At 34.4% G+C, this 230,686-nt stretch carries 269 protein-coding genes, 11 pseudogenes and 2 other annotated features (2 of these 282 only partly in view); of the genes and pseudogenes, 73 read left to right on the top strand and 207 right to left on the bottom strand.

The window, feature by feature from the left end; genetic code table 11:
* A protein-coding gene (locus tag ACZLO7_RS09975) for a serine hydrolase domain-containing protein (protein WP_464940253.1) crosses the window boundary here: on the top strand, positions 1-548 show its final stretch. It extends 763 nt beyond the left edge of the window; only the last 548 of its 1,311 coding nucleotides appear in the window; its start codon lies beyond the left edge, outside the window; its stop codon occupies positions 546-548.
* 235 nt (positions 549-783) lie between these two features.
* Here ACZLO7_RS09975 and ACZLO7_RS09970 read toward each other — a convergent pair whose 3' ends face one another.
* From ACZLO7_RS09970 to ACZLO7_RS09955, 4 genes and pseudogenes are all read right to left on the bottom strand, one after another.
* Positions 784-2,019 carry an IS110 family RNA-guided transposase gene (locus ACZLO7_RS09970; protein ID WP_511261372.1) on the bottom strand — a complete coding sequence of 412 codons (1,236 nt, stop codon included), beginning with the start codon at positions 2,017-2,019 and terminating at the stop codon, positions 784-786.
* Positions 2,020-2,355: 336 nt separating this feature from the next.
* Positions 2,356-2,829, bottom strand: a complete 474-nt coding sequence (locus ACZLO7_RS09965; protein WP_464940395.1) for a hypothetical protein — start codon at positions 2,827-2,829, stop codon at positions 2,356-2,358.
* Positions 2,795-3,052: pseudogene (locus ACZLO7_RS09960) on the bottom strand (site-specific integrase); the annotation flags it as partial. The gene ACZLO7_RS09965 and the pseudogene ACZLO7_RS09960, both read right to left, overlap by 35 nt.
* Before the next feature lie 168 nt (positions 3,053-3,220).
* Positions 3,221-3,373: a hypothetical protein gene (locus ACZLO7_RS09955; RefSeq protein ID WP_464940394.1), complete on the bottom strand. Its 153-nt coding sequence runs from the start codon at positions 3,371-3,373 to the stop codon at positions 3,221-3,223.
* 229 nt (positions 3,374-3,602) lie between these two features.
* Here ACZLO7_RS09955 and ACZLO7_RS09950 point away from each other — a divergent pair, with 229 nt between their 5' ends.
* A complete protein-coding gene (locus tag ACZLO7_RS09950) occupies positions 3,603-4,820 on the top strand; it encodes an ISL3 family transposase (RefSeq protein ID WP_464940393.1) in 1,218 nt (405 codons plus the stop codon).
* 405 nt (positions 4,821-5,225) lie between these two features.
* A complete protein-coding gene (locus ACZLO7_RS09945; RefSeq protein ID WP_464940392.1) occupies positions 5,226-5,405 on the top strand; it encodes a septum formation initiator in 180 nt (59 codons plus the stop codon).
* A gap of 419 nt (positions 5,406-5,824) precedes the next feature.
* Here the strand turns inward: ACZLO7_RS09945 and rsgA are convergent, their stop codons facing one another.
* The 3 genes from rsgA to ACZLO7_RS09930 all read right to left on the bottom strand — a co-directional run bounded on the left by rsgA (position 5,825) and on the right by ACZLO7_RS09930 (position 8,746).
* On the bottom strand, positions 5,825-6,892 hold the full coding sequence (rsgA, locus tag ACZLO7_RS09940) for a ribosome small subunit-dependent GTPase A (protein ID WP_464940391.1): 1,068 nt from the start codon (positions 6,890-6,892) through the stop codon (positions 5,825-5,827).
* Between the two features lie 297 nt (positions 6,893-7,189).
* Positions 7,190-7,759 carry a histidine phosphatase family protein gene (locus ACZLO7_RS09935; RefSeq protein WP_464940390.1) on the bottom strand — a complete coding sequence of 190 codons (570 nt, stop codon included), beginning with the start codon at positions 7,757-7,759 and terminating at the stop codon, positions 7,190-7,192.
* 246 nt (positions 7,760-8,005) lie between these two features.
* Positions 8,006-8,746, bottom strand: coding sequence for a hypothetical protein (locus tag ACZLO7_RS09930; protein ID WP_464940389.1), 741 nt, complete (start codon positions 8,744-8,746; stop codon positions 8,006-8,008).
* 489 nt (positions 8,747-9,235) lie between these two features.
* On the opposite strand from ACZLO7_RS09930, the gene ACZLO7_RS09925 reads away from it, so the two are divergent.
* Entirely contained in the window at positions 9,236-9,724 is a 489-nt protein-coding gene (locus ACZLO7_RS09925) for a hypothetical protein (protein WP_464940388.1), read from the top strand.
* Between the two features lie 104 nt (positions 9,725-9,828).
* Here ACZLO7_RS09925 and ACZLO7_RS09920 read toward each other — a convergent pair whose 3' ends face one another.
* Entirely contained in the window at positions 9,829-10,320 is a 492-nt protein-coding gene (locus ACZLO7_RS09920) for a GNAT family N-acetyltransferase (protein WP_464940387.1), read from the bottom strand.
* Positions 10,321-10,490: 170 nt separating this feature from the next.
* Here ACZLO7_RS09920 and ACZLO7_RS09915 point away from each other — a divergent pair, with 170 nt between their 5' ends.
* On the top strand, positions 10,491-10,814 hold the full coding sequence (locus ACZLO7_RS09915; protein ID WP_464940386.1) for a hypothetical protein: 324 nt from the start codon (positions 10,491-10,493) through the stop codon (positions 10,812-10,814).
* Between the two features lie 165 nt (positions 10,815-10,979).
* On the opposite strand, the gene ACZLO7_RS09910 is transcribed toward ACZLO7_RS09915, so the two are convergent.
* Both ACZLO7_RS09910 and ACZLO7_RS09905 read right to left on the bottom strand, forming a co-directional pair.
* Positions 10,980-11,561 carry an LOG family protein gene (locus ACZLO7_RS09910; protein ID WP_464940385.1) on the bottom strand — a complete coding sequence of 194 codons (582 nt, stop codon included), beginning with the start codon at positions 11,559-11,561 and terminating at the stop codon, positions 10,980-10,982.
* A gap of 656 nt (positions 11,562-12,217) precedes the next feature.
* Positions 12,218-12,463 (bottom strand): annotated as a pseudogene (locus ACZLO7_RS09905) (IS5/IS1182 family transposase); the annotation flags it as partial.
* Between the two features lie 573 nt (positions 12,464-13,036).
* Between ACZLO7_RS09905 and ACZLO7_RS09900 the strand changes: the two are divergent.
* The gene (locus tag ACZLO7_RS09900) at positions 13,037-13,216 is read left to right on the top strand and encodes a glycine zipper domain-containing protein (RefSeq protein WP_464940384.1); all 180 of its coding nucleotides are present in this window, start codon (positions 13,037-13,039) and stop codon (positions 13,214-13,216) included.
* Between the two features lie 437 nt (positions 13,217-13,653).
* Here ACZLO7_RS09900 and ACZLO7_RS09895 read toward each other — a convergent pair whose 3' ends face one another.
* On the bottom strand, positions 13,654-14,037 hold the full coding sequence (locus tag ACZLO7_RS09895; RefSeq protein WP_464940383.1) for a hypothetical protein: 384 nt from the start codon (positions 14,035-14,037) through the stop codon (positions 13,654-13,656).
* A gap of 225 nt (positions 14,038-14,262) precedes the next feature.
* Here ACZLO7_RS09895 and ACZLO7_RS09890 point away from each other — a divergent pair, with 225 nt between their 5' ends.
* The 4 genes from ACZLO7_RS09890 to lanKC all read left to right on the top strand — a co-directional run bounded on the left by ACZLO7_RS09890 (position 14,263) and on the right by lanKC (position 20,255).
* Positions 14,263-15,957, top strand: coding sequence for an ABC transporter ATP-binding protein (locus ACZLO7_RS09890; RefSeq protein WP_464940382.1), 1,695 nt, complete (start codon positions 14,263-14,265; stop codon positions 15,955-15,957).
* Positions 15,958-16,164: 207 nt separating this feature from the next.
* Positions 16,165-16,290 carry a class III lanthipeptide gene (locus tag ACZLO7_RS09885; RefSeq protein ID WP_464940381.1) on the top strand — a complete coding sequence of 42 codons (126 nt, stop codon included), beginning with the start codon at positions 16,165-16,167 and terminating at the stop codon, positions 16,288-16,290.
* A 234-nt stretch (positions 16,291-16,524) separates the two neighbouring features.
* The gene (locus tag ACZLO7_RS09880; protein ID WP_464940380.1) at positions 16,525-17,355 is read left to right on the top strand and encodes a class I SAM-dependent methyltransferase; all 831 of its coding nucleotides are present in this window, start codon (positions 16,525-16,527) and stop codon (positions 17,353-17,355) included.
* Between the two features lie 287 nt (positions 17,356-17,642).
* Entirely contained in the window at positions 17,643-20,255 is a 2,613-nt protein-coding gene (lanKC, locus tag ACZLO7_RS09875; RefSeq protein WP_464940379.1) for a class III lanthionine synthetase LanKC, read from the top strand.
* Between the two features lie 280 nt (positions 20,256-20,535).
* Here lanKC and ACZLO7_RS09870 read toward each other — a convergent pair whose 3' ends face one another.
* The 9 genes and pseudogenes from ACZLO7_RS09870 to ACZLO7_RS09830 form a co-directional block, all read right to left on the bottom strand.
* Positions 20,536-21,324, bottom strand: coding sequence for a helix-turn-helix domain-containing protein (locus tag ACZLO7_RS09870; RefSeq protein ID WP_464940378.1), 789 nt, complete (start codon positions 21,322-21,324; stop codon positions 20,536-20,538).
* A 101-nt stretch (positions 21,325-21,425) separates the two neighbouring features.
* Entirely contained in the window at positions 21,426-21,626 is a 201-nt protein-coding gene (locus ACZLO7_RS09865; RefSeq protein WP_464940377.1) for a hypothetical protein, read from the bottom strand.
* 597 nt (positions 21,627-22,223) lie between these two features.
* Entirely contained in the window at positions 22,224-22,409 is a 186-nt protein-coding gene (locus ACZLO7_RS09860; protein WP_464940376.1) for a helix-turn-helix transcriptional regulator, read from the bottom strand.
* A 230-nt stretch (positions 22,410-22,639) separates the two neighbouring features.
* Entirely contained in the window at positions 22,640-23,923 is a 1,284-nt protein-coding gene (gene yfmH, locus ACZLO7_RS09855) for an EF-P 5-aminopentanol modification-associated protein YfmH (protein WP_464940375.1), read from the bottom strand.
* Positions 23,924-23,929: 6 nt separating this feature from the next.
* The gene (yfmF, locus tag ACZLO7_RS09850) at positions 23,930-25,204 is read right to left on the bottom strand and encodes an EF-P 5-aminopentanol modification-associated protein YfmF (protein ID WP_464940374.1); all 1,275 of its coding nucleotides are present in this window, start codon (positions 25,202-25,204) and stop codon (positions 23,930-23,932) included.
* A 533-nt stretch (positions 25,205-25,737) separates the two neighbouring features.
* Positions 25,738-26,202 carry a class III lanthionine synthetase LanKC N-terminal domain-containing protein gene (locus ACZLO7_RS09845; protein WP_464940373.1) on the bottom strand — a complete coding sequence of 155 codons (465 nt, stop codon included), beginning with the start codon at positions 26,200-26,202 and terminating at the stop codon, positions 25,738-25,740.
* A 200-nt stretch (positions 26,203-26,402) separates the two neighbouring features.
* Positions 26,403-26,931: pseudogene (locus ACZLO7_RS09840) on the bottom strand (ABC-2 transporter permease).
* 947 nt (positions 26,932-27,878) lie between these two features.
* A pseudogene (gene tnpA / locus ACZLO7_RS09835) lies at positions 27,879-28,163 on the bottom strand (IS200/IS605 family transposase); the annotation flags it as partial.
* Positions 28,164-28,269: 106 nt separating this feature from the next.
* Positions 28,270-28,524, bottom strand: a complete 255-nt coding sequence (locus ACZLO7_RS09830) for an ABC-2 transporter permease (RefSeq protein ID WP_464940372.1) — start codon at positions 28,522-28,524, stop codon at positions 28,270-28,272.
* Between the two features lie 559 nt (positions 28,525-29,083).
* Between ACZLO7_RS09830 and ACZLO7_RS09825 the strand changes: the two genes are divergently transcribed.
* The 4 genes from ACZLO7_RS09825 to ACZLO7_RS09810 all read left to right on the top strand — a co-directional run bounded on the left by ACZLO7_RS09825 (position 29,084) and on the right by ACZLO7_RS09810 (position 32,915).
* A complete protein-coding gene (locus ACZLO7_RS09825) occupies positions 29,084-29,566 on the top strand; it encodes a PTS sugar transporter subunit IIA (RefSeq protein WP_464940371.1) in 483 nt (160 codons plus the stop codon).
* 44 nt (positions 29,567-29,610) lie between these two features.
* The gene (locus ACZLO7_RS09820) at positions 29,611-30,429 is read left to right on the top strand and encodes a PRD domain-containing protein (RefSeq protein WP_464940370.1); all 819 of its coding nucleotides are present in this window, start codon (positions 29,611-29,613) and stop codon (positions 30,427-30,429) included.
* A 68-nt stretch (positions 30,430-30,497) separates the two neighbouring features.
* Positions 30,498-31,949, top strand: coding sequence for an N-acetylglucosamine-specific PTS transporter subunit IIBC (gene nagE, locus ACZLO7_RS09815; protein ID WP_464940369.1), 1,452 nt, complete (start codon positions 30,498-30,500; stop codon positions 31,947-31,949).
* 297 nt (positions 31,950-32,246) lie between these two features.
* Positions 32,247-32,915 carry an NHL repeat-containing protein gene (locus ACZLO7_RS09810; protein ID WP_464940368.1) on the top strand — a complete coding sequence of 223 codons (669 nt, stop codon included), beginning with the start codon at positions 32,247-32,249 and terminating at the stop codon, positions 32,913-32,915.
* A 195-nt stretch (positions 32,916-33,110) separates the two neighbouring features.
* Here ACZLO7_RS09810 and ACZLO7_RS09805 read toward each other — a convergent pair whose 3' ends face one another.
* Both ACZLO7_RS09805 and ACZLO7_RS09800 read right to left on the bottom strand, forming a co-directional pair.
* Positions 33,111-33,773, bottom strand: coding sequence for a Dph6-related ATP pyrophosphatase (locus ACZLO7_RS09805; RefSeq protein ID WP_464940367.1), 663 nt, complete (start codon positions 33,771-33,773; stop codon positions 33,111-33,113).
* A 279-nt stretch (positions 33,774-34,052) separates the two neighbouring features.
* Complete coding sequence (locus ACZLO7_RS09800; RefSeq protein ID WP_464940366.1) at positions 34,053-34,484, bottom strand: hypothetical protein; 432 nt, start codon at positions 34,482-34,484, stop codon at positions 34,053-34,055.
* Between the two features lie 671 nt (positions 34,485-35,155).
* On the opposite strand from ACZLO7_RS09800, the pseudogene ACZLO7_RS09795 reads away from it, so the two are divergent.
* Positions 35,156-35,479, top strand: a pseudogene (locus ACZLO7_RS09795) (IS5/IS1182 family transposase); the annotation flags it as partial.
* A 141-nt stretch (positions 35,480-35,620) separates the two neighbouring features.
* On the opposite strand, the gene ACZLO7_RS09790 reads toward ACZLO7_RS09795, so the two are convergent.
* On the bottom strand, positions 35,621-36,400 hold the full coding sequence (locus ACZLO7_RS09790) for a CPBP family glutamic-type intramembrane protease (protein WP_464940365.1): 780 nt from the start codon (positions 36,398-36,400) through the stop codon (positions 35,621-35,623).
* Positions 36,401-36,553: 153 nt separating this feature from the next.
* Positions 36,554-36,742, bottom strand: a complete 189-nt coding sequence (locus ACZLO7_RS09785) for a hypothetical protein (protein WP_464940364.1) — start codon at positions 36,740-36,742, stop codon at positions 36,554-36,556.
* Positions 36,743-36,972: 230 nt separating this feature from the next.
* On the opposite strand from ACZLO7_RS09785, the gene ACZLO7_RS09780 reads away from it, so the two are divergent.
* Positions 36,973-37,329, top strand: a complete 357-nt coding sequence (locus ACZLO7_RS09780) for a hypothetical protein (RefSeq protein WP_464940363.1) — start codon at positions 36,973-36,975, stop codon at positions 37,327-37,329.
* A gap of 335 nt (positions 37,330-37,664) precedes the next feature.
* Here ACZLO7_RS09780 and ACZLO7_RS09775 read toward each other — a convergent pair whose 3' ends face one another.
* Positions 37,665-38,432, bottom strand: coding sequence for an ADP-ribosyltransferase (locus ACZLO7_RS09775; RefSeq protein ID WP_464940362.1), 768 nt, complete (start codon positions 38,430-38,432; stop codon positions 37,665-37,667).
* Between the two features lie 91 nt (positions 38,433-38,523).
* Entirely contained in the window at positions 38,524-39,684 is a 1,161-nt protein-coding gene (locus ACZLO7_RS09770) for a M4 family metallopeptidase (RefSeq protein WP_464940361.1), read from the bottom strand.
* Between the two features lie 481 nt (positions 39,685-40,165).
* Here ACZLO7_RS09770 and ACZLO7_RS09765 point away from each other — a divergent pair.
* A pseudogene (locus ACZLO7_RS09765) lies at positions 40,166-40,549 on the top strand (transposase); the annotation flags it as partial.
* Between the two features lie 292 nt (positions 40,550-40,841).
* Here ACZLO7_RS09765 and ACZLO7_RS09760 read toward each other — a convergent pair.
* From ACZLO7_RS09760 to ACZLO7_RS09730, 7 genes are all read right to left on the bottom strand, one after another.
* Complete coding sequence (locus tag ACZLO7_RS09760; RefSeq protein WP_464940360.1) at positions 40,842-41,378, bottom strand: HXXEE domain-containing protein; 537 nt, start codon at positions 41,376-41,378, stop codon at positions 40,842-40,844.
* 174 nt (positions 41,379-41,552) lie between these two features.
* Positions 41,553-42,518 (bottom strand): quinone oxidoreductase family protein, encoded by a 966-nt coding sequence (locus ACZLO7_RS09755; protein WP_464940359.1) that lies wholly within the window; start codon positions 42,516-42,518, stop codon positions 41,553-41,555.
* Between the two features lie 225 nt (positions 42,519-42,743).
* Positions 42,744-43,088 (bottom strand): hypothetical protein, encoded by a 345-nt coding sequence (locus ACZLO7_RS09750; protein ID WP_464940358.1) that lies wholly within the window; start codon positions 43,086-43,088, stop codon positions 42,744-42,746.
* A gap of 309 nt (positions 43,089-43,397) precedes the next feature.
* Positions 43,398-44,156 (bottom strand): alpha/beta fold hydrolase, encoded by a 759-nt coding sequence (locus tag ACZLO7_RS09745; RefSeq protein ID WP_464940357.1) that lies wholly within the window; start codon positions 44,154-44,156, stop codon positions 43,398-43,400.
* A gap of 212 nt (positions 44,157-44,368) precedes the next feature.
* Positions 44,369-45,130, bottom strand: a complete 762-nt coding sequence (locus ACZLO7_RS09740; RefSeq protein WP_464940356.1) for a GNAT family N-acetyltransferase — start codon at positions 45,128-45,130, stop codon at positions 44,369-44,371.
* A gap of 142 nt (positions 45,131-45,272) precedes the next feature.
* A complete protein-coding gene (locus ACZLO7_RS09735; RefSeq protein ID WP_464940355.1) occupies positions 45,273-45,686 on the bottom strand; it encodes a GNAT family N-acetyltransferase in 414 nt (137 codons plus the stop codon).
* Between the two features lie 8 nt (positions 45,687-45,694).
* Positions 45,695-46,735, bottom strand: coding sequence for a serine hydrolase domain-containing protein (locus ACZLO7_RS09730; protein ID WP_464940354.1), 1,041 nt, complete (start codon positions 46,733-46,735; stop codon positions 45,695-45,697).
* 394 nt (positions 46,736-47,129) lie between these two features.
* Here ACZLO7_RS09730 and ACZLO7_RS09725 point away from each other — a divergent pair, with 394 nt between their 5' ends.
* On the top strand, positions 47,130-48,320 hold the full coding sequence (locus tag ACZLO7_RS09725; protein WP_464940353.1) for an MFS transporter: 1,191 nt from the start codon (positions 47,130-47,132) through the stop codon (positions 48,318-48,320).
* Between the two features lie 461 nt (positions 48,321-48,781).
* On the opposite strand, the gene ACZLO7_RS09720 is transcribed toward ACZLO7_RS09725, so the two are convergent.
* From ACZLO7_RS09720 to ACZLO7_RS09700, 5 genes are all read right to left on the bottom strand, one after another.
* The gene (locus ACZLO7_RS09720; RefSeq protein ID WP_464940352.1) at positions 48,782-49,267 is read right to left on the bottom strand and encodes a DinB family protein; all 486 of its coding nucleotides are present in this window, start codon (positions 49,265-49,267) and stop codon (positions 48,782-48,784) included.
* A 54-nt stretch (positions 49,268-49,321) separates the two neighbouring features.
* The gene (locus tag ACZLO7_RS09715) at positions 49,322-49,729 is read right to left on the bottom strand and encodes a GNAT family N-acetyltransferase (RefSeq protein ID WP_464940351.1); all 408 of its coding nucleotides are present in this window, start codon (positions 49,727-49,729) and stop codon (positions 49,322-49,324) included.
* 24 nt (positions 49,730-49,753) lie between these two features.
* On the bottom strand, positions 49,754-51,244 hold the full coding sequence (locus tag ACZLO7_RS09710; protein ID WP_464940350.1) for an amidase family protein: 1,491 nt from the start codon (positions 51,242-51,244) through the stop codon (positions 49,754-49,756).
* 258 nt (positions 51,245-51,502) lie between these two features.
* A complete protein-coding gene (locus ACZLO7_RS09705; RefSeq protein WP_464940349.1) occupies positions 51,503-52,408 on the bottom strand; it encodes an NAD(P)/FAD-dependent oxidoreductase in 906 nt (301 codons plus the stop codon).
* 74 nt (positions 52,409-52,482) lie between these two features.
* Complete coding sequence (locus ACZLO7_RS09700; protein WP_464940348.1) at positions 52,483-52,884, bottom strand: Rrf2 family transcriptional regulator; 402 nt, start codon at positions 52,882-52,884, stop codon at positions 52,483-52,485.
* 189 nt (positions 52,885-53,073) lie between these two features.
* Between ACZLO7_RS09700 and ACZLO7_RS09695 the strand changes: the two genes are divergently transcribed.
* Positions 53,074-53,283, top strand: coding sequence for a DUF6366 family protein (locus ACZLO7_RS09695; protein ID WP_464940347.1), 210 nt, complete (start codon positions 53,074-53,076; stop codon positions 53,281-53,283).
* Between the two features lie 120 nt (positions 53,284-53,403).
* Here ACZLO7_RS09695 and ACZLO7_RS09690 read toward each other — a convergent pair whose 3' ends face one another.
* The 3 genes from ACZLO7_RS09690 to ACZLO7_RS09680 form a co-directional block, all read right to left on the bottom strand.
* Positions 53,404-54,690: a histidine--tRNA ligase gene (locus ACZLO7_RS09690; RefSeq protein WP_464940346.1), complete on the bottom strand. Its 1,287-nt coding sequence runs from the start codon at positions 54,688-54,690 to the stop codon at positions 53,404-53,406.
* A gap of 328 nt (positions 54,691-55,018) precedes the next feature.
* Positions 55,019-55,576 carry a GNAT family N-acetyltransferase gene (locus tag ACZLO7_RS09685; protein WP_464940345.1) on the bottom strand — a complete coding sequence of 186 codons (558 nt, stop codon included), beginning with the start codon at positions 55,574-55,576 and terminating at the stop codon, positions 55,019-55,021.
* Positions 55,577-55,656: 80 nt separating this feature from the next.
* Positions 55,657-56,271 (bottom strand): TlpA family protein disulfide reductase, encoded by a 615-nt coding sequence (locus ACZLO7_RS09680; RefSeq protein ID WP_464940344.1) that lies wholly within the window; start codon positions 56,269-56,271, stop codon positions 55,657-55,659.
* A gap of 420 nt (positions 56,272-56,691) precedes the next feature.
* Between ACZLO7_RS09680 and ACZLO7_RS09675 the strand changes: the two genes are divergently transcribed.
* Both ACZLO7_RS09675 and ACZLO7_RS09670 read left to right on the top strand, forming a co-directional pair.
* Positions 56,692-57,096 (top strand): VOC family protein, encoded by a 405-nt coding sequence (locus ACZLO7_RS09675; protein WP_464940343.1) that lies wholly within the window; start codon positions 56,692-56,694, stop codon positions 57,094-57,096.
* A 71-nt stretch (positions 57,097-57,167) separates the two neighbouring features.
* A pseudogene (locus ACZLO7_RS09670) lies at positions 57,168-57,317 on the top strand (IS1595 family transposase); the annotation flags it as partial.
* Between the two features lie 125 nt (positions 57,318-57,442).
* On the opposite strand, the gene ACZLO7_RS09665 reads toward ACZLO7_RS09670, so the two are convergent.
* The 4 genes from ACZLO7_RS09665 to ACZLO7_RS09650 form a co-directional block, all read right to left on the bottom strand.
* On the bottom strand, positions 57,443-57,787 hold the full coding sequence (locus tag ACZLO7_RS09665; protein ID WP_464940342.1) for a DUF6176 family protein: 345 nt from the start codon (positions 57,785-57,787) through the stop codon (positions 57,443-57,445).
* Positions 57,788-57,971: 184 nt separating this feature from the next.
* A complete protein-coding gene (locus ACZLO7_RS09660) occupies positions 57,972-58,544 on the bottom strand; it encodes a histidine phosphatase family protein (RefSeq protein WP_464940341.1) in 573 nt (190 codons plus the stop codon).
* 131 nt (positions 58,545-58,675) lie between these two features.
* Positions 58,676-59,260 (bottom strand): tetratricopeptide repeat protein, encoded by a 585-nt coding sequence (locus tag ACZLO7_RS09655; protein ID WP_464940340.1) that lies wholly within the window; start codon positions 59,258-59,260, stop codon positions 58,676-58,678.
* A 23-nt stretch (positions 59,261-59,283) separates the two neighbouring features.
* Complete coding sequence (locus tag ACZLO7_RS09650) at positions 59,284-59,808, bottom strand: GrpB family protein (RefSeq protein ID WP_464940339.1); 525 nt, start codon at positions 59,806-59,808, stop codon at positions 59,284-59,286.
* 548 nt (positions 59,809-60,356) lie between these two features.
* Between ACZLO7_RS09650 and ACZLO7_RS09645 the strand changes: the two genes are divergently transcribed.
* The 3 genes from ACZLO7_RS09645 to ACZLO7_RS09635 all read left to right on the top strand — a co-directional run bounded on the left by ACZLO7_RS09645 (position 60,357) and on the right by ACZLO7_RS09635 (position 63,175).
* On the top strand, positions 60,357-60,524 hold the full coding sequence (locus ACZLO7_RS09645) for a hypothetical protein (protein WP_464940338.1): 168 nt from the start codon (positions 60,357-60,359) through the stop codon (positions 60,522-60,524).
* A gap of 509 nt (positions 60,525-61,033) precedes the next feature.
* A protein-coding gene (locus ACZLO7_RS09640) for an IS3 family transposase (protein WP_511261354.1) occupies positions 61,034-62,178 on the top strand; the annotation gives its coding sequence in 2 pieces (ribosomal slippage) (positions 61,034-61,307 and positions 61,307-62,178; 1,146 coding nt in all).
* 94 nt (positions 62,179-62,272) lie between these two features.
* On the top strand, positions 62,273-63,175 hold the full coding sequence (locus tag ACZLO7_RS09635) for a cation diffusion facilitator family transporter (protein ID WP_464941003.1): 903 nt from the start codon (positions 62,273-62,275) through the stop codon (positions 63,173-63,175).
* A 368-nt stretch (positions 63,176-63,543) separates the two neighbouring features.
* On the opposite strand, the gene ACZLO7_RS09630 is transcribed toward ACZLO7_RS09635, so the two are convergent.
* Positions 63,544-63,750 (bottom strand): hypothetical protein, encoded by a 207-nt coding sequence (locus tag ACZLO7_RS09630; RefSeq protein ID WP_464941004.1) that lies wholly within the window; start codon positions 63,748-63,750, stop codon positions 63,544-63,546.
* A 123-nt stretch (positions 63,751-63,873) separates the two neighbouring features.
* Positions 63,874-64,131: a hypothetical protein gene (locus ACZLO7_RS09625; protein WP_464941005.1), complete on the bottom strand. Its 258-nt coding sequence runs from the start codon at positions 64,129-64,131 to the stop codon at positions 63,874-63,876.
* A 203-nt stretch (positions 64,132-64,334) separates the two neighbouring features.
* Between ACZLO7_RS09625 and ACZLO7_RS09620 the strand changes: the two genes are divergently transcribed.
* A complete protein-coding gene (locus tag ACZLO7_RS09620) occupies positions 64,335-64,556 on the top strand; it encodes a tyrosine-type recombinase/integrase (protein ID WP_464941006.1) in 222 nt (73 codons plus the stop codon).
* 1,223 nt (positions 64,557-65,779) lie between these two features.
* On the opposite strand, the gene ACZLO7_RS09615 is transcribed toward ACZLO7_RS09620, so the two are convergent.
* Positions 65,780-66,328, bottom strand: coding sequence for a hypothetical protein (locus tag ACZLO7_RS09615; protein ID WP_464941007.1), 549 nt, complete (start codon positions 66,326-66,328; stop codon positions 65,780-65,782).
* Positions 66,329-68,025: 1,697 nt separating this feature from the next.
* On the opposite strand from ACZLO7_RS09615, the gene ACZLO7_RS09610 reads away from it, so the two are divergent.
* The 4 genes from ACZLO7_RS09610 to ACZLO7_RS09595 all read left to right on the top strand — a co-directional run bounded on the left by ACZLO7_RS09610 (position 68,026) and on the right by ACZLO7_RS09595 (position 69,926).
* Complete coding sequence (locus tag ACZLO7_RS09610) at positions 68,026-68,160, top strand: hypothetical protein (RefSeq protein WP_464941008.1); 135 nt, start codon at positions 68,026-68,028, stop codon at positions 68,158-68,160.
* Positions 68,114-68,236 (top strand): hypothetical protein, encoded by a 123-nt coding sequence (locus ACZLO7_RS09605; RefSeq protein WP_464941040.1) that lies wholly within the window; start codon positions 68,114-68,116, stop codon positions 68,234-68,236. Before ACZLO7_RS09610 ends, ACZLO7_RS09605 begins: the two co-directional genes overlap by 47 nt.
* Positions 68,237-68,565: 329 nt before the next feature.
* Positions 68,566-69,348, top strand: coding sequence for a class I SAM-dependent methyltransferase (locus ACZLO7_RS09600; protein WP_464941009.1), 783 nt, complete (start codon positions 68,566-68,568; stop codon positions 69,346-69,348).
* A 104-nt stretch (positions 69,349-69,452) separates the two neighbouring features.
* Positions 69,453-69,926 (top strand): hypothetical protein, encoded by a 474-nt coding sequence (locus tag ACZLO7_RS09595; protein WP_464941010.1) that lies wholly within the window; start codon positions 69,453-69,455, stop codon positions 69,924-69,926.
* Positions 69,927-69,989: 63 nt separating this feature from the next.
* Here the strand turns inward: ACZLO7_RS09595 and ACZLO7_RS09590 are convergent, their stop codons facing one another.
* Positions 69,990-70,478, bottom strand: coding sequence for a lipopolysaccharide core heptose(II) kinase RfaY (locus tag ACZLO7_RS09590; protein ID WP_464941011.1), 489 nt, complete (start codon positions 70,476-70,478; stop codon positions 69,990-69,992).
* Positions 70,479-71,547: 1,069 nt separating this feature from the next.
* Between ACZLO7_RS09590 and ACZLO7_RS09585 the strand changes: the two are divergent.
* A pseudogene (locus tag ACZLO7_RS09585) lies at positions 71,548-72,507 on the top strand (beta-propeller fold lactonase family protein); the annotation flags it as partial.
* Between the two features lie 554 nt (positions 72,508-73,061).
* Here ACZLO7_RS09585 and ACZLO7_RS09580 read toward each other — a convergent pair.
* The 4 genes from ACZLO7_RS09580 to ACZLO7_RS09565 all read right to left on the bottom strand — a co-directional run bounded on the left by ACZLO7_RS09580 (position 73,062) and on the right by ACZLO7_RS09565 (position 75,561).
* A complete protein-coding gene (locus ACZLO7_RS09580; protein ID WP_464941012.1) occupies positions 73,062-73,898 on the bottom strand; it encodes a hypothetical protein in 837 nt (278 codons plus the stop codon).
* A 14-nt stretch (positions 73,899-73,912) separates the two neighbouring features.
* Complete coding sequence (locus tag ACZLO7_RS09575; RefSeq protein ID WP_464941013.1) at positions 73,913-74,209, bottom strand: hypothetical protein; 297 nt, start codon at positions 74,207-74,209, stop codon at positions 73,913-73,915.
* Positions 74,202-74,774 carry a hypothetical protein gene (locus tag ACZLO7_RS09570; protein ID WP_464941014.1) on the bottom strand — a complete coding sequence of 191 codons (573 nt, stop codon included), beginning with the start codon at positions 74,772-74,774 and terminating at the stop codon, positions 74,202-74,204. The genes ACZLO7_RS09575 and ACZLO7_RS09570 overlap by 8 nt, the downstream gene beginning before the upstream one ends.
* A gap of 142 nt (positions 74,775-74,916) precedes the next feature.
* Positions 74,917-75,561: a BMQ_0737 family morphogenetic spore coat protein gene (locus tag ACZLO7_RS09565; RefSeq protein WP_464941015.1), complete on the bottom strand. Its 645-nt coding sequence runs from the start codon at positions 75,559-75,561 to the stop codon at positions 74,917-74,919.
* A gap of 244 nt (positions 75,562-75,805) precedes the next feature.
* Between ACZLO7_RS09565 and ACZLO7_RS09560 the strand changes: the two genes are divergently transcribed.
* The 4 genes from ACZLO7_RS09560 to ACZLO7_RS09545 all read left to right on the top strand — a co-directional run bounded on the left by ACZLO7_RS09560 (position 75,806) and on the right by ACZLO7_RS09545 (position 79,847).
* Positions 75,806-77,149 carry a hypothetical protein gene (locus tag ACZLO7_RS09560; protein WP_511261406.1) on the top strand — a complete coding sequence of 448 codons (1,344 nt, stop codon included), beginning with the start codon at positions 75,806-75,808 and terminating at the stop codon, positions 77,147-77,149.
* 83 nt (positions 77,150-77,232) lie between these two features.
* Positions 77,233-77,841 carry an exosporium glycoprotein BclB-related protein gene (locus ACZLO7_RS09555; protein ID WP_464941017.1) on the top strand — a complete coding sequence of 203 codons (609 nt, stop codon included), beginning with the start codon at positions 77,233-77,235 and terminating at the stop codon, positions 77,839-77,841.
* 667 nt (positions 77,842-78,508) lie between these two features.
* Positions 78,509-78,667: a hypothetical protein gene (locus tag ACZLO7_RS09550; protein WP_464941018.1), complete on the top strand. Its 159-nt coding sequence runs from the start codon at positions 78,509-78,511 to the stop codon at positions 78,665-78,667.
* Between the two features lie 769 nt (positions 78,668-79,436).
* Complete coding sequence (locus ACZLO7_RS09545) at positions 79,437-79,847, top strand: DUF4183 domain-containing protein (RefSeq protein ID WP_464941019.1); 411 nt, start codon at positions 79,437-79,439, stop codon at positions 79,845-79,847.
* A gap of 142 nt (positions 79,848-79,989) precedes the next feature.
* Here the strand turns inward: ACZLO7_RS09545 and ACZLO7_RS09540 are convergent, their stop codons facing one another.
* The 5 genes from ACZLO7_RS09540 to ACZLO7_RS09520 form a co-directional block, all read right to left on the bottom strand.
* On the bottom strand, positions 79,990-80,418 hold the full coding sequence (locus ACZLO7_RS09540; RefSeq protein ID WP_464941020.1) for a hypothetical protein: 429 nt from the start codon (positions 80,416-80,418) through the stop codon (positions 79,990-79,992).
* Between the two features lies 1 nt (position 80,419).
* Entirely contained in the window at positions 80,420-80,611 is a 192-nt protein-coding gene (locus ACZLO7_RS09535; RefSeq protein WP_464941021.1) for a helix-turn-helix transcriptional regulator, read from the bottom strand.
* A 224-nt stretch (positions 80,612-80,835) separates the two neighbouring features.
* Entirely contained in the window at positions 80,836-80,949 is a 114-nt protein-coding gene (locus tag ACZLO7_RS09530) for a hypothetical protein (RefSeq protein ID WP_464941022.1), read from the bottom strand.
* A gap of 173 nt (positions 80,950-81,122) precedes the next feature.
* Positions 81,123-81,599: a hypothetical protein gene (locus tag ACZLO7_RS09525; RefSeq protein WP_464941023.1), complete on the bottom strand. Its 477-nt coding sequence runs from the start codon at positions 81,597-81,599 to the stop codon at positions 81,123-81,125.
* A 643-nt stretch (positions 81,600-82,242) separates the two neighbouring features.
* Positions 82,243-82,464, bottom strand: a complete 222-nt coding sequence (locus tag ACZLO7_RS09520) for a transcriptional regulator (RefSeq protein WP_464941024.1) — start codon at positions 82,462-82,464, stop codon at positions 82,243-82,245.
* A 146-nt stretch (positions 82,465-82,610) separates the two neighbouring features.
* On the opposite strand from ACZLO7_RS09520, the pseudogene ACZLO7_RS09515 reads away from it, so the two are divergent.
* A pseudogene (locus ACZLO7_RS09515) lies at positions 82,611-82,775 on the top strand (IS6 family transposase); the annotation flags it as partial.
* A gap of 105 nt (positions 82,776-82,880) precedes the next feature.
* On the opposite strand, the gene ACZLO7_RS09510 reads toward ACZLO7_RS09515, so the two are convergent.
* Positions 82,881-83,420, bottom strand: a complete 540-nt coding sequence (locus ACZLO7_RS09510) for a GNAT family N-acetyltransferase (RefSeq protein ID WP_464941025.1) — start codon at positions 83,418-83,420, stop codon at positions 82,881-82,883.
* Between the two features lie 314 nt (positions 83,421-83,734).
* Between ACZLO7_RS09510 and ACZLO7_RS09505 the strand changes: the two genes are divergently transcribed.
* From ACZLO7_RS09505 to ACZLO7_RS09495, 3 genes are all read left to right on the top strand, one after another.
* Positions 83,735-84,190, top strand: a complete 456-nt coding sequence (locus ACZLO7_RS09505) for a hypothetical protein (protein WP_464941026.1) — start codon at positions 83,735-83,737, stop codon at positions 84,188-84,190.
* A gap of 301 nt (positions 84,191-84,491) precedes the next feature.
* Positions 84,492-84,668: a hypothetical protein gene (locus tag ACZLO7_RS09500; RefSeq protein ID WP_464941027.1), complete on the top strand. Its 177-nt coding sequence runs from the start codon at positions 84,492-84,494 to the stop codon at positions 84,666-84,668.
* A complete protein-coding gene (locus tag ACZLO7_RS09495) occupies positions 84,668-84,904 on the top strand; it encodes a helix-turn-helix domain-containing protein (protein WP_464941028.1) in 237 nt (78 codons plus the stop codon). Before ACZLO7_RS09500 ends, ACZLO7_RS09495 begins: the two co-directional genes overlap by 1 nt.
* A 124-nt stretch (positions 84,905-85,028) precedes the next feature.
* Here the strand turns inward: ACZLO7_RS09495 and ACZLO7_RS09490 are convergent, their stop codons facing one another.
* Positions 85,029-85,499, bottom strand: a complete 471-nt coding sequence (locus tag ACZLO7_RS09490) for a hypothetical protein (protein WP_464941029.1) — start codon at positions 85,497-85,499, stop codon at positions 85,029-85,031.
* Positions 85,500-86,005: 506 nt separating this feature from the next.
* Positions 86,006-86,200 (bottom strand): hypothetical protein, encoded by a 195-nt coding sequence (locus ACZLO7_RS09485; RefSeq protein WP_464941030.1) that lies wholly within the window; start codon positions 86,198-86,200, stop codon positions 86,006-86,008.
* Positions 86,201-86,650: 450 nt separating this feature from the next.
* On the opposite strand from ACZLO7_RS09485, the gene ACZLO7_RS09480 reads away from it, so the two are divergent.
* A complete protein-coding gene (locus ACZLO7_RS09480) occupies positions 86,651-87,373 on the top strand; it encodes an SH3 domain-containing protein (RefSeq protein ID WP_464941031.1) in 723 nt (240 codons plus the stop codon).
* 196 nt (positions 87,374-87,569) lie between these two features.
* Here the strand turns inward: ACZLO7_RS09480 and ACZLO7_RS09475 are convergent, their stop codons facing one another.
* From ACZLO7_RS09475 to ACZLO7_RS09460, 4 genes are all read right to left on the bottom strand, one after another.
* On the bottom strand, positions 87,570-88,388 hold the full coding sequence (locus ACZLO7_RS09475; protein ID WP_464941032.1) for an N-acetylmuramoyl-L-alanine amidase: 819 nt from the start codon (positions 88,386-88,388) through the stop codon (positions 87,570-87,572).
* A gap of 1 nt (position 88,389) precedes the next feature.
* The gene (locus ACZLO7_RS09470) at positions 88,390-88,638 is read right to left on the bottom strand and encodes a phage holin (protein ID WP_464941033.1); all 249 of its coding nucleotides are present in this window, start codon (positions 88,636-88,638) and stop codon (positions 88,390-88,392) included.
* Positions 88,639-88,649: 11 nt separating this feature from the next.
* Complete coding sequence (locus tag ACZLO7_RS09465) at positions 88,650-89,012, bottom strand: hypothetical protein (RefSeq protein WP_464941034.1); 363 nt, start codon at positions 89,010-89,012, stop codon at positions 88,650-88,652.
* A gap of 146 nt (positions 89,013-89,158) precedes the next feature.
* Positions 89,159-89,842 (bottom strand): coiled-coil domain-containing protein, encoded by a 684-nt coding sequence (locus ACZLO7_RS09460; protein ID WP_464941035.1) that lies wholly within the window; start codon positions 89,840-89,842, stop codon positions 89,159-89,161.
* A gap of 292 nt (positions 89,843-90,134) precedes the next feature.
* Between ACZLO7_RS09460 and ACZLO7_RS09455 the strand changes: the two genes are divergently transcribed.
* On the top strand, positions 90,135-90,590 hold the full coding sequence (locus ACZLO7_RS09455) for a hypothetical protein (protein WP_464941036.1): 456 nt from the start codon (positions 90,135-90,137) through the stop codon (positions 90,588-90,590).
* 522 nt (positions 90,591-91,112) lie between these two features.
* Positions 91,113-92,242 (top strand): IS3 family transposase gene (locus ACZLO7_RS09450; protein ID WP_464941037.1). Its coding sequence is split into 2 segments (ribosomal slippage): positions 91,113-91,359 and positions 91,359-92,242, totalling 1,131 coding nucleotides; the frame shifts between segments, so codons are not numbered across the junction.
* On the opposite strand, the gene ACZLO7_RS09445 is transcribed toward ACZLO7_RS09450, so the two are convergent.
* Positions 92,223-92,708, bottom strand: a complete 486-nt coding sequence (locus ACZLO7_RS09445; protein WP_464941038.1) for an RNA polymerase subunit sigma-70 — start codon at positions 92,706-92,708, stop codon at positions 92,223-92,225. The genes ACZLO7_RS09450 and ACZLO7_RS09445 overlap by 20 nt on opposite strands.
* Before the next feature lie 250 nt (positions 92,709-92,958).
* Here ACZLO7_RS09445 and ACZLO7_RS09440 point away from each other — a divergent pair, with 250 nt between their 5' ends.
* Positions 92,959-93,864, top strand: coding sequence for a beta family protein (locus ACZLO7_RS09440; RefSeq protein WP_464941039.1), 906 nt, complete (start codon positions 92,959-92,961; stop codon positions 93,862-93,864).
* Between the two features lie 139 nt (positions 93,865-94,003).
* Positions 94,004-95,773 carry an IS1182 family transposase gene (locus tag ACZLO7_RS09435; protein ID WP_511261332.1) on the top strand — a complete coding sequence of 590 codons (1,770 nt, stop codon included), beginning with the start codon at positions 94,004-94,006 and terminating at the stop codon, positions 95,771-95,773.
* Here ACZLO7_RS09435 and ACZLO7_RS09430 read toward each other — a convergent pair.
* The 4 genes from ACZLO7_RS09430 to ACZLO7_RS09415 all read right to left on the bottom strand — a co-directional run bounded on the left by ACZLO7_RS09430 (position 95,770) and on the right by ACZLO7_RS09415 (position 98,894).
* Positions 95,770-96,363 carry a sce7726 family protein gene (locus ACZLO7_RS09430; RefSeq protein WP_464941041.1) on the bottom strand — a complete coding sequence of 198 codons (594 nt, stop codon included), beginning with the start codon at positions 96,361-96,363 and terminating at the stop codon, positions 95,770-95,772. The genes ACZLO7_RS09435 and ACZLO7_RS09430 overlap by 4 nt on opposite strands.
* Positions 96,364-96,706: 343 nt before the next feature.
* Entirely contained in the window at positions 96,707-97,477 is a 771-nt protein-coding gene (locus tag ACZLO7_RS09425) for a hypothetical protein (RefSeq protein ID WP_464941042.1), read from the bottom strand.
* A 456-nt stretch (positions 97,478-97,933) separates the two neighbouring features.
* Positions 97,934-98,458 carry a hypothetical protein gene (locus tag ACZLO7_RS09420; protein ID WP_464941043.1) on the bottom strand — a complete coding sequence of 175 codons (525 nt, stop codon included), beginning with the start codon at positions 98,456-98,458 and terminating at the stop codon, positions 97,934-97,936.
* 247 nt (positions 98,459-98,705) lie between these two features.
* The gene (locus ACZLO7_RS09415; protein ID WP_464941044.1) at positions 98,706-98,894 is read right to left on the bottom strand and encodes a DUF3954 domain-containing protein; all 189 of its coding nucleotides are present in this window, start codon (positions 98,892-98,894) and stop codon (positions 98,706-98,708) included.
* A 152-nt stretch (positions 98,895-99,046) separates the two neighbouring features.
* On the opposite strand from ACZLO7_RS09415, the gene ACZLO7_RS09410 reads away from it, so the two are divergent.
* Positions 99,047-99,439: a tyrosine-type recombinase/integrase gene (locus ACZLO7_RS09410; protein WP_464941074.1), complete on the top strand. Its 393-nt coding sequence runs from the start codon at positions 99,047-99,049 to the stop codon at positions 99,437-99,439.
* 98 nt (positions 99,440-99,537) lie between these two features.
* On the opposite strand, the gene ACZLO7_RS09405 is transcribed toward ACZLO7_RS09410, so the two are convergent.
* From ACZLO7_RS09405 to nadA, 5 genes and pseudogenes are all read right to left on the bottom strand, one after another.
* Positions 99,538-99,768: a hypothetical protein gene (locus ACZLO7_RS09405; RefSeq protein WP_464941045.1), complete on the bottom strand. Its 231-nt coding sequence runs from the start codon at positions 99,766-99,768 to the stop codon at positions 99,538-99,540.
* 135 nt (positions 99,769-99,903) lie between these two features.
* Positions 99,904-100,827, bottom strand: coding sequence for a hypothetical protein (locus ACZLO7_RS09400; protein WP_464941046.1), 924 nt, complete (start codon positions 100,825-100,827; stop codon positions 99,904-99,906).
* Positions 100,828-101,211: 384 nt separating this feature from the next.
* Positions 101,212-101,961: a VOC family protein gene (locus ACZLO7_RS09395; protein ID WP_464941047.1), complete on the bottom strand. Its 750-nt coding sequence runs from the start codon at positions 101,959-101,961 to the stop codon at positions 101,212-101,214.
* A gap of 111 nt (positions 101,962-102,072) precedes the next feature.
* A complete protein-coding gene (locus ACZLO7_RS09390) occupies positions 102,073-102,606 on the bottom strand; it encodes a PadR family transcriptional regulator (protein ID WP_464941048.1) in 534 nt (177 codons plus the stop codon).
* Between the two features lie 195 nt (positions 102,607-102,801).
* Positions 102,802-103,011, bottom strand: a pseudogene (gene nadA / locus ACZLO7_RS09385) (quinolinate synthase NadA); the annotation flags it as partial.
* A gap of 261 nt (positions 103,012-103,272) precedes the next feature.
* Between nadA and ACZLO7_RS09380 the strand changes: the two are divergent.
* Positions 103,273-103,497, top strand: coding sequence for a hypothetical protein (locus tag ACZLO7_RS09380; protein WP_511261405.1), 225 nt, complete (start codon positions 103,273-103,275; stop codon positions 103,495-103,497).
* Positions 103,498-103,927: 430 nt separating this feature from the next.
* On the opposite strand, the gene ACZLO7_RS09375 is transcribed toward ACZLO7_RS09380, so the two are convergent.
* Together ACZLO7_RS09375 and ACZLO7_RS09370 are read right to left on the bottom strand one after the other, a co-directional pair.
* Positions 103,928-105,601 (bottom strand): sensor histidine kinase, encoded by a 1,674-nt coding sequence (locus tag ACZLO7_RS09375; protein WP_464941049.1) that lies wholly within the window; start codon positions 105,599-105,601, stop codon positions 103,928-103,930.
* Between the two features lie 3 nt (positions 105,602-105,604).
* Entirely contained in the window at positions 105,605-106,309 is a 705-nt protein-coding gene (locus tag ACZLO7_RS09370; RefSeq protein WP_464941050.1) for a response regulator transcription factor, read from the bottom strand.
* Positions 106,310-106,408: 99 nt separating this feature from the next.
* Between ACZLO7_RS09370 and ACZLO7_RS09365 the strand changes: the two genes are divergently transcribed.
* From ACZLO7_RS09365 to ACZLO7_RS09355, 3 genes are all read left to right on the top strand, one after another.
* Complete coding sequence (locus ACZLO7_RS09365; protein ID WP_464941051.1) at positions 106,409-107,590, top strand: DUF418 domain-containing protein; 1,182 nt, start codon at positions 106,409-106,411, stop codon at positions 107,588-107,590.
* Entirely contained in the window at positions 107,591-107,797 is a 207-nt protein-coding gene (locus ACZLO7_RS09360; protein ID WP_464941052.1) for a hypothetical protein, read from the top strand.
* Between the two features lie 502 nt (positions 107,798-108,299).
* Positions 108,300-108,734, top strand: coding sequence for a hypothetical protein (locus ACZLO7_RS09355; RefSeq protein ID WP_464941053.1), 435 nt, complete (start codon positions 108,300-108,302; stop codon positions 108,732-108,734).
* Between the two features lie 129 nt (positions 108,735-108,863).
* Here ACZLO7_RS09355 and ACZLO7_RS09350 read toward each other — a convergent pair whose 3' ends face one another.
* Positions 108,864-109,502 carry a LysE family transporter gene (locus ACZLO7_RS09350; RefSeq protein WP_464941054.1) on the bottom strand — a complete coding sequence of 213 codons (639 nt, stop codon included), beginning with the start codon at positions 109,500-109,502 and terminating at the stop codon, positions 108,864-108,866.
* A gap of 208 nt (positions 109,503-109,710) precedes the next feature.
* Entirely contained in the window at positions 109,711-110,196 is a 486-nt protein-coding gene (locus ACZLO7_RS09345; RefSeq protein ID WP_464941055.1) for a GNAT family N-acetyltransferase, read from the bottom strand.
* 375 nt (positions 110,197-110,571) lie between these two features.
* Between ACZLO7_RS09345 and ACZLO7_RS09340 the strand changes: the two genes are divergently transcribed.
* Positions 110,572-111,192, top strand: coding sequence for a YdcF family protein (locus ACZLO7_RS09340; protein WP_464941056.1), 621 nt, complete (start codon positions 110,572-110,574; stop codon positions 111,190-111,192).
* A 232-nt stretch (positions 111,193-111,424) separates the two neighbouring features.
* The gene (locus tag ACZLO7_RS09335) at positions 111,425-112,666 is read left to right on the top strand and encodes an MFS transporter (protein ID WP_464941057.1); all 1,242 of its coding nucleotides are present in this window, start codon (positions 111,425-111,427) and stop codon (positions 112,664-112,666) included.
* A gap of 164 nt (positions 112,667-112,830) precedes the next feature.
* Here ACZLO7_RS09335 and ynzI read toward each other — a convergent pair whose 3' ends face one another.
* From ynzI to ACZLO7_RS09285, 10 genes are all read right to left on the bottom strand, one after another.
* Positions 112,831-112,968: a small membrane protein YnzI gene (ynzI, locus tag ACZLO7_RS09330; RefSeq protein WP_464941058.1), complete on the bottom strand. Its 138-nt coding sequence runs from the start codon at positions 112,966-112,968 to the stop codon at positions 112,831-112,833.
* 628 nt (positions 112,969-113,596) lie between these two features.
* Positions 113,597-114,127: a GNAT family N-acetyltransferase gene (locus ACZLO7_RS09325; protein ID WP_464941059.1), complete on the bottom strand. Its 531-nt coding sequence runs from the start codon at positions 114,125-114,127 to the stop codon at positions 113,597-113,599.
* Between the two features lie 173 nt (positions 114,128-114,300).
* Positions 114,301-114,945: an HAD hydrolase-like protein gene (locus ACZLO7_RS09320; protein ID WP_464941060.1), complete on the bottom strand. Its 645-nt coding sequence runs from the start codon at positions 114,943-114,945 to the stop codon at positions 114,301-114,303.
* A 36-nt stretch (positions 114,946-114,981) separates the two neighbouring features.
* Complete coding sequence (locus ACZLO7_RS09315) at positions 114,982-115,467, bottom strand: ribonuclease FAU-1 family protein (protein ID WP_464941062.1); 486 nt, start codon at positions 115,465-115,467, stop codon at positions 114,982-114,984.
* Positions 115,468-115,620: 153 nt separating this feature from the next.
* A complete protein-coding gene (locus ACZLO7_RS09310; protein ID WP_464941063.1) occupies positions 115,621-116,055 on the bottom strand; it encodes a GNAT family N-acetyltransferase in 435 nt (144 codons plus the stop codon).
* 12 nt (positions 116,056-116,067) lie between these two features.
* On the bottom strand, positions 116,068-116,532 hold the full coding sequence (locus tag ACZLO7_RS09305) for an NUDIX hydrolase (protein ID WP_464941064.1): 465 nt from the start codon (positions 116,530-116,532) through the stop codon (positions 116,068-116,070).
* A 44-nt stretch (positions 116,533-116,576) separates the two neighbouring features.
* Positions 116,577-117,107, bottom strand: a complete 531-nt coding sequence (locus ACZLO7_RS09300; protein ID WP_464941065.1) for a hypothetical protein — start codon at positions 117,105-117,107, stop codon at positions 116,577-116,579.
* Between the two features lie 127 nt (positions 117,108-117,234).
* Positions 117,235-117,807: an HAD family hydrolase gene (locus ACZLO7_RS09295; RefSeq protein ID WP_464941066.1), complete on the bottom strand. Its 573-nt coding sequence runs from the start codon at positions 117,805-117,807 to the stop codon at positions 117,235-117,237.
* Between the two features lie 52 nt (positions 117,808-117,859).
* Entirely contained in the window at positions 117,860-118,075 is a 216-nt protein-coding gene (locus tag ACZLO7_RS09290) for a hypothetical protein (RefSeq protein ID WP_464941067.1), read from the bottom strand.
* A gap of 28 nt (positions 118,076-118,103) precedes the next feature.
* A complete protein-coding gene (locus ACZLO7_RS09285; RefSeq protein ID WP_464941068.1) occupies positions 118,104-118,901 on the bottom strand; it encodes a GNAT family N-acetyltransferase in 798 nt (265 codons plus the stop codon).
* 125 nt (positions 118,902-119,026) lie between these two features.
* Between ACZLO7_RS09285 and ACZLO7_RS09280 the strand changes: the two genes are divergently transcribed.
* Positions 119,027-120,049 carry a DUF2332 domain-containing protein gene (locus ACZLO7_RS09280; RefSeq protein ID WP_464941069.1) on the top strand — a complete coding sequence of 341 codons (1,023 nt, stop codon included), beginning with the start codon at positions 119,027-119,029 and terminating at the stop codon, positions 120,047-120,049.
* A 112-nt stretch (positions 120,050-120,161) separates the two neighbouring features.
* On the opposite strand, the gene ACZLO7_RS09275 is transcribed toward ACZLO7_RS09280, so the two are convergent.
* From ACZLO7_RS09275 to ACZLO7_RS09230, 10 genes are all read right to left on the bottom strand, one after another.
* Positions 120,162-120,626, bottom strand: coding sequence for an SMI1/KNR4 family protein (locus tag ACZLO7_RS09275; RefSeq protein WP_464941070.1), 465 nt, complete (start codon positions 120,624-120,626; stop codon positions 120,162-120,164).
* Between the two features lie 317 nt (positions 120,627-120,943).
* The gene (locus ACZLO7_RS09270) at positions 120,944-124,978 is read right to left on the bottom strand and encodes a beta strand repeat-containing protein (protein WP_464941071.1); all 4,035 of its coding nucleotides are present in this window, start codon (positions 124,976-124,978) and stop codon (positions 120,944-120,946) included.
* A 370-nt stretch (positions 124,979-125,348) separates the two neighbouring features.
* On the bottom strand, positions 125,349-126,434 hold the full coding sequence (locus ACZLO7_RS09265) for a glycosyltransferase family 2 protein (protein WP_464941072.1): 1,086 nt from the start codon (positions 126,432-126,434) through the stop codon (positions 125,349-125,351).
* A gap of 520 nt (positions 126,435-126,954) precedes the next feature.
* Positions 126,955-127,377, bottom strand: a complete 423-nt coding sequence (locus ACZLO7_RS09260) for an NUDIX hydrolase (RefSeq protein WP_464941073.1) — start codon at positions 127,375-127,377, stop codon at positions 126,955-126,957.
* Positions 127,378-127,414: 37 nt separating this feature from the next.
* Positions 127,415-129,184: an IS1182 family transposase gene (locus tag ACZLO7_RS09255; RefSeq protein ID WP_511261404.1), complete on the bottom strand. Its 1,770-nt coding sequence runs from the start codon at positions 129,182-129,184 to the stop codon at positions 127,415-127,417.
* A gap of 159 nt (positions 129,185-129,343) precedes the next feature.
* A complete protein-coding gene (locus tag ACZLO7_RS09250; protein WP_464941137.1) occupies positions 129,344-129,655 on the bottom strand; it encodes an RNHCP domain-containing protein in 312 nt (103 codons plus the stop codon).
* 786 nt (positions 129,656-130,441) lie between these two features.
* Entirely contained in the window at positions 130,442-130,732 is a 291-nt protein-coding gene (locus ACZLO7_RS09245; RefSeq protein ID WP_464941138.1) for a DNA-binding protein, read from the bottom strand.
* 65 nt (positions 130,733-130,797) lie between these two features.
* Positions 130,798-131,877 (bottom strand): LolA family protein, encoded by a 1,080-nt coding sequence (locus tag ACZLO7_RS09240; protein WP_464941139.1) that lies wholly within the window; start codon positions 131,875-131,877, stop codon positions 130,798-130,800.
* Positions 131,846-133,327 carry a sensor histidine kinase gene (locus tag ACZLO7_RS09235; protein WP_464941140.1) on the bottom strand — a complete coding sequence of 494 codons (1,482 nt, stop codon included), beginning with the start codon at positions 133,325-133,327 and terminating at the stop codon, positions 131,846-131,848. The genes ACZLO7_RS09240 and ACZLO7_RS09235 overlap by 32 nt, the downstream gene beginning before the upstream one ends.
* On the bottom strand, positions 133,324-134,025 hold the full coding sequence (locus tag ACZLO7_RS09230; protein ID WP_464941141.1) for a response regulator transcription factor: 702 nt from the start codon (positions 134,023-134,025) through the stop codon (positions 133,324-133,326). Before ACZLO7_RS09230 ends, ACZLO7_RS09235 begins: the two co-directional genes overlap by 4 nt.
* 156 nt (positions 134,026-134,181) lie before the next feature.
* Between ACZLO7_RS09230 and ACZLO7_RS09225 the strand changes: the two genes are divergently transcribed.
* A complete protein-coding gene (locus ACZLO7_RS09225; protein WP_464941142.1) occupies positions 134,182-134,379 on the top strand; it encodes a hypothetical protein in 198 nt (65 codons plus the stop codon).
* Positions 134,380-135,399: 1,020 nt separating this feature from the next.
* On the opposite strand, the gene ACZLO7_RS09220 is transcribed toward ACZLO7_RS09225, so the two are convergent.
* Positions 135,400-135,618, bottom strand: a complete 219-nt coding sequence (locus ACZLO7_RS09220; RefSeq protein ID WP_464941143.1) for a hypothetical protein — start codon at positions 135,616-135,618, stop codon at positions 135,400-135,402.
* Between the two features lie 258 nt (positions 135,619-135,876).
* Complete coding sequence (locus ACZLO7_RS09215; protein ID WP_464941144.1) at positions 135,877-135,981, bottom strand: DUF6011 domain-containing protein; 105 nt, start codon at positions 135,979-135,981, stop codon at positions 135,877-135,879.
* Positions 135,982-136,084: 103 nt separating this feature from the next.
* Here ACZLO7_RS09215 and ACZLO7_RS09210 point away from each other — a divergent pair, with 103 nt between their 5' ends.
* Together ACZLO7_RS09210 and ACZLO7_RS09205 are read left to right on the top strand one after the other, a co-directional pair.
* Entirely contained in the window at positions 136,085-136,621 is a 537-nt protein-coding gene (locus ACZLO7_RS09210) for a hypothetical protein (RefSeq protein WP_464941145.1), read from the top strand.
* A 275-nt stretch (positions 136,622-136,896) separates the two neighbouring features.
* Positions 136,897-137,121 (top strand): DUF6199 family natural product biosynthesis protein, encoded by a 225-nt coding sequence (locus ACZLO7_RS09205; protein WP_464941146.1) that lies wholly within the window; start codon positions 136,897-136,899, stop codon positions 137,119-137,121.
* A gap of 207 nt (positions 137,122-137,328) precedes the next feature.
* Here ACZLO7_RS09205 and ACZLO7_RS09200 read toward each other — a convergent pair whose 3' ends face one another.
* The 5 genes from ACZLO7_RS09200 to ACZLO7_RS09180 all read right to left on the bottom strand — a co-directional run bounded on the left by ACZLO7_RS09200 (position 137,329) and on the right by ACZLO7_RS09180 (position 143,019).
* Complete coding sequence (locus tag ACZLO7_RS09200) at positions 137,329-137,907, bottom strand: YitT family protein (protein ID WP_464941147.1); 579 nt, start codon at positions 137,905-137,907, stop codon at positions 137,329-137,331.
* Between the two features lie 342 nt (positions 137,908-138,249).
* Complete coding sequence (locus tag ACZLO7_RS09195) at positions 138,250-138,474, bottom strand: transporter associated domain-containing protein (protein WP_464941166.1); 225 nt, start codon at positions 138,472-138,474, stop codon at positions 138,250-138,252.
* Between the two features lie 176 nt (positions 138,475-138,650).
* Positions 138,651-140,165: an ABC transporter permease/substrate-binding protein gene (locus tag ACZLO7_RS09190; protein ID WP_464941148.1), complete on the bottom strand. Its 1,515-nt coding sequence runs from the start codon at positions 140,163-140,165 to the stop codon at positions 138,651-138,653.
* A gap of 4 nt (positions 140,166-140,169) precedes the next feature.
* Entirely contained in the window at positions 140,170-141,123 is a 954-nt protein-coding gene (locus ACZLO7_RS09185; RefSeq protein WP_464941150.1) for an ABC transporter ATP-binding protein, read from the bottom strand.
* A 981-nt stretch (positions 141,124-142,104) separates the two neighbouring features.
* Positions 142,105-143,019: a LysR family transcriptional regulator gene (locus tag ACZLO7_RS09180; protein WP_464941151.1), complete on the bottom strand. Its 915-nt coding sequence runs from the start codon at positions 143,017-143,019 to the stop codon at positions 142,105-142,107.
* 116 nt (positions 143,020-143,135) lie between these two features.
* On the opposite strand from ACZLO7_RS09180, the gene ACZLO7_RS09175 reads away from it, so the two are divergent.
* Positions 143,136-143,681, top strand: a complete 546-nt coding sequence (locus ACZLO7_RS09175; RefSeq protein ID WP_464941152.1) for a flavodoxin family protein — start codon at positions 143,136-143,138, stop codon at positions 143,679-143,681.
* Between the two features lie 232 nt (positions 143,682-143,913).
* Here ACZLO7_RS09175 and ACZLO7_RS09170 read toward each other — a convergent pair whose 3' ends face one another.
* Positions 143,914-144,900 (bottom strand): ABC transporter substrate-binding protein, encoded by a 987-nt coding sequence (locus ACZLO7_RS09170; RefSeq protein ID WP_464941153.1) that lies wholly within the window; start codon positions 144,898-144,900, stop codon positions 143,914-143,916.
* Positions 144,901-145,074: 174 nt separating this feature from the next.
* Here ACZLO7_RS09170 and ACZLO7_RS09165 point away from each other — a divergent pair, with 174 nt between their 5' ends.
* From ACZLO7_RS09165 to ACZLO7_RS09155, 3 genes are read left to right on the top strand one after another with little or no spacing between them, the layout of a single operon-like run.
* Positions 145,075-146,079, top strand: a complete 1,005-nt coding sequence (locus tag ACZLO7_RS09165; protein ID WP_464941154.1) for a FecCD family ABC transporter permease — start codon at positions 145,075-145,077, stop codon at positions 146,077-146,079.
* On the top strand, positions 146,076-147,131 hold the full coding sequence (locus tag ACZLO7_RS09160) for a FecCD family ABC transporter permease (protein WP_464941155.1): 1,056 nt from the start codon (positions 146,076-146,078) through the stop codon (positions 147,129-147,131). The genes ACZLO7_RS09165 and ACZLO7_RS09160 overlap by 4 nt, the downstream gene beginning before the upstream one ends.
* 15 nt (positions 147,132-147,146) lie before the next feature.
* Entirely contained in the window at positions 147,147-147,950 is an 804-nt protein-coding gene (locus ACZLO7_RS09155; protein ID WP_464941156.1) for an ABC transporter ATP-binding protein, read from the top strand.
* Between the two features lie 63 nt (positions 147,951-148,013).
* On the opposite strand, the gene ACZLO7_RS09150 is transcribed toward ACZLO7_RS09155, so the two are convergent.
* Positions 148,014-148,550 carry a GNAT family N-acetyltransferase gene (locus ACZLO7_RS09150; RefSeq protein WP_464941157.1) on the bottom strand — a complete coding sequence of 179 codons (537 nt, stop codon included), beginning with the start codon at positions 148,548-148,550 and terminating at the stop codon, positions 148,014-148,016.
* Between the two features lie 373 nt (positions 148,551-148,923).
* Here ACZLO7_RS09150 and ACZLO7_RS09145 point away from each other — a divergent pair, with 373 nt between their 5' ends.
* From ACZLO7_RS09145 to ACZLO7_RS09135, 3 genes are all read left to right on the top strand, one after another.
* On the top strand, positions 148,924-150,582 hold the full coding sequence (locus tag ACZLO7_RS09145; protein ID WP_464941158.1) for a tetratricopeptide repeat protein: 1,659 nt from the start codon (positions 148,924-148,926) through the stop codon (positions 150,580-150,582).
* A 439-nt stretch (positions 150,583-151,021) separates the two neighbouring features.
* A complete protein-coding gene (gene proC, locus ACZLO7_RS09140; RefSeq protein WP_464941159.1) occupies positions 151,022-151,819 on the top strand; it encodes a pyrroline-5-carboxylate reductase in 798 nt (265 codons plus the stop codon).
* A gap of 140 nt (positions 151,820-151,959) precedes the next feature.
* On the top strand, positions 151,960-152,895 hold the full coding sequence (locus ACZLO7_RS09135) for an alpha/beta hydrolase (RefSeq protein WP_464941160.1): 936 nt from the start codon (positions 151,960-151,962) through the stop codon (positions 152,893-152,895).
* 55 nt (positions 152,896-152,950) lie between these two features.
* On the opposite strand, the gene ACZLO7_RS09130 is transcribed toward ACZLO7_RS09135, so the two are convergent.
* From ACZLO7_RS09130 to ACZLO7_RS09115, 4 genes are all read right to left on the bottom strand, one after another.
* Complete coding sequence (locus ACZLO7_RS09130) at positions 152,951-154,300, bottom strand: amino acid permease (RefSeq protein WP_464941161.1); 1,350 nt, start codon at positions 154,298-154,300, stop codon at positions 152,951-152,953.
* A 58-nt stretch (positions 154,301-154,358) separates the two neighbouring features.
* Positions 154,359-154,597: a binding site (T-box leader), on the bottom strand.
* Between the two features lie 179 nt (positions 154,598-154,776).
* A complete protein-coding gene (locus ACZLO7_RS09125; RefSeq protein WP_464941162.1) occupies positions 154,777-155,319 on the bottom strand; it encodes a MepB family protein in 543 nt (180 codons plus the stop codon).
* The gene (locus tag ACZLO7_RS09120; RefSeq protein WP_464941163.1) at positions 155,316-155,705 is read right to left on the bottom strand and encodes a GyrI-like domain-containing protein; all 390 of its coding nucleotides are present in this window, start codon (positions 155,703-155,705) and stop codon (positions 155,316-155,318) included. The genes ACZLO7_RS09125 and ACZLO7_RS09120 overlap by 4 nt, the downstream gene beginning before the upstream one ends.
* A gap of 60 nt (positions 155,706-155,765) precedes the next feature.
* Entirely contained in the window at positions 155,766-156,677 is a 912-nt protein-coding gene (locus tag ACZLO7_RS09115) for a helix-turn-helix transcriptional regulator (RefSeq protein WP_464941164.1), read from the bottom strand.
* Positions 156,678-157,015: 338 nt separating this feature from the next.
* On the opposite strand from ACZLO7_RS09115, the gene cyoE reads away from it, so the two are divergent.
* Entirely contained in the window at positions 157,016-157,960 is a 945-nt protein-coding gene (gene cyoE / locus ACZLO7_RS09110) for a heme o synthase (protein ID WP_464941165.1), read from the top strand.
* 80 nt (positions 157,961-158,040) lie between these two features.
* Positions 158,041-159,398 (top strand): IS3 family transposase gene (locus tag ACZLO7_RS09105; protein WP_511261369.1). Its coding sequence is split into 2 segments (ribosomal slippage): positions 158,041-158,494 and positions 158,494-159,398, totalling 1,359 coding nucleotides; the frame shifts between segments, so codons are not numbered across the junction.
* A gap of 62 nt (positions 159,399-159,460) precedes the next feature.
* On the opposite strand, the gene ACZLO7_RS09100 is transcribed toward ACZLO7_RS09105, so the two are convergent.
* Both ACZLO7_RS09100 and ACZLO7_RS09095 read right to left on the bottom strand, forming a co-directional pair.
* Complete coding sequence (locus tag ACZLO7_RS09100) at positions 159,461-160,141, bottom strand: hypothetical protein (protein ID WP_464941384.1); 681 nt, start codon at positions 160,139-160,141, stop codon at positions 159,461-159,463.
* Positions 160,131-160,658 carry an RNA polymerase sigma factor gene (locus tag ACZLO7_RS09095; protein WP_464941385.1) on the bottom strand — a complete coding sequence of 176 codons (528 nt, stop codon included), beginning with the start codon at positions 160,656-160,658 and terminating at the stop codon, positions 160,131-160,133. The genes ACZLO7_RS09100 and ACZLO7_RS09095 overlap by 11 nt, the downstream gene beginning before the upstream one ends.
* A 161-nt stretch (positions 160,659-160,819) precedes the next feature.
* On the opposite strand from ACZLO7_RS09095, the gene ACZLO7_RS09090 reads away from it, so the two are divergent.
* Genes ACZLO7_RS09090 through ACZLO7_RS09080 form a run of 3 tightly spaced genes read left to right on the top strand, consistent with a single transcriptional unit; the run spans position 160,820 to position 162,291 of the window.
* On the top strand, positions 160,820-161,698 hold the full coding sequence (locus tag ACZLO7_RS09090; protein WP_464941386.1) for a ComEC/Rec2 family competence protein: 879 nt from the start codon (positions 160,820-160,822) through the stop codon (positions 161,696-161,698).
* The gene (locus tag ACZLO7_RS09085) at positions 161,698-161,913 is read left to right on the top strand and encodes a DUF3006 domain-containing protein (protein ID WP_464941387.1); all 216 of its coding nucleotides are present in this window, start codon (positions 161,698-161,700) and stop codon (positions 161,911-161,913) included. Before ACZLO7_RS09090 ends, ACZLO7_RS09085 begins: the two co-directional genes overlap by 1 nt.
* 39 nt (positions 161,914-161,952) lie before the next feature.
* Positions 161,953-162,291 carry an aminoglycoside phosphotransferase family protein gene (locus ACZLO7_RS09080; RefSeq protein ID WP_464941388.1) on the top strand — a complete coding sequence of 113 codons (339 nt, stop codon included), beginning with the start codon at positions 161,953-161,955 and terminating at the stop codon, positions 162,289-162,291.
* A 135-nt stretch (positions 162,292-162,426) separates the two neighbouring features.
* On the opposite strand, the gene ACZLO7_RS09075 is transcribed toward ACZLO7_RS09080, so the two are convergent.
* From ACZLO7_RS09075 to ACZLO7_RS09065, 3 genes are read right to left on the bottom strand one after another with little or no spacing between them, the layout of a single operon-like run.
* Entirely contained in the window at positions 162,427-163,260 is an 834-nt protein-coding gene (locus ACZLO7_RS09075; RefSeq protein WP_464941389.1) for an alpha/beta fold hydrolase, read from the bottom strand.
* Positions 163,242-164,132, bottom strand: coding sequence for a GNAT family N-acetyltransferase (locus ACZLO7_RS09070; RefSeq protein ID WP_464941390.1), 891 nt, complete (start codon positions 164,130-164,132; stop codon positions 163,242-163,244). Before ACZLO7_RS09070 ends, ACZLO7_RS09075 begins: the two co-directional genes overlap by 19 nt.
* A 44-nt stretch (positions 164,133-164,176) precedes the next feature.
* On the bottom strand, positions 164,177-164,305 hold the full coding sequence (locus ACZLO7_RS09065; RefSeq protein WP_464941391.1) for a hypothetical protein: 129 nt from the start codon (positions 164,303-164,305) through the stop codon (positions 164,177-164,179).
* A gap of 277 nt (positions 164,306-164,582) precedes the next feature.
* Here ACZLO7_RS09065 and ACZLO7_RS09060 point away from each other — a divergent pair, with 277 nt between their 5' ends.
* Positions 164,583-164,789 (top strand): KTSC domain-containing protein, encoded by a 207-nt coding sequence (locus tag ACZLO7_RS09060; protein WP_464941392.1) that lies wholly within the window; start codon positions 164,583-164,585, stop codon positions 164,787-164,789.
* A gap of 221 nt (positions 164,790-165,010) precedes the next feature.
* On the opposite strand, the gene ACZLO7_RS09055 is transcribed toward ACZLO7_RS09060, so the two are convergent.
* The 8 genes from ACZLO7_RS09055 to ACZLO7_RS09020 form a co-directional block, all read right to left on the bottom strand.
* Positions 165,011-165,955 carry a tetratricopeptide repeat protein gene (locus ACZLO7_RS09055; RefSeq protein ID WP_464941393.1) on the bottom strand — a complete coding sequence of 315 codons (945 nt, stop codon included), beginning with the start codon at positions 165,953-165,955 and terminating at the stop codon, positions 165,011-165,013.
* Between the two features lie 351 nt (positions 165,956-166,306).
* Entirely contained in the window at positions 166,307-167,446 is a 1,140-nt protein-coding gene (locus tag ACZLO7_RS09050) for a hypothetical protein (protein ID WP_464941394.1), read from the bottom strand.
* Between the two features lie 470 nt (positions 167,447-167,916).
* The gene (locus ACZLO7_RS09045; protein WP_464941395.1) at positions 167,917-168,099 is read right to left on the bottom strand and encodes a hypothetical protein; all 183 of its coding nucleotides are present in this window, start codon (positions 168,097-168,099) and stop codon (positions 167,917-167,919) included.
* 314 nt (positions 168,100-168,413) lie between these two features.
* Entirely contained in the window at positions 168,414-168,818 is a 405-nt protein-coding gene (locus ACZLO7_RS09040) for a hypothetical protein (protein WP_464941396.1), read from the bottom strand.
* Positions 168,815-169,024: a type II toxin-antitoxin system RelB family anti-toxin gene (relB, locus tag ACZLO7_RS09035; RefSeq protein WP_464941397.1), complete on the bottom strand. Its 210-nt coding sequence runs from the start codon at positions 169,022-169,024 to the stop codon at positions 168,815-168,817. Before relB ends, ACZLO7_RS09040 begins: the two co-directional genes overlap by 4 nt.
* A gap of 218 nt (positions 169,025-169,242) precedes the next feature.
* Positions 169,243-170,697: an IS1182 family transposase gene (locus tag ACZLO7_RS09030; RefSeq protein WP_511261349.1), complete on the bottom strand. Its 1,455-nt coding sequence runs from the start codon at positions 170,695-170,697 to the stop codon at positions 169,243-169,245.
* Between the two features lie 161 nt (positions 170,698-170,858).
* A complete protein-coding gene (locus ACZLO7_RS09025) occupies positions 170,859-171,863 on the bottom strand; it encodes a restriction endonuclease (RefSeq protein ID WP_464938984.1) in 1,005 nt (334 codons plus the stop codon).
* A 380-nt stretch (positions 171,864-172,243) separates the two neighbouring features.
* The gene (locus ACZLO7_RS09020; protein ID WP_464938983.1) at positions 172,244-172,978 is read right to left on the bottom strand and encodes a polysaccharide deacetylase family protein; all 735 of its coding nucleotides are present in this window, start codon (positions 172,976-172,978) and stop codon (positions 172,244-172,246) included.
* 335 nt (positions 172,979-173,313) lie between these two features.
* On the opposite strand from ACZLO7_RS09020, the gene ACZLO7_RS09015 reads away from it, so the two are divergent.
* The 3 genes from ACZLO7_RS09015 (at position 173,314) to fabZ (ending at position 175,218) form a co-directional block, all read left to right on the top strand.
* Positions 173,314-173,982, top strand: coding sequence for a ribonuclease H family protein (locus ACZLO7_RS09015; RefSeq protein WP_464938982.1), 669 nt, complete (start codon positions 173,314-173,316; stop codon positions 173,980-173,982).
* Positions 173,983-174,225: 243 nt separating this feature from the next.
* Positions 174,226-174,597, top strand: a complete 372-nt coding sequence (locus ACZLO7_RS09010) for a nucleotide excision repair endonuclease (RefSeq protein WP_053416132.1) — start codon at positions 174,226-174,228, stop codon at positions 174,595-174,597.
* Positions 174,598-174,792: 195 nt separating this feature from the next.
* Positions 174,793-175,218 carry a 3-hydroxyacyl-ACP dehydratase FabZ gene (gene fabZ / locus ACZLO7_RS09005; RefSeq protein WP_464938981.1) on the top strand — a complete coding sequence of 142 codons (426 nt, stop codon included), beginning with the start codon at positions 174,793-174,795 and terminating at the stop codon, positions 175,216-175,218.
* Positions 175,219-175,301: 83 nt separating this feature from the next.
* Here fabZ and ACZLO7_RS09000 read toward each other — a convergent pair whose 3' ends face one another.
* From ACZLO7_RS09000 to ACZLO7_RS08980, 5 genes and pseudogenes are all read right to left on the bottom strand, one after another.
* Positions 175,302-175,811 (bottom strand): GNAT family N-acetyltransferase, encoded by a 510-nt coding sequence (locus ACZLO7_RS09000; RefSeq protein WP_464938980.1) that lies wholly within the window; start codon positions 175,809-175,811, stop codon positions 175,302-175,304.
* Positions 175,808-176,575 carry a class I SAM-dependent methyltransferase gene (locus ACZLO7_RS08995; protein WP_464938978.1) on the bottom strand — a complete coding sequence of 256 codons (768 nt, stop codon included), beginning with the start codon at positions 176,573-176,575 and terminating at the stop codon, positions 175,808-175,810. The genes ACZLO7_RS09000 and ACZLO7_RS08995 overlap by 4 nt, the downstream gene beginning before the upstream one ends.
* A 569-nt stretch (positions 176,576-177,144) precedes the next feature.
* Positions 177,145-177,420 carry a hypothetical protein gene (locus tag ACZLO7_RS08990; RefSeq protein WP_464938977.1) on the bottom strand — a complete coding sequence of 92 codons (276 nt, stop codon included), beginning with the start codon at positions 177,418-177,420 and terminating at the stop codon, positions 177,145-177,147.
* Positions 177,421-177,624: 204 nt separating this feature from the next.
* Positions 177,625-179,496: a dynamin family protein gene (locus ACZLO7_RS08985; protein ID WP_464938976.1), complete on the bottom strand. Its 1,872-nt coding sequence runs from the start codon at positions 179,494-179,496 to the stop codon at positions 177,625-177,627.
* A gap of 274 nt (positions 179,497-179,770) precedes the next feature.
* A pseudogene (locus ACZLO7_RS08980) lies at positions 179,771-179,992 on the bottom strand (multidrug ABC transporter ATP-binding protein); the annotation flags it as partial.
* 109 nt (positions 179,993-180,101) lie between these two features.
* Positions 180,102-180,356, top strand: a binding site (T-box leader).
* A gap of 47 nt (positions 180,357-180,403) precedes the next feature.
* Here ACZLO7_RS08980 and metG point away from each other — a divergent pair.
* Positions 180,404-182,047 (top strand): methionine--tRNA ligase, encoded by a 1,644-nt coding sequence (gene metG, locus ACZLO7_RS08975; RefSeq protein ID WP_464938975.1) that lies wholly within the window; start codon positions 180,404-180,406, stop codon positions 182,045-182,047.
* Between the two features lie 61 nt (positions 182,048-182,108).
* Here metG and ACZLO7_RS08970 read toward each other — a convergent pair whose 3' ends face one another.
* From ACZLO7_RS08970 to ACZLO7_RS08955, 4 genes are all read right to left on the bottom strand, one after another.
* Positions 182,109-183,281: an endonuclease Q family protein gene (locus ACZLO7_RS08970; RefSeq protein ID WP_464938974.1), complete on the bottom strand. Its 1,173-nt coding sequence runs from the start codon at positions 183,279-183,281 to the stop codon at positions 182,109-182,111.
* Positions 183,282-183,579: 298 nt separating this feature from the next.
* Positions 183,580-183,780: a cold shock protein CspC gene (gene cspC, locus ACZLO7_RS08965; protein ID WP_010331195.1), complete on the bottom strand. Its 201-nt coding sequence runs from the start codon at positions 183,778-183,780 to the stop codon at positions 183,580-183,582.
* 650 nt (positions 183,781-184,430) lie between these two features.
* Positions 184,431-185,987, bottom strand: a complete 1,557-nt coding sequence (locus ACZLO7_RS08960) for a Vga family ABC-F type ribosomal protection protein (RefSeq protein ID WP_464938973.1) — start codon at positions 185,985-185,987, stop codon at positions 184,431-184,433.
* Positions 185,988-186,287: 300 nt separating this feature from the next.
* Positions 186,288-186,671, bottom strand: coding sequence for a sterol carrier protein domain-containing protein (locus ACZLO7_RS08955; RefSeq protein ID WP_464938972.1), 384 nt, complete (start codon positions 186,669-186,671; stop codon positions 186,288-186,290).
* A gap of 519 nt (positions 186,672-187,190) precedes the next feature.
* Between ACZLO7_RS08955 and ACZLO7_RS08950 the strand changes: the two genes are divergently transcribed.
* Together ACZLO7_RS08950 and ACZLO7_RS08945 are read left to right on the top strand one after the other, a co-directional pair.
* Positions 187,191-187,334 (top strand): hypothetical protein, encoded by a 144-nt coding sequence (locus ACZLO7_RS08950; RefSeq protein ID WP_464938971.1) that lies wholly within the window; start codon positions 187,191-187,193, stop codon positions 187,332-187,334.
* 151 nt (positions 187,335-187,485) lie between these two features.
* Positions 187,486-187,671 (top strand): hypothetical protein, encoded by a 186-nt coding sequence (locus tag ACZLO7_RS08945; RefSeq protein WP_464938970.1) that lies wholly within the window; start codon positions 187,486-187,488, stop codon positions 187,669-187,671.
* Between the two features lie 63 nt (positions 187,672-187,734).
* On the opposite strand, the gene ACZLO7_RS08940 is transcribed toward ACZLO7_RS08945, so the two are convergent.
* The 73 genes from ACZLO7_RS08940 to ACZLO7_RS08580 all read right to left on the bottom strand — a co-directional run.
* Positions 187,735-188,469: a Panacea domain-containing protein gene (locus ACZLO7_RS08940; RefSeq protein WP_464938969.1), complete on the bottom strand. Its 735-nt coding sequence runs from the start codon at positions 188,467-188,469 to the stop codon at positions 187,735-187,737.
* Positions 188,462-189,118 (bottom strand): nucleotidyltransferase family protein, encoded by a 657-nt coding sequence (locus ACZLO7_RS08935; protein ID WP_511261403.1) that lies wholly within the window; start codon positions 189,116-189,118, stop codon positions 188,462-188,464. Before ACZLO7_RS08935 ends, ACZLO7_RS08940 begins: the two co-directional genes overlap by 8 nt.
* A 243-nt stretch (positions 189,119-189,361) precedes the next feature.
* Positions 189,362-190,150 carry a DUF5776 domain-containing protein gene (locus ACZLO7_RS08930; RefSeq protein ID WP_464938967.1) on the bottom strand — a complete coding sequence of 263 codons (789 nt, stop codon included), beginning with the start codon at positions 190,148-190,150 and terminating at the stop codon, positions 189,362-189,364.
* Position 190,151: 1 nt separating this feature from the next.
* Positions 190,152-190,400, bottom strand: coding sequence for a phage holin (locus ACZLO7_RS08925; RefSeq protein WP_464938966.1), 249 nt, complete (start codon positions 190,398-190,400; stop codon positions 190,152-190,154).
* A gap of 12 nt (positions 190,401-190,412) precedes the next feature.
* Positions 190,413-190,775 carry a hypothetical protein gene (locus ACZLO7_RS08920; protein ID WP_464938965.1) on the bottom strand — a complete coding sequence of 121 codons (363 nt, stop codon included), beginning with the start codon at positions 190,773-190,775 and terminating at the stop codon, positions 190,413-190,415.
* 58 nt (positions 190,776-190,833) lie between these two features.
* A complete protein-coding gene (locus ACZLO7_RS08915) occupies positions 190,834-190,962 on the bottom strand; it encodes a CD1375 family protein (protein WP_427748716.1) in 129 nt (42 codons plus the stop codon).
* A complete protein-coding gene (locus ACZLO7_RS08910; protein WP_464938964.1) occupies positions 190,962-191,132 on the bottom strand; it encodes a hypothetical protein in 171 nt (56 codons plus the stop codon). The genes ACZLO7_RS08915 and ACZLO7_RS08910 overlap by 1 nt, the downstream gene beginning before the upstream one ends.
* A complete protein-coding gene (locus ACZLO7_RS08905; protein ID WP_464938963.1) occupies positions 191,132-193,690 on the bottom strand; it encodes a sialidase family protein in 2,559 nt (852 codons plus the stop codon). The genes ACZLO7_RS08910 and ACZLO7_RS08905 overlap by 1 nt, the downstream gene beginning before the upstream one ends.
* Positions 193,691-193,692: 2 nt before the next feature.
* Positions 193,693-194,334, bottom strand: coding sequence for a hypothetical protein (locus tag ACZLO7_RS08900; protein ID WP_464938962.1), 642 nt, complete (start codon positions 194,332-194,334; stop codon positions 193,693-193,695).
* Positions 194,331-194,636 (bottom strand): hypothetical protein, encoded by a 306-nt coding sequence (locus ACZLO7_RS08895; protein ID WP_464938961.1) that lies wholly within the window; start codon positions 194,634-194,636, stop codon positions 194,331-194,333. The genes ACZLO7_RS08900 and ACZLO7_RS08895 overlap by 4 nt, the downstream gene beginning before the upstream one ends.
* Before the next feature lie 12 nt (positions 194,637-194,648).
* Entirely contained in the window at positions 194,649-195,305 is a 657-nt protein-coding gene (locus tag ACZLO7_RS08890) for a putative phage tail protein (RefSeq protein WP_464938960.1), read from the bottom strand.
* Positions 195,298-196,353, bottom strand: a complete 1,056-nt coding sequence (locus ACZLO7_RS08885; protein ID WP_464938959.1) for a baseplate J/gp47 family protein — start codon at positions 196,351-196,353, stop codon at positions 195,298-195,300. Before ACZLO7_RS08885 ends, ACZLO7_RS08890 begins: the two co-directional genes overlap by 8 nt.
* The gene (locus tag ACZLO7_RS08880) at positions 196,354-196,767 is read right to left on the bottom strand and encodes a DUF2634 domain-containing protein (RefSeq protein WP_464938958.1); all 414 of its coding nucleotides are present in this window, start codon (positions 196,765-196,767) and stop codon (positions 196,354-196,356) included. It abuts the gene before it with no gap.
* A 6-nt stretch (positions 196,768-196,773) separates the two neighbouring features.
* Entirely contained in the window at positions 196,774-197,127 is a 354-nt protein-coding gene (locus tag ACZLO7_RS08875; protein ID WP_464938987.1) for a DUF2577 domain-containing protein, read from the bottom strand.
* Position 197,128: 1 nt separating this feature from the next.
* Complete coding sequence (locus ACZLO7_RS08870) at positions 197,129-198,091, bottom strand: XkdQ/YqbQ family protein (RefSeq protein WP_464938957.1); 963 nt, start codon at positions 198,089-198,091, stop codon at positions 197,129-197,131.
* Entirely contained in the window at positions 198,084-198,743 is a 660-nt protein-coding gene (locus ACZLO7_RS08865; RefSeq protein WP_464938956.1) for a LysM peptidoglycan-binding domain-containing protein, read from the bottom strand. Before ACZLO7_RS08865 ends, ACZLO7_RS08870 begins: the two co-directional genes overlap by 8 nt.
* Positions 198,744-200,996 carry a tape measure protein gene (locus tag ACZLO7_RS08860; RefSeq protein WP_464938955.1) on the bottom strand — a complete coding sequence of 751 codons (2,253 nt, stop codon included), beginning with the start codon at positions 200,994-200,996 and terminating at the stop codon, positions 198,744-198,746.
* Positions 200,997-201,084: 88 nt separating this feature from the next.
* Positions 201,085-201,615, bottom strand: coding sequence for a hypothetical protein (locus tag ACZLO7_RS08855; protein WP_464938954.1), 531 nt, complete (start codon positions 201,613-201,615; stop codon positions 201,085-201,087).
* Between the two features lie 246 nt (positions 201,616-201,861).
* Positions 201,862-202,290: a phage tail assembly chaperone gene (locus tag ACZLO7_RS08850; RefSeq protein WP_464938953.1), complete on the bottom strand. Its 429-nt coding sequence runs from the start codon at positions 202,288-202,290 to the stop codon at positions 201,862-201,864.
* 66 nt (positions 202,291-202,356) lie between these two features.
* Complete coding sequence (locus ACZLO7_RS08845) at positions 202,357-202,860, bottom strand: phage tail tube protein (RefSeq protein WP_464938952.1); 504 nt, start codon at positions 202,858-202,860, stop codon at positions 202,357-202,359.
* A gap of 16 nt (positions 202,861-202,876) precedes the next feature.
* Positions 202,877-204,190 carry a phage tail sheath C-terminal domain-containing protein gene (locus tag ACZLO7_RS08840; protein ID WP_464938951.1) on the bottom strand — a complete coding sequence of 438 codons (1,314 nt, stop codon included), beginning with the start codon at positions 204,188-204,190 and terminating at the stop codon, positions 202,877-202,879.
* Positions 204,191-204,192: 2 nt separating this feature from the next.
* On the bottom strand, positions 204,193-204,387 hold the full coding sequence (locus tag ACZLO7_RS08835; RefSeq protein ID WP_464938950.1) for a hypothetical protein: 195 nt from the start codon (positions 204,385-204,387) through the stop codon (positions 204,193-204,195).
* Positions 204,387-204,818 (bottom strand): phage tail terminator family protein, encoded by a 432-nt coding sequence (locus tag ACZLO7_RS08830; RefSeq protein WP_464938949.1) that lies wholly within the window; start codon positions 204,816-204,818, stop codon positions 204,387-204,389. The genes ACZLO7_RS08835 and ACZLO7_RS08830 overlap by 1 nt, the downstream gene beginning before the upstream one ends.
* Entirely contained in the window at positions 204,808-205,299 is a 492-nt protein-coding gene (locus ACZLO7_RS08825) for an HK97 gp10 family phage protein (RefSeq protein ID WP_464938948.1), read from the bottom strand. Before ACZLO7_RS08825 ends, ACZLO7_RS08830 begins: the two co-directional genes overlap by 11 nt.
* Positions 205,299-205,661: a hypothetical protein gene (locus ACZLO7_RS08820; RefSeq protein WP_511261402.1), complete on the bottom strand. Its 363-nt coding sequence runs from the start codon at positions 205,659-205,661 to the stop codon at positions 205,299-205,301. The genes ACZLO7_RS08825 and ACZLO7_RS08820 overlap by 1 nt, the downstream gene beginning before the upstream one ends.
* Positions 205,655-206,041, bottom strand: coding sequence for a hypothetical protein (locus ACZLO7_RS08815; protein WP_464938946.1), 387 nt, complete (start codon positions 206,039-206,041; stop codon positions 205,655-205,657). Before ACZLO7_RS08815 ends, ACZLO7_RS08820 begins: the two co-directional genes overlap by 7 nt.
* Positions 206,042-206,046: 5 nt before the next feature.
* The gene (locus ACZLO7_RS08810; RefSeq protein WP_464938945.1) at positions 206,047-206,373 is read right to left on the bottom strand and encodes a Rho termination factor N-terminal domain-containing protein; all 327 of its coding nucleotides are present in this window, start codon (positions 206,371-206,373) and stop codon (positions 206,047-206,049) included.
* 16 nt (positions 206,374-206,389) lie between these two features.
* Complete coding sequence (locus ACZLO7_RS08805; protein WP_464938944.1) at positions 206,390-207,409, bottom strand: major capsid protein; 1,020 nt, start codon at positions 207,407-207,409, stop codon at positions 206,390-206,392.
* A gap of 26 nt (positions 207,410-207,435) precedes the next feature.
* On the bottom strand, positions 207,436-207,750 hold the full coding sequence (locus ACZLO7_RS08800; RefSeq protein ID WP_464938943.1) for a hypothetical protein: 315 nt from the start codon (positions 207,748-207,750) through the stop codon (positions 207,436-207,438).
* Positions 207,751-207,765: 15 nt separating this feature from the next.
* On the bottom strand, positions 207,766-208,359 hold the full coding sequence (locus ACZLO7_RS08795) for a phage scaffolding protein (RefSeq protein ID WP_464938942.1): 594 nt from the start codon (positions 208,357-208,359) through the stop codon (positions 207,766-207,768).
* Between the two features lie 138 nt (positions 208,360-208,497).
* A complete protein-coding gene (locus ACZLO7_RS08790) occupies positions 208,498-208,731 on the bottom strand; it encodes a hypothetical protein (RefSeq protein WP_427752048.1) in 234 nt (77 codons plus the stop codon).
* A 2-nt stretch (positions 208,732-208,733) separates the two neighbouring features.
* Positions 208,734-210,320 (bottom strand): minor capsid protein, encoded by a 1,587-nt coding sequence (locus tag ACZLO7_RS08785; RefSeq protein WP_464938941.1) that lies wholly within the window; start codon positions 210,318-210,320, stop codon positions 208,734-208,736.
* The gene (locus ACZLO7_RS08780) at positions 210,307-211,815 is read right to left on the bottom strand and encodes a phage portal protein (protein WP_464938940.1); all 1,509 of its coding nucleotides are present in this window, start codon (positions 211,813-211,815) and stop codon (positions 210,307-210,309) included. The genes ACZLO7_RS08785 and ACZLO7_RS08780 overlap by 14 nt, the downstream gene beginning before the upstream one ends.
* A 12-nt stretch (positions 211,816-211,827) precedes the next feature.
* The gene (locus ACZLO7_RS08775; protein ID WP_464938939.1) at positions 211,828-213,075 is read right to left on the bottom strand and encodes a PBSX family phage terminase large subunit; all 1,248 of its coding nucleotides are present in this window, start codon (positions 213,073-213,075) and stop codon (positions 211,828-211,830) included.
* A complete protein-coding gene (locus ACZLO7_RS08770; RefSeq protein WP_464938938.1) occupies positions 213,068-213,511 on the bottom strand; it encodes a terminase small subunit in 444 nt (147 codons plus the stop codon). Before ACZLO7_RS08770 ends, ACZLO7_RS08775 begins: the two co-directional genes overlap by 8 nt.
* 74 nt (positions 213,512-213,585) lie before the next feature.
* On the bottom strand, positions 213,586-213,996 hold the full coding sequence (locus ACZLO7_RS08765) for a hypothetical protein (protein ID WP_464938937.1): 411 nt from the start codon (positions 213,994-213,996) through the stop codon (positions 213,586-213,588).
* A gap of 176 nt (positions 213,997-214,172) precedes the next feature.
* Positions 214,173-214,535 (bottom strand): DUF2513 domain-containing protein, encoded by a 363-nt coding sequence (locus tag ACZLO7_RS08760; protein ID WP_464938936.1) that lies wholly within the window; start codon positions 214,533-214,535, stop codon positions 214,173-214,175.
* Between the two features lie 241 nt (positions 214,536-214,776).
* Positions 214,777-215,268 carry a sigma-70 family RNA polymerase sigma factor gene (locus tag ACZLO7_RS08755; protein WP_464938935.1) on the bottom strand — a complete coding sequence of 164 codons (492 nt, stop codon included), beginning with the start codon at positions 215,266-215,268 and terminating at the stop codon, positions 214,777-214,779.
* Between the two features lie 15 nt (positions 215,269-215,283).
* Positions 215,284-215,457, bottom strand: a complete 174-nt coding sequence (locus tag ACZLO7_RS08750; protein WP_464938934.1) for a hypothetical protein — start codon at positions 215,455-215,457, stop codon at positions 215,284-215,286.
* An 11-nt stretch (positions 215,458-215,468) separates the two neighbouring features.
* Positions 215,469-215,648, bottom strand: a complete 180-nt coding sequence (locus ACZLO7_RS08745) for a hypothetical protein (RefSeq protein ID WP_464938933.1) — start codon at positions 215,646-215,648, stop codon at positions 215,469-215,471.
* 95 nt (positions 215,649-215,743) lie between these two features.
* Positions 215,744-216,280 carry a hypothetical protein gene (locus ACZLO7_RS08740; protein ID WP_464938932.1) on the bottom strand — a complete coding sequence of 179 codons (537 nt, stop codon included), beginning with the start codon at positions 216,278-216,280 and terminating at the stop codon, positions 215,744-215,746.
* Entirely contained in the window at positions 216,277-216,474 is a 198-nt protein-coding gene (locus ACZLO7_RS08735; RefSeq protein ID WP_464938931.1) for an XtrA/YqaO family protein, read from the bottom strand. The genes ACZLO7_RS08740 and ACZLO7_RS08735 overlap by 4 nt, the downstream gene beginning before the upstream one ends.
* A 3-nt stretch (positions 216,475-216,477) precedes the next feature.
* Positions 216,478-216,753 carry a hypothetical protein gene (locus ACZLO7_RS08730; RefSeq protein ID WP_511261401.1) on the bottom strand — a complete coding sequence of 92 codons (276 nt, stop codon included), beginning with the start codon at positions 216,751-216,753 and terminating at the stop codon, positions 216,478-216,480.
* Positions 216,750-216,986 (bottom strand): hypothetical protein, encoded by a 237-nt coding sequence (locus ACZLO7_RS08725; protein ID WP_464938929.1) that lies wholly within the window; start codon positions 216,984-216,986, stop codon positions 216,750-216,752. Before ACZLO7_RS08725 ends, ACZLO7_RS08730 begins: the two co-directional genes overlap by 4 nt.
* Positions 216,983-217,177, bottom strand: coding sequence for a hypothetical protein (locus tag ACZLO7_RS08720; protein ID WP_464938928.1), 195 nt, complete (start codon positions 217,175-217,177; stop codon positions 216,983-216,985). The genes ACZLO7_RS08725 and ACZLO7_RS08720 overlap by 4 nt, the downstream gene beginning before the upstream one ends.
* 4 nt (positions 217,178-217,181) lie before the next feature.
* A complete protein-coding gene (locus tag ACZLO7_RS08715; RefSeq protein WP_464938927.1) occupies positions 217,182-217,715 on the bottom strand; it encodes a Holliday junction resolvase RecU in 534 nt (177 codons plus the stop codon).
* On the bottom strand, positions 217,712-217,852 hold the full coding sequence (locus ACZLO7_RS08710; protein WP_430354745.1) for a hypothetical protein: 141 nt from the start codon (positions 217,850-217,852) through the stop codon (positions 217,712-217,714). Before ACZLO7_RS08710 ends, ACZLO7_RS08715 begins: the two co-directional genes overlap by 4 nt.
* An 11-nt stretch (positions 217,853-217,863) precedes the next feature.
* Positions 217,864-218,406: a dUTP diphosphatase gene (locus tag ACZLO7_RS08705; RefSeq protein WP_464938925.1), complete on the bottom strand. Its 543-nt coding sequence runs from the start codon at positions 218,404-218,406 to the stop codon at positions 217,864-217,866.
* On the bottom strand, positions 218,403-218,531 hold the full coding sequence (locus ACZLO7_RS08700; protein WP_464938924.1) for a hypothetical protein: 129 nt from the start codon (positions 218,529-218,531) through the stop codon (positions 218,403-218,405). Before ACZLO7_RS08700 ends, ACZLO7_RS08705 begins: the two co-directional genes overlap by 4 nt.
* A 67-nt stretch (positions 218,532-218,598) precedes the next feature.
* The gene (locus tag ACZLO7_RS08695) at positions 218,599-218,874 is read right to left on the bottom strand and encodes a YosH family protein (protein WP_464938923.1); all 276 of its coding nucleotides are present in this window, start codon (positions 218,872-218,874) and stop codon (positions 218,599-218,601) included.
* Between the two features lie 47 nt (positions 218,875-218,921).
* Positions 218,922-219,452, bottom strand: coding sequence for a CopG family transcriptional regulator (locus ACZLO7_RS08690; protein WP_464938922.1), 531 nt, complete (start codon positions 219,450-219,452; stop codon positions 218,922-218,924).
* A 126-nt stretch (positions 219,453-219,578) separates the two neighbouring features.
* Positions 219,579-220,100 carry a single-stranded DNA-binding protein gene (gene ssb / locus ACZLO7_RS08685; RefSeq protein WP_464938921.1) on the bottom strand — a complete coding sequence of 174 codons (522 nt, stop codon included), beginning with the start codon at positions 220,098-220,100 and terminating at the stop codon, positions 219,579-219,581.
* On the bottom strand, positions 220,021-220,575 hold the full coding sequence (locus tag ACZLO7_RS08680) for an HNH endonuclease signature motif containing protein (protein WP_464938920.1): 555 nt from the start codon (positions 220,573-220,575) through the stop codon (positions 220,021-220,023). Before ACZLO7_RS08680 ends, ssb begins: the two co-directional genes overlap by 80 nt.
* A 10-nt stretch (positions 220,576-220,585) precedes the next feature.
* Positions 220,586-220,843: a hypothetical protein gene (locus ACZLO7_RS08675; protein WP_464938919.1), complete on the bottom strand. Its 258-nt coding sequence runs from the start codon at positions 220,841-220,843 to the stop codon at positions 220,586-220,588.
* Positions 220,844-220,881: 38 nt separating this feature from the next.
* Positions 220,882-221,190 carry a hypothetical protein gene (locus ACZLO7_RS08670; RefSeq protein ID WP_464938918.1) on the bottom strand — a complete coding sequence of 103 codons (309 nt, stop codon included), beginning with the start codon at positions 221,188-221,190 and terminating at the stop codon, positions 220,882-220,884.
* Positions 221,191-221,192: 2 nt separating this feature from the next.
* Entirely contained in the window at positions 221,193-221,489 is a 297-nt protein-coding gene (locus ACZLO7_RS08665; RefSeq protein WP_464938917.1) for a hypothetical protein, read from the bottom strand.
* Positions 221,489-221,635, bottom strand: a complete 147-nt coding sequence (locus tag ACZLO7_RS08660) for an SUI1 family translation initiation factor (RefSeq protein ID WP_340707104.1) — start codon at positions 221,633-221,635, stop codon at positions 221,489-221,491. Before ACZLO7_RS08660 ends, ACZLO7_RS08665 begins: the two co-directional genes overlap by 1 nt.
* On the bottom strand, positions 221,632-222,057 hold the full coding sequence (locus tag ACZLO7_RS08655; RefSeq protein WP_464938916.1) for a hypothetical protein: 426 nt from the start codon (positions 222,055-222,057) through the stop codon (positions 221,632-221,634). The genes ACZLO7_RS08660 and ACZLO7_RS08655 overlap by 4 nt, the downstream gene beginning before the upstream one ends.
* Positions 222,054-222,278: a hypothetical protein gene (locus ACZLO7_RS08650; protein ID WP_464938915.1), complete on the bottom strand. Its 225-nt coding sequence runs from the start codon at positions 222,276-222,278 to the stop codon at positions 222,054-222,056. Before ACZLO7_RS08650 ends, ACZLO7_RS08655 begins: the two co-directional genes overlap by 4 nt.
* The gene (locus ACZLO7_RS08645; RefSeq protein ID WP_464938914.1) at positions 222,275-222,472 is read right to left on the bottom strand and encodes a hypothetical protein; all 198 of its coding nucleotides are present in this window, start codon (positions 222,470-222,472) and stop codon (positions 222,275-222,277) included. Before ACZLO7_RS08645 ends, ACZLO7_RS08650 begins: the two co-directional genes overlap by 4 nt.
* A gap of 2 nt (positions 222,473-222,474) precedes the next feature.
* On the bottom strand, positions 222,475-223,299 hold the full coding sequence (locus ACZLO7_RS08640) for an ATP-binding protein (RefSeq protein ID WP_464938913.1): 825 nt from the start codon (positions 223,297-223,299) through the stop codon (positions 222,475-222,477).
* Positions 223,217-224,098, bottom strand: a complete 882-nt coding sequence (locus ACZLO7_RS08635; RefSeq protein WP_464938912.1) for a putative phage replisome organizer — start codon at positions 224,096-224,098, stop codon at positions 223,217-223,219. The genes ACZLO7_RS08640 and ACZLO7_RS08635 overlap by 83 nt, the downstream gene beginning before the upstream one ends.
* An 11-nt stretch (positions 224,099-224,109) precedes the next feature.
* Positions 224,110-224,817 (bottom strand): MBL fold metallo-hydrolase, encoded by a 708-nt coding sequence (locus ACZLO7_RS08630; protein WP_464938911.1) that lies wholly within the window; start codon positions 224,815-224,817, stop codon positions 224,110-224,112.
* A complete protein-coding gene (locus tag ACZLO7_RS08625) occupies positions 224,817-225,728 on the bottom strand; it encodes a recombinase RecT (protein ID WP_464938910.1) in 912 nt (303 codons plus the stop codon). Before ACZLO7_RS08625 ends, ACZLO7_RS08630 begins: the two co-directional genes overlap by 1 nt.
* Position 225,729: 1 nt before the next feature.
* A complete protein-coding gene (locus ACZLO7_RS08620; RefSeq protein WP_464938909.1) occupies positions 225,730-225,948 on the bottom strand; it encodes a hypothetical protein in 219 nt (72 codons plus the stop codon).
* Positions 225,949-227,970: an AAA family ATPase gene (locus tag ACZLO7_RS08615; RefSeq protein WP_464938907.1), complete on the bottom strand. Its 2,022-nt coding sequence runs from the start codon at positions 227,968-227,970 to the stop codon at positions 225,949-225,951.
* Between the two features lie 102 nt (positions 227,971-228,072).
* Positions 228,073-228,411, bottom strand: coding sequence for a hypothetical protein (locus ACZLO7_RS08610; protein ID WP_464938905.1), 339 nt, complete (start codon positions 228,409-228,411; stop codon positions 228,073-228,075).
* Between the two features lie 2 nt (positions 228,412-228,413).
* Positions 228,414-228,587, bottom strand: a complete 174-nt coding sequence (locus tag ACZLO7_RS08605; protein WP_464938904.1) for a hypothetical protein — start codon at positions 228,585-228,587, stop codon at positions 228,414-228,416.
* Between the two features lie 244 nt (positions 228,588-228,831).
* Complete coding sequence (locus ACZLO7_RS08600) at positions 228,832-229,107, bottom strand: hypothetical protein (RefSeq protein WP_464938903.1); 276 nt, start codon at positions 229,105-229,107, stop codon at positions 228,832-228,834.
* The gene (locus ACZLO7_RS08595) at positions 229,095-229,622 is read right to left on the bottom strand and encodes a hypothetical protein (protein ID WP_464938902.1); all 528 of its coding nucleotides are present in this window, start codon (positions 229,620-229,622) and stop codon (positions 229,095-229,097) included. The genes ACZLO7_RS08600 and ACZLO7_RS08595 overlap by 13 nt, the downstream gene beginning before the upstream one ends.
* A 110-nt stretch (positions 229,623-229,732) precedes the next feature.
* Positions 229,733-230,011 carry a hypothetical protein gene (locus ACZLO7_RS08590; protein ID WP_464938901.1) on the bottom strand — a complete coding sequence of 93 codons (279 nt, stop codon included), beginning with the start codon at positions 230,009-230,011 and terminating at the stop codon, positions 229,733-229,735.
* A gap of 12 nt (positions 230,012-230,023) precedes the next feature.
* Positions 230,024-230,251, bottom strand: a complete 228-nt coding sequence (locus ACZLO7_RS08585; RefSeq protein ID WP_511261400.1) for a hypothetical protein — start codon at positions 230,249-230,251, stop codon at positions 230,024-230,026.
* On the bottom strand, positions 230,251-230,686 hold the 3' portion of the coding sequence (locus ACZLO7_RS08580; RefSeq protein WP_464938899.1) for a Rha family transcriptional regulator. It continues 329 nt past the right edge of the window; only the last 436 of its 765 coding nucleotides appear in the window; its start codon lies off the right edge, out of view; its stop codon occupies positions 230,251-230,253. Before ACZLO7_RS08580 ends, ACZLO7_RS08585 begins: the two co-directional genes overlap by 1 nt.

Below are 230,686 nucleotides of genomic sequence, written 5' to 3'. Positions count from 1 at the left end.
TGTTTACGCCAAATCTTAGTTCATACGCTTCTGGTTGGGTAGTGACAGATATGTTGGGTAGAAAATGTATGCACCATTTTGGAGATATTAGTGGATTTTGTAGTGATTTTTTAAGATTTGTTGATGAACAAGTTACGATAATCTTTCTAAGCAATATGAATGTCACGCCTATAACACATTTAACTCAAGAGATGGCCAAGCTAATTCTTGATGAACATGTAACATTACCTCTTTCTTCGCAATCAATTAAATTTACTAACGCGGAACATATTACTGGAAAGTATTTTATTGAAAATGATGAGAGCAAAATTTTAGACATCTCTATAGAAAATGGTGAACTATATTTAACAGTTCCTAAAATGTATGGGGTATTATATAAATTTAAACTTGTGCCAGTCATTCACAATGCTTCAAAAACAACTTTTTTAACAGAAATGATTAATGAGCAAGTCATATTCCATTATTCATTGTCAGGTGAAATAGTAGGTGTAGAGTATAAAGATTTTATAGAAAAAAATTATAAGCTTATAAAAACTTATAGTTTCTAAATGTTATTCAACAAACTGGTACGTTAGTTAAACAAGACATAGTATTTAAAATCCTCAACAATCGGGCGCGATTGTGGAAGAAGCGTCTATTTTCTTTTTCAACTAAACCAGCTAATAGAATGTCAAGTAAAACATTTTTAATCGAAAAACACTTCATGTTATACTAAAAAGCACAAGATAAATAACCCTCCGAATTTAATTTGGAAGGATTTTGTTTTATTTTAAAATACTGTAACTAAATAGTTTCTTGGAACGGTGTTTTCGTTTTTAAAATCGCATAAATCCAGTGTAAAAGCTTATTAGCACAGGCAATAATAGCTACTTTATACGGTTTACCTTCTTCGCGTTTTAAATCGTAGAAGGCTCGTAATCGTTTATTTCGTGCAAGGGTTTCATCTGTTGTTTTCTTTTTACGGCTATCTCGAATTGAACAACGGACGGCTGTGTAAAGCATGTGGCGAAGTCTAGCTGAGCCGCGTTTGGTAATGTGATTTTTCGTGCCTTTAAAGCGCCCTGATTCAAACACACTTGGGTCTAGTCCCGCAAAGGCTACTAACTTTTTTGGATGATTAAACCGGTCAATCTCCCCAATTTCTGAAAGTATCGTGGACGCGATTTTTTCACCTATACCGGGAAGCGATTGGATTAATTCATATTCTTCGAGTTGTGCCGCCAATTGATTAATCTCACGCTCTAACGTAGAAAGCTGTTGTCGGTACGCTTGAAGTAAATCAATATACATATTCAGACTGACGAGAAGGCTTTGATAAAGCGTTGACTGAAATGGGTTACGTTCCGCAGCGGCGATTAATAACTCAGCTCTTTCATACGCCCAATTAAATGAACGCGCTTTACAATGCTTATCAATAAATTGTGCAAGCTTATCTACACCTGCTTTTAAGGCAGACTCCGATGTAGGGAAGGACTGTAAAGTCCTTAATGAAATCTCAGCGTATAAATCACCAAAAACGCCTTTATACTCTGGAAATACTTGATCTAATACAGCTTGAAATTGAAGCTTTGTTTGAACCATAATTCCTGTCATATTTTCGTGTTGCCTTGTTAGATGCCGAAGGTTTAAAAGCTGAATACCACGCTTTTTCTGAGGCTCTAAATCCTCTTTGTAATACAGTTCACCTAAGTGATAGGCATCAATGGCATCTGTTTTAGTTTTTCGTAAGTTAGAGCTTTTTGCTCGATAAGATACCAGTGGATTTACGATTATGACAATGTACTCTCTTGCCTCTAAAAACTGTACAACTGGGGCATGATAGTGACCTGTCGCTTCTAAAACAATAGGTGGTTTCATCCCTGTTTGATTCTCTACATCTAATAAATAAGAGTGTAACTCTTCCAATCCTTCCACCGTATGGTCCACTTTCACACTGCTTTTATAGGGAATTTTTTTATCCAAGAACATTTGAACCTGACTTTCACCTTTTGCGACATCCAGACCAACTACTGGATTCATAGTTTATCTCCTCCTCATGTAGTGTATTGACCGGTAACCTCTATCTAGCTTGTTATTCATATCTTCGCTTGTTATACGGGATCACTATGTCCCAACCAGCCTAATCATGTGTTAACAAGTAGAGGGCGAACAGTTTAGTTGTCGGGATCAAGTCCCACGGGTGCTTCCGTTCTACCCCGGCTACTATCAATCTATAAATTGAATAAAAAATAGTCAACCAGATTTCTCTGGCTGACCTTATAATACGAAAGGATGCTTTATTTAAAGAAGAAAGTTAAGTTAGCCTTGTTAATATAATTTATAATTTGATAATGCTAACTTATATCCCATTAATTTCTATTTAAACTGTTCAAAATGATTAGCAACCCAACGACTTTGATTCTCTGCTATATATTGCTCCACAGCTATTAGCTTGTTCACTAATTCTTCTTTTGAGAGCTTCATATACTTCTTTTTAACAACATCTATATTACGTTTAGGGGAAATCTTTCTAAAACTTGATTCATCGAATTTAGGTAGAGCTGTGAGCTTATTACGAACCCTACTTACTTTATATGTTTTGCTATGCTTTTTGTAATAGGTATACAATTCATCATTACGCTTTATTGTATTGGAATGAATCCCTTTCCCTTGAGTGTCAAACTGTTTCGAATGCTGACTAATATTATGATAGGTTACAGGGATACCTTGTTCGACGAGATATTCAATTGTATCAATCCCTATGGAAACCGAACGCTCTTTACGTTGTTGATGCACTTTATCAAGCCATTGTCGCTTATCTGAATGGATTGTGCTGGATGGTTGGTTCATAGTGACGTTCCTCTCTATATTTCTTGATTAAATCAATTTCTTTCAGTTCAATCTTTGCTTGTTTTGCCATTTCCTTTGCTTTCCTCACTTCAACTTCTAATCCTAATTGTTTAAAACGCTTCTCCATGTCTTTCGATAATTGAATAACTTCTAAAAGTTCATCCTCTTGGTCTGGATCAGGCACTTTTGCTTTACAACCTAAACATTGCATTTTAGTTGGACAATATGTGCAACATTATAAACAAGTTATGATGTAATGAACTATCATGTACATTTACTTGTCTTTAATATTACAGAGTAAGTAGTATCTCCTTTAAATTTCTTTTAAAATATGTTTGATACTCGAATTTTCAACTAAGGTCTTCGATTATTGAAAATAACTTATTTTTTCTTAAATTAAATTTTTAAAAATACCCATTATCACCCTTGGAATAAAAGATAAAACTATCCAAACCACTTCAAAAAAGGCTGAATCTAGAATTTCAACGAGTATATCTTTTAAAATACTTTGGTTTTTCTTTTTACTTTTTCCTTCTTTTTTCACCTTATTATCTCCTATAGAAAACTTCAAGTCACTCTACCAATATAATCGCTATTATCGACTTTCGTTCTTAACTAACTTTATTTGTTTTAAACCGACGATATTGTAATTTAAACGGTTCTATAATATTTGTTGGGGTTTTCAAACAATTGAAGACAAAAAAATGCACGAACACCGCGATTTCTTTATACTTGAATTGTCGAGAAACAAGTAGAAAGCGAGTGTCGTGCAAATGAATTTTAACATGAAAATGCCAGGATTTGAAGGCTTTACTATCACAAAAGTGGATAAAAGAGAATCACACATAGCTATCCATATAGAAATGCCAATCGATGAACAGGTTTGTCCATTTTGTAGGGCGATAACGCGTATAGTACATGATTACCGTATACAGAAGATTAAACACTTAAAATGGTTTGAACGATTAAGCGTTATTTACTATCGAAAACGACGTTATGTATGTAGAGAATGTAACAAACGCTTTCCTGAAAATACAAGCTTTGTTCAACGTTATCAACGTTTCTCAATGGAATGGAATCAAGTGACGAAACTACGCAGTTTTAAAGGGAAAACATTTAAAGAAGTAGCTGAACAAGCTAATACGTCTAGTAATACTGTTATGCGTCGATTTAACGAAATGGCTCAAAAGGAGATTGAAAAACCGAAAGAGTTACCGCGCGTTATTGCGATTGATGAATACAAGGGCGATACAGATGCCGGTATGTATCAGCTGATTATTGCGAATGCGGAAACACGTGAACCTATTGATATATTGCCGAATCGTCGAAAAGAAACCATTAAGCACTATCTCCAACAATATGGTGCGAACGTTGAAATAGTCGTAATGGATATGAGCCCGTCCTTCAAGTCAGCCGTTAAACAAGCATTAAATCGACCTTTCATTATTGCAGACCGTTTCCATTACTGCCGTTATATTTACTGGGGGATGGATGCCGTTCGCCGTCGCATTCAAAAGGAATGGCATGCTTATGATCGTAAAAAATGTAAACGAATGCGTTATGTATTTTATAAAAGAGAAAGCGCACTTAACGAGGCGAAGACTTGGTATTTAGAACGATATAAGAGTATGTCCCCCGAGCTCAAAAGAGCTCATGAATTAAAAGAAAGCTTCTGCGCTTGGTTTGATCAAGCCAAAGAAAATGGCCCTGCTTTCATAAGCAAGACCAAAGAAACACTCTATGCATTTTATAAAGAAGTAGAGGAAGCTAATATTCCAGAGTTTAAAAAAGCTATTAAGACGCTTCAAAATTGGCAGCCGGAAATTTTAAACAGCTTCATTTATCCCTATTCCAACGGGTTTTTAGAAGGTATTAATAATCGGACAAAAGTACTTAAACGAAACGCTTTCGGCTTTAAGAGTTTTGAAAGATTTCGTGCAAAGATCTTATTATCAAATAAATTTAAAGAAATCGGGGTTCACATCGGTTAGCGTGATTTTTTAGTCACCCCAACATTTGACGTTGAACCATTTAAACTACTTATTACTATTATACAGGTTTAGGTGTAAGAGCTTGTCTAGTTAATCCTCTAGCTCCAAAACACAGCCAAAATTTAAACAAAAAACCTGAGTACAGGATATTGGGCTTAGGCTTATACTGTTGGGTTACCCACTCATCAAATCATTTGATTTTTTCTGAATTTAAAATGAAACTCGTAAAAGGCTTATCATAAGGGTAACGCTATTCAAGAAGATTAAATAGTATCTCCTGTATGCCATTACAAATATGATTATTTCTTTTCTTTTTAAACTAAAGGGGTGGAAAATGAAACCAAAAACTATCTCATTCGTATAATACTTATTATCAGGAATTTCAACGAAAGAAGGCATATTTTTTTGGATAACAATAAAAAAGGTACAGAAGCTATGAGTTTGGGAATAGGTATTGGAATATTATTTGGATTAGTTATAGGTTTGCTTCTCCATAACCTTGCTGTTGGGCTTTTAATCGGTATGGCAATTGGCGCAGGGATTGGCGTAGCGATTAGAGCGTCTAGAGTAAATAAAACGGAATAGCTATATTTAAGTAAATGAAAGTGTAAGTTGAAGAATTTTGTACATAATGGTGAAACTTTTGTTAAGTAATAATCTGAATAGAATTTATAAGCGGATGTTTTGATTAGTCATTTTTTCAAAACATCCTCTTTTCTTTTGTTGATTTCCCAAAATACACAGCATCAAATTAATCAGACTTTATTCCAAAACTTCAATAATTATAGCCATCAAAGAAAATGGTTTTAGAATTTTGTAATCTTCCTTTTAAGTGGTTTACAATTGTGGTTCCCTCAGACTCCAGCAGTGGCAATAACCAGCGGTCTTCGATTGATTATGCGCTTTTTGCAGTGCCCCTACACAGATTTCTTGTTCTACTTACCTGTATAATCGGTTACTAAATAACATAAAGGAGCGACCTTAACTAGAGTCGCTCCCTCATTTTATCTTCTTCTATTTTTTGCCTTAACGGCTTTCCTAAATCGCTTTATTTCTCGCAAATTATTAAGCCTATCTTTTAGTCTTTCTTTTTCTCGGCCCTCGGCTTTCAGCTCAGCATGTCTTGCTTCTCTTTCAAGCTTTAGATAGCTTTGTAATCTTTTATTTGAAAGCTCTCCATTTGTAATGGCCTGCTGTACGGCACAACCTGGTTCACTCTTATGCTGGCAATCATTAAATTTACACTGCTTTGTTAGCTCATCGATATCTGAAAATGATTTTGATAAATCAACACTTTGGACCCCCAACTCTCGCATACCAGGGGTATCTATGACAACACCAAGTCCCTCTATCGTAAAAAGTTCGCGTCTTGTTGTCGTATGCTTTCCCTTATCATCATTTCTAAGACCTCTTGTTTCAATGAGCTCTTGACCAAGTAACGAATTTATTAATGTTGATTTTCCAACGCCAGATGATCCAATAAAAGCTACCGTCTGTCCACCTAATAAGTAGTTTTTGATGGGTTCATAGCCCTCATTATCGACACTTGACGTTACGATTACATCAACGCCTATAGAAATCTTAGACACTTCCTCTAGCATCGCTTCAACATTTTCACACAAATCGGCCTTAGTTAACACGATAACTGGTACTGCTCCACTATCCCATGCAATCGATAGATAGCGTTCCATTCGTCTTATGTTAAAATCATTATTTAACGACATACATATAAAAATTTTATCAATGTTTGCCGCAATAAGCTGGGTTTCTTGGGTCATTCCGGCTTCTTTGCGTACAAGTAAACTTTTTCGAGATAGCACATGGTGAATTATACTATTCCCATCAGCTCGTTTAATCATAACAAAGTCTCCTACGGTCGGATAATTTCTGGCTCCTGTAGCTTTGAAACGAAACTTTCCAGAAACCTCCGCTTTCAGCTCACCTTGATCAGTAATTAACTTATAAATCCCTTTTGATAGTGAAGACACTCTTCCAACATGAAGACCTTCAAAATGTTCTATCTCTTTTAAGAAAAACTCATTTAAACCCAAATCTTTCATTTCAATATTCAACGTACCATCCTCCTAAAGTTTAAGTACAACTTTTGGAAGGCCTAATGTATGGGGTTAGTTAACACGTACCTCCCTCAAAGTTACAATTCCGGTCACATATATATTAGTCATAAACCACCCACTCCTCTCATGTATTGATACAGTTAATATACCATTAATTAGAATAATATCCCATTAAATCCATGAAACTCCATAACGGTCGACAATCATTTTAAACAATTTATTATTTCAGAGTAAAAATTTTTACCTAAAAAAGTTAATACCATTTTGCTATTTTTATCAGTAGCGTTTTATATATTATTCATTATTAAACGTTCGTTTCACTATCTCTATTAAGTGATAACCATCAAAGGATAATTGATAAATATCTGGTTTTTCGGTCGATTTCCAGAAATCATATCCAAGTGAAGGTTTGAAGTAATTTAATATAGATGTCATGATATTGCCGTGGGTTCCAATAGCTACATTTTCAAACTTTGGGATTCCTAAAATATCAAGAATAATAGGTAATGATCTATTTTGAGCTTCTCTGACTGACTCTCCACCTTCTAAACAAAAGTCTATATTCTCGAATGACTTCCTAAGTACTAAATCTATTTCATTTTGAGGTAATTTATATTGTCCTTTAATCGATCGTTCCCTTAGACCTTCTTCAATGACTATCTTAGAAGGGTCGATTAGCCCATCCAACGTCTGTATTGCTCGTTTATAGGGGCTAGAAAACACCGCATCAAACTCTATTTTATTCAATGAACTAACAAGTTTCTCCGCAGATTCCTTTCCCTTTTCAGAAAGTGGCCGTTCACGTTCTTGACCAAGGATAAATGGAGATTCTGCATGTCTTATAAAGTAAATAGTAGTTTTCAATATTTCACCTCATATAATTATTTAGTGTTAATGGACTGATTCTAGCTTGAGAAATAAACTTAATTAGCCAATTGTAAATGATGTTTTAAAATTAAAAAGTGCCTCTAATTTCTTCATATAGTTCTCCCTATATATAAGGGCTTTATTTAAAAAATGTGTAACTGACATATATTGAATTTGAGTTACTCTCATATTCATTTTAATTAGAACGAATTCGATAGGAATTGAAAGATTTTACTTCTATAGTTAATCAAAAAAGTATTCATCTTCATCCCATTTACCATTGTATAAACATCCACCTTTTAGGTATACAATTTCTCCGTCACTATTTTGCCCCACCTTATATCTCTCTCTATTACACAAATTAATGGAATGAATATAGTGAAAAATTTCAACATCATTTAATTGATTGTCCACATAATTATACTCTTCCATATATAATTCTTTAGACGTACCAAGTTGCGTACCAAGTTGACTTCTCTCATATCTTACTAATTTCCCGTCTTTATATTCACATCTTGAAATGAAAGATATAGAATTGTTTCGTTGTACAGTTATACCGATTTCAATATTCCTGTCATGAATAATGAACTCTCGAAATTGTCCATCTGGAAATTGTTCAAACTCATCATTATTCTGAACATATATTAATTTCCCTAGCTTATTAAAGCCATATTTAAATGAATATTTTTTTGAAAAACGTTTTAGTATTTTACCCCGTTTTGTTCCCCCAACTATATAAGTAAAAACAAGACTTGGACAATAATACCCTCGATGAAACATTGTTTCCCCGCCTTTTGTATAAATAACAGAATCAATATCTTTAGAAATTGTATTCTCTAAAGATGCTATTTCTTTTCTATTAAAATGAGCGAGTTCCTTATGTTTTGCTATTATATCCTCGTATCGCTTAAATTCTATTGAATATACATTTTTATTTCTTTTCTTAAACAATTCATCAAAATTTACTGGTTCCATCAAAATCATATTAGTAACTCCTTAATTTTTAAAATTATTTTCACTGTTTGATGCTACTTAAAAAATTTCATGTATCAATAGTATCAATAGTAGTAATACCACTATTCAAGGAACTAATATTCTTGATAACCACGAAAAACTTTTTCCTTATAATTAAAGAATATACCAACTTCTCAAACATTGCTTATGGACATTCATCTTATTTTTACTTAATTCAGTAATTTTTTAAACCTAAAATAAACATATAAACTCAAAAAATCCATTTTGCAGTATATTTTTTCATATAGAGCGATAGGAATAAATTAGTAAGCGACAATTGTTTTAAATCCTTAATTACCGAGAAAGGAGCTATAAAAGATTTTAAATACTATATTTACTATTTGATTGGATATCGATTTAATTTTAAAAAAGCCGTTCAACTCTCTAAAGACGCTTTCTATCCTAGTAAGAGTAATAAAAAAGAATTTAATAGCATCCTCATCCCCTGAGTGGCGGGAAATGGAGTGTCTTAGTAAAAATACGAAGTCTTACCAATATGTTAAATGGGGAACCATAGTTGCAATTTTACTATTAGTCACTTTGTTAGTGATTGTTCTTGTAACCGATGTATTAGGAACTTCTTCATTTAGTATTGTTTCTTTATTTTTTGTGATTATTTCCGCCATTAAACATCGTGGTAATTTGTTCATATTGGCAAATGGCATAATCTTTGATAGCAAGTTCTATTCTTTCAGTCATATAAAAGGTTATGAAGTAGAAAAAATAAGTCGTTGGCATGAGCTATATGGACTTGACCCTAAAGTAAACAATGGTTATAAATTTATTTTAAACATAAAAAACAAACCATTTTCACCTAATTTCATTGTAGTAAAAGATTATGCAAGCATTGAAAAAATTGTAGATTTACTTGAGAAAGAGGGTATTTCAGGGATAATAAATGAAGAGAAACCTTATGCTACTGTCAACTCATCTACTAATAAATTTTAGATATTAGATTTGCAGGTATATCAGTGCTTATCAATACAAGAGCATGTTTTGCTCAATCATTCAAAACATGCTCTTTTTTTATTCCCAGTGTTATTTTGATGTATTTAATGTTCAGAACCCCTATATACCATTGTAATAGAAGTACCTGACATCCCATATTCCTTAAACCCCATTTTGTTATAAATATGAACAGCATCACTGTTATCTGGATCTACGCTTAAAGAGATTGATTTATATCCTTCTTCCATCGCAAGTTGAATAATTCTATTCATGAGAAATGTGCCAACTCCCATCCCTCGTACATCCTTATCTACCGCTATTCCTAATTCTGGAGTATTAGCATCGATATATCCATAACCTTGGTTATTTTCGTCAAATACTCTGAACCATACTGCCCCTAGTTTTTGTTTATTTTCATCGATAGCAATTAATGCTTTATCACCTTTACGTCCCCAACCCTCATGATATTTTCTAATGTGCGGGAGGTTTAATAACTCTTCTCTAGTCGGTTTATTTTTAGGAATATGGATTGACTCATAGAACATATCCAATAAAAACTCATATTCATTTTCTTCTAGGTTTCTTATATCTATCAACCTGTATCATTCCCTTCTTATTTTAAGTCTATGTAGTTTCTTCTACTTAAAATTAATCTTTTCTTTTCCAAAAGAATTTTTACTTAAAATTAATTTTTCTGAATAAAACGAAACTAATTCCTTATTTTACCGTATAATCAATATAATAGAATAGGAGGGGGGGAGATTAAATGGTAACTTGGAGGGTATCAACAACATTACTTCATTATTTAACAGCTTTTATTAAAGGTATCGCCGTTTTTTTATTACCAGGCTTTGAATCCTTAGAACTGACTTCAGAACAGAACCGTAGAGGAAAAAAGACTATTCGTCGATTGTACCAATTCGATTGGTACAAGGAATTAATACAACAATATAAGCATAATTGTGATCACCATCCTGCTGTTCTTGACTTCGCTAGCTATGTTAACGTGGATTTACTGCATACAGTAGAAGGAAAAGAAAAGTTTATTAAAAACTTTAAAATCCTTTTAGATTCATTGAATTCGAAGTAATTATGAATTTTAAAAAGCGAAACTAAAGATCTTTTAGTTTCGCTTTTATCTTGAAGTTTTTAATTTCTTACATGAATTAATTAGTATGACTAAGTGTAAATTAAATCTTCCTTATAGGTTATTTCGTCAAAATCTGTATCACCTTTACTTATTGTACTTTAACAATCAAATTTGTTTTTCAGTAATATAAGATTTTACGGTTGGTGCTTCATATGAATTAAACTGGTCAAGTAGTCCACTTGGATCTTCATCTACTAGCGCCATAGTACGGTACTTTTCATGTAAGAACTGTTCATCAGACATATGATTAAATAAAGCGATAAGAGGCTCATAATAATGATTAATATTTAAAAGCCCACAAGGTTTTTGATGTAATCCAAGCTGAGCCCAAGTGAAAATCTCAAAGAATTCTTCTAATGTTCCTGGTCCACCCGGCAATGCCATAAATCCAACTGCAAGTTCTGCTATTTTTTCTTTTCTATCATGCATAGAATCTACTACGATTAGTTCAGTTAGATTCTTATGAGAGATTTCTCTTTTTTCTAGAAAACTTGGCATTACTCCAATAACTTTTCCACCCGCTTCTAATACAGCATCTGCAACTGCACCCATGACTCCTACACTTGCCCCACCGTATACAAGTGTAATATCACGTTTAACCAACTCTTGACCCAATTTTTTTGCCACTTCTACATAGACATTAGAAGCTCCATTGCTTGATCCACAAAATACAGCTAGCGTTTTCAATATATATCACGTCCCATTATGTAATCTTCCTTACATATCATACATTACTTTGAAATTGCATTAACATCAATACCGAGTAATATAAACCATTATTTTACTTTTATGTATTTTTAATTTAAACTTAATTTTTAGAAGCACTTTTATTAAGTATGATTTTCAGATACGTTAAAGAAAGGGTGCACGTATGCTGCTAATTTTTGATTGGTTGGATAGCTGGTTAGCTAGTGATATTATGCATTTTAATTTGTTTGTTGGGGCGTCTTTGATTATCTCGCTGATTGCTATTTTCATACTGTTTATTTTAAACAAAAGAATAGCGAGGAAAGGTGAGAAATTTTCTAATATCAATCACAAGATAACTTCTTCTATGTATACTTCATTGCTTATTTTGCTAACTGTGTATATGTATTGGGTACCTTCAGGGACTTTGTATTCTAGGCAATATTTAGTCATGTCTATTTCACTTTCATTTTTTATTGGCGCTATTTCTAGCATTTATTATTATCGAAAAGCTTGTTAATAGAAGTGTATGGAATAAAAAATGACTCCGCTATTTTAGGAGGACACTGAAAAAAAACGTAATGTTCTTCAATAGTAACACCGGCACTTATTGTTCGATTTTGAACAGAAAGTGCCGGTGTTTTTTGGTATTCCCCTTATTCTTCATTTAATAGCTTCAAGATACATTTCAAATTCACCGCAAATATTGTTGTAGCTCCTTGGACTTCCAGAACCAAATAAACCTGCCGATTTATCCGTTTCTTGAAAAGCTACTTGCTCTTTATGTTCGGTTGATTTCATGGAAACTGAATACGTTTTGCTTTTGGCACAATCTTTATCACAGCCATCTAGTATGGACAAACATTACACTTTTCTATGTCAAAGTAATACGTTTGTGTTTGATTTTTATCTACTTCTTTTTTATTTCTGCGATTTCAATTCAAGTTGGTTTTAATGGAAATTATTCTTTATCATTTCATCGAATTGATATACGACTTTTCGGACATTCTTTGATTTAATCTTTATGCACAATTAAATCGTAAAATGCCATATTAGAGCTTAGAGTGAATTTTCCTTATTTGGAAATCACAGACAGCACAACCTTGAATTAGTCCTTTCATTATAGGTGTGAATCGAAAAGAATGAAAAACTCAGAAAAACGATAAAACTAGTTGATTGGAGTGCAGGCGGCGACTCCTTGGGGAACTAACGAACATCTTGAGACCCCGCAGGAGCGTTAGCGGCGAGGAGGCTCAAGGTTCGTCCCCAGGAAAGCGTCCGCCGGAACGGAAATTAACGGCATCGAAGAAAAAGCCATGGCTAAAATTCATTTTATAGACTTTTTCAGTGCCCTCTTACAAATATGGTTATTTCTTTTCTTTTTAAACTAAAGGGGTTGGAAAATGAAACCAAAAACTATCTCATTCGTATAATACCTGTAATCAGGAATTTTAAACGAAAGAAGGTATATTTTTTTGGATGGCAATAAAAAAGGTAAAGAAGCTATGAGTTTGGGAATAGGTATTGGAATATTATTTGGATTAGTTTTCGGTTTGTTTATTCATAACCTTGCTGTCGGGCTTTTAATCGGTATGGCATTTGGAGCAGGGATTGGCGTAGCGATTAGAACGTCTAGAGTAAATAAAACGGAATAGCTATATTTAAGTAAATGAAAGTGTAAGTTAAAGAATTTTGTACATAATGATGAATCTTTTGCTAAGTAATAATCCGAATAGAATTTACAAGAGGTTGTTTTGATTAGTCATTTTTTCAAAACATCCTCTTTTCTGTTGTTGGTATTCCAAGATAAACAGCATCAAGTTAATCGGACATTATTTCAAAACCACATTAATTGTAGTCATCAAAGAAAATGGTTTTAGAATTTTGTAATCTTTCGTTTAAGTGGTTTACAATTGTGATTTTCCCTCCATCAGAGACTCCAACAATAGCAATAACCAGTGTTCTTCAATTGATTATGCGCTTTTTGCGGCGCGCCTTACACAGATTTTTTGTTCTACTTACCTGTATGCAATTGATGCTCGGTTACCAAATAACATAAAGGAGCGACCTCAACTATAGTCGCTCCCTCGTGTTATCTTCTTCTATTTTTTGCCTTAACAGCTTTCCTAACTCGCTTTATTTCTCGCAAATTATCAATCCTATATTTTAGTCTTTCTTTTTCCCGACCTTCGGCTTTCAGCTCAGCATGTCTTGCTTCTCTTTCAAGCTTTTGATATTCTTCAGATTCTTTATATTCTTTATATTCTTCAATATTTTGCTGTTTACGAGCCTTATAAAAAGTACTCATAAGTTGATATATATTTATTCTTTCAGCCCTTGCATATTTTAATAAACTAAGTAATTCGAACGTTGAATAGCTCATTAATTCCGGTATAGCCTTATCAAGATACACTTCCACTTGTTGATTGTTTTGCTTGACCAGATTAATACTGACTTTTACACCTTGCTTTAACATATGGATCTATTTCACTCAACAGATAACATTGTTATATAGTAGGTTATCACATGAAAAAGATGACTTTAATTATAAAAATGAAAAATTTTACAAAAAAATCAATTTATGTTTGTACTCAGTCGTCAAGAACGTTATTATTGTATATAATGTAATGTCTGGTATATTTTTCATTGCAAATAACTAGAAAGGACTAATTTTATGGGCGACTTTCGTAAGTTTTGGGGGATGATTAAACCATATCTCCCTCGTTGGTGGATCATAGGGATATCCATTGTACTATTAACTGGTCAGACATTACTTTCTCTAGTTGTACCGTTAATAACAATGTCTCTTGTAAATACGATGGTTGAAGCGAATTTCCAAGTTAATACAATTTTATTGCTTCTCACCGTATTCCTATCCCAAATTGTTTTATCAGGAGTTTCTTTATATATGTTGATCTATACTGGACAAAAGATTGTAGCAGGACTACGAGAAGAATTATGGTCAAGGGTATTACGTTTACCTGTAAATTTTCTTGATGAGTATACTTCAGGAGAAACGATGAGTCGTATAACAAACGATACGAATGTAATCAAGCAATTTTTTACTGATCAATTGATTCCTTTTTTTTCTGGAATGATAACTATTATTGGTTCCATACTACTTCTAATTTATCTAGATTGGGTAATGGCACTAGTACTATTTTTGATTGTTCCAACTTCATACATTATCTTTGGACCGCTAGGCAAGAGAATGTTTCGCATTTCGAAAGTACTTCAGGATGAAACGGCAGAATTTCAAGGTGATTTAGGTCGTGTGCTCGCAGATATTCGCCTTGTAAAATCATCGTTAGCAGAAAAAAATGAAATTTACCAAGGAAAGTCGAGAATATCTAAACTCTTTGCATACGGTCTGCGTGAGGGAAAAATTATAGCGATTGCTACACCGATTATGACAACGATAACATTATCCTGCCTAGTAATTGTCTTTGGATATGGCGGTATCCAGGTAGCAAAAGGTGCTCTAACTGCAGGGACTCTTGTCGCTATTGTTTTCTATATATTCCAAATTATATCCCCCCTTTCGCAACTGGCTCAGTTCTTTACTCAATTTCAAAAGACACTGGGAGCTAGTGAGAGAATTCGAGTTATTATGGACGAGACTCCTGAAAGCTCTGTTTATAATTTGGATGACACTTCTACAACCGAAGACGGTTTGGTCTTCCAAAACGTTCACTTCAGTTATAAAGAGAAAATAGTTCTCGATGATGTAAGTCTTATCGCACCTAAAGGAAAAGTAACAGCTTTAGTCGGCCCAAGCGGTGCTGGGAAAACAACGATCTTCTCTTTAATAGAACGATTCTATCACCCTAATATGGGTAACATCTTCTATAAGAGAAGATCGATTGATAGTCATGGAATTGATGAATGGCGCAGTATGTTTGCATATGTATCACAAGATTCGCCTATGATGGCAGGAAATATTCGATATAATCTCACATACGGGCTTGATCAAGTAGAACAAGAAGTGATAGATAATGCTGTAGAACAGGCTAATCTAACAGAATTTATTGCTTCTTTACCCGATGGGTATGAAACTCAAGTTGGTGAACGGGGGATTCGCTTATCCGGTGGACAACGACAACGGATTGCCATTGCTCGAGCAATTATTCGAGACCCAGAAGTTCTTTTGCTTGATGAAGCAACTGCTCATTTGGACAGTGCTTCTGAACAATACGTTCAAACTGCTATGCAGCAGCTTATGAAAGATCGCACGACATTAATTATTGCTCATCGTTTATCGACGGTGAAGAATGCCCATCAGATTATAGTTATTGAAAGTGGAAGAGTGACAGGTACAGGGACGCACTCTGAACTCTATATGCAGAATAATCTTTATCAATCGCTTGTCAATCAGCAAAATTTGCAGTATTCCTAAACCAAAATTACTTTTTATGTAAAATGAAAATATATTTGACAATTAAAGTAATATTTTGTAAGATATATATATAAGAGTTTACTAGATTAAATTTTCTTAAAATTTTATACTTTCTGAATTATATTAAGTGGTATAAAATTAATTTTTAAATGTAGAAATGTTATTCTAGTTCACGATTATAAATGTTAGAAAAGGAGGTGAACTATAATGGAACAATTACAAGTATTAAACTTGCAAAAACTTTCTCAAAATGAGGAAATGGGTGAAGGAGTAGTAGCTTGGTCTCCTATCACATTAACTACACTTTGGTCGACAGCTAGTAACAACTGCTAATTACAATTATTGGATATACTTAGACAACCTAGTTGAGGATAACTTCAACTAGGTTTCAATCATTTACAGGGCACTGTGGCAATTAATTTTAGTTAACTAGGTACCTTCTAAGTAAACTTATGACCCAAAAAGCTAAATATCTAGAATTAAACAACGGATATCAAGAAGCGTTTTAAATGCTCAATTTCAAAATATCAAGTATTTTTCTAAAAAAATTAAAAGGATGAATCTATTATGAATAAACTTTTTGATCATTTAAAAGCACCAAAAATTTTCGAACCTGGACCAAATGAGATTTGGACTGATCCCCTTATGTCAAAATTGGTGCACGAGGAACATTTAGATCCGAACACACCAGGAGGAAGCGCAAATGACTTATTTATCAATAAATCTGTAGCATTCATACAGGATATTGCCCCCTCTAGTACGTTTAAAAAAATTATTGATTTGGGTTGCGGCCCAGGATTTTATTGTCAAAAGTTGGCCGAAAAGGGATATGAAGTTACAGGAATTGACTTTTCTCAAAATTCAATTCGTTTTGCTGAAGAAAAAGCACGGATAGAAAACTTAGATATTGAATATAGAGTCGATAATTTTTTTAATTGGAATGAAACTAATAAATATGATGTAGCTCTACTAATTTATTATACATTTAGTTCACTAAGCCCTGATGAACGGAATAAATTATTACAGAAGGTACATAATAGTCTAAAAAAAGGAGGTCTGTTAATTATAGATGGATTCTCTGAAAATGTTTTCAACAAATTTAAAGAAGAACAAACTTGGAGTTTTAGTAAGAAAGAAAGTATTTTATCAAAAGATTCACATCTAGGATTTATGCAAAACCTAATATATCCAAATAAAGTCACACTTACAAAGACGACCATCTTGATCGAAAATGAGAATCCTAGCACATACAATTATTGGTATCAATATTTTTCTAAGGATACTTTAGAAAAAGAAACTAGTAATGTAGGTTTTAAAACAAAAGGAATCTACTCTGACATATCCGGTCTAGAATTTGATGAAGAAAGTGACAGTATCGCTTTTGTTTTGGAAAAATGATTTTTGAACCGATAAATGACTTGACCCTTAATTGGTCTACTGGACTGGTTTTCCATACAAGTCTTTGGCATTGTACAGAACAGCGTGGAGCAATATACTCGGATGTTTTTTCGTATATACTGATATTCACTTGAGGTGATAGAATCACTTCCATTTATCCATAATCCACCACGTGGACTATCCTGTTTTACCCACAATCATCTCTTAAAGAGAAAGTAACATTCATGTGATTTTAAAAATCAGGAATAAAATTATTTTGTAATGAATAATTTACGAGGGGGATTATTATGAAGGGCAACATAGTTTATTACGACTATATAAATGAGGAATCGAAATATTTCACTCCTAACAAATCAACCGTTGATGCGGTAGAATTCGATTTAGAAAATTTACCAAGTGAGTGTGTTGTTAGTAAACAGGAAAATTCGGTATGGAAAGTTTACACTTTTAAGGGAGTAACCCTGAAAAATCAAGGTTGGAAGATCCATATTAGTACAACATTTGAGGACGCAAAACAAATTCTAAAGATTGTTAGTGATATATTGCTTGAACGCAAGGTCTCTTTCAAACATATTGTAAGCGACTGGGATTTTATTAACACAAACTCAAAGACCGCAAACAGAGCAAGTTCGGGAAAATTTATTACTATCTATCCTTCTACTGACGATGAATTTTTGAATTTATTAGATATTTTATATAATACTCTTCATTCTTACGAAAATGGCCCATATATCCTTAGTGATAAATGCTGGAAAAATAGTAATATTTACTATAGGTATGGTGGATTCATAATGATGTTAAATGAAAAAGGTGAAATGTGTATTAAAGATGAACATGATAAATTAATTTTGGACGAAAGAGTGGCATACTATCAAGTACCTGATTTTGTAAAAGAATTCGATCAATATTTAGATTCATTAAATAGTACATCGGGTACATCGGGTGAGGATAAAATAGAAAATAACAAATTTGATGAATACGAATTTCTAAATGCGATTCGCTTCAATAATGGTGGCGGAATCTATGTAGCAGAAAGGAAGGAAGATAAAAAGAAAGTAATTATCAAAGAAGCAAGGCCAAAGTCAGGACTGGATGGTCTAAAAGTAGATGCTTTAGAAAGACAGAAAATAGAATTTGATGCTTTATCAAAGCTTTCAGAAGTCGAAGGTGTAGTTAATATAATAGAATACTTTAAACATTGGAAACATAGTTTTCTTGTGATAGAGTATGTAGATGGGATTAATTTGCAATCATGGGTTTCAGCGAATTACCCTTACACTAACAGTAGTGATATTCATAGCTACAAAGAAAAAGTACAGAATATTCTTTCTAAGTTGGTGTCTATTATTGAAGAAATGCATAAAAAGGATGTAGGAATGGGAGACTTACAACCAGCCAATATAATAATATCCCAAGACTTAAACGTGACTCTTATCGACTTTGAGACCGCACATCCTAAGGATTCTGTAAATAGGCCTACAATGAGAACAATAGGATTCTCTCACCCAAATAATAAAAATAATGCTGAGCGAGATTGGTATGCAGTAAAGAAAATCCTACGATACTCCTTAATACCAATTGGTGCGATTGAGGATATTGAGCCTGATATGTATTATTATCAATATCAATGGATTGGAAAAGTTTATGGTCAGGATTTCCTACTATTTATAGAAGCTATAAGGGACAAATGTAATCAACACTTATCAACCATAGAAGAAAAGAATTGTACTAATGAGGTTTATAAAAAACCGATGAAAATGGATATTTCTTTAATTATAGAAAACCTTAGAAATACTATTGAGAAAAATCTTGTTCTTAGTGAAAAATTAATTCATGGTGATATAAGGCAATATGAAAATAAAGAAGGTAAATTGAATGTACAAAATGGAGGAGCAGGAGCTGTGCTAGCCTTTTATAGATCGGGCTCTGTTAAAGAGGATATAATAAATTGGATTGACAACTATTTAATTAAAAATATTGATTCTCTTGAACAAAGTGGTTTATTTACAGGTAAAGCAGGAATAGGGACAATACTATATGAAATTGGATATAAGAAAGAAGCTTATAAAATCTTTGCAAACATTAATGATAATCTGGATTCGTCAGATATTTCATTAAGATCGGGATTGTCAGGTATCGGCCTTGTGTTGATTAGTTTGTATATAGAAGAACAGGATGAACTCTATTTAGAAAAAGCAAAATCTATAGCTACTATTATAGATACTTTCATTAGCGATAATAAAGATTTAAAAGTTACGGACTGGGCCGGTATTCCAGTTGGTTTAATGGATGGTTGGTCTGGAGTTTCATTGTTTTACTCAACTCTATATGCGGCTACTAGACAAGAAGCTTATTATTTCAAGTCTATTGAATTAATTGATAAAGATTTAGAAAAAACGAAAGAAGACAGAAATACATTACAGACTATTGATGATTCCAATCGTTTAATACCTTACCTTTCAGGTGGTTCACTAGGTATAGGAGTAGCAATAGTATATTTAAATCGAGTAAGTGATAAAAATCTATACCAAGAAGAATTAAAATTAATTACTAATTTATATAGTGTAAAGTGTACAATAAGCCCTGGATTATACGATGGTGCCGGAAGCTTCTTGTTAATACCACCTCTTATTGGGAAAGACGATTCTGAATATACACATAAAAAAGATAGTGTCTTAGACTTGTTAAGTTTATTTTTAATCCCTAAAGAAAATCATATCCTATGTCCAGGCCAATTTTGTTATCGTTTGTCTGATGACTTATTCTCAGGAAGCGCTGGTATTATACTAGCACTAAGTGGGATTTTGAAAGATAATCCATTATATTGGCTTCCATTAGTAAATATAGATAGTTTTTATAAAAATACAAAATTTCATGAAATACCATTAGCGAAGGTATAGGGACAGAAAATCGATCTAACTCAATCAAAGGAGTATTGTTCTAACCAGTTAGTTATATCATCAATTATATTGACATAAATACATTTTTTACATGTAGATAAGTAATTGTAGATTTACAAAGTTTGATAAAAATAATCTCTTCGGGTATTATCCATTAGAGATTATTTTTTATTTTCCTTAAAAAGTATCTTGAATGAAAAAAGAAATAGTGAAATATAAATTGTATAATAGAAACGTGTAAGTCATTACCCACGTTTTTTGTAGACCTATTGGTGTTTTTCTATAAATCATCAAGCTTTTTCCTTATTTTCCTTTGGAATTTAAAGATAAATTTCGTATTATATAGATCATTTTTTGCTAATAGTTTATATGCGTCAAGGACGGATGAAGTTCGTATTATAATGTGGATTCCAATCGCAATCAATCCAATACAGATTGGATAATAAGGCATTAAAAAACCGGAATTAATAAACCTTCTTTCTATTCCTATGGCCAAGATTCCGGCAACAAATAGACTGGTGCCTACTAAATTAATCACAAAATACCTTTTCTTTAGATTCTCGTATCTTATGGTCAACTCTTTAAGGTGTTTTTCATCAAATAGCAACGACTCTGTTTTTAATACTTTATATTGATCTTCATCTATAAATGATGCTGACACAAACATACCAATTCCAAACGTAGCCAAAATGATGGTTGGGATAATATATCTCGCTGGATCTTGACTAAATATGAAATATGGGATAAAGGATAAAGCAATCATAAAAAAACCGAATGCTAAATATTTAGAAACCCTATGTGCTGACAATAAATATCCTTCTGCCATTTCTTTGCTAACATAATATCCAACATTTTTATCATCGCTTGGCTCAACAGAATCTTTTAACAGATAGTCCATAGAAACCTCAAAGACATTACCAATCATAAGAAGTTTTTCTGTTTCAGGATAGCCTTGCCCATTCTCCCATTTACTTATTGCTTGTCTTGTCGTGTTTAGTTTTTCGGCTAAAGCCTCTTGAGAAAGTCCTTTTTCTTTTCTTAATTGAAAAAGCTTTTCACCAAATGTCATTTATATGAACTCCTTTAGAAGTGCGTTTTCTACAAAATGTAACAAACTACTGTCGTTACACAATCATATTCTTTGTTGTCACATGGAATCAATAAATTTCATTATTCATTTTCCTTTTGTTTTCTTTCATTTTTTTTTTTTATTTGAGATGTACCTAATAAAATTACGAAAATTAGAAAGCCTACAAAAACGATTGTATTAGATATTGGCTCGCTAATTCTTGGTACTGAATCCATAAAAATTTTCAAAAAGACTAATACCCCTACGGCAATAACAATTGTGGCGATTTTTATTTTGTTCATGATTTTTCCTCCTCGTATTTAATCATATTTCCTCTTTATATTATACAAAAACACCTTATAATTCCATCACTCGCGGTGTGCGCTTTGTCAACTTACGGTTGCACTTATGTTAAACAGTGTATTTTATATAAGAATTAATGCATATCCCATATTTCGGATTATTAAAGGGGACAGATTGCTCTCCTTGTCCTTGTGACCCACCTCTGGTGGTTATTCAAGGACGGAATGAGGTAAAAGTAAGAACACTGACCGGTACAAATCTTACTATACGAATGTTAAAAGTTAATTAACCCAAACACTAATTTCTAAAATTGGATATACGTCAAAGTTTTAGACACACTCAAGTTAATTTTTTGTGTTTCGCAACGTCCATTTTGGGGTGTTCTGCATCCCGAGTAGCCCGTCAAAGTGGAAAGAGTCTTTGACCACCTACTCGGTATTTAGAGCGGAAAATGCATGGAGGTTGCACCCAAAAAAATGTGGTAGGGTAGATTTCTTTGTACCCCCGTTTCTTTTACGCTGCTGCTCGGTACATTTTTTGCGTATGCATCGGATATGGAATAACCAATGCTGCCATGAATGCGCTTAAGAGATGAATTAACCTTCTAAATCTTTCAATCTTCTCAGAATAATAGCTTCTGAAACGCCGAGTATTTGCGCAATTTCCCCATTACTTTTTCTAGCATCCTTTAAATGCAGCGACTTTAATTCATTTATGGCTACCTTAGGTCGTCCATTTGGATTTCCTCCTCGCCATTCCTCATTTTTCTTTTTACTTTCCAAAAATTTTTTTCAGCGTTACCTTCACTCCTAATAATGCGTCTTAACTCTAAATCATAAGTTATGACGCACTTCTTATATAAAAAAGAGTGCTGCATTTGCAACACACCTATAATACTCGTTCCATTATTTGCGGATAAGAAAGGACTTTAGTTTACCTGAATAGAAAGTATTACTACGCTCAAAATTTCTCTATAAACTAAATTAACAAAAGAATTTATCAGTGATTTAATTTATCCCCCTTTTACAATTAGTGTTGTTCTTGATTCATCAGAAAAGTGTAAATGCAGTACTTCTTCAAGATCTTTTTCAGTTAGATTTTCAAGTGTTGGCAAGACGTCAAATAAATCCATCTCATTAAAACGATAACGTGTAAATTGGTTAGCGATAAATTGAGGCGAGTTAATAGCACTTAAGAAATTACCAATCTTTTTCTTAATTACACGTTGTGCGTCTTCTTTCTTTATCGATTCCTTCTTAAACCCAACGATGGTTTCATTTACAATTTTTATAACTTCTTCGGGCTCTTGACTGTCTCCACCAATTACCGAAAAACCAAAACCCTTTTCATTTGTGCAATCAAAAGTAAATGACCCATCTAAATAACCATTATCGTACATTTTTTCGTACGCTTCAGAGCTATTACCAAACATTAGCTCAAGTAGAACATTTAAAGATAACTCATATTTAAGTAGCTCTTGACCTTGTCTTATAGGGTTAGGTTCTTTATATCCGATAAAAACTTTAGGTGTTTGAACTGGCAACTTCATAACACTTGACTTTCTATTCACTTTTGCATCTTCATCAGGGGATATACGGTGAATCTCTTCAGGTTCTCGAAATGTTTTTTGCACTTGATTGTTTCGAATGAGCCTTATTACTTCTTCTGGAACCACAGGCCCAATAACAAAAAGCAACATATTGTTAGGATGATAGAAAGTATTATAGCAAGAGTATAAATCCTCTTTAGTGATTTGATTAATAGAAGAAATTGTTCCTGCTATATCATCTTTCACTGGATGACTCTTATACATATTTTCTAAGATTCCAAATCGAGCACGCCAGTCTGGATTATCGTCATACATTTTTATTTCCTGTTCAATGATTCCTTTTTCCTTATCTATCGTTTCATCTGTAAAATATGGTTCTTGAACAAAGTCCAGAAGAGTTGTAAGATTTTTGTTTATGTTAGATGTAGCTGATGATGTATAGGCTGTACGAGTAAAACTTGTAAATGCATTAGCAGAAGCTCCTTGCTTTGCAAATGTACGAATAACATCACCCTTTTCATTTTCAAACATTTTATGTTCTAAAAAATGCGCTATTCCATTTGGAAATTGAGTAGGACTATCTTTTCCTAGAGGTGAGAATTTGTTATCTACTGAACCGTATTTTGTTGTGAATGTCGCAAATGTTTTATGAAAGCCTTTCTTAGGAAGTATGAAAACTTCAAGACCATTGGGGAGCTTTTCATGATATATTGTCTCTCCCAATTTTTTATAAATTACCGACTTCATTTTTATTTACTCCTTTCTATTTAAGAAGTAGATTGTATCGAGCTCCCATTTATTAGCAGCACGAATGACATCGCTTTTTGATACCATACTAATTCTTTTAATCTCATCATTTATTTTACTAGATAATCCACTATCAACCGCTTGAATAGATATATCCATAATTCCTAGAGGAGTATCATGTGCTTCTATTAATAGACTAATCAACATCGCTTTACCTTGTTCAACTTCGGCCTCAGTAAAGTTACCTTCTTTCATTGCATACTCTTGTTCTCTTATAATTTCAACTGCACGTTCATAATTATCAAAATCAATTCCAGCCATTATTATTAATAACCCTTTATGGCTTTCTATTCTTGAAATTGAAAAATAAGAAATACTTCCCTTTTGGCGTAAGTTAATAAATAATTTGGAAGACGGGAACCTACCAAAAATCGCATTTGCCACCATAGTAGCTTCATAATCCTCATCTTGTATTGTCGAAAATGTTCTATAACCTAATAAAAGCTTTCCTTGCTTTACGTCCATTTTATCTTGAATGACTTTAACACCATTTACTTCTTTTCTATCTGAAGAAATCATCTTTATAGGTTTGTTGTTATGTTGTTCAGAAAAAACCTCTTGTACCATTAATTTAACCTCATTCTCATAAAAGGCACCAACGATGAATAAATCAAAGCGAGCGTTTTGAAGTAGTTCTTCATATACTTGATAAATAGATGAAGCATTAAGAAAAACGATATCTTCTTCTCTCCCGAATGCGGGAAGCTGATACGGTTCACCTTTAAACATTTCTTCCATCAAACGAACATTGACGTATAGCATTTTATCATCATACATTGAAGTAAGTCGTTGCTTTAAGGAGCGTTTCTCCTGTTCGACAATTGCAGAATTAAATACTCCATTTTTAAGCATTGGACTGTAAACAACTTCGTGCAATAAATCAAGAGATGATTTCAGTAATGAATTAGATTCATTAAGAAATTGATCTGCAGGGATCTCCATTTTAAAAGTAATAATGTGATTCTCCCCTTTTTTTAGTACATCTGAGGAAAGAGTTGCTCCAAACATCCCATCAAGTTTTTGTTTTATTAGCTTACGATTTGGATAATTTATTGATCCTCCATTCAGAATATGGGGAATTAATGCTCTTGCAGTAGTTAAATCCTCTTGTAGAGGTGCTTTTATTGTCAACATTATACTAATTGTCTTAAATTTATCTGTGTTACATAGGTGAAGCTGTAACCCGTTTTGTTCACTCGAATTTATGTATATGTCTTCCATCTCCTATGTCCCTCTCCTCGTATATTAGTACGCTATATTAGTTATTCTTCCGACCATTCTGTCTAATCCTAAAAAATGTATTAAGTAAACTTCTACTATTATTGTTAGAGCCTCTTTTTTAAACAAAAAAATATACATCAAAAGTAATCTAATTTTCTTCATATACAATGTTAAATGGACCAAATATTTACAGAATACCCTTACTTTACAAGGTATTTGTATTTGAATAATTTTTTAACACAAATATTGACAGTCCCATCCCTTTACTTTAATTTGCAAGAAATACTTGTTACCACGCCTGTTAATTAACCAGTTTAATCTAATAAAAAAGAGATATCCCATGTAAAATGTAAGTTACCACACAAACATTTACGATACGGAGGAATCTCTCATGCCGTGCGATATACCAAAAAACTACCACGTAAAAGGGATTTCTTTGATCCTGGATCAAATTACCTTCCTCATCTCTAATACAATGTTCGCCATTTTCATTAATTTAAATCCTCCATATCTAAGAATACATTGCTATTTTTCTATCTCTTATCATTAAGAAAATAAGGACCTTTTTTAAACTTCTGAATTGTTAAAGAAATAATTTCTAACAATTCAACAAAGATTTCGTTATTCATAGGGGATATTGTCATAAACTTCTCAGATGTAGCACGATTAGCATTTTTCGAATTCAGCTTTATCATACTATTTCTATCCTTAACGTGCTTGAACTCAATTTTCTTATCTATGCATAATCGTGCCACCTTATCTAGTACACTCTTTGAATCTTCTAATGACGAAGTTACATGTATTTTCCATCCCTGATATGGGAGTATCAAGCCCTTCACATGATAGTGTTTCCAAACTGAGTCACTGTCTGAGATAACAGTATATGTATTAGGAATATCATTCAATTCATATGTATTACCCTTGTCTCTCACCTCTGTTTTACTGTAATATCCAGAATTCGCTTTCAAATACTTGTGATATAGCATATTACCTTCCATAAAAACCCCTCCATTTAGTTTAAAACCCTAATTAATATATAATCATTTTTAAGATTCTTCAAAAGAAGATCGGTAAGTTGGAATTAATACTAAAAAAATTTAAACGTGCTAGGAGAAGGTCCACTAAAATACTAAATTTTTTCTCCTGATTAAGTATCTACTTACAACCAATCAATACCGCCTAACTATTAGCAAAAACATTAAAATTCTTTCTTCTGATATATAAATGAAGCAATGAAATAAGAAAGAATATATATGATAGCACCAAATATTAGATATATAATCGGAACGTATAAAGATGGATCTATATTAAAATTTGACAGTGGTAATTGTTCAATTAAATATCCAACTAAGCTTTGTAATCCAATAGAAGCAAAAAGTACCCCCTATTCCACTTCCAATAGCGCCTGACTTTTCTGGTCCCAAAATTTAGAGGAGTGGAAAAACTATCGTACCTGCAAAGAGAACTATTAAAGTCTTAAAAGAGACAATACTAAAGATGCTATCGATTGATGTAATTGAAACTAGATTATTCATATAAAAGATGCCATAGGATAGTAAAGCTCCGATAATTACGATTAAAAAATAGAAACGGTAGTGACTTTATACAATATTACTTCTACTAACCGGTAAAGTAAGTACGTACTTATCATAACCAGACCTAGCCTCAAGTTTTATAGCTTCAGTTGAAGGAAACGTCATTAACAAGATAATAAACATAGCAGCCATACTCGAAGTAAAGTTATAAAAATTAATTTATAGATTTATCTTTGTTCATATTGTCTAGGATGAAGTTTTCTTTCAGCTTTTTTCAAAACATACAATTAAAAATCGAGAAATGACGAAGTATAGGAAACACTCTGACGTTTGACTACTCCTTGAGTACCCATCAGTGTACTGCAAGTCTGCTAACTAGAGTTCATTATTGAAGGTCTAACCAAAACTGGTAGCGACGGTGTAAAAGAAGTGAATGTGGTGCTCTTGGTGGACTACTGAAAATGTTTGATTTGCCACAAAATGCTTGCTGGTTAAGATGTAATCTTATTGGTTATATTTCTTCATAGAGGATTAATTTTAATATAGACGGTTTCCAATATTAAAATTCAATGAACCACTCATTTAATCCCCCTTATAATTTCATAAAAAAACCAATAAAAGTAACTAAAAAACGAAAAGAAACATAGCGGATCAAACTTATTATATTAATTTTGAATATAAACTGATATCTCTTGATTCATGGAGTTGTTCTTTGTCGTTCTTAATGATTCGGTTAATGACTTGTATTTTCCATAAGTTCTACAGTAGCTGCAGGCAAAATCCACTCGCTTACTAACGAATCATTAACAAGATCCGGTCAGACTAAATCACTTACTAATGCATAGTAGTTTGCCTTGGCCAAATTAAATCATTAGTATCAACTGTACCTAAAAATGCAAAACTATTTTTAAAATTACTAACATTATCCATCTATTCTTTTTGGGTGTCAATGTATTTTATGGTTTTTTTTGTATTAAGTTAAACGATTTTACATATATGTATATAATTTTAAGGTAGGGGAACTATGGATATTGCTCATAAAATTAAACTTCATAGAAAGAAATTGAGTTTAACACAGGCGTCAAATTGAGAATGGCATTACAAATCACAAAACTCATAGGAGAACTTGTCCCCTAAACTCATTTTTTAATATTGAAAATATCATTCTCTTCTGCATTAAATTGATTGACCATATAGTTTCTTATAATTTCCTCTGTTACCGTACCAACAGTCGCACAAAAGTATCCTCTCGCCCATAGATGCTGGCCCTAATATCTTTTTTAGTTCAAGAAATTTGCTTGCAACAGCCCTAACGATCTTCCATTTAGATATTGCAAGATTTTGCTTGGTGCCAAATTTGCAGGAAATGATAATAACAAATGTATGTGATCTTTCCCTACACTACCTTGCAATATGATGATTCCTGCTTCACAACACTTTCATATTAATTACCTTCGCTCGAACTAATCTCGGAAAGGCTAAAAGCTGATACCGTCTAAAGACGGTGGAGTTAGACCACGAATCTGTTAATTAAAACGATTTTCGCTCGTAAATAAAAGCCGTAACACCCCAAGAAATAACATAAACTACCACGATAATAAGCGTCGCTCCCGTATATACAGTAGGGATAGCTAAATTGGTAATAAAATCTGTTATTGCTGTTAAGTGTTCAGCTAAAAACAGCACAATAGCTGCAAAAAGGATAAAGCTAATCAATATAACCATTGTAATATAACCAGGTTTAAATATATAAAATAATGGGCAATAATACGCTCTATGTACCATTGTTTCCCCGTCTTTTGTATAGATAATAGAATCAATATCTTTAGAAATTGTGTCCTTTTTTATTTTTTTCTATAAAAATGAGCGATTTGGTTATGATTTGCTATTATATCCTCAGTATCAAATTCAAGATAACTTCCTCGATGTATACTACTTTGCTTATTTTGTTAACTGTGTATATGTTCTTCGTGCCTTCTGGGGCTTTGTATTTTCGACAATATTTTTTCATGTTCATTTCTTTTTCATTTTTCACTGGCGCCTTTGCTAGTATTTACCATTATCAGAAAGTGTGATTAATTTTTTCTTAAACTTGTACTTAAAATCAATTGTCCTTCATATAATTCATTACAATTGTTACAATTTTTTAACTTTTTTTCATATTTCTATTGAATATCTAAATACCAAATGATATTATCTGAATATTAGTTTAATACGAGATCACATGTTACTGATACGATCAGGCATGGTGGTAAACAGAGCAGTTGTTTATACTACTCTTTTATCCCCATGCCTTTTTTATGCTTTTCTATTGCCAATATTAATAAACAAAGGAGTTTTTTACATGCTATCAAATTTATTTAAAAAACGTAACTTAGAAGTTTTATCTCCTATGAATGGAGAAATTATCCCTCTTGGAGACGTTCCAGATCCAGTTTTTAGTCAAAAAATGATGGGTGAAGGTGTCGCTATTTTACCAACTAATGGTGGGGTTAATGCTCCAGTAGATGGAGAGATTGTTCTAGTTTCAGACACAAAGCATGCTATCGCAATACGATCTACAGAAGGAGTGGAGGTCCTCATTCACATTGGATTGGAAACGGTATCATTAAAAGGTCAAGGATTTACCGTACAAGCTGCTCCAGGTGACAAAGTTTCTGCCGGCCAAGTTCTTATCGAGGTAGATTGGGAATATATTCGAGAAAATGCAAAAAGCATTGTCACTCCTATCATCATTACTAACGGGGATGATAAGAACATTCAATGCAACTATACAAAAGCAGGTATCCAGGGTAAAACCGTATTAATGACCATTTCTGCTAAGTAATAAGTGCTTACAATTATCTAAAGGAGAGGGGGCGATCACTTCCGATGAAAATAACAAAGATTCTTAATAATAATGCCGTAGTCGTACTTGATAATAAGCGTGAGAAGATTGCTGTTGGGTCTGGAATTGCCTTTAATAAGAAAAGAAACGACATCGTCAATTTAGATAGAATAGAAAAGGTATTTGTTATGAGGGAAAATGACAAACTTCAGCAATTATTAAGTCGAATTCCCGAAGAACATTTTACAATCTCCGAAGAAATTATTTCGTATGCTGAAGAATATATTGGTGGAAAGTTAAACGAACGTATTCATATTGTACTTACTGACCATGTGTCATTTGCAATTGAAAGGCTAAAAGATGGTATTCAACTTAATAACAAGCTCTTACATGAAATAAAAATCTTATATAGAAGAGAATTTGAGATTGGTCTTTGGGCAATACAACATATAAAAGATAGATGCCAAGTTGAAATGCAGGAAGATGAAGCTGCTTACATCGCTCTTCATATTCATACGATGAAATTACAAGGAGGTGATTTACATCAAACGTTAAGGCAAACGACAATTATACGAGATATGGTTCAACTTATTCAAAAGAAATTAAACATACATCTTGAAGAAAATGATATTTCCTATCATCGTTTAATTACTCATTTACGTTTTGCTTTAACAAGGATGAATCATTATGAGCTGCATACGATGGATGAAGAAATGCTTGTCATGATTAAAAAGAAATTCCCTTTTTCGTACAATTGCGCAGTCGAAGTAGCCAAAGAGTTAAAAAAGTTGCATGGTATTGAACTACCTAATCATGAGCTAGGTTACATTGCGGTTCATATAGAAAGGTTACAAAAGCAATAAAAACTCGATATTATTTTATTTTTTTAAACGCAGTTTTCTAAATATTCTGTATTGGAGTGAATTATTGTATGATGAAATATCTACAAAAGCTTGGTCGTTCATTAATGTTACCAGTAGCTGTTTTGCCAGCAGCGGCCATTTTGATGGGTATCGGCTATTGGATTGACCCTTCTGGCTGGGGATCTGGAAATGTATTAGCAGCCTTCTTAATTAAAGCTGGAAATGCAATCCTCGATAGTCCGAATATGTCTATACTGTTTGCCGTTGGGGTAGCTTTAGGTATGTCAAAAAATAAAGATGGTTCTGCTGCTTTAAGTGGATTAGTTGCCTTCTTAGTTGTGACAACATTGCTTTCTACAGATTCGGTAGCAATGCTACTCGGCATTGATGTAGCAGATGTAAACCCTGCTTTCGGAAAAATCGCAAATCAATTTATAGGAATTTTATCTGGTATTGTCGCATCAATTATGTACAATCGCTTTAGTCGTACACAATTACCGGATTTCTTAGCATTCTTTAGTGGTAAACGGTTAGTTCCGATTATGACCGCAGCTTCTATGTTAGTCGTTTCTGCGGCATTATTCTTTATCTGGCCAGTTATATATTCAGCATTAGTTAGTTTTGGTGAAACAATTAGTGGATTAGGTGCCACTGGTGCTGGTTTATACGGGTTCTTTAACCGTCTATTAATCCCGACAGGACTACATCATGCATTAAACTCTGTATTTTGGTTTGATGTTGCCGGTATTAATGATATTGGTAACTTCTGGAATGGAACTGGTACAAAAGGTGTCACTGGTATGTATCAAGCAGGTTTCTTCCCTATCATGATGTTTGGATTACCAGCTGCTGCTCTAGCAATGTATCATACGGCTAAAACAAAAAGAAAAAAACAAGCTGCTTCTTTAATGTTAGCTGCAGGTTTCGCTGCATTCTTCACAGGGGTAACTGAACCACTGGAATTTGCATTTATGTTCTTAGCTCCAGCTCTTTATGTAGTTCATGCTGCTTTAACAGGTATATCTTTATTTATCGCTGCAACATTCCACTGGACAGCAGGTTTTGGATTTAGTGCGGGTTTCATCGACTTCTTCTTGAGTTCTAAATTACCACTTGCTAACCAGCCTTATATGTTAGTCGTCCAAGGATTAGTTTTTGCAGCCATTTACTATTTCTTATTCCGATTCTTAATCGTGAAATTCAATTTAAAAACACCTGGTAGAGAAGACGATGAAGATGTAGATGTAGAAGTAGATGAAGGGAATACAGATAGTAATAAATTCTCAGACATGGCATCTAAAATTTACGATGCGTTAGGTGGCGATAAAAACGTAACTTCTGTTGACCACTGTGCAACTCGTTTACGTGTAGAAGTTAAAAACATGGATGTTGTTGATCAAAAGAAAATTAAATCAACTGGTGTACCTGGCATCAATATTGTAGGACCACAAAGTATTCAAGTTATTGTTGGAACAAACGTCCAGTTTGTTGCAGATGAGATTGAAAAAATACGGAAATAATAGTAATTTACTTGACTGAGTTGTAAGATGCTCAGTCTTTTTTAATAAATATCTTAATCAATTTGCTATCACAGCTAATAAGGCAATTTGAAGAGAAATTGTTGTTTTGTAATAAAGTCAGTTAAATTAAAATCAAATCACCTCTTTTGCTTTCCTAGGAGTATTTTTGGATATTTATGTTAACACGATAATATAGATTGTGGAAGTATATACTTAAACTAATGATGCAGATTAGTTCAAGAAATAAACAAATATAAATAAGATTGTAGTATTCTTATTTTGGAGGTGATATACCTTATGGAACGAATTCTAGGGAAAGAAGCTCTTGGGATTTTTACACATAATAATAAGATTTATTTTTATGAAGAAAACCTGGATTGTTTCTGCTTTGAGTACGATTTAAGTATAAGAAAACATATTGAATCAGAAGAATACATACGGTTAAGGTACGGAACAGCATATGAACAGATTTTGAAGCTTTATGGGATGGAAGTAGCTTTGGATTTATCCTATGATAAACTGAATGATGGTTCTATCATTACTCACTTCTATCAAGATTCGTTAGTCTACAAATTTGATAAGTATGGAAAAATCCTTTGGGAGACAGATTGTCTTGGGTTTGATACGATATATGGCATTGCTATTCAAGGTAATTCTATTTGGTGTGCGTATCCTACTAACCATACAATCAAGCGATACTCATTAGATACATTCAAAGAAGAAATCACCATTGGCGATAGTGAGCCTTATAGTTTTAAATCTGAAATATTTAATCACCCCGAGGATGTATTTCTAAATGGAAATAAATTGTATGTTGCAGATATGGGAAATAGAAGGATTTGTGAAATTGACCTAATGACATATGAAATACAGAATTATTTCACAGGTGACGAACCTATTTGGAGTTATAGGGTTATGAATAATGACGAATTTGTTCGATTGGATAGTGGGTTATATCGCTTATAATAACTAATGGGCGCTTTAATTCAATAATACAGCACCAAAATGAGCTAACTTTTAATGAGTTTCACATTTCAATTGCCGTAAAATGTAAATTCATAAGATTTTTATGAGAAGACCTTTTTATTAAGCTACAGAGATCTAAGGCTATATTAACCTAAAGGAGTTAAAGGGACCGCACTACTTAATGCGATCCTTTTTTCATTTTTCTTCTAACGAAACTGGAGAGAAAACATAATGTCCTTTTTCTACAGGAGCAGCAATGGAGATAGGAATGCGCTCAGAGAAAATAGGTCCATCAACTACGATTGTGTGGAATTCCCCGTTCTCGCCACACGCATCGATGCCTGCTGCTTCTAGTTCCCGCACTAATTCTTTAGTCAATCTTTTCCCAACATAAGAAGCAGGCATCATAGTTGTATTCACTACAATAATCCACGACTCAAAACCAGCTTCTAACATCTCTTCTACAACTGACCGTCGAGACATTTTCCACAATGGATGAACTGCTACAATATCTGATTTTTCACATGTTGTTTGGACCCACTCTAAATGACCTTCCAGATCGATATCCCCGAAAACGCCGTGCGTAATGCCTTCAGCTCGACATGAATCCATAGCAGCGATAAATTGTTCCTCATATGAGCCCCAACTTGAAGGTTTGATTAAAAGGGGTACCCCCAATTTATCAACTTGTGCTTGTACAACTTCAAATGGAATTGCATGAGACTTAGAAATCTCCCCATCATCCTCGAACATCGTTAAAATTTTCTTCGGAACCATCCCTAATTTCAGTGCTCGATAATATGCCAGTGCTGAATCTTTCCCACCACTCCAAGAAGCAACGAAATGTACGTTTTTCATAGTAGACTCACTCCTTTTTTTTGCGCCTGTGTTAGAAACAATTACAGGCACATAATTAATCTTCTTGAATATTTGTCATAAAACTTCTAAAGCTATCTACACTTTCCTAGAACTCAATACCAGGTAGCTATTTTAAAAGGTACTCATTATACGAATTTATAAGTTTTATACCTATATATATTAATACATTGAAAACATATATGTGTCATTAGACAATTCGTATATTGGCTAATGAACCACCAGTTAGGATAAGCTCCATATCTAAATTTGACATTACCTTTATACTAACTCATTTCTTTTAGCCCTCTTATTTTTAATGAACAATATAGTTGTACATACTAAACCGCCAACTAGACATTGAACTATACTGCTCATATATAAAAGTCCCCCTACCCCTTCCATAATAAAATCTTTTGGATAGTATGGGCCCCAATCTCGCATTGTAAATCCAAGGTCCCAAAAGAAAATAGCAAGTCCAATTCCACAACCTATTAAAATGAAAAGAAAATTTTTGAAATAATTTGCTCTTCCCCTTTCAGATTCTATTTTATAGTTTGTAATGAGTAAAACTATCGGCGTAAATAATATAATTTCTCCCTGAAATGTCGATAACTCTCTTGCATTTCCTATATTTTTTAACAAAACGACAAATAAATGAATGCATATTATTGGTACTATATTAAGTAATGCTAAAATTTTATATCCCACCATGTTCTCCTAACTAAATTAATGAATAAATAAACGCTAGATTATGCTGTTGCCAGCGTTGTTTTTTATTTCTATTAATATTAAATAGTTGTTAACTTCTTGTCCCATTTTTTAAAATAAAACTTTATATCATACATTTGTCCCTATATCTCAGATTCGGAACGGTATTAATAGATTCTATTTTCTGGGCTATTTAATCATCTCACCCACCAATAAAACAAAACGCCCCTTTAAGTGTATTATTACACTTTTATTATATAATGTTATTAATGAAAACACTATATATAATTTCATTTTTATAAACAAGATTGTCGTACTCATCATTTTTTTCTTAAAATAAAAAAATCCCCTAGAGTAGACAAGGGCACTGAAAAAGTCCATAAAATAAATTTTAGCCATGGCGGAACGATTAATCGTTTCTGGCCATGGCTTTTTCTTCGAAGCCGTTAATTTCCGTTCCGGCGGACGCTTTCCTGGGGGCGAACCTTGAGCCTCCTCGTCGCTAACGCTCCTGCGGGGTCTCAAAATGTTCGCTGGTTCCCCGAGGAGTCGCCGCCTGCACTCCAATCAACTAGTTTATCTTTTTTTCGAGTTTTTCATTCTTTCCGATTCTTACCTAACTCTTATAATGAAAGGACTAAGCGAGAACGAATAAATAAGACATATGTAAATATCAAACACAAACGTATTACTTTGACATAGAAAATGTAAGGTCAGTCCATTACAAGATGCTATTATAAAGACAGTGCCAAAAGCAAAACGTATTCCGTTTCAATAAAATCAACCGAACATGAAGAGCAAGCAGCTTTTCAAGAAACGGAAAATTTAAAGACTTCGTGAAAAAGCGCAATTAAATTGAAGAGAAGAATAGTGAGTTAAAATCTGCGTGCTACAATACGGCAAAATCGGCGGGTTTATTTGGCCTGGAATTCCAAGGAGCTACAACAACATTTGTGGTGAATTTGAAACGTATCTTGAAGCTATTAAATGAAGAATAAGAGAAATACAAAAAAACACCGGCACTTTCTGTTCAAAATCGGACAAAAAGTGTCGGTGTATGGTCACCAAATTCTTTAAACTCAGGAAAATAATTTTTGTGAATCTAGTATAGTCCTTATAATTGATCAATTATCGATTATTTAACCAGATTTTTTCATTAAACTTGGTTTCGAAAATATAAATATAATAGTTCCAATTAAGAGAAGCAATATACACTTGATTATCTCTTGTAACTCTACAGATGCAGTCATTTGTATACCATCACTCAAGTAAAATACATTAAGCATACCATGAAAAATCGCAACCGGAATAATAGATTTCCCTTTTTCTCTTACAAGCGTAAGGATGCAAGAAAGTGTAAACATTAGTATAAGGTAATTGGGAATTGCTATTAGTAAGTTAGTATAAGGTTTATAGAAAAGTGCAATGGGTAAATGCCATAATGACCAAACGGCACCTTGTATACTTGCAGTTTTCAACAGAGTATAATTTTGACCCAAATAATAGTGATAATTGCCACGCCAAATAATTTCTTCAAGCAAAGCGGAAAAGCTACTAATAGTTAATGCGATAATTATTAAAGGTAGAAGTTCCTTATATTCAATGAATAGAAAATGTTCTTGATAAATAGAGAAAAAAAATTGCTGTAACCCTAAAGCTAATAATATCGGTAAAAAAATGGCTATTAAAATTGAGGTATTTTTGGGTTTAAATATCGCAAAAGTATGTCTTATCTTCATTTTTTTAATTAGTAATTGAAATAATATTACCGATAGCAAAGGTATTAACATCGTTAACCCTAAAAAATCACGTGCATTTACAAATTGGAGTAATATAATATGTACAATTATCGTTATTGCATAGATCCATACAGTAGTATAAATTATAACCGAGTTTTTGATAAAATTACCTCCAGTCATTCAATCTACCCTCACTGAAATTATATGCAAATCTCTACTTTTAGAACATTCATTGATTCTATTCTCATGTAAAGATAATTGAAATAGTAACAACAGCTATTATTAAACTAATTAAAAAAATGACTATTTTAAAACGAATATGTTTAAAATACTTTACTCATTTATAATGCCAGTTATCAGTAAAATACAAGCAAATAAAAGTGAGAAGACAACCTTTGTTGATAAATTTACCGGAATAACAATTGGTTCATCCGCCACAGCTAATAATCCAATAAAAATTACTAAAATTGCTAAAGTTAAATAAATTAGTAGAGCATATATCGATGTTAAGAATTTTCTCATTTTATTATCCTTTTTTTTTCATAACTTATGATTGGAAATTGCAATTGCTATTTTTCTTGTTTAACAAATGCTGAATAATAGATTCACTTCAGTTTATCATATTCATTTCCCTAACCTTGTAGAATTACACCTACATATAAAATTCACTAAATACTCTTATTCTTGAAACCATCCAATTTGTAATATATTGGTTAAAAGGGTTAATATAGATATTAGGAGGTGGACTTAGAATGAAGTTTGATCTAAATCAACGAGTAATATACAAAGGACAACGAGCTATTATTTGGGACTACAGTGTTAGAAAGAATACGTATTCCATTAAGCCTTTTGATGATGGTGATATGTTACTTACCGACATTCCAGAAGACTCTATTAAACCTATTGATCAATATGGTATGGCGGAATCTGCCCAAAGACTAGCAACCTCACTTAGTAATGCTGTCCGTTTTCAAAGTGGTTCAGATGAATCGCTGGAATTGAGCAACTGTATGGTTGAACTTTATAAAAACGGTCTCTTAATAGAATCTGCTTTTTTTGATTATTTCATTAAAGAAGTTAAAAATCAGGAAGAAAATTTGAAAATATAATATTCGAGAGTACTTATTTCCAGAAGAGCAGAACGAGAACAAAAGTACTGCTCTTCTTTTTATGGTTGATATAACTTAGATAAACGATTTTTTAATAGTATGCTAGCTCAATACTTCAGAAGGGGTACTTACAGAGCGCCTAACCATAGAATGGGGGTATTTGTTATTTCGCAGATCCTTACGCCCCCTGGCAGGTGAATCAAAAGAGACCAGTATAACCGACAAGCGGTTACCTGGTCTTTATTATTTTTTCGATTTATTCAACTAACCTCCCTCGTTATCTGTGAAATTTTATTTTAATTTCAAAAACTTCACAACAGAACTATATTATAGATTCAATTAAATTTAGCTTTTATGATAGAAGCATCAACTAGTATATAATTGCTATTTCCATTTTTAGCGTATGAAATACCATTAACTTTATAGGTCGTATTTCTCGGCAACAACATCCCCATTTCCCATGGGGATGGGCTTAACGGAGCAAGATATGCTCCATGATTTCCCTTAGGTACCTTTAGACGAATCAAAATAGGTCGTCCACTAAAGCTTTCTGAAGCATCTTTAAGAATAGATGTACTCATATACGTATAATCTGTTTGATATTTCCCTAATAATTTATTTTTAAATTTAGAAAATTCTTGTTTATTCAGTTTATTATCTTTTATGAGCGTACCTTTCTCTAAGCCAAACGCACTTTCATTACTCCTACGATATACCACTATGTTATCAGGTACACTGGACACACTAAAAGCTCGATCTAAACGCTTTATTTTTTTTTCCATTTTAATATCTTTTCCTGATAATTGACCTTTAATCTCCTGAAGATAAGCATTTAAATGAAAATAGCCTAGATCCGTATATGACACGAACTCTTTTTTCTCTGCACTACTAACGTTTGGAATCCACTTATTATAGAATTTGTTTCCCCAAGCAGTAGCAAGAGGTTTATCGGCCGAACGATTAAAATCTAAGACCTTTTGGATATTTTTTTGTACTACAGGTTTTGTAGCCGCTTGAACTGTTGAATCTAAAATTACTGTACTTCCAGTAACCATTGTACCGAGTGCTAGGATAACTGGTAAAATTTTTTTCTTGATTTTCATATACATTCTCCTTATTTTTAAACTTAAGAGCAGTAAAATTTCTTAAGTTGATGGATAGGGCCTGTGTGGCAGCCGAACCAACCAGGTTATATTAGTGGATTCCTACAGCAGTGTATGCAGCTTGTACAGCTTTGACTTCTTTTGAATTCTGTCCATATAGTTGTGCTGCCGCCTTTTCTAAGGCTACACGTGCGTCTTTAAAATTCGTATCTTCCTTGAAGAATTCTGTGGCTGCAAGATAGTAAATCTTTCCTGTCTTTTCCTGCCCAATGTCTTGGACATGAGTACCGTAATGAGTTCCCCCTTCGGAGAGTAAATACGAAGCTTTGTTTATAATACTACTATTAAAATGAACGCCACCATGATCTTCGATACCTTTGTATAATTTAGAATAATGGTCCGGGTATTGAGTATGTTGTTTTCCTTCATAATCAATCAAATATTCTTTACGTAAAGCATTAAGTAAAGGTACAGAGCTTGGATCTTTCATGGAGCGGCTAACCGACTTCCCATCTACATATACATCTTCTGATAGAGTCCAATTCGGTTTTCTTTTGCTCTTAGATTTTTTGTAATAATCATATTCGATGAGTGTACCAAATAAATCGGCAACTCCTTCATTTAAGGCACCAGGTTCATCTTGATATTTTAAGTTAGAGGTATTCTGGATGATACCATGCGTAAATTCATGTCCCACTAAATCTAAAGAGCTTGAAAATCCTCGTGTCTCAATGCCATTATCCTTATTCCCATTTCCAAAAATCATTTCACCTGAGCCCCCTGCAGCATCAGCGAAATCTCCCATACGCACATATAAGTATATTGTTCCTCCTTTCCCATTATAAGAATTTCTTCCGTGTTTTTCTTTAAAATAATCATACACGACTCCCATATAGTGATGTGCATCTACTGCAATCGCATCTTTTGTATCAAAAAATTTATTATCAGCATCACGCCATATGATAGGGGCAGTATCATCACGATTCTGTCCATCCATGGTTATAATCTTTGCTCCACGTGTTGTATCTTGTAAATAATACTGATTGTTGGCTTGTGTAATAGAAAGTTCTCTTATATCTCCTAACCCCCCTTTTCCCTTTCCCTTTGCTGGTTTACCCACCACTTCTTTCACCTGACGAATTTGCTCCTGATTCTGAGGAGAATTTGCATGTGTACTCTCTGCCATTACTTCTCCCAAAGGTGTTCCTAGGATACCCACAGTCATTGTGAGTGCTAATGTTTTTTTAAACAAATTCAACACATCCTTTTCAAAATACTACCCTTCACGAACTTTTATTAGAAAAAACCGACATCCTTATACTTATTCAAAAATCCATATAGAGTATACAACTCATTATAGATACTATTTATTAAATAAAACGAAAGATAAAATAAAGATTGTATAAAGATTCCAATGGATCGGAATAGTGTGCTATTAGCAGAATGAAACTAGAAACTTTCCATTTGAACTGTACCCTTTTTTGCACTAGAACCTTGTACCCCCTAATACACTCATTGCGATTTTGGTTCTGTTGCAAAAATGAAACGAAAATTAAAGGCCAGAGCTTCCTACTGGAAACCGGTTTTAAGAGGCGGGACTGAAAAGGGTATGAATGCTGTATCTGATTTTGGACAGACTTCTCTCCTTGGAGAGTCTGTACTTTTTTGATTATATGCATTGCTTCAATGGGACTGACCCCAAAAGTATAGACAAATAAAAAAAGCATCTTCGTATCAGTGAAGCAACAGCAGGGCGACTTATTGGTGAATTAGGTGACATTTATCGATTTAAGAATCACAAACAGTTAAATGCCTATGTAGGAATTGATATTATGCGTTATCAATCGGGCAACACGTTTTACAGAGACAAAATTAACAAAAGAGGAAACAATAAGCTACGAAAAATTCTGTTTTATATGGTTCAAACGATGATTACACTTCGCCAAAAGACAAAGAACCATCTTGTGGAGTATTACGACAAATTAAAAACGCAACCTCAGAGGAAACCTCATAAAGTTGCGTCCATAGCGTGTATGAATAAGTTCTTGAAAGTGGCATTTCACCTTATTACACACGAAATAACCTATGACTACGAAACAGCATCAACCTATTCGTAATCGGTTACATTAACCATATCATATTTGGACCTTGCGAAAAAACGATATTTCGTTAGGGTCTTTTTGATATGCACAATTTTGATTTAGGTGGTAGGGGTACCCCTACCACCTAAATCAAAATCATCTATTCTAATAAAATTCTTTCAAAAGTACTTGACTGGAGGTAAGAAAGAGCTGTCTGGACAGCTCAACAGTTTGTACTAACGGGGCTTTAGTACAATAAGTACTACAAAAAGAGCGTAATCCTTCTTGGATTAACGCACCCGTTCGTAAAAATTAGCATATTAGATTTCTAGACTACTTTTTTTCCAATCCAATGAGCAAGCAAAGCAACTGGGATAATTAAGAGACAAAAAGGTAAGCATAGAGAAATAATTTCCCATGTAATTACTTTATTCACTAATAATGTACGATATAAAATTAAACTGTATGGAATGATAACAATCAACGAAGTAAATGCACCCGGCGTAACGGAACGAAGAATGATAGATTGACCAATATGAGTAAAAGAGTGTAGAAAAAAAACCAATGTAATAATGGTGAAAATATAAATATTACCAAGTAATCCTTGAATCACATATTGATTTGCCATAACGGTTGAACTACTTACGAATAGAAATAAAACTAATACGGCAACTGCAAACTGGGCTGTTGACATAGAAAATTGTTTAATGACTCTATCTGCAATTCTTTCCGGCAATATGTCGTATATCATAGTTGAATTTCTCTTCATCCACCTCTCAACCATAATAATTTCTTCAAAATCATGAAGGATAAACATAATTGGAAATAACCAGATAAGTGTTTGAACATCAAGCCACTGTTCCATAATCCCCTTCCTTTCCATTAAACTTCTCTTATTTTCTTTTTAATTTACTTGGCGTTTCTTACTTTCTCTCGTAAATCTAACCGTTTCTTAAGGAAAGGGTGATTTATTCCGTTAAATGGCCCGATTGTTGAACACAAGTTAGTTCAAGAAAATTATTATGATAAAGTCTATTCGTTAAACTTTAAGTAAGACTTTCCCTTCATAATTACGACTTTCAATTAATTTATGTGCTTCTGCTGCATCGCTTAAATTAAATACTTGTGCTATCGGAAGGGTAATCTGTTTTGACTCAAATAGTTCTATAACTTTTTTTGCAAAAGGTGCTAATCGTACTGGATCATGTTTTCTCGTTGTGCCTAAGCTAAATCCTTTAACATTTCTACAGCTACTATGAACATCACTTGTTTTAAAAGTACCAGCTTGACCACTACTATTACCAAATTGAACAAGTGTGCCATATAAAACTAAGCAATCTAAACTATTTCTTGTAACATCACCAGCAACTGAATCAAAGATAATATTTGCACCTTGATTATTTGTTTGCTTTAAAACTTCCTCTGTAAATGTATCATAAGTACATACAACATCAGCCCCTAGTTTCTTTACATAATTTTCTTTATCTATCTTGCCAACAGTTCCAATAATTTTTTTTACTCCAAATAATTTCGCTAATTGAACAAGCATCGAACCAACTCCACCAGCAGCACTATGTATAACAATGGTATCTGTTTTTTGTATTTGTCCAATTTCATGTAAGAGCATATAAGATAAGATTGCTACTGTTGGCATTGCTGCAGCCTGCTCAAATGATAGACTGTCTGGAATTTTAAAAACTAATTTTTCATTTGCGATGACATATTCTGCATAAGAACCCCCTTTAGGAAAAGCAATCACACGATCTCCTATTGAAAAAGGCGAATCTAAGGCAGCTTTTTCAATTGTCCCTGCAGCATCTAAGCCTAATATTAAAGGAAAAATTCCTTTTCCTTTATTTCCAATGCGTGTTTTAATATCTGCATAATTCACACTCATAAACGCTGCTTTAATTAAACATTCTTTATCTCCCATTTTGGGTATTTCAATATCCGAGTATGTAAGTACACTTGCATCGCCAAATTCCCTTTGGATTACAGCTTTCATTTTTAAAACTCCCTTCCATACTTTTATTCTAAATTTTACCATTATATATTTATAATGAAAATTGAATAATATTATGAAGTTCCATAAGATTTTCTAATCTGTTCCTTCTTCGACTAAACTGCGCCGTTAGTACAATACGTTCAACAAAAAAAGCGTTAATCCTTCTTGGATCAACGCACCCGCTAGTTTAAGAGTAAAATTAATAAAAGATAATCTAACCTTTTATCAATTTAATAATTCGTTTCGTTTCCGATTTTTAGGAATAACTCCGAATTTAGCAATTAAAAGAATCAGTAAAAAAGCAAAACAACTAAAACCAGTATTATAACTTGTAAGTAAATTTAACTTGATAATTTGCATCGTAACTAAAACATTTAATATATATGAAACGAGAAAACCCAAAAATGAAACACACGTTAAATAATTGCCGAATAACAACTTTCTGTAATTAGATACATCTGGTCTATTAGTTTTTTGGATAGTCAAGGTATGTTGAACTTGTCTAACTAAACCATATGCGAAACCGATAATTAATAACATAATTACTACATAACCAATTACGTCAACCATCTATTCACCTCTCCTATATTCCAATTATACACCAGTTACCTTTATAAAGATTTTTCTTAAACACAGCTCCAAGATCTTCTAAAGCACACCGTTAGTTTAATAGGGTATATGGAATTATTAGAATATATAATAGATATATTTAACATAAGGTTCATCTTCAAAAACATAGCCATCGCTTAATTCTGGCTCAGGATCGCCGATATATTGCAACATTAAAGTTACAAATCCCTCATCTGCTCACCTTAACGAAGTTGGTATTATTCCTCATCATTTTTTACAAATATGCCATAAATTCCAATCTTATATTGCTCACTTTCCCATCCCCTTTAACATTAATAAAATCTCTTCTATCACAATATCAGGCTCGTCATGATGTATATAATGTCCACTGTGACTAGCAATCCGGAACTTACTTGACGTTGAAAGCAATTGGAATTCTGCTTGTAGACTTTGTTCAATTTCTAATATTTCTTGAGAGGGCCATCCGCCTTCACCATTATCGGGTAAACCTCTTGTAATAATTGAGAGAGGGATGTCACTTTGTCTTGAATGTTCAACAATTTGCTTATAACTCTGTATTTTATCAATCTTCTCACTATTCAACATAGGATTCTCGAAATATTCCCTATTTCCTGCAAGTAGATTTTCTGGTAGAGCCTTTTCATAGGCAAGTTCTTTATATTCCGGTGCAGCGTCAACCAAAACCAAACCACAGATATCCAGCGGATAAAGACTGGTATACAATCTGGCGACCAACCCTCCAAAAGAATGTCCTACCAATATATAAGGCTTCTCCACATCAAGCTCTTGCAACAATTCGGAGAGCTCCTCGACAAGATCACAGCAAGTCCGCGGGAATGCTACGTCTTGACTCCTGCCAATACCCGCCCTGTCATAGGACAAGGTTGACGTTTCATCCGATATTCGGTCTTGGATCTTTTTCCATGTTTCATGGCTATCACCTAACCCTGCAATAAAGATTACGCTTGGTGTATTTTTACGTTGATATTTATTGAACAGTCTACGACTTTCATTGAAATCGAGTATCTTTTTATGTTGTATAGTCACTTTTAATCACCCAATTAAATTATATTCTTTACATTATTATTTCCACAATAAAAAGAGCAGTCTATCCAGCTCAGTAATCTTTTACTATGGCCCCGTTTACGTTTTACAGAGACAAAATTAACAAAAGAAGGAACAATAAACTACGAAAAAAATTTTTTTATATGATTCAAACGATGATTACACTTCGCCAAAAGACCTTCACAATCTCATAATTACATAAGCTCTTTCAACTGTTTCATTACCGAATGGACGGTTAATCTGTGAAATGAGATAAGTTTCCGCTTGAAAACGACTGAAAATATTCCATAAGGAGTTGGGGATAACTCCATTAGTTCTTTTCTGTTTTTTAAATCAATGATTTTGACATCTACACCCAATTTATTTGCACCCATAATTATATTTTCAGTTGCGACTTCTACGTAAGGACATTGAAAGGAGCGTAGTATAGTAAGGTTTTCGAATTTATTAATTCTTTCATCCCAATTCGTAGGAAAGACAGGTAGTAATGTGCTATTTTCAAACTGACAAACAAGTAATTCAAAATTATAAGGTGCTGTATCTACCAATTTAAATTGATTCTTTAAAAAGATATCCTTACTTGGTGTCCAAGAAGTTTCAGGATTTGTAACCACTACTACACCTCGCTTAGAATTGCTTTTTGCATCTTGAAGACATTTATTAATCAGTTTAGTCCCGTATCCTTTTCCAGTTTGACTCACCCATAGACAATGGATTACCAAATAATTATTAGCGTGGACCACCCTAGAGGAAAACTCAGCATCAGTATATTCAATAAAACCTACTTGTTTTTTATTTTCTATTAATTGAATATACTTTAAACCTTTCTCGAAACTTTCGTTTAGCCACTTATTTTTATTTATGTATCCTAGTGATTTTTTTTTACTTCTAAGACAAAAACTCCCCCTTCCTTCGAGAATTTTGGTATCTAGCTCAACCATTTGAAAATCTTCCAAAGAAATCCCTCCTTTTCTCTAAATAACTACTTCTATTTGTTTTATTATTTCTCCTATAATTATTTCCTTCTTCCAATATACCGCTCCCTTAGTTGAAAAAGTTAATGACTATACTACTTATTAGATAAAAGGAAAACCGTGTTCAGTCATTGAAAATCCACACATTAAATTCCTCATTTTGTTCTTGTAAATCCCATCCTGATTTATAATAATAATCATTAAAATAGGAATCAGTCGGACATAGGGAAACGATAGGTAAATCATTTATCGTTTTTAACATCTTTTTTAATAGCCCTTGACCGCGATAAATTTCACTAATCGCAAATTGGTATAAAGATATTTTGTCTTGTGTTTTTTTTCTGTAAAACCTAAAAGCCCCTACTACTTGACCTTCTACTGTTGCCACTATCATTTGCTTTCTTCTTATGGCTGCTTTAATTCCAAGAGGACATAAAAACTCTTCAGAATAAACTGCACTGTTATTGCGGTCTATATTTTCGTAGAAGAACGACACAACTTCAGTTATATGAGTTGGATTTGCTAAGGTTATCTGCATATTACCCCCTAAGAAGACAAAAGAGATTTATATATTTCTCCTATAATACCTTCCATTTGATGAACACCCAATTCTGTATTCGTCATTATGACCGCACCTTTCTCTAAATATGGAAATGCCACCATTATACATTGAAAACCAACTCCCCAGCCGAGTGATGTAATTTCTAGTTCTTTTTCAGACCCTTCAAGAAAAACACCTAATCCAGTCCAACTTTTACCTCTTTGTGGAGTTATCATTTCTTTTGCTAAACTCCCCGTAATGCCAACCTTACTTTCTCCTTTTACAGCATTCACTAACTCAAGAACTAATTCAGCTAAATCCAGAGAAGTTGTCCATAATCCAGAAGCCGCTGGATAAGGATATATAGGATATTTTCCAACTACTAATTCACCGTTTTTATTGTGACCACAACAAAAATTTTGTTTATCCATTTCCAACATTGTTGTATTGAATTGGCTATTTGTTATTCCTAATGGTTCAAATATTTGCTCCTTCATAACTTGATGAAACGGTTTTTCAGTAACATCTTCTATCAGTTGCTGAATGATACAAAAACCTGCATCCGAATAATGGAATTCACTTTCTGGTTCACACTTCACGTCAATTGGAGCCTTACAATAAGGAGTTTGCCCCTCTAACAATTCAACCATCGAAGGCGCTCCTATTTTCGAATTCAGTTCAGGAAAACTACCTTCAGGGTCTTTAATTCCAGATTGATGACTTAGTAAGTTCCTCAATGTCACTTTTTTATTTTTAGTAAAATCATTTTCTGGTACTTTCCACGATACAAGACTTTTATTCACATCATCATCTAGCTTAAGAAGTCCTTCCACTACTAGCTTCATAGCAAGTATTCCTGTTAAGAACTTACTAATTGAACACGCACTAAAAATAGAATCTTCATTTATAATTCTATTGCTTTCCGCTTCTAATAAGCCGTAATTTTCTGTTCTACTCATTTCACCGCCCTCAAGCAAAGTGATACTTAAACCTTGGACATTATAATGTTTCATTCGTTCTTCAATGTTAATGTTCTGTATTTTCATAATTATCACCCTTGTCAGTATTATCAACCGAATTATAACACAAACATACGTTCTTTTGTATGTATTTGTAAAATAAATTCATCTTCAACTAACCTGCCCGTTTAGTTAAATAAGAAAAGAGCCATCTGATCAGCTTTATGATCTTCTACTAAAGCACCCTGATAGCTGATTAAGCAAATTAGTATTTCAGATCACTTAGAATAATTACGCTTGCAGTTGATTTAAAATCAGTTTCAATACATCATTTTGTGACATATCATCTGTTAGATGAACTAAAGAATCCCATTAACATTAACCTCTGTTTCATAAGAAAGTGTTTTTCTCGCAAAAATATTTTATGGTATGATGTTTATCTATGTGACAAATTTACATTCATCTAAGAAAAGAGGTACTTATGCACCCAACAAAATTAACCAAGCGACATTGGTTGCTCATCTTAACACTTTCTTTATTAACATTTGTTCTCGGAACAAGCGAATTTGTTATCGTCGGAATCTTAACCGATATTTCCTCGAGCCTTCATATAACAAATGCAAAAGCAGGCACACTCGTTTCTGCGTTTGCAATTACGTTTGCCATCTCCACACCACTAGTGATGTCAGCAACAAGTCATTTTCCAAAGCGTAAGTGGATGTTGTTTTTGATAGGATCTTTTATCGTTCTAAATGCTTTGTGTGTAATCTCGACGAGCTACATCATGCTCCTTGTACTTCGATCTCTGACAGCGATTGTAACAGGAGTATTAATCTCTCTAGCCATGATTGTTGCAAGTGAAACCATGCCGATTAAAAAGCGCGGACTTGCTATATCTTTCGTTTTCGGTGGTTTCACACTTGCAAATGTCGTTGGAGTGCCAATTGGTATTGTCATCGCCGAATCGTACGGTTGGAATGCTACTTTCATGTTAACTACTTTCCTAGGAGGATTAGCTTTTTTGGCATCCTTTCTTGTCTTGCCTAATAGACTCAGCCAAATACGCAGTTCAATACGAGATCAGTTTTCTTTAATAACCAATCCAAGAATTTTGATGGCTTTTTTCATTCCTGCTCTCGGATTTGGCGCAACTTATGCCGTTTTTACGTACCTTGTTCCTATCTTGAAGGGAATGGAAGTACCAAATCATTCAATTAGTTTAGTCTTATTTGGTTACGGATTTATCTCGATTTTCAGCAATATCCTTGCCGGTAAAATTGCCAGCCACAATGCCATCGGTCGCCTTCGGTTTGTTTTTCTCATGCAGGCAGTTGTTCTGACAAGTTTATTTTGGACTACAAATCATTTTATTTTAGGACTGGCAAACATTGGATTGATGTCATTAATGGCCATCCTCTTAACAACATCTACTCAGCTTTATTTAATAGACCTCGCTGGAATTTATCAGCCAAAAGCAACAGGACTCGCTGCTTCACTTATGCCAGTTGCAAGCAACGTAGGTATCGCTTTTGGTTCTGCATTAGGCGGAATTGTATACCATCAAGGGAATTTATTGAATGTAACATGGGTTGGTGGGATAGTTGCAGTCTGTGCTAGTCTCCTAACTTTCTTTAGTCATCTTTTAGATCAAAAACAAAAGAAAGCAGCATAAAAGGGAAGCAACAAACGCTTGGAATGCTTCCTATAGCACCTCCAGTGGAACCAAATTTTCCACATTATAATTAATGATATAATCCCTTTATATAAAATTTAAAAAAAGAAGTATCAAGGACCTTTAATTGTTCCTTGATACTTCTTTAATTTACTGCTTACTACGATTCAGTTTCGCTTTTTTGTACAAAAAAACCCTCTACCAACAGGAGAGAGCTAAAGCTAAGAACAGCTTGTTTCTAAGTAATACTCATTAACTGAGTGTTTTGATATAAGGAATCAAACTTCTATTTTAAAATTATTCTTCAACTTTTGGACACCTATATAATTTGAGTCTTTTAAAACTTTATGCATGTTTACTACAAGTATCTTCCATAAGAGGATTTGATAAATTACTTATGCTCGTATTTATTTTGTCTACTGTTTGTGGTCCCTGCAATATATGGCCCCCTTATCAATGTGCTATTGACTTGAAAGTGTGCCGAGCCCCTTACCGATAAAGTTTGCTGATACAGGTTTTTTACCTATTTCTCTAGCCCAAACAGATAATTGACCGATATGATGAATTTCATGAGCGATAATATGTCGCATTACTTCACCCCAAGAATCTGTTAAATGGCTACCATCTGCTTGGAAATCGTAAAACAAATTATTTTCCATGCTTTCATCCCAGTTGGTTACAAAGTCCTCTACTTCTTTAGAATATCTAGCATCTAACTCTCGAACCCTACTAAGGTTGTTATAATCATCAAAATTCTCTTGAAAATCCTCCTTCCCTTGTAAAAGGCGTATCCAGCTCCACTCCACATCAACTATATGAAAGAGTGTTTGTAATATACTACCTACTCCTCCAGTATGGTTATGTAGAAGTTCTTCCTCAGTTAACTCTTCGCACCAGCCGTACCATTCTTCTCTTACTAACCAGTTATAGCGAAACAATAATTCCATTGAAATCCCTCCATAATTAAAATTCGGCTAATGCCTCTCTCAAAACTGAAATGATTATCTTCTATGTTCACAAGAAAATCTTTCTACTCCTGGATACTTTTCTCCTAATGAAGTTATCTTAAAGCCTAAGTTCCTGTAAAACTCCACTGCCTCTTTATCAGTTTCGGCAGTAATATAACTTAGTGAATATTTCTCATAGATGAATTTGATCATTTTGCTACCGATTCCCTTACCTCTTTCTTTAGGAGATACTGCAATATGCACTATTTCACAATTATCGGTTTTGAATTCGACACCAATACATCCTACTATTTCTTTTTCATTTTCGTACCCAAACAATTGTTGGTTTTGAGATTCTATATATTTTAAATACGCTTGATCAACTTTTTCGATAGATGTGGCATATGATAACAATTCCCTAATAGAAGGTTGGATGTTTTTTGAAACAATCTCTATGATCAAATTATCACCTCTCTCTATAAATTATTACGATTGTATTTTTTTACTATCTAAAATATTTGGGGCTTTCCTATGTTTTGTCGCTTGTTCAAAGGCATAGGCAAGTTTGATCAATGTTCCTTCATTAAACGATGTACTTGCAAATGTGATGCCGAATGGTCTTCCTGATCCCATGTATCCTGCTGGTACTGCAATTGTTGGATAACCTGCTTTTGCTGAAACAGTAGAGCCTAAATATGATGGAAATAGAACTGCATCTAATTTGTATTTCTTTAATGCATAGCCAATTCCTTGTTGTTCAGAAAAATAGATATCTTCTAATCGTGCAGTTAAATATTCTGGGCTACTTAAGGTATTCGACAGATGTTCACGCTGCTCCAATCTATCTTGGCCATTCTTTAATGCTCGATCTGCATGGTCTTTATTGAACTGTATTAATTCACTAAAAGAGTGTACTGGTTGCTGCGGAGGTAGATTAGATAAATAATTGTCCAAACTATGCTTCAGTTCATATATAAGAACGGCACCGTTTCGTTCTCTATGAAAAGCTGGGATATCAATATCTTTCACTACTGTTGCACCTTGATCATGTATTATTTGAACTGCATTTTCAAATAATTCTCCATCATATTCATCTGAGTTATAAAATCCGTCAGAACCATGTGTAAAGACTCCAATCCTAGCTCCCTTTAGACCATCAACATCTAAATAACTCGTATAATTCTCTATATTTCTTTCAATCATCTTATGTGTAGCTGGGTCTTGCTCGTCTACACCTACCATTGCTTGTAACAGAATCGCTGCATCCTTTACGGTTCTAGCAAAGGGGCCAGCTGTATCCTGTGAATATGTAAATGGAATAATTCCTTTCCTGCTTATTAGCCCAACAGTTGGTTTAATACCTACAACTGAATTAAGGGTAGCTGGGCTAAGAATTGATCCATCTGTTTCTGTACCTACTGCTAAAACTGAGAAGTTTGCTGCTACAGCTACTGCTGAGCCTGAACTAGAGCCACCTACAAATAGATTAGGGTCACCATATGGATTTAGAACCTGCCCTCCTCTAGCACTATAGCCAGCCCACATTGTTGTTGACATTGCATTCGCAAGTTCCGTCATATTCGCCTTGCCTAAAATAACTGCCCCCGCTGTACGTAGCTTCTCTACTAAAAAAGCATCAGTTGAACTACTGTAATTTTCGAGTGCTAGTGTTCCTGCACTTGTATGCATATAATCATTCGTTTCAATATTGTCCTTTAGAACAACTGGAATTCCGTGCAAAGGTCCCCTTACCCCTTTATGAGTTCTTTCATGATCTAATGCTTCCGCGATGAAAATTGCTTCTGGATTAATTTCAAGCATCGAATTAATCTTGGGTCCACCTTGATCATATTTTGCAATTCGATCAAGGTAATACATCGTTAACTCTTTAGAAGTTACTTCCCCACTTGCCATTGCAGTTTGTATATCATCTATTGTTAATTCTTCTTGATAGAAATCTTTGAACATAATACTCATATATACACCCCTCCAACCACTTTTCCAAACTTACTTTAATTTTACTATATATGTTAATAATGACCTAATAAAAAAATCTTAAAAAGAAAAAATAAGATTAACTTATTCATTCTTTGAAAGATTGAGGATTACTTTTGTAAAAGCAATATATAGAAAACTACTTTTATATTCCCTGCTTTATTATTAGCCCCCCTTCGTTGACATTGTTGTAAAAAATACACTTCATATTCAATCCAAATATTTTTACTGTAAATATAATCAAAAACGTTCCTTTATAAGATCAATATTTACAGAAAATGCAGCTTTACTGCCATCTGCAGCAGCAAACATTAAAGAAGTAGGGCCTGATTTTTCGGTTTCACCAGCAATATAGACATTTTTTTGAGAGGTGCGACCCGAGCCATCCGTCTGTACAACTCCATTTTCTTGAACTTTACATTCTAATTGCTCAACAAATTGATTTGGTCGATAAAATGAAGGTACTACAAACCCACCCGATCTTAATATCGTTTTTCCTGATATAAATTCTATTTTTTGAAGATAACCACCATCGCCTATTAATTTATCAATTCGCTCCGTTATAACCTTAATATTACGCTTTTGTAATTCACTAGCCCCTTCTTTAGAAAGTTCTACTCCGTTAGTTAAGACAATTAAATCTGTTGACCAGTTATAGACTAGTTTAGTCAAATGCATTATATATGCTTCATCATCTGCCATGACAACTAATGACTTATCCCTTAGCTCCCATCCATCACAGTATGGACAACTAAAGAGGCTTTTCCCATAAAACTCGCGTACACTTTGGAAGGAAAACACTTCTTGAATTCCTGCTGCTAAAATCACTTTTTCTGCAACAAATTCTTGGTCATCTTCTGTTTTTGCGATAAATCGTTCATTACTAGAATCTTTGATAATTTCAGTAATTGTTTTTTGGAAATAAGATACCGACTGATAATTTTTCAATTCATTTAATCCTATTTCTTTAAACGCTTGTGGCTTGATGCCATCTCGAGTGACGAATCCGTGTGACTTCTGTGTCACTCTGTTTCTGTTTGTACCGTTATCAAATATTGCTATGTTCCTTCTAGCTCTTCCTAATGTTAAACCGGCACTTAATCCAGCAGGACCTGCCCCAATAATAATACAATCAAAAATAGTCATTTTCTTCATCCTTTCTTTTTTAATTACAGATATTAATACTCTTTAATAGCTATGATTAGTGTAAAAAACAGGGCTTAATGAGCCTCTGTCATTTGATTAGCTATGTCTACAATTTTTTGATTTCTTAATTCATCCAACATCTTTTCTTCTGCTGAAACAATAACTTTTTGAATCAAACAGTTTGGATCATGATGTAAACAATAGTCAAATAAAGATGTAGGACCTTCAATGGCTTGAATAATATCTAAAAAAGATATGTCTTCCCAATTAGGTTTTAATTTATATCCACCATTGGCACCAGAAACTGATTCAACCATCCCCGCCTTAGCAAGCTTAGTCAATATTTTTGACAAATACGTAGTTGAAACATCTTGATGAGTTGCAAGTTGCTGAACACCTACATGTTTCTCAGGAGTAACATTGACTAGATATAACATGGTATGAAGAGCGTAATTTGTTGCTTTCGAATATTTCACCTTAATAATTCACCCCTAATCATAGATATCATTTATCTACCATATCTATTTTCTGTTTTATAGTCAAGTTAGTTGTCTTTTAGCTTCTACCTATTCTGCTGCAGTTTTAGAAAATAATTTATATTATCGTTACCATTACAAGAACAGAAATAAATCATAACAAGGCTTATAGAAAAGTGAGCGGGGAATATGCATCTAAAAGAAACACAAAAAGAAAGAAGAGAACGCTTAAGACAAAGTGAATTGAGAAATAATCCTACTGGTTTTATACACGATGCATTAAACAGAGGAAGTATTGGGAATTTAACCGATTTAACAGGGGGTATGGGTTGGAAAGGTATAAGGATATTAATTTTAGTATTATTTTTCAGTTACATTCTATACCACATTAATTTCTAAGAACCATATTAGATTGTTCTCCATACGAAAAATTAAGCATATTCGACTTAAAATCGAATATGCTTAATAATCTGCTGAAAAAGCAATCTAGCAGAACGGAGCCTTTTGAAGAAAGTCTTCTTAGCTTGAAAATTGAAATGGCTCTACTTTCGTTTCACCTGTCTCCAAATTTTTCACCGTTATTTGGTTGCGCTCTACTTCATTCTCACCTACTATAATTACATTTCGAATGCCTTCACTATTCGCACGGTCTAATGCTTTGCCAATTTTCTTATTGCTCATGTCTAACTCTACATTGTATCCCTGTTGTCTAAATTCCGTTGCAACCAATAATGACTCCTTTAATGTGTTCATTGGTATGATGTAATAGTCAATTAATGAAGGCTCTAATGCAGCTGTATCTTTCAATGATAGGGCCGTATAAATGACATCTAATCCAAAAGATATACCGACAGTTGAAAAAGACTGATCTGTTCCAAGTAATCCTGCTATTGCATTGTCATATCTCCCACCACTACCAATGCTCGATTTAATTGTTTGATCTACTAAAAACAGTTCATAAATCGTACCTGTATATATTTCCAACCCTCTTGCTAAAAATGGATTAAAGACACATTGCTCCGAAATCTTCAAATACTTCAAGAATGATTCGAGAGATGTTAATTCCTTAATACCTTGCTCAATATTTTCGTTTACTTTAATAAATGGCTCAAAATAACTGATAGTCGTATTTTCGACATGCATTAAAAAATGCTCAATGGAATCAACTACTGTTAACGATAATCCAAGTTCACTTAGCTCTTTCTTAACCGCTTCAACACCGACCTTCTCTATTTTATCCAGTACTAAAATCACTGCACTCATTTGTTCAGATGGTACTTCAAACATTTCTAACATTCCGGATAATAACTTTCGGTTGTTATATTGTATGGAGATTTTCAAATCCAACTTATTAAAGGAAGAAAGTGCCATCTCCATCAGCTCTGCTTCAGCAATTTGAGATTCCACTCCTACAATATCTACATCACATTGTGTAAATTCACGAAATCGTCCTGTCTTTATAGGTCCATCTCTAAAAACCTTACCAATTTCATAGCGCTTAAAAGGCATTCTAATCGAGGGATTCATGGCAATAACTTTTGCAAAAGGAATCGTTAGATCATAACGAAGTGATAAATCTCTTTCACCTCGGTCAGATAATGTATACATTTCCTCTAATATTTCTGCACCGCCACCATATTTTGAAGCCATAAGCTCCGTATAATTCAAAATTGGTGTTTCAAGTGGTTTACAGCCGTATTGTATAAATGTGTCCTCTAGAGCTCTTCTAATTTTCCTTCTAATCACTTCAGCTTCAGGTAAATAATCTTGAGTACCTTTAACATTTTGATAATCCATTTTTCTCATTTGTCATTCCTCCTGTTTTTTTGAAAATAAAAAAACTGCACCTGATAAAAGGAGTTGCTTTTATCGATGCAGTTCAATATAAATAGTCTTCCTATGTACGATTTTAAAAATCGGATAGCAAGACTACATGTGATGATGGAATTGTGAAGTGTTACTTAACATTTTTGTTTGCAACATATAATTCACCTCATATTTGATTATTAACTTACCACAATAGTTAGAATTTTTCAATATTTGTTTTTTTTATATTAAAACAGACCTCGAGCATTCGCATACTTGGAAAGGGCTCAACAAAATCCGCGATAATTTTTTCATTATCCCAAATAGATTACTTGTCAAAATCTTGTTTTAATAACGAGTACATATATAAGTCATCAAATTTACCACATGTATATTCATAATTCCTTAGCAATCCTTCTCTTATAAAACCTTGCTTTTCTGCTAACTTTTGAGATGCGGTATTATCAGGTTCGATTAATGCTTCTATCCTTTGTAAATTAAATTGTTCAAATCCATATTTAATAACCGCTTCAAAAGCTTCGCTAGCTATACCTTGTCCCCAATAGTCTTTGCTCAATTCAGTGCCAATTTCAATACGAAAATGCTTAGGAATTTTGTTAAGAAAGCCGCAGCTACCAATTACTTCGTCTTGGTCTTTCATAGTAATTCCCCACCTAATGCCTGTGCCCTCTTCAAATATTGTTTGATACCATGAAATTTCATCCCTTGCATCCTCAACTGTGGTAAAAGGATCTAATCCAATGTGCTTCACTACTTCATTATCAGACATATATTTCAAAACACTACTCGCATCATCTGCTGTTACTTTTCTTAATATTAATCTATCAGTTTCTAGTATGGGGAACGAGCTTTCTTTCAGTTCCATAATAAATACCTCCATTTTTAAAAAACAGTTTATACTTATTGTTAATAACGCTGGTAGTAAACCTTTTTACTTTAAAATATTTAATTACTCTTATTAATAAGACCTTCAATTTTCTTATCATTTAAAGGAGCAGTCGTTTTATCAGTTATTTTTCCCTCTTTATTTATTATATATGTTGTTGGAAACGATCGAATTTTATATAAATCCATTACTTTACCTTTATCATCTAATACAATAGGAAATGTCAATTCGTATTCCTCAATAAATTTTTCAATATTCCCTATACCCCCTACTTCCTTTCGAGTCATATTTACAGCAAGAAATTCCATGTCAGACTTACCTCCATACCTTTCGTAGTACTCTTGCATATATGGCATTTCTTGTATACAAGGTGGACACCATGATGCCCAAAAATTAAGTAGTATTTTTTTTCCTCTATAATCAGATAATTTTACTGTTTCGCCAGATAAATTTTTCAATTTAAAATCAGGTGCAACATCATTTATTTTAAGTCCAAAATCAGTTTCTAAACTACCATTCACTACTTCGTTAGTTTGATCTTCTATTAGACCACTAGGATACTCTTCTAATCCAACAGAATCATCTTTATCTACGAAATTTGCTTTAATAGTGAAAATAATCATGGAGATAATCATTAATACTGAAATAATCTTCACCATAACTCTAAAACTCATTAATTTCTCCTCCAAAACATACTCAAATCAACATACTAATAAAAAATAACATTAACTGCACTATTTGCAACTTTATATAGGCATTATAAAGAATATATAAAAATTTACTTTTTATTGAAATATAAGAATAATATTTATTATCATTTACTTATTTTACATTAAATCCTTTTAAATGATATAGTTAGTTTTTATTAAAGATTTAAAGAATCCATTTTGAAAAAGATTAATCATTTTCCATACTGCTAATTCTTACATTCTCCTCACGACAGAGGTGACGTAAATGAAAAGAATTAAAGTAATCATTAATAATGTATTTGTCATTTGAGATGCAATAAGAGGAAGAATAATCGATTATTAAAAGTTGGTTTGAGATTTGAATAATTACGAAACGCGTAGGTTATAAAAGGAGTAATTCATACAATGAGAGAGAAATTTGTACACCATTTATGTATTCAAACTAATACATATTTAGAGACAATTGAATTTTATACAAAAGGTTTGGGTTTTGAACTCGTACAAGAGTCCCCTAATTTTCAAGGTCGACAATTTAATACATGGCTAAAGCTAGGTGCTTTTTATATTGAGCTTCAAACGGGTAAACACGATGAAGTCCTTACTAATGGAAATTCTAATAGTGAAGGAATAGTTCATTTTTGTCTTTGGGTTGAAGATCTTGTGCATGAAGTAGAACATTTACAATCGATAAATGCAAACTTTCTTCAAAAAGATGGGGAAATCATTTATCACGTTGAAAATGGTCATTTATGCAAATTAATAGCGCCAGAAGGAACGATTATAGAGTTACGTGATAATCGAGGAATATAATTCTACTACAAGGTAACGTTGGAAGTTACAAAACATTCTTTCGTGAGTCTATGTAAGGTTGAGAATTCCCCAACCTCAAAGTCGCTGTTGTTGTAGCACAAGATCGTATTGGCATTATGATTGCTCGTAAAAGAAGAACAGGGCGATCAAAGCAGGAGTAATTGATAGCTTCGTACATTCACCCATTTTCTTTGTTATGTACAGATACAGCACCTAACTACTTGTAGAACCAATGCTTATTTCAGCGTATCAAAAGTCAAATTATACAACGATTGAGATGCTGAGAAGTGATAATAAAAGACCTCTATACAGAGGTCAAAATTCAACAGTTCAATTGCATTATGTATCAATCCATAGCATTTCTCACTTTTTCTGGAATCATAACCACCTCAGTCTTTACTTCAACTGGTTTAAAGGTTTCATCTATACATTCATCCCAGTATTCTAAATGCTTTTTATCTATCCAATGTTCTGATTGCTCCACTTCTTGTCCACCTTCACCTTGAACTGCATACCAATATAGAAACTCGTTTCCGTTTAGATGTTCTCTAAAAATGGTTTCTACATACATTTTTTCGCCTTCTAAGGTGACAAGAACATCTTTCATATTATCATTCAAAAATCTTAACCATTCATCAACTCTTTCAGTCTTACCTTTTTTAACCTTAAACCTTGTTAATTCTATGTTCATTTTTATCCTCCAATAAGACAATTTAATGTGCATGGAAATTTTAACATAAATACAAATTAACGGAAAGCGTTTTGCAGAAACAACAATTTTATAGAAAACAACTAAATTAAAAAACAATAGTATAGATTTGAATTAAAGTTACCATATAATGAAAGCGCCGCAAGTAAACATTCAGAACAAACCGTTAACACTTCCACAATCTTTTAACATCTACCAATTCCTGACCTTCGAATTCCATTTTGTAAATATCAGGTTTAGATGTATGAAGTAAAAAATTCAAATCGTACTGTTTATCAAAAAACTGCATCATCAAAGTCATAATATTTCCATGAGTGCCTAATACTACTTTCTGTCCTTGATAGGTATTTAATAATTCTTTCAATACCAACATCGCTCTATTCTGACAAACTGAGTTAGACTCCCCTCCAGTCAAAGCAAAGTTAGGATTGGAAAACGACTCCTCCAACAAAGGGAATAATTCTTTATCGGGTATTGGGTGTTCTTCATTAGAAAAAACTCTTTCTTTAAGATCTTCAAATACTATAATTTCTTTCCCTGTACATTTAGCCAAATCTTTTATAGTTAGGATTGCTCGTTGATACGGGCTAGAAACGAAAACTTCGATTTCCTCTCCTTGTAATATTTCAGTTATTCTACTAGTGTCGGATATCCCTTTATCAGTTAACCCTCTTGTTCTTTCATTTCCGTCCATTCTCGGTGATTCACCATGTCTCACCATATAAATATAAGTTTTCATAATACCTCCTGAAAAGAAGAATGCTTAAATATAGTTAGTTAAGTATCTTTATTTAATTGTAGCTAAATAACATTTGCCTTTTTTCCTTAGCATTGCGTACTTTATACTATCGGAGTCCTCAAATTAATTGCTTATAGATTATCATTTTTTTCTTTTAAAAATTGTATAGCTAATTCTGTTGAGTAAATTAGAGATGGCTCACCTTTACTCTTTCTAATGGATAATGCTTGATGAAAATGAGAAAGTGCTAACTCCCATTCCCCCAATTCCATTAAGCACTTTCCTTTATGCTGTAACGCAAAATCTAATAAATCACAATCATCTATAGGTGTTAATGCTCTAATAGTTGTGTCAAATGACTTTAAAGCATCTTCATATTGGCCAGCATATTTAAAGGCCTCTCCTAAACGAATCAGATTTGCAAATTTTGATTTCTTTTGATTGCTCTCTTCAGCAAGAGTAAAGCTTCTTTTAAGCATTTGAATGGCTTGCTCACTTTCACCAGCGATTCGATATAAATTACCACTATTACCGTATAAAAAAATCTGCTCATTAATTGAATATTGTTCTATCGTTTTTATAGCCTCTTCAAAGTGACGTAACAGTTTATTTAATGTTTCATAATTATGGCATTTTTCACGCAAGTATTGGTTTTTATCTAAATAAATAAACTCACTAAGACTTAATAAATCTTCCCTAAGTATGGAAATATCCATTATTTACACCTCTCTAAAACTACTCACTGCTTAGTAATAACGTTTTCCACAAACCCTAACTTTGCATTAGCATATGCATTTTCATTGTTTGGGTATTCTTTAGATAGCTTTACTTTTAACGCTTCATATTCTTTCGCTAATTCAGGGTGCGATATTAGACGATCTCGGAATAGTATATGCTTGTGCCACCATTCCCCTGCATACTCTACTACATGAACAACATGAGTTTTAATAGGTGGATCTAGACTTTCAAACTTTGCAATAACTTCCTTGCCATCAATGTTGACCCTTGCTAAATGATAAAAACCGTACTTCTTTAGCCGTTGAAAATCAAACTTTCGAAAATCTTCTAACTTCTTTAAACCTATAAGAATATCCACAAGTGGCTTCGCTTTAATGCCTGGTATTGATGTACTTCCAATATGCTGAATATCAACAACTAAATCCTCTAAAACACCTTGCAAATTATCCTTCTCACTAGCGTAAGACTGACCCCAGTTCTCCTGAGGCTCTACTAAATACACTTCACCCTTTTGTAATCCAGCCATACCCATACCCCCTTGTTCATTAAGTCTATAATATATGCTTTCACAAAAAAAGACTGAAATAAATTGTAAATATTTGTTATAATATATAGAGCAATTAAACATTATATAAACCTTATTCGAGACTAGACCATACTCTAAGAAGAATAACATTTTTGAAATTTTTTAGAAGGAGACGATAGGATGAGTGGTAAAGCTTTTTTGATTTTATTTCTTGTACTATTTATTAACAGTGTAAGATATGCAGGTTATTTTTATAATAGTTCCTCCAATTATTATTATTTGGGTATGCTTATTATTAATATCATCGCTTTAATTACATGTATATATTCTTATAAAAAACATGAAGAAAATACTAACAATACATCTGATGTTTACTTTAAGAAGTGATACATTGTTCTGTAAAGCAAGCTACATCAAGTGATTTAGCAATTAATAGATTATTTTCTCCTCCTAATCCATAACTCCATAATTCCCTCTATAATTATAAAAATTCATTAAGAATAAAACTTCTATTACTGAGCAACTTAGTCTCTAGGAGGTGAATATCCATGACTAAGAACAACAACAAGACAAAAAACGAAAAAAACCACAGCAGCAATATCAATTTCGATAACTACAACAGCAATAACAATAACCCCAATCAAAACGAAGAATTTGCTAGTGACTTTGAAGCTACAGCAAAAAACAAAAATCAACCATCTAACAAAAAGAAATAGTAGAGATTCACATTCAAAAGCCTTAATGCATTTGAGCATTAAGGCTTTTCTAATAAGAAGATATGGTGTATGAGATAAAGTTATTAAACGGCAAATTAAAAATACACGATTTTTCATTAAGCATTTCAGCACATGTATTGAATAACTCAGCTCTAATTTTTGACTATTTAGCCCATAAGAACATCAGCATATGAACATAAAATAATATAGAAAGTGCTGTTATTACATATACATTTTCATAGAAACTTTCTCGTATAATAAAAAGCGAACAAATGATACGACAAATTCATATTGCTCCACCAAAAACATCGTGTTAAAATTAAAAAATGCCTAAGAATAGTGAGTGATAATTATGATTCAAACTATAAATTCACGAAAACTATATATTTCAAAAACAAAAACCCTCGACTGAAACTGCACTGACCTAAAAATATGAGACAAATAAAAACACCTTTCGTTGAAAAAATGGGTATTCTACCTTTAAAAACCAACGCGGAGGTGTTTTTTCTATGGGGACAAGAGTCAGTTATCCAGTAGAAATTAAAATGAAGGCAATTGAGATGAGATTAGCTGGGATTCCTGTAAAGCAAGTATTAGAAGAGTTGAATATTCGTAATCACAGTCAATTAAAAACATGGTTGAAATGGTATCGAAATGGCGAATTACATCGGCTTGAACAGCCAGTGGGTAAACAATATACCTTCGGTAAAGGACCTGAATATGGAAGTGAAACCGCAAAGTTACAAGCTGAAAATCGTTATCTAAAACAACAGATTGAAGTATTAAAAAAGTACACAGAGTTGGAGAGGAAGTGGTCTCAAGAGTCGTAGTTCAATTAGTGGAGGAGTTAAAAGGAAGTATGTCAATTGGTGAAATCTGTCTTCATTTAGGAGTTGGCCGTTCGTCTTACTATCGTTGGAAAGCAAAAGTTCATACGCAAACACCAAAGGAGCTTAGAGACCAACAAATTGGTAACTTGTGCAAGCTACACAAATTTAGATACGGTTATCGAAAAATCACAAAATCATTAATAGGTATTAGTGAGAAAACGGTGCAACGTGTGATGCAAAAATATAACTGGCAGTGCCGTGTAAAAGTAAAGAAACGTAAACGTACGGGCCAACCAGCTTACATCGCTCCAAATTTATTAGCTCGCGATTTTAGTGCAACAAAACCATTAGAGAAGCTCGTAACAGATATTACCTACTTGCCTTTTGGACAAACCATGATGTATCTTTCAAGTATATTAGATCTGTTTAATGGCGAGATTATTGCACAAACCATTGGGTCTAAGCAAGATACAGCCTTTGTTTTAGATACGCTCAATCAATTACCTAATTTACCAGAGGGCTGCATTCTGCATAGTGATCAAGGATCTGTATATACATCTTATGTATATCAAAAAACAATCAAAGAAAAGGGAATTACCATGAGCATGTCTTGTAAAGGCACGCCCGTTGATAATTCCCCAATCGAAACGTTTCACTCCTCGCTAAAGTCTGAAACGTTCTACCTCGACGAAATTTACCGCACGACAAATGCACGCGTAATAAATATGGTCGAAGAATACATTTATTATTATAACAATATCCGGATTAAAACGAAATTAAACAGCCAGTCGCCGGTACAATACCGTCAACTGGCTGCAAAATAAGGTGTTTTCTTATTGTCTCAAAAACGATACTCAGTGCCAACCAGTCGAGGGTTTTTGTTGCTCATAGGAAAGATTTTATTGGAGGTGCAAAATTATGGGGCAAGGCACAAATTCAAATGGTTCAATTATTGCTGGCTGGATTAGCTTAATAAGTAATATTATTTTAACGGTTCTTAAGATTGTCGTAGGTACTCTCTTCAATAGTCCAGTTCTTCTTGCAGACGGTTATCATAACGCTGGTGATGTTATTGCAAGTGGAGCTGCTTTAACTTCAATGCGTATCTCAAAACGTCCTGCGGATGAAGACCACCCCTATGGTCACGGCAAAGCAGAAGTAATAAGTTCGGCCCTTGTAGGCGTTATTTTATTACTAGCAGCAGTTTACATTGCCTTTGAGTCTATTTCAGCATTCTTTCATGAACCTGAAAAGGCAAGTATTATCGCCTTCATAACAGCTATTATTTCACTAGTCTGGAAGCAAATTTTATATGTATATACGATTAGAATTGGTAAAAGAATGAACAGTAAAGGTTTAATTGCGACTGCATATGATCATCTTGCAGATGTGTATGCTTCATTAGCAGCTGTATTGGGAATTGGGCTTGCACTTGTTGGAGAGTTTTATCATATTCATATCCTTACTTACGGAGATCCAATCGCAGGTATTATTGTAACCATCTTAGTTTTTAAACTTGCATATGGGATGATTATAGAAGCAATGGATACACTTATGGAAAAGAGTGTAAGTCGTGAGAGATTAGATAACTTTACGAGTTTAATACTAACTATTCCAGAAGTAAAACGCATAGATCGTCTCCGGGCGAGAGAACACGGTCATTATGTATTGATTGATCTTCGCGTGGGTGTACATGGTGAATTAACAATTCAAGAAGGTCATGATATTATTCGCAAAATAAAGAAAACCATTATGGAAAAGCATCCTGATGTAGACGAAGTTCTTATTCATCTAAATCCTTGGTATGAATTTAATAAATAAAGACCTTCGATCTTCATTTTCACTGAAAATGAATCTACAAAAGGTAGTTGGATTAGCTCAATCCAACTGCCTTTAAAATTCCAATAATTTAAATGAGGGAGGTATAAGAGGAACAATAATGACTGTCATTCAGCCTTAATGGCAAAAGAGTTTCGTTTATTAAATATTCTGGACCATCATAAGGTAGTCAAAAAATTTCAAGTGTCATACTCAATAAGTCGGAAGCTCATTGATTGAATTTAAGTCGTGACTGACTATTCCTTTTGGCTCTGTTAAACTTAATTGTTGTTTTAATGAAAAAAGAAGCGTATTCGATATTATAGTCGAGTACACATCTTTTTTGAGCGACTAATAATTAATAAGTAAACTTAATTTCCGTTTTTCCATTTACGATATCGATAAAATACACCAACAACATATAGCAATGTTAAAATAATCGGAATTCCAATTTTCATTACAAAATTATCAGCATAAGACCAAGCGACCAGATATAAAAATATTAAAGCTAACGCACCTGACCATAACGAACGAATAAATTTCCCTTTATTATCTAAATTCCAATAGAAAAAATTCACAATATCACCTCACCCACTTATAAGAATAGACAATAAATAAAGTACATTTTTTACTTTCATATTGGGAGAAACCATTGCCTATTTCCAGTTGATAAATAACAATTTTTTAAAATCGATATATTTTTACCAAACTTTCCAAGAATCTACCCCATGAGAAGGATTATAATATCCTAATATGTAAGCACCAAATATCATCCCAACAATACCTAATACTAGTAGTATTTTGAAAAGATAATAACCTAAAGGTTTTGGAAGCATGAATATAGCATCTAACCCTGATTTTTCATAAAACCATTTTTTACTTTGTTTGAAAGCCACAAAAAAACCTACTGCAAAAACCAAATTAATGATTGCTAGACATGCACCTTTGATATATAACATGTTGCCTCCTGAATTTTCTTACCGTTTTCTATTTTTATATATATTATAAATATAAGATATTGATCCTTTTAAAAACATCCATATTACTTTTTTCTATTGTTTAGAAGAGATAAAACTTGATTTTCTGAAAAACTGTATCTACCGATAACTGTCCTTGTTGCACTTCCCTTTTTGTTAGTGTTTATGGTGGTAGTACAAAGCCGTTGTCTCGTATAGCTATCCAAAACATTTTTAATAAGTATACAGCTGCATTTAGTCAGAGCAGTGGCATTAGTCCTCACAAGCTTCGTCATAGCTTTGCGGTGAATTTTATACGCAATGGCGGAAACATTATACTTCTTCGTAACCAACTAGGTCATAATGATATTAAAACGACTTCTCTTTTTTCACAAATATGGCACATACAGATAGTCAAAAAATTTTAAATAATAGAACAACGTCGTAATAACTTTGATTTATAGTTATTTAATGAAAATTAAAAAGATAGTTTCCTTCTATATGTCTAAAGTAATTACTATTTGTTCTATTAATATAATTTGTCAGTACATGCTTTATTTATTCTATGAAGTTATTAATAAAACAACACTAATTAAGGTCCATAAGGTTCCCCAAATGATTACACGCTTCAAACTAACTAGTGACATAAAATTCAGGAATAATATACATAGTATCAATACGAAGAAACTACGAAGTAGATCGGATAATCCATCTTGTTTATCTATAAAAAGACTAACCAACAACAGAATTCCAATAATCAAAACTAAACTTAAGCATAACTTCTGAAAAATTCTATTATCAAAGACTTTTTCAAATGAAAAAGCAATCGCGATGATTATCAATAGGGTTACGCTCGTATAAAATAAAAATTCACTCATTTTTTTCATCCTTAATAAAATGTTATATATTCATAATCTTTTTTTCTAGACAATCCAAGTATAAAAGAAATGGTGAATCTGTACATTTTTTTGTGTTAAAAATCCATATAGCTCGCGACTCCAGCGGAATCAGTTGAAGCGAGGCCATGCCCCAACATATATTATAGAACCAGAAAAATCTCGAAAGTAAAAATACTTTCGAGATTTTTTGTATTTAATTTAAGTGACTTTTTTTAAAGTTTCTGTATTTGAAAAATTGAACTAAACAGAATCCAAGGAATACACCTATAGGACCTCCAATTGATTTAGGACCTCCAATCAATAAACATGAACCAATAAACGACAATACAAATACAATAACAAAAATTATTATTTCCCATTTATTTTTTTTAAAGTATTTAATGATATTAAACACCTCTCGCTTAAAAGATCCATTTTAGAAGCCATTAAAATATCCGTTATTTGGATTTTTATCACGACTATCTAAATAGCTAAATATATATTTACCCGAGTTATAGAAAAAGCCCGCAACATTCAGAATCCAAGTAATAGTGCCAAAAATATACCCAGCAATAACATAGGATACGCCTACTCTCAATAACCTACTTTTTTACTGCATGGTTTAAATAGCTTAGTAGCATATTTCGTAATTTTACTAGCTGCATCGGCACCGGGTTACCTCAATAGAGACGATGTAAATTGCGCAATTCTTCCTAATAAAATAATAAATGGCCATACCAAGTTTGATATGTTAGAAAGTCCCACACACGATATTATAGTACACTCTCACTATTAAGTGTATACAATGGATTTCGATCTTTTAAAGATTGAATAACAAAAATAATTTCAGAATCGTCTTCAGGATCAGAATTATCTTCAGGTTCATAATAATCAACTTTATATTCATTTTCATAATAATTAACTTTATATTCATTTAGATTTATTACATCCCTTAAATATAAAGGTAATTTATCACATCGACTTAAATTAGATATCTTAAATGGAAAATTATCTTCGTTCGGATTAACTGAATGAATATATATAGCATCTAACCCTGCATCTTCATTAGATATTTCAATCCATAATTGATAAGTTTCCCCCCACTCTTCAAGCTTTTCTTCTAACTTGCAATATAAAGATAGATACGCTTTTATATGCGCTTTTCTGATTTTGACACTATTATTTCCATACCCAAAAAAATCCAAATGCGTGTGCCAAAAATCAAACCAACTATCACTTCCAAAATCAAGATTATAAGCATCTAGATTTTCTTCTTTTTTTAAATTACGAAAATAGCGTCGTTTGCCCCGAAATTTTTTCATTTAATCTGCTCCTACACCATGGTAAATTTGTATGTTTATATAACAAACATTTTTCACTATACTTTAAATCCTCTATTACGTAAGAATTCATTAACTCCTTTAGGAGGTTTTGTTGATTCTCCTTTTTGATGTACTCCCCCACTTTTTTAACGGAGCCCTTTTTGCCGTATTTTCCAACTTCTCTTTACACCAATATGCCAAACACAGATAGCCAAAAAGTTTTGGATAAGATGGAACTAGAGCGCAAAAACATATAATGCGAATATTAATGAAATCGTATTATGAATCATGTTTCTCTACCAATTAAAGCAACTTTCGATGGCAAAAAATCCCCTAATATAAAATTAGGGGATTTTTCATTAATAATTGCGTTAACAATTACCGATACAACAGTAACTACAAGATTCCTCGGAAAATAGATAATTAACTGGTTAACATCATTCGCATCCTCTGCTTTTTACCCTTAACAATTTTTATAGCAGTTTGCTTATAGATTCGATTTAATCTTATTGCATTAACTATAGCTAAGCCTCCAATGGCAGTAGTCAATATAACATTAATGAGACCAACTATAAAACTATTCTCAATATATTTTTTGCTTTTTTCTTTTAAACAAAATCTTAAGAATATAACTATAGGACCCTCAATTGGTTTAGGGTATCCAATAATAAATACATATGAGAAAATATACAACAATGTAAAACTAATGATGTTTCTTATGTTAATCCACCTTCACAATATACATTAATGCCCACTAAGTGCAATAATAATACCTATAAGTGTATAACAAATTGAAACTCCAAGCATGTGTATTTTAATGAATCTACTTGTTCTGCTACTTTCTTCTTCTGTGCTAAGCAAGATTATAGCTATTGGTGACAAATAAATAAATAAGCATGAACCTTGAAAACTTGAAGATTTCCAACTAATAGCTAGTATAATCACTGATATATAATTCAACAATATCAATACTTTCCTTAATAAAGAAACGTTATTATAATGAATCTTATTAGTAGATGATAAGATCGAAACTATAAAAATAATCAAATAAAAAATACTTTCTAAAAGATTAAGATATAAAATTTTAAACCCTACCTTCTTTTTCCGAAATTAATATAATCTACTTTGATTATTGGTCCCCAATACACAAACTGTTAAACTTTTTTTGCTACAACACGGAAATAAAGTGTTCGGATGATTGAGCCTTTAAATTTTGTTGGTATTCTTTTAATGCAGCACCGACATATTCTGGAATTAAGCTAATAATCATAACAAATATAAGAAATTGAGCTATATACTTCTCCATGTTCTAAAATATTCCTCTTTTTATGTTACAAGAAGAAGTATATAACATTACATTTTTATTGCAAATAGCGAATAATTCTCATTATATCACCTAAAATGAACACAAACTATGTATTAAGAACTATATTATTAGAATGATTTCACGGTATATTATGGATTACATAAATGGAAGTGGTTTTTTGGCTATAAAGTATGCGCATTCAAAAGGTATTGTATTAGTGACGGATGTAGGGAATGAGGGCGATGAAAAAAACTGATACAATAGAAATTTCATATCTAGGATTTAGTAAAGAAGTTATAATACAAATGTAAATCTAGATTTTGTAGGACCATGAGAAAACATTTTATATACTCACTTAAATAGTGATTTTGTTGAACTAACAGGTACATCTATGGCAACCCCTTTTGTTGCTGAATCAGTTGCGCTAATTTTAAAAAATTATAGATTATTAGTACTTCAAGTAAAGGCGATCAATCGAAATGGATATCGGCAACAAGTGGGTCAAACAGAATGCACGAGGTTATGAGGGACAAGCAGAAGTATTGGCTTCAATCGTAATTGAATGCTCTTCTGTGAACCCCTGTGCAAACGTATTCGATTGATGATTCATTGTCATAGCCATATAGCTGAACTTGAAGGTTTCAAAGATTCGCTTTGCTATGCGAAATATTTTTTAAAAACCGATGTTAAATGATAGACTTTTCTGTTAATTAAGTATATAGTAAAGGAGAAATCTTCCTTTTATAGCCCTTATTTTTTATTTTCGCCCACTATTTAAAGTGGGCGTTTTTTTTATGGGGTTTATATGATAAATAGTTGGAAAATTATTCATAAGAAATATTTATTGATTATTATAATATATATAACATTTACTTATATCTCATTTTCATTCACAATTATTATAGAGCTATTAAGAACAGGAGGTAATTTTATGGCAATTGATTTTCATAGTCAGGATAACCGTTCTACTTATGCTAAACGACAAGCAGATGATACTTGGGTGAATATGATCCAATTTATATGTGAAGTTAAAGGTAAAAAAGTTTTAGATATTGGTTGTGGCGGCGGTATTTACACGAAGGCTTTTGCAGAAATGGGCGCTTCTTTTGTGATGGGTTTAGATTTCTCAGAGCAAATATTGTCCTCTGCAAAAGAAAACTGTAAAAGTTATACCAACGTTGATTTCCATTTAGGCAATGCATTAAATACTCAATTAAAAAAAGAACAATATGACATTATTTTAGAAAGAGCTGTCATTCATCATATTAATGATTTAAATATCTGTTTTAAAGAGGCTTTTCACTTGCTAAAGCCTGGTGGTATTTTCCTTATTCAAGATAGAACACCAGAGGATTGTCTTCTTGAAGGAAATTCCACTCATATAAGAGGTTATTTTTTCTCTAAATATCCATTCTTAAAGAGTAAAGAGACTAACAGAAGACATTCAAGTGAAAAAGTCATTAAAGCATTACTAGCTGAAGGATTCAAAGATACGCATGCATTTTCGTTTTGGGAGACAAGAAAGACCTATAAAATGTTAGCTGATTTAGAAATAGACTTATTAAACAGAACAGGTCGATCAATTCTTCATGACTTGAGTGACAAACAACTTGAAGAGCTTGTAAGGTACATTAAAGAACAATTGGCTTCAAATAATAATAATGCAATTATTGAAAAAGATAGATGGACTATTTGGAAAGCTATAAAAGATTAATAAGTATCAGCCACCTAGGTTATTAAAAACTTTTTTGGGTATAATATTTTTTAGTTAGAAGTATTCACTTAGAAAGTCATCCCACACAAGGAGTTGGTATTGAAATGAAAGTTGTCAAAACACTCGTTACTGGACTATTAGCAAGTGGTATTGTTCTAACAGGCGTTTCAGCACCTAATGGCGAACTTGATACAGTACATGCAGAGACATCTATCATTCCCTTATCACCGAAGCCACCTATTACATCTTATGATTATTACACAGCTGAAGGTCAAGCCAAAGTGTACAAAATCGTCACTAAGAAAACAAAAGTGAATGGGAAAGTTAAGACAACAACGAAACTTGTTGCCTTTAAAGTTAATGAACTTGGTTCAGCTTTCAAAGTATCACAAACCATCAGCTTACCAACAATAGTGCAAGCTTATGTAGGGAAACGAATAGAATACAAAAAAATTGTTGCCTACAAAGATTTATCGCAAGCTGAAATAGGAACAACTTATTATCTTAAAACAAAACAAGATGATGTTTACGAAACCACACAGGATAAGTGGAACAATTGGATTTCATCAGTAAAATAGATATTGTAAAGGGCTATCAGTTTTTAGATAGCCCTTTACTAGTTGGGATCAACAATTCGAATGTTATCTAAAAGGATTCTTTTTATAGAGCATTGCAATTCCATTCAGCACAAACTCTGGGATTTTCTTTGGAAAATAGCACTTTTCATAACAACAATAATATGCCCTTTTTAAATCGAGCCATTGATTACAGTTTTTCGTTTGTCTATACCTTGCTACATCAATAATCTTTACTTCATGATTGGCTGTAATTAAGATATTGCGTAAATGAACATCCGATGGATTTAACCCTTCTTGCTTTGCTAATTGCAAAGCTATATCAATATCTTGCACGACGCCTTCAGATATCGGGATACCTTTTGTTAGACAGTCAAAAAGTGTCGTTCCTTCTATATAATCAATAACCAAGTAATTGACACCTGCATCAAACAGGGTTGGATAATAGGAGATATCATGTATTACTTTATAGATTTCTGCTTCTTGCTCAGCAATATACATATAATCCGGGAAAAATACTTTTATCGCTTTATCGGTTTGTTTAATTCTAAACACATAGGCACTTCTTCCCTGCCCAATTAATGATAAAGATTTGTCATAGTCCAAAAGCGTATGTTGATGATTAGATGCAATTTTCACACTTGCGGCTAGCTCGTGGAATATAAGAATAATAGCAGCTCCATTCTATGGTATTCATTATTTTAGCAACAAGAAAAGGCGTTATAACCGATTTGTTGGTTATAACGCCTTTACATAAAAAAGACCTTACCAAATAATCGGTAAGGTCTCGCAAACAACTTATAAAGTTGCCAATAAAACCGAGGATTTCTATCCTGTATTGACGATTTTATTGTATAGCTACTCCCCTTAAACGGAAGATTATATTCAATTTTCTTATTAATCACATTATAGATGTTCTCTAGTAAAACGTCAAACAATGCACTTTACCCGCCTCTATATTATTGTATTCATCCAACTTATAAATGAAAAATATGCATTTCATCCGTTTAGCCCATACAAAAAAATTAGATATCGGCAGTAGGCAACATATTTAGAACCCTTGATATTCTATTATCAGCTATTAAGAGAGGGATTTCGTTAACCCATTTTCTAAGCGAATAATTCCCTTTGGAAGAAACGCCTTTTTTACGGATAATTTAGTGCACATTTAACTCACACATCAATCGATATACTTTTTTGTGATTGAATTTTGAGGTCTCTATTATTAAATAACACTACCATTTTTCAACAGAATATAATACTCTTCTTCATCTGTAGTAGATAATCTAATAAATTATTCTCTAATCTATAATCTGGAATTACATCGCTAGTATATTAACAAAGCTTTTCTCTATTCACTCTTAAAGTACAAGGGAATCCATCTTTGAAATTCGTCCTTTCTATTAATGAACTTTCGAAGAATATCCAGCAAACACTAATATAAACAACCACTCGACACTTTTTCAGAAGTATTTGGTTTAGGTAAACGTGCAAGAAATATAATTCTGTTTGCATATAGTATCAATATATGAAAGAAAGGGTGTGTAATGTGGAAAATTTTAAAAAATTCAAGTTTAAATCAAATCCAAGTTGTCGTTGTCATTGTTGTGGTTTTTGTTGTCCTTGTCGTTGTAAGCCACCATTTATACCTGTACCACCAACTCCACCTTGTCATTTTTTAGTGTATGTTACAGATGCTGGTCAGCTAGCTACTCCTGATAATATGGTATCAGTAATTGATACAGCGACAAATACTATAGTAGCTACCATTCCCGTAGGAACTGCTCCTCTAGAAGTAGCAATTACACCCAATGGAGAATTTGGTTATGTTCCAGCTCTCTTCTCGGATAATGTAACAGTTTTTAATACTGCAACAAACGCTGTAGTCGCTACCATTCCCGTAGGATTTCAACCTCTTGGTGTAGCGGTTTCACCTGATGGAACACTTGTTTATGTATCAAATCATGGAGCTGGAGCTAACTCTGTATCCGTCATAAACACAGCTACAAATACCGTAACCGCTACTATTCCAGTTGGGCTCCAACCTCAAGGTATAGCTTTTACTCCGAATGGTGCGTTTGCTTATGTCGCAAACGAAAACTCAAATTCAGTATCTGTTATAAATACAGCTACAAATACTGTGGTTGCTACAATCCCAGTGGGACTTCGCCCAAGATCAATCGTTTTCACACCAAGCGGACAATTTGCTTACGTTACAAATGAATCTAGTAACACAGTATCTGTAATTGAAGTAGCAACAAATACTGTATTTACTACAATTCCTGTTGGATTAGGACCTGTTGGAACAGCAATTACACCTGATGGAACACTTGTTTACATTGTAAATAAAGGTAGTAATACTGTATCTGTTATAAGTACAGCAACTAATTTGGTGATTGCTACAATCCCTGTAGGGACATCTCCTGACCAAGTAACCATCTTGCCGGATGGAACACTTGCTTATGTCACAAATCAACTTGACAATACTGTGTCTGTCATAGATATAGTAACAAATACAGTAATCGATACAATTCCAGGTTTTAACGGTCCTACTGGTATAAAAACCGGGACAATCTGCCAATAGAAGATAAACTTTTTATATAAACGAATTGATTTCATAATCCAGAATCCTTGGGGCTCAAGGGTTTCAAACAAATAAAAAACAGGCACCTCCCAAGATTCGGTATAATGGTAGCGACCAAACAACCAAAACCAACGAAGTGAATGCCCATGGCTAATGTAAAACAAATAAATCTGTTTGATATCCATGAATTATTTTAATGGAAATCGAGTGAAAATGTTTACTATCCAACTTGTTGAAGTTTCATCATCTGTTCAACTTAATGTAATGAATACCGAAAAAGAATTTAAAGAAAAAGGTCTTCCTTTTCTTTAAACTGTCCCCTATAAGATAGACACCTCGAAAAAAGTCTATCCTATAGGATATTTTTGTTTAAAATGACTTGTCCTTAATTTTACAAATCACCCCAAATATCTTATGTTTATTTTGCATTAACTGCCCGTAAAAGCCCGATTGGTGAAAAACGAAACAACAAGTAGAATCCTAATAACATCAAAAATAGTTGTTTCAAAAATGTGTCTTGTCTTACTTTTGAAACAACCTTCTTCAACATACTTTTATACAGTTTTATCAGTAGTTATTTCTATAGTAAGCTCGTTCAATTTGTGGTCCAAGTCATCAAGTAAGCGTAACTTATGATTCAACTGCTTTTCAAAATCCATTGATTGAGCCAATACCTTATTTACTTGAGAATTTAATTGTGTAAGGACCTCTGGATTCATCACCTTTTTTCCACTTAGAGAAAAGTTACGTTTTTTTACATCCGCTAATTCTTTCGATAATTTTTCTATCTCAGTGCTTTTCTCCTCCATTTCTATGGATAAATGCTCATTAAGATTGTTTGAATTAGTTTGTTCTACACGAGATCTTTCAACGGCTTCAATTATAGTCTCCATTTGTTGGCTTATATCCCTTGTAAAAACATTCAACTTATTTTCAAGGCCATCCACTAAAGTCATATGATTAGCATCTGAATTTATCGTTTCCTTAATTAGCTTATTTTCTGTACGCAGTTCTTTTAATTCTTTTAATAAACCCTCTATCGAAGAAAGTTGTTTTTTCTTCTGGATTTCTCTTGCTTGTATATCATCATAGTAAGTTTTTATTTTTTTTTCATGATCTCTCTTCTGCTTTAAAAGCTCCATCGAAAGCTCCCTTTTCTGTTTTGTTAATTGAACATTTTCTCGCTCTAATCTTAGTATTAGTGAATAATAATCACTATCTCTAAGCCTATTAATTTCATTTTTATATTTCGCTAATTCATCTCTTAAAAAAATGATCATTTGCTGAAGCTGAACAGGATCTTTTTTATATTTCGCTAATTCGGCTCTTAAAAAAATGATCATTTGCTGAAGCTGAACAGGATCATTGTCTTTAACAATATCATTATCCACACTTTCACCTCCTATCACGACAATTTTTCAAGTAAACTAATCACTTCTTCAAATTGCTCCTTACTTTCCTCTAACATCTCGTCAAGCTGCTTAATAAGCTTAATTTCTAATTCTTCATCGCCTATTTCTTCAGCTTTTATCTTTTCTCCTGATATTAAATAATTAATAAGTAGATTCAATGTGCCTTTTTCGAGATAAGCAAAGCTATTATTTTCATCATTACTATAGCTAGGAAAATTCGTAAGCTGTTCCTTCATACGTTGATGGATAACACTATCTATTTTTTGATTTATATTTTTATACTCACTCATTTTCATCCCCCTGTGTATAGCTAATTCCATTGAGATTAATAGGATTTAGGACGGCGACACCATCTTCTAGCTGATCACAATATGTAGAACCCATGATACTTCCTGAATAAGATAAATTATGACCCCATTTGATCTGGAAATTAGGAAATGATAGTGTTTCGTTTGGCTCTAACGTTGTTTTCCCTATAGGTCTAAGCCAGAATTCCTCCTTGTTCGATTGATCATTGATTCGCTCCCAGCTACTGTTTCCTTTTAAATTTGGTGCAAAATGTTCATAGACATACCTTCCAGAGAAAGAGAATGGAGAGTCTTCAGGTAGTTTTATACATAGATATGGATTTGTTATAGGCTGATTACCTATATTGCGAATATGATAAGAGCCCAAGCATAAGCTCTCTTCATCCGGATTATTAGAAATATTGAACGAGGATGTGAAATAACTAATGACGTTGACACTATCCGGGATAATTAGTTTACCAACCATTTGTTTAATTTCATGAACATAAAAATCCGTTTGTTTTTTTAGTTCATTTATCTTTTCTTCCACATGAATACGAGCAGTCATAATTAGTCCCCCTTACCAATAGTATTAAATTAACTAAAGAATTCGCATTTTTTAGGAGATAGATATATTTGAATTCTTTCATAAAAAAAAGAGAGGATTACCCTCTCCTTACGATATGATTTTCTCCGCGGTGTTAGTACCACTAGCCAAGAGTTGGGAAAATAGCGGGACACTGCTGAGGACGAACTACACCCGGACATGTGAATGGTAATTCAGCTCTTGGTTCACAGAATGTTGCTAAGAATTCCACAGTAACTGGGAATGTAGATTGAATACTTTGGCAAACTGATACAGTAATTGTTAGTGCAGAAAACGTAATTGTGCCGTCTCCAGCTGTTAATGATCCTGTTGTACAAACGAAACAATCTAAATCTGTAAATAAAATTTCTACATCTGTCCCTTTTGGCGCACATAATGTTACTTGTTCACAACGCGAAACTGGAATATTATTGCTTGTGAACATAGTTCCATTCGGTAAAGTAACAACTATCGTGAGAATAAAATTCTTTTGAATAGTTAGATTTTGAAGACATACCGTTGAACCATCAATGGAGAATTGGCGATTCTCACGGTTCAAAATTACAATTGGATTACTTGTTGCCGGAACTACTTTACATGTAACTACTGCACCCGTTAAGTCAGTAGCTGCTGTTACTCCTGTAAAAGTAATTGGTCCCGTAGGGGAAATATCAAACGACATTTCTTTTACAATCCAGTCAAATACCTTATCAACGTTTATACAAATTAATTCTGGGTCCTGCGCCTGGGATGGCATATTCTCTTGCATCCTTTCGACACCTCCATAAAATTTTAGCTTTCGTTGTATCATATGTTTTATAGCTATAAGTGTATGGGCTAACAAATAATTCGTTCTGATTTTTATTAAAATGCTTAAGTATCAGTATGTATCGTATTTACTTACATCTCCTCTTCTTATGGAGAAACTAAAATATTTGAAAGGACCTATATATTTGTAACAGAAAGTAAATATTTTTAATAAAATATTAATGGACTGAAAGGGGTGAAATGCAATGGAAGATTCAAGATTGTACTCCACTCAAGACATTGAAAAATGGAAGGAAAAAATAGATGCCTATAAGGAAACGTTAACCTCATTAAAAATGGGGACTTCAAATGATGATTATCTATTTATGAAAAAGGATTTTAATGGGATTATAACGCAATTGGCACTTATAGAAGGGCTAACTGAAACAATAGAAGATAAGCAGAATTCACAAATCAGAGGCTATGAGGAGCAGATAAAACTTCTATCGACACAAATTGAGTCTCTGAATCAGATGATTGAGAAAATGAACCAAGAAATGCTAAGGGTTCTAAACAAATTATTCACGATTGAAAATACTGAAACTCCAACCACTACACCTAAAACTGAAAACACATCTAAATTTATTTCTAACGGTGCACAGAGAGATCCGATAATTACACAGAGAACAAGCCAATCGGTGATTACATCAAAACAGCCATCTTATAAAATGTTACAAAGTCTGGCAGGTAAAGCAATAAACAGGCAATTAGATGCAAACAATGGTATACCTTCCGCTCGCAATGAAAATCAAAGAAATGTACCCGAAGAACGCCATTTTAATCAACAATACTTTCAATCAACAAATACTCATCCAAGCCAAATATATAATGGTTTATATAGAAATACCACCACCGAATCCACCTTTCATTTTAAAAACGCTATGAACGCAAAGGAAGCTCCAATCAGAGTTTATGAATCTAATACTTTACCGCATGCTGAAATCCATAATTCCATTGATAATGAACTTAAACCTGAAGATTTAGTTAATTACGGAGAACCCGAAAAAATTAATAACACTGTTATCACTATAGATAAAGCGAGCTCTGTATTAACAAAAGAGCCTGTCTTTCCTGAAGCTTCTGAAATAATTAATGAAGCTGCCTTTCCTGAAACTTCTAAAGTAGTTAATGAGCCTGCCATCCTTGAAGATTTTGAAGTAATTAATGAGCCTGCCATTCTTGATGATTCTGAAGTGGTTAATGAGCCTGCCATTCTTGATGATTCTAAAGTGATTAATGAGCCTGCCATTCTTGATGATTCTAAAGTGATTAATGAGCCTGCCATTCTTGATGATTCTAAAGTGATTAATGAGCCTGCCATTCTTGATGATTCTAAAGTGGTTAATGAGAAAGACAACACAAATACATCCCCTACTTTAAAAAGTGACGAATTTGAAGTCTTTGAAGTTACGCCAGAGAATAAATTTGAAACCCATATACAAATTGAAGAGGTAAACAAGCAACCTGAGGTAAAAGAAGAATCAACTGAAAAAGGGCAAAAAAAAGAAAAGAACTCTTTGTTTTTCAATTTCTTTCGAAAATGGAGTTAGTTTAAAATTGTGTACCATTTAAGTAAACTGCCCTTCCCCCCTAATCTTAACTGAATAGTATAAGGGAGAAAGGGGGTGTAAAAATGTGTATGAATAATTCAAAATGCGGCTGCGCAAAAAATAATAATTGTACTGCACTTGGTCCTTTTATAGCTGTAGACGCTGCTTGTATTACTACACCAGCACTAACAGGTACTATCGTCCCATTCGCTTCAGGAACAATTCCTGTTGTTTTAGTAACACTTGCTGGTGGCTTAGTCGGTACAACAAGTCTTGTAGGATTTGGTACGGCTATTCCAGGGGTATCTCTTGTTGGTAATAATATAGACTTGTCAGCTGTTACTGGAACGGAAGGCTTTTCAGTTCCACGTGCTGGTAGTATTACATCTATATCTGCATCCTTGTCTGCAACAGTTGCTGTAACCCTTACAGGAACAGCAACAGTCAGAGCACAAGTTTACCGCGCGGTGGCGGGAAGTAATATTTTCAGCCCTACAACAGCATTTGTTGATTTAAAACCAGCTCTCTCAACAATAGCAGTAGGTACTATTACATCTGGTACTGCAAACGTTGCACCAGTGCCAGTAGCTGCTGGTGATCGTTTATTAATGGTGTACTCGGTTACTACCACAGGGATTGCGATTGTTACTACTATTGAGGGTAATGCAAGTGCAGGAATTAATATTGTATAAAAGATTATGTTCGTAAGTTAGATTAAAGCTACCATACAGTATCATTATCTTTGTAAAATACGATAATTACTTGAAAAAAGTAATAAGTAAAGTAGGTGATTTTCCTAAAATCCGGAAATCACCTGCTTTTCTCTCTAAAAATATAGTTATAATTTCGCCAAAGCAATTTGAATATGAGCGTGATGATGCTTTCCGTGCCAAGCATATTGGGCTACAGAAAGAAATCTTTTTGAATACATAGAAAACCAATGCTATATTCATAACATTTCTTTCATTGCCCCCAAAAAAGGATTAGGAATATCTCCTAAGCCTTTCGATTATTGAATAATGCTTGATTTGAAATCAGATGATAATGTAGTTATCAATCCTTATTCCAATCATCGATGTAGCTTTAGAATAAGAATTGATTAATAAATGTGTTTTATTTAGGCTGTTTTCTCAAAGGTTGTTGCTGTTTAAACTAAAAGATAGATTAAATTCTGTCTTCTTGTTTTGATATTTCGTGAATCGAAAATTCAACTAAAGCTCTCCGTTAGTTAAAGTATAATTCTTCACAAATTCTTGGTTATCCGTAATATGTAGTGGATTGCCCTAAATTTTAGTTTAATTTCGCCCTATTTATCCGTCGCTTTGATGAATAAAATATTGGGGAGAGGAGGTGTTTTTTATGAAAAGATGCAGAAGCGGTGGTTCATCTTGGAAAAATAGATGTAACAGATTTGGACCTTTTGTTGCTATCCCTATCGCGTGTGTTATACAAAACGGCGGCGGTGGAAACGGCGGCGGTGGAAACAATGGCGGTGGTGGAAGTGGTGGGAATAGTTAGGTTCATCTTAAGTTTATTGCTTTAAAAGCATATCAATCATAGAGAGTGAGGAGTGAGTAAATACTAGCGGTCACTTGTGTGAAGGGAGGTGTTTTTTGAAGTCCTCACTCCTGAATGAACATTTTCCTTCAGATATTCATTCAATATATTTATGAAATTTATAGCTTCACTTTGATATATCTATTTAAAGTAACCTTCTACTCCTTCTTATTCAACTAAACTCCCTCTATAAACATTGAAGTATTAACGGTTTTCATCACTTCCATTATTCTTTATCACAATTAACTCTTCCTAAATTACAATGTTTTTTGTATCATACTTTCACTTCCATCCCTTGATTTTTTTATTAGTGGCAACAATAATAACTTTTATCCTTACCAACTTTGGATTGATGAATGAAAAAAATATAACTACTCTTGTTAGAGGCCTTCTTACCATAATTTTATCTTTAATCCTATTGGTTATAATTTGTTTCACATTGTTAATAAGGAGCTTTTTAAGTTGATACTACCGTAGTGTCATAAACAAAATGCAACTTTATAATTTTTACAACTCAAATTATATAATTGGTCACTTCCGATATAGGGAGTGGCTTTTTAATGTCTTTTTTTCTCAAAATGTTCAGCACTATCTCCTCTGTACTTCTCAATCTCCTTCCGACATTAATTCATAGAATATTAGTGAATGAACAGCTTTCTCAATTTATAAGTAACAAACACCTATAACTTACGGGATTACTAACATATTATGGAATGGAGGTGACAAAAAAATGAACCCCAAAAAATTGATTTGTGACAGTTGCTGTGAAGATAACCAAGTTCTTTGGCCCCGTATTAAAGCTATTGATATAGGTTCTATTCAACCTCCTCCAGTTGTTATCCCTGAAGGAACTATTATTCCAATAATAAATAGATATTTCTTTATTGTTACAGAAGATATTGATTTAACAAACGGAGTAACCATTCCTGCAAATTTATTTACAGATGATAATGGCAATCCAGTAACAGAATTCAAACTTTTTAATCCCAACGGATATGACAATCTTTACATCAACGCTGTGATGCAAGAGGGCGGCGCATATAAAGTAACCCCAGATTCACTAATCATCAACCCATTTAATGGAACAATTTTTGCTGGAACTCCCATCATTATAGAATCATTGGGATTCCAACAAATGTGATATAAAACCTTCTAAACTTTTTATCTTGAAGGGGGGGTGAGAAAATTAAAGACCACCCATCACAGTGTGGTCTTTTTATACAATATAAATATTTAACATTAATTACATTTTACGTATCAAATGCTTCATACATAAAAGAGTTTTAAAGTTCCTTATTTTTACGATAGGACTTATGAAGAGATATAGTATCCATTATTAACCACAATACGCCAGCGATAAAAGCAACAGCTACACTTTCAAAAATTGAACGTTTAACTAGTATCAAAATTACTGCGAATACTGTAGCAAAACCAATTGACCTAAAAATATTTCTCTTCTTCATTTGCATATATTCATCTTTTGAAAACACTTCCGAATATTCAATGCCAGATAAGATATAACGCAATAAAATATAAAATGAAAAGAAAAATACTGGAATAGCGAGTAAAATCATCGGCTCTATTTCTGTATAAATATACAACGCAATCATAATAAAAGATAAAATAAACTGAAACAAAGCACCTTCTACAACAAATTTTGAAGTTCGTTGTTGGCGATATTCATCTTGAGCAAGTAAGTTGAAAATATTCATGTTATTCCTCCCAAAATAAATCATTTAGTGTTTTATTAAGTTTTTTGGCTATTGCAAGACAAAGTTGTAAACTAGGATTATAGGCATTTTTTTCAATCAAACCTATTGTTTGTCGAGTAACACCGACAGCCTCAGCTAATTGAGACTGAGTTAGTCCTTCTTCCATTCTAGCTAATTTAATTTTATTAACCATGTATACCCCCTAACGATGTAACTTATATATTACATATGCAAATTATACATTACATTATTTTGTTAAATAATTCAAGAACTTAAAATATTTAATATTCATTTTTTATCAGATACCCCAAATTCATACCAGTTATTCCCCGCTACCATTTCAACCCGTTATAAAATAACCCTAGACCCTCATTTACAGTCTTATCCTCCAAAGTTACTGGTAACCTTTTAAATTACCTAAAGAAGATCACCCATCGCTCCTTTTGAATATTGTTTAGTTTTGTTATTTACAATCGCGCTGATCAACCTTGTAGTCAATCCAGTTTGTTCTGCTAAATCTTTCTGTGACATATCACGTTCAACCTTCTCTACATCTCTTTCTTTTGTTATTTCTACTTGAAAAAATCATTACAACTTTGGAATTAAAAGATTTAAATGAACTTTTTACAATAGTAGATAGAAAAAAGAGTGACTGCCAATAATGGGCAATCACTCTTTTCCAACAATTCTTCAGACTTTTCTATTTATCTTTTTACAATCTCGTATATTTGACCGGTATATGGATCAAATGAAAACGATTTGACTACATCGCCTATTTGTCCACTTATTTGATAAATTGTGTATATTTCATTAGTTTTGTTCTTTTGGGTATTGATTAACTTTGATGTATCATTAATAATATTTAAATTTTCCTTTTGTTTTACAAGTTTAAGAGCTTCTTCGTAAGTATACTTTGGTTTTTCGTAATTGTAGATAAACAAACAAGCGACAGCTAGTAACATTAAAATCCAATATAATATTACTATCTTTAAAGAGTCTTTTTTATAAAGTAAAAACAATATAGCTATTATTAATATAATAAGCGGATAAACAAAAAAATGATTTATTTCATTAATGTTTTTGTATAAACTTGCATCTTTATAAATATACACACTTATCATACTTGTAACTATAGCTATTAAGATAAATTTAATGTACTTATTATTAAAATACGTTTTCATAAACTTCCTCCCAACAGGGTCTTCTTAACTTAATATTTAACGCCATGAGAATTTTGATTTTGTAGGGGCGTTCCACGTAAGCCAGCAATATATCGGTATTGTTGGTAAGCTAAATCAGCTTCGTTTTTTTACTATATTCATTATACCAAAAAGCATATCTATCAGAGGAACAGTGTTTCCATTTAACTTTTACTGATAGCATGACCGATTGCTTCTGAAGCTTTTAGGGAACGCTAGAACGCTAGACTCATCTACGCGTTTTTTAACAAGCTAAATGTGGTCATTGTGATTTCTTTCTTTAAATCGATTAATTACTTTGTACATTCTCTCACCTTCTTTTAATCAATTAAAAAGCCGCTATCCAATCAAAGGAATAGTTTCCCTATTTCAACGTCACTCACTATAAATTATGAATAGCGGTATATCAATGATGGATGATATTTTTTGTATGATTACCTCTTTCATTACCACTCATTACTAGTGGGGGACTTGGGGGACTTTTTGGGGGACTCATGTAATTAAAAGGGTTGGTAAACACAGAACTGGCAGGCGCGTATACAACTCTAAAGAAATAACTAAAAAGAGCGTTAGCCACTATCGGCTAACGCTCTTTAAATTTCTATATATTCAACAGGCTCAGTCATCATACAACTTCACGCTCTCTTGTAATTACGGGAACAACTGCAAGAACATTATCTACAATGAAAGTACGTTTGTCATTCTTCATGAAGCAATAAGCTTGAAATGAATTTGCTGTCATCTTAATGATTTTCACACGCCTTTTAGTTACTTCTCCACCTTTCGACATATACATTAAATCAATTAACTGGTTACGCTGCATTATTTTGATTAGCTGTTCTCTCATAGTTGTTCACTCCTCTTCTTGTGTTTATCACATAGAACACTTGTTCTTATTTCAAGTAAAAAATAACCAAGCAGCTTAATAAATAGCTACCTGGTTATTTTTTATTGTTCGGTTTTGGCTTGTTCTTTTCAGTAATAAACCCATACCGAATTCGCCCGATGCTTGGATTAAAGTCCTTACGAACTGCCAAACGAATTATTGCTGGGATAGAGGCTATGCATATGATCAAAAAAGGACAGACTCTCCAAGGAGAGAAGTCTGTCCAAAATCAAAAGGAATTCATCCATCAACTGTTTGGATTAGTTGGTTAAGACCAGGGGTCACTAGAAATTATTCACTTTTTTATATTTTCTTCAAGTGTTTGCGCCAGAACCGTTGGTCTTATACTGTACGATGCACTATTCAAATTGTTAACTTTATAATCCGAGTCTGGCACCTACTTCTGCATACTCTATATCTTTTCTTTCTGCATTCCAATTATCCCCTGTTTGTCCGTCCCATATCTCTCCTGTTTCAACGAAACCGACAGACGCAAACAACTTCCGGACGGCTTCGTTTACCATCCAATATGATGTAGCAACTGCATCGGCTTTTCCTTGCGGAAACGACTTTATGTAATCAATAACTTTCATCATTGCTTGTTTGCCAAATCCTTTGCCTTGATGCTTTTTATCAATCATAAAGCGATTAAGTCCATAAGTAGATTTATCTCCATATTTTTCACATAAAAATGCACTTTCCGCCAGTTCGAAAAATCCAATATCGACATATCCTATGACTTCATCATTGTTGCATATAGCGAAGATCATAGGAGGTTTTTCGTCGTTGAGTATCTTTACATAGGCTTTAGCCAAACAATATATGCTGGAATCCACATTTCCTTTCTGCTCGTCTGTTATGCTTAACTTCAACACTGCCTCAAAATTATCGTGGGTAATTTTTCTTAATTCAATCATTTTTCTTCCCTACTTCCGAAAATATAAATTCGCTGCATCTGCCCGTAACGCCGTTCCCGTCCCCAAGGGCAAGGGCGAAGCGCAGCGCCGACAGGCGGCGCGTCCTGTCCGGCTGCTGCCCGCCTGATGCCATGCGGAACGTTAGGCGATGGGGCGGCTGCCGGACAGCGTTCCCCGTCCTCCGTGCCTTAACGGCACCAGTATAGTATAAAAACCCGGATGTTTCCACCTAAATATTCCAACCCCCTCTGCGGTCTGCTCGCCGCCGAGGGGCTTTTCATATAGAAAGCCAAAAATACAAAGGAGGTTTTTTCATGGCAGATGAATTGTCCCCTTTTATCGTTCGAGATATACGAATGGATAACGTTTTGTATGTTGGTCACAAGGATAACCACATTGGTCACTCTCCTACTGGATTAAGTTACAGCAGAGTTAAGACAAGAGTACATGAACAAGTGTTTACACCGATTACTAACCTTGCTTATGGATTAGATGTGCGTCCAGCACGTGTTGCTGCGTTATTAGTATTTGAAGCTCTGCATGATTTAACATTCGTTGATACATACATAAAAAAATATTTAGATGAAAATCTAGATGACCATCAAATATTAGAACTTAAAAAAGTAATTGATTATATAAAAAGAGATTACGATATAGACATTGGTTGGGCTTCTTTGCTATCATTTGTAATTGAGGATGTTAAAGAACCACTCACCACTTTAAAAGAAAAAGTAAATACATTCGTTATTAAAAGTTGGCAAGATAAATAAATCAAAAAAGAGCAATAGTCGATTATGACCGTTGCTCTTTTGTCTATGTTTTATAAATTAAAAATAATTGGAAATATAGTAATTAATATGTATAAATCTACTGACCAACACGCTATAACATGTTATAATTAATATATAGAAAGGAGGTGAACAAGTGGAATACTTAGGAATAATAATAGCCTCAGCGTTCTGTTTCCTAAAACTTCAATCAAAATGGCTCGACAACCAAAAGAAGAAATTGGAAAATGAACAACTAAGGCTACAAAACAAAAGAACAAGACGAGGGGGTTAGCCCTCTCCCTTGTTTCCTAAAGTATACCACAACGTTATGAAAATTCTAATCGGATTGCTTATCTTAGCTTTTATTGTTTGGGTAGCTTTATCCATTCAAGGGAAAATGCTTCAAAGAGAACAAAATAGGCTCATCAAAGAACGTGATGAATTGCTAAAAAGCAAAAAAAAGAAAGAGGAAAGTTAATGGATATTAATAATTATATGTCTCCCACTGAAGCTGCCTTTCGGTGGGGAATTCCTACACCAACAATGCAAGAACGCCTTAAAGGTCGAACCAATAAAATGACTAACGAATTACAACAAATGAAAGAAGAAGGTTTAATTAAGCATTTCAAACTTCCAGATGCTAAACGTGGTGAATGGATAATTTCAACTACAGCAATGGAGAAGTGGTACGGTAAGGAACTAGCACAAAAATAATAACTTTCCCGTCCTTATTAAATTTTGGGACGGGATTTTTTTATTCTTATTTCTCTATACATTATAGTTAAAAAAAGAGCAGCCATTTTCGGCTACTCTATGATTCATTATTGATTTTATTATTTTATAGTAACTTATCTTCTAATGCATTATAAGTTGCACTAAATTTAATAAAGCATGTACTGTCTATTAATTGCAATTCTATAGTTGTGTTTTTTAAAAACCATTCTAGAAAAATATCTTCTTCAGGTTCACTTCCAATTAAAGAATTCTTAGGTTCACCATATTTTTCAATTAAATATTCCTTCATGGTTTTAAAATCATTTTTTGTTACAACTTCTGTATATACGGCTTTATACAAGATTTTATCGTGAAATTCAAGATCTGTTCCAATATATTTATCTGATAAATCAGTGTAAGGCTTTAATTCATTTTTATACTTTTTTTGTAATTTTGTTTTGCGTTCCATTTTTTCATTATCTGTTAAATCAGCATTGCCAATAATCTTATAAATTTCATCCATATATTTTGGAGAGTATGTACCGGCACGTAAAACATATAAACTACTAATCTTATCTGCGAGCTCATAGTCCAAATCAAATTTTATACCATTTAACTCTATATCTTCATAGTGTAAAATTTCCTTTTCAAGTATTTCATTTGAATCTTCAACATAATTAGTGTTTCCATTTTTAGATTCATTTTCTATAACATCTTCTGCTAATACACCAACAAAAGGAAAAACAAAGATTTTGGTACTAAAAAAATATTATTGTTCGTTTCAGACGGTTTTTCGTTAAACAAAAAATCCCCATCCAATTAAGGACAGGGCAATTTTGATATATATTTGATTTATTAATCTAGAAGGCACTTTGCATGAGAGCATTCGAGATAACGTTTTATGGGTAGTTGTCCAACTCGAACACTCTCGTGTACTAAACCTTTTCTACACATTCCTTTTTCGCTGTGATGTACAGACCACTTATTGATTTATCAAATACTGTTTTATCATGAATAAAAAGCCCTATCACCAACCTGCATTAGACAAAAGAGCTAGAAAAAATAATATAATACATAAAACAACTCCCTATATTGAGTGTATCAGGGAACCATAGTTGAACGTTCGCACACAACTAGACTTTGTACAAAAACTCGATTATAACCATAACCTTCAGGTACATGGATAAACTCCGCGTCTGGGATAGGTAAAGGCTTAACCTCTCGAATATCTGTATCTGTTTCGAAATTCATTTTCTCGCCATTTTTAAACGTCACTTCCACATAATATTTCTTCATCTCCACCCCTCCATTTACCACTTTAATTCCACAAAAGTTAATTATTACCTTTATTAATCGTTCGACATTTTAGTGCAAAATAAAAAGCCCCTTACAATAAAGGACAGAGCTAATTTTGTTACATATTTGATTATATTTAATAGCTGAACCATTCCATGAGAGTGTTCGAGAATTGAGTTTGTGTATAGTCACTACTCATTTCAAATTGTCGGCAAGGTTTTCTCTGCCTTATATCTGTGTTTGTCTCGAAATCCATTTTAACCAACTCCATTTACTCAATTGGATTTTAGTATCTACAATTGGTAATTTTTCCTGTATATTATTAATTAGAATTTATTAAATTATACCGAAATATTTCCTAGAGGTGGGATAAAATGATGAATGAGTGGATTTACGATTAAGTTCGTTTTAAGGTAATCATTAATTAATTATACGAAAGAGGAAAATAACATGAAAAAAATATTAATCATCTTTTTAATTAGTTTCATAGTACTCTTTAATACAGAAGCTGAAGCTGCATCTAACAACAGATATGTTTCTTCAGGAGATTCTACTTTGAACATGAGAGCAAAAGCATCTACTGATTCTAATAAGCTATATTCATTAAAAAATGGAACTAAGGTTAAGTATTTAAAGAAAGTTAATTCAAATTGGATAAAAATAAAGTATAAAGATAAGACGGGGTATGTTGCTTCTAAATACTTAAAGAGTAAGTTACCTAGTTTTAAAAAAAATGTTAAGAAAAAGTATGTGTATTCAAATTCTATAAGCGGCAATCGTTTCACTTTTAAATTCGACAAGTCACGTGATAATTGGCATTTAATTGAAGATGAAGATGAAGTTTATTATGAGAGCCAATATAGTACAGCATACTATTGGATTTCAATGTATGATTTGCAAGGTAGTGCAGGTTTTGAATTAGATAGTTCAAGTTCGATTGTATTACCAAGAGATTCCTACAAAGGTCAAAAGGTTTACTTCAATACGGAAAGTTATTTTGGTAAAGTTATAACAGTAAATAAAAGAGTAAAAATTGATGCAGGTATATTTAATAATGTAATAGTGATCAAAAATAAAAATGGTGATAAATATTACTATGCACCGAAAGTTGGATTAATACTATCTACAGATAATGGAGGTATGTATTATGAAAAACTCGTAGATATATATTAGTTTTTATATAGTGGGAATGTTAATTGTCTCTATTTTATATACAGATAGCTTTTCTTTATTTGTTTTTTTGACGCTTTATACTAAAAAAAATAAAAACCCTATCCTCTTTGCAAAAGATAGGGATGAATTAATATATACCATAGTATGTGACGATTCGAGAATTGACTTTACGTATAACTTTCCGTCTCGAATCTGCTCACGAACTATACTTTTCAACAAATTCTTTTTTAGCTGTGATGTATAGACCACTCTTTGTTTTTAATCGAAAAGCACTACCAGACTTAACGATATCCACTATCGTAAATACATCACCTTTTTTCAAACTTTCCATCATTTTTGATTTACCAAATACTACTCCATCATATGCAGAACATGATTTTTTAACGCGGTATAAACCTGTTCCTTTTTTGTAGTATTCTTCGGTGTTGTTTGGTTTACTTGCAGGCTTAGAAGGTTTTGAGACTGTTGTAATTTCTTTCTTCTTGTATCCTAGCTCGACCGCAATAACTGAAGCTATAGCTTGGCAAATATCGTCAAACTTATCATAATAAATTTCTGCATCAGCTTTAGAGTCAACGAAACAAACTTCGATTAAAATTGCTGGCTTATTTGTGGAGTTAAGGACATATAACTCTTTTCGTTCTTTTGCTCCACGGTCTTTTAATCCAGAGACCTCACTAATAGCAGCACTCACTTTTGCAGATAATGATTTTGCATCGTAATACAGGCATTCTACACCGCGTGGATCATTTGTTTTTGATGCTGCGTTAAAATGGACACTAATATCTAAATCGCGTTTTTTGCAGTTGTGATATTTAACGATTGTATTCAAGTTCTGATTTTGAGTTATTGATGTATTGTCATGAAAAGTTAAACCCTCACCATTGTATTCTGTTGTTAAAATGGAATGCACACGGTTAACTACCTTACGAGCTTCGTTTACCTCATCCAAAATACCTGCGGCACCACGAACTATTAAGGAATGACCACTTGAGATTACATATTTTTTAGTCATATTATTTCAACCCCTTTTCTTTCAGCAATTGTTCTTGCTCTTTAGCCTGTTTGGTTACGATGTAGCTGTTTTTATAAACACCGTAAACAACCAAGATGAAAGGTACTGCAGTCAATAAAGCATTAATGAAAGTGTCGATTGTGTTGTCGTTAAACCACCATAAGTCCACTCCTAAAGAACCCAAAAATAAAAGGACCGCTGATAGCAGTCCTCCGAATAACCCGATATATTGTTTTAGTTTGTCTGTCATAAAATGACCTCCTATTTAGATAATATGTTAAATAAAGATTGCAAAAATAAATAAAGAACGCTTCCAGCTCCGCCGTATTTTAATAGTAGGTCTGCATTGCGTTCCATTTTTGTTTTTCTTAAATCATAAGTACGGATTTTTTCACTTTCAACTTCACTATCTCTCGACTTGATTAGTTCCCATTGTTTATCCATCGTAGATTGAAAAAAAGCACGGGTATCACGATTTTCTTGGAGGATAGTATTCTCTAATTTCATATAATTCTTTTCGATGGTCTGGATTCGCAGTTCTTTTTCCGTATCGCTTTTTTCTAGCGTAACAATACGCTCCTCATGATTTTCGAGGAGGCGCTCGTGATCTAATATTTTTCCCAATGGCATACACCTCTTTTTCTGCATAATAAAAACGCTAATTCGCAGTGAACCAGCGTTAAAATTTTGTATATAAAAAGCACACCCGAATGGTGAACTGCCCCGTAAAAGTTAGACACCAATCTAACTTTTACGGGGCAGTTCAGATGCTATTTCATTAATATATATTTTCCATTTTCATTTTTCTTAATAGTTTCCTTTTGCATAAGTTGATCAATTATAAATTGCAAAGTTAAATTTGATAAAGCTTCTGTTCCCTCATGCAAATCCAAAACTAGATGTCGAATACTTTCTTTGTCATATTCTTTCCCGATTTCCATTTCATTAAGTAATCTATTTGTATATATAATTGAGTTTTTTTTACATTTTTTCCGGAAATTATCTCCTGATATAACTTTATTATTTAAACTCTCTAAATCATTTACTATTTCATTTTTATCTTCCACACTAGTCTCATACTTTTTAATTAATTCAGTAATACTATCACTAATTTCAGTAGTACTATCGTTAATATCTTTCATTGAAATTAATAGTGAATCTTTTAAACTTTTAATTTCATCAATAGTCCCATTAGCGGTATTCAAATTATTTTGGAGGGTTTCAGCGGTTTCTTTTATATCTGAAATAGTGTTTCTTTGTCCAGCAGAATCTACAATTGTCATTATTATGGCTATTACTGATAGAATTAATGACGAAACCGTAGATGCTGTTCCTACTAAATTTCCTGCGTTTTCGCTTCCACCAAAAGCAATTACTAAAAAAAACGCTAATATAATAATCGCAATTATTCCTAGATATATTAAATGAACTATACTAACAGTTTTATCCTTCATTTTATTCACCCTAGTGTACCTTACAATAATAAAAGATAGAAGTATATTACATATTTGATATTCGATATATTTCACCCTCAAACAAACGAACGCCCTCCAATAAGGGGTTTTGGTCAGCAAGGCATTCGCTTGTGTCAGAGCAAAATTAAATAAGTTCTCAAAAAAGCCAGTAAACATAATAAAAATAGAAATTTTCTATATTTACTAAAAATATCAAAAAACTACCGTTTACATAAAAGTAAAATAGTGAAATAATACAGTGTCTAATAACACATTAAAGGGAGAAATATTTGTGAAAAAAGCACTAATATTTATGTTATCTTTTTTTGTTTTCATCACCTCATTATCATTAACCACTTCGGAAAATGCATCAGCAGCCTCCAAGCCAAAACTTTATACATGGGCGTTTGATACTGTGGATCCAAATACAAATCTCGTCTTAATCATGGTGAAAAATAACAGCGATAAAGACATAGTAATACAACCACAAGCTTATTTATTTGATGCTGAATACGAAGAATATGATAGAGATTTGCAGCTTATCAAAGTAAGTAAAAAAAATAAGATTACATCATTAAAAAAACAGACCATCAAGAAAAATAAACGCGCAAGTGTTTGGTTAAAAGTAAAAGGTGGAAACACATGGTATGACGGAGATTCTCGCATCTATTTTTATTACAAATACAACAATAAGCAATATAAAAAAATAATTAGTTCCCATAACAATAATCATAAATACTTTGATTAACAAATGTAGCCGTTCAAATATGAATGGCTACTTTTTTTATTATCAATCTTATAAATGGGCTATAGCCATTTGATCCCGTCACACTCATTCAAACGAACGTTTAGTCAGCCCATATCACTATGTTTTTAAAGTCTCTATGGCTCTAATCATTCGCTTGAATCAACGTAATTTAAAAATGGACAGAATCCAAAGTGAATCTAGTTACCTGTCGTGTACTCCATCTTAGCGAAGTATAAGTTTAGGAATTTATCTTCTTGGGTCGGTCGGTCTGTTTTTACATTCATTTTGGTATTAGGTTAAGTGAGGGAAAAACGGTAGGCGTGGTTTAAAGATGCACCCCCTATTATCCCCCTCATATATGCAGACTTCGTAAGGCAACGTAAGGCAAAAAAGTTTCATGAAACTTGCTCTTTCACCTTACTTCTCGCTCTCTTAATATACGATTGAATCGGCTACACTAAGTTGGACATAAAAAATAAGGGCTTGTACACTTAGATTGCCAACTTAAAGGAGCGTGCTACTATGTCACGTCAACGTCGAACTTTTACGTCCGAATTCAAATTGCAATTAGTGAAGCTTTATGAAAATGGAAAATCTCGTGCAGATATTGCCCGCGAATATGATATAACGCCTTCGGCTTTAGACCGTTGGATTAAAAACCATCAAGAAACTGGTTCATTCGCTGCGAAAGATAATCGAACAGAAGAAGAAAATGAGCTAGCTCGTTTACGCAAAGAAAACCAACGTTTATTGATGGAGAATGATATTTTAAAGCAAGCAGCGCTGATCATGGGACGAAAATAGATGTGATTCGAAATAACGTTCACAAATATTCGGTATCAGCAATGTGTGGAGTCCTCAATCTTCCAAAAAGCACGTATTACTATCACGCCAACCTGCGTGACAATGAGTTTACTAAAGCAGAAGAAACTGAACTCGCTACAGATATTGAACGTATTTTTAAAGAAAGCCGAAACAACTATGGTACACGTAAAATTAAAAGAGAACTAGCAAAATTAAACTTGAAAAAGATTGTGTCTCGTCGTCGGATTGGTCGTATTATGAACCAATTGGGTTTGGTATCGAACTACACCGTGGCACAATACAAGCCGTACAAAGAGATGTGTAATGAAGCACAAGTAAAGAACGAATTACAACGTCAGTTCAAACAAGAAGAAAAATTCGCCGTTGTAGTAAGTGATTTAACTTACGTTCGCGTATCGAAAAAATGGCACTATGTGTGTTTATTTGTCGACCTTTATAATCGTGAGATTATTGGCTACAGTGTTGGTGCAAATAAGACAGCAGAGTTGGTATATCAAGCATTAGCAAGTATTAAGGGGAACTTGAATGACATTAAAATATTTCATACAGACCGAGGCAAAGAGTTTGATAATAAGCTTATTTCAGAAGCCCTAGAAACATTTGGAATCCAGCGATCACTAAGCATGAAGGGATGCCCTTATGATAACGCCGTGTCTGAAGCGATGTTTAAGGTATTTAAAACAGAATTCGCTAATGGAGCACACTTCTCCTCACTTGAACAGCTCGCTCTTGAACTAGATGATTACGTTCATTGGTTTAACAATATTCGAATTCATGGAACACTAGGCTATTTAACACCGGTGGAATTCAAGCAACAGTCCTTATAAAAGTTGTCCAGTTTAGTGTTGACACACCAGATTGAACCTCACCCTTACTGACTTTCAACTCATCAGCAATCTTTTGAAAACTTTTTTTCTCAACTTCATGTGCAATGTAGCAAACTCTCTCTTTATGGCTCCAAGTAGCAAATATCTTAGCAAGCGCTTTTTTCTCTTCAGTCGTCATAAACAACTGCTTAGAATCGATATCATAAAGCTCGTCCGTAATATCTGGAATCACATCGATACTCTCAAAAAACTGTCTCTGATAGATAGCTCTCTTATCAATGCCTCTATAAGCATCAGGGTTTCTACCTGTCTCCATCCAGTCCATAGCAAACGTCATGCTCTCAATCATGCTGTTGATCTGTGTTTCATCCTCGAACTTATCTTCATGAAGTTGAGCTTTCATTTGGTGTAGTGCATTTCTACCTTCTTTATATTCTCCCCGTAATCTATCTGCCCAGTTATCCATGTATATCGCTCCTTTTAGATAAAATAAAAAAGGAGCACCGAATAAACGCAGTTAATGCGTAAACTCCGTGCTCCGAGTGGTTCTCGTAAGCCATTAGATAATATAAATATATAACATTATACTTTAACTGTAACAAATTAGCTACTTAACAAATATCTAAAAGAATATGAATTAGTCACATAATACTATTGTTGATTTTAATTACCAGTTATAATACCCTATAATTATACCAATAGAAAGGATTGAATTTATGTATATTTCCACATTAAGACAAAAACAAGGTGAACTTCGCGCCCTAGAGTTGTTAGAATCCTCCATTAAAGACGAAACCTTATTTATTCCTAACATTATTGTTAGAGACGCTACAAGAGAATCATTAGAACAAATAAAGGGCAAATTCGACTCTCTTGTTCTATTAGATACAAGAGAACTAGAACCTGAAGATATTGAACAACTAGAAGAATATGTTTTGTTAGATGAATACTCTAACTTTCACATCAATTATTCAGTTGAAAACTGCATAACAGGATGGCCAACAGAGAAATTCAATTATGTGAAAATTAGAAAAAGTCTTCTAAATGAGTTCTTTATCCAATGGGTTCAACAGAACAATTCTAACTTTCCTAACAATATAATGTTTGATTTTGAAAATGTTGAAGGACCTCTATCTGAAAGCGAACTAGATACGGTTACGAGAATTATTGAAGTATTAGGTAACCAAAATTTTATAATTTGTAGTGGAGGTATCCCAAATACATTACCCGTCAAATCTGATGAGAATTATGAAATACCTCGAATAGAAAAAACTATTTTTACTCAGATTTCTAATAGAGTAGGTAGCAATCTTATTTTTGGCGATTATTCTACAGTCAGTCCCCTTCTTTCAACAGGTGGACGAGCAATAGTACAAATAAAATATACATTGGATGATGTATATTGGTATGTTCGAAACGGGTTAAGACGTGGAAATTATGATTTTGTAAGTGTGTGTGATGAAATTGCAAATAATGCAATTTCATTTGATTCATCATCATGTTGGGCAGACCAATATATTCAAAATGTTGTAGATTCTAGACAAAATAGCGGAAACCCTTCTGTTTGGGCGTCAATTGGAATCAATAAGCATATTGTCATGTGCATTAATGAGAATAATTAACAAAAGGGGCTGTCCCAAAAGTCGGTGAAAACCGACTTTTGAGTGCAGCCCTATTTCTTTAAATTTAAATACAAAAAAATCGCCTTTTCTTGTAAAATGTAAGTGACAAAACAAACAATTACGGAAAGGGCGATTTTTTATGAGCAATCCAAAGACTACTAACGAAAATTATAACATGACTCAAACAACGCTTCCACTAGAAATTGGAGAAGAAACTCTCGTTTCTAGAAATCAAAATGAAAACCCTACATTCATTCCATATAATAACCAACAAAGTATATGCCTCTTCGATCTTCAAGACCTTATTCCAATTAATCATATTGCGCGAGTAGTGGATGAAATGATCGAAGGAATAGACGATGAATACTTCTTCGAACCATACAAAGGTGGTGGTCGCAGTGCATATCATCCTAAAATGATGGTAAAAGTCCTTCTCTATGCGTATTCGCAAAAAGTATATTCTTGCCGAGAAATCGCCAAATTACTGAATGAAAATCTCCCAGCAATGTGGCTAGCTGCGATGCAAAAACCAGATTATCGTACAATTAACCGTTTCAGAACATCGTTTATGGTTGAACGAATTCAACTATTATTTGAAAAAATGATTCATCAACTTATCGAACAAAAGTATATAACAATGGAAAACTACTTTTTAGATGGCACAAAGATTGAAGCTAACGCTAATAAGTATTCTTTTGTATGGAAAAAAGCAACAACTCGTTTTGAAGAAAAACTGAAAGAGAAAATTGATGAGACTTATCAATTTATTCAATCTGTCGTAAAAGGGGATGAATGCTCTATCGTGAGTGAGGACAACCAGTCCTCTATTACGCCAAAAGAGAAGCTAGAACAAGCAGAAGAGATTCTTACACGCCAAATCAGCAAGCAAACCAAAGAATTCCAAGATGAAACAGAACCAGAAGCCCGAAAGGAAAAACGTAGAAAGTTAAGCGAATCCAAGAAACTCAAAAAGCAAATTCGTGAAGATTTTCGTCCACGCCTTGAAAAGTATGAATACCAACAACAGTTATTCGGTGAGCGCAATAGCTATTCTAAAACGGATACCGACGCCACATTCATGCGGATGAAAGAAGATCACATGCAAAATGGACAATTAAAACCGGGTTACAATATACAAATGGCAACAGAAAATCAATTCATTCTTTTTTATACTCTGCATCAACGTCCAACTGATACACGATGCTTTATTCCACATTTGGAAGAATTGAAAAAATCATCCGTTCCGTTCCCAAAAAACGTCATAGCAGATGCCGGTTATGGAAGTGAAAGCAATTATCTCTATTCAATGGACCAAGAATTTCAGGCATTGATTCCTTATGGCACATTTTTAAGTGAACAAAAACGAAGTTATAAAAAAGACATTCGTCATGCAAGTAACTGGGTTTACAACGAACAAGATGATACATACATATGCCCTAACAATCGAAAAGTACTTTTTAAACGTTATTCTACACGTACAGATAAATATGGTTTTTCACGAGACTTCAAAATATATGAATGTGAAGATTGTACAGATTGCCCATTGAAAGCACAATGTTCAAAATCTAAAGGGAATCGACAGATTCACTACAATACCGTTTATGAAGAACTCAAAGCAAAAGCACAAACTAGCCTTTGGTCTGAACCAAACGCACAAATTTACGCTCGACGGAAAATCGAGGTAGAGAGTGTATTTGGTCATATCAAGGGCAATCGGTCGTTTCGTCGATTCTCACTTCGAGGTTTAGAAAAAGTGAGAACGGAGTACGGCATTGTGGCAATGGCCCACAATTTACTGAAAATAGCTGGAATCCTCCAGCTATTTTCACCAAAACAGAGAAAAACGAAAAAAGTTCCAAAGAAAAACAGTACGTTTTTCTTTGGAACTTTTATTTTAGGGACTTATTAGACAGCCCCTTTTGTTCTTCTAGATTTTAAATTATTTCTAACCAATTTCATGATTAACCTTTTCCTATTCAACGTAATATTTACATCTATAAGTTTTATTACATCTTGTTTAAATAAATTTCTAATTTGATTCTTACTATATGATTTCGTAATTATTGGTTCATTCATAGCTATTTTTTTTACTTCTTCTGAGGTTAGCAATGATATGAAACTCTCAAAAGAAATCTTGGGATTTAAATGAGCTTTACGTTGAAAGCTAAGATTTATATTTCCTAACCTATTCTTTTCAGCAAGTATTATACCCCAATAATCTGGAATGATTTCGTCTAGCTTATTGTATAATTTTCTTCCTATAACAATATAGTTCATCTCAAAATTCAAATCATATTCTTGAATTTGGGTTCCTAAACGTTTTAAAGAATCATAATCACTTTTTATTTCATAAGCTATAACATGACCATTTACCGCAACCACATCTGCTCTCGCTTTCCCAGAGGGAACTGTAAATTCTTCAAATACATAACAATTTTTATATTTACTTAATCGCTCTATAAGGGCTAGTCGCATCTCTTTTTCATCAACTTTATTCATGCTTTAACACTCCTTATGACGTATTTTAACCCTAATTACTTGTTTTTAAAAGAGTTTGAACAAAAGTCCTTAAATTTATAAAAATAAAAACCTAAACTATTTATATGAAGCATTCATTACTTTTATTTAACTAATTCCCTTCAAAACTTCCGCGTGTACTTAATCTCACTATGAGTAGGTTTCCCATTCTGCCAGCTAATTCCCTGTTTTCCGAACCTTGTTGGAAGCGCATCTGGGAGCCCCCTTTATAGACAAAAAAGAGCACCAAATCAACGCAGTTAATGCGTAAATTCAGTGCTCCGAGTTTTTCTCGTACGCGGTTATTCATTTATATTTATTTTAATTATTTATCTAGTTTCTTTTCAATCATTTTTAGTAACATATTTTCATTAATATCATCAAGCTGAATAAACTGATTTACTTCACTAGAAAACAGTTTTTCCCCAGTCGACTTATTAATTGTTTTTGCACCAAAATTATCTACTTCATAATAAACTTCATATTTTTGATTATATACATCCTTATACGTAACATAAAAGAAAGTCTTAAATTCTGGTGCAGCTATACTAAAAGCTTTACCTGTTTCATTTGCCTTTTGTTTAGAGTACGGTTTCACTATTTTTATGAATTTATGAGTAACATCAAACCGTTTTCTATTGTTCCCATCCGCATTTGAAAAATTAGCATATGTGATAATTTTTTTTTGAAAAGCACCGGTAGTAAATGCTGAATCATAATAGTCATCAATTGGAATTGTTATTTTTATTTCTACATCTTCTCTACTATAGTCTAAAACTTTAATTTCTAAATAAGTAATTTCCTTAGATTCAAAATCCTTCAGTATACCACCTTCATTGTGAATGGTGATTATCTCTCCTGCTGCAAAACCACTTTCCTCTTCCTGATAGGATGCTTTAAAATTTATTATAGGAAGCTTGTCTGCTTTTTCTACTTCAATCTGTGTTTCCATGATTTTATTTGTAGTCTTCATAATCTCATTAGTGGTTTCCATAATCTTATTAGTGGTTATCATAATATAAATTGTTACTATACTTAATACCAGTGAGGTTAATGATATTAAAAGTTCTTTTTTTGTCTTAATAAGTGTAAACATTCTCCTTAATCTCAATACAATATTCCCCTAACGTCCCCATAATTTTTTAATATATTTTTGATAATCCAACTAATCTATAAAATTTTTGCATCTTATATTTATTCCTTGCCTTTTACGTCTCGTTTTCTTCACAATCTGTAAAGTAATATTAGCATAAATATCCAATTTAAAAAATCACCTCTAAGAAAATAAAGAGGTGATCATTATCTTTTTTTACAAGTCAACATTAAAACCTTTGCGTATACTTAATCTCACTATGCGTAGGCTTCCCATTCTGCCAACTAATCTCCTGTTTTCCGAATCCTGTAGGCGGTGGGTATTTATCCCCCTTTATATAAACAAAAAAGAGCACCAAACAAACGCAGCTTGCGCGTAAATTCAGTGCTCTCTGCTTTTCAGATAAGCAAGTTAATAAATATCTGTCGTATCTCATAATAATATTACAATTGAATACATCTAAAAAAAGTGATACTCTTTACACTTCTTTTGTAACTCTAGATAATCTTTATTAGGAATAGTAAGCTCCAATAATTTATAAGTGTTTTTCAAGTGTGATTTTCTCGTAACATCTGCGGATACAATACCATGTTTATCAAAACCTCTTTCATTCAAAATACGAAAAAGCATTAGCTGAACATTGGCAAACTCTATTAATCCATGATGTTGATCGCCTTGAAAACTTTTAAAAGCCATACTTCGGTATAACTTTTGATTTAATATTTTTCCTGAAAAATATTCTAACGTGTTCACAAACGAACAATACCTGGTCTTTAAATTATTAAATATTTCTAAATTGTCATCATCTGCAATATATGCAGCTAAATCAAATTCCAGTTCTGATTTTAAATTAGAAATCTGCATTAAATTGTCATAAACTCTGTCATTATCCTTTTTTCGTGATTGACTTAGACCAATCATTGCTATAAAAAAAGCTAAAATAAATGAACCAATATTAGCGTAACTTGTGATATCACCTATCATTTTCCTTTAGGTTTTTTAGAATCTACTTGTTTCAATAACGACATTAGACTACTATTATCATGTTCTCTTAATGATTCATAGTTATTTAGACTTCGCTCTTCCCTAACGTAGCCCTTTTCTATCCTATCGCGTCTCTCTTGTCTTTCATGATTACTTACCTTTTTTTTATCACACACAATTATCTCCCCTTCAAATTAATTAATTATTTTTCTCTAATAATAAACTATATACTTTATAACCAATAATTTCAAAACCTCTGAGTATATTTAATCTCTCCATGAGTAGGTTTCCCATTCTGCCAGCTAATTTCCTGTTTTCCAAATCCCGTTGGCGGGGCATCTACTGGTGTCATCTGTCCGTCAGCTACAACGTATACAGCATTTTTATATAAGTCTACATGCGCAACCATATCATTTCGTATTTGTTTTTCACCCAATTTTAAGCCCCCACAACTATTTTAAGCCTATTCTCTGTAATCAGAAGTTAAGTCAACTTGATAAGATTACCTATAAGCGTATATTCATTACGCCTCTATCCAAAAAATACAAACCACAATCTGTTGAGACGTGGCACCGCACTTTTGTGGCAATGGTTAACGCTGCAGTAGATGCAGAAATATTACAACGGAATCGATTTACTAATATTTCTTTTAAAGAGGACGAAAAAGAGGTTGAAAATGTAATTAGTGCAAGTCAGCTCAATCAATTACTTGGATCTTCTAATTTCGGAAAGCCTATCCATTCATCAGCTATTAGAAAAGCATTTAGAGTTGCAAGCGACAAACTTGGATTTAAGGTAAAAGCTCATACTTTAAGACATACGTATGCAAGTTTGTTAATTAGTAGTGGAGTTGATGTTGTGACTGTTGCTAGCCGTTTAGGTGATACAGCAGCTATGGTGTTTAAAGTTTATGCCCATGCGGTAGACGAAAATAAAAACCAAACAATTGAAGTGTTCAAAAATGTGCTAGAAAACAACTGATTTTTTAATTTCCCGCTCTTTTTGGGGGACTTTTTGGGGGACCTTCCCCTATCAAGCCCTCTAAATACTGATAAATAAAGGTTTTTATAAAGTAATCGCTATCCAATTAAAGGAATAGCGACTACATCAGCAATACTGAATGCTCTTGCTAATTTTAGACGATGGTCAAAGTAAGTAGTAACAACGAATTGCTCGATACCTGTTTTAATGTCTTTATCACGCTCAAAAGTTTCACCGGTGTCATAGTTAAATTGAGAATATGAGAAATCACCTCTTGGGTCCTTATCCCAGCTGCAGCTATTTGTAATGTTAGTCATTCGAACTTGCATGCAGAAATTTAGTTCCTGATATTACGGGAATAGTCGTCACAACTATTGTGCAATGTTCTTGATTTAACAATGCTAAATAGGTACCAGTCATTCAAGAATTTAAGCTATCGTTAAATAATATTGATGGCAGATATTTCAATTTTGAGTGGTTAGATTTATTTCCTTATTATCACTGCCATAAATAATAATGTTGAATGCTTCTTGATTTGTAGCACTAACTTCTCCATGAGTTGTTATAAACAACCGGATAGACTTCTCAATTTTTAGAGCATCTTCTTTTGCAGTTGCATCTGTAGAATTAATAGACGTATTTATCAAAAAAGATGATTGTGGTTCGATTAAAGAATATCGTATATCTTTCATTTTCAATTCTTCTTTCCCAGTAAATTCCGTGTATATTTTATTTAAAATAGCTTGCCATTTTAGTGCTTTCTCTTCTTCAGATGCATCTATTTCATACGTTTTAATCTCGTAAGGTTCAAAATTATTTTCCTTTACAATGCTTTTCACTATTTGTTCCATTACGCCGGTTCTTGTTTCCTTATCTGATGCAACTAATATAATCATATTCTGAACACTGTTATTATTAACGAATACAGAAATTAGCTTATAATCTTGTAACCTTGAGTCCTTCTTTATATTATTTTCAAGTTGTTTTGCAATCAAGTTGTTTTCTTTATAAATCATCGAATTCACAGATACTTTTTGAAGATCTTGAACAACTTCGAATTGATAATCCGTTAGATCAAATGACCTTAGGAGTGAACTAACTTCCTTTTTTATGGCCTTTTCCACATCTAACGGATATTGTTCAGATTCAGCTATATTAATAACGATTTTTTTCTTAGGTGCAGCTATTGAAATATTTTCAAATGGATATTTTTTATCTATTAATCTTTCTGTAATCATTTTAACGATATCATTATTTAAAAGTGTTGGTTCAAATATTAAATTTAAGAAAGGTGTTTTAGCAAAAGCATTGTTTATCGTTGGTGAAATGGATGCTGAACTGAATAGTAATACACCAGCTAGAACTGTGCCGGTTATGTAAAATTTCACGGACCTTCTGTTTTTCTTTCCACTAGTTGTGAACTCAATTTTCAACTTATTTTCATTCTTGCTTTGGATAGATACAACCTCCCTCTTTAATAAAATATTGAGTTACTTACATATTTTGAGCTCTATTCGATTTCACCTAAGCTATACGCCTGTACTATCTAACATATGTTTTATTGTTTATAAATTTATATTGTAAGAAGGACAGATGAAATACCACTTTAACAAACCTAAAATGAGTACGAGCTTTTGTAATATACTGTAGTTTATGTACGAGTGCTTGTCCTTATCATATAAATTCAATTTACGTTACTAAACTTCTGCACAAAAAAGACTAGCCTATTAGCTAGTCGATTAATACAGACTTTTTACTGAGTAATATCATCTTCACTCAAAACATAACTTGGTATTCTCAATCCAACAGTTTTCTTTCACTTGCTTATTATCTTTTCTTTTTAAGTTAACCGTTACTTTATATTCTTTAGCTTTTATAAAGATTATTTCTTGTGAGGATTGTAAACCGATGTGTAGACTGTTATCTTTTATCAAAGCATCTTCAAAGACATTCTTTAACAGCTCAAAATCATTGTCTGAAAAACTACCATTTATCCTGATACTATTAATACCCTCAATATCATTTGTTGTTGCATTTGGCACCATATATTTTTCCATATAATCTCTTGTTTTTTGATTTTTCATTTGTTGAAATCCAATTTGCAATGGAACATTTTCAAAGAAGTTTAAATAGCTATTTGTCCATGGTAGTGTTTTTGAGAATAGATTGAAAAGAAACTTTATTTTAAGGCTTTCTGGTTTCGTGATGGGAATTCCTTTAGTCTTTAAGACTGAACATAATTTATCTATATCTGCTACATCAATCATTATACAAATCAGACCTCGCTCGCCTTTGTTAAAAGCATGGACCCATTCTTCCTTCCATCCACCTCCATCTTCCTGTAGCAAGTGGATCATTTCGAAATATTCTTTTCCTATCCAAATATTCGATGCTTTAAAACCTTTCGTTCCTTTGCCTTTTTTCGGGTCATAAGGTAAATTCATATTTCGAATTGCATTAACCTGTTTTCCCTCAGATTGATAGTAGCTTTCTACATTAAAAACTAAATGATCAATTTTCATCTAAATTCTCCTTTTCAAGAAAAATAATAAAAATAACATATCTCAGTCAAAACTAAATACTCAACGTTGACTATATAGGGATTTTTTACTCCCTCATAGTAGAGGGAGTACTTAATCATTTAGATGCTTTAAAATATTTTCAATTAATGCAATTTGTTGTTTTATTATTTTAACCATATGATCAGAAACTAATTGAATCATGGATGGTATTTCATCTTCGAAATATTTTTTTTTAACTTCTAGACCAATTTCTAGTGACTCCAAATCTGTAGATAATTTATGTAATTGTTGCTCTAAAGCTTCTCTTGATTGCTCAATAGATAATTTGTAAATAAAAGATAATCCTGAATATAAAGCTGTAGGATATGGTACTGCGGATGTTTGAATGGCTTTAATAATCAATTCTTGAAGATAGGACTGACCTTTTTCAGTTATTTTATATATAGCTTTTTGTCTAAGACCAGTATGCTCCATTCGTTCTATTTCAATATATTGATCTTTTTCAAGTTTTTTTAGTGCATGATAAATGGATCCAACAAGTACCCCCGACCAGCGTTCAACTTCATTTTCTTGAAGCATCATTTGGATATCATAACCAGACATAGGGCGTATATCTAACATACCCAAAACAAGTAATTGCGTCAAAATAGATACCTCCTTTAAACATACTCTATGTTGAGTATTTTACATTCAGTATATATATATGTCAATAAAAGTAAATCCTTATATTGTTTTATAAAATCATCTACTTGCCTATTGCTCAACAAAAAAAACTGCTCATTAGAATTCGAATGAGCAGTTGACTCTTTAAAATTCATTTTATTTACAGAATAAGTACTCCTATGCTCTAGCCAACATACGTTCAAGTGCTCTGATTGCGTCTTTCGCGGTATCTTCTTCAACCTGAATGATATTGACATCTTCTTTATTTACAATACTTTCTAAACTCCACAGTAAATGCGGTAGGTCAACTCGCTTCATAGTCAAACAAGGGCTCATACTCGAATTGAGTGAAACAATTAGTTTGTTCGGATGATTTTGGATAAGTCGATTAAAAGAACGCTCGAGTAGCGCTAAAGGGCTCGAGTAGCGCTAAAGACAACTCGAGTAGCGATAAAGACAGCTCGAGTAGCGATAAAGACCGCTCGAGTAGCGATAAAGACCGCTCGAGTAGCGATAAAGACCGCTCGAGTAGCGATAAAGACAGCTTGAGTAGCGCTAAAGGGCTCGAGTAGCGATAAAGACAACTCGAGTTGCGATAACGGCCGCTCGAGTAGCGATAAAGTTCGCTCGAGTAGCGATAAAGACCGCTTGAGTAGCGATAAAGACCGCTCGAGTAGCGATAAAGACCGCTCGAGTAGCGATAAAGTTCGCTCGAGTAGCGATAAAGACCGCTCGAGTAGCGATAAAGTTCGCTCGAGTAGCGATAAAGACCGCTCGAGTAGCGATAAAGACCGCTCGAGTAGCGATAAAGACAGCTCGAGTAGCGATAAAGACCGCTCGAGTAGCGATAAAGTTCGCTCGAGTAGCGATTAAGACAGCTTGAGTAGCGATAAAGACAGCTTGAGTAGCGCTAAATGGCTTGAGTAGCGCTAAATGGCTTGAGTAGCGCTAAATGGCTTGAGTAGCGATTAAGACCGCTCGAGTAGCGATAAATACCGCTCGAGTAGCGCTAACGGCCGCTCGAGTAGCGATAAAGACCACTCGAGTAGCGATAAAGACCGCTCGAGTAGCGATAAAGGCCGCTCGAGTAGCGATAAAGGCCGCTCGAGTAGCGATAAAGACCGCTCGAGTAGCGATAAAGACCGCTCGAGTAGCGATAAAGACCGCTCGAGTAGCGATAAAGGCCGCTCGAGTAGCGATAAAGACCGCTCGAGTAGCGATAAAGACCGCTCGAGTAGCGATAAAGACCGCTCGAGTAGCGATAAAGACCGCTCGGGTAGCGATAAAGACCGCTCGGGTAGCGCTAAAGTTCGCTCGAGTAGCGCAACACAGGAAATACAACATTCACTACCGTTCCCAATGAATTGGAATGGACAGTAATTTCTCCGTCCATTGCTTCAACAAGCTGCTTTGTAATCGCAAGTCCAAGTCCTGTTCCTGAAGCTTCTGAAGTTGTATTTGTTCCTCGGTAATAGCGATTAAATAAATTATCGAGTTCTTCTTTAGGAATGCCTTGTCCTTCATCACGAATTTGCAATTGCACCTTACTATTTAAATTACTCAATTGCAAATAAATCGGCGTTCCTTCAGAAGTGTGTTTTTCTGCGTTTCCTACAATATTATCTAGGATGCGTTTCAGTAAAATAGAATCAGCTAATATATGTATTTCACAATTCACTTGCTCTATTTTCACATTTTCAAAAGTTGTATTTTTTTCATACTCATGTAAAAAAGCTTTCAAATTCACGTCTTCTCTAGAAATAACAATTGCATTGTTTTTTAGTTGATACGTATACGTCAAATCTTCAATTAAAGCATCCATATATTTCGCTTTTTCTTGCATTGTATTAGCAAATTTCCGCACATCTTCTTGTGACCATTCATAATCTGTTGATGATAGCATTTTAGAATAACCAAAGATAGAGCTAAGCGGTGTTTTCAAATCATGAGAAAGTCCAGTAATCCATTCTTCGCGTAACTTTTCACTCTGTTGGATTTTGCATTCATTATCCGCTAAAGTAGTAGAAAGTTGTGTCAGTGACTGATCCACTTCATCAAAAATACGATATTTTCTCTTAAAACGTCCGTCACCTCTCCGCCTTAGCTTATGATCGCTTACAAAGCTAAAGTTTTGTCCTGCTAATTTCTCAATTCGCTTTAAAAAATGCAAAACAGGTCTTCCAAAACGATTGCCTATAAAAGCTGAAAAAATTACGATAAGGATTAACAAATAAACGTGGAAAATCGCAATCGCAATCAATCCCATTCTCAAACTATTCATAAAAATAGGTTCCATTGGATTGTAATATGGATTTTTCATACGGACGACAAGTAATGAGCCATTCGGTAATACTTCTGAAGCTACTAGCTCTTTCGTCTCTGTTAAATTCCCACTCCCCATCAAAATCTTTATTGGCTCAAGTTCTTTTGTTTCTTTACCAAATAGAATCTCCTCTCGATGACCATTTGCGCTATATTGTTCTACTATGGCATCCGATTTCAATAGATGTTGCATTGTTGTTCTAGAAATATGTTGAATACCCTTTGCTGAGATAACCTCAAGTAACTTTTCGGCTGTATTATTCTGTATAAACACAAGATATTGATCGTTTTTAATTTGCCAAATATGTCCCTGCTCATTCTTCTCAATTTCTACTAATTCCTTCATGGTGTAGGATACGGCTTGTTTTTCTGAACTGGCTAGCGATTGTCCTTTCTCATCAAGCAAATGGATAACTCCCCCACTTTTTTCTGCTGAATTGATTAACTTTTGAGATAATCTATAATTTCCATTCTTCTCTTCTATATCCATTTCAATATCCATTTTATCCATAGTCATTAAGTTTACATAACTCGACGCCTTGTCATTTTGATATATTGCATAAAAGATTAAAGACATGACTGATAAAAGCAATACTATATAAAATACTGCAAAATAGCTTATAAATCGAAAAGTCATCTTGCTCGATAAACGCATGACTTACTCCCCCCTTACTAATTTATAGCCAACACCTCTTACTGTTGTTAAATAAGCTGGGCGACCTGGGTCAACTTCAATTTTTTCACGCAGTTTTCGAATATGGACCATTATAGTATTGTCATCAATAAAATGATCCTCACCCCATACTTGCTCGTAAATCTGTTCCTTTGATAGAACCTGTCCAGGGTGCTGACAAAATAGTTGTAATAAATGAAAGAGCTTACCAGATAAAACTGTCCTCTCTCCGTCTATAATTAGCTCTGCAGCTGAAATATTAAGCTGAAAGCGCCCATAATCATATATATCTTCTAGATTTGTTACATTTCTTAATTCACTGTATCGCTTACTGTGTACTTTCACACGAGCGGCTAATTCTAATGGGTTAAACGGTTTTGTAATATAGTCATCTGCACCAGACATAAAGCCCCTTAAAATATCAGCATCTGAGACTTTCGCTGTTAAAAAGAAGATAGGAGCGCTATTTTCTTTACGAATCCTCTTCGCAAGCTCTAACCCTGTACCATCGGGTAGCATAATATCTAAAATAAAAAAATCGTATTTTTCATTTTCAACTTGTTTAGTTGCTTCCTCTACACTTCCACAAATGTCTACATGTGAGAAACCTTCCTTTCGTAAAATTATGTCTACCATATCTGCTATGGCTTGTTCATCATCTACGACTAATATTTTAGCATCCATTCTCATTGCACTCTCCAATTTAAGGTAATTTTAAGTTTGTTTTCAGTTCAACATAAGATTCTCTATTTATACTAACAAATAGAGAGTATTTAAGGAGGAATTTTTTTGGAACGACAGCGCGTCCAATTAGTTGATAGCTTAAGAGGATTTAGTTTATTTGGTATTTTACTTGCCAATTTGCTTATTTTTCAATATGGCATGTTTGGCAAAGATCAAATATCATTTTATAACCTATCCGATTTCAATTTCGGCTCTTATAAATTTATCCAAATTTTTGTAGAAGGTACATTTATGCCTATCTTCACTTTTTTGTTTGGCTATTCACTAATTAAATTAATCGAATCTTTAAGAGATAAAGGTAGAAAATCTCGTTGGTTTTTAGTAAGACGTTTTTTAATGCTTATAACTTTAGGTTTATTGCATAGTATTTTTATTTGGGAAGGTGATATCCTCACTTTTTACGGGGGTTTTGGTTTCTTTTTATTCTTCTTCATCAATCGTAAACCAAAGACGTTAATAATTTGGGGTGTTGTTTTACTGTTGTTAATTACTGCAACAAGCTACGGAAAAATTGAAGAAACTAAAAAGGAAAAAACTATAACTGCAAGCTATGTAGAAAAAACTACTACCATATATAAAAATGGTACGTATTTAGAAATCAAAGATCATCGTAATAACGGGGAAGATCCTCTGACTGTCATGTATGAAGAAGAACCATTTTCTTCATTATTCCTACTTTTTGTACTTCCAATTTTTATGGCTCCATTATTTTTGTTTGGTATGGCAGCGGCGAAATTAAACATATTCGCAAAACCTAAGGAAGAACGAAAATCATACTTTAAATACATGTTGATTTTCATACCACTTGGCCTTATTTTAAAGATAATAGGGCATTTAGCAGAGAAAAGTGATTGGGCTCCCCTTGGTGTAACGGGAGGTGGGCCAATTTTGGCTTTAGGCTATATGGCTGCTTTTGCTTATCTATTTTCTAGCCACTCACAAGCACTACCTTTCCGAGCATTTGAGAGCGTTGGAAAGTTATCTCTTACAAACTATATAATGCAATCTGTTATTTGTACGACTATTTTCTATGGCTATGGACTAGGCCTCTTCGGAAATTTAGGTACATTCAACAGTATTTTGGTTGGCTTCTTCATTTTTGCCACTCAATGCTTTATCAGCACGATATATTTAAAGAAATTTAAACGAGGTCCATTAGAATTATTGCTACGCATCGTGACAAATTTTTCTTGGAATGGTCGTGTAAAGTCAAAGGCCGTAAGATAAATGAAAAGAGCTATAATGGCATGCATATGTACAGTTCTTGCACTCTTGTTAATCTATAATATTACACAGCAACTACCTTCTCTATTTCAAACAACAACAGAGAAAAAGGAATATCTTTTTTTACTTTTACGTGTTACAGCAGTTTTATCACTTGCAGATACTGTGATTAGATTAGTAAGTCAAGAACGAGAACGAGAATCAGAATAATAAGTTGGAGGTAAAGGATGTTTAAAGTCCATCGTTTTTTAGCCTACTTTATATTTTATAAAACCAAAAAATTATTTTAGAAGCAAGCTATTACTGCAGTAAATATAAAAGGGACATCTTCATTTTAGTGATGTCCCTTTTACTTCGTTATGAATTTTGTGAATCAATTTAACTTTAGCGCTACCTTCTAAAACAAGACATCCCGGTGTACTTGCATTACTTGTAGAAAGGATTCATCATTTCCTTCAATGGCCTTTTTTATCGTTTCATTATCCATCATTCACCCCTCTAAATGTTAGACTCACTACGATTTATATTCGTTCAATCAAAACTAAATATTTCTTATTCATGTTAAAGAATAAAAGATGAATAACTAATACTTTCATCTCACATCAATATAATTTCCATTATATTCAAATATAGCGCTGTTTTTTCTATATGAATTTAAAAAGGAAATTTAGTATTATAATGGATATGTAGTTTTATAAAAAGGAGGGGTTTTTTGTTAAAGCAAGAAATATCTAAGAGAAAACTTGGTTTTTTTTCTATTTTCATGGTCTTATTCTGTTTAATAGCTGGGATTTTAGCTTACTTTTTCAATATTTATCCTGGTGGTTATTCAATGGAGGAGAATTCAGAAGAAGTAACAGTTATAAAAGAGAATTTTTTCGAAAAAGAGAAATTTACTATTGAGATTACAGAAGAAAACGAACTAAAAATTGCCTTATTAAAAAATGATGTAAAACAATTACTTAATATGTGGTTAGTGAGCTTTTTAAGTGTATCAGCATTGTTAATTAGTTTTGCAGGCCACCTACACAGAAAAGAAAACTACGCTTTTTATCTAGTTCCCATACTCCTAATAATCCTAATACCATTAATTATTTATGTTTATATCGGTAATTTGGAGCATATAGAGCAATTATTAAAAATTTAAAATATAATAACGAGACTTGACTGAATTCAAGTCTCGTTAAAGTGCCTTATAGACATATTTGTTATAAGCATTGAAGAAATGTTAGGTATATGTATAACTGTTTCTACTGGTCTTGCATTAAGGCAATTATTAACCTCTTAGCGTTCCTACATTCCTATAAAATTCAATGAAAAAATAGACACTAAAACCAATTAGTATTACCCCCGCAAGAACGGAAGCCCATTGAATATATCTAATGTTTAATACCTTCCTCGTACCAGCAATTATTGTCATTAAACCAATATCATGTATCAAGATCCCTATTAATATCCCAGCCCCTATTACAAGAAAATTAATCGTGTTTGAAGCATCAAACGAATTAATCAAAATCGGTCCGAAAATACTTATCCAAAACACTAAGTTCCCAGGTGAAACGGCTACAAGTAAGCCATTAAAATAAGATGATTTCAGTGATTTAGACGACTTCTCGCCTGACAGTGATATACCATGACCGGCATTTTTTATACTATCATAGCCGACATACAGTAAGAATAATGCACCGAGCAACCACAAGAAGGTTTGAATGAAAGGAACAGCTAGTACTGAAGCTAAACCAAAGTACAATAATAAAATAAGTACTAAATCTACTGTCATTCCACCTAGTCCAACAACCCAACCATGCATAAAGCCGTTTTTAAGCCCCTGCTTCGTCATCTCAATAGTAATTGTTCCAACAGGTAGTGCAATGGAAAGCCCTAGTAAAATATTCGTTAAAAATAATGTAACCAACTAATAACCCCCTTCACAATGCATTTATATACACTTAAACATATTAATATACAATTAATTATTATGCAACCGTATGAATATTAACAAAAATAGAAGTTAAAGATGCTACTCTCCAAGGAAAGTTGCAATAAGTGGCTGTCCAAAATTCTACTAAGTATATAGCTTTTCCCTTCACTTGTTAATATACTTAAACTTCTCTTTTTTTATCCTATCTTTTTTCTGCCCTTTTCAAATAACGAATTAACGTCATCTCGCTATTGATTTCTACTTCTTCTCCAGTCTTACAATAACCTAATTTTTCATATAAATAGCAATTCCACTTTTCTTGTTTTATCGTATCTAGTTCCCATTGTCTTGTTTTATTGTATTTCTGTTCTACTTGTTTAAAAACTTCTTGAACGATTCCTTTGCCTTGAAAAATAGGATAAATATGTATCGGGCTTATCCTTGTTCGGTTATTTTCCCTTGGAACAACTCTAATCCCTCCAGCTATGTCTTGTCCATAGTAAATTACATAGTAATCTGAATACGTTTCAGCTATTCTATTTGCTAACTTTTCGATTGGTTCATTCGCCGGATTCGTTTTAAGATCATTGTACTTTATTAATAGTGGCATAAAAGCGGCTACTTGTATTTTATGTAATGCTGCAAGGTCTTTATTTGTCGCTGCTCTTAAAATTATTTGCTTGGACATTTATAACACTCCTTATTTTGGAAATAACGTTATATGTATTGTCCCATATTTAATTGAAAATTCATCAGTCTTTTTATTCATTGCCTGGTTTCGTACATATGTAAACAGGAAAAGCAATTATACATCAATACCTTAACCATCATGCTACAAATTTCATTTGTCTTATTCAACATTAAAATACGTAACAAAAATTGTTAATTTTGGTAAAATTGTACGCAGGTTAGCTATACTATATTTATAGAAACAGATTTATGGTAATTATTCATATAGGTGCATTGTCGTACAGTAAATTAAGCAAGTACAATGCCAAACTAAATACCAAGACATTGTATAAATGCTGTGGTGGATTGATTACTAAACTTTCGAGGTGATTTTATGAAAATAAATATTTCTCAGTTGCACTCTGATAAACTATCAGACTCTCAACTCACAGATCTTCTATTCAAAAACCTAGCAGATGATTTTGAGAAGGGAGATGTAATTTTTGTTCCTGGTAGTAGTAAAGCTGTAATATACCGCTTACCAAAGGCCATACAACTATATAATGAAGGGAGAGCTAAGAAAATATTATTTTCTGGTGGAGTTATTTGGGAAGGGACAAATTTAACCGAGGCACAGTTATTAAAACAAAACGCAGTTGAACAAGGAGTTGCCGAAGAAGATATTTTAATAGAGAACAATTCACTTCATACTAAAGAAAATGTTCTTGCTTCCCTACTTATACTTGATCGTGCATTTGAATTACATAACATTAAGAGAATATTAGTTGTTACTAGCAGCTATCACATGAGAAGAACTCTTTTAAATCTTAAAACCTATTTGCCTGATTGGATCCAATTTTCAATATGTTCAGTAGATGATACAACTACAAAATTAGATAACTGGTTCCTAACTTCTTATGGTAGAGAGCGAGTAGAAATGGAAGTAAATAAAATAATTAACTATGTTAAGCAAGGAAGTATTATGGACGAAATAATAGAAATATCTGAAAGCTGATGATGAGATATTATTCCCAAGCTTTTTTCAGGAAAATCTTTAAAAAATGCAACTTTTCATACTTATTATGTTATCATTTATTTATAAATATTCCCATTTTTAGCAAACGCCCCTCTGCTAATATGGATTCGGTCTTCAAATTCAACAAAATAATTCTAAAATCATTTAAGGAGTGACGCCAATGTAGACAACAATCTTCTCTTGAACAATTAAATAAGAGGGGTTGTTTGCGTTGAAAAATAAATCATTTTATGCATTGCTAGCTGGAGAGTCTGTAGCCAATGCTGGCGATACATTTTACATTGTCGCTCTCATCACAACTGTTTTTAGTGTGACAGATTCTTTGTTTTATGTTTCTTTAGTTCCCGTCATTAATTTGTCTGGCGGATTTTTAGGTGGCTTGGTCGCTCCACTTCTAATTGATCGATTTAAATTAAAGTCAATTTTATTGAATTCTCAATTCGTGAAGACATGTATATTACTTGTGCTATCACTTTATGTATCACTATTCCTTTCAATTGATACGTTTATGATTATTTATATACTTATTTTCTGTATTAATTTTTTGGATGGTTTTGCCCATCCTACTAGTAGCGCGATTATTCCTGAGCTTATTGAAGAGGCTTACTTACTAAAAGCCAATAGTCTTATGTCTTCTGTTTACCAATTCATTAATATGGGTGGTTGGGCAGTTGGAGGGATGTTGGCAGTGCTTTTGCATTCAAATGGATTGCTAATCTTAACGTTTATTTTATATGCTATGTCCACATTTTTACTGACATTTATTAAAATCGAAGAGAAGAAACTGATTACACCATCATCTGAAAAAGAAAGTACTATGCATTCTTTTTTAGAGGGATGGAAATTAATAATGGTAGATAATAAACTTCGTATACTTCAAGTCATTCTGTTTTTAGGTTCATTTGCCGCTCCTGTTTGGGTGTCTTCTATCTTATACCCTTTTATAGAGTTACGATTGCATGAAGGTACTGAGTGGTGGGGGTATATTAATGCTTCTTTCTTTCTAGGGTTATTTTTTGGTGGTTTGTTCGGGTATACAAAATCTGATTTAGTTAACCGAAACATCCAACTTGTCATATTGATATGTGGATTTGTTGCTTCTATTATGACTTTTCTATTTGGGATCAACAGTTATCCATTACTCGCTCTTTTGGTTAGTAGTATTTATGGTTTATTCCATGAGTTGTACATGATAGCCATTAATACATTGATTCAAGGTAGGGTCAAAGAAAAAATTCTAGCCAAAGTATATGCTGCTCAAAGTTCTATTAATATGGTTACTTTTGGAGTCTCCACTCTGTTATTCGGGGTAATAGGAGAACGATTTAATATCGTCACTGTATTTATAATTTCTTCGATTGTTTTATTTTTGTCGTTTATCATTCTTTTGATAAATAAAAAACAGTTGTCGATATCAATTATTGATATGAATCAAAATGTTGATATTGAATAATCTAATAGTAGACATTTGAGCATTACTTAAAAAGATTAAAAAAAACGTCCATTCTAGTTCAGATATGAACTGAGTGGACGTTTCGTTTATAATGTATACTATTTTATATCGTTTAATTGTTCACCTATCAATTCATAAAATAACTTACTCCAATAACTATAGATTTAAAAATTGAAGTAGATGAAAAATGCTACAATTACAATCAAAATGATTGTTTCAATAAAACTATAATCTTGGTCTTTTTTATTGCGGATTTGTTCTCGATAAAGCCGTTGAATTTGTTTTTTATTCGCAAACTTCATCAATACTCCCCCCAATTAATTGTAATATTCATACGGTATTTACTTTTTCCTAGCAACCAAATGAACTATTTATATATTTATTACTTATAACACCATTTTATTAATTTCCGTCTATAATTTTATAGGAACTCCTTTTGTATTGTATGCCATGAAATGATTTCTTCTAAAGATATAGGCCCAAGTACTTTTTTCGCTAGCTTCTTCCAATCAGTTGTTCACGTTAAAAGAAAGATTCATAAGTATTTTGGCTAATCATTCATTACTAGATAAACGGTGTCTTAAAAGATTTAATTAATACTTAAGTCGCGTCGCCCAAGCTGCTACAAACATCACCCAAAAGTTTAAGCAACACCATACTAGAATAAAGACCCATTCATAATACGGAGCTATCATAAACGCTAGAACCATGTATAGTAATGCCACAGAAAAACTTGCCCACAAAATGCCTTTTTTGCTTACCGTTGCTTGAAGACAAATAAATCCCAAAGTAATAATTATTGGCAAATATAAACTCATAATTAACCTCCCTGTCTGAGCATTAGGTTAATATTACCAAAAATAGCAAATGTAATATATAGCAATAAAAAAAAGCTTATACTTTCAAGAAGTATAAGCTTTTGAAATCAAATCAATCTGTTTTCAATTTAGAATAGATACTAAGATCGCTAAACTTTCCTTTAGACTTTTCGGCCTGTCTTAGAGTTCCTTCGAATACAAAGTTTAACCTTTGCAAAACCTTTATAGAATTTATATTTTCAGGTTCTACTTTTGCTTCGATTCTATTTAACCCTAGATCAAAGAATGCATAATCTAGCAAAGTATTAATTGCTTCTGAAGCATATCCCTTACCCCAAAACTCTTTAGCAAAGTCATATCCAATTTCTGCTTTTTCATTTTCAAAATCAACTGTATTATACCCACAAGAACCTATAATCTCATGAGAATTAAATTCAATTATTGAGTAACGAGCAGCTTTGTTTTCTAGTGCCAATTCATTTAAATAATTTATCATATCTTTTGCTTGGTTTTCATCAGTAAAATTGCTAACATTCATAAATTTAGTAACATCTGGATCTGACCAAATTTTAAATAAACTAGATGAATCAGATTCTTTCATTTTTCTTAAAAATAATCTTTTTGTGTGTAGTTCTGTAATCAATACTTTTCCCTCCAATATGTTTTTTCGCTTGGGTTAAAGTTATTGATATCTGCGCATAGTTCAGTCCCTTCATTGTAAAATCTAATTTAAATATACAAAATATAATTGGTTAACACAAATAAAAAATTATATAATTTCCATTTTTTACGAATTTAGGGACTTTTCATCATACCCTATATCACAATTGAGGTTAGTTCAGTCATATGTTGGATAACAAAATCGGCTTGCTCTAATTCACTTGGCTGGGAAAAATCAAATTGGCATCCTACTGCAATCAATTGATTGTCCTTAGCTGCATTAATATCCGATATCCTGTCTCCTACAACATAACCTTGCGTAATATTACTTTCTTGTATAATACCTTTTACTAAATCTGATTTACTACCACTTTCAACTTGCTGAATGCTATATGTCTTTTTAATCCACCGATTTAATTGATACTTCCCTACTATTGCTTGCAAATATTCCACTTGTCCATTGCTGGCTATAAATAAGGTATAATGATTTGCTAATATTTCCAAAGTAGCCTCTACCCCTTCATATAGCTCGCCATTTCCCTTATTAATATGTTGAATTAATTGTTCATGAAAAATATCATTTGCTTCATTTCGTATCATTAGTGAATGTTGTGGTAATAACGTTTCCCACACTACGTTTAATGGTACCCCCATAATTTCTCTATATTGATCAATTGGTGTTTCCCTATCCCATAAACCTTTATTTCTGAGCTCGTTGAATGTCGTTTCTAATGCTGGTTCCAAAATTAGATTTGTTTGAAATAATGTGCCATCCATATCAAAGATTATTGTACTAGTCAAAATTCATATAACTCCCTTCTGATTTACAAGTCGTTTTTAACATCTCAATAAACACTCTCTATGTACATTACTTAATTTTATATATTTAAACGTATCATTCTGTAACTCTTCATAGATTGTATTGAAAGTAAAGAAAGCTAAATTATATTGTTCTTTTGTAATCCAACCTTCATCTAACGCTTCTTCAATTTCTTCTAAATCTTTTTTTATTATTTCTCCTGTAGGTAAGACAATTAAATCTAAAAACAGGTCTTCCATATAGGGCACACCATTCTCGGTACCATTATGAGTTGTAATATCTATATACCATTGAATAATTTCATTCGATTCGTTGAACATTGTAGTAATAGCAAAATGTTCATTCTCAGGGAGCTGTTGAAGCCAAGAATATCCATTATCGACAATACAAATCTTCTTGTTGCAATGAGATGTCCATAATGGTTCTTTTACTTTGTTTAAATTTAATAAGGCAATATATCCTGTATAATCTTTATCAGAAATATACAGTTGATTGAAATTCACGTTCAATGATTCTTGCCCAATCTTCTCTAGTAACAAATCGCTTTTTTAACAATGGTAGCTCCCTCAATTCTCCGCTTTTATTAAATATCCAAACACCATATAGCCCCTCGGCCCCTCGTACTAGAATTAATAGTTTATTACTTTTGTATTAAGCTAAACTAGTTTCTTGACGAAACCAGAGCTCTTTAAGCTATAACCCAGGTCTAAATAAAACTTATGAGCGTCTGTTCTTTCCACTCTATTTCCACTATTTAAAACAACGGCATTTCCTTCATTTTTAATAATTTGTTTCTCTGCTTCAGCCACTAGCTGTTGGCCTATACCCATTCTTCGAAATTTCCGATTTACTACCATGCAAAGGATTCTGCCGTAACAGCCACTAAATTCATAAGCTAATCCAATATGTAATCCAAGAAGTCCAACTACCTGATGATCGATTTCTGCTACAAATGTATGATAATCAGAATGACTACTCAATTTTTCAAGTCTTTCTTTCATTTCTAATTGAGTGGTTTTATATCCCAATTCATCCATTAAATAAGTTATATCAGCTAAATCCTTTTCATTTGCAAATCGAATAAAAGCCACTACAGCCACCCCTTAGTCTTCATTTACTCCCAAGATAGATTCTTTGAAAGGCATAATATATCCTCTATACTCTTCAGTTAAAGAATCTGGCATCTGATCGATATTAAAATATTTTAAATCGCCCGTTTCTTCTTGGTCTTTTTTCATTTCACCTGTAATATTTCTCGTTATATAAACTGCGGTTACTGGATATACTTCATCACTATTTACTACTTTACTATCATAACTTTCACCAGAAAATACACCTAACAATTGTAAATTATCAATAATAAATCCTGTATCCTTTAACACTTGTCTTTTCGCTGTTTCTTCTAAACTCTCACCTTGCTCCATTAAACCACCAGGCAACCCCCAGCCACCGTCCGATCTGTGCTGCAATAATAACTCATTCATTTCATTTACTATAAGTACAACAGACCCTGGTAAGATTAATGGACTATTTCCAACTAGCTTTCTAATTTCACTTACATAGCTCACACAATCCACTTCCTCTCATTTAATTTAGTTGCAATGCTTAAAGTTTATTTTTTCTTTGTTGGGAAGAACAAATAGGAGATGCTAATGACTCCGTCTATTAATAAGACAATCGACCAAATACGCCAAACTTGATAGAGTGCTATTGTCTGTTCGTCTTTTCCTAATATTAATAGCATGCCCCACAAAATTAATGATCCTATGATATAAGCAATAATATGTTTAACAAAACCTAGTGCCTCTCGCTTTCCTTTTTCTTTCCCATATAATTTTGTCGGTCGTTCACCTGTTTTTAATATAAAGCGTTTAAATTGTTGATCTGCCCACTCGATCATTTGCTTTCCATAGGCTATAGATACACCTATATAAATGGCTGATAAACCGTGAAAAGTATTTGCTGTCGCCCCGTTTTTTAAATCTAACGCCGTCAGTACAATGAGTACGAGATCAATTAGGGGTGTTGCTGCTAATACCCAAATGCTTATACGCCTTAATTTCAAAATATAGCGTAATACTAATCCAGCTATAATCAATAGCCAAAAAGCAATTTCTGCTCCAATAATAAAATATAAAATCATTCAAGTACCTACTTCCTTGCAAAATATATGCATTAAATTATTTCTTTTCGAAGAGCTTAAGCAAATTGAAAACTTCATCTAGTTTATCAATAACATACTTGGTTGTATATGACTCTAGCAGATGATCTCACTTCCAAATACCTACCATCCCCACATTAAAAGCTGCTTCTACATCATTAGTTGGGTTATCACCAATAAAAACCGCCTCGTTCGGCGACACTTGTAATTTAGTTAATGCGTATTCAAAAATGTCTTTATTCGGCTTTTTCATCCCGACCTCTTCAGAAACTACAATGACATCCATCATATCTGCTATTCCGAGACTTTGAATATTTGCTCGTTGAATGACAATTTTCCCATTCGTAATCATACCAAGTAGATAACCTTGTCTTTTTAATTCACCTAGAACTTCTTTGTATTTTGGAAAGCCTATTACAAAATAATGGAATCTATCTGTATAATCGTTTAATAATTCTTCAGCTGAGACTTCCAGCTGATATTCTTCAATTAGTAGAGCGTATACTTTATCTTTCCAAACATACCCCCTGGCATCTAGCTCAACTATTCTTTTAATCACTCTATCTTTTTCAATATGTCCCCATACATTGAAGTACCTTTCAAATTGATCATCTAAAAACGCAAGCAGCGACGCATCTCGATTTAAAATCGTCTCATCTAAATCAAAAAGTACGGCTTTCATATAATCCTCCTGGAAGATTTGGTTGATAAAAGAGTTCTCCTTTATCTGCCTTCTACTTTCCATGTTTAAATAAATCCATAGCACGTGAAAATGCAAAAGCAGATACAAAAAAGCTACTGATGATTCCCGACCAAAAGACCGGATTACTTAACTCAGGTATTAGTTTATCTCCTAGCGGTCCAGTTCGTGGCTGATAAATATACCAAAAGCGCCATACGATTGATAGGAATAAAATAATTGAAGCAAACATTAAAAAGTATTTCTTCATTCTATATATTCACCTACCTGTAATAATGCTAGTTGAACTTATTGTAAATTGCCTTTGTATACACTAAATCCATTGCACTTTTTAGCATATTAGCATGACTAATACTTTCGAATTTTGCTTCACTTGTCAAATAAATCGCCCCTTGTTTTAACGCATACTGCGCTCTTGCTTTAATAAGTGCTTTTTGTATTCCTTGACCTCGATATTCTGGCAGTGTTGTTGCCGCTGCTAAAGTAGCGACATCATCCTGGATATATAAAACAGCAATTCCTACCATCTTTTCATCTATAATTGCTTTAAAGAATTGCCAACCTTCAATTTCATATAAAATCTCATTATTTTGTTTAACACCATCTGCAATGAATTCAGGCAATCCAAATCCCTTTACATAGATATCCGCAAAATCATTAAACTCTTCTTTCTGTAATAACTGGATGTCGCAATCTGAATCGCATTTACCATTGGCAATTTCTCGAACATCACCATTAAAGGTTGCATGAAAATCTGTTTGAATAAAGTGCAGTCTATGTAATTCTCGAAACAAATCTTTACTCGCATTTTGTGGTGCCACCTCAATCTGAAAGTCCACGTTTTGTTGGTTATACCATTCTTCAATTTCTGGTAGATAGATAAGGTCTTCGTTATTGAGATTTCTGACAGTATTAAATGCGGTTCCAGATATACCCCGTACTTGAAAAGCAAGAGTTGAACCAAACTGTTTTATATGAGATCCCAATTCATTATCATTGTTAGACTTAAACGTATTTAATCTAGAAATTAGCGTATTATTCTCACTTTGCATGACAATGTTAGAAATTAATTGCATTATTTTCACCCTTTTTGTATAAATTTAAAACACTACCACATGATTTAATTTACTAAATTATGAATATTTTGTATAATAATTATAACAGAATACACTATCAACAAAAAATATAGGACGGTGAAAATATGATCGTTTCAGAAAAAATCAGTCGTTATTTTACTATATTTGCTGAGAAGGAATGCGCTGATTCTAGTCGTTTATATGAAAATTTATCTTATGAAATCGCTAAGGATGACTCTATATTAGAGTTAGCTAGTCACATCCCACAAGATCAGCCGAAACCGAATTTGCTTTTTGCTAGTGTACAATATTTACTAAATAGTTGTAATTCAACAGAGTTGCGCTCTTTCTATCCAAGTTTTGTATCGAACGCAAAAAATCCAGAAGAGGCATTTCCTCATTTTAAAGCTTTTTGCCTTGAGCATTGGGATACGTTAATTTCTTTATTTCAAACAAAACTGGTACAAACCAATGAAGTTAGAAGATGTGCTTACCTTTATCCCATTTTCACTGATATCTATGCAAAGCACAACAAACCTCTAACACTGATTGAAATAGGCACGAGTGCTGGACTCCAACTCGGATTAGATCAATATGCTTATCAATATAATGGAGACAACATTATCGGGAAATCAGATTCTAAAGTACTTATAGAATCTACTAATAAAGGTGATACTTTACCCGATTCCATTAAAACCCCTCCTATTATTAGTAAAAGAATTGGCATTGATTTACACACAAATAATGTGAAAAACAAAGACGATGTGGAGTGGTTAAACGCACTAATTTGGCCGGAACATGCAGATCGTCGCAAATTGTTTAATGCAGCGATAAATGTGATTCAAAATTTAGAAATCGAACTAATAGACGGCAATGCAGTGGAATTATTAGAAGACATAGTACAGCAAGTAGATCCTGATTCTATTATTTGCGTGTTTCACACTCATGTTGCAAATCAGATACCTTTAGAACAAAAGGAACGACTGGTGCAAAAACTGCAGACAATTAGTCAAAACAAAGAAGTTTACCATATCTACAACAATCTATTCGATGCCGATTTACATCGTGATTATTTCTATAAAGAAATATATGAAGAGCAAGTATTTGAACGTCCTGACGGTCACGCACGTTGGTTTACTTGGAAATAAATACAACACAAAGAGGAACTGTGATAGAACAGTTCCTCTTTGTCCTTAGCTATGAGTTCTATATTTTCAATCACAATAGGTGTGATTTTCTGATTACAATACCAACTTCACTTTATAACTCGTCACAGACTATTTCATATAAAAACTCTCCAAAATTATCTGCAATTGCTTCGTATTCTAGACCCATTCCTAAAGCTGGCATATAAGAAACAATCTCTGGTTCGCCTGCTTTTATTTGATTGAAATCCAAACAGAATAGTTCACCATTGCCTGGATTATAAATAACTAAAAGATTACTAGGTAAGCCAATTTCTTTTCTCAATGTTAATGTGTAATTAATACCATTTAACATTGAAGGGCTCTCGTAATCATCACTAGAAATACCTAAAATTTTAACACCAGCAAAGATTCCGGCACCAAATGTTTCTAGAAAACTTCTATATGATCCTATTATTTCTAATTCTAAAACTTTCTCTATTTGCTCAAGTATATTGCTTGGTTGAGGTCCTACAAAACTAGCTATTTCTTCTTCGGTTAATATTAACTCTTTAGCAGCTTCATACGATGATAATCTCATTTTCTATCATCCCCCACCAGTTCATAGTCTCACATTATTTTTTTCTTTAATATATTCTATGCAGCATTTAGTATATTCACTACTTGATTTATAATAATTTTTTTCATAAGAGACTTTACTTCCCTGTATTCTACAATCCACTTTTAATAACATGGAAATAAATACTCCTACTAGAAACTTTTTTTCGTGCTGATTATTTCCATCTTTCAAGAAAAGAATTGCTTCACTCGATTACCTAATTTTTAGTGAAGAAAATAGGTAACATTTCAGTCGTTACCAAACTAACTGAAATGATACCTATTATTTTTTATGCTACTTCAATTAAGACTAATTGTAATACCCGCACTTGCTGTACCTGTAATAGCAGTTACTACACTTAACCCTGTAGTAGCCACAGAGAATACCATAATTAAACGATCTCCTACATTTACTGGTACATTTAAATTTGCAAGAGCACCATTTAATGTAGTAAAAGCGGCTATGGCACCAGCTAAAGGTGTAAAGCTTATAAGAGTCGATGCTAAAGGTGCAAATACGTTAGATGATGGATTTTGTGATATCCATACTTGTGCCGTAATAGTAGCTGTACCTAAAATAGCTATATTAAGAGCAACCGTAACATTAAAGAATCCAGCAACATTTGTAATTACTCCAGCACGTGGAACGACAAATGCTTCATTACTAATATTTTGAAGATTTACTGTAGCATTACCAATCCCTACACTAGTAGTACTATTGCCAAATGCAATAATAGCTCCTGTATTAGGTGTCCCTGTTAATAGTGAATTTATTGTTACTGCGCCTCCTGATGCAAATGGGACTACTCCTCCTGTACCAGTTGGTCCGGTTGCTCCAGTCGGTCCTGTGATTCCCGCTGGTCCGGTTGCTCCGGTCGGTCCTGTGATTCCCGTTGGTCCGGTTGCTCCGGTCGGCCCTGTGATTCCCGTTGGTCCGGTTGCTCCTGTTGGCCCGGTGATTCCGATTGCTCCTGTTGCTCCAGTTATTCCGGTCGGTCCGGTGTTTCCGGTTGCTCCTGTTATTCCAGTCGGCCCGGTGTTTCCTGTCGCACCAGTTGCTCCAGTCGGTCCGGTTGGTCCGGTTGGTCCCGTTGCTCCAGTTGCACCAGTTGATCCCGTTGCTCCGGTCGGCCCAGTGATTCCTGTCGCACCAGTTGGTCCCGTTGCTCCAGTCGATCCTGTTGATCCCGTTGCTCCCGTTGCTCCCGTTGCTCCGGTTGACCCTGTTAGTCCTGTTGCTCCAGTTGCTCCGGTCGGCCCAGTGATTCCTGTCGCCCCAGTTGGTCCCGTTGCTCCGGTCGACCCAGTGATTCCTGTCGCACCAGTTGGTCCCGTTGCTCCGGTCGATCCGATTGCTCCGGTTGACCCCGTTGGTCCTGTTGCTCCGGTCGATCCGGTTGACCCTGTTGGTCCCGTTGGTCCTGTTGCTCCGGTTGACCCTGTTGGTCCGGTGACTCCTGTCGCTCCAGTTACTCCAGTCGGTCCGGTTGCTCCGGTTGGTCCGGTTTCTCCAGTCGATCCGGTTGACCCTGTTGCTCCCGTTGTTCCGGTTTCACCAGTTGCTCCAGTCGCTCCGGTTGGTCCGGATTCTCCAGTTAATCCCGCTGCTCCGGTTGACCCTGTTGCTCCAGTTAATCCTGCTGCTCCGGTTGATCCTGTTGATCCTGTTGCTCCTGTTGCTCCAGTTGATCCTGTTTCACCAGTCGCTCCAGTTGATCCTGTTTCACCAGTCGCTCCTGTTGCTCCGGTTGATCCTGCTGACCCTGTTGTTCCTGTTGCTCCTGTTGCACCAGTCGGTCCTGTTGCTCCTATTGATCCTGTTGCTCCGGTTGATCCTGTTGCTCCAGTCGGTCCTGTTGCTCCAGTCGGTCCTGTTGCTCCAGTCGGTCCTGTTGCTCCAGTTAATCCTGCTGCTCCGGTTGGTCCGGTTGGTCCTGTTGCTCCTGTTTCTCCTGTTGCTCCGGTTGCACCAGTCGGTCCTGTTGCTCCTATTGATCCTGTTGCTCCGGTTGATCCTGTTGCTCCAGTCGGTCCTGTTGCTCCAGTCGGCCCTGTTGCTCCAGTTAATCCTGCTGCTCCTGTTGGTCCTGTTGCTCCGGTTGATCCTGTTGCTCCAGTTGATCCTGTTGCTCCTGTTGCTCCAGTCGGTCCTGTTGCTCCAGTTAATCCTGGTGCTCCAGTCGGTCCTGTTGCTCCAGTCGGTCCTGTTGCTCCAGTTAATCCTGGTGCTCCAGTCGGTCCTGTTGCTCCGGTTGATCCCGTTGCTCCAGTTGATCCTGTTGCTCCAGTTGATCCTGTTACTCCGGTTGGTCCTGTTGCTCCAGTTCCACCTGTTGCTCCAGTTGCTCCTGTTACTCCAGTCGGTCCTGTTGCTCCAGTTAATCCTGCTGCTCCGGTTGGTCCTGTTGCTCCGGTTGATCCCGTTGCTCCAGTCGCTCCTGTTGCTCCAGTTGATCCTGTTGCTCCGGTTGGTCCTGTTGCTCCTGTTGCTCCGGTTGGTCCTGTTGCTCCGGTTGATCCCGTTGCTCCAGTTGATCCTGTTGCTCCAGTTGATCCCGTTGCACCAGTCGGTCCTGTTACTCCAGTTGATCCTGTTGCTCCAGTTAATCCTGTTGCTCCAGTTAATCCTGTTGCACCAGTCGGTCCTGTTGCTCCTGTTGCTCCGGTTGGTCCTGTTGCTCCGGTTGATCCCGTTGCTCCAGTTGATCCCGTTGCACCAGTCGGTCCTGTTACTCCAGTTGATCCTGGTGCTCCGGTTGATCCCGTTGCTCCAGTCGCTCCTGTTGCTCCAGTTGATCCTGGTGCTCCTGTTGGTCCTGTTGCTCCTGTTGCTCCGGTTGGTCCTGTTGCTCCGGTTGATCCCGGTGCTCCAGTTGATCCTGTTGCTCCGGTTGATCCCGTTGCTCCAGTCGCTCCTGTTGCTCCAGTTGATCCTGTTGCTCCGGTTGGTCCTGTTGCTCCTGTTGCTCCGGTTGGTCCTGTTGCTCCGGTTGATCCCGTTGCTCCAGTTGATCCTGTTGCTCCAGTTGATCCCGTTGCACCAGTCGGTCCTGTTACTCCAGTTGATCCTGTTGCTCCTATTGATCCTGTTGCTCCGGTTGCTCCTGTTGCTCCGGTTGCTCCGGTTGCTCCTGTTGCTCCTGTTGCTCCAGTCGATCCAGTTGCTCCGGTTGCTCCTGTTGCTCCGGTTGCTCCGGTTGCTCCAGTTGACCCTGTTGCTCCGGTTGGTCCTGTTGGTCCCGTTGTTCCAGTTGATCCTGTTGGTCCTGTTGCTCCAGTCGATCCTGTTGCTCCGGTTGCTCCTGTTGCTCCGGTTGCTCCGGTTGCTCCTGTTGCTCCGGTTGCTCCTGTTTCACCAGTTGCTCCAGTTACACCAGTTGCTCCAGTTACTCCAGTTGCTCCAGTTGATCCCGTTGACCCTGTTGACCCTGTTGCTCCAGTTGATCCTGTTGGTCCTGTTTCCCCAGTCGATCCGGTTGACCCTGTTGGTCCTGTTGCTCCTGTTTCACCAGTCGTTCCGGTCGATCCTGTTGGTCCGATTTCTCCAGTTAATCCCGTTGCTCCAGTAGGTCCTGTTGCTCCGGTTGGTCCTGTTGCTCCTGTTGCTCCAGTCGGTCCTGTTGCTCCAGTAGGTCCTGTTGCTCCAGTAGGTCCTGTTGCTCCAGTTGATCCCGTTGCTCCAGTAGGTCCTGTTGCTCCAGTAGGTCCCGTTGCTCCAGTAGGTCCTGTTGCTCCAGTTGATCCCGTTGCTCCAGTAGGTCCTGTTGCTCCAGTAGGTCCCGTTGCTCCAGTAGGTCCTGTTGCTCCAGTTGATCCAGTTGCTCCAGTAGGTCCCGTTGCTCCAGTAGGTCCTGTTGCTCCAGTTACACCAGTTGCTCCAGTTGCTCCAGTTACACCAGTTGCTCCAGTTACACCAGTTGCTCCAGTTACACCAGTTGCTCCAGTTACTCCAGTTGCTCCAGTTGCTCCAGTTGATCCCGTTGACCCTGTTGACCCTGTTGCTCCCGTTGCACCAGTAGATCCAGTTGACCCTGTTGCTCCAGTAGGTCCTGTTTCCCCAGTCGATCCTGTTGGTCCTGTTGCTCCAGTCGGCCCTGTGATTCCTGTCGCCCCAGTTGCTCCCGTTGGTCCGGTTGTACCAGTTGATCCTGTTGCTCCGGTTGGTCCCGTTTTACATCTATTATGACAATGATCTATTATAGAAATAGGTTCACATTGTTCACATTGATCTATATAATCTAAATATCTAATACATCTTGTAGGCCTTCTTTTTTTAGCGTTACAAGAACATTGATAATTATTACAAATAGGACACCTCGTTTTATTTGAGTCCATTAATATCACCTACCATCATATACATACTATTCTCGTGAAATAGATTAATATTAGGCGATTGTAGTGTGACAGAAAAAAAAAAAAAAATCGGATAATCATCTCATTCATGATAGTCTGATAATTATGTATTTCTCTAGTATGCTATTAAACTGTAAAGTGAAAATGGGATATGCTTATATCCAAAATATCCCTGCAATACAATATAGGTATCAGAATTAAAAATTTCTTAATCTATTAAAACCCTCAAGTAAAACTATTAACATTTTCGACAACAAAACAAAAAAACGGCTGAAGAATACTCTCCAATCGTTCTTTTAAATTTATCCAGAAAAATGAATCAGCAAAGGCTTTTATCTGTAATTTTCACTTTCTAAAATGTCTTTTCTTCCAAATTCACATTGTCCTCAAAATACTTTTTATTATTAATAATGGTTTGATTAGTCGGATTATATTTAAGCGCCATTTCATTATGTTCATATGATTTTTTTAATTGATTTAATCGATGATAAAGGACGCAAAGCTGTAAATGAGGCAGCCAAGTTGAGAAACTTTTATTTTGAAAACTAAGTTTTAATTCATTTTTATATGAAATCGCTTTTTCATACCAATGAATAGCTTCTTTGTTTTTGTTCTGATCCATAAAATAAAAGCCAATACGGCAGCAGACTTCTGGCCGTGGCACATCATATTGAAGAGATCTCAATGATGACTTAAATGCCATTTCTTTATCTTCCAAGAAACTATAACAATCTGCTAAGTTAAAACACGCGCGTATATTATCCTCAATCCAGCCCAATTTTGAATCAAGGAAAGTATCATATTGAATAATGGCTTCCCCATAACGAGCATGGTCTTTTAATTCATTTGCGAAGTAAAAAGTATCACGAGCCGAGAAAGGCTGTTCGTCCTTTAACATTTTTTCATAAATCCGTATATTACGATTGCTATCGTGACTAAGTGGCATATGCGATACAGCTACTTCACTATCAAATAAGTTACCAGAGACTGCTAGAAATTCATGGACAGACCCTACCCATTTAAAATTATTTTCTTTTTTCACCAAACGATATCTTCTTAATGAAGTAATGGCATTCCCCTCTGCATCATGTGATAAATTATAGTTCATTGAAACTGCATCAATTGCAGATTCTAAAGTTTCCTTTAATACTTTCAGTTTCTCACGATTTTCATCTGTAAAAATATCATCGGCATCTAGCCACAAAATGTAATCCGATGTTGCCTGTTCAAATGAATAATTTCTGGCAGCCGCAAAATCTCCAATCCATTCAAAATCGAAAATACGATCCGTATATTCTTTCACAATATCCTTTGTCTTATCTGTTGAACCTGTATCGATAATATTAATCTCATCTACAACATCCTTCACTGAAGCTAAGCATCTACCGATTACTTCTTCTTCATTTTTAACAATCATGCATAAACTTATTGTTACCAAACAGATCCCTCCAATTCCGTCCTATATGTATATGCTCAAAAGGCCGTCAAGGACATGAAAAGGTTCCTTCTTGTGTCAATTTTTTGTGTAAAAGAAAGAATTGTTACTCGCTTATACAAATTTGGTTTATACGCTCTTATTCATTAAATTATTTTATTAAAATTTCTGTTTTATAATATACAATTTAGAACAAATATTTAATATAGGAAGCAGCTATTTTCTCCTATGCTAAATCAATAAAGGAAATAAAAAATTCAAGATTTAACTTTCCTTAATACTATTACTTTATTGCATCTCATCCATTATTTTTTGACGACTAATTTACCAACCATGGCCAAGAAACACCATGGACATTATTTTAAAATAATGCTTACAAAAATAGTGTTCATGCTAGGGAAAGATAGATTAGAGACAGTATCAATAGTAGAAATAATACTTAAAGAAACTCCAACTACAGCACCAATACCTAAACCTTATAATTGATTGGGGTTCAAGGCTTCACTTAATCGAAGAATGTGTATCATTGCCACTCTTTCAAAGAAAACACATTATTTTTCTTGAAATCACTAATTATTTTTGGAGTTAATAATAATTCTGATTGTTCTTTTGTTGACCAGCGATGATCAATATGTTCCTTGGAAAGCACTACATTACAATCTTTACTTCTACATAAATAAGTTAAAATTACCACTTGTCTAGTTGGAGTGATCTTGAACGTGGTTGCATATAAAAGCTTCAGAACAGCAACATTTAGACCAGCTTCCTCTTTAAATTCTCGTACCAATGCCCCTTCTAAATCTTCCCCGAAATCTACTTCTCCCCCAACACATTCCCAAGTTCCACCACCAATGTCATCATCATGAGATCGTTGAACAATTAATATTTTTCCTTCATTAAAAACGATCCCTTTTACTGCGACAACAATTTTATTTACTTCTGTCATTTTTAACACCTTCCTTATATAAAAATAAAGGGGCTGTCTAATAAGTCCCTAAAATAAAAGTTCCAAAGAAAAACGTACTGTTTTTCTTTGGAACTTTTTTCGTTTTTCTCTGTTTTGGTGAAAATAGCTGGAGGATTCCAGCTATTTTCAGTAAATTGTGGGCCATTGCCACAATGCCGTACTCCGTTCTCACTTTTTCTAAACCTCGAAGTGAGAATCGACGAAACGACCGATTGCCCTTGATATGACCAAATACACTCTCTACCTCGATTTTCCGTCGAGCGTAAATTTGTGCGTTTGGTTCTGACCAAAGGCTAGTTTGTGCTTTTGCTTTGAGTTCTTCATAAACGGTATTGTAGTGAATCTGTCGATTCCCTTTAGATTTTGAACATTGTGCTTTCAATGGGCAATCTGTACAATCTTCACATTCATATATTTTGAAGTCTCGTGAAAAACCATATTCATCTGTACGTGTAGAATAACGTTTAAAAAGTACTTTTCGATTGTTAGGGCATATGTATGTATCATCTTGTTCGTTGTAAACCCAGTTACTTGCATGACGAATGTCTTTTTTATAACTTCGTTTTTGTTCACTTAAAAATGTGCCATAAGGAATCAATGCCTGAAATTCTTGGTCCATTGAATAGAGATAATTGCTTTCACTTCCATAACCGGCATCTGCTATGACGTTTTTTGGGAACGGAACGGATGATTTTTTCAATTCTTCCAAATGTGGAATAAAGCATCGTGTATCAGTTGGACGTTGATGCAGAGTATAAAAAAGAATGAATTGATTTTCTGTTGCCATTTGTATATTGTAACCCGGTTTTAATTGTCCATTTTGCATGTGATCTTCTTTCATCCGCATGAATGTGGCGTCGGTATCCGTTTTAGAATAGCTATTGCGCTCACCGAATAACTGTTGTTGGTATTCATACTTTTCAAGGCGTGGACGAAAATCTTCACGAATTTGCTTTTTGAGTTTCTTGGATTCGCTTAACTTTCTACGTTTTTCCTTTCGGGCTTCTGGTTCTGTTTCATCTTGGAATTCTTTGGTTTGCTTGCTGATTTGGCGTGTAAGAATCTCTTCTGCTTGTTCTAGCTTCTCTTTTGGCGTAATAGAGGACTGGTTGTCCTCACTCACGATAGAGCATTCATCCCCTTTTACGACAGATTGAATAAATTGATAAGTCTCATCAATTTTCTCTTTCAGTTTTTCTTCAAAACGAGTTGTTGCTTTTTTCCATACAAAAGAATACTTATTAGCGTTAGCTTCAATCTTTGTGCCATCTAAAAAGTAGTTTTCCATTGTTATATACTTTTGTTCGATAAGTTGATGAATCATTTTTTCAAATAATAGTTGAATTCGTTCAACCATAAACGATGTTCTGAAACGGTTAATTGTACGATAATCTGGTTTTTGCATCGCAGCTAGCCACATTGCTGGGAGATTTTCATTCAGTAATTTGGCGATTTCTCGGCAAGAATATACTTTTTGCGAATACGCATAGAGAAGGACTTTTACCATCATTTTAGGGTGATATGCACTGCGACCACCACCTTTGTATGGTTCGAAGAAGTATTCATCGTCTATTCCTTCGATCATTTCATCCACTACTCGCGCAATATGATTAATTGGAATAAGGTCTTGAAGATCGAAGAGGCATATACTTTGTTGGTTATTATATGGAATGAATGTAGGGTTTTCATTTTGATTTCTAGAAACGAGAGTTTCTTCCCCAATTTCTAGTGGAAGCGTTGTTTGAGTCATGTTATAATTTTCGTTAGTAGTCTTTGGATTGCTCATAAAAAATCGCCCTTTCCGTAATTGTTTGTTTTGTCACTTACATTTTACAAGAAAAGGCGATTTTTTTGTATTTAAATTTAAAGAAATAGGGCTGCACTCAAAAGTCGGTTTTCACCGACTTTTGGGACAGCCCCTTTGTACTTTGAACATAGGTACTTTTTAAACGACAGACTTCATAAAAGAAATAAGCTGATCTTCTTGAGCCGTGTTCACTGCAACTTTATTTTTACCCACCTTGCGACATTTCAAGCATTCATGAACTAACTGATACCCCTTTTTACTCGAGTATTCTATACCTATTGGTGCCATTAAACCCTTACATACACTTGCTCGGTCACCTGGTTTATCATCCATATGCTTAGAATATAAGCAATATGGACAATGATTACGGAAGCTCCCGTTTGTTAATGGTTTAATTTGCGAGCCACATTGCTCACATTGAAATGCTGTATTTTCTGTTTTTCTGCTCACGTGCCATTCCTCCAAGATGATATTTTCATCTATGGAGAAAGGGTTCCGTTCGTTTTTACTACACATTGTAGCTTCAGGCTTTTGTAAGAAATGGACCCATTCACCGTCTCGATTTACGAAGCGATTACTTCTAGTTCCTGCTTCACTTGAGCTTTTTTCATCTCAAGATCCGGACCTCGATTGACTTTATGAATTTGTATCAACCACTGTAGGACAGTCAATGCCACCCTCCACTAGTAGGTGTTCTCTTTCAATCACTGACTAAGGCATCGTCCCCTAAACAGCACGTTCACTTTTAATAATGGTTTTCAAAATACCCCTCCAACTTTCACTATGTTCAAAATGTTCTACTTAATTATAACAGAATTATGTTAAATTTTACCTCAACAACTTTATACTTTTCTTAATAAACTTAGTATAAGTGTGTATTTTTCCAACATCTACTCATTTAAAAAGGAACCAATTTTGGTTCCTTAGCTGCTCATATGTAAATTACCTTATATAATTAAATAGCATCAATTCTGTTTTCTTGTTCATAAACATATGTAATAAAATTTTCATATTGCTCATCAAAGACATATTTACTCGCACAACCAGTTAATTTTACAACTATTCTGTAGAACTAATTACTTGGGATTAAATTAGATTCTAACACTAACTTTGTTGAATTGCTGACGGGCGTTAAGCGATACCGTGTAATACTATGAATAATTTGTAAACAACAATCGCTAGCCCTCTCACCGAATAGCATTCTTATATTAGCCAATCATAAATATAAATACAAATTCATTGACGCTCTAACCACTCACTTATCCGTTGCTTCTGAAAAAAGATATGCCCATTCATTTCAATAATCGGTACCTCTGGATGTTCGTATACAAAATTACTTGTTGCTTCTTTTGGTACATTTAAATATACGTGTAATTCCTTTGCAGCTATTAGTTCAATTTCTTCTTCATCATTCAGTATGTCTAACAAGCTCTTTGCATCTGGATTGCCGAAGTTTTTCAAACCATTTCCTATTAGATAACCGGCCACTATAATACTTAATCCTAGCCAAATAAAATCATAACTCAACTTAAAGACTCCTTTAAAACCGTTAGCAATAACAGCTGCTAACGGTTTAATAAAATTAGATTTATCTATTTCACTAGCTTCATATCCTTAACCATTTTCAAGATTTCCTTAACGCTTAAATCAGGATCAGTAGGCATGATTGTGTAATTAAAACCTTTTTCTGACCAAGAGACGCTTCGGAAAGTATTCATTTCCATGACAGAACCTTTTTGTCCACGTACCTTCACATTTTTTTCACCTGGAATTTTCTCCATTTTTTCGCCATTATCTTTTGGTGTTGGCAAAACTGTAAGCGAGAAGTAAACAACTCCGTCCTTTTCATAGTCAATTTCTAATTCCTTATGACCAACTACATCCATTACTTCAATTTTAGCCATCTTTAATTTACTTTTTTCTGGAAAATAGAGAAATGTCTTTTTAAATACAGTTGGAAGTTCTTTAGATGTTATTTGTTCTGATTTCATTGTACTATCAATTTTTTGTATTTTCGCATCTTTTGGTAAATCAAGTGTAAATGTGCTATCAGGTATTTTTGCATCGAAATCGATTTTAGTGTACTCCGTTTGAGTATCACCACCTACAGTCGCAATGTTTGTTTTTAACACCATCCAGTTTTCTTTATCAACCCAAACTTCTATATCACCGAAAAGCGTTTTTTCTCCTTTTCCCTTAGCAACTAGATGATAAGTATCGCGATTTAAGATTTTTTCTTCCCCTTTTAGTGATATATCATGGGTATCCTTCACTACTTTTAACAATTGTTCTGCTTGTTCCTTTGGTGAAGGTTGTGAAACACCTTTTAATTCATCTGATAATGACATAACAATAGCTGTATTTTGAGCTTGATCATAGCTTGTCATATTTTCCCCATCATTTACTGAAAGAGATTGTTGTTTGCCTTTATCATCGCTAATTTCAATGCGTCGTTTGCTATCTTTGCCAACCCATTCTTTAACGTGCATCTTTTCTTTAGCTAGTGTCATATCATATTCACCGTAGTAAGAACCTACTGGTTTGGATTCTTTTAATGTATTTTGAATAACTTGCTCAGGAGAAAATTTACTTTCCTCCGAAGAGCAGCCAACTAAACCAATTGTCATGACGCCTACTAAACTAATCGTTTTGAATATTGTTTTCATTTCCATCACCTATTCCTTCTATTTTTGATAACTTACAGATGACACAAGTACCCATTGTTTTATGCGACAACATTTGCACCTTGCCACCGTGTTTCTCAATTATTTGTTTCGTAATACTAAGTCCAAGCCCTGTCCCACTTTCACCCTTTTTACTGCGCGCTATGTCTGCTTGGAATAAAGGCTCAAATACGTGTGCAAGTTCTTCTTTGTCAATTCCTTCACCACTATTTTGGACTATTAAAAGTGGTCCATCTAATTGTATTTCTTGTGTGACAAAAGGGAAAACCCACTTAGGTAAGTTGTCTGAAGACACCACCGCTAGCCAAATGCGCCCTTCTTTTGGTGTATGTTGAATGGCATTACTCATTAAATTATCTGTTACACGCATAAGTTGCTTTGGATTAACATTGAATATACCTTCGATTTCACTTTGCACTTCTAATGTAATATTTTTTTCATAGCAAAGTGGTTCATAATCGGACAGCAGCATATCAAAAAATTCACAGCCTTCTACTTGAACGAGCTCCATCTCATATGTCGACGATTGCAATAAGGTATACATTAGTAAATCATCTAACATATGCTGCATATAATTGGCTTTGTTAATGATGATTCCCCTATATTCCTCATACTCTCCTTCTGGTAAATTGCGTTCAGTTGACAATGACTCTGCATATGCTCGAATGGATGTTAATGGTGTTTTTAGATCATGTGAAATGGCCGCGATCATAAATTCCTTTTCTTTTTGCTCTTTAGCTATTTTCTCTCCTGCTTCTTCAATTTGCTCTCGCATACTGTAAAAACTCGCAGTTAGCTCACCAATCTCATCATTTGCTGTTTTCAAATCTTCAACTTTTTCTCTACTAGCAAAAGCCATCATTTGCTTCATCAATTGTGATAATCTTTTATTTAACCTACGATTAACTAACATCGAGACACTAATAAATATGATACTGAAAATGCCGATGAATAGTGCGAAGACATACCATGTACGATTATTCACACCATCAATCCACTCGTCCCTTGCTAAACTGACTTCAAAAAAACCAACTAATTTATTTCCAGAAAAAACAGGTTCTTTGTACGAGTAATTCCGATAGTTATTTTCAAATTGAAATAAGTTTTTATACAATGCGTCTTTAGACTGTAAATAACTCACCGAATTCACAAGTGGATCTGAATTATACAATGGAAGTCCGTCATTTCGGTACAATACAATAGCCGTTTCTGCATTCGATAATTCCTCTACTTGCGGTCTCTTAATTCCTGGTTCATACAGATTTGGTTCTTTTAAAACAGCAGATATTTTTTGAAGTTCTGTCCACTTTTCAAAATATTCTTCTACATTGCGATCTTCATGATAAGCGTTAACCCATGCAAAGAGCGCATAGGCTGCAGCTAATGGGAGGATCATGACGATAAAATAAGACAGCAATAACCAAGTTTTCAGCTTCATAATAATTCACCTATGAAACGATACCCTTTCCCCCACACCGTTTGAATAAAATGCGGATTTTTAACCGGGTCTTTTAGTTTTTCACGAAGGCCTTTGACGTGAACGGTGACGGTTTGTAAACCATCAGCATCTACTTGTTGCCATACATGCTGATATAATTCACTTTTCGTGAAAACTCGCTGCGGATTTTGAACCATTACATTGAATAACGCGAACTCTTTTTGTGTTAGATGGATTTCTTCGTTATGTCGGTAAACCTTTTCGTTATTTATATCGACTGTTAAACCGTTCGTAAAGGTTGTTTTAACATTTACTTCGGGAACCCCCTGATAGCGTCTCCAACGGCGAAGTTGGGATTCTACTCTCGCTTTTAACTCTGCCAGACTAAACGGTTTTGCTAAATAATCATCTGCTCCTAAATGTAGGCCCTCTACCTTATCTTCATCCTCTTTACGCGCACTAATAATGATGATTGGAACATCACTTTTCCAGCGTATATTTTGACACAGTGTTAGTCCGTCCATTTCCGGAAGCATTAGATCTACCAATACGATGTCATACGTATTGCTCTGAAAGTCTTCCCATCCTTCTAATCCAGTCGTCGCCAAAGTAACTCCGTAGCCTTCACGCAAAAATGTATCACGTACAACCCTTGCAATTTCAATGTCATCTTCCACAAGTAATAACTGCCATTTCATAAATGATTCCTCCTGAAAACAATGTATCATAATCAAATTCCATATCTTGAAACTTAATAAATTCTTTATAATTACAAAAACGCAACTATTTCCATTTTAAAGTGAAACATTCCATAATACAGTAAAAATCAGAAATTACTATAGGAAAATTATTTTATGAATAGGCTCTGTTATAAAGATGAAGCAAAATTAGAGGAAGATGTTACAAAAACATGGGGTTTATTATTTGGAGTATTCTTAAAAACTATAGGAAAAGCGACTATCCCAGGTGCAGTGGTTTCACCCGGACAAATTTACTTTTCATGTTCTCAAGCGATGAAAAAGAAATTCACTAGATCTATTAATTGTGATTAAATAACTACAAGGGATGTGAATCCTAATGCGATAACTAAAATATTATTCGCTACTTTCTTTTGTTGGTTATATTGTTTTTTTAATAAGTAATTATCTAATATATTCTGAATGGCAATGGGCAGATACTTTAATGCTAACTTTGATTATGACAGTGGTTTTAGCATACTATAATTGGTCAAGGGATTTTCCTAAAAATAGAAAAAATTAAATCGGCATAGAAAAGCATCCCTGAAAATTGATGCTTTTATGAATTTAATGCTTTCGAATAAATTCCTTTCAAGTGCACTGTCGAGAAATCACACCACCCATTCTTATTTCAAATAAAAAAATAACCAGATAGCTGTTGATAGCAATCTGGTCAATCTATGTATTATTTCTCTGCAGTTCTATTATAATCTTCTACGCTCGTAGTTTTAAATCTTTTTCTATTCATAACTGAATCTTAAGTTAAAAGTTTATTCTTAGATTTTTTCGTTTCGCAACTTGCTCCAATTTGTTTGTACAACTTACACAATGGAAGTTTTTTGCTTTCCTCTCTTTAAAAAGCTTGTAATGCTTAGTACCTTCCAGCAATTTATACTGGTCTTTACACAAGCCACAAATTACTTCATAGTAAATCGCCATAGTTTATTTCTCCTTTCATAATTATCTGCGTACGCATTACCACGCCTCGTTCTATATTAATTTCTACAAAAATGAACTATTACCTTTATTTGTATTTTAAAATAATTAGAAATAAGTCGTTTTGATGTATAAAAGCATCCTGAAGAGGTCAAAAATAAAAGGACCTCTGATAGCAGTCCTCCAAAAAGTGCGATATATTGTTTTAGTTTGTCTGTCATAATTAATCTTCCTCTCTTTTTTTAAATAAATGTTTTTCAATAAGATCAACAAGCCCTTCTAACTATTGCCCATACTGCTTGACTTGTAGCTACTTCTGCTGCAATTTCCGTTCATCCACCTACTTTCTCTAAAAAATACGCACCTGATAGAATTAAAAAAGGCATAAAAAAAGACGCCCTATTTGGACGACTTATACAAATGCCTTAATAAGAATGTAATAACAGCCATAGGAGCTGCAAAAATAAGACAGTAAGCTCCATAGGTAGTTAAAATATCAAATGCCCTTTCATCCTCCACCCCATATGCTACTGCTCCAGATAATATTGAATGAATGACACAAGTTAATAATAGTACCGTAATAACAATTGCTGTATGATAAGTTTCTCTTAATAACATAGTAACCCTCCTGAGTTTTATTTTAACATAAAATTAGGTATAAATAATTACTTTTAAATTAACTATATAATAAGCACTCAGAAAGGTGAACACCCAGTAAAAGTTAGACACCACTTTAACTTTTACGGTTTTTTTTATGGCGAAAGTAAGTGTTGAACAACGTTTTTAAAAAGTTCAACGATACTTAAATAGATATGAATCCATGCGTCAAATCGCGGAAGATACCGGCGTTACAAATCGAGTTGTCAGTCACTGGGTTCATCGTTCTTCATAAGCTTTTTTCTTTTTGCAAGTTGGACCAGTGCCATTTTCAATTGATTTCTTCGATTTTATAGGTCTGTTGCATCCTGTACATAGATTCATAGTTTGTCCTCGTGCTTGTTTTTGAAATGCGACTTACGTGATAACAAAATTGCATATTCTATTTCCAAATATCATATAATTTAGATAGGAGTGTGATTTTATATTGCTAGTTAAAATTAAAAAACAAGATATTGATTTGATAACATGTCCTGATCTTAGTCAAAAATGCTTTGAACCACTTATTGATTTTTATAAAAGTGGAATATCCAATGAAACTAATTTCACTCAATTCAAAGAACAATTTTACGAGCAACTTTCTGAAGGTCAAAAAGCTTTGTTTATTTTCCACACTTATTACAGTCATGCAAGTAAATCACTTCTTGAGTTTTATTGGTGGAGTGCCTATTATTATGCTCAACCTAAAAGCTGGTTAGCTCTTAAAGCCAGTACTAGCTATTTTAAGGATGAACCTCTGCTTTTACTCTTTGAAAAGATTGAACTAGCACTTAAACAAAGTAATCATCCGAATTCATTAGAAGACTTTACTGTCACGCGTGAGGACCTAGACAAAAACATAGAGCTCAAAGCTTCTATCTCAACTCTTCATGTCTTATTCGAAACTACAACTCCACTAACAATTAGACAAATAAATAATAACATTGAAAAAAACTTACATGAATTTGTTGAAATAATTGATTAGAATCATACAGCATCTTTAAAAAGGTGCTGTTTTTTTTAATACTAATACATAGTTTCTTTCAACTCCGTATCAGTATTGCAAATATATATGCCATACTGTACTAGGTACAACAATCACTTCATTGTTATCATTAATGAAATACTTTGGAGAATGATTCTTTATGTGACCTAGCAATTTAGCTAATTCAATTTCTATATGAGTAGAATTGAATCTTTTGTATTGAATTATCCTTATAGAACTAAAAGAAGAGAAAAAATTATTAGGAGGGGATGCGAATGGGAACGGTTATTTTATGTTTTATATTATTTATTCCAATATATGCAATATTAATATGGCAAATTTATAACCCTAAAGATGCAATTTTATGGGGAAAACGATGGATGTACAAAGAAGAGCCCGATGTTACTGAAACTGCTATTACCTACACTAAAATTGCTTCTGTTATATGTATTGTATTTTTAACAATCCTTTTTGTTATCCTTTTCATAAGCCAATTATAAAACTCGAATACGCTTATAATTTGAAAAAAAATCAACAATCAAGTTAAACAAATCCTATGAATAAAATGTCAAAATGAATATCTAATTTTTGTTCATTTAATTTTCATGACCAATACCAAACATATTTAAAACAAATATGTAATCTGCTTATTTCATTGTACGAAGACATCTTGATTAGAATTTTAATTTATAGTCACTTGCACACTCTCAAGTTTGTACTATATTTTTTGTAAAAAAACTAGTTGTCATCCCTACAACAAGTATCGTAATAATAGAAAGGAAAAATGTATCATAAGATAGTAATAGACCGCCCAAAATGATTACAACCGAATCTATTAAGATTATAAGTATACCAACATTAACACCCGTTTTATCACTTAAAAACTGAGCAATAAGATCTGTACCACCTGTACTTGTCTTAAACCGTAACATTATACCAATTCCAAGACCTATAAGAACTCCCCCTAATATCGAACTGTAAATTGGATTAATGTGAACAAGGGCATCAAAAGGTTCTAAGATATCAATAAAAAAGGAGGTAACAAGTAAACCATGTAAACTATTGTAGAAATAATCTCTATAGTAAATCCAAGCAATAATAAATACAGGGATACTTAAAAGTATTATGATGAATCCAGCCTGTAGTCCCCATATATAGTTAGATATTAAACCTAGACCTATAATACTTCCATCTAATACCTCGTATGGTGCTAAAAAGAGATTTACCCCTAAAGATACTAGTATACTACCAACGACTATAACAATACTTTTCTTTATAAAATACATATAGAATTCCCCCAAAAACTAAACATGTAAGTACTTTATGCGAAAATCTAGATAAAAATGTAAAACTGAAGATGTAGATAATTTCTAGAATGGTGGTTAAGACAAGAATTAGGGTAGATTACACCACTAAAATTGTTATAACCCCAATATTACCTACTCTATAGCAGTACATTTTGCAACATAGTTTTAAGGTCTCTTATTTGCAAAACAAAAAATCCATTTTGGAATAAACTAAACCAAAATGGATTTTTTCTGTTTTTATATTCAGTTTCTTAAATAAAATTGACCATTCTGCTCTCCAACATACGAGCAGAATCAATAACTACTAATAAGTTGGATTCATTAAGCAATAACTTCATTCTGTAATTTTAGTGATACTTGCAAAATTTGATGATTATCGCTTTTTGCGATTTTCCATTGTTGATTTTCACGATGAATAGGTACTTGCTTACCGTCTGCTAGTAGCATTTCTGTTTGTATCCATCCACCAATTGTATCAACATTATTCGTATTATCAAATGTGATATTAAATCGCTCTTCTTTGTCTGAAAGGACCCGCCCATTAATTAGATATTATTTCTACCATTCTCAAAAATATCTGGAATTTCATCGGTATCAATTTCATTATTGTATGAATCTAAACATATAAAAAAGAACCCTTTATAATTTGAATACAAAGGGTTCTAATCTTATATTAAGACTTTCTCAACTTTCTATATTCGAGAAGAAATTATTACATCCTCTTACAACAAACCAGCTTTCTCCAAAAACTCACGTGCTACTTCAGATGCTTTATTACCTTTTACATTTACTTTATAGTTCATTTCACGCATTTCATCATCAGTTATTTGATCAGCTAGTTTATTTAAGGCTTTTTCAATTTCAGGATACTTTTTAAGTGTTTCTTTTCTTAATAAAGGTGCACCTTGGTATGGAGGGAACAGTTTTTTGTCATCTTCTAAAACGACTAATTTGTGTTGCCTGATTTCACTATCAGTAGAATAGGCATCTAATAAATCAATATCTCCAGATTTTATAGCCTGATATCTAAGTTTTGGTTCCATCGTTGTAATATTAGATAAAGTAGTATCATAAAGCTGACGCATGCCTCGATAACCATCTTCCCGATCATTAAACTCCATTGTAAACCCTGCTTTTATTTTTCCTTGAGCAGCCTTTAAATCCGATATACTTTTCAATTCATATGTTTTTGCAGCCTCTTTTGATACTGCTAATGCATACGTATTGTTGTATTTCATGGGATTAAGCATTATCATGTCAAACTTCTTCAACATACCTTCTTGAGCTTGACGATAAACATCATCTTGGTTATTATTAATGGCTTTTTCTTTTAAAAACTCAGAAATTGCCGTACCAGTAAACTCAGGATAAATGTCGACACTACCTGATTTCAGTGCATTAAATACAAATGAAGTCTTACCTAAACCAGGCTTTATTTGAACACTCAAATCAGTCTCTTTTTCAATAAGTAATTTATACATATTGATAAGAATTTCAGGCTCTGCGCCAAGTTTACCGGCAATTACGATTTCTTCTTTTTTATTTATATTTATTAGGGGAAGAAGAATCATAATTAACGCTGCAACACTAATAGTACTTAATGCTGTTACTGTTTTTTTAAAGGAAAGTGATTCAAGTTTTTTTAGTAAAAAGTCAAAAGCAAGCGCTAATAGTGCAGCTGGTGCGGCTCCTAAAATAATTAATGATGTATTATTCCTGTCTATCCCTAGCAAAATAATATCTCCAAGTCCCCCAGCACCGATTAACGCAGCCAATGTAGCTGTACCTACTATTAAAACCATGGCAGTCCTTATTCCGACCATCATAACCGGCATAGCGAGAGGTAGCTCTACTTTCACTAACCTCTTTCGAGTATTCATCCCCATTGCCATTGCAGCTTCCTTTAAAGATGCATCTACTTCATTTATGCCAGTGTATGTATTTCGTAAGATTGGTAAAAGTGCATAAACAACTAATGCTATGATGGCTGGTATCTTTCCTATACCAAATAACGGAATTAACAAACCTAGTAATGCCAAAGAAGGAATCGTTTGAAGAACAGCACTAATACCAATAATACTTTCTGCTATTCTTTTTCTATTCGTCAAATAAATCCCTAAAGGTATTGCTATAACAACTGCGAAAAAGAGAGCAATAAACGAAATTTGGATATGTTCAAGTAAAGAGGCCACCAGCTGTCCTTTACGTTCGTTAAAAACATCTATTATATTTGTCATATGCTTAACCTCTTCCTAAAGAATCTTTTGCCAAATACTTAATAATCGATTCTCTCGTTATAATACCTAATATTTCATCACCTTGAACTACAGATAAAGCTTCATGATCTGCCAAACTATTTATGATTACTTGCAATGAATCTTTTACAGACACTTTGTGTAAAACTTGCAAATAGGCATTTTCTTTTGAAATGGGCTGGATGATATTTTTAATATTAAATGTATCGGACATATCCTGATTTAAACCAATAAATTCTCGAACAAAATCATTGGCTGGGTTTTGCATAATCTCTTGAGGTGTACCAAGTTGTACAATCTCCCCTTCCTTCATAACACATATTCTGTCTCCTAGTTTTAGAGCCTCTTGCATATCGTGTGAAACAAAGACAATTGTTTTTTTTATTGTTCGCTGTAGGTCTAGAAGGTCATCTTGTAACTTAGTACGACTAATGGGATCTAAAGCACTAAATGGCTCATCCATCAAAATAATTTCAGGATCTGCTGCTAAAGCACGAACAACACCAACTCTTTGTTGTTCTCCACCTGAAAGTTCAGCGGGTTTTCGTTGACTATACTTATCTGCTTCAAGTCCGACCATATTTAGCAACTCACGAATTCGCTTCTGAATCTGTTCCTTGCCCCACTTTTTTAGTTCTGGCACAATGGCAATATTCTCTTCAATCGTCATATGTGGAAAAAGTGCTATTTGTTGAAGGACATACCCAATATTCCAACGTAACTCATTGATGTCATAATCGCTTATTCTTTTTCCTTCAATTCGAATAGTTCCTTCAGTCAAATGAATTAATCGATTAATCATTTTCAGTAAAGTCGTTTTCCCACAACCACTTGGACCTATAATGACAAAGAATTCACCTTTTTTTATTTCCAAATTGAGAAAGTTTACTGCAGATTCATTGTTATCATACTTTTTAGATACATTCTCAAATACGATCATTTCATTACCCCTTATCTTTTCGTATTAATTTTAAATTCAACTTACTATTTTAAGTATGATTTCCGTCGTCCTATTAATAACTCAGTATTATTTAGCTTACTTAAATCACACATGTTATATTCTCACATTGATTGTACAAAATGCACAACAATTAAAGTTCTTTAAGCAAACTATTACATTTAAATTTTCCCCATTATTGTTATCCATCTCTAATAATTTTAAAACGCGTTATATGCATAAATGAATACCTCATTTGCATCTTCTTTAAACCTTTAATAAACTTCTATTTAATCATTTCTATATCAAATATTGATAACATCTTATGTTGTTTGATATTTTACTTGCATTTTTTATTTATTAGCGTATAATCTATATTTAGGTGCCAAACCTATGTAATGTTTGTTTTCGAACTTTCATTACAAACTAAGATTCCATAACGACTCGGATTGTCGGGAATCTTTTTCTTTTTTCTAGCAGGCAGATGAGCGCCTGCTTTTTTTATGCCCTTTTTTAAACAATCCCCTCTTTTTATTCTCCTATCTTATTAATACATAGCATTAAATTCCTTTAATATACGAAAATCAACTCTAATTTTGTAGTGCGGACTGTAGACAAACTCGAAAAAAGAAGAGTTTTCTACAGTCTTTTTTTATACAGGATAGATCAGGTTTTCCGAAGCTCACCGCTTGCTTTCCGCGGGCGAGCGCCGAGCCGCTTCGTCGCTACGCTCCTGCAGGGTCTCGTCTGTCTCGCTAATCCCGCAGGAGTCGAGCAGACGCTTCTCCAAACCAATAAAATGCTACCTCCTACTTTTCTATTGACTCGTTCATTTTAATAATTGAAAGTAATAATAATCTTGAGTTATGACAGAAAATGATGGACGAGTAATCAAAATCATGAACTCGACCAATTAGAGATAATTACAATTGAACAACTATTCTACGATTGCCTGCCTTATTCACGTACAAAAACACGCCTTTTCTATTCAACACCATAATTTCCATTAAATAACTTATACTGTTCACAAGCCAGCTGTATGAAATCTTCTAAATAAGAAAAAATATATTTATCCTTATGCCATGCAAGTTCAGTAAAAACAGGCTCCATTGTAATTGTATTTTCTAGTTCTATTAGTAGTCCATTTTCTAACTCTTTTTTAACTGCCATTTTAGGCAACAATGTCATACCTACTCCAGCAATTACGCACTGTTTTATTGCTTCAATACTAGAAAATTCTATCATTTGTTCAGGATAAAAACCTTCTAATTGACACTGATACTCAAATTGATTTCTATATGAGCAGCCTTCTTCAGTTAATAATATCGTTTCTTGAGCAACGTTCTGTATTGTTAAAGTTTTAATTTGTGTTAAATGATGCGTTGGTGCCACTACAAACACTAAATCTTCTTCGATTAATTCCTTTTTACAAAGCATTGTTGTTTCTTTATGTGTATCCGTAATAAAAGCCAAATCCAGATTTCCCGATTGCAATAAATCCTTGGCAACTTCAATAGTATGAACAGGCTTAAAGACTATTTTCACCTTCGGATAACGATTTTTATATACTTGCAATATTTTAGGTAAACGATAAGTACATTGACTTTCCTGCGCTCCAATTGTTAAAGTCACATTCGATTCATCTTGATTAGATAATGCTTTTCTCATGGTTTCATCAAGATCTATCATCTTTTGTGCATATTGTTTTAATTGCTTACCGGCATCTGTTAAATAGATTCGTTTACCTAAACGCTCAAATAAAGGAACCCCTAATTCACCTTCTAAAGACTTAATATGGGCTGTAATAGAAGATTGTGCGTAATCCAAAATTTCCGCTGTTTGCGTAAAATTTAATGTTTTAGCAGCAGTTAAAAATGTATGTAAGTGCTTAATATCCATACTTCACACTCCTAAATCGGTTTTACCGATTAATTTAATCGAATTATTCATCTTTATTAATAATGAATTTAAGTTTAAGCTTTTTAAAGAAGAAAGTATAGAGAGGATTGACATATATGAAGATTACAACAATTATTGGTAGTTCTAGAGAAGATAGTAACAGTGAGATACTGGCCGATTTGGTGACGAATGATTTAACTCATACTAAAATTGATTTAAAAAACTTATCCATTCAACCTATTAATGATTTACGTCATACGGATGGAGGCTTTCAATTTGTAGACGATGATTATGACACAATCATAAATGCTTTCTTAGAAAGTGACCTGATCATCTTTTCAACTCCAATTTATTGGTATACGATGTCAGGAATTATGAAAAACATGATTGATCGATTAAGTCACGCTATACGAGATGAACGTTTCCCACAATTTAAAGAAAAAATAAAATCTGTAGAGGCAATCGTAGTAGCAGTCGGTGGTGATGAACCGAAAATAAAAGGTCTACCCCTTATTCAGCAATTTAAATACACTTTTGATTTCTTAAATATGCAGTTCTCTTCTTATATTATAGGTGAAGGAAATAAACCAGGTGACATTTTGCAAGATCAGCAAGCAGTTGCTCAAGCTAACCTATTAAATAAACAGTTAAAAGAGTTATAAAAACCATCAGGAAGACCGTACATTTTTGAACGATCTTTTTTAACCTAATGACTCATTGTATATGTTTATTTTCATCCCTTCACTGCATTAGAATACCGTATTCCATTGCTTCATTATGCTGTTTCAAGTAATTCAGTACCGTTTACAAAACCACAGATTTAACTAATAAATTATTTCCTGGAAAATAAAAACGTTTATTAGGATAGCCTAATAAACGTTTTTGCATGTCATTTTATTTAGAGAATACTTCTTCAATTTGGTCTAGCATTAGGTTAGCAGCTAATACGCCACCTGCTGTATTCCAAATAACATCGTCCACTTTATGAGCGTTACCATCTTTAACCGCAGATAGTTTTTTCCATAGCGGATCTTCTGTCCATTCAGTTTCAGTTGCTAATGCAGAGTCATCACCTGTTGGCATATATGTGAAGTAGAATAGTACGTCTCCGTCCATTTCAGGAATTGCTTCTTTACCTACTTCAATTGCTAAATTACCTAATTTATTGTCTGCTGTAAATAATTTTTCTTGTTCCTTTACTCGTTTAAAGCCTAATTCATTGAAGATTACACCTGAGAATGAATCAGTGTAGTAAATACGTGCTTTACCAGTCATGAAACGTACAAATGATACTTCTTGATTTGTTTTGTCGCCTAAAGTTGTTTTTAGCGTAGCAACTTTTTCTTCATATTTATTTAAAATATCTTTACCTTCAGCTTCTTTGTTCACAGCTTTTGCGTATAACGCAAAGTTATCTTTCCAATCACCACGTAATGTTTCAGAAAAAACTGTTGGAGCAATTTTTGTTAATTTATCATAGACTTTTTCTTGTCTTAATTTATTACCGATGATTAAATCTGGTTTAAGTGCAGCAATTTTCTCGATATTCACTTCATGTTCAACACCGACAACTTCTGCATCTCCCATATCGTCTTTAATATGATCATACCAAGGATTTCCTACCCATGATTGTACTGCGCCTACTGGTTTAATACCTAGAGCAAGTAATGCTTCAGTTCCTTCATTCGTTAATACAACAATACGTTTTGGTGTGCCTTTAATTTTAGTAGTACCCATTGCATGCTCAACAGAATATGTTGTTTCTTTTTCTTTTGATGTATCTTTTTGTTTGTCATCTTCTTTTGTATTACCACAAGCAGCTAGTGCAAAAACAGCGATAACTGCAAATAATGCGACTATTTTGCGTAAAGTATTTTTCATCTCTTTAAATCCTCCAATGTATGTGATAGAATATGAAAGCAATAATAATGATAATCATTTTCATTTGATGCAAGATTAATATTATTCCACGATAAAACATAAGTCAATATATATATTTATATTACCTAGAAAACGTAATTTCATTCTAATTTAGAAAAGAGTTTTGAATACCACATGTTATTTCATAATAATCTCTCAAAAATTCTTGCACTAATAAGCAGTATCATTCTATTGCTCGTATGTATGGTCATTAGTATCGTTTACGGTTATGCAGATACATCCTTTCAGACGGCTTATCAAGCATTTACACAGTTTAATGACTCGAATGAACATTTAATCATTCAAAACGTACGACTTCCTCGTGCATTAATCGCAGCAAGCGTCGGAGCGTCATTAGCGATTGCTGGCGTTTTAATGCAAACGTTAACAAAAAACCCCCTCGCTTCTCCGGGTATCCTAGGGATCAATGCTGGAGCTGGATTCGCGGTAGTGTTTGCGATGGTCTTCTTCCAATCTACTAGCTTACAATCATTTGCATGGATTGCATTTGTAGGTGCAACAGTTGCAACGGCGGCAGTTTATGGGATTAGTTCTACGGGTCGAGATGCTATGTCTCCTATTAAAATTACGTTAGCTGGGGCAGCAATGAGCGCCCTCTTCTCTTCTTTCACTCAAGGATTATTAGCTACTAATGAGGCTGAATTAGATCAAGTGCTATTTTGGCTAGCAGGTTCCGTAGAAGGTCGTAAATTAGAATTATTAATTGCTGTTCTTCCTTATCTTATTATAGGTTGGATTGGTGCATTGCTAATTGCACCAAAGATGAATGTTCTAGCACTAGGTGATGATGTCGCAAAAGGGTTAGGTTTACCAGTTGGATTGATTCAATTAGCGGTTGGATTTATCGTTATTATGCTTGCAGGTGGATCTGTAGCTGTTGCCGGTCCAATCGGTTTTATCGGCATAGTTATTCCTCATTTAGCTAGCAAATGCGTTGGAAATGACCATAGGTGGTTAATTCCTATGGCAGCATTACTAGGTGGTATTCTACTATTATTAGCAGACGTTAGTGCTCGTTATATTATTATGCCTCAGGAAGTTCCTGTTGGTGTCATGACAGCGTTTATCGGAACACCATTCTTTATTTATATTGCTAGAAAGGGGTTCAGAAAAGCGTGAATCAATACCGAACTATACGACTATTACAACAAAAAATTTCGTTTTTACTTGATATAAAAGCAACTAGGAAAATCTCATTATTATTCTGCTTAGTATTGGCAATGTTTATACTAAGTGCATCAGTAGGCGATTCTTTTATTAATCCGTTAAACGTTTTCCAAATTCTATTTGGTGGTGGTAATGATTTTGATCGCCTTGTAGTAATTGATTTTAGATTACCTCGTGTACTAATTGCAGCTTTTGCTGGTATGGCTTTAGCCGTTGCTGGTGCTATTTTACAAGGGATGATTAAAAACCCCCTTGCTTCCCCTGATATTATTGGGATTTCTGCTGGTGGCGGTGCTGCAGTTGTCGCATTCTTAGCCATCTTTAGTGATCAAAATCACTCATTAACGGTTAGTATTCAGTGGCTCCCTATTGCAGGTTTTATAGGAGCTACGGTAATTGGCTTTGTCGTATACCTTTTAGCTTGGAAAGATGGTATTACACCTATTCGCCTTGTCCTTATTGGTATTGGGGTTTCAGCATTTATGCAAGCAATGACAACGATGCTCATGTTACTAGGTCCAATCTATAGAGCGAGTGAAGCGAATATTTGGATAACAGGTAGCGTTAGTGGAGCAAGTTGGGAGCAAGTAAAAATGGTCGTACCTTGGACTATTCTTTTACTTGTGATTTCCTTCTTCATCACAAGACATTTAAATGTACAAGAACTAGGTGATGATACGGCTTCAAATTTAGGACAACCTGTTCAGAAAATGCGTTTTCTTTTATTATTGCTTAGTACGTGTCTAGTTGCTGGCGCTATTGCATTTGCTGGTGCTATTGGCTTTGTCGGTTTAATGGCACCACATATCGCACGTCGCTTAGTTGGTTCATCTTTTGGCGTGTTAATCCCAACTGCTGCAAGTATAGGCGCATTACTAGTTATGGCAGCGGATGTCATTGGTAGAACGGCATTTAGTCCACTAGAAGTACCTGCTGGTGTTTTTACAGCAGCAATTGGTGCCCCTTATTTTATCTATTTATTATTTAGAAATCCGAAGAACTAAAGGAGTCGAAAACCTTTGACAGAAACGATTGAAACGAAATCACTTACTTTAGGTTATGGAGATTCCGTTATTATAAAAGATTTAAACATTACAATTCCAAAGGGTGAAATCACCGTGTTAATCGGTGGAAATGGTTGTGGTAAATCCACTCTTTTACGCTCTATTGCAAGATTATTAAAACCAACGCATGGCACTGTATTATTAGAAGCAGAAGATGTCTTTAAACTATCAACTAAGCAAGTGGCAAAAAAGCTATCTATTTTACCACAATCCCCTGCCGCACCAGAGGGATTAACTGTACTACAACTTGTGAAGCAAGGACGTTATCCCTACCAAAGCTGGCGTAAGCAATGGACAAAAGAAGATGAAGAAATCGTCATGAATGCACTAAAGGCTACAGGTGTTGCAGAATTGAAAGATAAACCTGTTGACGAACTTTCAGGTGGGCAACGACAACGTGCATGGATTGCTATGACATTGGCGCAAGATACGGATATTATATTATTAGATGAACCGACTACCTATTTAGATTTAACGCATCAAATCGAAATTCTCGATTTACTATATGAGTTGAATATTCAAGAAAACCGGACAATCATCATGGTCTTACACGACATTAATTTAGCTTGCCGTTATGCTCATCATATTATTACCGTAGCTAACCAAACCGTTTATAAAAAAGGCAAGCCTGAGGACATCATAAATGAAACCCTTATCAAAGATGTCTTTGATCTCGATTGTGAAATTACAGCTGACCCTATTTTCGGTACTCCGATGTGTATCCCTTTTGGTAAAGGAAGAAAAGTAAATCACATATAAAATTACAAAAGGACGATAGCATGTTTTAATTGCTATCGTCCCTTTTTATTTGTCTTATTTCTACTACTTTCTATACTCCATTAACCAGCAATCCCTTAGCTCGCCTTCATGAAGCTCTTGCTTTGGTAAATACTTCACCTTTTGAAATCCGCATTTCTCATAGCAATGGATGGCTCTTTCATTCCACGCTTGGGGATCCATAACAAGAATATCTGCTTGTTTCTCATTGACTAAATATTCCTTCATCGCTAATATAAGCTTGGTACCAATTCCTTTATTCCAATAGTTAGATTCACCAATAAATTGATCCAATCCATAAATAATATCAGTGTCGTCATTGTAATCAAAAGCAATTCTATCATCATCCTCTAAAGGATAAAACTGAATATAACCAATACTTACACCATCATATTCTATAATACATCTTGTTTCATCTTCATTAACATCGTAAAATTTTTCATTCACTTTTTCTAAATCAAATGGGTTATCTTTCCCTTCATAGTACGTTAAAATATTTGCGTCTGAAAGCCATTTCGCAAGAAAGATATCATCTTTTCTTTCTAGTTTTCGAACTATCAATTGATTTGCTTTTAATAACATATTATTTTCTCCATTCTATGTAAATAAACTTTACACCCATTTTCTTAAAAAATAATAGAATCGATTCATCTTCATTCCACATTTTTCATATATATTCGTTATTTTAGTATGAATTCAGCCAAACTAAGCATAAAAATACCATTTAAACAACCAATTCCTCTTCATTTAGGTTACAATTATATATATATTTCGTAACACTTGTAACAGTTTTATAACAAATCCTTTGATTTGTACCTATGCTTTCAATTTTCATGATTTAATTGAAAGAGTTAATGTGATTTGACATAGGAAATGAGCACTACTTTCATATTTCTACTCACAATTGATATAATAAAAGCTTTAATTTGGTTTTAAGCGTAAAAAGGAGATTATCATGTCTATATTTACTCAAAATGAAAATAAGGATCCCAGCACTCAAATTGCCCAATATATTTTAGCGCAAAATGAAGCTGTTCCTAACAACTCTGTCTATATTGATTTTGCCAAACAACTGAAACGTGATAAAAAAGTTGGCCAAGCAAAAAAATTATTAGAAGAAGGAGCAAAAATATATCCACTGAACCTGTCTATTCATACTGAATTGATGAAAATTTATGTTCGTCAAAAGAGTTGGAAAGATGTGGCGAAGCATTTACCGAGAATTTTAGTTAATATCCCACGAAAAACAGAATCTACACTTACTTATAAGTTATACAAATACTTGATTAGTAACAGACACTATTCTGAAGCCAGTGAAATACTTGAGCTGCTTGTGAAGGTAAACCCTACGGATGAAACACTTCAATATGAATACGTCCAGTTGGCATTTGATTCAAAGAATTGGGCTATTGCCATTCAAAGAGTTGAAGAACTCGTGCAATTTTTAGGTGAAAAGGTACCTGCTTCGGTGCTCGTTGACTTAAGTATTGCCTATCAAATAGTAGGAGAACATGAAAAAGCTAAATCATTATTCGCAGAATGTTTGACTAAGTATGCAGCTGAGTTGCCTGAACTATTTGTGGATGGATATCGTAAAGTCACTTTATTTGATAATGGTGAAAGTAGAATTGAATTCTATAAATTCATTGAACCAACAAACACTTTATTTGCAACCTTTGATTCCATTGATAAAACTTGGGAAAGAACACCATTTGCTTTCAACTTATTGAAGAAAAAGAGAGTCGATTTAGTATCTTTAAGACGAAGAACAACGAAAAACTATCACCAAGACATCTCTCGAGAAGAATATTACGAGACTGTTGCAAAATTGGCTGATGGATATGATAAAAAATTCGCATATGGTACTAGTTTAGGCGGATATAGCGCATTGTATTTTGGTTCAACTATTGATTGCAACATTTTGGCACTTAGTCCAAGAAACTCTGCCCATCCAAACCATGGGACTAAGATGCGAGTTGAAACTATCTTCCAACATGAGTTACAACATCCATATAATCCAACGATTACTCCGACGATTATTTACGACCCTAAAGATTCTGTTGATAGTAAATATATGAAAAAAATAATTAGTAAATCTTATCCAAATGCGAAATTTATTTACTTCCCTTATGCGGGACACCGTATTTCCATTTACTTATCTCAAATTGGTGTATTAAAAGATATTGTAGCTAAATTTATGGATGAAGAAGAGATTCCAACTTATGAACGTGCACTCCGTTCAAAATCAACTGAATATCATCGTATTTTAGCACTACATTGTGCAAAAACTAACAAAAAGAACTGGGCGCTTCAATTGGCTGAAGAATCCATCCGATTATCACCGACTTATGATCGACCACGCGTATTAAAGGTTGAGCTATTACGTGATTTATATCGTATGGATGAGGCATTTGAAGCTGCTTATGAAGGCCTAGAACTATTCCCTAAATACACAAGATTACATTTATTGCTAATCAGTCTATTTGAACAGCAAAATCTGTATAAAGAAGCATTTAACGCAGTTGAAGAAGCACTCAAAGTGAGCAAATCGCCAAAGCTAAAAGAAAAAAGGGAAGAATTATTAGCAAAAGTTGAAATGCTTGCTACTGAATAATCCTTATACAAAAAACATCGTAGTGCACTTCACTTCGGTGTTTTTTTGTATTAATCTTAGCTGAATTTATCTTATAATTTACTTAATCAGAATCAACTATCTGTTATACAATAAATACTTAGCATCTTAATTTTTTACTATAGTAGCGCCGTGTACTTTTCACGATAAATAAGCAAGGATGATTCTAACTGTTCAACGAATAAAATATCATTAAACCTTAACTATTGTGACATGAAATTAGAGAGAAAAAGACTACTATAGATTTCCATATATATTGACGAGCATAGATGTATTAAGTTCCACCAGTTCTTTCTTAATCGATGGTCCAAAGTTCTATTAGAAATCCTATTGATTCTCCTCTCTCTAATTATCAATATCAAACACTACCCATCACTATCAGTCTGTACTATACTGATAGAATATGTTAGGAGAGTGTAATATGAAGTATGGATTTATCGGCCTTGGTAGTATGGCTTCTGCCATTATTAAAGGCATGTACAATAGTAACCAATTTTCGTCTACAAGTATTCACGGTTATAATCGGTCAGTTGCTAAAACGAATCATCTTGCAGACAATTATGACCTAATCCAAAGTTATTCAGTAAAAGAAATCATGTCAAGAGCGGATGTTATTGTGTTAGCAGTGCATCCTCAATCATTACCTGAGATATTACCTGATGTACAAAAATATATTCAAAAAAATCATCTTATTATTTCAGTTGCAGCAGGAAAATCGATTGACTTTTTACAACAAAACATACAGGAAAACGCACCGATTATCCGCGTAATGCCAAACATTAATGCCATCGTAGGAGCTTCCACAACTTGCTACTCTATTTCATCCACTGTTAATGAACAGCACAAAGAAATCGTAGCATCTCTATTTGGAACAATTGGTTCTATTATAGAACTACCAGAGAACCTGTTTACTATCTTTTCAGCTATTGGTGGTGCATCCCCTGCCTTTACGTATTTATATATCGATTCATTAGCAAGAGCTGCAGTTCGTGAGGGCATGGATAAGAAGATGGCTTTAGAAATTGCCGCAAGTTCTGTACTAGGCAGTGCTAAGATGATTTTAGAATCTAATGAACACCCATGGGAGCTCGTCGATCAAGTTTGTTCACCTGGAGGTACTACAATTCAGGGTGTCACTTCCTTGCAAAACGACCATTTCGCTAGCACCATTTACGATGCGGTAACTGCCGTTATTAAAAAGGACGAAACTTTATCATAGAATCTTCGCAGACAGAATTTTTTTGCTACTTTGCATTCAATTCTGTCTGCTTTTTGTTACTTTAAAACAAATACCTACCTTTCTTATAGGAATAGTGTATAATAGTATTAATCTAACTTTGAAATTGAAAGGATGGTTTGATGAAAAATTTAATGTTTAACTTAACAAATACATCTAGACAATATATCGCTGACGCAAATAAATCACCCAAATATTATACTCTTCAACCCTCGGAGGTTCGAGCTGCAAGAGCTCTTAGCCCGAATCCTTTGATAGACTTACCATCTTTAAATCAAATTACGAATCGTAAAATACCTGTTCGAGACGGTAGTGAAATTAATGTACGGATATACACTCCAAACGGGCAAGGTCCTTTCCCTATGATTGTTTATTATCATGGAGGAGGATGGGTATTCGGTAATTTAGAAACGGCGAATGCAGGATGTCACTTGCTAGCCGCTGAAGCAAATGCCATCGTTATTTCCGTCGACTACCGATTAGCTCCCGAGTATAAATTCCCTACTCCTTTACATGACGCTTTTGATGCACTTCTATGGGTCTATGAGTTTGCCACAGAGTTAAAAGGAGATTCTTCGAATATTATTGTTGCTGGTGATAGTGCGGGCGGTAACCTAGCAACTGTTGTAACGCATATGGCCAAAGAACAAAATGGTCCACTCATCACTGCACAAGCACTAATCTATCCTGTGACGAATATGGATATGACTACCGCATCTTATGAAAACTATGCTAATGACCTTGGGTTAGATCGTGACGCTATGAAATGGTTTGGTGGGCACTATGTTAAGAATGAAGAGGATTATCAACATAGTGCAGTTTCCCCTCTCCGACAAAAGGATTTATATAATTTACCTAAGGCGCTTGTTATTGCAGCTGAATATGATGTTCTTTTTGACGAAGGATTGGACTATGCAAACCGATTAAAAGAAGCCGGAGTTCCAACAAAACATACGGTTATGTCCGGATTAATTCATAGCTACTTTAGTAAAATGGAGTTTTTTGAAGAAGAGACGAAAAAAACCGTTCAGCTAATCGCTGATTTTATAAAAAAATAGAAAAAACGCTTGGACAATCTATTTTCCAAGCGTTTTTTCTTAATTACTATTAAACTTAATTTTTTTGAAAACGTCCTTTATATACATAAGTTAGCGTTATAAAAATGTAGATTGCTAATGTAATACAAGTAACGATAATAGAAGTTGTGAAAATGATACCGATTAGGATTGCACTTAAAGCAATGATAGCAAACCAAGTTGTATACGGGAACCACTTAACAGCATAAGCACTCGTTTGCTCAGGCTGTTTTTTACGCGATTTCACATGAGCAACCGCGATGATTAACCAAATACATAATACTGTATACCCTAGGGAACCCATTAGAAAATCAAATGTCTTACTCCCTGCAAATAATGAAATTAACACGCCAATATATAAAACAGATGTACATAATAATATTGCATATACAGGAACTTTCTTTGTCGATAATTTTGAAAAGACTTTAGGAATACGTCCGTCCATAGCTTGAGTATACAGAACGCGTGATGAGCCATATAGTCCGGAATTCATCGATGAAATAATAGCAAGCAACACAACCGCATTCATAATATGGTCTGCGCCTGGAATACCAATCATTTTAAATACCATTACAAATGGACTTTCTGGTACCCCGTTAACTTCATTCCAAGGAATTAAGCTTACAATAATTAAGAATGGTATTAGATAGAAAGAAATAATTCGCACTAATGTACTACGAACTGCTTTTGGTACTACTTTTTCAGGATTTTTCGTTTCAGCTAAAGTGACACCAATAATTTCTGTTCCTCCGTATGAGTAAATTACTACAAGCATCGCTGTAATTAACCCTGTTGGGCCATTCGGGAAGAAACCACCATGACTCGTTAAATTAGAGAATCCAACCGCTGTATGTTCACCAAAAGTGACAAGTAATAATATGAACCCTGCTATGATAAACACCACAATAACGGTAATTTTAATTAACGCAAGCCAGTACTCTGTTTCAGCAAAAACTTTAACTGATAGTAAGTTTATGACTGTAACTAAGACTGACACGGATAATGCAAGTATCCAAATTGGATAATCTGGTAGCCAATATTGAATGAAAATCGCAGCAACGATAGATTCTGCTGTAATGTTTAATACCCACATCTTCCAATAAATCCAGTCTAGAAAATATGCTGGGTACTTTCCTAAAATCGATTGAACTAAATCTCTAAATGTTCTTGCATTACTATTGCGGACTGCCATTTCGGCTAATCCTTGCATGACGAATAATAGAATGACACCACCAATTAAGTACGCTAGTAGCACGGATGGACCTGCCATATCAATTGCTGCACTACTCCCTTTAAATAATCCTGCTCCAATTGCCCCACCTAATGCCATCATCGTAATATGTCGCGAGGTCATCGTTCTCTGTAACTTTTGTTTGTCACTTCCCATATACTTACCCCCAATAATTTAAAAAAGCATGTCGTCTCTTCCTTCATCATCAAATGAAAGAAGAGACGACATGCCTTAAGCAAACCGCGGTACCACTCTTATTGGTTCTTATTTACGAACCCTACTTTAAAAACCTGGTAACGAAGGTTAATCGTTAAAATAAAAAGAATAGTCTGTCTATTGTTTTCACTCTACCACTCCTAGGCAAGTTCAAAGTATTATTGGACTGCGTTGCACCAACCCGCAGCTCTCTATACCAAATAATGAGCTTTTACTACTCCTAATCATTGCGTTTCGAAAAATTATTTCTGAAAATTTTAAATCAATATCCCATACTATACGGTCTTGTTTCAGGTTTGTCAACATTTTATTTTAGAGTAATTATTAAGTTATATTGGTATATACATTTTGGACTAAGCTATTCAAAATGTCGGTTTAAAATACAATTCAAAAGTCCGTATGTTAAAGTACAACTATTAGTTTAGACCGTAAAGAGTCTTCGCACGAACACAGTCTATCACTGTATTTTGAGGAATATCTAAAAAATATTTCAGCTGCCACTCTTGTGTTTTTTTTGCTTGTTTGCTTGTAGGTTTGTCCCAAGGCGGATAAACGCGGATGGCACGTTTACCCCCTTCTCCCTTATTGGATATTATATCCCGCTCATTTAAAACAGCTTTCGGAAAAACAAACTGACCAAATCGATTACCTTTTCGAACACTAATTACAAAGAATTCAACTGTATCTGATATGTCATAAGGTTGAATTGGTCCATCCCCAATTCTCTTCCATAGCGTTACAAATTGTCCGATTTTAGTAGGTGTAATTTTAGCGACACGAAATCTAATCGAAAGATCATTCAAGTTATATACATAAGCCCCATATGCAGCATTTTGCGATTCAATTAGTGGTTTTGAACACGTAAAATTGCACAGATTGTAGACAAGTTCCTTGGTTTCTAGAAGATCATAATGAATTGTTTCATAGGCAGTCCAGGTATTTTGAAGCTTATTATTCATGAGTTAACCGATAGATAGATCTTAATGCTGCCGTCATGACAATAATGTTCAAAATCCGTTTTATAAGCTCTGTTAATATCACTTTGCCATATTTCTCCCCAAGCTTTATAAACACCTTTTGGATCACTAGGATCTACTTCTATTACAAGGTAATTATCTGCTGGAATTATAATACTATTATCATTAGTACTTTGCTCTTCAGTACCGATATATAGATCATAATCGTCTGTAAAATCACTTGCATAATTTGTATAAACAGCATAAATCTCACCTTTTAGATTTAGACCAAGAAACTCTTCCCACAGTCCCACTATAGCCTCTGTATTTTGATTATTTGTTCTAACACTTTTCCCATAAATTTGTTTTTCAGTAATTGCTGTATGCATGTTAATTCCTCCTACTAGTTGATATAAAAAGAATAGCATTCATAATATGACAACAGTTTGTCAGCTTTTATAAATAAATTGAATTTCTTTCATGTATTCATCTTTTAGCCATTGCGGTGATAGGATCTTTACACGGCTACCAAACATCAATATAAATGGTAGTATATTTTTATTTACTTCATAATGAAAGGCTACTTCAATACGTCCATCTTCAAGAATCGATATTTCATCATCAGTAAAAAAATCATATAATTTACCAAGTTCACTTTTGGCAAACTGTAAAATAATCTGCTCCATTCTCTTTTCGCTATTCCCTAGATTGGCATTGCTATGCTTATAAGCTGTTCTAGTCTTGTCCTTAATTACTTCCATACCTCTTATCCTAGTTAATTTGAATAACCTCAAAGCCTCTTTATCCTCACAAAACGCCTCTAAATACCAGCTACCATCCATAAAATTCAGTTTTAATGGTTGAATAATACGACTAGAAATATTCGCGGTTTGAGACACATAAGAAATAAAAATTTTATATCCTTCTTCAATAACAGTGAGTATATTTTTTACCTTCAATTTTGTTTCTTCTTCAATTGTTTTTCGGTGTAATGTGGATGATAACACCGTGATTGGCGAATGATACTCTTCATTATTTTCCTGCAAAAGTTCTATTTTCCTTTGTAAGATTGAAAATTGATGACTATCAAATAGTTCATTTTTCAATGATAACCCTTCCAATAAGAATTTCTTTTCTTCTTCATTAAAGGTAAATTTATCTAATTGATAAGTATCAATTAACGTAAAACCGCCATTTTTTCCTAGATACGAAATTATCGGAATACCAATTGATGATAATGCATCCATATCCCGATAGATCGTTCTTTTACTTACTTCAAATTCATTTGCTAACTCTTCAGCAGATACTTTCTTTTTCTGCAATAAATAAATCAATATCGAGAGCATTCTTTCTGTTTTCATATCTATGTATCCTCCAAATAGGTTCTAATCTAAATTTAATAGTAATAAGTACGATTTCCAATTACTTTCGACACTATTTTATCGAACAGTGTAACAATTTTCTATACATATGCCGTATGCTAGATAGTCGATTCAGATCGTTTTAATTTTCAAACAAAGACGGTATAACTTTAAACATTAAAGAATGTGAAGAATTTATTACTATTTTTGTGTCTAAAAAGTACTATCTAGGTGGAAAAATGCTCTGATTCACTGGAAGTTTTGCAGATTATAAGAGATACTATAAGATAGAGCTTAAAATGTATTATTATTTATGATTAATAGGAGAGAGGTTTACAATGCAAAGTGATGTAAAAGTTGATCAGAGTGTAGAATCATCGCCCGAAACGATGCCGAAGCAGCCTCTATCAAAAATATTATCCCAAACAGTTAAGACTGGAATCATCAAATCAAACTTAATCCCAATGATTGCAGGATTAACATTAGCTTTATATAAAAATCAAATAAGCCCATTTGATAAAACTTTAGAGATTATTTGTGCACTATTTGGTACTGCTCTAGTCATTGGTGCAGCCGGTGCATTTAATAATTTATATGACCGAGATATTGACGCTGTCATGCAAAGAACGAAAAACAGACCAACTGTAACAGGTACAATCAATGCTAAAACGGTCCTTATTTTAGCCATTGCAATGACGATTATTGGATTAGGTGCACTTGCTTACGCAACACCAATGGCTGCACTTATGGGATTCTTAGGTTTATTTGGATATGTAGTTCCATATACAATGTGGAGTAAACGCAGAACTATATATAATACGGAAATTGGAAGTATTTCAGGTGCAATGCCTCCACTAATTGGTTGGGCAGCGATATCTCAAGATATTTCACACCCAGCTATTATTGGCCTATTTGTCATAACAGTTATATGGCAAATGCCTCACTTCTATGCGATTGCCATACGTAAGCATGACGACTATAAAGCAGCAAATGTGCCAATGCTTCCCGTAGTAAAAGGCATGAAACGCACATATATTCAAACAAATGTCTATTTAGTCATATTAATTGGTGTTAGCCTTTTACTTGGAACATTAAGTATCGGCCTAATGCTAGTAGCACTTTTACTTAATATTATCTGGCTTATGCTCAGCATCTCAGGGACTAAAAAAGAAGACCCAGAAAAATGGGCGAAATCCATGTTCATTTATTCGCTATACCATATGACGATCTTATTCTCAACGATTATCATCTACTCACTAATCGGGATTTTCTTTAAACTATAAGATTTATAAAAAAACCAGCTAACGAGAATGAACTGCCCCGTAAAAGTTAGACACCACTCTAACTTTTACGGGGGTTTTTTATGACAAAAGTAAGTGCTGAACAACGTATTCAAGCAGTTCAACGATACTTAAATGGATATGAATCCATGAGTGAAATCGCGAAAGATATCGGAATCACAAAACGGGTTGTCAGTGAATGGGTTCGCCGTTATAAAGAAAATGGTGTAGAGACTTTCTTAAAGTCCTATACAAAATATTCCGCTGAATATAAAATGAATGTACTAAATTATATGAACGAAACAGGTACATCTTCAATTGACGCAGCTGCACTATTTAACATTTCATCTCCTGGCATGATTCGAAAATGGCGAAGGAAGTTTGAGTTTGGTGGTTATGATGCCCTTGTTTCTAAGAAAAAGGGGCGTCCATCCATGAAAAAAGAAACAAAAAGAACAACGAAACCAACATCAGCTAAAGGATCTGTCGGGGCATTAGAGGCACGTATAAAACAATTAGAAATGGAGAATGCGTACTTAAAAAAGTTGAATGCTTTAGTTCAAATGCAAGAAAAATTACCAATCAAATCAAAGCGCAAGTAATTTATGAACTAAAGGAAATCTATGAAGTAGTGGAATTAATCAAAGTCGCTGATATTCCACGTAGCACGTATTATTATTGGGAAAAGCGTTTGAATCGTACTGATAAATACGCGGATGTAAAAGTCGCAATTCATTCCATTTACCATGAACATAAGGGACGTTATGGTTATCGTCGGATTGCCAAAGAATTGAAAAAATACGGCTTTCATCATGATCCTAAAACGATTAACTGTTTGATGAATGCCCTTGGCATAAAATGTGCAGTCCGTATGAAGAAATATCGTTCGTATAAAGGAAATGTCGGGAAAACTGCCCCAAACATATTACAACGTGATTTTACAGCGGAGAAGATGAACGAGAAATGGGTAACAGACGTGACAGAGTTCCATCTATTTGGTGAGAAACGCTATTTATCACCGGTACTTGATTTGTGTAATGGTGAAATCATTGCCTACACGGTAATGAATCGTCCAGTGTATAAACTAGTCCATGATATGTTAGAACAAGCATTGGAGCGCCTTCAATCAGGTAATCAAGTCATCCTTCATTCGGACCAAGGTTGGCACTATCGAATGCAAAAGTATCAACGAACATTAAAGCAACATGGAATTACGCAGAGTATGTCCCGTAAGGGCAATTGTTTGGACAACGCAGTCATCGAAAACTTCTTTGGCTTATTAAAATCTGAACTCCTTTACCTACAAGAATTTGAATCCATGGCACATTTTGAACAGGAGCTCGCAGATTATATTCACTATTACAATCACAAACGAATGAAGGAAAAATTAAAAGACCTAAGCCCGGTGGAATACCGAACTCAGGTCTTAGAAGCTGCTTAACTAAATATGTCTAACTTTCTTGGGTCAGATCAGAATTTATTCTCGGAGCTGGTTTTTTTGTCTTATTTTTCTTTCGTGACATATTGGACTTCCACACCTTCATCCTGCACAAGACTAAAAAACGTTCTTTGTGCTTCAGCAACATGCCCATTCTCTTTAATAGTCAGCATTTGCCCATCTTTAAAATAGAACTCATAATAGGAAGCTTCTTTATCTTCAGTTTCCATTTCATAATAAATGAGCTTCTTGACTTCATCCCAACCGTATATATTATTCTCTTTTGCGAAAATACCACGAAATGAAATGTCGTCCGAAGTCATTTTAATATAGGATGTTGAACCACCGAATGATACAATTCCACTTGCAATTATACAAATAATAGATAAAACGATAGATAATTTCTTCACATCTAATAAAAATAAGAGTAAGAAAGCTAAAAAGACAAAAAACCAGCCTACTCCAATCACCCAATAATTGACGGACGGTGCATATACAAGGAAGACACCGTATTGAAAATGAATGGTATGTACTACTGTTAGAGGCGCTAACAGTACAAATAATGGTGAAATTAAGAATGTACATATTGCTAGCACCATGAAAATATGACGCGTTTCATATCTTTTATAGAGCATTTCAGACCCACCTCTCAGATTTTTTAATTTGCGTAATGATTGGACAAATTTTTGATCAGGTTCTAAATCTGGGCGCTCCATTAGTTTTTTCAACCATTTGTCATTTTGCATATAGCTCCCCTCCCCCTTCCTTTGCTAGCCTCTTCTTCAATTGAGCAATCGCCCTATGATAATCAACTCGCACTTTCAATTCTGTACAATCTAATATTTCAGCCGTTTCCTTAATCGTAAACTCCTTCAACCCTTTTAAAATGATTAAGCTACGGTAATGTGGTTTTATTGCGAGCAATGCTTCCTGCAAGATTTCCCATTCCTCCTTCAATAATAGCTGCTTTTCTGTATTATTTTCACTAGCTACTAAATTCGAACCAATCATTGAAGGAATCAATTGCCTTAACTTATATTTTCTATGTATATCTACCGCTGTATTGCGAGCAATTGATAAAATCCATGTCTTTTGCTTATCTAGATCTTTTAATTTATGTATATTTCTCATAACCTTAATAAATGTTTCCTGTGTGATGTCTTCTGCTTCTTGCTTATTATTCGTATAATACAATGCGAAATGATACACATCGCGGTAATACTCATCGTATAACTCTTCTATATTACCTTGTAATTTGCTCAAAACATCACCTCTTTTCGTTGCTTGCTAATAAGTCGTTTGAAATTGGTATTTGTTTCAAATTGGTTGAAATTAATTTATAAATATTAGCCTTACCGAATAATTCTTACCTCCACTACAAAACAGCTACTAACAATGTTAAAGTGGTATATGGAGGTTTTTATATGAAGAAAACAAGTATATTTATAGTTTTATTAATTGCTATTGGATTAATTTTTGAGCTTACTGACTCAAATGATTCAAACAAATCAACAGATCAGCCTTTTACAGGTAAAGCGTCAGATGTATTAGTACATATAATCGACATCGGCCAAGGAGATTCAATTTTAATACAGTCTGAAAATGAAAATATTTTAATAGACGCGGGTAATAAAGGGGCTGGCGATGAAGTCGTTTCTTATTTACAGAAGAATAATGTGACAACATTAGATGCTGTTATCTCTACTCACCCAGATGCTGACCATGTTGGCGGGCTTGCTGAAGTCATAGATTCTATAAAAGTAAAGAAAGTGTACGCACCTAAAGTAAGTCATACAACAATTGCTTACAAAAATTTCTTAACTGCTGTGAAAAACCAAGGTTTGGGAATTACACAAGCAAAAACTGGGGTAGAAATTCCGACTAATGAAGAAAATTTATCATTAAAATTTATCGCACCTGTTAATACATATAATCAAAGTGATTTAAATGACTGGAGTGCAGTTTTACTATTACAAAATGGTAATAACAAATTCTTATTTACCGGTGATGCTGAATTCCCTTCTGAAAATGATATGCTAGCCAAAGATTTAGTGCCACAAGTGGACGTTCTAAAAGTAAGTCACCATGGAGCTGAGGAAGCGACGTCTGAAGCGTTTTTAGCAAAAGCAAAACCAACATATGCAGCTATTAGTGTAAGTGCTACCAATGGCTATGGTCACCCTACAGCAGCTACATTAAATCGACTAAAAAAAGTGGGCGCAAAAGTATATAGAACCGATAAGCAAAGTAATATTATCTTCACATCAAATGGTTCAGAAATATCCGTAAAGGACAATCAATAATGAAAACTGGGATAATCGACCGTTTCGAAAATCAAATAGCCGTCATAGAGTTTGAAGAAGGTATGCAGGATATCACCATTTCTGGATTACCAAATGGTGCACAACCTGGTGATGTCTTAATCTTTCACCAAGGAAAAGTTACAATTGACCCTTCAGCTAGACATACACGAGATAAGGAAATCCATGAATTAATGGAAAACCTATTTGAAGATTAATTTCCGATTAGCCAGGCGAGTTTAATACGCCTGGTTTTTTTGATTAATTTCATTAATTCCAAAGTAACTTTCCTTACAGAGTTAGTTTATAAAACTTCACTTGAAAAGCAATGGATTCACGGCGATTTAGGCATTTGGAATACTCTTTTTAACAAAGAGTTATTTATAATCGATTTTGGTGAGGCTAGAATCGGGCATCCTTATTTTGATTTAGCGGCAATCCTCACATCAAACGCACCAGCACATTATAATGCAATTGAAATTAGACATTATATCAATCGTTTTATCTCACGCTATTCTAAAATTGAATTTATTAATATCTCTTTTTTAAAAGTCTTTATATCTTTGTGGTTTATTCGTGGCGTGCTCACAGCTTAAAAGCAAAAAACTTTTGATACAGCACTTTACTTCCTCAATATGTTTAACAAATTTAAAATTGCTTTTGCAAAAAAATAGAAAGCTACTGATGGAGAAAGTTTAATTTTAAACTCCAACAGTAGCTTTCTGATAAATCTATAGTGTAGACTCCACAAACCCAGCAAATTTCTCCTCTTCCTCAACAAATGGAAAGTGGTTACTTTCTTCAAATGTAAACAGCTTAGCATTAGGGACTAGTCCAGCCATTTCTTTTGAAAAATGATAAGGACATTGTGCATCATGAAGGCCACAGTAGATATACGTTGGGACAATGATTTTCGGAAGCTGGGGTCTTAAATCATAATTTATTAATTCTACATACGAGAAGTAATTGAGACGCGCATTTACTACTTTTCCGCTATTTGGCCGATTAAAGTACTCATCATAGCGGTCTCTATAGAAGATAGACATCTCAGTCCACTCACGAATTAACTTACGGCGCTCTTCCAATGGCTTTTTCGGATCATTTAATTGTTGCATAATTCCCCTAATACGTTCGTTGTTTTCATTTTCTTTACAGTATATGCTGTCTTTATGTTGCATATATTCTTTTGATGCTGAAGCTCCACCTACAATGATTTTAGTTAAAGCTTTTGGGGTTAAAATAGCGTATACGAGTGCCAACATCCCCCCTGTTGAATGGCCAGCAAACGCCCACTTTTCAAACTGAAGTGCTTCTCGAATGGCCTCTAAATCTTTCACTGATTTTGCCAAACTTAGATCATGCTCTGTAATGGAAGGTGCTGAATTACCTGCTCCTCTTAAATTTACTAAATAAACCGTATGATACTTAGTAAACTGGTTTGCGAAGGTATTACCATTTGCATTATATTCACTGTACAAATGCGTCACGCAAAGGGGTGGGCCACTCCCTTTCACAAAAAACTCAAACGTACCACTTGAAGTGTCAATTAACCTCTGTTCCCACATGATAATTCCTCCTTCATAAAGACAAGTTCATGGTGAACATCAAAGCCTGCAGATTGGTATAAATGGATTGCACCTAGTTCAGTCTTTTGTACAGTTAAGGAAATTTCCGTTATTGAATCGTATGTAAATAAAAAGTCTAATCCATGCATTAACAATTTTCTCCCTAATCCTTGCTTGCGAAATCGATCATCAACGGCAATATACTCAATCGTACCTTCTCCATTTTCGGCATCTGCTTCTACATAGACATATCCCTTTAATTCTTCATCATCACAATAACAAAAAACAATTCGATTTTCGTTCAAACGTGACAAGATTGATAGTGCGTCATAATACGTATTTGGAAATGCTATGTTATGCAGTTTTTGAAAGGCTTCTGCATTGGTTGAATCTAATTTATGGATACTTTCAGAGCTTGAAAATGCATGATTTTGACGTTCTTTATGTAATATATAGTGATGTCCTCTCATTTTTGCACCAACTTTTTCAGCAAAAGCTATCGCTTCTGCATTGTCAATATTAATGAAAAATTGAGGATGTTCCAAAGGGATTGGTAGTTGTTTACATAACTTCATCCACATTTCAAGTAAAAGTAATTCTGATACATCGTCCTTAATAAACGGTCCCCAAACTTCTGCAGACTGATCCTCCTCATCAAAGTCTAGCCCTAAAGAGGCAATAATCTGTTCATTTTCTATCGCGATTATCATAGAATTTTCAAAAGGTAAATCTGAAAATTCTTGTTTCAATGTAGACTCAATTTCCCGCTCATCTTGACCACAATAGCCAATATGATGTTTTGAAGTTGCATTGCAACTGGACAAAAAATGTGCAAGCTGCTCAATGTCTTGTTCTGTAGCCATTCTAATCATATGACCACCTCCTAAATAGATTAATTAGATGGGAATCGTAACTATTATATTAGCTCTAATTTTCGTTCTCTATTACTAATTGCAATTGGTAATAGCTCTGCAATGAGAAGTGATATACCATTTAAAAAACACCCCTGCGATAATGGAAAAAGCTCGTCTTGATAACATTGCAAATAAAATACCCCCGACAGAAAGAACAGTGAATATTACTATAACGAGCAGAAACTTCACTTTTGGCCCACGCAGTATAAAAAAAATAATAATATTTAAACTGAACATAACCATTGATAAAAGGTCAAATCCAAATTTATTTCGAAAAAAACACAAATAATACCATACTTAAACAGTAATTTACCCGTACTGGTAAAGTCAAGGTTATTTTACAATTTAAAACAATCACTTGTCATTTGGAAGCGCTTTCTTATATACTGTAAATAGGAGGGGATCGTTATGAATATGATTTCTGTTACTTCATCAAAATTGGTAAATGTAGGTTTTGACCCTAGTGCTATGATTTTAAGAATCGAGTTTAGAGATGGTGTATTTGAATATTTTGGCGTTCCTGAGCGAATTTATATCGAATTGATGGACGCCGACTCAAAAGGCATCTACTTTAAGCGTTATATAAAAGATCGTTTTAGATTTGTCCGTGTTTAAAAAGTAATGGCTAATTATTTTTAAAATAAAAACCCTGTAAAAGTTAGATTGGTGTCTAACTTTTACAGGGAAGTTCATTTCCATTGGCGGTACTTTTTCTTGTTACTTTAATATTTCATCAAGAAAAGAGTTATAACTTACATTTTTGTTGAACTCTTGTGTCATCTAAATGCATAAGAAAACCCGACAAGTGCTTTTCCACTCATCAGGTTTACCAACTATTAATAACTCCCTAATCGTTCGAGATGCTTTCTAGCTAACTCATCGCCCGCACTTACAGCACGTTCATACCAAACAAATGCGCGATTTATATCCATAGCTACGCCCATAGCAAATTCGTACATTTCTCCAATGCGTACCTTTGCACTTGCATCACCTTGCATAGCTGCACACTTATACCATATAAGTGCTAGATCATAATCTACAGTTGTTCCAATTCCATTCTGAAACATATATCCAACATTATATTCAGCATCTACATTACCTTCTTCTGCGGCTTTTTTATACCACTGAAAGGCAAGTTCCTTATTTTCCTTTACGCCTATCCCTTGATCATATATATTACCCATACGATATTGTGCTTCTGGATAACCATTTTCTGCTGAAGTCTTATATAATATCAGTGCTTGTCCCATATTCTCTTTTACACTTAGACCTTGTTCATACATTATACCTAATGTGAATTGAGCTTCTTTAACACCAGCATTTGATGCTATTGTAAACCATTTAAATGCTTCATCTAGATTTTCTTTAACATATTCACCATTAAAGTACATATCAGCTAGATTGTTGGCCGCATCAGCATGGCCTTGCAAAGCTGCTCGTTCATAAAGTTGAAAAGCTTTCTCTATATCTTCCTGAACACCTAGCCCTTCATAGTAATAATTGGCTAAACAAAATTGACCTTCTGCTACATTTAATTCAGTCGCTAAATTATACCATTGGACTGCTTTGTCATATTCTTTTATATTATCGTAAAAGTAGCCAATCCCCGTCGTAGCTGTTGCAAAGTCACCCAACAACCCTTCTTGCATATACGCTGCTATTTGAGTGGATACAGTGAAATCAATATTTTGTATATCCTCATTTAATACCGCCATTAATGCGATCATTCTTTTTGCCAATTGCTTTTCTATGCGAAACACCTCATCTATATTGAAAATCATTTACATCCTTTACAAACATATTTGCCAATAAACGTAATATGTATAACTGAAAACCAGTTTCTATTCATTTTCGATAGTAGATAAATTTAAGAGTCATTTAATTTAATCTTCTGATATCAATATGCAAAATCCTTTTCATTAAAACTACCACTTTAAGCTACTACCTTTACCTAGTTGAATATTCACTTTATCTACAATAACAACTACATTTCTACACTATTATACTTTAATAACCCCTTGCTATCATAGGATTTAGATGGAGAATATCCCTTCTATTATTAATAGATAAAAAAGGACAGTGTTTATAAAAAAAGCCACTAGCGATTTTTATTTCGCTAGTGGCTTTACTTATTAATAATTTACTTTTAATACGATGCTTTCAGAAATTCTTGGCTTTTTAACGGTAATATATACTTTACCGCCTTTGCTACTTAATGTTTTTACACTCATTGTAGCTTTTTTAGTAGTATTTACTGATGAAGCTAATAGTTTTTTCTTGCTAGCATCTGCATAAACCTTAACAGTCGATCCAACTGTTAAGTTTGAAACAATTACTTTATCGTTTTTAGTACCTTTTTTATTAATCACTTTTACAGCTGATTTTTTAAGCTTTGTTGTTTTTACTGAAGTTTTTAACGTATATGATACACGGTCATACATTGAATCCATCATATCTGCACTTACTTTTACATAATAAGTACCTTTTGGTACATATACAGATCCAGTATATTTTCTTTTAACTTTTGTTACTTTTAAGCCTTTAACCGTTTTCTTTTTATCATCTAATACTTTCATTCTAAACTTAGTACTACGTTTTTGATCTGCATGAACTTTCAAGAAACCAGCTTGTGGAACATTTACTTTGTAATAATCATCTGTATCAAAAAGATTAAATGATGCATTATATGATTTGTTTAAACTGATTGGTGTTGCTTTTGAAGTAGTATTGTTTGATTCTTTTTCATAGTTGCTGCCTGCTTTAAAAGATAATTTAGTACTGTAGTTTTTATTTTTTCCAAAGTCTAACTTATATGCTACAAGATAATATGTACCTTTCTTCAAACCAACAGAAATAGAATGCATTGTTGGATCATACCAAGTTAGTTCTGAATTTAAAACATAACCGAATAATTCAACATCATTAAATGTGCTTTCCAATTTTTCTAGTGCAGACACATCAAAATTTTCGATATCTTCTAATTTACTAGTATCAAAATCATTTAATAGTACAAGACCTACTCCACGTTCTTTAGGATTATTTAGTTTCATCGTAAATAAACCGTCCGATGGTATAGTAACTTTCATAACATCTGTTTGATCTTTGCCGAATTTTCTATCCAGCGTTTTTGATTTGTCTTTTGTTAAAGTAATCGTATCTACTTTAGTTGTTGTTGCTGCTTCCGTCTTATTAGTTGATGTACCAAATGCTAACGCGAAAGCTAGTACAAGTGCTAACATCATTTTAAAGAAATTCAATTGGTTTTTTTTCATAATTATCCCCCAAATTCATCTATCTACTAAAATTATATACATAAATTTTTGACAGGTATATGGTTATTTAGGTGGATAATTAACATTTTAGGCTGTCATTCATACTGAATCATAAGGAACACTATTTTTCATTAAATATCCAATTCATATAAAAAGAAGCTATCTATTAACTAGGTAGCTTCTTTTTATACAGGATAGATGGTTTTCCGAAGCTTACCGCTCGCTTTCCGCGGGCGAGAGCCGAGCCGCTTCGTCGCTATGCTCCTGCAGGGTCTCGTCTGTCTCGCTTTTCCCGCAGGAGTCAAGCGGACACTTCTCCAAACCAATAAAATGCTTCCTTCTATATTTTAGATTTAAACAGTGCTTGCATAGTTTCCTTGAGTTGCGTACAAGAGCTTCAGAAATATCAATCTCGTGACCAAGCTTTTGCATCGTTTCTCCTATTTTCACAATTGCTTCCTCTAACATTTCTACTGTTGTATTGCCATATGGCCAATGCGGAATGCTTTTCCTGCTAGGTGTGCGAGTGATCCCGCTACAATTACACCTTTTTCCGCAAGTGTTGCGCGAAATTCTGCATCGTTAATCCCCTCTGGATACAGAATACAACTTAATGCTGGAGCGGCAACCTCTTCTGAAGCAAGCGGTGTCATGTCATTTACTTTTTAGGCAGACCTTACTGCTTTTCCGTAAGACTTATGGCGAGTAATACGTGCTTCCATGCCTTCAGCTACAACATTTAGTTCCTAAATGTAATTTTAAATACAGCTCTACTAGGAAATATACTGTTACTTTTTTATAGAAAAAGAAAACAAACAGCAAAAAAGCAGGATACCTCCTGCTTCTGAAAAGACTATTGGAAAATAGCAGCTTCCCAAGATTTATTGGCCTATAAGTATCACAATATCTCTATAGTAACCATCAATTAAAATGATATCTCTTAGGTTGAACCGGACTTAAACTTTTTTCAAACTCGCTTCGTAATGAAAGTTCCGGCAGCTAACAGCAAAAACAATACCATTAGATAAACAAATAGCATCCAAACCTCGACTGTCTTTACATCCATTATAAATAACAAAATCAAAAATACTGAACTTCCAACTAGTACAAAATATAACGCAGCCACATAGAAAGTTTTCATATTCTGCAACGTACGTTCATCGACAGTAGGTACATTACCATGACGCTTTTTTTGAATGAGCCATGCAATGAAAGTCGTACCTGTACCAAGTAAAGTTCCAAATACAATTGGCAGAAACAAGCCCTCAGTTATCCCTGGCTCCTTCAATTCTATCAAATAAAAACCGAGCATTCCTCCCCCTGCTATACATAATCCAATGAATAACATTGAAAATACAGTTAACTTTTTCATTTCTCACTCTCCTCTAAAGTAAATAACTCTTCTATCGACAGATCAAAGTATTGCAACAATTTCAAAGCTAATTCAAGACTTGGATTGTATTTATGATTTTCAATTGCGGTAATCGTTTGACGCGTAATTTGTAAATCTTCAGCCATTTGTATTTGGGTAATGCCTTTTTGCTTACGAACTTCCTTTATACGATTATGAACCTTCATAACAATCCCTGCTCCCAAATGTAAATATATCTTTACATACATAATAAGGGAAATCCCCCTGATGTAAAGAGCTCTTTACACAAAAAAGTTACCCAACTTAATAGGAGGACACTGAAAAACTTACGTTTTTTATAACTCTTGGTTTTTTAGAAAAAAAGAAGGCACATTCCGTTCGATTTGAACAGAATGTGCCTTCTTTCCTTTCCTATTTCTTACTTTTACTCGTTTAGAAGTTTTAATATCCGTTTGAGATTCACCGCAAATATCGTTGTTGCACCTTGAATTTCCATACCAAATAGACCCACTGATTTTGCTGTTTTATAACCATGTGGGTTTTTAATTTCACTATTTTTTGCTTCAATTTTATAACGTTTTTTCGAAAGGGTTTTGAATTCATCTGTTTCTTGAAGACGAATTTGCTCCTTATGTTCCATAGATTTAACTCTGATAGAGTATGTTTTACTTTTTGATCCTTCTTTATAGCACCCTACGCGCATTGGGCATACTTTACATTTTTCTATATCAAATGAGTATGTTTCTGCTTGATTAGCTCCTTGATTTTTCTTTCCAGTTCGTGCTTTTCGAATAGCCATATGACCTGCTGGACATACATACATTCCTGCATCTTTATTAAATTCAAAGACTACTTTTCGATGGGAAGTTTCTCCGGTAATGTTTGGGTTTAATTTTGAAATCAATTGAAACTTTTCTGCTTGAGCATATTGTAAATTTTCTTTCCCAGAATAAGCTGTATCTCCAATGACAGTACCAATTTCCATACCCGTTTCTTTACTTTTCTTTACTAACTCTTTAAGGTAATGTCCATCACTTTTTTCACCCGTTGTCACAATCGAAGCTGTAATAATACGTTCATCACTCATCGCAATATGTGTTTTGAAGCCAAAAAAAGCTGAATCCGCTGATTTATGTCCAACACGTGCATCTGGATCAGTTGAATAGCTCAGTTGTACATTATAATCGTCTATCACTTCTTTCAATATATTTAACTTTTCTTTCACAGCTGGTATTTGTGCTACTTTTGATTGTGTTTCTACCACTTGAACGACCTGACGGCAGTAGTTTAATTCTTCACTTACCTCATTAGAGGTTGGTTTTATTGGAAATTTCCCTTTCATATCTTCATCCAGGTGATAGACCGCTTTTCGTACATTTTTCGATTTTTCTTGTAAAAATTCTTTCGGTGATTTTTGATTGTAACGAGCTTTTGTATGTGTCGCATCGACAATAATCGTTTTACTCGTAATAAGACCTTTCTCTAACGCAATTTCAACTGTCTTACCAATCAATAAATCTAATAAATTCATGTCTTGAAGACGAAGACGACGGAATTTTGTCAGGGAACTTGAATCTATGACATCTTCTTCAGGTGCCATATCTAAAAAATATTTGAAGGACATATCGTATTTTGAACGTTCAACTAGGTCGGCATCCGACAGATCATGTATCGCTTTTAACAGTAAATATTTGAACATACGAATAGGTGGAATAGCATTTCTACCATTATCCAAACAATACTTTGATTTTAGTTCATCTAAAATAAATGAAAAATCAACGAGTTCATTGATTTGGCGAAGCATATTATCTTTTGGAATGATTAACTCATACAATGCCATATATGGACTTAAATTTAATGTTTCTTGTTTGGAAATCATGGTCTCACCACCTCTAGTAAGTTTTTCTTATTATACTATAATGAGAGCAATGAAAGAAAAAGCGATTGTGAAAACGTAAATCCGTTTCTCACAATCGCTTTTGTTATCTTGTGGACTTTTTCAGTGTCCTCCTTAATAGCTGGATAACTTTTGATATAACTTCAAGTCTGAGCTAATCTTCTCATCTCAAACTCTGTATATTTTTTTAGATTTTGATCTGAGTAATCATAAAAGTCTTGTAAATGGTCACTCCATTGTTCATTTTCAATAGAGATTATTTTTTCTTTCAAAACTTGATCATTCCATATAGTCACTCGCAAAGTTACTGCTAAATCTAAAGCGTCCTTTGTTATATTTGAAGTCGATACTAATATAGATGAGTCGCAATCATAATAAACTTTTTCAACAGCAATTTTATGTACTTCATCCATATTGACTAAATTGACATTATTAATGCAACGGAACGCCACTTTACCATTTGGTCCATCAGCAAATATGTCCACTTTAAAGTCACTATCATCTCGAGCTAGACGAACATTTTCAAAATCAAGTTTTTGCAATAATTTCGCCAAATACAATTTGAAATCATACTGGCTCATTTGATGAATTTTACGTTGACTAAAGAAATTACTATCGTATTTCTTTTTAACATTTCGCACAAACTCATTCACTTGATTTATTTTAGTTGGTGTTTGGAATTTCTCATGCACCTCTGCTTCATTTGCAAAAGGTTTCAGTAATATAGCTTCCTCTTTTTTCAACGCTTTCAGACTTTTAATAGCAGCTATCCAAAAATACCCTCCAAGAGCTATAAAACCTATGGCAACGAGTTGAACAATAGGTTGGAATAAGAACTGACTATACAGATCTTTTACTCCCGATAAGTATTCGGATAAACTTTTAGGTGAATGAGTAAACAAAACAATGAATACTGGTAGGCATTCTAAGTAAAATGCTAACGCGATACTCTTCCAAACCTCATTCATTGCAATATACCGTCTTTTTCGTATATCTGCTAATTCATCAGATTTTAAAATTTTCTCTTCTTGTAAAACAATTTTATGTATATTAGCTTCAGCACATTTAGGGCAGTACACAACAATTTTCTCGTCTACTAATACCTCAGCTGATTTCACTTTATGTATGTAACAACGATTTTCAGACATGCTAAATCTTCTCACCAACCTAAATAAAGTAAATATATAGTCCTATTATTACAATAATGATTGTAACTATTACTTATTATATAATAAGTAAATGATTATTCAATGATATTAAAATACTACATTATTGGAACATGTTATACAAAAACGCTATACAAAACACCCATTATTTAGATTGATATATAAATTTCTTCACTCGTATCGCCAAATAATTTTCGATTCCATTAAAAAAAGCGTTCAGCAGATGCTAATATTCTGCCAAACGCACTTATAATTATTCTCAATTAGACAAATATTTTTCGAAAAGATCAAATTTAAATTTTTACATATACAGAAATCAATTCGGCGTTTTTTCATATATATTATTAGCTATTAAAGTACCTTTAATTACTAACTTTTCCATTCACACTGTCCATCAGCTCTGATATGGTGACAAATTTGTACCCTTGCTTTTGAAGTTCAGGTATTATTTTCTCAAGCGCTTTTAACGTTTGAGTCCTATTCCCGCCTCCATCGTGAAATAGAATCACATCACCAGGCTTAGAACCTTTCAATACTTTATTTATAATCTTTTGAGACCAAATTCCCTTCCAATCTTCAGTATCTTGATGCCAAGACCAAATTACTACTTTATATCCATTCTTCGTGGCAATATCGATCATTTTTTCATCATATTGCCCACCTACAGGACGAAACAGCACTGGAGAAAAGCCTGTAATACCGTATATAATTTCATTGGTCTCTTTTAGTTCTTTTTCAAATTGCTTAGGCGTTGTCTTATACGGATGTGTATATGTGTGGTTAGCTAATTCATGTCCTTCGTTATATTCCCGTAGAACTAAATCAGGGTGCTTTTCTGCATTTTCCCCAATAACAAAAAAAGTAGCTTTGGCTTTGTATTTAGCCAGTAAATCTAAAATTTGTCCAGTGTATCGTGGATGTGGTCCATCGTCAAATGTAATGGCGATAATCTTCTCTTCAGTATTAATATCCCAAAGCATTTGCCCTGTTCCCTCATAGTATCGCCGTCCCTTGTCAGCAGCGATACTGAAACCAGCGTAAAACACTGAGATGATTAATGCACAAACAGTTAGTATTAATATATGCTTACGTGTCAATACATCACCTACCAAGCTTAATAATTATTTCAAAAAACGCCGTTCCTTTAATATTTACTGAATGCAATAAATTATACTTTCTGATAAACCAACTTCCATAAAGAGCACTTAACTTAAGCTGTGTAAAAACTTTCCTTACGCAAAATAAATTCACGGTTTTTTTCGGGTATAATTATGTTGTCTAGAGGCAAAATTAACTTTTACAAACATTGTAATGTCATAAAGCGAATGATAATAAAATGAATATAATAATTCCTACTTCAAATTTTAAAATAAATAGCTTATTACTTTCGGAAATCTAAAATATTGAATTCAGACGTATAGGAGGATTATCGATGAACATCTCAATCGAATGGACGTACAAAACGCCAAGAGGAACGGAAACCACATTTCGCTCTGAGGAGATGCCTGCTGCAAAAGGACTGATAATTGCAGAAGACATTGAGCGAACAGATCGTGTTAAAAGTATTACATTTACCGATTCGTTCGACAGCACTTGGACAATTAAAGAATTGAAGCAATATATTAAAGAAATTGAAACCGAACCGCATAATATCACAGTTTATTTCGATGGCGGATTTGATCGCTCGACTAGCACATCAGGTTTAGGCTGTGTTATATATTTTGAACAAAGTGGGAAATCGTATAGGCTGAGGAAGAATGCTCCTTCTGAGATGCTGAAATCAAATAACGAGGCAGAATATGCAGCGCTTCATTTAAGTCTAAGGGAGCTAGAGCGATTAAATGTTCATCATCTGCCTGTCGTTTTCATTGGAGATTCTCAGGTTGTCATCAACCAGATGAGTGGAGAATGGGCTTTATTAGAAAAAGAATTATCGTCCTGGGCCGATCGAATTGATGAGAAATTAAAAGAACTTGGCATTCGTCCTAGCTACGAACTTATACCACGTAAAGCGAATTCCGAGGCAGATCGTCTTGCTACACAAGCACTTAATGGAATCGAAATCACTGCGCAACTTGAGCTGACAGTAGATACTGATTGATTCACACTAATAATACCTAAATTAATAGAATAGCTTACAAGGTTCATTATCAGATTCGTTAAAAATTAGAAAAAAACAATAATTCCCGTCATCTAACGGGTTATTTTTGTTGAGGAGAAATTGAATAAATGGCCGATTTTTTTTATAATAGACAAGTATTTCTGCTACGACTAAATCCGATAGCTTTTCCAGCACAACTATGGTAGCATTAACTACTATATAATAATGAGGACGTGAATTTTTTTGATCAAAATTGAAATGCCAAAACCAGACGTAGTAATTCGTCAACGTGAACAAAAAATTAAAGAAGGGGACGCGATTATACCTTCAATTTATGGATTTATTGATTTCCATGAAATCCCTCGTGATAAAGGCGGCTTTTTCATGTTCTTTAACAAAGAAAATGAGCTTTTATTCGTAGGTAAAGCACGTAAAATCCGTCAACGTGTAAAAAAACACTTTGAAGATAACGTTTCACCAATTAAAGATCACCGTAACGAAGTTCATAAAATTGAAGTATTCGTTGTTGAAGATCAAATGGAACGTGAAATTTATGAAACTTTTGCTATCAATCATTTCCGCGCGAAATACAATACTGAAAAAGTATTCTTTTAAAAACAATGAAGCGTTCAACCTGTGCTCTAGCACTTGTTGAACGCTTTTTTAATGCAATATAGTCCATTCCTTTCCTATCAAGTTAAAAAACTACTAAGAAGTTTTTCTTAATAATCCGCAAAAAAAATGTTACTAACTATTAGCACCAGGTGTTAATATAAAGAGGAATCTATTTATGATACGGAGGAAAACATATTGTTAGACACACAAAAAATACAAGAAATCATTAAACATCGCTACCCATTTCTATTAGTTGATCGAGTGCTAGAGTTAGAAGAAGGTAAAAGAGCAGTTGGGATTAAAAATGTAACTGCAAATGAAGAATTTTTTAATGGACACTTCCCTGGTTACCCAATTATGCCAGGTGTATTAATTGTAGAGGCATTAGCTCAAGTAAGTGCAATTGTAATGCTTACTAAAGAAGGAAATGAAGGACGTTTAGGACTTTTAGCCGGAATTGATAAATGCCGTTTTAAACGTCAAGTAAAACCGGGAGACCAACTTCGTCTAGAAGTGGAAATTACTCGAGTAATAGGTCCTATTGGGAAAGGTAAAGGAATCGCTACTGTAGATGGAGAAATTGTTTGCGAGACAGAATTAGTTTTTGCCTTTGGTGATTGATTGGATATTCAAATTACTACAAGAAGGAGAAATAGAGAAAGCAGCCGGAAATTAAAATCGGCTGCTTTCATGTTTTTACCCTGCTATATTCTTGTCCAACCATAGGTAAGTAACTCTAATTTTTTACCACCGATTTGTATTGTATTTGAATCGATGAATTCTGCACCCATCGCCTCATAAAAGCGACAAGATGAATTGTCTTCTAAAACTTTAACAATCGAAGAACTGTAATTCAATTTTTTAAACTCTGCAAATAGCTGATGTAACATAGCTTTGCCAATCCCTTTTCCCTGTTCTCCCTGAAATAAATAGATAGCTGTAACATCCGCATCATAGTTCGGGTATTCACCTTCTTGTGTTTTAGAACCAGAAGTAAACCCTACGATTTGTTCTTCTTCATTTACAGCTACAAGAATAATATTCCCTTCACTTTCGATATTACGCTGCCATAATGCTTCTCTACTGCTATATGTTAGATTGTCTAAGAAGTCTTGCCTCATAATGCCTTTGTAGGTAGTGCGCCAACTATCTACATGTACTTTTGCAATACCTACTACATCTAGAATTGTTGCCTGTCGGACAGAATAATTCATAGTCTAACCTCATTTTTTTGTAGAATTACTGTGTACATCATAGCTTCATTTAAAGATACTCGTCCATGATATACCCAGCTATTATAGTCCATTTTGCCACCTGGAATAATCTCTTCAATAGATAATGAAGTACTTGTTATCAGTTTTTCAAATTCTACTACATCATAGCAACGCAAGGATTGTTGCTTTTTTTCATCTGGATTTTCTGACAGCCACCAAGAATCTAACATTCTATTATTCTCTAAATCGTAGTCATATTGTCTATGAATCTTTTGAGATAACTTAACAAATTGACCTGCCGTTTTTCTCCAGTAATTAGGAGCATATACATCTATGAAAGCTTTACCACCAGGTTTTAACCAGTTATCTATATTACTGAGTAATAATTGCTGGTCTTCATCTGCTCCAACACCAAAACCATCCCAATAACAGATGGCATCGAATTTATCAGCAAATTGAATAGTATAGAAACCATCATGATGAACGTGCATTCGCTTGGTCACATTATTTTCTTTAGCAAGATGAATCATTTTCTGAATTGCTAGTTGGATTATATCTACAGTTGTAACCTGATGTTCTCGCAACGCTGCAGCAACTGCGAATTCACCGTTTCCACTACCTAATTCTAATAGATGCAACGGCCCTTGCTGACTATTTTTCTCTACTAATTCGACTAATTCATGATGATACTGGCCTATTGCCACTCCAGTGAATTTATTCATCCATTCGTATTGCTTATCATAAAATTGATCATTATTTTTCATTATTTAACACTCCTTTTTTAATAGCTGAAAGGGGTGTTATTTAATTAATGCTCGAATACCCATTTAAAATCATTCCTTTTATTTGATAAAAAATTGTAACATATTGGAAAAATGTTTTATACTGAATATTTAATTATTTCGTTAATTTTTACTGTTGATATTGATAAAAAAGGGACCTTCTAATTAGTAGGTACGAACTATATTAATGTAAATTTTTCAACAGCTGGTTTTATTCTTTTTAAAAGTCGTCATATATTTATTTATCAATGGTTCTTAGAAAATGCTGAAGCAGGCTTACTAATTCCCCATTCTGCTTCTAAACCATATTTTCAAATAATAATCCCATTAATGTTCAAGTAATTTTGAATGTCGGAATATAAAACTTTTTCATCAAAATAAATCCTTTTTCACAATGACCCTAGCGTCTTCTGCTTCAATAAATGCCAAATCACCTTCGAGATTTGGATACACAGGAATGTATGCGAGCTGATAATATCCTTCTAAATCATCAGCATATTCCTTACTCCATCGCAGCTCGACATCAAACAAGCTGGTGAACAGTCTTTATTTTATGCTACTATTTTTTCTTTTAAAGCTTCTTCAATTGTATGTTGACACTTGATTTGATAACACTTTTGACTTAATTTCTCGTAATTAAATCGACCAATTATTTGTCTAACATCTTTATCATGTACAATTAATCTCTTCAATTCGGCATCTTCCAATAAAGACAGATACCAATTTTGTTTTTTTAATGCTTCGATATTTTTTGAAATATCTTCTTCATCTGGTTTAAAAAATGGTAAATAAATTACTAAGTTTAATGCATCAAGAATAATGGACATCAATTGAACCCCCTATTATTTTACACTACAGTATTTTATTTACGTTGTAATTAAGCTAAAGTTTCACATTACTATATGTCAGTTTTAACATTGCCAGATGAATAAAGATTCCTTCGGTTTAAATAAGCTTTGTATAATATAACTAAGTAAATAAAAAAAGATACTCATGCCCATCTACTACTGGGATAAGTATCTTCTGCTTTATCATTCTGTTATTTCACTAAATATTGGTGGTTCTTCAATTTCTGATTTCATATCATCTATTGTCATTGTTAGCCGTTGCAATTTATATTGTGTAGCAATGTTGGATTGAGCTGTAGATATGTTGTCATTTTGATCTTCGATTTGTGTACTAGCAATTAGCGTTTGATGTGATAATCTTATGCTTTTAATCTTCACTAATGTTTCTATCAGTGAGAGACGTTCCTTTTTTGTCACTATAAGATCCTTTTGTTCAATGAGCTGTTCTACAAATGTCTCCACAAATTCTTTTGCTTCTAAAATATTATTAAAACTATTTAACTGTTTTATTGCTTTTTCCAACTGTTGTTTCTTTTTCTTTCGTTCTGTACTGATTAAACTGACCTTTTTTAAAATTCTAGCGAGATGGCTACTCGCAATATTGTTCAATTGCTGATTTATTTTTTCATATTCGTTGAAAAGCTGAGTTTCCAATTCAAGAATTTTGTTGTATTGTTGATCAATTGTCTTATGTAATGCCTGAAGTGGTTGAGTCAACTTACTCGATTGTTCACTTTGTTGCTCACTATTAAACTTTGTTTTCAACCCACGTTTACTCGTTATATGTCGCTGATGATTAGCGCTATGGTTAAACTCCTTCTTGTACCTTTGAAGCATTGTACGATATTCTCTAACAGCCTTTAGATAGTCGTTTGCATACTCGACAAAGACCATAACATCGAAAGTTTTAAAATGCTGATTGTTAGAAATCACTTGTAATAACTGATAAAGCGTTTGCACGTCTTTAAAGACAAGACTAGCTTGACGATACTCTCTTTCATACGTATTCAACTTTTGATATTCATCTTTTTCTCGAGCAGATTCCGTTTGTTTTCCTAATTGGTACTCTTCTAATAGGTTATAAGCAGATAGATAGGGTTCTCTTTGCGGAATTAACTCGACTTCTGTTTTGAACCTCTTTAGCCATTTTATAAAACGATCCATTATTAAATAAACATGGTCTGATTGGCTAGCATGTGATTTCTCGATTTCTTGTAATAGAATTTCGAACTGACTTTGTTGCCATTTCTCTTCATCGACCGAAACTGCCTCTTCAGCATTCTTCACAGAGATTCCTATCATCTTACGGAAATATTGTGACAACATTTCACTTTGTTCCGCAGTAAATTGATCGTACGCCGATTCATGAATATCAATTGCATTAATGATGGCAAGGGGTTTGTTTTTTCGCTCTTGTAATTTTCCAAGTAGTTTTAACTCGCTTTGTGTAGGCTTAGTATCACAGTGGAATATCCAATACAAATCATCCGCACGGTTTAAGATGGACTCTTTAACATATGCTGATTCCTCGTTATTAGGCTCTAGAGGTATTGTATCAATTAAGGTAACCTTTTTTAATAAATCGTTATTCACATAAACCTCTATATAATCTAGATTTTCACGTAGGATTTCCGCACTAAACGTATCAGATGTCGTAAATAGCTCCACTTTATCAAGGTCAAAACTAGCAATTTGACCATCAAGAAAATAAGCCTTAACTTCTTCTAATTGACCGTATCGAATCATTGTGTTGACAGCTGTAGCCCTTGCCATTTTCGACGGTAATACGGTTCTTTTAAGAAGTGCATTTACTAGACTTGTTTTGCCTGATCCAGTCATTCCTATAAGTAAAATAATTGTTTGATTTTGAGCATCTTCTATAATTCGCTCAAGCACTTTATTGGTTCCTTTAACATATGTATTCGTAGAAAGAATCCTATTCAAACTTTTTAGCTTAGCTATGAATTGTTGCAAAAACTCATTAGGTTCATTTTTGTTCCAACGAATAAGCGGTGATCCTTCTAGATGATGTATATTTTTTAGGTCCTTTTCCACATTAACCAAACCCCATTTCTAATAGTACTAATTATACAGCAAAATTATATCGTTATAATTAAAGAAAACAAAATCAATAAAAAATAGGGCAAAACATCGTCCACACACCGCTAAACCCAAGACTATTGAACAGAGAACCGAAGCATTTTATAGTATATTCATGACCTAAATATTAATTTTTAACTATTTTTATCAAAAATATCATATTATTCATTTACTCTATATAGAAAATGAATGATTATAGGTACTAATAACCATAATCATTCATTTCCACTCAAGATGATGTTGAGAGAATATCTAATTTCCTTTGTAATTCAGAATAAAATCCTTGTTGCTCTATGAATTCTTTATCGATTGCCACGCTCTATTATTTCTCCGTCTTTAATAACAAGTATTTTATCGGCATTTTCGATCGTTTTTAAACGGTGTGCTATAACAAAACTCGTCCGACCAATCATTAAATGTTTTAGCCTTTCTGAATTTGCACGTCAGTTTGTTTATTTCAATTGTCTCCTCTACTTTTGCTTGAAACGAAATAACTTTGTCCATTTGACATATACTTGCTTTTCCATTAATAGTGCTTTATAATTCTTTTCAACATATAGAAATACGCGTTGATGAGGAAAAGTAGAGTAAATTAAGTTGCCTAGAGAACTTCTGTCGGTGGGAATGAAGTGAACTTAACTATTCGAAAATGACCTCTGAGCTTCGTACCGAACGATTTATTTAGTAGGCTACGACGAGAAAGGCACTCGTTATAACAGCAGCTGTATCCCTTAAATGGTGTACTGATGAAGGCAAATAGTGTGAGCTATTTGCAAATGAAGGTGGTAACACGAGTATATATCCTCGTCCTGATCAATTAATTTGATTGGGGCGAGTTTTTTTATTTTAGGAGGGAAATTAAATGAGCATTGTTATTGGAGGAGCTTGGCCTTATGCTAATGGATCATTGCATTTAGGGCATATTGCTGCATTATTACCAGGAGATATTTTGGCTAGATATTATCGATTAAAGAAAGAAAAAGTCCTTTATGTATCTGGTAGCGATTGTAATGGGACACCTATTTCTATCCGAGCAAATCAAGAAGGTGTTACCGTAAAAGAAATTGCAAATCGATATCACGAAGAATTTACTACTTGTTTTAATAAACTCGGTTTCACTTACGATTTATATACGCGTACGGATGCTGAACATCATCATCAAACCGTTAAGAGTATCTTCCTGGACCTACTAGATTCCGACTTTTTGTATAAAAAGACAATTGAACAAACGTACTGTGAACATGATCAGCAATTTCTTCCGGACCGTTTTGTAGAAGGAATCTGTCCAGTTTGCGGTAGTAAGGCTCGCGGTGATCAATGTGATCATTGCTCAACTATATTAGATCCACTTGATTTAATCGATAGAAGATGTAAAATATGCGGAAATCAACCCATCGTAAAAGAAACTGAACATTTTTACTTTGCATTTAGCAAGTTGCAAAACGCTTTAGAACACTATGTTCAAAATGCAAAGGAACAAAAAGCATGGCGCCAAAATGCAATCGACTTATCTGAACGATACTTATCTGAGGGCGTACCCGATAGAGCCGTTACAAGAGATTTACCTAATGGAATCGATGTACCAATAGACGGGTTTGACGGCAAGAAAATATATGTATGGATTGAGGCAGTGTCGGGATATTATACAGCCAGTTTAGAATGGGCAAAACAACATCAGGAAAACGTTCAAAATTTCTGGAATAGTGACACCATCTCTTATTACGTTCACGGCAAAGATAATATTCCCTTTCACACAATTATTTGGCCTGGTATTTTGATAGGGCTTAATAGCCCAGCCCTCCCTACTCATATCGTGTCAAATGAATACTTAACACTTGAGAAACGAAAACTCTCTACAAGTCTAAACTGGGCAGTATGGATACCTTATATTATTGAAAAATATGATGCAGATACAATTCGTTATTTCTTGACAATTAATGCACCTGAAAACCGTGATACAGACTTTTCTTGGCGTGAATTTATTTATAGCCATAATAGCGAACTTTTAGGGGCGTATGGAAATTTTGTGAACAGAACATTAAAATTTATCGAAAAATCATTCGATAAACAAATTCCAAAAGGCATTCTTAATGATTCCATCAAACTTCACACGCAAAAGCTCTATAATGTGGTAGGTATTGCGATTGAACAAGGTCATTTTAAAGCACCTCTGGAAGACATCTTTTCTTACATCCGCTCGGCTAACAAATATTTTGATGAGCAGCAACCATGGTTACAGGTAAAGGATGATGACATCGGTTGTGCAAATACGCTTGCAACATGTGTCTATATCATTGCGAATTTATCGCAATTACTAGAACCATTCATACCATTTTCAACAAAGAAGATTCACAACATGCTTGGAATTACAGAAATCTCATGGCATGAAATAGTTGAATTGCCAACATCCGTTCAATCTGTAGAACCGTTATTTGAGCGATTGGACATTGCGCTAATCGATGAAGAATATCAACATCTTCTAAGCCAAAGCAACGCAGATAGATAAACGAAAAAGCTTTCGATAAATGGCTAATCCATTCGTTGAAAGCTTTTTACACTAAAAATAATTAAGATTCTTCTTTTTGTACCTTACCATACTTGCCACCACCACCAACTTCTATTAATAACTCCCCTTTACGGGACTGATCGATATAACGAACTAATTTATCGGGCACGACTGCTTTTAGTTCTTTGTAGCTAGCTTTATGCAGTATGTTCATTTCTGTCCCAACAGCAAGAAGCAATCGTTCTAGCGATTTCGGTCCGAGCCCTGGTATAAAATCTAGTGGAACTTGATGAATATATGGAGGCCTTTGTCGTACACTCTCCTCGCTCTCAGATAGTTCTTTAATTCTCGTGGCAACACCTTTAATAATATTATGTTTGTGACATAATGGGCATTCAGCTAAGCCCTCATCTACTTTTGCAGCACATCCAGCACAAACCGTTTGATAGTATTTACCAAGTAATGGATTTAAGCCGTAATTAGCGACGATAGCACGTCCATCTTTTTCTTGAAGCGCTTTTTGTAATTCAGCAAAACTTGCATGATCAAGTCTTACCTTTTGATATTCCCTTGCAATTTTACCTACTGAATGGGCATCTGAATTCGTTAAGAAGGTATATTGTTCTAACTCTTTAATGCCTCTTACCATATACGTATCGGAGCTTAAACCAAGCTCAATACCGTCGATTATCGCTGGATCAAACACCTCACTTAAACTAGACAAAACACCTTTACCATATAAGCTTTTAAAAGGGGTAAAAACATGTGCAGGAATAAATAAACCTCCAAGTGAACGCACTTTCTTTTGGAGTGTAATACCATCGCAGTAAATACGTTGAGAGCTTAAATTGATATTCTTCACATAGCCACTCATCCACATTGAAAAAGTTTTCATAATTTCAATAGTAGGAAAATAAGCAAGAACATGAATTGGTCCATGACAATTCTCGTCGTAAATTTCAATTTCAGAACCAAGTATCAAAGTAGATTGCCCGAACTGTAACCCTCCATCAACAAGTTCCACCATCTCGCCATTTTGTATCATCTCTTCAATTTCTTCGATAACCTCAGGTGAATGGCAATCTATAATACCTACTAGGTCAATGCCTTTCCGATCACTCGCTGCTTCTAAAATGCGTCTTAAAGTTAATCTCTTACTACCTGTAATTTTAACCGGCCTACCACTTTTGGTACGACCAATATGAATATGTAAATCTGCGTAAATTTCCTTCACTTTTTTCAACACCTTCATAATTATTTTTTTCAATTTGAAGTTGAAATAGTTCGATTGCAGAAGTTAAAAGAATGAATATATAAGATGTTTCACTATATCACTCTAATCTTATGTTTCACTTTTCTTCAAAGTATTATACCTAAACGTGTTGAAGCAATTATTAATGCTCTAAGCCTCGCAATATCAGTTTATGAGCTATCTAGTAAATGCACCATTGTTCGCCACACTATGGAAAATAAAAAAGACAATAAAAAACCGACTCTCAAAAGAGAGTCGGTTTTTCGACAGCTAGTTCAAATTAAGCTTTTTGAACGTTAGCAGCTTGAGCGCCACGAGCGCCTTGCTCAACGTCGAAAGTAACTTTTTGACCTTCGTCTAAAGATTTGAATCCTTCACTTTGGATTGCTGAGAAGTGTACGAATACGTCATCTCCGTTTTCGCGTTCGATAAATCCAAAACCTTTTTCTGCGTTAAACCATTTTACTGTACCTTGTTCCATTATTGTTGCCTCCTAGTGTGATATCCACACATTGTATTACTATCCTTGTCCAAAGTGATGGTCCAGACGACAAGTCAAACTTATACTGCCCTTTGCACCGAACAAAAATAACTAACTTCATAATACCATGCACTTACGAGATATGCAAGTGTTATGAAGAATAAAAAATAAAAGAACTGATTTCCACATTACATTTTTTCTCTCAAACAGCTCACAAACCTTGTCAAATAGGGTTTTTCATTCACATTCAATCTTTAAAATTATTTTGAAAATAATTAAAAAAATACCTTTATTATAAATTATTTACTATTGGTTATTATTTTATTTGATTAAATTGATGATCTTGCCCTTCTATTTAATGACGCCTAATTTGGAAACTTCTTCGAATTTATTTGGATCATCTTAAGTTCTTTCAATTTTAGTATGTCCATTTTTTATTTATTCAACCTCTTTTAGCGTTTTTTGTTGAACTTGTAGATTTTCACGCTCTATTTGCAATCTCTCATTTGAATGTTAATGGAGGCACTACTAACTGAAAGGACACCGATAATTTTCAATCGATGTGGATTAAACAAATATTCCAGAATAAACCTTTCTTTAGAAATAGAACCTCAAAAAGGTTTTATTTCACCCTTTTCGAGGTTCTATTATTAAAATTTACGCTTTGCTTCTATTAATCGTTGAAATTCACTTTCAAGTTCCTTTGTAGGTTCTATACTAAGTCGTCCTAATACTTCAGATATCTTCAAATTTAATATTAATAATTCATTTTCTTTATCATTGGGTGCATTCGTTTTCTTTATTTGCACACTCTCTTTCAAAGGTCCTTCAAATAATCTTATTTTTCCTTTTTCAATTTTCAGCTGACTGGTTGAAATATTTTCTATAAAGCGTCGATCATGAGAGACGAAGATAATTGTTCCTTCGTATTCTTTTAGGAGCGATTCAAATGCCTCAACTGCATCTATATCAAGAAAATTCGTCGGTTCATCTAATATCAACGTATTTACATCACTAACAAAAATTTTGGCAAGTGCTACTTTTACCCTCTCACCACCACTGAGCACCCCTACCTTTTTATACACATCATCTCTATAAAAATGGAGTCTTGCCAACACAGTTCTAATAAATGTCTCATCTTGTACCGATAGCTCGGTGACATTTTCTAAAATAGATTTCTCAACATTTAACACATTTAAGTTTTGACTAAAATAACCGATCTTCAATGCAGGGGAGATGGTAATACCTTTTTCTTGTTTATGGATTTTCTTTATTAAAGTCGTTTTTCCACTACCATTATTCCCGGTAATGGCGATTTTATCTCCTCCACGAATTTGGAAACTGCTTTTCTGCCACAGCAAACGCTCCCCTATTCGACCATCCACATCTTCTACTCGAATAATGATTTTACCTTTCACTGTTTCTGCGTTTGGTAAATCCATTTTAATCGCAACTGGATTTTTTACTTTCTCCACTTTTTCTAGTTGCCCTAATCTCGTTTCAATTGCTTTAACTGTTTTTTGTAGTTTCTTTTGTTTTTTCGCAAAATAGGGTTTTGTCTTGGATGCTTCCAATTGACTCACCGTTTTCGGAACTTTTGCAGCTCTTGCTGCTTTCTTTTCTTTTATAACTAACGCTTCTTCTAACTGTTTTTTCTTTGTTGTATATTTTTCGTAAGATGCTTCTTGTTGTTTTTTTTCTATTTTCTTTTGCTCAATATAGTCGGAATAGTTCCCGTTATATTCTTTTAGTCCACCGTTTTCTAGCTCCCAAATTTTTGTACAAACTACATCTAGAAATGCGCGGTCATGAGATACTATTAATAATGCGCCACCTCTTTTTATTAACTCTCCTTCAAGCCATTCCACATGATGCGTGTCTAAATGAGTTGTCGGTTCATCTGTTATTAGTAGACGGGCACCCTTTGCTAATGCATCTTGTATATATGCCTTTGTGACTTCCCCACCACTTTTTACGGGTGTCGATTCCTTTAACTGTGGTACAAGTTCTAGCGGACTGTAAGCTTTCACATAGCCGCTCTCTAGCTCTTTCAATGATGCTAACACTTCAAGCAACGTCGTTTTTCCAGAACCATTTTTACCGATTAAACCGATGCGGTCATAGTCATTGATTTGTAATTTCTCTATATTGAAAATTTCTCTATCCCTAATTGAATACTGCAATTTATGTGCTTCTAATAACATCATAACAATCTCTCCCCTCATGGATCAGGGCAAAAAAATGCCCCCTATTCAATCAGAATAGGAGGCATGGGTGCACTGAAAAAAGAGAGCGTCTCTTTTTTGTCCAACACATGAAAACAATTCCTATTCTGAAAACACTGGAATGAAGGCATTTTAAATAAACAGAGTATTTCATCTGAATTAAAATACGATTCATTCTAAGCTTTCGAAAAATAGGATTAGTACTTCATGTAATTGGGTCACCCTTTCGTTTTTAGTTACATTTAATATACAAAATCTCACTCGAAATGTCTATTCTACTAACTAAAAATAATCGATAAAACTTGGTACTGCGTTTGGCAGGATTGATTCGAGTAATACAACTGATGCAGTATCACCTTTTAATCTTTCTATACTATGCAAATAGGTTGGACGCTTATAACCAAGGAACATCGTCACAAACGTTTGAACCGTCATTTGTACAGCATTAGACTCAAGCTCATTGCAAACCTTCTCAACTGTCACTTCACCTGATTGGACAGTGATTTCAAAGGTACCGTGATTCCATTCAAGAAGTGAATCCGTGATAGCTAATCGAAAAAGGAAATTCGAACTTGCAAAAGGATATCGCTCGAGAAATTTTTGTACATCAATAATTCTCGCCATAAAATACGGGGAGACATTTTGCTTGATCTCACTATCCTCCATTAGAATAGTTGCCTTACTTCAACGTCACTCAAGTTAAATTATAAATAGCGATATATCAATGATGGATGATGTTTTCTGAATAACCATCTCTTTCATTACCACTCAATACTATTAGGGGACTTGGGGGACTTTTTGGGGGACTACTAAAATTATAAGGGTTGGTAAACACAGAACTGGCAGGCGCGCATACAACTCTAAAAATATATTTAAAAAGAGCGAAGCCTCTGGGCTATCGCTCTTTAAATTTCTTGTGTTCATTACATATAACACTTGTTCTTATTTCAAGTAAAAAATAACGCACCCCGCAAAAGGTAGCGCCACAAGATGAAAACATGAGGGATATCTGATTTACTCTATATTATGGTATTAAATAAAAAATGTTCTAATTTTAATTGGTTTTGTTTTGTTCTAGTTTTTTCCGGAATAAATAATTGTAAATAAAGTTATTTTTATACAGTAAAACTATTGACTTTCTATACTAGTACTAGTATAATTAAGATATAGAAAGGAGGTGAACAAGTGGAATACTTAGACATAGCTTCAATACTAACCGCACTACTTGGCTTAGCAAAGTTTCGAAAAATCTGGCACGATGGAACGAAATCTAAGCAAGAAGCCAAGAAAGTACAGTTAGAAAGCAAAAGAATAAGAAGAGGGGGTTAATCCCCTTCCTCTTTTCTAAGTATACCATTTGAGCTTATGAAAATCCTTATACTTGTTTTAATCATTGTTTTAGTCGCTCTAACGTTTGTTTATACAAGAAAAGTCTATTGGAAATCTAAACTTAATAAAGCTAAAAAGGAGCGTGACAACCTTGTCAAAAAACCCTCAAACAGAAGCAAATAAAAAATGGCAGGAGAAAAATAAAGAGCGAGCTAAATATACCAGCGCACGTGCTAGGGCACGGAGTTTCATTAAAAACCATGCAGAAGAAGAAGACTTAATTGAGTTCCTACAATTAATTCAAGAACGTAAAGCTTCTCTAAAAAATGAAGAATAACTTTTGAGGGCGTTTTGCCCTCTTTTTTTGTGCAAATAAAAAAGCACCTGGTTGGAGGTGCTTTTAAAAACTATTCAAAATAACACCATCAGTAATTTGATTGTTACATCCTTTTTCGTAAACTTTCTGCCAAGGTGAACCTTCTCGATGTGTAATCTCCACTAATTGCCACGCACTATTATATGCATTTTCTTCCAAAGTATCATGAATAGCATCAATAGAAGCTCTTCCGTTCTCCGAAGATAAAATTCTCATTAGAGATGGCTTGATTGTAACATCCTCAGAAATAATAATCTCGTTATCATCTTCTTCGTAAGGAATGGTACTGGAACCATACTGTCTAAACTCCTCGTACACTTCTCTTATAACTGGCCCGTGTTGCCACGCTAGTATCCGTTCTTTGAATAATTGTTTTCCATTGGTTTTCAATAATTTTTCATAAGAAAGATAAACTAATTTTTGTAACTTTAACTGAGTCACTGGCGCAATAGTTAAAATATATTTAGCAATATCTATAGCTGAAAGGTGTTGATCGTAACCAGCTATACGAATAAAATCTGTAGATTTAGGTATTAATATTACATCTTTAAAATAAGTGTCTGATTCCACAACAGAATCCCATTCAACTGAATTAGTTGAAATACGATGAATGCCTAATTGAAGGTCGCCATGTTTTTCTTTAAAACGTTTCAAAAAGTTTCTCATTACAGAGTTATCAAAATCCTCATCGCTATAATGCCATGCAATGCGGAGACCTCTTGAGTACACACTTGTAATTGCTACGAAATGTTTATACATGTTTTCCCTCCTTTACATTTTGAACTGTATGGTATATTTTAGGCCACTTTGTATATCCTTGTTTATATTCAGCATGAGATTTGATGTTTACATCATAATCCTTGATACTCCATATTTGGAGCTCCCACGGAAAGTATCTATTGTTGGAATTGCTAAAGTAAATATGCGTAGCCTTATACCTACCCTTACAAGAATTATGGACTTTAACATTGAATTTTTCAAGGATTATCTTTAAATGAGCTTCAACTTCATCAGTATGGTCAAAATCATGTATGAATAATCTTATTCCTAACAGGTCATTTAAACATTTATTTATATTTACTGCACCATTCTCACCCTTAGTATTTCTGTAATGTAGGATTTTTGACATTCGTGAATCAGGGTTTTTAACTCTGGAAGTAATATTAAAAATTTCACTTAATTCATCATATGCATCAGAAAGTTGAACTCCTGTTAGTTTGTCACAATAATTATTTATGTATTCATAAAAATTCGAATCAATTCCATTTTCATGGTTACTTATGTGTCTTATTTGTTTGGATTTCAAATTATATGTATCCTCTAATTCAACTATCCAAGATTCTGAAAATTCTTTATGCATATCGTTAATTCTATCTACCAACATAATTACATTATCTACTTCATTCAACACCAGCATATCACCAAATTAAACAACCCCTATTTATAAATAACTATTTTAATAATAACATTAACCTTAATTATTTTGAATGTGACTTGAAATCTTATCTGCCATATAACAAAAAAAGCCCTATCCAATAGAATAAGGCTTAAATTGATACATATTTGATATTTGAGTTATTTAAAAACATTGCATGAGAGCATTCGAGATAACGTTTTATGGGTTATGGTCCAACTCGAATACTCTCATATATTATACCTTTTCAATATATTTTTTATTAGCTGTCATAAAAGTACCGTTCTTCATTAATAGGCGTGGCGTACCATTCTTTGTCTTCTCGATTTTTACAACCGTATAAATACTTGGTCCTGCATCTACTTTTTGTTCACGCTGTTTTTTGCTGAAGCTTGTACTGTTATATTGCCAACAACCTTTTATTACTTTTATTTTCCCTGGATTAGTAGTGAAGTAAGTGTTTTTGTTTGATGTGGACGGTTTACTTACTGTTGTAATTTCTTTTTCTAATCCATTTTTAATATCATTTTTGAATTGTGCTTCTAAAATCCCCATACTTGCAATATAGCTGTAAGGGTCTATATGTGTTGTCCCACCTAAATTGTTTGTAATCCATTTGTGTGTTTTAATTCCTTTACCACTGTCATCTAAAGCCACTGGAATGCCTGCATCAATGGCAAGTTTACGCAATAACCAAATGTAAGCTGCGTAATCTTTTTTAAATTGTGCTTTATCAGATGTTCGAGCAAGCTCAACTTGGGCGTAACAATGCGGATTACCTTTAGGACCACAACCGTATTGTAATTTCCCTACTGGTGCAAGTTGAACTATACGTCCACCACCACCCACCCAGTGACTAACAAATGCGTTATTGCAATTTCGTTTCATGAAAGATAATTCATTATCTAAAGCTTTTGCACTTGTGTTATTTGGATTTCCGCTTTCATGTGCGATTACATAACTTTTAGATGTTAAAGCTATAGATGGTAAACCTGCAATGATTTGATTTTCAATTTTATATGTCATATTATTTCAGTCCTTTCTGTTTCAATAGTTCTTCTTGCTCCTTCGCCTGTTTGGTTACGATGTAACTGTTTTTATAAACACCGTAAACAACCAAGATGAAAGGCACTGCAGCTAATAACGCATTAATAAAAGTGTCGATTGTATTGTCGTTGAACCACCATAAATCCACTCCTAAAGAGCCCAAAAATAAAAGGACCGCTGATAGCAGTCCTCCGAATAAAGCGATATATTGTTTTAGTTTGTCTGTCATAATAATGACCTCCTATTTAGATAATATGTTGAATAAAGATTGCAAAAATAAATAAAGAACGCTTCCAGCTCCGCCGTATTTCAATAGCAGGTCTGCATTGCGTTCCATTTTTGTTTTTCTTAAATCATAAGTACGGATTTTTTCACTTTCAACCGCACTATCTCTCGACTTGATTAGTTCCCATTGTTTATCCATAGTAGATTGGAAGAAAGAACGGGTATCACGATTTTCTTGGAGTATAGTATTCTCTAATTTCATATAATTCTTTTCGATAGTCTGGATTCGCAGTTCTTTTTCTGTATCGCTTTTTTCTAGCGTAACAATGCGTTCCTCATGATTTTCGAGGAGGCGCTCGTGATCTAATATTTTTTCCAATGGCATACACCTCTTTTTCTGCATAATAAAAAGAGCATCCAAAGATACTCTCTGTGAATTACTCTTTGATTTGTGATGCAAGATGTTCTGCAACAGGAAATTGATATTGTTTAGGTAATGCAGTGATTTCACGCGAACCTGCTTTTACTAACAAAGCGTACACAGGAATCATATATGGGTATACCATTATGCTTTATCCCCTTTCAATTCTTCGATTTGTTCTTGCAGTTGCGTAATTTGCTCTTGCTGACCGGCTAAAGCTTCAAGTAGCATTAATACGGTCTCATCAATTTGCGTTGGGAATACTTCTTCTAATGGTCCAAGTGAACCGTCTGGTTGTCTAAGTCTAATCTTCACTAACTAAGCACCCCGCTTATCAAAGTAATAGAATCGCTAACCTCAGCTGATTCTCTACTTAAATTTAATTTAACGATAATGTTTTCTTTCAACTCTGCAGCTTCATATACAAACTGATCTTCAGTGATGAATGAATCAATCGGCGCTGAATTGGTCAGTGGCATTCCAATGAATTTCTCTTGCACCCCTGCCTCAGTCATACTAATTTCGGCATCGATATTTAAGCCTTTTTCTTTCTGAATCCAAAATAAAACGCCCTTTGCAGTCCCTGTGGGCGGTACGATTTTATACCGAGCCACAGAGTTCAATACGGGCGTTTTATTTACTGCTTTATTTAATTTAATCGTTTTCGACGTTTTGAAATTATGACTATCAATAACCTCTACAATGATGATATTTTCTCCTACTTTTAAGCTGCTAAATGCAACGTCAAACGTCCAGTCGCCACCCTTACCGCGATAAATCTCCGTAGCAAGACTTGTGTTGATTTTGTAAGAAACAATCACATCGTTTCCGTCTGGGTCGCTACAAGCTCCTGAGATTGGGAATTTATCAGAATCTATTACTCCTGTCGGTTTTTCGATTGGGTTAATCGTAATTACTGGCGCTCTGTTAGGAACTACAAAGAATGAGCGAGTTTGTTCTGCTGATTTTCCGCCTTGGTCATCTCCTGACCATACTTTAAGTTGATGAGCTACACCCTCAGATAATGCATCAGTGATTGCTGTATCTTCATAAAATAATTTTCCGGCCTTAAATGTCAGTTGCTCAGAAAATAAAATAGGCTTAGTACCATTTGAAATTTCAGTTGCTATTGCCCTTACTTGCCCACCATTAATTTGATATTTGACGTTTACGATGTTTCCTTTGTCTATCTCAATTGCGGAACCGTCAATTAAGAATGAATCATTTTCGTATAACGTTTTATTGTTTTCTGTGTTTAGTGTTAAAGTTGGTGCGTTGTTTGTTGAGAATGGTCCTTCGAATTTAACACTCGTTCCGGTTTGGTAAATATAGGGCGGTATTGAACCGAAAACACCACTAAATTGAGTATCATATAAAGCCGATGGGTATGGATAGTTGGTGCCTAATCCCGCTTGAGTTCCGTCAGTCCATTTAGCTCCGCCGTCTATTGATGTATTCATAACAATTGCACCATCTTGTCTGCCGGTTAACACAAAAAGTTTGCCTGTTTTATCAATTGTGATAGTCGCATTTGTATAATGACTATCGATGTTATATGGTGCTAACCTCGTAAAGGTATTCCATGTTACACCACCATCTGTTGATTTTGCAAAATATGATTTAAAATACGAAGGCGTTGAACTATCTTTACCATGCCACGCCGTATAAATCACTCCATCTTTATCCACGACTGCTGATGGAGAGGATTGGGCATAAGTTCCACCGTTATAAATAGTCTTTCTATAAAACCCTGATGATGTTGTAAATGAATTTGATTCAAGTCTATTGTCAGGCTTATAAACATGGATTCCGTTAACGCCCGCTTGAATAGCTTCCATAATGATAGTTGGTTTTCCATCATTTGTTATTACTATTGACGGATTTTCAAATCCGACACCACTTGTATTTGTAGCTGTTACTTGCGTTGGTGTACTCCATGTAGCACCTTCATCTGTACTTTTTGCGTACTGAATGTTAAACGAGTTTGGATGCGTCGCGTTTTTACTCGCCCATGCTGCGTGTAGGTGACCGTTTGATGGGTCGATTGCAAGCGAAACATTGCTGAGTGAAGTATAGGTACCTCCAATTGTTTTATCTAAAAGCCTATTTTCTGAAGAAACATCAATAATAGAGGAGTAAAGTAATGGTGTGCCATTCTTACCCGCACCATCCTTACCGTAGTACGTATATAGTACTGCTATTTTCGTACCTTTTAAAGGCACTAGTGCTACATCTAATAAATCGGAAGATAATACAGTACCTGTTATATTTTGGTTAAAAAATAAATTAAATGTTTTCCCATTATCCTTAGACACAAACAAGTAATAACCCGACATGTTTTTTACTGCAGCGATAAACCATCCATTTTCTAACCTCACTAACTTACGTCCACCATTCCCCTCCGTACTATAAGGCTGTGCAACGACTGTTCCTGGTGATGTTTCCGCCACTGCACCTCGAACATACCAATAGCCGTCTGCTGAGTATCGTCCGTTTGTTGGGTACGTTCCATCTTCTGCTATGATATTAGATTGAACGAGAGAACCTTTGGAGTAATCGGTGTATTGAGTACTACTATTACTATAAACATCAACTTGCAGTAGCTTGTCTGTTGAGCCGGCTTCCTTAGCAACCCATTTAGTAATGGAACTTTGTTCTCCAGTAATTGGATAAGCTGTGTCACCAATCGAAACAGTTCCACCACTTTGATAGCCCCAACTACCTTCGCTAAATTTACCTGTCCAAGAATCGAAGTAATAACCTCCTGACCTACTTGCAAAAAACTGGGTGTTAGCTCCTGTTTTTGTAAATCCAGTTTCTCTATATTGCACTTTATCTACCGTATTGTATTTATCGTAATAATACTTAACCATCCTTAAACCACCTCCACAACAGAAACGCTAAACGTCTCCCAATTTCCGATATCCATTTTTTTATTTACTGTATCAAGAGCCACTGTAGAGCGAGCTACCTTTGCACCTTTTTTATAACCATTTACAAGTGCTTGTACAGTTAAGGAGTTGTTATTAACTGCAGTGATTAATACGTCCTCGCTGTGTTCATCGTCAAAGACTGTGACCTGTGTAAATGCTGTAAAGCCTTCTGAGCTATCTACTGAGATAGTTGTCGCACCTGCAGTGATTGCTTTATTAATCGATGTTTGCTGACTTTGCAAAAATATTTTGTTCGAGAAACCGTCTAGGGTATCGAAGAATGTGCCGCCACTACCTGGTGCGCGTCCATCCATTTCTAGTTGTAGTTGTAAACGTCTAACTAAAGTGTGTAAATCTGAAATATAATTACGATTAGTTTCAATATTTTTATCTAGATAATTCATCGTTAAAGCCTTTAAGCGTGTTCCTTCTTGCAATGCTTCCCATTCTTTTTGTCCTGTAATTAGATTAACTTTCTGTTGGCCAGTCGACGGATCAATTAGAGGAATAAAATTACCTTTCTCGTCAATTCGTAAAATATGGTCCAAGAAATTTATACGCTCATATGATTGAATACTGCTCATACTGATACCATCCCTTCTACGACAACAGGTATATCAAATACATACATAAAGCCGTCATTTTCTTTATAAAAATTCGTTTGTCCACTAACTAAAATGACATTATCTCTATCTAATAGGGACACTTGTGTGACAGCCCCACTGTAATCATCCAAATAAAACATGACACGCATAATATCGCCTAATCGTTCTGTACGGAATATTTCAATATCACGCTCTGTCCCGTCAATTAAAAAGCGCCCTTTTCTCACATTTGTGAGCAGAGCGTTAAATAAGATATTCAATAGTCTTTCATGTACTTGCATTTAACCACTCCTTTAGTATGTGACAACCATATTTGTAATTGGATATATAATTTGATATCCCTGGCCTCTAACTGAGATATCGATATTCGTAGTACTACCAACTCCAACGCCATCGTTATTTGTAACAGCAACGTTTGTAATTGGATATATGACAGGATAAACATGTTCTCTTGCACTTACTTTAATTGCTGGCACTTTTATCGTATACATGTAATGTAACAATAAATTTAAAGGTATCATTTGTTCTAATGTATCCTTTAGCAACTGAACATCAGGTATTTTCGTGTAAAACTCAAAAAATAATTCTAATTCGTATGGATCTAGCAGCAAATTGTAGTTTCCCTTACCACACAATGAATTTAATAATTGTTCAAGCGTCCGCATTGTGTATGGTAACTTATTATTCATTTTCGCTAAGATGCGGAATTTACGCTCATCTAGCGTGTCTATGCTACGTCTTTTAAGTTTCAGCATCTTTTCCCAACGGCAGACACCTTGCTCAGTAGCTTCATGTACAAATCTGTCTTTAAAGATATTAATCAGATGCTGCCGTACAACGTTGAAATTCGTACTCTCAACACGCGTAATTTCTTTGAATTCTTTTAATTCATTGATCGTCGGAGGTAAAAAAGGAAATAAGTCAATTTCGTTATCTAAGTAATTATCCACTTACAACACCTCGAATAGGTATATCATCCTCACCTAAAATCAAGTTTTCAGCAGCACCATTAATCATCGTATCCTGTACATCCAAAACACCCGTGAGCTCCAATGCGCGTGATTCAAGTTGGATAATACGGACGATGAGCTGTGTGTTATCTTCCCATGTTTTCTTTAATTCAAGTAGGTAGTCATCCACGAGCTCTAACGCACCAATTTCTATATCTGCCCACGAGTAACCCGATTCATAAGTGATATTAAATGCTATATCTACTTGTAATCCGTTCACTCCAATTATTTTCACAACATGACCTATAGGGGCAAGGCCAACCCCTTCACCCTGATTTGATACAGGATCGATAGTTGTTTGTAATTCTTCTAACAAGGCCTCGCTTGGGGTTTTATACTGTGAATCCATCACAACAACCTTTACGTTGAAGTCATTTTCGCGAATCCTACGGGATTTTACTCCACCTACACCTTGTAACTCATGTATTTTTTCTTTGTAATCTTTACGGTTACCACCGTATGCGAGTGCTTCAAAACTATCTAAATAGCGTTTACGTAATGATTCTGTTTCTTCTTCATTTTCTCCTGGAATAAGTAATTCAGTAATATTTGCGGTCGTTAAACCATCGATGTATTCTATTGGGATTGACTGACCAAAAGAATTATTACCTTCAACACCAGTAGTTTCACACTGTAATTTAAACACGCCATAACTGATTTTTTCAGTAACAATATAATTGAGTGTATCAAGGCTAAAACGAGTTCCGATAGGTACATCAATATTAAATTCACCTTTCAAAATTGCATGGGTCGCTAAATAAGGTGTAATGCCTCTATCGAGACAGAGTTTAACTAAAAATTCACGAGAAGCTGTGTCGCCGTACATCTCTTGGATCATTCCATCCATCGCAAAATAAAGTTCATATAATTGGATTGAATGCGGTGCCAATGCATCATAAATAATGGCACCTTCTCGCTTGTCGACATCTGTTACTACTTCGTCCAGCGCATCATCAAGTAGTTGCTCTTGTGAAATATGTTCGAACATCTATACGTCCACCTCCTTCTGTGCTTCAATATCTCCGTAAATCGTATGAGCGGTAAATGTAACGGCCACTTTATTTCTTTTATGAGTAAAAGAAAAAGCATCAACACTATCGATTCTGTCATCGTGTGTTAACGCTTCTGTTATAAGTCTTTTCAATTCGCTGTATACGTATGGAATCGGTTGCCCAAATAACTTTGCAATTTCAGCTCCGTAATCCCATGTGTATATTAGATGGTCGTAACGTTCCGTTCCGATTGCCTTGTGAATAAACTGTTCAACTGCATCAAGACCATCTGTATATCCGGTTACTCGTTTACGTACCAGATCTAATTTGTATGTTCTACTGGTCTGTTGCTCTTCAATTTCAAGATCACTTTCGAAGTCATCAATATCATCTGTAATTTGAGGTATCATTTCGTATCACTCCTTATCAAAAACGACGTATTGCTGACCACCCTGCACTCGTAATAATTTCACTCTATCACCTACGACTAATCCGTTATGAATTAGAAATTTCTTTTTACCCTTATATTGATGGGTATGTGCTGCAGGCCCATAATCAGTTTCAGTAAGATGGTCTACAGTCATTTCAACCTCGTAATCCCGAACTGCTCTAGTTAATACTAATTGGTCTTCATCAAGTGGTAGTCGTTGCTCAACTAATATTTCTAGTGGAGATTGGCTAGTTACTTCGCCAAATAATACGAATACTGGATCAGCAGTGTTAATAACACCTTTGCTGCTCTTGTTCATCAAAGCCAATATATCATGCATGTTACGCAACGAAGTCACCGCCAATCAGTTTAAGGTCCATAACATGCTCACTCTCGTTAAAAGTATGTTTAACGCTATCTACAACCATATAATTTAATAGCTTTACATCATCTAAATTCATTTTAACAATAACGCTGCTACCACCACGGACACGTGTATCACCGAACAATTTATTCATGTTTAAATTACGTGATTTGCGATTGTGTAAAGCAAGTAAAGCATCTGCATTAGCTTTACCGTTTACGCCTTCTTGAATAGTTTCAAAGTGCTGTAGTACGCCCCAGTTATTCATATTCTTACTGTCTTGGGCAATAAAAATTTCTCTCTTGTTTGTTTTTTTATTTTCACGAATAAGTTTGATCTTGTTATACGTGTTTGAGTCGATAGAAGACGTGTAATCAAAGCTTTCACCTGTTTCTTCATCTATCATTAAGTTTAGTTTCATCGATTCTATATTCTTTAATGTAAGTGCACCGAAATCATCATACAGCACAAACATTTTTCTAGTGTTATCTAGGGTAAGATCTAATGCATTTTGCATCATACCAAATAACTCTTTATTGTCCTCAATACGTGACTTTATTTTGAACCCTGTATTTTCGACTTTCCCTATTTTCAGTCGATAATCGGCAGCCATCATTTTCAAAAATTCAGATGCAGTTTTATTTTTGTAAACGTAAGTATCTTTGTTTTTTAAGTAGCGTAATTGATCATAGCAAGTAACTTGAATACGTTCTTTATTTGATTTCTTCTTTGTAAAAACGAAACCAAAGAATATCTTTTTTCCTTTATATATAAATCTCACGGCATTGCCCTCTTCGAATTTCAGAGCCTTATCTTTGACTACAGAAAAAGTGAGCTTACCTGGAACACCTTTTCGTGCTGTTTCCCAAACTATCCCTTCTTCGACAACTGGTTCCATGATTGTTTTACCATTTTGTATGATTAACTGCGTTTTAGCCAAGTTTAATCACCTGCCCAGGATAGATCAAATGGGGATTCTTGATGTTGTTCTTTTTAGCAATTTCGGGATATTTCAAAGGATCTCCTAGATACTTTTTGCAAATAGCCCACAATGTATCACCCTTCACAACTGTATGTGTTTTCGGTGCTGGTTTTGTAGATGGTCGTTTTTTAGATGCGACAGCGACTTTCTTTTTACCTTTTTTCTTTGGTTTTTTAAGTTTAATTTTCTTGGTACCGTAATCCCGATATTGTTTAAGTTCAATCGACACATTTACATCAAAACCGTTTTCAGCATCTTCTTTGATTTCGTAACCTTCTAAGGACACTTTTATGTTCGTGTCAAAGAGCAAGTCACCATTGGGTTTTGAACGAGTAATAATAAATTGAAACGGTTTCTTTTTCAACTTCAATTTTTCGAGTTTTTCTAAGTAATAAGTTGCTGGTTTAAAGCCTTTCGGATATACCGCAAACGGATATTTTGCGTTAGGTAAAAGGACTTCAAATGAAAAATCAGTCAATCCAGCCTTTTTTAAAAGATTGACCTCACCCTCGTTGATTAGAGTGATAGTCTGATTTTTGTTATTAATTCTTGTATCTAGCTTTGCAGGCGCAATAGGAAATTGTACACCGTTTATAAAAAATCCATACATCTAGTGCGCCCCCTCTGCAGTCACAGTAATAGCTTCTTCTAGCTTTTCGCCAAATTTATCAATGATTCCGTCTAGGTCTAAATCAGACTTAATAGTATTTACGCTGCTAAAATCAACTTTCACTTTTGCTGTCGTGAATCGGTTGATTACTTCACGGTCAGCAAGGTCCCTCATGTATTTCAAATCATCAGTTGCACCTTCCATTGCCTTTGCCATTTTTGCAGTATTGCCGGCTGTTTTACCGCCGTTTCCAGCCGCTCTATTAGCTGCATCTGCTGCGTTATTTGCAGGAGGTTGTAAACCTTTTACACTATCTATTAGCGATTGCATATCGTTATCCGGTTTATCTTTTTTATCTTTTTCTTTTTTAACAGCATCTTTACTAAATAGATTTGATCCCCAATCGTAACCAGTGTCCCATGCGGCACCAAGTGATTTCATTTCCATCTTTGGTGCTTCCCAGTAGTCTTCAGGGGCCTTACCAACTGCGGCATTAATTCCTTTTTTAATACCTTTTAAGTCGCTTGTTATAGATGTTCTATATTCAAATTCCTCCCCCTTACCTAATCCTATAGAACTGGCAATATCACTAGGGAGCATATCTACAAACCAATTCCATGCCTTAATTGCACCATTTACTGCGCTAATCATGGCGTTAACAAAAGAAGTAGCAAAAGAATCCCAGCCGCTACTCATGGATATCGTTTGATCTAAGAAGTTATTTACTAAGTTCGCAAATAGTTTTTTAACTGAATATATTGGGTGTTGCCAAACATTTACGAAGAATTCTGCAATAGCGGCAAATATATTCCACAAAAATGCGATTTTATTATAAATGAATGTAACCAAAACCATGAAAGCTCCGGCGACAATACCTGTTGCGCTTATTGATGTTCCGGCAAAATAATTAACTGCTTCAACCGCTAAATAAAGTGCCCCAATTAAAATAATTATAGCCATCACAATAATAAATACTGGGTTTGCCATCAATGCTGTGTTTAACCCCCATTGTGCAGCTGTGAGAGCAATTGTAGCTTGAACACCTGCCCAACTTGAAGTGGTCATTAAGCCTATAGCTAATGTTTTTGCTCCTGTCCAAAATACGCTAACTATTTCAGCAGCCTTATTAATCACTAATGCTGTGGTATAAGCTCCTATTGCCATTGTCACTGTTCCTAAAACGGGTGCAATAAGCGACCAATTATTGTACATAAAACTACCTGCCGTTGTTAAAACATCAAAAGTTGTAACCGCTACAGTAGCCAATACATACAAAGAATTTATAAATCCATTTATCATAGCTTCAAATCTATCACTATTAGCGATATCATTTATTTTTTGAAGTATTGGTTCAAATGCCTTTATTGCTTGGTTTTGAAAACTTGTCCATAGTTGAGCGAAGGTTTTTGGCATAGATTCGAATTTTTCATTAACTGAATCTGTGGCAGCAAACATAGCAGCCTTTACAATATCTGCTGAAATTTCACCTTCACTTGCCATGTTTCTTATAGCACCTATCGGGACTTCTAAATAATCTGCAATGGCTTGTATTACGTTTGGTGCAGATTCGAATACTGCATTTAATTCTTCTCCTCGCAATACTCCTGATCCTAGTGCTTGTGTTAACTGTAACGTAGCTGAATACACATCATCTTGCGAAGCACCTGCAATTATAAACATTTTATTAAGTGTTTCTGCAAATGCAATAGTCTCTGCGTTAGTATTGAATGCATCTGATGCTCTTTGTCCTAAACTAGCAACGGCATCTGCAGTATTCAAATATGAACCCCTAGCCCGTTCGGCTGATTCAAAAATCATGTTTTGTAACTCTGCAGTCGTTTGCATTCCATCATTCATTAAATTTAGTCGAGCTGTTATATTTGTCATTTCATCAGATAAAGAAATCACGTTACCTGCCGTTTGAAACCCCATATACGCTGCTGCTACTCCTACAAGCTTTTGTAGCAATCCATCAGCTGAATTAGTACCTTCATTGATATTGTTATTAAATTGTTGTTGAGCTTCATCTGCGTTTCGAATTTCTTCTTCAATCTGACTAAATGCTTGTTCAGCTCTATTTAATTCGGCTCGTGCTGTTTCTATACTTGCGGTATCAATTGCAGTACTGGATGCAGATTGCAAAGATTCAAAACTGCTCAGAACCACATTCATTGCAGTGTTCATATGCTGAAAAGCACTAGACATACCATCCTGGATTTGTATGGCTGTACGAATTGTAGCTATTTTGTTCACCGCCTTTTAAGTAAAATAAAAAAGCACTCGTAATGAGTGCTTAGAACATTTTTTGATAAATGCCAACTCCTATTGGGTTATTGGCGCTTTAATAATATTTTAAGTTGTATGTTATTTTCGCTACTCCAAATGTATTGTCTTTAATTTCTTGAATCCATACATCCGCAACTTTCCCTGATACCGGGCTAAACCTTAATGCATAATTTGTATCTGCTATTTTTTTGAGATGATCATTAGGTTTAATGTTGAACATAGGGAATATATCCTGCTCATTTTGAAACTCAAATTTCGAATCATCATAGCCCATAAATTCTCCAGAATAAACATTTAACCTTGCAACGCTATCATCAAAAAGTATAAACTCGTACTTATTTTTTTTATAAACATAGACTTTTCCAACTATACCCTTTCCTGTCTTTGGAACAGACCACTTATAATCTTCAATAGATTCTGGTTTACCCAGAATTGAAATTAGTTTTTTACTAGAAATTCTACTGAATTTATTAGCATTTATGATAGGTTTAATTTCTTCTTTTACATTATCATTAGTATTACCACAACTAATTAACATAAAAACTGCTACTAATATTAATGAACATACTTTGAACTTATTTTTCACAAAACACACCTCCTTTTCAATATCCATTAGCATATAACAAAAGGGGTATATTTTACTATAACTATTTCTTTCGGCCCTTTTTCTTCATCTTCTTTTCTTCCTTTGCTTCAGCTTCCATCTTAATTTGCACTGCAGCTATTACTAATGCTTTTTCGTACTTAGGTAAGCTGTCAAATTCCGAAGGCCATTTATGAAATTTATGGAGGCAATAATAAGCTATGTTAGCTTCATAATCGCCTCCATCTATTAGTTTTTTGCTTCTTCTACAGCTTCCTCCATACCTACATCAAAGCCATTAACTGTCTGAACTACTTTTAAATAATCAGCGTATTCACCTGGTAACAACATTTTTTTGAGTAATGCTTCTGCACCCATGACTTTGTATGAATCTTGTAGATCTTTATCATGTAGATTTGGATCCAGTGTACATTTAACAGCTAAACTTGTTAAATATGCATCGTAGTCGGTAGTTGGCTGGAATACATTCTTTTTGCCCGGTACCGGCATACGTTTTGTATGACTTTTTCTTAACAGTTCATCTTCGTCAGAAGTAATTGCGCCTACTTCCCACTTAATCGGTTTTTTATCTTCATCGATAAATCGTTTAGAAACTACGTGCTTTTCACTTTCTGTTGTTAATGCGTTCTGTGCTAAAAATGCTGTTAAGTTACTCATATTATCACCTTATCCTTTTCTATTTGTTTGAATTATAAAAGGCCGCTAATGTAAGCGACCTCTGTTTTACTGCATACCAGGAAGTAATTTAAACTTCTCTGGCATTTCGAAGCCATCGAATGTACCATCAATTGGCTCATCTAAGTATTCACCATCTGCATCAAACTTTGATAATACACCTCCATCTAAGTTGCAGTTTTTATGAATAACCGTTTGACGGCCCACTGCTGAAGTGGGGTCCTCATTAGTAACTTGGATATCGAAATAAACATCTTCGCCAGTTTGGGCATAACGATACAGCAACTCACGGAAAATAGATTGGTTATAGTGAGCAGTTCCGGAGAATGTACCAGACCAACCAGTTGCTTTTGAGCCTTTACCTGTCTTTCCTAAAATCGGTACTTCTTTTTTCGTTTTTTCTATTTCTGATTCAAAGTCTATAATCTGCATAAAGTTATAGCGATTACCCTCAATCGTCACAAAACATTCAGCCAATGCCGCACTTACAGAATCTTTTGCATTCATTGTTTGAGCAAAAAATTGTAAATCTAGCTTTAATAATTTTTCCATATTGTCAGCTCCCTTCTTAAGAGACCATTACGGTCATATACAATTGGGCCATAGCGTTAGTTGGTTGTACGTAGTCAGTTACTACAACAGCCTTTTTTAAGTTACCTGGTTGTACTGTTACGTCTTCAGATTTAAAGTTTTCAATAGCGCGTAATGTTTGAAGTTCTTTGTGATGTGTAGTGATGTCATTCCATAGAGAAATACGACCAGCTGCATCGTTTTGTTCTTTTCCAAGATACTTTTTAGCGAATAGTCGAGCGATGTCATTTCCAATTTGATCAAGTACACGAATTGTTTGATTGCTCGAGAAATCTTCGTTCTTGTCATTTGTAAATGAAGTAAATGTATTAATATCTTCAAGAACACAAATATCGTCTCCGACTTTATGGAATACAAAATCACCATCGGATAAAGCCGTTTCTAATGTCTTATCGATTTTCGTTTTCACTTCATATTCACCGTCATACTTTTTATTAGTATTAGATCTATTAATTGCACATCCTGCAGTTGCTCCTGTTGACCAATAAGCAAGTGAAGCTTCGTTATCATCATCCGTAACATCATTCAACACACTTACTACGCCTTCATAATCAGCACCTTGCTTTTTGTGTACGACAGTTTGAAACTTCGCACCTACTTGATCACGTAAGCGTTGATTAAATGCAATATATAAATCTTTGATGGTTTCCACTGTAGATAAGCAACCCAGCGCGTTAAATGAATATGGTTCCAATTCAGCTAATGCTTCTTGATGTTCAGCACCTTCTACTGGTTCACCGTTAGAACCTGCAGTAAATGGTGTTCCTGCTGAAGCTTCTAATACCACACCTTTTTTCCACTTTACAAAATTATTATCCGCTAAATCGTCTGTTTTCGGACCAACGGCTAGTTGCTCATCCACTAATGATGAACCTAGATAGATTGAAACATCGAACTTTGTTACATCATCAACATTAGCGCTAATAACTAACTTTAAATCATTACCTCTAATACCCTTACATACCGCACTACCATAGGTATTCGTTGCCGCTACACCGTTTTTCATGAGTTTATAAATGTAAGCTGTGTGAATGTTTTTAAATAGATCACGCAAACCTTTTAGCTTTTCATTAGTGTAGTCATATCCAAAGATTTTACGTGAATTCTTTTGTAAATCTTCAGTAGTTACGGTCATTACCTTATTGTCAGCACCCCAATCAAGTTCTAACGGTAATGCAGCATAACCACGGTCAGCCAAAGAAGCTGTTGCACGAGCCACACTTACAAAGTTCATAAAAACCCCAGGTAGCTTCTTATTTTGCGTTAAGAACGTTCCTCCACCTAATGCCATTATTACTTCACCTCACCTTTCAGAAATACATTAATTTTCTTATCGACTTCTGCGAATGTATATCGTTCTTCATCATTTAGCAAAGCACTAATAACATCTCGATGCATTGCGTATCTACGACTCTTAACTAGCTGTTGTTTCGAAAAAGTTGGTTCAGCGGTTTTCGTAGTCTTTACTGTTGGCTTTTGTTCGGCCATCAAGCATCCTCTCCTTTTACATGACTTTGGATTGTTAACTCTTCCATCATTGGAATAGCTTCTTTTTCTTTGTATACGTGCATGTTGTAATTAACAAAAAAGTGCATTACATCATCGATAAAGTTAGCTCTCATTTTTGTACCACGCAGTAGATCACCATTTAAACACTGGATATATTCCATATCACACATAAGCTTGTCAGCGGTGATATGAGCGTCCATATTACCTTTACCGAAGTAATGTATATCAAATGGGATAGTCTTGTGATACCTGTTACCTATAACCTGTTTAAGATTCGGTTCTAAAAGAGCAATAAAAAAAGCAGGCTCCTGAAAGCCTTGCTCAATCGATTCTGTATAGATTGTGTAGTTATCTCCAAACGTATCGTGCAGCTTAATAGCAATAGCTGTTACTACGTCATTAATCTGCATCGAATACCTCCCCAAGAAACTTCATTAATTTCTTTTCTACAATCTGCGGTGCCTGAGCATCGACTTCATCAGCACTAATAGTCATCATAAATTGACCTTTTACCCATCCTTTGTGATTGGATGTACGGTGTCCGTACTCAACATAAGATGCATAATCAATTGGGTTAATGATTTCAATTTCGTATACGTCACCATGCCTAACGATATTTAACGATTCTGCATACTCTTTCACATTAGATTTGCCACCATTTTCAGCTTCAGCAGATGTTTTAGCTGTCCATCCACGCCTTAATGTACCACCGACTTGTCCATCGTCATAGTTACCAACTGGTGTACGCTTAATTACTTTTGCTAATAAACGTGCAGCTAATTCCTTTGCGGCAGCCTCACAGAACTTATTAAACTCACCCCGTTCAAGCTTTTCCATCTTCTTTGCGAGTCTTTGTAACTGTTGATAATCCACATTGCCCCATCTAGCCATTACGCATACCCCTTAAATAGCTCAAGCGCAATTTCTTGATGATCCATATATATGGCAGGCTCTCCACTTCGACTATACTCAATGGTACGGCCATTTTGAGTGACAATGATTTTTGAACCTGGCTTAACTTCTATCTCAGGTGCAATAAATAACTTTGTTGTTTGCGCAATGATGGCTGGTGCAGTTGTTTTGGTTGATGACGTTTGCTTTTCGTAGGATAGCTTACACTTTTGATTTTCGAGAACTGAAACTTCTTTGGTACTTGTTATGTGTGTAATAGGATCCTTAATGCTTTGTTTCTCTTTTACTGTGCATTCACCTTTGTACAGTGACTCAACAGCACGCCTTCTAGCATTCACCATTTAATCACCCTGTAAGCTATATAATCAAAACCCTCATGCCTTAAGTAACTTATGAATGCATCAAATTGAGCTTCCGCCGTCAAGTTATTATCATCAATTGCATAAGTAACCGTCGTATCTCCATCTTGAACAGTCTTTGCAATCAGTCCAAAATCAAGAGTTTCAATGATAAGTTGTCCCATACTCTTTTTCATAAGTAGAAATTCCCCTACACACATATCAATAGCTATATGGTGTAGTGGAACTGGGATATTACTAAGATTTGTTTGTGTATTTATATGGCTAGTCACTTTATCGATGATGAAACCTAATAAAAAATCTTCTTCCATCGTCACTGAAAGACCAATGGCTCTTAATCGCTCTTTAACCTCTTCTAACATAGCGATCACTCACTTTCTGTAGCAAGTTTCTCATTGATAGCGGCTTGTAATTCTTCAACCGTCATTTTGGTATAGCCTTTGATTTTTAATTCACTGGCTTTTTCTTTCAATGCTTCTAATTCATCATCGTGCCCATCATTACCACTATCTCCATTTTGATTTAACGGTGGATCTTGTGGCGTTTGAACTTCAAACACTTGAATGATTTCCATCACATTATTTGATAAGTCCTTTTCATCTACAATAAGCTCATCACCATTGTGGTAACGAGCTTCATTAATACGAATAGGGAAAATACTATTTTGAATTTTAACTTGTAATTGTTTCGTCATTTCGATTCACCCTTTCTTATGCAATCGGTTGAGCTTGGAATACGTTATTTGCTTCCGGGAATGACGGAATTGCGGTAGCTGCCGCTTTAGTCCAAGTAGAGATTGGATCTTTACCTTCCTCATAAACCATTGCAATTACTTTGTCTACATTCGATACTTCTGCACCTTCTCGTATCATCCGACTTTCTTCTGGTGTCGGGCCGTAAAGTGTTTCGCCAAGAGTGCTATCACCAAACATTACGAATTTATTTTCACCAAAATAACGGCTAGTCGTATAAGTACCATTTGCATTTTGCTTACGGTACTTAGAATCGTAAACTGCGATTGTTGGCAAGTCGTGTTGCAGCAAGAATGCGTTTAGATCCGCACGAGTTGGAATACGACCTGAATCTTTCCCAAATAAGTAGCCAATGATTTTTGAGTTACGTAAGATTTGAGTAAGAATTTTAGTTGATGTTAAAGCACGAGTAGCCTTTTCATCTAATGAGTCCTGCCAACGTTCTAAATCACCGATAACATCTGCCGTGTCGGCAGTCCATAAAGCTGTACCTGATAATGATTCCTGATGTTCAGTTGGTACATGATAATTAACAGACATATTTAAGTCGTTTTCATTTAATGTAACTTTTCCTGTAGTTAAAGCCTCCATACGCATTAATTCAACACGCGCTTTAACACCAGCAACTAAAGTATCGATATCATTAAATACTCGACCTGTCAGATATGTTTGTTCGCCGACATTACGTGGGAATTGTAATGCCATCAAATCCTTTTCAGTGATCTGCATTTTTCGTTTGACGTAAGCAGCTTCTAACGCTTGTTTTGAAGCTTCACGAGAGCCGATTTCAGCCTCTGTATCAAATGCATGCACAGATGCTACAACAGGCAATGAACTAGCCCCCACTAGGTAGCTAAAATCTAATGTGTCATGTTTTACTTCCGGGAATAATGTTTCACCTAGAAGTGGTTTTACTTGGCGTTCTTTTAAATAATTAAGAACTGTTTCTGATTTGAATAATTCTAATACATCTGGCATATTCAATTACCTCCTAATTTTCGCTATTAGCGAAATGTGATTTTTGTTAAAGCTGTTTTTGCTGCTGCAATAGGTGCAGTGTGTAGACGCGCTTCAAGAATGTATGCTTCTATAATTAAAGAACCTGGTTGTGGTCCATTTGTTACGTCTACATCTGTGTAAAGAATTCCTTTTGCAGTTGCATCATTCGCAGGAAGAATAGTACCCGCCTTTACAATCTTCTTACCATTTGCGTCTGCTGTTACACCTACATCACTAACTTGATAAGTGAATGCTTGTGCTTTTGAAGATGCTAAAAAATTAATACGATCTGCCGTTTTCGAAGCTGTTACATATGGCATAATAATTTCCTCCTTTTATCCCCACGGATTATTTTCGTTATTACTATTTGCAACTTTTTCGTTTGCCATTTTCGCGAAATTCGTACCAATATCAATATGGTTACTACCTCCACCAGTACCATCAGCAGGAGTAAAACCTTTAAAGCCTGGTGGTGATTCTTGCTTTTCGGAAACAAACAAAAACGGTTTAGAATCTTTCAGTGTTTTCAACTGATCGTCTAATCCGCCTTTGATAAAACCATTTTCATCTAGCTCAATTTTTGATTTATCTAAAATTCCTGCAACAATTTCAGCATCCTGAGCATTACCAGTCAGTGCTAATTTAATGGCGCTCGACAACTGTACATCCTTCAGTTGCTTTTCATACGCCTTTTTAGCTTCTGTATTAGCTGTTTGAAGCTCTGTGATTTTTACTTGTAGTCCTGCAGCATCAACTTTCTTCAATTCCTCAAGCTGTTGATCTCGTGAGGTTAAATCGGTTTCGAGTTGTTTTTTTGCAGTGTTTATTTCATCAAAGCGAGTTTTAGGAATCATTGCTCCGTAACCTGCAACTACTTTATCTGCTTGTTCTTCTGTTAAACCTAATGCGACTAAATCTTCTTTTTTCATATCTACATCCTCCTAATTCGTTTTTTGCGTGTAACGACACGATAGGTATTGCAACCCGTTCTTTAACGTCTGCGAGAGCGAAAAAGACGAAATTTGAGCATAATAAAAAGCACTCCCTACCAAATCGGTTGGAAGTGCTTAATCAAAAAACTGTTCTAAGTCTATTTCAGATTTCACATATACTGCATTCTCATAATAATCATTGCAGACTGTTACTAAAGAGGTACCAAGTTTATAATTTTGGATTTTACTGTTATCAACATCAACTACTAAATCTTGTTTAACTATCTCTGGAATGTTCTTTTCCAACGCTAGACATTGTTTTTCAAAGATATTTTCATCTGCTTGATTACATATGTTGTATTCAATCATGTTCATTCCTCCAATCCCAAAGATTTATTAACTTTCTTGTTTGTAGTTTGCGAGCTCCTAATTATATCCTTATATGCTTCCATTTCGCTAAGACCGTACTTGTTTTTCTTGTGAGCTAACAGTTCTTCTAGTGTTTGATTCGGGCGAGTTTCATTTAAGTTTTCAGCCCCTGCTCTATCACTCATCATCAAGCGTGCTTCAGTTCTATATTTGTTTCTCAATGAATGTGCTTGGATAGCTTGCTCTTTAATACTTTTAGTTTTGTCTAGTTTATTCACTATATTTTTATCATGTGATATATACCATTCTCTAACTTCTTTATTCCCGAAAATGCCATAAAAAGAATCGCGATAATCTAGTGAGTTTAAAGTAGTCTTCTTTTGTACTTTTAAAGCATCCCACTTATTACCATTAGTATACTTCAAATCTTGAAACTCAACAAAGCTTTTTGCACCCAACTCTTTACCGAAAATCTTTTTATATTTTTCATACTGATTTTTATCGCTTGATAAATTCGCGTCTTTCTTCTGCAAGACTTCCACATACTCTTGACCGTGCTTATCAACCACGAATTGTTTATACCACTGTTTATAAGTCATATTCGATGGTACATAATACGTCTTGCCGTCTAAACCTCTTGCTATACGAGAACCAAAATCATCATCAAAGTAAGGCACTGTTACAGTCCTACACCAAGGATGGAAAGGGGGCGCTGTTATACCTCCCTCATAATCTTTCATCAGAAACACCATACCATCAAGGTCCTGGCAAATAGAGCTTGTCTTGCCATCCAATGTTGCAACAATCTCATATTGTTCAACATCTAACTCTTTAAATGTGTCCTTTTGAGCTGCAGACGCAAAAAAAGCCGATTCAGTCATTACTAACCGCGCGGCGTTATCTTTTGATGATTTCATTTTCTTTTGAATGAATGAAATCATCCTATCTGGTGATTCTCCACGAACAATTGACCGTGTAAGTTCAGTTTGTAGTGTTTGCACTAGTTCATTTTTGTTTTTCCAAATCTTATCGCTAAAGGTTAATCCATCAGTAGTCCAAGGCTTTGATATGACTTGTTGTAATTGCCTGTTATCAAACGTTTGCATACTGAAACCAACATTAAATCCTCGCTGGATCTCGAATGCTGTTTGATAATAAGCGCCTTGATATGTTTCTTGCATCAAGCGTTCTACGCCTTCAATTTGCTGTCCATACAGTACTTCCACTTGTTGTTGTAGCTGAAGCTTTAAAGACTCTAAACGGCTTATGTGGACACGAGAAGATGCATTTTCAAGTTGCCTCATCCAAGAACCATTCACTGCATTCTGTTCTCCAATTTCGATGTACCTATTTACATCCCAATGAAACTCTCTTAACTCATCAGAACTAAGTAATCGTCTACCTTCAGCTAATGATATTTCATTGTTCTTAGCAAAGCGTGAATACCACTTAAGAACATCCTTTTCGATTTCATCCAAAATATAACGGTAGACTTCTTCAAGACCTTTTAAATAGTCTTCACTCTCGTCAAGTTGAGACTCTAACAATAGTTCGAACCGCTTTTGCCAGTACTCCCTACTCTTTGACATCTACAACACCACCCGATTGTCCAGGAAAGTTGCCATTATATGAGTCAAATTCTTTCTGTTCTTGCTCACGTTCCTTTTTCTTGCGATCAAGTTCAAGTTGAACGTTCTTAGTCCATGGATGCTGGGCCACTAGTGTTTCGTCAGACAGAATTGGCATTGATTTAACTACGTTATCTATTGCTTCTGTTTCATTGATGAGTATGTCGCGGTTGAAGATGATATCTACTTGCTCACCCTCATAATCACCTTTTTTTGTGTTCACAAGATGTTTATTGACGAACCACAACAAATCTTCAAAACTTGCCTGGTATTCGGTTTCAATCCCATTAGCATCAAGGTCAATATCCAAATACATAGACTGGATATTCATTTGATTTGGATTGTTACCCATACGATCGTCTTTAGCATCGTACCCACGACCATTTTGAATCAAAGCTTTCTTGAATAAAGTGAGTATGGATTCGTAATTAGTTGAATTAACTTCAACTGTCAGCGTATCAACTCCACCCTTACTTCCATCAGCTGAACGAACTTTAACTACACCAAGCTGTGAAAGGTTACGTCTAAACTCACCTAGATTAGTACCATCGTAATTATGAAGCACTAGAATAGTATTACGAGCATCTTCCTTCATGTTGTTATCGAAGTCTGAAAGGATTTCATTGACACCATCCTGTAAGCTCTTAACTCGTTTAATAAGTGGTATTTCTTTGTGATTATATTTGAAAGGTACTAGTGGTACGCGTTCCCAGTTAAGACTGATTGCATTCCCTTCGTTGTCTTCAGTAGTTACATATGCTGCGGTTTCACCTAGCTCAACATCAGGTATAAGTCGGTTATTTTCCCACACAAATCGTTCAATTCCTTCGACAGTGTAATGCTCAACCTTTTCGGTAATAACTTCTTTATCACCTTCATAGGAACTGACAATGTATATTCGCAAAACGGATTCTAATTCAGTATGATCAGCATCTTTCCAAATCGGTAATATTTCATTAGGAGGAAATCGTTTAAATGCCAACTCACTCCGCTCATTGTAATAGATATACAGCCATGCAATACCGCCGTTTAATGAGTCTAGACCTAAATTTCTTAAAGTACGGTGGAATCGTTTGTTCAATACTTCCTGTAGCATCTTTTGATATTGTTCATTTTTCGATTCAATAGTTAACGACTTAGCTAATAGATAGTTAACTTTTTGGTCAACTAAAATTGAATATTGATTGTCTAGCCGTTTGTTGTTAGGAAGGTTCGTGGCTTCCTCTAGTCTCCCACCATCACCTATCACCATGCGTCTGCGCTTTAAGATATCTTGCTCGCCTTCGTAATACTGTTCACCTGTTAACATCCATTGAAGCTTTGAAGATGCTTTAAACTTCTTAATTTCATTTTCTAGTATTTGCAGGTTACTAATTATCTTTTTAGCACCATCTGCAACGATTTCGTTGAGTCTGTCTGTTTCTGTTTTAGCCCCTTGAAATGGGAAATAGCTCATGTTATCACCTCTCTAATCAAAGCTGAATGTGTCTCCTTTGATGTCCTCTAACGCATAACGCATAGCATCCATCAAATGGTTAAAGTCATCAACTGGCTTATTTAATTTCTTACCGAATTTATCCTGTGCCCAAGTGTAGTTTGTAATCTCCGTTAAAAAGTTTACACATGATGGATGGATAATGATTTTGAAATCTTGAATTGTTTGGATTCCATTATTGATACTGTCAGGGCCTTTTCGAGCACGTCTAACATTCTGCAATCCAAAGTTATATAAATCGTCTATACTCTTTGGCTCCGCACTATCGGCACGTATTCGTTCCTTTTTGAACCCCTTACGTTCAACCTCGTTGTAAATCATTTGATTGCTCATGCCTTCTTTATAAATCTCATCGAATACATAAATTTCTTTTGCTACTTCATCAACAATACCGGCAAAGAATGCTGTTGGGTCATTTGTGTAACCGAAGTCGAGTCCGAATGCTGTTTTAGCAGTTGAACGTTGCAATATACTATTTTTATCAAATACTTTCTCTTCCCAATTTTCGAACACAAGACCGTCTACGATACCCCAATCACCTAGACCAGCTACTTGATAACGTCTTGGGTTGTCACGCTTCATACGTTCAAATACACGCTTATCCGCATCATCCAAGAACTCGTTACATAGGTAGTTGGTTGTCTTTGCTAAGATATCCCTGTCATTTTCAGCATCAAAAAAACGCTTCTTTATCCAGTGTTTTTCATTCCACGGGTTTAAAGTAAGCGTTATTTGTTTGAATAAACCTTCCGGCGCTGTACCACGTATTGATTCATCCAACATATTAAAGTCATCTTCACTAAGAATTTCGTATGCCTCTTCAATCCACATCCAACAAAGTACGCCATTTTTAACTGTAATGGACGTTACTTTTAACGGATCATCTAGACCACGGAAGTATATTTTCTGCCCTGTAGGTAAATAGGTCATTTCTAAAGGTGATTCTTTCACTTGCCAATGTTCTTCTACACCTAGCGCTGATACAGCCCATTGTAACTCAGCAAAACAAGAATCCTTTAGTGTCCGAAAAGTCTTGCGTATAATCAATAAGTTCGCTTTAGGATGTTTCATGAGTTGAGTAATGTAGTAAATTGCAGTTGTTTTAGACTTTTTAGAAGCACGAGAGCCTTTACACACTCGATAACGGCCTTTAAAATTCCAAAAATCTGCGTAACCTTTACCAATCGTTTTCTGAAGCGATATGCGTTTTACATTACTCACTTACATCATCCTCAATTACAATCGGAATAGCTCCTTCATGTTTCACTTTATCAGTCCACATGCTATAACGCTTACCAAGTAATTCAGCAGCCTTTGTTCGATTAGATGTATCTGCAACTTTATTGTGCTTTTCCACGCTAGAGCCGAAGTCACCATCACCAACAACTAACAACTGCTCGTCCTCTATTTCCCCACGCATAACGCTTGTTAGGTACTGCAACACTTCTGTCTGGTCTGCAATACGTTCCGACTGTAATTCTTCCATACGTTGCTCTATATACGTTTTAATGCCGACATTTGCCAACAGTGTGTAAGCTTTACCTCTCGCATAAGCTTTACTGTAACCAGCCTTTAATGCGGCTTCCTCAGCGTTTCCTAACTCAATATAATAATCCGCAAAGGCACGTTGCTTAGGATTTAACTTCTTCTCAATCAATGGCCTCACCTCATTATGCTAACTGCTTAATTTAATCAAAATAAAAAGCACCCATAAGGATGCTTAAAAATTATTTATACCATTTTATAGATTTCTTTAATATCAATTGAATAATCTTCACACCAATCAGCGTTTGAATCTTCAATATTATCAAATGTCAGTGATTCTCCATTGCCAAAAGATAGCACTAAATTTGTCTTTCTATATGAATGTTTGCTTATTATCAAATCTTTTTTCACTACTTCACCTTTAATTTCTTCGAATTTGTAGCCTTCTTCTGTTAAATCAACAGTTAATATACTAGTAGGCCAAAAAAAGATAAGCTGTTTTGGTTTATCAGTTGGATAGTTTCTGTAATATAAACCTTTCAATTGTTCAACGTCATACAGTTCTTCAAGAAAAGTCACTAGTTTATTGAATTGATTGAATTTATACATAGTGCGATCTTGGGCATTTTTTTTAAAATCTTCATAGCTAAATATCATCTTCTCACCTCCCACAACCACTATAAGCAATTACGAAAAGCAAGTATATTACATATTTGATAATCGATATATTTCACTCTCACGCAAACGAACGCCATCCAATAAGGGTTTTGGTTAGCTAGGCATTCGTTTGTGTCAGAGTAAAATAAAAAACATCCCGAAGGATGCTAAACAGACTATTGTAATCCTAATAAGTTTTTCACTTCTGATTTGGCGTAATCTTTTAATATACCAAATGATAACTCAGCAAGTTGTAAACCTTTTTCTTTTGTTTTCACTTTCACGTTATTCCATACTGTATCATTCCTGATTGCATCTAAGTAATCATGACCTTCCCAAGTCAATCCTGCATTTATCCAAAATGGTTCATCAGAAGCCCATCTAGTACGATTTTCTACTAATCCTGCTTGATCCATAATTTTCAAATGCCCCGCCACTGTTATTCTATCCATATTCCCAGGAACTATTAATTCTCCAGGATTTGTATTTTCTTCAATCAGGATTAACAGTTCTCTCACTAATTCCATATCTCTTTTCATAATACCCCTCCTTAGATATCTTAATATTACAATAAAAAGATAATCTAAAAAACCCACTCATTTAAGAATAGGTTTTAAAGGCAGAATGTACTCCATTTTAGCGAAGTATAAGTTTAAGAAATTGTCTTCTTGGGTCGGTCGGTCTTTTTACATCTTTCAGGGTGGTTTTTCGTACATGTCCCACATGCCCGATGTATTCCACCCGTCAAGAGAGATTCAACGCGCCGACCTACCTCCCAGTTTACACTACGTTTTTATCTAGTTGCAAAAAGTAGTCGTTTTGTGCGTTTTGTGCGTTTTGTGCTTTTCGTGCGCTTACAATTACATCAATAATATGGTGTTTACGCTCTTTCACATAAGTAACTCCTACATTCAATTCTTCAGCAATTGTTCTATAAGTCCATCCGTCAAGTAAACGATCATAAATTATATTTGTCGGTAAATCTGAAAAACTATCAGTATAACTTTCCAATATCGTTACTTGGGCTCGAAGTATCAAAAGTCGATTATGTTGCTTACGTTCACGAAGATCCATTTGCTTTAATTCGGCTTGACTCTTTCCACTTGAACCTTTAGGCATTGCTGCATCCATTCCGTATTGAGCAACCCCCCAGTTAATCATAGGTACGGAATAACCAAAAATTATTTGTTCTAATCTATCGACTTCTCTTTTCATCATCATATAATCTTTAATCATTTCATTTACTTTGTTTACAGTATCAGCAAGTAGCAAAGCTATCACTCCAATCTATTTTCGTATAAAAGGAAATTGTTCCTTGATGTAATTTTCAACTCGGTTAAGTAATGCGTTCTCTGAGACTAAATCTTGAGAGCTGGCACCTTCACGTTGCAGATAGTGTTGCATTGCATGTTTAATAATTTGCATATGTTTATATTCAAAAGCAAAATCTTTCTTGGCCATAAATTCCACCCCTACTTCTGTCGTATAACTCTACCGCGTTTTTCATAACGTGGTCCGTGTACACCCATCAATTCCTCTATCTCTTGCTTCGTGAGACGTTCTTTCTTCTTTTCATTAGTATTAATCCCCGTTCTTGCATTCTCGATTTCTGAAGCACGTGAGACCCATTTTATTTGAAGTTCACTTTGCATGTATATCGCCTCCTAGATAAATAAAAAAGAGGACAACAAATGACACGGATTTAACCGTTATCAAATGTTGTCCTCCAGTTTGCTGGTGGGACTAATTATTTTAATTTTTTAATTAGTTCTTCGTATTCCAAAGTATCTAATTGAGCATAATTTCTAATTGCAATCTTATTGACCTCTTTATGAATGTCGGGAGGGAGTAAATTAATTGAAAGAGTTTTAAATCTATGATATTCGTCTTCAACGTATTTTTTTAATTCCGAAATTTCCTTAGAGTTTATTATACGATATTTTTTATATTCTTCTAGACAGAGATATTCATTGTCAGTTTGAAATTCTGTCTTGTATTCATCGAAATAACCATTTTTCATCTCTTCAATAGCTTTTGATAATTCAGTACCATATTCCAATTTACGATTCATTGATTTTATATGATTTACAATTGATTCAAGGGAGTTCTTTATCTCATTTTTTTGGCGTAATAAATTGTTTACTTCAGCCTTATTAGCTTTTCTATTCGTCAACCACCACACTAAAGTTCCTGCAATGATTGGACTAATCAAAGATTGAATAATCGGCAATCCGTAGTCTTTCATAAATCCCTCTAAACTCAACATAATTTCTTCCAAATTCAAAACACTTCCCCCTCATCCCACTTAACTCGCTGTACTTTCCCTTGGTGCGTATAGATCTTTGTTTCAGCGAATGGAGGTAATTCAGCAAGTTTTGCTTTTCCTTCACAAACTACTATCACACAACTTTTAGGTATTTCCATTATATCAAGAATAAGGTTGTTTTCGCTATCAATTTCTAATTCTTTTAATCTCAAAAGTCATGCCCCCACAACTATTTTAGTATTTGGATTTACAAATGGTATGGATCCGTTCAATCCTCCAGTACGTGGTTTGATAGCACCTAACATTTCTCTATCCATTGCCAACAAAGCTATTTCTACTTTCTTTCTTTTGATTTTAAAGGCTATTGTTGCTACGGAGTGACCTTCCTGCCACATCTTATCAAATGTCTTCACTTGGGATAGTTTAAAATCTAAATTAACATCCTGTTCATCATCCGTAAAAAGAATGTAATAAGGTTCTTTAGCCATCATTTTCCCTCCAGTTCATTCAGTCGTTTTAATCGTTTATCTGCCTTCGTTTGCGCTCGTTGAAATCTTTTATTTAAATCATCAATTGTTTTTTGTTGAGAGTGAATCTTTTCGTTTTGTCGTGCGTATAATTTAGTAAGTTGTTTTATTAATGGGACAAGACGGTTTGTGCGAACCGTCTTTTGAGTTTCCACTATAGTTTTTAATAAGGTGACCACGTTTGAAGTGGTATTCATGCGTGTTTCACCTTTCTTTCTATTTCCATCTCCATCAAAGCTGCGTATGCTCCACTGTTGGAGTTCTCTGTTTTAATTTCTCCGAGTTGCTTCCACCCGTGGGTTTCATTGTCCTTTATTTTTTTCTTCAATCCGAACTCTGTATATGCTTTAACGACTTTTCGGCAACGTTTTTCATGCCATCCACTCATTTAATCACCCCTTTAAGGAATCTAAATAATCCAGTACATAACCATCTTTCGATTTTACTTGTCGGCATTGCTCTTTAATCCAGGCATATGGAATTGACTTTCTTGCACCTTTTTCAGCTCTATTCCACCACCAATATAAATCACTAAACCATAATAGGAATGTTTCATATTGTTTCTTAGAAAAACTGATTAGTATAAATGATTTTGCATCTTGTGAATGCCATGACTGTAACAATTCGTATTGATGTTTGTGTATATTTTTAAGTGGAAAACTCTCTAAAGCTGTTTCTTTAGCATCAAAAATGATAGTTTGTCCTTCATAAATCCCAACATAATCAACCCATTCAGCCTTTTGCTTAACACCATTCACTCGATTACCTTTAACACTCATTATTTTAATCGGCGTAGGTACTTTTCGAATATCAGCTTTATGTTGTCGTCTATATTGCATATTAGTCATATCAACTAATCTTTCAAGGTGTGCACCACGATTAGCGTGTGATTTGCTTTTTGGAGTAGTTCTGATTGCTCTTCTCAAACCACTACCCCCACTGTTCGGTTATATTCCTCTGTCAAACGCTCATCGCAAAAGTTTTCGTAAACACCCCGAGGATACTTTCCAAAAACTTCGAGCGTATCAATCATTCCTTCACGTTCGTCGTGCGTTAGTTCCATATCATCTCACCTCAGTAACCGTTTTGTTGACGTTGCTTATTGATCTCGTATTTTTCCCAGTAGGCTTGTTCGATTCGGGTTTCTGAGAAGCCTAGTTTGTGACCTAATTGCAAAATAGTTATTAAAGCTTTGCTATAATTGCCTACACTCCAATTATTTAACGAGAACACAGCAACAGCTTCATATACGTCAGTGAATTGTTTTAATACATCGACGTTTTCATCTGCAGAAAACTTATTGAAGAAATTTAAAGCTGTTGAAACTGCATTAAGGTCATTCCCAATACTCAAAATAAAATGAAGGCAATCGACGTATTCTTCTAAGAGTGGTTCTTTAACTACTACAAGTCTGCTTGTTCCGTATATTCTCCTTCTCGGCTCCTGGTCATTACTCCAAAATTTGAATCCTCTAAATTCATTAGCGCATTCGCCTAATTCAACTAACAGAGCTAGAATCTTTTTACTCAATCTGTCCTCGCCTGGTTGTACTGGATGTTGCTGTTCAATATAAGCATCAAGCTCTCTCTGTGCCTCGAATAATTTTTTTAGATTCATAGTTTGTCCTCCTGTTTTAGCTGTTCATTTATCTTTCGATTGTGGTCTTTTAACCAAGCTGTATTTTCTTTAATTTCAAGATTCCGTAATTTAATACGATCATTATCTTGCTTACCGCATTCCATATGGTAGAAGCCCCGTTCCAACGTAATGCCCTATTTTCATAAGAAGATGCCCCTGTTCATTTAATTTTTACAATGAGCCATCAAAGATTAGCACCGTTGCTTCATCACTTCTTAGCATTTCTAAAACTTCATCTATCGGCATAAGCTCTTGACCATCTTCACCTAACACACGACTAGTTCTTACAATCGCATAATCAGCAGGTACTTCTTTAATCTGTTCGAATGGATTTACGCCTTCAAAATCACTAACCGCTTTCACGTAAAAATTTTTTGCAACAACTTCATTTTCAGCTTTAATAAGTGCGTAATAAGGATCTCGTACCTCGAAATATTTGTTTGTCATTTTCATTCTCCTTTTCTGTTTCACTTAATGTTCGAATTGCAGTAACTTTAACTTTTCAATCCCTTTTCTATAAGGCTTCTTAAAACCTTTGATTGGTTAGATCCATCTTTAATTAAGTTTTCAATTTCACTCCAATCATCTTCAGTAAGAGTTAATGAAACTTTTTTAGTTATCCCAAACGCTTTACGCCCAGCACCAACTCTTTTACCACCACGTTGAGTTTGAATTTGGTTACTCTTTTCAATCTCTTTTTGAATTGAGTTACTTTTTTCTGAGTCTTCAAAACCCTTTTGATTTTGGTTACTTTTTTCATATTCTTGTTTTATTTTTTCAAGTACATCTATAAAAGACTGAAATTTTTCAATATCTAATGCGTAGTTCTCTTTTTTCATAGACTTATGACCAAAATCATTCGGATTTTTATGCGAACGACTTTCTAAGTAATTTGAGTTAAAGATGAGTTCAGTTGTTACTGGAATACTTTGCTCTTCTAGCGAGTACAATAGTGTCTCTATTTCATATAACTTTTGAATGTACATCTCTTTCAGCTTTGTTTTTGTCATTTTTAATAACGTCATACAATCTGCCCCTTTTTGATTAAAGTTACCTTAATCAAATGGTATCATTTTAAATGAAATAGTCAATTGATTTTGGTTACTCTTTTCAAAAAAATACTGCACGATATTCTTAAACAACACCCTACCTTAAAACGGCAAATCTGAATCATCAACCTCAATCGGCCCTGCATTATTAGCAAACGGATCTTCTTCAACTCGTGTTTGCTGTTGGTTATTCGTTCCATATTGCCCCTGTGACGAGTTTTGCTGTTGCGTTTGAGTATTTGCATTACTTTGTCCGTTTGAGCTGTCCTGCGACCCTCTAGGCTCTAAAAACTGAACGCTATCTGCAACAACCTCAGTTGTGTATACACGTCCATTTGTTCCTTCATAAGAACCTGTTTGTATCCTTCCTGTAACGCCAACTAATGAACCCTTGCTTAAATGTTTGGCAATGTTCTCAGCTTGTTTTCGCCAAGCAATACAGTTAATGAAATCAGCTTGTTGTTCGCCGTCCTGTGATTTAAATGGTCTGTTAACAGCTAAAGTAAATCTTGTTGTAGCTACACCAGTTGCAGTATGTCGTAACTCAACCTCTTTTGTTAGGCGTCCTATAAGATTTGAAGTATTCAAATTTAACTCTCCTTCTTTCTTTGAATTCAGCAGCATGGTTTCTCACGGTTTTCTCGTTGACTCCGAAAATCAATGCAACTTCTTTCCAAGTGTGATTCTTCTTTAACTCTATTATCTTCACTTGATCTTCTGTCTTAATTTTACGGTTTGTTTTATGATGTCCGTTTCTTACGCAATCCTTCATGTTATCTGATTGGGTGCCTATTTCTAGGTTTTCTATGCGATTGTCAGAAGGATTGTCATTCAAATGCCGAACTACCACTCCTTCTGGTATTTCTCCTTTAAACATTTGATAAATCAGTCTGTGCACCAAAATTCTCTTTTCATTTCTTCTGAAAGTGACACCTATATAACCTGACTTACTAACGGAACAACGTAATCTTTTGAAATCATCACCAATCACTAATCCGTTTTTCCCTTTGTTTATCCAACGTGAATAGATATTCCCTCGCTTATCTGCGTAGTACCCTTTTTGTTCAGGAATAGGATACTTTACAAAGTCTGATTCCATAACTCCACCCCTAACTAATTTGCGCTTCATAAATCGCCTGTTTCATTTCCCAAACCTCTTGTAATACCCATCCATCATTAAGAAGTTGCCTGCGATTCTTGAATGTATGAGGAGTTGAAGTCCAAGCAATCAATCCGTTCTCAAACTTTCTCCACGTTGAATACTTTTTATATTTTCGAACTTCTACTTGTTTCCGATGATTCACTCTTGTTCGTTTAACTCTCGCTGCAGGATTGTCGACTAAAATACCGTTTCTTTTCATGTTCATGGTTAGTCCTCCTCTTTGCTTTATGGTCGTGATGCACATTATTCTAAATAGTGTAATTTAGCTGAAATGCCATAGTATATTGAATCAATCAGCATTGAATTTGTATTAAACATAAAATACTTTTCTTTCTTGTTTTCCACTACTGGAACGTCATATGTTGTTTCTAAATGTTTAACGAACTGTAAAGCTTCACTACGATAATCGTAAGTATGCTTAAAGGTTCCACAAAAACTTTCTCCTAACAAAGTATTTATCATGCATGCACGTGCTTCATGTTCAATGTTTTTTGGTAATTCACCATGAATACGAATTAATGTATCTTTCATTGTTGTTGTTATTTCACCCACTATTATTTCCCCTTTCTTGTAGAACCTTCTATTTTCGCGACCTCTTGAACTAGAATCATTTTTTGTTTAATCGTGATAGGATAACCTGAAAGAACACGTTCTGAAATATCTTTAATCATTTCCTTTGCTCTGTTTTTACGTTTTTTATAAAGGCTAATATGTTTTAAGCAAATTTCAGCAAGTTCCTTTGATTCCATTTTTGAATATTTTATTTCACTTAATAAACGTTCTTCTGAGTACATAGAATTTGCCATATGTGTTTTGCACCATCCTTCTATTACACAACATTCTTCTACCATCAACTCTCCACCGCACGCTTAACCACCAAAGCGCTACGAATAACCTCGTAATCTAGCAACTCAATTGGATCGCCTTTGATTTCGATAATTCCTAATTTTCGCAATTCATTAATTACATGTTGGCGTTTGATTTGTTTTGTGGTCATATTTTTTCTACCTTCGGCAAAGGGAAATTGATTTCTTCAACATTTACTATTTGATAGAAATTAGTTTTCACTTTATGTTTTTCAATCCATTCTAAAAGAGTGTTATTCATCAAATTCTCCAAATCTCTTATTGCTGCACCACTAACATCATTCAAATAGCCTTCTGCATATTCTCCGCCATGATCGTATGCCTGTTCTTGTGCTACTTCGATAATGTCGTCTACTTGAACGCTAGGTGTAAAAACCTCAACTTGACCAACAAATATTACAGCTTGATATATACCTTCCTGGTCCCAACCTGTCTCTTCAATCATTTCTTCATAACGTTCTTTGCCATACTTAATTGCCTCTTCTTTAGATTCGAAAAATTCATTGTTGTTCCAAATCTCTTCATCAACTGAAACTGTCCATTTTTTCATCACGCCACACGCTCCTCAACATTAAAATATTGCACCGTATAACCGTCACGCTTACCGTATAAGCCGATTTTGTTGTGATACATAGCTAATACATCATTGTGTTCTTCTGCCTCATAACAAACCGTTTTATACTTAATCACACCATCTACAAACCATCCGATAACGCTGTATGGTGTTTGTCCGTCAAATCCCATGTATGTTGGTTTCATTGTTTTCTCGCTCATTTAGACACCTCATTTTTCAGTTCAAGTAAAGCATGGAATGTTTCTTGGCCACATAATCTAGCGATTTCTATTGCTTCATGAGGTGTTTTCATTTCATCCTCCACCAATGTAGCTAAACCAGTAATGATCATTTTCGCACCCAAACTTTTTGGGTAAAACTCATGAAATTCTGTTCGACTCATTTGTTTGCTCATTCTCATTTCCCTCCAAATATCTTCCGTGTCCGATGATTCAATCGAACATCTTTTTGTACATGCTCGGCATACCCTTCACACATTTCGAATAATCGACTACCTAGCGCTTCGTTGATTGTGACCAACTCACCAAAACCTAATTCACTACTGATCAGCATCGGTTTGTAATTTAAATACCGATGATTGATAATCTCGTACATCTTTTCTTGCTGCCAAGATGAAGGTGGTTTATTGCCAGACGGTTTAAATAAGTCGTCTATAAATAAAACAGCTACACTTTTTGCTCTCTCAGTTATTACGTGTTCTTTAGCAAGTTGATTAGCTTGCATTTCTTTAATCACATCAACATAAGGAAAATACATAACAGGAATCATTTTTCTCGTAATCAAGTTGTTAGCCACTGCCATTAGTAAATGCGTTTTACCGACACCAGGTTGACCGATTAAAGCAATGCTATTTTGACGACTTTCCCTAATATCATTAAAAGAGTCATAGTATTGATAGGCTGTATCTTTCATTTTCTGCACGACAACGTCTTTGCCATCAGTTTGATAATTACCAAAGCCCATCTTCTGAAACTCGTCTGTAATGGCAGATGAAGCGACTAATCGATTAATTTTCTTTTGCTTACTACATTCGCACTCTTGATAGATTTCTTCTTCTTGCTCAACACCTTTGATAAAGTAACCACGCTTCATTTTTACAATGTAGCTACCAACGTCATTGCACTTCTCACACTCATACTCAATTGGAGCTATACCCTGCGAACGGATCATTTCCGTTTTGGCTTGCAGATTGACCATTACTTCTCGCATGGAGATTGCCATTGTTTTCACCTCGTTTACGATAGTTGTTTAAGGTTTGTAAATCTGTAACACCTTGACGCTTCCATTTCAGCAAGATACTTTCGATGTATTTAATAGGCTTATTAACATCCTGAGCACTTAACATTTCCTTTGTAGCTTCAAGAGTTAGTTCATAACCATGTTCGTCATATACATAACCGAGTTCTTCTGACTTGTATGGAGTTAATGGCCCAAGGTCGCCTTGATAGAGATTTATAATTTCAGCGAATTTAGGATCTGGTAACCCACCACCGACCACTTTCTGTTGTTGTAGTTCTTTATCTACTTCTAGTTCTAAATCTATATCTAGTTCTAGTTCTTTATCTGTACCGTCATGTGACGTCACGCTAACGTTAGGTGTATCGTCATTCGTTTTTGGTCCAGGTAATTCCATCATTTTTTTACGTTCTCGATACTTTTTATTGCGCTCTGCATTAAGTTTTCTAACACGTTCCATGCCGTCGATATTTTGGTGATTCTCCCAGTTCTTAATGCGGAATGCATCGTTGTCTACCTCAATCATTCCGTAACGTTTAAAGGTCTGTAGAGCCAATCTGACGGTGTTTAATGGCCTGTTAAAAATAGTCGCCATTTCTTCCTCATTCATAGCAATACTTTCAGTTAGCATGATGTACCCATTCACATTTGCCTTCCCTGCGGCTGCTAATAATTTAACCCATATCACGATGATTGTGTCTGCGTCAGGAAGGGCTTCAATTAATTTAATTTTGTCGTTTTCAAACATATCTGTTTTGAGTTTGATCCATGTAATGTCTGCCATCGTGGACCTCCTTACGGTATAAAAATCATCTTTCCAGTAGCCTTTGCTACCTCGTTTCGTATAAGTTGTTCATCTGCATTGTTGTCTGATAGATGCAGCAAGTGAATTTCTTGTACTTTTGATAAGTCATTAGCTTTCATAAATTCCAATACATTTTCTAAGCTGAAATGAGATTTCATCACACGTTTTTTCATGAATGGATGAATCTTTCCGTTTTCGACATTTCCATCCAGTACAGATTGGCAATAGTTACACTCAATCATTAGATGAGTTAACCCCTGGAACTTGTATTTGATGTAATAGGTATCTGTGGCGAAAAGTAATTTATCGCCCTGTTGGTTTTGTAGTAAAAATCCGAATGGTTCATTTACATCGTGTTGGACATCGAAAGGTAATATGGTCCAGGTGCCGATTGTGAAAATCTTTTTGTTTTCTACAGTTTTGATACGGTGATGATCACTACCGATGCCAATACCCTCTTTTGTTCCTGCGCTCATATAGCAATCAATACTGGCAGTTAAAACCCCTTTAAGACCTTTGCAATGATCTTGATGTTCATGGCTGATTAAACATGCCTTAATATCTTTTGTGTCGTAATTAAGAGCCTTTTGAATAGCTTTAAATGTAATACCACATTCGATGAGTAGCTTGGTAACGCCGTCAGTGATGACGTATGCGTTACCTTTACTACCTGTCGCTAAAGTTTGAATCTCAATCATTAGAAACCTGGGCCATCTGCTGATGTTTGCATTCCTGCAGGTGGTTCACTAAAAATATCCTGCTGTTCAACAAACTCAGCTTCAATCGGCTCTGATTGATTTGTTTTTTCTTGGACTGTTGCTTGCGGTATATCAATCATTTCTTGGTTTGCTTTTTCGTTGATTTCTCGCTTAACTTCTTCAATGTCACCCATATCTTTTCGAGTTGGTTCAAATTCATTTTCTGTTGTTCGATTTACCGAATCTATTAAAAGGTCACTATCGTCTGATGTATTGATAAAGGCTTTAGCTGCACGATTGATAACAGTTCGTTTTGCCATTTCTTGTGGGAATTTTTTATGAACAGTTTGCGATGTTTTACTTTGCCCCCATGAAGCTTCAATTTCTTTTTTTGTCATAATCGTTAATATTTCTTCGTCATCTATTGTTTGAACAATTGCGTAAGCACCTAAAATATCTTTGTCACGGTTTTCAAACGCTGTTTTATGACTTATTAAACGTTCACGTCCATGGTAATTTTCATAGTCGAATACATCATCTTTATAAATAACGTTTGCCCAAATATCCTTCACGTTACTTAAGCGTTTAAGTACTGATTGAGTACCAAAATATGACCGAGTCATTTGTAACTGAGTGCCATACACAACGAAGTAACATTGTGTTTTAGCTGGACTTAACCCTTGTACTGTCATATCTAGTAATGAGTTAGCAATAGAATCCTTTGTACATACTTCTAAGGCTGGACGACCCGATTTATCTTTAACTTCTTGCAGTTTGAAAAATGCTGATTTTAAAGCATTACTAGCGTTATAGTTAGGAGGGATTGCTAACCCCTCTTTTTGTAATTCACCTATTTTACTGTTAACGCTGTCTGTGATGTCTTTTTGAATGATCGCTACTTGGTTTGTCATATTAGATAACCTCCATTGGTGGATTTAAGAATTTTTGTTTCAATACATCATCAAGTGCATTTCTTAAATTGAATGCATCAGCAATAGATAAATGGAAATTCGGTGTGTCTTCATGAAATGGGAATGCAAGTATTACGAGATTTTCGCTCGATTTGATTACGATACAATCTTCTCGGTAGAAAATACTATTTGGATCAAACGTCACTGTTTTTATGGTCATTTACATTGCCTCCTTATATTCAATCCCTGGTACTTCTACACGTAACTGTTTGTCCTTCTCTGATACAACTAAGCTGATTGTTTGTGAATCGCTATGAATTAACTGTGTAACGGCTTCTGCGTTATCAACGAATATCGGTGCTCTCATGCCGTAGTGTTCTGAAAGTGTATTAATGATGTCGATGCCGACATTAATCTTGGCAGCATTGTTTAGACCAGAGCTGTAAGGAACACCTTCGAACAATGTCTCGCATGTTTCTTCAAGGCCACCATTGACTTGTTCTTTAAATAATTTGAATCGTGCATATTTGAATTTGCTGTTGATACGATCTTCGAGCATACGAACTTTCTCACGAATGAACTCTTCAGTTAAGAACAAATGTCTTTCTAACTCTTGGAACTCTTTAGACAGCATTTCTTCACGTTGTTCTAAATCTGTGATACGGCTTTGAATAGTGCTGATATTTGCATGCTGTGATAGCCCTGCATTGATTGATTGCTTCTTACCTTGTAGTACATCAATTTCTTTTTGAACGTCTTGTACGGCTTGTGAAGCATGTTCTTTAAGCTGTTGAATTTCTTGTTGTAATGTTGATTTTTGAGATAGCTTTTGTTGGTATTCAGGTAGTTCTGAAACGTCTTTCACAGCTGATTCTTGCGCTTTTAGCTGTTCTTCGAGTTTCGCTATTAGTTCTTTCTTTTTGTCGCAATCGGCGTTCTTTGCAACGATTTCTTCATGCTTGTTTGCAATATCCGTTTCAATCTTTTCGATAGTTGCGATTAATTCATCTTTGCTTTGAACTAGTGATTTACCGCGTTGATTTATTTCACCTAAACGGTTAGATCTATTTAGGTTAAATGTTTGCTCTGCTTTATTACGGGCTTCCTCTACCTGTTCAACTGGTAATGATTGTTTACACGTTGGGCATTCGCATTTGTCTTCATATTGAAATTTACTTGCTTCAATAGATAGATACTCATTTCGCATCGTTTGTAGATTTTGTTCTGATGTAGCAATGCCTTGTTTGTTTTGCTCAAGCGTGTTCTGCATCATACTTAATTCGTATTCAGCTTGTTGCACTGGTTTATTCATGATTGCTAGATTTCCACGTTCTTCTTGTAAGCGAGCACCAAGCTTGTACACTTCCTCACGTGATGAAAATTCATAATCTCTCTTCGTTTGAGACATTTCATTTTCTAATTGCTGTAGATCACGTTCCTTTTCAGTGACCGCCTTGCCGTTTTGGATGTTAAAGATGATTTGCTTTTGACCATCAATTTCAGTTTCGATTGATACTAATTGCGACTTCAAACCTTCAACATCAATAGTTAGCTCGGGCATCATGTTGTGATTTTCTTTGATTTGTACTGGTATCATTTCAAGTTCATCATTGATAGCCTTGCGTTTACTAGCGACTATCTTTTTGTAGTCCTCAACTGACTTATTTTTAAGTATTGTCGGTAGTTCTCTGAGCGCTGGAGTTGATTCAAATACTTCTTCGTCTGCAATATCACCACATACCTCTAACAGCGTTCTTCTGCGGTCTTGCCACTTCAATTGTTCGTTAAAAAATGATGGTGAAGTAAGCAACTTGAATACATCCTCTTGAATGATTTCATTCACTTTGGCCGTGTACTCTTTTTTACTGACTGGCACTTCGTCAATAAAATGATCAGTAACATGACCACTAAATTCTTGTGTTGCCTGCCCATGCTTTTTAGTCCATTTCTCTTTGTAGACTTTGCGAAGAGTGATTGGTTCACTAGCTACCATTAATGTTGCTTCCACCGCATGTTCCAAGTTGTGAGCTTCTTTGCCCTTTACTAAAGTCTTGATAGCAAAGTCTTTCTTATTAGAAGAATCTTTGTCGAACAGTAACCAGTTAAATGCATCAAATACCGTTGTCTTACCTGTTGCGTTGTCTCCTAAGACCTTTGCATCTCTGCCGTTAACCTTTAAATCGAAACTTTGGATACCTTTGAAATTCATCATTTCTAATGATTGAAATTGTACTGTTTGCATTTGTATTGCCTCCCTATTTGTAATTGTTTGGGCTATGTAATAAAATGATGATAACTTGATTTATTCATAGCCCGATTCCACTGTTCGCGCAGTGGGATTTTTTTATGCGATTAATTGGTTTTCGAATGGATACTCGACACTCACGACGTAAAATCGCCCCAGGTCCGATAAAAATCCTTGTGCAATTAATTTTTCAGAGAGTGATAAAGATAAGTCATAAAGGAATAACTGTTTAATATGGTCTGCATTCAGTAGCTCAACTGCTATTTTCATGGCATCATACTTACCTTTATCCTTTTCAAAAACGTAGAAGTTTTGGTCGAAAAAGTTTTCTAATTCAATGTGAGACATTTCTTCTTGAGCACTAAAGAGTCCACGCTGTTCTAGAATATTGATTGCTGTACTGTAATCTAAATCAGAGAATGCTAGTTGGTTGTCCAAGGTTATTCCTCCTCTTTTGTGTTATAGATGATTAATGCGTCTCTTGATACATTTTCATCACCACCAGCGATACTAAATTTGATGTCGATAATTTCGAAATGTCGGTTATTTCGAATCCACATATTCACTTGTAAATCCGTATCGAATTCCGAAGAAATTAATTTCGTTTGAATCATACTTTCACCTCCAATTGATGGTTGAATCCCATCAAGAAGCGTACAAGTTGCTACTGGGCTCGAATTCAGTTATTAGCATATTTTTGTGCGCTTCTTGACGAGAGCCAATGCTCTCGTGGTATAATGTTGTTGGTGTATATCTTGTCAGTTAACTTCTCTAGAGTTAGCTGACTTTTTTGTTGTCTTTTTTGCAATCATTAGTCCTAGCAAGAAGGCGAATATCGGTCCGAATATTAGCCAAGCTTCAAGCATTCCGCGCCACCACCTTTAAATCAATCCCTCTTGCGCTCATCGAATTTACCACTGCTTTCAACTTGTCGTGATTTCGTTTGTAACTTTCTAACCTTTGCAATTCCTGTAGCGATGCAATTACATCCTTAGCTGTTCGTGCTGCTGCGCCATAATCACCTAGTGTTGTATGCACTTTTATTTCTACTAGCAAATCTTCGATACAATCGTGTTCTCTTTGTGCTGCTAATTGATCTTGCGGTCTAAAGTTTTCTTTTTTCATTGCAACCACCCTCTCGCTTTCCAACGTGGCTCATTCAAACGAATGCGCTTTTTCCTAGAAATTCCGTAATCATCTTCTAACTGCATTAATAAATTTTCTCCGAACATTACTGCTTCGAGCATTTCGTCGTATATGACATCAACTTCTTGCCTTTCATTCTTATCTACTTCTCCTGGCGGTTTGACTAATACCGAATTTTTTGCGGCTTCTGTAGCTTCTTTCATTTCCTTGACTGTGTTTGCAGCCAAGGATAATCGATGTCGCTCGATGTTTTTCCCGCGTAATACTGGTGTCGTTAATCCCCCAGTAAAAGCATTTATTAAATCTGTTCTGTACTCTGAGTTTTCATAAGCTTGTATTGATGCCTGCGCTATATCATTCTGCATAAGTCTGCGTCCATTTTTAAGATGACTTACCATTTGTGGACTTAAGTTAAAATCTATCGCCAACTGTTCATTTGTTACATTCTCGTTCTCGATTAAGTTTTGTATTGCTTTGCTTGCGTCTGCTGATTTTTCAAGCATAATAATTCCTCCTAATTTGTATTGGTATAAATTACATAAATACTAGTTAACTTGGTAAGATATATATAAGAAAAGACGAACTTGTCCAAACGCCTGCCAACGTTTTTTAGTTATTCTAATTCGTCGATGATTTCTAAGATTGCTTTTTCTACTGGTTCATAAATCCAGTAGCGTTTACCATGTTGTCCTACACGTCTTTCGTGTTGGCGAATACGTGGATCGTGAAGAATATATCTTTCCAAAGATGATAGAGACATACATGTAAGGCGCTTTAATTCATCTATGTCGCATAGAAGCAAGCGCGGTCTAGTGTAATCTCGAACCATATTATCTAGTGACCGTTGTACCATTTCTTTATCAACTGCAATTTCAATTTGTGCTAAGTTCAATTGATATCACCTCTAATCATGTCGTTTCAAAGCATTGCTAGCATGTTGGAGTACCGCTATAAGGTCATCAAGTTCGTCATATCCAAGGCAAATATCCAATGCTGCCTCTTCTTTGAAGCTGTCTTTCTTAGTTTCGATAACATTGCATAATTCAATGTGGCACATAGCGTTTTCTTCATGAGTGTTAGTTGTAATACTGTACTGATTGGTTAATAAATAGTTCTTTCTCATAAGCGTCATTAAGCACCCAACCCTTCTGCATTAACTTGATATTTGATAGCCATTTCTTTGATTATTGCTAAATATATTTCAGTTAAACGTGTATCATCAGCGATAACATCGAGCTTTGTAATCTTGCATGCTTTAGAATTTGAGACTCCATTCATCAAAAGATTTTTACGACGGTTTTCCAAACGTATTCCTAATTTGCAATGAGCTCGTTGTTCAAGTACTTCGTAGCTTTCGTTTCGTACATTTCGAAATTCGTTGAAACCGCCACGAGCTTGTCCAATGCGATTTAGAATTGTTGTTACCTTGCTGCGCCATTGAACTGGGTTTAGCGAAAGAATTTGAGTGATATTGTCTTGTTTCGCTTCTATTAATCCAACACGCTTTTCGGCTTCGTTAATACGACGTTCTTGCTCGACATTTACTTGAGCCATCATGGCAATTAGT

Source organism: Viridibacillus sp. d25.2 (assembly GCF_055456015.2).
Note: the sequence above shows the minus strand (reverse complement) of the source record. Positions and strands in the feature narration are given on the sequence as shown.

Excerpts from the sequence above, each read along its gene's own strand:
- ACZLO7_RS09915 (WP_464940386.1), top strand. The coding sequence starts at position 10,491 with ATGGTAACTTGGAGGGTATCAACAACATTACTTCATTATTTAACAGCT.
- ACZLO7_RS09220 (WP_464941143.1), bottom strand. The coding sequence starts at position 135,618 with ATGTTATTAAGAGAAACTTATCATACAGCAATTGTTATTACGGTACTA.
- ACZLO7_RS08700 (WP_464938924.1), bottom strand. The coding sequence starts at position 218,531 with ATGGAATGCGGTAAGCAAGATAATGATCGTATTAAATTACGGAATCTT.
- ACZLO7_RS09880 (WP_464940380.1), top strand. The coding sequence starts at position 16,525 with ATGAATAAACTTTTTGATCATTTAAAAGCACCAAAAATTTTCGAACCT.
- ACZLO7_RS09625 (WP_464941005.1), bottom strand. The coding sequence starts at position 64,131 with ATGTTATATATCAAAGGTGCATGTCTAGCAATCATTAATTTGGTTTTT.
- ACZLO7_RS08710 (WP_430354745.1), bottom strand. The coding sequence starts at position 217,852 with ATGGAACTAACGCACGACGAACGTGAAGGAATGATTGATACGCTCGAA.
- ACZLO7_RS09470 (WP_464941033.1), bottom strand. The coding sequence starts at position 88,638 with ATGACAGACAAACTAAAACAATATATCGGGTTATTCGGAGGACTGCTA.
- ACZLO7_RS09440 (WP_464941039.1), top strand. The coding sequence starts at position 92,959 with ATGTATATTTCCACATTAAGACAAAAACAAGGTGAACTTCGCGCCCTA.
- ACZLO7_RS08915 (WP_427748716.1), bottom strand. The coding sequence starts at position 190,962 with ATGGTATACCCATATATGATTCCTGTGTACGCTTTGTTAGTAAAAGCA.
- ACZLO7_RS08605 (WP_464938904.1), bottom strand. The coding sequence starts at position 228,587 with ATGATTCAAACGAAATTAATTTCTTCGGAATTCGATACGGATTTACAA.
- ACZLO7_RS08845 (WP_464938952.1), bottom strand. The coding sequence starts at position 202,860 with ATGGAAAAATTATTAAAGCTAGATTTACAATTTTTTGCTCAAACAATG.
- ACZLO7_RS08720 (WP_464938928.1), bottom strand. The coding sequence starts at position 217,177 with ATGAGTGGATGGCATGAAAAACGTTGCCGAAAAGTCGTTAAAGCATAT.
- ACZLO7_RS09575 (WP_464941013.1), bottom strand. The coding sequence starts at position 74,209 with ATGAGTGAGTATAAAAATATAAATCAAAAAATAGATAGTGTTATCCAT.
- ACZLO7_RS09820 (WP_464940370.1), top strand. The coding sequence starts at position 29,611 with ATGAAAATAACAAAGATTCTTAATAATAATGCCGTAGTCGTACTTGAT.
- ACZLO7_RS09870 (WP_464940378.1), bottom strand. The coding sequence starts at position 21,324 with ATGACATTTGGTGAAAAGCTTTTTCAATTAAGAAAAGAAAAAGGACTT.
- ACZLO7_RS09360 (WP_464941052.1), top strand. The coding sequence starts at position 107,591 with ATGAAAAGAGCTATAATGGCATGCATATGTACAGTTCTTGCACTCTTG.
- ynzI (WP_464941058.1), bottom strand. The coding sequence starts at position 112,968 with ATGAAGTTTGCGAATAAAAAACAAATTCAACGGCTTTATCGAGAACAA.
- ACZLO7_RS08995 (WP_464938978.1), bottom strand. The coding sequence starts at position 176,575 with ATGAAAAATAATGATCAATTTTATGATAAGCAATACGAATGGATGAAT.
- ACZLO7_RS09135 (WP_464941160.1), top strand. The coding sequence starts at position 151,960 with ATGAAAAATTTAATGTTTAACTTAACAAATACATCTAGACAATATATC.
- proC (WP_464941159.1), top strand. The coding sequence starts at position 151,022 with ATGAAGTATGGATTTATCGGCCTTGGTAGTATGGCTTCTGCCATTATT.
- ACZLO7_RS09460 (WP_464941035.1), bottom strand. The coding sequence starts at position 89,842 with ATGAAGGATAAAACTGTTAGTATAGTTCATTTAATATATCTAGGAATA.
- ACZLO7_RS09375 (WP_464941049.1), bottom strand. The coding sequence starts at position 105,601 with ATGCGTTTATCGAGCAAGATGACTTTTCGATTTATAAGCTATTTTGCA.
- ACZLO7_RS09615 (WP_464941007.1), bottom strand. The coding sequence starts at position 66,328 with ATGAAAAAATTTCGGGGCAAACGACGCTATTTTCGTAATTTAAAAAAA.
- ACZLO7_RS08905 (WP_464938963.1), bottom strand. The coding sequence starts at position 193,690 with ATGGTTAAGTATTATTACGATAAATACAATACGGTAGATAAAGTGCAA.
- ACZLO7_RS09255 (WP_511261404.1), bottom strand. The coding sequence starts at position 129,184 with ATGAGCAATCCAAAGACTACTAACGAAAATTATAACATGACTCAAACA.
- ACZLO7_RS08930 (WP_464938967.1), bottom strand. The coding sequence starts at position 190,150 with ATGACATATAAAATTGAAAATCAAATCATTGCAGGTTTACCATCTATA.
- ACZLO7_RS08850 (WP_464938953.1), bottom strand. The coding sequence starts at position 202,290 with ATGAGTAACTTAACAGCATTTTTAGCACAGAACGCATTAACAACAGAA.
- ACZLO7_RS09695 (WP_464940347.1), top strand. The coding sequence starts at position 53,074 with ATGCATCTAAAAGAAACACAAAAAGAAAGAAGAGAACGCTTAAGACAA.
- ACZLO7_RS09235 (WP_464941140.1), bottom strand. The coding sequence starts at position 133,327 with ATGAAGCTGAAAACTTGGTTATTGCTGTCTTATTTTATCGTCATGATC.
- ACZLO7_RS08800 (WP_464938943.1), bottom strand. The coding sequence starts at position 207,750 with ATGCCATATGTAACAGCTTCGAAAACGGCAGATCGTATTAATTTTTTA.
- ACZLO7_RS08660 (WP_340707104.1), bottom strand. The coding sequence starts at position 221,635 with ATGACCACAAAACAAATCAAACGCCAACATGTAATTAATGAATTGCGA.
- ACZLO7_RS09150 (WP_464941157.1), bottom strand. The coding sequence starts at position 148,550 with ATGTTATTAAAAGCAAATCAATTGATAGTTCGAAAACTAGAAAGAAAA.
- ACZLO7_RS08635 (WP_464938912.1), bottom strand. The coding sequence starts at position 224,098 with ATGGCAGACATTACATGGATCAAACTCAAAACAGATATGTTTGAAAAC.
- ACZLO7_RS08680 (WP_464938920.1), bottom strand. The coding sequence starts at position 220,575 with ATGGAATCAGACTTTGTAAAGTATCCTATTCCTGAACAAAAAGGGTAC.
- relB (WP_464941397.1), bottom strand. The coding sequence starts at position 169,024 with ATGAAGGTTCATAATCGTATAAAGGAAGTTCGTAAGCAAAAAGGCATT.
- ACZLO7_RS09825 (WP_464940371.1), top strand. The coding sequence starts at position 29,084 with ATGCTATCAAATTTATTTAAAAAACGTAACTTAGAAGTTTTATCTCCT.
- ACZLO7_RS09565 (WP_464941015.1), bottom strand. The coding sequence starts at position 75,561 with ATGCAAGAGAATATGCCATCCCAGGCGCAGGACCCAGAATTAATTTGT.
- ACZLO7_RS09100 (WP_464941384.1), bottom strand. The coding sequence starts at position 160,141 with ATGCAAAATGACAAATGGTTGAAAAAACTAATGGAGCGCCCAGATTTA.
- ACZLO7_RS09750 (WP_464940358.1), bottom strand. The coding sequence starts at position 43,088 with ATGGTTGACGTAATTGGTTATGTAGTAATTATGTTATTAATTATCGGT.
- ACZLO7_RS09550 (WP_464941018.1), top strand. The coding sequence starts at position 78,509 with ATGAAAAGATGCAGAAGCGGTGGTTCATCTTGGAAAAATAGATGTAAC.
- ACZLO7_RS08865 (WP_464938956.1), bottom strand. The coding sequence starts at position 198,743 with ATGTATGGATTTTTTATAAACGGTGTACAATTTCCTATTGCGCCTGCA.
- ACZLO7_RS09600 (WP_464941009.1), top strand. The coding sequence starts at position 68,566 with ATGGCAATTGATTTTCATAGTCAGGATAACCGTTCTACTTATGCTAAA.
- ACZLO7_RS08990 (WP_464938977.1), bottom strand. The coding sequence starts at position 177,420 with ATGTCCATTATTCTTGATGCATTAAACTTAGTAATTTATTTACCATTT.
- ACZLO7_RS09735 (WP_464940355.1), bottom strand. The coding sequence starts at position 45,686 with ATGCAGATAACCTTAGCAAATCCAACTCATATAACTGAAGTTGTGTCG.
- ACZLO7_RS09950 (WP_464940393.1), top strand. The coding sequence starts at position 3,603 with ATGAATTTTAACATGAAAATGCCAGGATTTGAAGGCTTTACTATCACA.
- ACZLO7_RS09655 (WP_464940340.1), bottom strand. The coding sequence starts at position 59,260 with ATGGATATTTCCATACTTAGGGAAGATTTATTAAGTCTTAGTGAGTTT.
- ACZLO7_RS09085 (WP_464941387.1), top strand. The coding sequence starts at position 161,698 with ATGAAAACTGGGATAATCGACCGTTTCGAAAATCAAATAGCCGTCATA.
- ACZLO7_RS09495 (WP_464941028.1), top strand. The coding sequence starts at position 84,668 with ATGGATATTAATAATTATATGTCTCCCACTGAAGCTGCCTTTCGGTGG.
- ACZLO7_RS09015 (WP_464938982.1), top strand. The coding sequence starts at position 173,314 with ATGAACATCTCAATCGAATGGACGTACAAAACGCCAAGAGGAACGGAA.
- ACZLO7_RS09830 (WP_464940372.1), bottom strand. The coding sequence starts at position 28,524 with ATGGTACATAGAGCGTATTATTGCCCATTATTTTATATATTTAAACCT.
- ACZLO7_RS08705 (WP_464938925.1), bottom strand. The coding sequence starts at position 218,406 with ATGAATCTAAAAAAATTATTCGAGGCACAGAGAGAGCTTGATGCTTAT.
- ACZLO7_RS09050 (WP_464941394.1), bottom strand. The coding sequence starts at position 167,446 with ATGAAAAAAAACCAATTGAATTTCTTTAAAATGATGTTAGCACTTGTA.
- ACZLO7_RS09185 (WP_464941150.1), bottom strand. The coding sequence starts at position 141,123 with ATGATCGTATTTGAGAATGTATCTAAAAAGTATGATAACAATGAATCT.
- ACZLO7_RS09505 (WP_464941026.1), top strand. The coding sequence starts at position 83,735 with ATGGCAGATGAATTGTCCCCTTTTATCGTTCGAGATATACGAATGGAT.
- ACZLO7_RS09555 (WP_464941017.1), top strand. The coding sequence starts at position 77,233 with ATGTGTATGAATAATTCAAAATGCGGCTGCGCAAAAAATAATAATTGT.
- ACZLO7_RS09930 (WP_464940389.1), bottom strand. The coding sequence starts at position 8,746 with ATGATTTTGATGGAACCAGTAAATTTTGATGAATTGTTTAAGAAAAGA.
- ACZLO7_RS08880 (WP_464938958.1), bottom strand. The coding sequence starts at position 196,767 with ATGATACCTCAAATTACAGATGATATTGATGACTTCGAAAGTGATCTT.
- ACZLO7_RS08730 (WP_511261401.1), bottom strand. The coding sequence starts at position 216,753 with ATGATGGCTAAAGAACCTTATTACATTCTTTTTACGGATGATGAACAG.
- ACZLO7_RS08840 (WP_464938951.1), bottom strand. The coding sequence starts at position 204,190 with ATGGCATTAGGTGGAGGAACGTTCTTAACGCAAAATAAGAAGCTACCT.
- ACZLO7_RS08875 (WP_464938987.1), bottom strand. The coding sequence starts at position 197,127 with ATGCATGATATATTGGCTTTGATGAACAAGAGCAGCAAAGGTGTTATT.
- ACZLO7_RS09810 (WP_464940368.1), top strand. The coding sequence starts at position 32,247 with ATGGAACGAATTCTAGGGAAAGAAGCTCTTGGGATTTTTACACATAAT.
- ACZLO7_RS09175 (WP_464941152.1), top strand. The coding sequence starts at position 143,136 with ATGAAGATTACAACAATTATTGGTAGTTCTAGAGAAGATAGTAACAGT.
- ACZLO7_RS09410 (WP_464941074.1), top strand. The coding sequence starts at position 99,047 with ATGGTTAACGCTGCAGTAGATGCAGAAATATTACAACGGAATCGATTT.
- cspC (WP_010331195.1), bottom strand. The coding sequence starts at position 183,780 with ATGGAACAAGGTACAGTAAAATGGTTTAACGCAGAAAAAGGTTTTGGA.
- ACZLO7_RS08650 (WP_464938915.1), bottom strand. The coding sequence starts at position 222,278 with ATGAGCGAGAAAACAATGAAACCAACATACATGGGATTTGACGGACAA.
- ACZLO7_RS09610 (WP_464941008.1), top strand. The coding sequence starts at position 68,026 with ATGGCAACCCCTTTTGTTGCTGAATCAGTTGCGCTAATTTTAAAAAAT.
- ACZLO7_RS09300 (WP_464941065.1), bottom strand. The coding sequence starts at position 117,107 with ATGATTTTATATTTTATTATTGGAGCAGAAATTGCTTTTTGGCTATTG.
- ACZLO7_RS09660 (WP_464940341.1), bottom strand. The coding sequence starts at position 58,544 with ATGAAAACTTATATTTATATGGTGAGACATGGTGAATCACCGAGAATG.
- ACZLO7_RS09280 (WP_464941069.1), top strand. The coding sequence starts at position 119,027 with ATGATCGTTTCAGAAAAAATCAGTCGTTATTTTACTATATTTGCTGAG.
- ACZLO7_RS08925 (WP_464938966.1), bottom strand. The coding sequence starts at position 190,400 with ATGACAGACAAACTAAAACAATATATCGCTTTATTCGGAGGACTGCTA.
- ACZLO7_RS09805 (WP_464940367.1), bottom strand. The coding sequence starts at position 33,773 with ATGAAAAACGTACATTTCGTTGCTTCTTGGAGTGGTGGGAAAGATTCA.
- ACZLO7_RS08790 (WP_427752048.1), bottom strand. The coding sequence starts at position 208,731 with ATGATTGAATACAACATATGTAATCAAGCAGATGAAAATATCTTTGAA.
- ACZLO7_RS09760 (WP_464940360.1), bottom strand. The coding sequence starts at position 41,378 with ATGGAACAGTGGCTTGATGTTCAAACACTTATCTGGTTATTTCCAATT.
- ACZLO7_RS09485 (WP_464941030.1), bottom strand. The coding sequence starts at position 86,200 with ATGAAGAAATATTATGTGGAAGTGACGTTTAAAAATGGCGAGAAAATG.
- ACZLO7_RS08955 (WP_464938972.1), bottom strand. The coding sequence starts at position 186,671 with ATGGAGGATAGTGAGATCAAGCAAAATGTCTCCCCGTATTTTATGGCG.
- ACZLO7_RS09180 (WP_464941151.1), bottom strand. The coding sequence starts at position 143,019 with ATGGATATTAAGCACTTACATACATTTTTAACTGCTGCTAAAACATTA.
- ACZLO7_RS09530 (WP_464941022.1), bottom strand. The coding sequence starts at position 80,949 with ATGTCACAGAAAGATTTAGCAGAACAAACTGGATTGACTACAAGGTTG.
- ACZLO7_RS09170 (WP_464941153.1), bottom strand. The coding sequence starts at position 144,900 with ATGAAAAATACTTTACGCAAAATAGTCGCATTATTTGCAGTTATCGCT.
- ACZLO7_RS09370 (WP_464941050.1), bottom strand. The coding sequence starts at position 106,309 with ATGAGAATGGATGCTAAAATATTAGTCGTAGATGATGAACAAGCCATA.
- ACZLO7_RS09060 (WP_464941392.1), top strand. The coding sequence starts at position 164,583 with ATGAATATGATTTCTGTTACTTCATCAAAATTGGTAAATGTAGGTTTT.
- ACZLO7_RS08885 (WP_464938959.1), bottom strand. The coding sequence starts at position 196,353 with ATGTTCGAACATATTTCACAAGAGCAACTACTTGATGATGCGCTGGAC.
- ACZLO7_RS09420 (WP_464941043.1), bottom strand. The coding sequence starts at position 98,458 with ATGATAGGTGATATCACAAGTTACGCTAATATTGGTTCATTTATTTTA.
- ACZLO7_RS09675 (WP_464940343.1), top strand. The coding sequence starts at position 56,692 with ATGAGAGAGAAATTTGTACACCATTTATGTATTCAAACTAATACATAT.
- ACZLO7_RS09275 (WP_464941070.1), bottom strand. The coding sequence starts at position 120,626 with ATGAGATTATCATCGTATGAAGCTGCTAAAGAGTTAATATTAACCGAA.
- ACZLO7_RS09295 (WP_464941066.1), bottom strand. The coding sequence starts at position 117,807 with ATGAAAGCCGTACTTTTTGATTTAGATGAGACGATTTTAAATCGAGAT.
- ACZLO7_RS09780 (WP_464940363.1), top strand. The coding sequence starts at position 36,973 with ATGAAGTTTGATCTAAATCAACGAGTAATATACAAAGGACAACGAGCT.
- ACZLO7_RS09705 (WP_464940349.1), bottom strand. The coding sequence starts at position 52,408 with ATGACTATTTTTGATTGTATTATTATTGGGGCAGGTCCTGCTGGATTA.
- ACZLO7_RS09205 (WP_464941146.1), top strand. The coding sequence starts at position 136,897 with ATGGGAACGGTTATTTTATGTTTTATATTATTTATTCCAATATATGCA.
- ACZLO7_RS08585 (WP_511261400.1), bottom strand. The coding sequence starts at position 230,251 with ATGACGCTTATGAGAAAGAACTATTTATTAACCAATCAGTACAGTATT.
- ACZLO7_RS09000 (WP_464938980.1), bottom strand. The coding sequence starts at position 175,811 with ATGAATTATTCTGTCCGACAGGCAACAATTCTAGATGTAGTAGGTATT.
- ACZLO7_RS08760 (WP_464938936.1), bottom strand. The coding sequence starts at position 214,535 with ATGAAAAGAGATATGGAATTAGTGAGAGAACTGTTAATCCTGATTGAA.
- lanKC (WP_464940379.1), top strand. The coding sequence starts at position 17,643 with ATGAAGGGCAACATAGTTTATTACGACTATATAAATGAGGAATCGAAA.
- ACZLO7_RS09260 (WP_464941073.1), bottom strand. The coding sequence starts at position 127,377 with ATGACAGAAGTAAATAAAATTGTTGTCGCAGTAAAAGGGATCGTTTTT.
- ACZLO7_RS08625 (WP_464938910.1), bottom strand. The coding sequence starts at position 225,728 with ATGACAAACCAAGTAGCGATCATTCAAAAAGACATCACAGACAGCGTT.
- ACZLO7_RS09665 (WP_464940342.1), bottom strand. The coding sequence starts at position 57,787 with ATGAACATAGAATTAACAAGGTTTAAGGTTAAAAAAGGTAAGACTGAA.
- ACZLO7_RS09045 (WP_464941395.1), bottom strand. The coding sequence starts at position 168,099 with ATGACACCGCTTGCTTCAGAAGAGGTTGCCGCTCCAGCATTAAGTTGT.
- ACZLO7_RS09800 (WP_464940366.1), bottom strand. The coding sequence starts at position 34,484 with ATGGTGGGATATAAAATTTTAGCATTACTTAATATAGTACCAATAATA.
- ACZLO7_RS08725 (WP_464938929.1), bottom strand. The coding sequence starts at position 216,986 with ATGAATACCACTTCAAACGTGGTCACCTTATTAAAAACTATAGTGGAA.
- ACZLO7_RS09125 (WP_464941162.1), bottom strand. The coding sequence starts at position 155,319 with ATGAATAATAAGCTTCAAAATACCTGGACTGCCTATGAAACAATTCAT.
- ACZLO7_RS09730 (WP_464940354.1), bottom strand. The coding sequence starts at position 46,735 with ATGAAAATACAGAACATTAACATTGAAGAACGAATGAAACATTATAAT.
- yfmF (WP_464940374.1), bottom strand. The coding sequence starts at position 25,204 with ATGGAAGACATATACATAAATTCGAGTGAACAAAACGGGTTACAGCTT.
- ACZLO7_RS09785 (WP_464940364.1), bottom strand. The coding sequence starts at position 36,742 with ATGAGAAAATTCTTAACATCGATATATGCTCTACTAATTTATTTAACT.
- ACZLO7_RS08780 (WP_464938940.1), bottom strand. The coding sequence starts at position 211,815 with ATGAGCTATTTCCCATTTCAAGGGGCTAAAACAGAAACAGACAGACTC.
- ACZLO7_RS08765 (WP_464938937.1), bottom strand. The coding sequence starts at position 213,996 with ATGATATTTAGCTATGAAGATTTTAAAAAAAATGCCCAAGATCGCACT.
- ACZLO7_RS08805 (WP_464938944.1), bottom strand. The coding sequence starts at position 207,409 with ATGCCAGATGTATTAGAATTATTCAAATCAGAAACAGTTCTTAATTAT.
- nagE (WP_464940369.1), top strand. The coding sequence starts at position 30,498 with ATGATGAAATATCTACAAAAGCTTGGTCGTTCATTAATGTTACCAGTA.
- ACZLO7_RS08940 (WP_464938969.1), bottom strand. The coding sequence starts at position 188,469 with ATGTATAAACATTTCGTAGCAATTACAAGTGTGTACTCAAGAGGTCTC.
- ACZLO7_RS08960 (WP_464938973.1), bottom strand. The coding sequence starts at position 185,987 with ATGATGTTATTAGAAGCACATAAATTGCAGTATTCAATTAGGGATAGA.
- ACZLO7_RS08695 (WP_464938923.1), bottom strand. The coding sequence starts at position 218,874 with ATGACAAACAAATATTTCGAGGTACGAGATCCTTATTACGCACTTATT.
- ACZLO7_RS09120 (WP_464941163.1), bottom strand. The coding sequence starts at position 155,705 with ATGCATACAGCAATTACTGAAAAACAAATTTATGGGAAAAGTGTTAGA.
- ACZLO7_RS09775 (WP_464940362.1), bottom strand. The coding sequence starts at position 38,432 with ATGAAAATCAAGAAAAAAATTTTACCAGTTATCCTAGCACTCGGTACA.
- ACZLO7_RS09165 (WP_464941154.1), top strand. The coding sequence starts at position 145,075 with ATGTTATTTCATAATAATCTCTCAAAAATTCTTGCACTAATAAGCAGT.
- ACZLO7_RS08895 (WP_464938961.1), bottom strand. The coding sequence starts at position 194,636 with ATGCAAGTACATGAAAGACTATTGAATATCTTATTTAACGCTCTGCTC.
- ACZLO7_RS09685 (WP_464940345.1), bottom strand. The coding sequence starts at position 55,576 with ATGGAACTGAAAGAAAGCTCGTTCCCCATACTAGAAACTGATAGATTA.
- ACZLO7_RS09090 (WP_464941386.1), top strand. The coding sequence starts at position 160,820 with ATGAAGAAAACAAGTATATTTATAGTTTTATTAATTGCTATTGGATTA.
- ACZLO7_RS09885 (WP_464940381.1), top strand. The coding sequence starts at position 16,165 with ATGGAACAATTACAAGTATTAAACTTGCAAAAACTTTCTCAAAATGAG.
- ACZLO7_RS08830 (WP_464938949.1), bottom strand. The coding sequence starts at position 204,818 with ATGCAGATTAATGACGTAGTAACAGCTATTGCTATTAAGCTGCACGAT.
- ACZLO7_RS09710 (WP_464940350.1), bottom strand. The coding sequence starts at position 51,244 with ATGAGTATTATGTTCAAAGATTTCTATCAAGAAGAATTAACAATAGAT.
- ACZLO7_RS09475 (WP_464941032.1), bottom strand. The coding sequence starts at position 88,388 with ATGACTAAAAAATATGTAATCTCAAGTGGTCATTCCTTAATAGTTCGT.
- ACZLO7_RS08825 (WP_464938948.1), bottom strand. The coding sequence starts at position 205,299 with ATGGCTAGATGGGGCAATGTGGATTATCAACAGTTACAAAGACTCGCA.
- ACZLO7_RS09240 (WP_464941139.1), bottom strand. The coding sequence starts at position 131,877 with ATGGAAATGAAAACAATATTCAAAACGATTAGTTTAGTAGGCGTCATG.
- cyoE (WP_464941165.1), top strand. The coding sequence starts at position 157,016 with ATGCAAAGTGATGTAAAAGTTGATCAGAGTGTAGAATCATCGCCCGAA.
- ACZLO7_RS08675 (WP_464938919.1), bottom strand. The coding sequence starts at position 220,843 with ATGAACATGAAAAGAAACGGTATTTTAGTCGACAATCCTGCAGCGAGA.
- ACZLO7_RS09290 (WP_464941067.1), bottom strand. The coding sequence starts at position 118,075 with ATGAAGAAATACTTTTTAATGTTTGCTTCAATTATTTTATTCCTATCA.
- ACZLO7_RS09115 (WP_464941164.1), bottom strand. The coding sequence starts at position 156,677 with ATGAAAACAGAAAGAATGCTCTCGATATTGATTTATTTATTGCAGAAA.
- ACZLO7_RS08820 (WP_511261402.1), bottom strand. The coding sequence starts at position 205,661 with ATGGTGAATGCTAGAAGGCGTGCTGTTGAGTCACTGTACAAAGGTGAA.
- ACZLO7_RS09790 (WP_464940365.1), bottom strand. The coding sequence starts at position 36,400 with ATGACTGGAGGTAATTTTATCAAAAACTCGGTTATAATTTATACTACT.
- ACZLO7_RS09970 (WP_511261372.1), bottom strand. The coding sequence starts at position 2,019 with ATGAATCCAGTAGTTGGTCTGGATGTCGCAAAAGGTGAAAGTCAGGTT.
- ACZLO7_RS09535 (WP_464941021.1), bottom strand. The coding sequence starts at position 80,611 with ATGGTTAATAAAATTAAATTAGCTAGAATGGAAGAAGGACTAACTCAG.
- ACZLO7_RS08785 (WP_464938941.1), bottom strand. The coding sequence starts at position 210,320 with ATGTCAAAGAGTAGGGAGTACTGGCAAAAGCGGTTCGAACTATTGTTA.
- ACZLO7_RS09690 (WP_464940346.1), bottom strand. The coding sequence starts at position 54,690 with ATGAGAAAAATGGATTATCAAAATGTTAAAGGTACTCAAGATTATTTA.
- ACZLO7_RS09225 (WP_464941142.1), top strand. The coding sequence starts at position 134,182 with ATGAATAGGCTCTGTTATAAAGATGAAGCAAAATTAGAGGAAGATGTT.
- ACZLO7_RS09570 (WP_464941014.1), bottom strand. The coding sequence starts at position 74,774 with ATGACTGCTCGTATTCATGTGGAAGAAAAGATAAATGAACTAAAAAAA.
- metG (WP_464938975.1), top strand. The coding sequence starts at position 180,404 with ATGAGCATTGTTATTGGAGGAGCTTGGCCTTATGCTAATGGATCATTG.
- ACZLO7_RS09405 (WP_464941045.1), bottom strand. The coding sequence starts at position 99,768 with ATGCAAGTTCGAATGACTAACATTACAAATAGCTGCAGCTGGGATAAG.
- ACZLO7_RS08835 (WP_464938950.1), bottom strand. The coding sequence starts at position 204,387 with ATGGCCGAACAAAAGCCAACAGTAAAGACTACGAAAACCGCTGAACCA.
- ACZLO7_RS09055 (WP_464941393.1), bottom strand. The coding sequence starts at position 165,955 with ATGATTTTCAATATAGATGAGGTGTTTCGCATAGAAAAGCAATTGGCA.
- ACZLO7_RS09270 (WP_464941071.1), bottom strand. The coding sequence starts at position 124,978 with ATGGACTCAAATAAAACGAGGTGTCCTATTTGTAATAATTATCAATGT.
- ACZLO7_RS09480 (WP_464941031.1), top strand. The coding sequence starts at position 86,651 with ATGAAAAAAATATTAATCATCTTTTTAATTAGTTTCATAGTACTCTTT.
- ACZLO7_RS09215 (WP_464941144.1), bottom strand. The coding sequence starts at position 135,981 with ATGAATCTATGTACAGGATGCAACAGACCTATAAAATCGAAGAAATCA.
- ACZLO7_RS09635 (WP_464941003.1), top strand. The coding sequence starts at position 62,273 with ATGGGGCAAGGCACAAATTCAAATGGTTCAATTATTGCTGGCTGGATT.
- ACZLO7_RS09030 (WP_511261349.1), bottom strand. The coding sequence starts at position 170,697 with ATGATTTCCAAACAAGAAACATTAAATTTAAGTCCATATATGGCATTG.
- ACZLO7_RS09965 (WP_464940395.1), bottom strand. The coding sequence starts at position 2,829 with ATGAACCAACCATCCAGCACAATCCATTCAGATAAGCGACAATGGCTT.
- ACZLO7_RS09525 (WP_464941023.1), bottom strand. The coding sequence starts at position 81,599 with ATGAAAACGTATTTTAATAATAAGTACATTAAATTTATCTTAATAGCT.
- ACZLO7_RS09650 (WP_464940339.1), bottom strand. The coding sequence starts at position 59,808 with ATGGCTGGATTACAAAAGGGTGAAGTGTATTTAGTAGAGCCTCAGGAG.
- ACZLO7_RS08815 (WP_464938946.1), bottom strand. The coding sequence starts at position 206,041 with ATGTTAGAAGAGGTTAAAGAGCGATTAAGAGCCATTGGTCTTTCAGTG.
- ACZLO7_RS08795 (WP_464938942.1), bottom strand. The coding sequence starts at position 208,359 with ATGAAAAAAGAAGATTTAGTCGCATTAGGTTTAACAGAAGAACAAGCA.
- ACZLO7_RS09540 (WP_464941020.1), bottom strand. The coding sequence starts at position 80,418 with ATGAATATTTTCAACTTACTTGCTCAAGATGAATATCGCCAACAACGA.
- ACZLO7_RS09190 (WP_464941148.1), bottom strand. The coding sequence starts at position 140,165 with ATGACAAATATAATAGATGTTTTTAACGAACGTAAAGGACAGCTGGTG.
- ACZLO7_RS09895 (WP_464940383.1), bottom strand. The coding sequence starts at position 14,037 with ATGTTAAAGCAAGGTGTAAAAGTCAGTATTAATCTGGTCAAGCAAAAC.
- ACZLO7_RS08665 (WP_464938917.1), bottom strand. The coding sequence starts at position 221,489 with ATGGTAGAAGAATGTTGTGTAATAGAAGGATGGTGCAAAACACATATG.
- ACZLO7_RS09130 (WP_464941161.1), bottom strand. The coding sequence starts at position 154,300 with ATGGGAAGTGACAAACAAAAGTTACAGAGAACGATGACCTCGCGACAT.
- ACZLO7_RS09865 (WP_464940377.1), bottom strand. The coding sequence starts at position 21,626 with ATGAACAAAATAAAAATCGCCACAATTGTTATTGCCGTAGGGGTATTA.
- ACZLO7_RS09025 (WP_464938984.1), bottom strand. The coding sequence starts at position 171,863 with ATGTCTGAAAATCGTTGTTACATACATAAAGTGAAATCAGCTGAGGTA.
- ACZLO7_RS09200 (WP_464941147.1), bottom strand. The coding sequence starts at position 137,907 with ATGTATTTTATAAAGAAAAGTATTGTTATAGTCGTTGGTAGTATACTA.
- ACZLO7_RS09645 (WP_464940338.1), top strand. The coding sequence starts at position 60,357 with ATGACTAAGAACAACAACAAGACAAAAAACGAAAAAAACCACAGCAGC.
- ACZLO7_RS09395 (WP_464941047.1), bottom strand. The coding sequence starts at position 101,961 with ATGAAAATTGATCATTTAGTTTTTAATGTAGAAAGCTACTATCAATCT.
- ACZLO7_RS08640 (WP_464938913.1), bottom strand. The coding sequence starts at position 223,299 with ATGGCAATCTCCATGCGAGAAGTAATGGTCAATCTGCAAGCCAAAACG.
- ACZLO7_RS08595 (WP_464938902.1), bottom strand. The coding sequence starts at position 229,622 with ATGCTTGAAAAATCAGCAGACGCAAGCAAAGCAATACAAAACTTAATC.
- ACZLO7_RS09070 (WP_464941390.1), bottom strand. The coding sequence starts at position 164,132 with ATGATTAGAATGGCTACAGAACAAGACATTGAGCAGCTTGCACATTTT.
- ACZLO7_RS09890 (WP_464940382.1), top strand. The coding sequence starts at position 14,263 with ATGATTAAACCATATCTCCCTCGTTGGTGGATCATAGGGATATCCATT.
- ACZLO7_RS09520 (WP_464941024.1), bottom strand. The coding sequence starts at position 82,464 with ATGAGAGAACAGCTAATCAAAATAATGCAGCGTAACCAGTTAATTGAT.
- ACZLO7_RS09510 (WP_464941025.1), bottom strand. The coding sequence starts at position 83,420 with ATGATTGAATTAAGAAAAATTACCCACGATAATTTTGAGGCAGTGTTG.
- ACZLO7_RS09845 (WP_464940373.1), bottom strand. The coding sequence starts at position 26,202 with ATGGAAGGTAATATGCTATATCACAAGTATTTGAAAGCGAATTCTGGA.
- ACZLO7_RS09605 (WP_464941040.1), top strand. The coding sequence starts at position 68,114 with ATGGATATCGGCAACAAGTGGGTCAAACAGAATGCACGAGGTTATGAG.
- ACZLO7_RS09430 (WP_464941041.1), bottom strand. The coding sequence starts at position 96,363 with ATGAATAAAGTTGATGAAAAAGAGATGCGACTAGCCCTTATAGAGCGA.
- ACZLO7_RS08630 (WP_464938911.1), bottom strand. The coding sequence starts at position 224,817 with ATGATTGAGATTCAAACTTTAGCGACAGGTAGTAAAGGTAACGCATAC.
- ACZLO7_RS08615 (WP_464938907.1), bottom strand. The coding sequence starts at position 227,970 with ATGCAAACAGTACAATTTCAATCATTAGAAATGATGAATTTCAAAGGT.
- ACZLO7_RS09720 (WP_464940352.1), bottom strand. The coding sequence starts at position 49,267 with ATGGAATTATTGTTTCGCTATAACTGGTTAGTAAGAGAAGAATGGTAC.
- ACZLO7_RS08645 (WP_464938914.1), bottom strand. The coding sequence starts at position 222,472 with ATGAGCAAACAAATGAGTCGAACAGAATTTCATGAGTTTTACCCAAAA.
- yfmH (WP_464940375.1), bottom strand. The coding sequence starts at position 23,923 with ATGAAGTCGGTAATTTATAAAAAATTGGGAGAGACAATATATCATGAA.
- ACZLO7_RS09040 (WP_464941396.1), bottom strand. The coding sequence starts at position 168,818 with ATGAAAAAGTTAACTGTATTTTCAATGTTATTCATTGGATTATGTATA.
- ACZLO7_RS09595 (WP_464941010.1), top strand. The coding sequence starts at position 69,453 with ATGAAAGTTGTCAAAACACTCGTTACTGGACTATTAGCAAGTGGTATT.
- ACZLO7_RS08900 (WP_464938962.1), bottom strand. The coding sequence starts at position 194,334 with ATGAGCAGTATTCAATCATATGAGCGTATAAATTTCTTGGACCATATT.
- ssb (WP_464938921.1), bottom strand. The coding sequence starts at position 220,100 with ATGCTGCTGAATTCAAAGAAAGAAGGAGAGTTAAATTTGAATACTTCA.
- ACZLO7_RS08745 (WP_464938933.1), bottom strand. The coding sequence starts at position 215,648 with ATGCAAAGTGAACTTCAAATAAAATGGGTCTCACGTGCTTCAGAAATC.
- ACZLO7_RS09680 (WP_464940344.1), bottom strand. The coding sequence starts at position 56,271 with ATGAGTTTTAGAGTTATGGTGAAGATTATTTCAGTATTAATGATTATC.
- ACZLO7_RS09755 (WP_464940359.1), bottom strand. The coding sequence starts at position 42,518 with ATGAAAGCTGTAATCCAAAGGGAATTTGGCGATGCAAGTGTACTTACA.
- ACZLO7_RS09345 (WP_464941055.1), bottom strand. The coding sequence starts at position 110,196 with ATGTCCAAGCAAATAATTTTAAGAGCAGCGACAAATAAAGACCTTGCA.
- ACZLO7_RS09145 (WP_464941158.1), top strand. The coding sequence starts at position 148,924 with ATGTCTATATTTACTCAAAATGAAAATAAGGATCCCAGCACTCAAATT.
- ACZLO7_RS09230 (WP_464941141.1), bottom strand. The coding sequence starts at position 134,025 with ATGAAATGGCAGTTATTACTTGTGGAAGATGACATTGAAATTGCAAGG.
- ACZLO7_RS09445 (WP_464941038.1), bottom strand. The coding sequence starts at position 92,708 with ATGGATAACTGGGCAGATAGATTACGGGGAGAATATAAAGAAGGTAGA.
- ACZLO7_RS09075 (WP_464941389.1), bottom strand. The coding sequence starts at position 163,260 with ATGTGGGAACAGAGGTTAATTGACACTTCAAGTGGTACGTTTGAGTTT.
- ACZLO7_RS08690 (WP_464938922.1), bottom strand. The coding sequence starts at position 219,452 with ATGACGTTATTAAAAATGACAAAAACAAAGCTGAAAGAGATGTACATT.
- ACZLO7_RS09545 (WP_464941019.1), top strand. The coding sequence starts at position 79,437 with ATGAACCCCAAAAAATTGATTTGTGACAGTTGCTGTGAAGATAACCAA.
- ACZLO7_RS09925 (WP_464940388.1), top strand. The coding sequence starts at position 9,236 with ATGGAGTGTCTTAGTAAAAATACGAAGTCTTACCAATATGTTAAATGG.
- ACZLO7_RS08810 (WP_464938945.1), bottom strand. The coding sequence starts at position 206,373 with ATGACGAAACAATTACAAGTTAAAATTCAAAATAGTATTTTCCCTATT.
- ACZLO7_RS09425 (WP_464941042.1), bottom strand. The coding sequence starts at position 97,477 with ATGTTTACACTTATTAAGACAAAAAAAGAACTTTTAATATCATTAACC.
- ACZLO7_RS09725 (WP_464940353.1), top strand. The coding sequence starts at position 47,130 with ATGCACCCAACAAAATTAACCAAGCGACATTGGTTGCTCATCTTAACA.
- ACZLO7_RS09285 (WP_464941068.1), bottom strand. The coding sequence starts at position 118,901 with ATGCAATTAATTTCTAACATTGTCATGCAAAGTGAGAATAATACGCTA.
- ACZLO7_RS09560 (WP_511261406.1), top strand. The coding sequence starts at position 75,806 with ATGGAAGATTCAAGATTGTACTCCACTCAAGACATTGAAAAATGGAAG.
- ACZLO7_RS09340 (WP_464941056.1), top strand. The coding sequence starts at position 110,572 with ATGAAAATAAATATTTCTCAGTTGCACTCTGATAAACTATCAGACTCT.
- ACZLO7_RS09435 (WP_511261332.1), top strand. The coding sequence starts at position 94,004 with ATGAGCAATCCAAAGACTACTAACGAAAATTATAACATGACTCAAACA.
- ACZLO7_RS08620 (WP_464938909.1), bottom strand. The coding sequence starts at position 225,948 with ATGACCATAAAAACAGTGACGTTTGATCCAAATAGTATTTTCTACCGA.
- ACZLO7_RS08750 (WP_464938934.1), bottom strand. The coding sequence starts at position 215,457 with ATGGCCAAGAAAGATTTTGCTTTTGAATATAAACATATGCAAATTATT.